Consider the following 230,686-nt stretch of genomic DNA (forward strand, 5'->3'; position numbering starts at 1 on the left):
AGAGTATCCTTTCCCCGCGCCATTTGATGATGTACTTGAAGCCTATAGGCGGTTAATTGAGCTGAAAGGCACGGAGAATTTGATCCTCATGGGTGACTCGGCGGGCGGCAATTTAGCACTGAGTTTGTTGCTGGAATTAAAACGTTTAGCCCTGCCTTTACCGACCGCCTGTATCTTGCTATCGCCCGCGTTAGACTTAGCGCTTACGGGGGATACTGAGTTGATACTCGCAGCCGACGATCCCTTCTTTACCATAGAGGCATTGCTGCGCTTACGTGGCGCTTATCTTGCGGGGGCCGATCCTATGTCTGCAAAAGTTTCCCCCTTACAGGGAAACTTGGCAGACCTGCCGCCTATCTTAGTGATTGCGGGTACGCGGGAGTTATTATTACAGGATTCTGAACGTTTAGTCGCCCAAATAAAAGCCTGTGGTGGTGAGATAACGGGCTGCTTTTACCCTAACATGCCCCATGTGTTTCCTTTGTTCAATTTATTGCCCGAAGCCCTTGAAGTGAGGTCGAAAATTGGCCATTTTGTGCTTTCACATTTGATTCGTTAAAATGGTGTAGTTATTCACATTCAGTGAATAGCTAGCAAAATGAGGGGTAAATAACTTTTTTTCTGACTAATTATGCTGCAAGCCACGGGCTTAACCGCTTGTATAGTTCTTAAACTGCAATCTTTATGCACTTTGGGTGGAAGTGCGTGGATTGATGTTTGTGAAAAACTGGTATTTTGATCACATTTTCGCTAATAATGGTTATTAATAGACACAAGCAATCCCAGTATCACTAACTCTAGATAAAGATACCTATGGGACTCTGACGGTGCAAGGCGCCGTTACACAAACACAAAGGACGAAGAAGAATGAGCGTTGATATGAAGTTGGACCGTGCCCAGTTTGACGCAGTGATGGTGCCTAATTATGCGCCTGCTGCCGTGATCCCTGTTCGTGGCGAAGGAAGCCGAGTTTGGGACCAAGAGGGCAACGAGTTTATCGATTTTGCTGGCGGTATTGCGGTAAATTGCTTAGGTCACTGTCATCCAGCCCTTGTGAATGCCCTTAAGACACAAGGTGAAAAATTATGGCATCTGTCAAACGTAATGACGAATGAGCCAGCCTTAGCATTAGCGACTAAATTAGTTAATAGCACGTTTGCCGACAAAGTGTATTTTGCCAACTCTGGCGCCGAAGCCAACGAAGCCGCATTAAAACTTGCCCGTCGTTATGCCTTAGAAAAACATGGCGTTGAGAAAGATGAAATCATAGCGTTCGATAAAGCTTTCCACGGCCGTACATTCTTCACCGTCAGTGTCGGTGGACAAGCTGCCTATTCCGATGGCTTTGGTCCTAAGCCGCAGAGCATTACTCACCTGCCATTTAACGATGTTGCCGCCTTAGAAGCCGCAGTAACCGATAAGACTTGCGCCATCATGCTTGAGCCGCTGCAAGGCGAGGGCGGTATTATTGATGCCGATCCTGCATTCCTAAAAGCCGTGCGTGAATTGGCTAATAAGCACAATGCACTAGTGATTTTTGATGAAGTCCAAACAGGTGTGGGCCGTACTGGTGAACTGTACGCTTACATGGGTACTGAAATCGTGCCTGACATCTTAACCACAGCTAAAGCGCTCGGTGGTGGTTTCCCTATCGCAGCTATGCTGACAACGGCTGAGATTGCCGAGCATTTAAAAGTGGGCACTCACGGTTCTACCTACGGTGGTAACCCATTAGCCTGCGCTATCGGTAATGCTGTGTTAGATGTAGTGAACACACCTGAAGTGTTAGATGGCGTAAAACATCGCGAGCAGTTATTGCGTGATGGTTTGAACAAAATCAATGAAAAATATCATGTTTTTTCAGAAGTACGCGGTAAAGGTTTACTCTTAGGGGCCGTTCTTAATGAACAATACCAAGGTCGTTCACGCGACTTTTTGGTGGCCTCTGTCGCTGAAGGCTTAATGAGCCTGATGGCGGGTGCTAACGTGGTGCGTTTTGCTCCTTCTCTGGTGATCCCTGAGGCTGATATTGCTGAAGGTCTAGCTCGTTTTGAACGTGCTGTGGCGAGCATAGCTGCCGCCTAAATGACCAAAGGAGTGCTGAATTTATTCGCACTCCTTTTTTGTCAGGGAATACTTACCTGCATCACTACCTGTCTTTTTGAAGAGAGGTGCCTTGATGCACGGTAAGCCAAAGTGAGGAGACACTAAGATGTTAATCATACGTCCTATTCAGGCTGGCGATTTTGAGGCCTTATATCAAATTGCCGAAGAGTCTGGTCATGGTTTTACGTCATTACCTGTGAATGCGGATCTGCTCAGACATAAAATTGCTCGAGCAGAAGCCTCATTCGTCAAAGCCGTAGAGACTCCCTTCGATGAAGGTTATCTAATGGTGTTGGAAGATACCGATACCCGTGAAGTGGTGGGAACGTGCGCCATCGAAGCGGCGGTGGGAATGGAAGATGCGTTCTACCATTATCGACTCGGTACCGAAGTCTATCATTCTGAGCAAATTGACGTGCGTAACGAGGTCGAAACACTCACCCTTTGCCATGACTACACTGGTGCTGCTGAGATGTGCACGCTGTTTTTGCGTGAAGCATATCGCAAGGGCAACAATGGCCGTATGTTATCCCGCAGTCGATTTCTGTTTTTAGCTCAACATGCGAAGCGTTTTGGCGAAACTGTGATTGCCGAAATGCGCGGTGTAAGCGACGCCGAGGGGCATTCACCTTTTTATGGTTGGTTGCAAAAACACTTTTTGGGCATAGATTTTATTCAGGCGGATTATCTTTCTGGCTTAGGTAAAAAGGCATTTATGGCCGAAATGATGCCACGAAATCCTGTCTACGTTTGTCTGTTGCCGGAAGAAGCGCAGAAAGTGATTGGCGAAGTGCATACCAATACCCGTCCGGCATTAAGTCTGCTGCAGGCCGAAGGTTTTAGATGCCGCGGTTATGTGGATATTTTTGATGGTGGTCCAACGGTTGAGTGTCGTTTATCGGACATTCGCGGCGTGCGTGAAAGCCGTTTATTAACCGTCGATATTGGTGACATGGTCGAAGCCGACACTCAATTTATTATCTCAAATACCCAATTAGCCAATTACCGAGCGACGTCTGCTGCATTGGCCGTGGACGACAAATCCGAACATATCATCATTAGCCCTGAGCTGGCCGCGGGTTTGTTACTCGCAAAAGGCGATCAAATCCGTATTTTGGCAATGTAGGAATAACCAATGACACATTATATTCAAGGCCAGTGGCATGCTGGCAAAGGTCATGACGTGACCTCAATTAACCCTGCCAATGCACAATCTATTTGGACTGGTAAAACGGCCACTGCAGAACAAGTTAATGCCGCCGTTGATGCTGCGCGCGCCGCACAGTTTGATTGGTTTATGTTAGGTTTTGATGCGCGTTTAGCCATAGTTGAAGCGTATCGCAGCCAACTCGAAGCCAATAAAGCGGAACTAGCAGAAACGATTGCCCAAGAAACGGGTAAACCTCAGTGGGAAACCGCGACTGAAGTCGGTGCCATGATAGGCAAAATTGCTTTATCGGCTGCGGCTTACAATAAACGTACGGGCACAGAAGCCAACGATACGCCAGCAGGACGTGCGGTTATCCGCCATAAGCCCCACGGTGTTGTGGCGGTGTTCGGTCCTTACAACTTCCCTGGTCATTTGCCGAACGGCCACATAGTCCCTGCGCTGCTGGCGGGGAATACCGTGATTTTCAAACCTTCAGAGCTCACGCCTAAAGTCGCTGAGCTGATGGTTAGCCTATGGGATAAAGCGGGTCTGCCTGCTGGCGTGCTTAACTTAGTTCAAGGTGAGGTGGATACGGGTAAGGCACTGGCTTCTCACCCGCAGCTCGATGGTCTGTTCTTTACTGGCAGCTCACGCACAGGTCATTTTTTACATCAACAATATGCCGGTCATCCGGGCAAGATTTTAGCACTTGAGATGGGGGGTAATAACCCACTGATCATCAAAGGTGTGCAGGATATTAAGGCCGCAGTGCACGATATTTTGCAGTCGGCTTATATTTCATCTGGCCAACGTTGCACTTGTGCGCGCCGTTTATATGTCGAGCAAGGCGAGCAGGGCGATGCGCTGATTGCCATGTTAGTCGATGCGGTTAAACAGATTAAAGTCGGTCCTTGGAATGCGCAGCCACAACCTTTTATGGGCTCAATGATTTCTGAAACTGCCGCTAAGGGTATGGTTGCGGCGCAGGCGAATCTGTTGAACTTAGGCGGCGTGTCTTTGGTCGAGTTGACCCATCTAGAAGCGGGTACAGGCTTAGTGTCTCCTGGCCTTATCGATGTGACAGCGATCGATGCATTGCCGGATGAAGAATACTTCGGACCTCTACTGCAGCTGGTGCGTTACAGTGATTTTGATCAAGCGATCAAATTGGCTAACCAAACGCGTTACGGCTTGTCTGCGGGATTACTTGCCGATAGCCGTGAAGATTATGATTATTTCCTCGCGCGTATTCGTGCTGGCATTGTTAACTGGAACAAACAAATCACTGGCGCATCGGGCGCGGCACCTTTTGGTGGTGTTGGGGCTTCGGGTAACCACAGAGCGAGTGCTTTCTATGCCGCCGATTACTGTGCTTATCCGGTCGCTTCGGTCGAGGCTGATGCCGTGAGTTTACCCGCGACATTAAGCCCAGGTTTGAGCTTGTAAGCGGGTAGGGATTTGACTTTTATGCGGTAAAGAATATGTGGGAAAGAGGAGGAAGGACTAATGTTCTTCCTTTTTAATAACAAGCAGTGACGTTACTTAAGTTTCTACTGTGGGTATGTGTGACGCTGCAACAGTGGCATTTAGGTCGTTACATTTAGTGTTTGCGGCAAAATAACAGCAATAACCGCAGCACAATAAAAGGAGTTTTTATGCATACCGACATCAACGCGTTATTTGCCGCTCTGTGGCAAGACTATATTCAAATGACCCCTTCAGCGGCAAAAGTGCACGCTTTGTTGGGTCATGGTAAGCCGATCATCAACGACCATATTGCCCTGCGTACTTTCAATATCGCTAAGGTGAATTTGGACGTACTGGCTAAGCATTTCACTTCATTAGGTTATGTACCTTGCGGTGATTATAAGTTTGAACAGAAAAAACTGATCGCTAAGCATTTTGAACATCCAGACTCGACTCAGCCTAAAGTGTTTATCTCTGAGCTGTTAGTTGAAGAATTTAGCCCTGCGCTGCAAGACACCATTCGAGGCTTAATCGCCCAAGTGGATGCTGCAGCGACGACCGCTGACAACTTTATTTACTCAGGCCGTCATTGGTCTTTAGATGCTAAAACCTATCAGGACTTATTAACTGAGAGTGAATATGCAGCTTGGGTAGCGGCTTTTGGTTATCGCGCTAACCATTTCACTGTGTCTATCAATCACCTCGACGGTTTTGAGACTTTAGAGTCAGTGAATGATGCTCTGAAGCAAGCGGGCTTTGTGCTCAATAGTTCAGGTGGCGAGATCAAAGGTTCGCCAGAAGTCTTGTTAGAACAATCGTCGACTATGGCCGATAAGATTGGTGTTGAATTTACTGACGCGACAGTGGAAATCCCAAGCTGTTTCTATGAGTTTGCACTACGTTATCCTATGGCTAATGGCGAGCTCTACACCGGCTTTGTGGCGGCGTCTGCCGACAAGATTTTTGAAAGCACCAATGTGAATAAAGTCTAACGTCCTCAAATTGCTTTCTGCATAAAAAAAACGCCATCAATTCGATGGCGTTTTTTATGGATATTTCAAACAAGGCATTAAATACGATTGGCATAACCCGGGGCTAGCTAAAGGTCAGCTCGATCCTCAATCCACCTAAGCGAGTGCTGTGATTAAACTGCAGTTCAATCTCGTATTGCTCGGCAATTTCTTTTACTATTGATAATCCTAAACCGTGACCCATCACAGACTCATCAAGCCTTGTTCCTCTTTGTGTGAGCTTATCTAGCTCATCATCAGCAACCCCTGGACCATCATCATCGATACAAAGGCAGAGACGCTCTTGCTGACGCGATAGCTGAATGCTGACTCGGCTCTGGGCCCATTTAAAGGCGTTGTCTAGCAGGTTGCCTAAGAGCTCCATGCCATCTTCCCTGTGAATAGGCAGTCTGAGAATATTGGGATCGAGTTCGAAATCGCATTCAATGGATTTATTGCGGTGAACCTTATTTAGCGTGTTGGCTAGGCTATGTAAATCCCTAGGGATCACCAATTGCGCAGCGGGGAGCATGTCGCCAGTGATCCTCGCCGCAGCCAGCTTACGCTCGACCATCTTGTGAATCGAATCAAGTTGCTGCTGCAGGGCAATGGCAGTTTCAGGATCTTTGAGGCCAAGAGCTTCAACCTGTTGCTGCATCACGGCAAGTGGCGTTTTGAGCCCATGGCTCAAATTACCTAAGTTATTGCGGCTACGTTCAATTTGCTTGGCAGTGTACTCAAGTAGTTCATTATAGGTTTTTGCTAATGGTTGTACTTCGGGAGGAATATTATTGAGCTCCAGTGCGTTAATTTCCCCTTGTCTTAGCCGAGAAAGCGCGTGCTGTATGTGCTTAACTGGCTTAAAGGATTGACGTAGGATCAAGAATATCCCCGCGATCATAGCAACTAACATCGCCAGATTGACACCAAGCTTAGTGCCATAAACCTCACTAAACACGCGTCTACCGATACTCAAATCTTGCGCAACGGTTAAGGTGGCGCTGACATTGGCACTGCTGGAATTTAATCCCAGTGATAATAACTGCATATCGTTATTTTTTGGCCCTTTAGCTTGCCAGACGCGGGTTTGATTCGGTGCCAGTGGCTCGATATCTAACTGCATATCCCACAGGGAGCGTGAGCGAATCACTTCATTTGGCAGGTTAAGCTGAAAATAACGGCCTGAATAGGCGGGCTTGTAGAAACTGGAAAGCTGGCTTTGATCTATGCTGATCTCCCCATCGTGGATATGGGTTGCCAGCATGATATGTTCGAGATCTTCTTCTAAGCGATTGATAATAGAGTCGTGGAAGGCCTGACGTAGCATGGACTCAAACAGTATCAGTCCAATCACAGTACCTAACACGAGTAAGCCAGTTAACCATAAACTGAGCTTAGTGCGGATCGAGATCATTCAATAATGCCGTGGAAGATGTAACCTTGGCCGCGACGGGTTTCGATCGTGGTTTTACCCAGTTTCTTGCGTAGATGGGTGACATAAACCTCGACCACATTACTCTCTTTTTCATCGTCAAACTGATAGAGCTTATCGGTTAGCTGCGTCTTAGATAACAGCTTCTTAGGTGACATGAGGAAGATTTTTAACAGCCTGAATTCCATTGCTGTGAGTTCATACAGCTGCTCGGCCACTTTTACCGTTTGCTCTGCTTCATCTAAAACCACGCCACCATAACTCAATTGTTTACTTGAGGTGTTTAGACGACCATGTGCACGGTGGATTAAAGCTTGGATTCGGGCCAATAATTCCTGGGCGTGGAAAGGTTTACCTAAGTAATCGTCGGCGCCAGCATTAAAACCTTCTACTTTTTCATGCCATTGGCTGCGGGCAGTCAGCATGATAACTGGAGTGCTGATCCCTTGATTTCGCCAGCCTTCGAGCAGTTCGAGGCCGTTGCCATCGGGCAAACCTATGTCTAAGATTACGCAATCGTATTGGGTTTCTTTGATCAGATAATCGGCTTCAAGCGCTTTGTCTGTAATATCGGTTACATAGCCAGCGAGTTTGAGTTGTTTCTCCAGCTCGGTGACTAGCATTGGGTTATCTTCAACGAGTAACAGTTTCATGTTTTCGACATTCGCTCGGTAGTGCTATTGATTGATCGGCTTGACCATTAGTTGCATCAATACTGAGATTAACGATTTGGCCACGCTGAACTTTGATTTGCAAATCATAGCGCCATTTATGATCTTCTTGATAGAGATGAGCATCAATTAGTTCACCTTGGCAAAATTGGTTCACTACGGCGAGTGTACCGTTTAAGGACAATATTTGCCCAGAGTTAACTAACGCCTTGGCTTGATAATGTTCTAATTCAATAGGTTCGGCATGCAAGATTATTGGATGCACCAGCGTGAATAGGCTGAAAAAACAGATTAAAAACAGCCGTTTCATTTGAGCTCCCCAATAAAAAATGGCCTAGAATTTATTCTAGGCCACTTTAATAAGGCAGGCTTAAATCAAGCTGAAGACTAACTTAACGGGTACCGTATACCACGATTGTCTTACCATGAGCTTGGATCAAATTCTGTTCTTCTAACATCTTCAAGATACGACCCACAGTTTCCCGTGAACAGCCAACGATTTGGCCTATCTCTTGACGAGTGATCTTAATCTGCATGCCATCAGGGTGTGTCATAGCATCAGGTTGTTTAGCCAGATGTAATAGAGTTTGAGCAATACGGCCTGCAACGTCTAAGAATGCAAGGTTACCCACTTTCTGGCTGGTACTTTGTAGGCGATAGGCCATTTGTGCAGACAGCTTCATCAGAATTTCAGGGTTAACTTGAATTAACTGTCTGAATTTCTTATATGAAATCTCAGCGATTTCACAAGCTTGCTTAGCACGAACCCAAGCGGTACGTTCGGCTTGTTCTTCAAACAAACCTAGTTCACCGATAAAGTCACCTTGATTCAGATAAGAAAGGATCATCTCCTTACCTTCTTCATCTTTAATCAATACCGCTACAGAACCTTTTACTATGTAATAAAGGGTATCTGAGTCTTCACCAGCATGGATAAGAGTGCTCTTTGCAGGGTACTTATGAATGTGACAGTGTGATAAAAACCATTCCAAAGTTGGATCAGGTTTTGGCTTACCAATCAGAGCCATGTTGGTGTTCCTCGATTGATTAAAACGAAAGTAAGAGTATTCTAAATAAGCATTTTACGTCAATTAAACTCACAAAAACTTGATGGAAGTCTTAGTTTAGAATAAGTGAATAAATGCAATTAACCATCTAAAATTAGAGCTTATTTTGCTACTTTAGTGATTTAAGTCAACTAAATCGATATGAAACTCGCTGGATTCACTTAACTCTGTCGAGTTAATCACATCTTACCAGTCTATTTCAGCAGTTTTATTATAGATTATGAATAAAATATGCCACTAAATTACACAATAACATGTTTCACTTTTTAAATTTGACATTCCATTTGGCTTAGCTTCCCCCATTATCCTGAGGTTTGTGTGTATTTAGGCTCGACTTATGGGGTTAATTCTGGCTAACTTTGAGGGCAGTTGTTTTTAAGAGAGGTAAGCAAGTGAAATACAGATTATGGGTTTTAGGTGCAGGTTTAAGCTTAACAATAGGGCTGAGCTCTGCGGCGCACGCATTTTCTATCCCGCAGCCAGCAGCTGAACTTGCGGCCAGTAAGTTTGTGCATATTCAGGTGACGGCAGAGCAAGGTGATGCCGATGCCCAATTTTTGCTAGGATTAATGTATCTCTCTGGACGTTTTGTGTCGCAAGAAGTGCCCACTGGATTGCACTGGATCTCACTTGCCGCCGAACAACAGCATGAAAAAGCGCAGCAAACCTTAGCGGATCTGTCATTTGAAGGCCAATTGATCAAGCGTGACTTGTCAGTCGCTGAGCATTGGTATAAAGCGTTGAGTGAGCAGGGCAGTCGTTGGGCTCAATTCCGTTTAGGCTTTATTTATGCGTCTGGCGGTGACGGTGTGCAGCGCAACTGCGGTAAAGCGGTCGAGCAATTTTCCCAAGTGGGTGATGATGTTGCTTTGGGCAATGTGGCGTGGATTTTAGCAACTTGTCCCGAAGCAGAATATCGTGATGGCAATAAAGCGGTCGAGTTGTCCTTAAAATTACTCAAAGTGAATGAAAACGATCCTACAAATCTTGATAATTTAGCTGCGGCTTATGCTGAGTTAGGCGATTTTGGTGCTGCTATTTCGACGCAGCAGAAAGCGATAGAAGCGTTGAAAATGAATGCTGAAATGACTAAGACTGATGAGTTTATGCTGCGGTTACAAACCTACGAGCAAAAGCGTGCCTATCGCGAAACCTTACGTTTACTCGAATAGGGCTTTCTTCATCATCGCTCTCTAGTTAACTGCTATTTTTATTCTAGTATTGATTAATACATTGATTCATAAGTGTAAAAATAAAGCCTGAGTGGATACTCGGGCTTTTTGTTTTTGATTAAGGTTAACCGAGTGTCCAAGAATTTAGGATGTGATATTCGACACCCGTGCTTGTGCTTTTTGAATGGTATAAATGCAAATTATCGGGCGTTAACGTCAGCGTATTCATACCTTTGAGTTGCAATAAAGCCGACTCATCTAGTGTCCATTGTTTTGCTTTTCTAAATAAACTGATGTGCGGGCAAAAGTTGTGCTCATTCCGATGCAATTGCAGTCGGTCAGCAATTTCTTGCGTCTGTTTAGCGAATTGCGCTAACGGAGGCTCAATATCATCGCCTTTCAAGCAACATACTTGCGCATTGGGCCATACATCGAGCTGGTTAAGCCGAACGCTAAATCTTGGCTTCACTAAGCGGTCAACCGCATCAAGGAGGGCGATTTTTTGCTCGTTGTTAGCTTGACCCATAAAGCGGAGCGTTAAATGCAGATTGCTGACACTCACCGCTTTCGCCTCAGGATTAAGGTGGCATATCAATAGCTGCTGCAATTCACTTAGGTATCCCCTTTGACTATCTGTGGGAGCGAAGCCGAGGAATAGCCTTTGTTGCATCGGTTTATCATCCTTTTGGAGGGCTTAATATGGATTATCTCAGCGAACACTTTGACGTTAAGCGCATTTGAGCGTTAATCTAGCTGTTGAATTTATCAGCTAATTTGTGACTCAAGCAGACGTTTAATTCACTGTGAGCCTATACTTAATGCACGTCGATAATACCTTAAATGGATTTTTAGGTAAGGAAGAGACTTTTCATGTCAGTAGGTTTAGCTAATCCACTCCAACAGGCTTTGGTCAGTATTTTTAGTGAATCCCCGCTAGAAACCTTAGAGCAGAATGTTGACAGAGCGCTTGAGACTATTACTTTGCAACTGCATTGTGACGGGGTATTTGTATTAACCGGAAGCCAGTCACTGGATCGTTTACGCACGCGTAATCTGTATTTAAAACCTCAATTTGCCCAAGGCCAACAAACCCGAGTCTGGCCCTTGGCACGAATGCCATTTTTTCGCTCTCTTGTCCGTACTCCGCGTCTATTAAATCTGGCTGATGTGAATACCTTACCTGCCGATGCTCAGGCTGAGCGAGCTTTATTAAGGGATTGGGACGTCAAGAGTCTATTAGTATTGCCGCCAGTCGTGTTTGGCGAAACCCGTATTGCCTTGGGGGCCGTAAATTGCTCCGAATGCTGTGAATGGAGCGAAGAGTTTATAAGTGAGTTTAATCACGCCGCTGTGATGATTGGCTCTGCGATGGAATTGACGCGTATTGCTTTAAGCATGCTTGCCAGTGAACATAAATACTGTGAAGTATTCAACCAGTTGCCCTTAGCCTGCGCCTTGTTAGATAAGCATGATCAATTGACTATGCTGAATAAAGTCGCTCTGCAAACCCTGCCAATTCAACATGGCTATGATTTATTCGACATGGTGCGTGAGGAAGAACACGCCATGCTAACCGATACCTTACATGTGGTACGAGAAGGTGTGCTCGGCCAAGCTTGGTGTGAATTACCTTTAAAATCAATTCATCAATTAACTTGGTTAAAACTGAGTTTTAGCCAGATTAGCGGCGATAAAGATACTTTAGTCATGATTGCCGAAGATGTCAGTGAAAAGTACCGCTTAGCCGATGAGCTGTCGTTCCATGCCAATTATGATGCACTTACGGGTTTACCTAATCGGCTACATTTTGAAGCACTATTAGAAAACCTACTACATGCCCACGATGATATGCCTATTTGCGTGGCGTTTCTCGATTTAGACCAATTCCAAGTCATTAACAATATCAGTGGCCACCAGGCGGGCGATAAACTGCTTTGCCAAGTCGCATTACGTTTGAAACAGCTCGTACGTAAAGGCGATATTGTTGCCCGTTTAGGGGGCGATGAGTTTGGTATCCTGATGCATTACTGCAATGTGGACTCTGCGAAACAGATTGCTAAGCGGATTTGTACCCAATTAGCAAATCATGAGTTTATTTGGGAAAGTCGTAGTCACAATGTCAGTGTCAGTATGGGGATTGCTAGACTAGATAAAAAATCTGCCGATATTTATACCGTCATGAGTCAAGCTGACGCTGCTTGTCGATTGGCGAAGGATCAAGGCCGAAATGGCTGGCATTTATACAGTGCGAGCGATCCTAAAATGAACCGTCTCTACACCGAGATGATGGCCTCTGTTGATATCGTCGGCGCACTCGCGTTAAACCAATTCGAGCTTTATTTTCAAAGCATAGTGCCGTTAAACCGCGAGGAAACTGGCTTACATTTAGAGATCCTACTGCGTATGGTGCAGACTAACGGCACTATAGTGTCTCCTGCTATCTTCTTACCCGCCGCCGAGCGATACAACTTGGCTTCTAAGGTTGATCTTTGGGTGATCGATAATTTGCTCAAGTGGGGTGGTAGTCATTTAGATATTTGGCAGCAATTGGATCTTGTGTCTGTGAATCTGTCGGCAACCTCTTTGGGCGACCATGAGTTTATGAATTGGCTAGAAATGCGTTTGATGGCCGAACCTGAGCTGGTGGATAAGCTTTGCATCGAGATCACAGAAACCGCGGCTGTGAGTCAGCTTGATCAAGCCACAAAGTTACTCGAGATACTTCGTCCGCTCAATTGTAAATTAGCCCTCGATGATTTTGGTGCAGGCTTTTCTAGCTTTGCTTACCTTAAGCGCCTCAATGTGGATTTTGTAAAGGTTGATGGCCAATTTGTCGTCAATATTTGCCAAGACTCTGCGGATCAGGCGATCGTAAAATCCATCTGCCAACTTGGTCAAGATATGGGGTTTGATGTGGTTGCTGAATTTGTCGAATCCCAAGAAATAGGTTGGAAATTGCAAGCCTTAGGCGTCGACTATGCTCAAGGTTACGCCATCAATAAACCGATACGCTTAGCTGAACTACAGTCAGGGCTCAGTCAACCTTGGCTCGAAAAGCGTGAGATTTTTGCGCCCTATCCACAGCTGTAATCTTGGGCATGGCAGCTTTGAGCTGTTACTTATGTCAGCACTGACTTGATAATGTTTGCTGCGAAATGGTACTCAAAGCCGATTGTTAGTACACTGACGCCCTGTGTTGGCCGCTGATGTCTTTTTCTTGAACTCTCTACCTATTCATAGCTTATTAGCACCGCTGCGCGCGGCTTTTTCTCGTCACGCCCAAGTGATCCTCGAGGCACCGACAGGTGCGGGTAAATCAACGGCGTTACCTTTGGCTATGTTGGATTGGCCTGAAATCAGCGGACGCATTTTAATGCTCGAACCGCGGCGTGTCGCGGCGCGTAGTGTGGCGCACTATATTGCCAGCTGTCGCCAGCAAAAGGTGGGGCAAGAAGTCGGCTATCGCGTCCGCGGTGAAGCTAAAATCAGCGCTAATACCCGTTTAGAAATTGTCACCGAAGGCATACTGACGCGAATGATCCAACAAGATCCCGAGTTAACTGGGATTGGAATGATCATCTTCGATGAAATTCATGAACGTCACCTCACCACTGATTTAGGTCTTGCCCTAGCGCTCGAAGTGCAAGCTTCACTGCGGGACGATTTAAAGATATTAGCTATGTCAGCGACTCTATCAGGTCTTGCCTTAGCTGAACTCATGCCAGAAGCGGTGACCTTGCACAGCGAAGGCCGGAGTTTTCCTGTCGACATCGAATATCGCCCCGTGCCAACTCAGCAGCATTGGATCGATCACCTCGGCCGCTGCGTGTTAGAACTGGTCTCGGCCAGCAGCAGTGCCAGTGTTGATAAAACGGCTACCAATAATGCCGTGCTCGTGTTTTTACCCGGTAAAGGGGAGATTTCACGATTACAGCAGTTTTTGCGCGAGCGCTTAGCGGACGATGCCTTTTTGATTTGCCCTCTTTATGGTGAACTTTCAGGTGCCGAGCAAGATAGCGCGATCGCGGTAACCACGGACGGCAGGCGTAAAATCGTGCTAGGGACTAACGTGGCGGAATCGAGCTTAACCATTGAAGGCATAGGTTTTGTCATCGACAGTGGCTATAAACGACAAGCGAGTTTTAACCCTAAAACCGGCGTCACCCGCTTAGGCTTAAAACGCATAAGCCAAGCCTCCGCAACTCAGCGTAGTGGTCGCGCCGGGCGTTTATCAGCGGGTGTTTGTGTTCGCCTGTGGAGCCAAGAAGAACATGGTCGCATGCTCAGGGTCGATGAACCCGAGATCAGCCAAGCGGATCTGGTGGCTATGGCCCACGATTGTGCTTACTGGGGCGCAAAATCCTTTAGCGACTTGATGTTATTAACGCCGCCACCAAGTGTGCATGAGGCGCTGGCGTGGAAACTGTTACAAGATTTAGGCATGGTCGATGCTCAAAATAAACTCACTCCCCACGGTAAAGTGGCCTACGAGCTAGGGTGTCACCCAAGACTTGCTCATATGTTATTGGGCGCAAAAAGTTTGGGCGCAAACAATGGGGGGGTCAATAATGCTAACGAACAAGCAACGCAATTGGGCAGTTTGGCCTGCTTGTTGTCGGGGGTTTTAGAGGCGCGCGGTTTGCCTAAAAAGGGCGCCGATATCATGAATTACCTGCACTTTGCCTGTAATGGACAAGCTGGGCAACAGGCAAAACAGTGGCAGAAAAAGCTAGGATTAGCGGCGGATTTGTCTAAGATAGCGACCCATGCACACCACAGCGATGTGGGGTTATTATTAGCACTTGCTTATCCGGATCGTATCGCTAAGGCCCGCGGTGTTGAGGGCTACCAATTAGCCAATGGTACTGGCGTCGTGCTCGCAGCCGATGATGCATTGGCGCAAACTCCGTGGATGGTGGTGGCGGATTTTCAAGAAACTGAAGGCAGAAACGCTGGGCGGATTTACTTAGCGAGTCAGCTTCAGCCAAGCTTGTTCGACGGCGAGCTAAAAGGTTTGCTGGACATTCATGAGATCTGTGGCTGGGATGAAGCTAAAGGTCGAGTGATTGCACAGCGCCAATACAAGGTCGGACAAATTTTAGTAAAAACCGAGATGATTGCTAAGCCTGAACGTAAGCAAATTGTCTCTGCCTTACTGGGCTATATTCGCCAGCAAGGATTACAAATCCTCAATTGGAACGCTAACTTAGAACAGTTTCAACACAGGCTCAAACTGGCAACTGAGTTCGACGCGGGCAGTGACTGGCCCAAGGTTGATGATGAAGCATTATTAGCGAGCCTAGAAACTTGGCTGGCGCCTTACCTCGAAAATGTGAATAATCTGCCGCAATTAGTTAAGCTTGATTGCTTTGGTTTTGTGGCAAACTGTTTGAGCTGGCAGCAGAAACAGCGACTTGACGAGTTATTGCCAACTTCCTGGCCGTTAGTCACCGGTACCTCTGCGCCAATAGTATACGACGAGTCTGGACGTGTGCTGCTGCGTGTACGTCTGCAAGAAACCTTTGGCATGGCGCAGAGTCCTATGTTGGCGCAGGGCAAGCTAAAGGTGACGATGGAATTACTCTCTCCGGCGCAGCGTCCATTAGCCTTGACGGCAGATTTAGCCAGCTTTTGGCAGGGACCTTATGTGGAAGTTAAGAAGGAAATGCGCGGTCGATATCCAAAACATCTGTGGCCAGACGATCCTGTGAATACACTGCCGACAAAATTTACCAAGAAGAAAACCTTGGGTTTAGCTCAGCCCTAGCACCACGCCGATGGTTTTATAACATTTTGTTATGAAACACTTTGATTCGCACCACGTTAGCTTTGTGCCTATGGCTGATGTCTTTAAATGCATGAATGATGAAGTAGATATGACAACTAAGACGACAAAAAAATCACCCGCTTCCCGTCGGGCTAATCATGGCCGCGGTTTATTTCGACGAATTTGGTCTATCAGTTGGAAATTAGGCTTGGCTGGATTAGCTGTAGTGACTTTTTACAGTATTTATCTTGATCAAATTATTGCGCAAAAATTTGAAGGCCAAAAATGGCATTTGCCCGCGCAGGTGTTTAGCCGCTCTATGGCGCTGTACCCCGGTGCGGCAGTCAGCCATCCACAAATGATGGCTGAGCTTAAGTTGCTCGGCTATCGCAAAGTCGCTAACCCACGCCAAGTGGGAGAGTTTTCGGCATCGAGCACTCGTATTGAATTGTGGCGTCGACCGTTTTTGCATCCTGAAGGCGATCAAGTCGAACAAAGAGTCATGATCAGCTTCGACAGCAATGGCATCAGTTCGGTCACTCGAGTCTCAGACAAGCGTCAACTCGCCGTATTCCACCTTGAGCCTGTATTGCTCGACCGTATTATTACTGGCGATGGTGAAGACAGGCTGTTTGTGCCGACCGAAGAAATGCCAAAGTCGATCGTGCAGGCGTTACTGCTGGTGGAAGATCGTAGTTTTTATGAACACCATGGTGTGAATCCATTCGCGATTGCGCGCGCGGCTTTTGTGAACATCAGCGCCGGTCGCACTGTGCAAGGTGGCTCGACGTTAACTCAGCAGTTAGCGAAAAACTTTTTCCTTTCGAGTGAGCGTTCCTTGCTGCGTAAGGTGCGCGAAGCCTTAATGGCGGTCATTATTGATTTTCGTTACAGCAAAGACGAAATCCTCGAAGCGTATCTTAACGAAGTGTATATGGGGCAGGATAAATCCCGCGCCGTCCATGGTATGGGTTTGGCCTCACGTTTCTATTTCGGCCGTCCTATCAGTGAGTTGACTATTTCCCAGCAGGCATTCTTAGTGGCTGCGATTAAGGGACCGTCTTACTACAATCCATGGAAATATCCGGATCGTATTCAAGAACGCCGTGATCTAGTATTGCGTTTACTCATGGATGCGGGGGATTTAACCACGGCTGAGTACAAGGTGGCGGTAGAGTCCCCCTTAGGGATCCGTAATCTCAATAAACCAGCACATCAAAAATTACCTTCTTTCTTCGCCTTGGTAAAACAGGAAGTGAACGAGCGTTATGGCGATGCGCTATTAAAGCAATCTGGGGTGAAAATCTATACCACGCTCGATCCTATGGCCCAAGAAGCCGCCGAAATTGCGGTGACTCAAACCCTCAAGAGCTTAGATAAGAGCAATAAATCATTGCAGATTGGTATGGTCGTGACCGACAAATACACGGGCGGTATCGCGGCTATGGTCGGCGATAAAACCCCAGGATTTGATGGCTTTAACCGCGCAGTTGAAATTCGTCGTCCTATTGGCTCGTTAATTAAGCCTTTTGTGTATGCTACGGCTTTGGCACCTAATAGCCAATTTACCTTAGCGACTCCTCTTAAAGATCAACCTATTACCTTAAAAAGCGAGCAAGGTAAGACATGGTCACCACAAAACTTTGATAAGAAGTTCAGTGGTCAGGTGCCTTTGTTAACGGCATTGAAAAAGTCGATGAACGTACCGACGGTAAATCTTGGAATTGCTGTGGGTGTGGATGCGGTCGCCACAACATTGGCTAAATCGGGTTGGCAGGAGCCGTTAAACGAGTATCCCTCCATGTTACTCGGCGCCGTCAATGGCTCGCCATTAATGGTAGCGCAAGTGTACCAAACCTTAGCTGATAGCGGTGTTTACCGTAAGTTAACCACAGTGACCGCTGTGCTAGATTCTGATAAGAACCCATTGCCAGTGACGCGATTGCCTAAAGAGCAAGCTATAGCACCTGAGACAGATTTCTTAATTCAATTTGCTATGCAGCAAGTGGTTAATACGGGAACGGCGACGCGTTTAGGTAATGCTTTCCCTGGCGTTGGACTTGCGGGTAAGACTGGCACCAGTAACGACAGCCGCGACTCTTGGTTTGCGGGCTTTGATGAGCGTAATGTCGCCGCCATTTGGGTTGGTCGTGACGATAACGGCAAAACCAGTTTGTATGGTAGCAGTGGCGCCATGGCCGTGTATCTTGCCTTCTTAAAGGAACGTCCACCTATTAGTCTGCGCTCAATCCCTGTGAACGGCGTAGTGAAGGGCTTTTTTGACCGAGATACAGGTGTTGCTAAGGAATCCACTTGCAGCAATGTCGATGCGCTTCCTGCATTAGCTGCGACCTATCGTCCAGTGAATAACTGCGGCGACCCTTTGCAGTGGTGGCAGAAAATTTTCTAGGTTAATAGGGTCGATAATGGGCCAATAACGCACTTATGCGTTGGATATAAAACCTTTTAGTCAGTATAACCTGCGCCGATGGAAGTGGTGTGATCGAGGGCAAACTCGGGGCGCCAATCTTCCCTTTGCACGGGACGTTAATCCAAAGTGAGAAATGACATGTTTAAAACCGCTGCCGCTGTGCATATTTTAGTGAAACACAAAGAACAGGCTGAGGATATTGTTAAGCAGCTGAATAATGGTGCTAATTTTGCTGTGCTCGCTAAGCGTTTTTCCTCTTGCCCTTCTGCCAAAAAAGGCGGCGATTTAGGTGAATTTAAAAAAGGCCAAATGGTGCCACAGTTCGATAAGGTTGCATTTTCAGGTGAATTACTGGTGCCACATATAGTGAAAACTAAGTTTGGCTGGCATGTGGTTAAAGTGCTGTATCGCACTTAATACCCCAGTAATAAGCGCATCTTCACCGAACGTTATTTTCGACTAATCAAATAGATTGGAAGATTAGGGAGCGATCAGCATGAAATTTAGTTTTAACACCGAAGATGCGAGTCAAGTTTGCGTAGGAGCTTTTGCCCTTGCGGTCCCCGTTGCATTTTCTGAGGAAGCGTGGCATCTCGGTGAGACTTTACCTTTATTGAATATCGGTATGCTTTTTAGTTTATCGCTGCTCTTTCTTGGGGTATTCACCTATCACAGCGTGTTCCAACAGAATATTGCTTCCCGCGTTCCTGTGTTTATTTTTCGTATCGTGGTGGCGTATTTGCTCACTGCCCTCGTGGTTTTCCTCGTGCTACTTTGCCTCGATAAAGTGCCATTTTTTGAGGACCCACTAACCTCTATAAAACGGATCATAGTGATCACTATGCCAGCCTCTATGGGCGCTATTGTTGTGGATAGTTTTGATAAAGAATGACACTGTTTCGCTAAATCTCATGACTTTTGTCACTGGTTGATTGCGGTTGTCTTGCGCATACTTATTTCCATGTTCTGACTTTGACATTGATTAAGCGTCATAAGCAGATCTAAATTTTGAGCTTGATAACGATAACGCCAATAGATAAAGGAAATGACTATGAACACTGGTGCCCTCGCTTTACTTATCCCAATATTTGCAATTGTTGGCGGATATGTGGTCGCTATAATGAAAATTCGCAACAAACAAGGTGTGTCGACGCGTGAGCAAGTGGCAGAAAACCAAGCTTTTCAGACCGAGTTAGCCATCCTTCGTCAGCGTATCGAAGTGCTAGAGCAGTTAGCCACTGACGATGGTTTTCAGTTAAAGCGTGAATTTAAAAAGGTCTAACGATTTATTCCTTGGCTTATCGGTGGCTAGGCAATACTTACGTTTTAGATGTTATTTGTTCTGACAAGGTATTGCTCGCCAAACGATAAATGATGTTGAGTTATTTTAAATGAGTCACGAGTGATGAAAACGGCCTTATTTTGCTAACATTTCTGCGGCATTATCGGCTGTTATATGTCGCGTCATCATGCTATACAGGCTCTATCTTGCATAAAATTCCGCCTAATATCTGCAGAATAAACCTGAAACGTCAACAGATCCTGATACCCCTGTCATTTGTTTGGCTTTACAAATGTGGGCAGGGTGTTACTTTGTACGCCTTACGTGGGTCAAGTCATCGGGTGAGTTAAATACCTATTTTAAGGTAGACTCGTGATAATTTTGTTATCCATCCCTGTATTGAGTTATTACAAATAGAGTTTATATGTTTCTAGCGCCTTATTTTTCTAAGCAAAATCAAGCTATTTCCGTTTCAGCACAACAAGCCAGTGACTTCGCGAAGAAAATTGCGCAGGACTTTAATCCTATCCACGATGTGGGGGCAAAACGCTTTTGCGTACCGGGAGATTTACTGTTTGCCCTAGTATTGACTCAATATGGTTTGAGCCAGAGCATGAAGTTTAGCTTTGCGGGTATGGTGGGTGATAGCGTCGAACTGCAATTCCCTGAACAAGTGAGCGAGAGTTTTTCGATTCGCGATAGTCGTGAAAAAACCTATCTTAATGTCAGCCGTCATGGCGATGTGAGTTGTTGCGATGCGCAGACCGAATCCTTTATTCGTCAATATGTTGCTTTCTCTGGGCATAATTTTATCGATATTCTGATCCCTTTGATGAAACAACATCAAGTGATGATCAACCCAGAACGGCCTTTAGTGATTTACGAAAGTATGTCGTTTGACTTAACCACCCTCGATTTTGTGCAAGTGACCTTATCCCTCGTTGGCCAAGATTTAAAAATCGATGGTAAACGTGGCGATGTGACATTGCACTTTGAATTACACAGTGGCGACACTTTAGTTGGCACAGGTATCAAAACCTTAGTGATGAGTGGATTACGTGCTTACGATGAGGTTCTTGTACAGCAAATGCGCGCCACCTATGAAGGTCGTAAAACTGATTATTGATTGACGTAAAAGCAATAGGTTGGCGTTTTGTCTTTTAGATAAAGCGCCATGCAATCCTTGATAGCGCGATTAAATGCTAGCAATTAATTGTTATTGACTGATAGCTGCGACACGATTGCTGAGACGTTTTCCGCGCCGCTACGTATTTCTCCCATCACTAATGTTACCTCTGCTAACTGTTGTTTTCCTTCCAGTGCAATACCTTCAACTTCGTTCATCATGCTAGTTGCACTTGTGGTGAGTTGTGTATTTTTAGTGACGACGGCGGCAATCTCACTGGTTGATTTACTGGTTCTGGAAGCAAGCTGCCTTACTTCATCGGCGACAACGGCAAAACCTCGGCCTTGTTCCCCCGCTCGTGCGGCCTCAATTGCGGCATTTAATGCTAGTAAATTAGTTTGATCGGCAATCGAACTAATGGTCGCGACTATGGCTTGAATACTTTGAGATTGTTCATTGAGTTGAGTTATCGCCAAGGTCGCTTTATGGGTTTGCTCGGCAATAGCATTAGAGGTATTTACCGTCGCATTGAGTAAATGTACGCCTTGTTCTGCTTGCTCGACGGTACGTTGTGACGTGGTCAGTGCAATATTGGCGGCTTCACGTACAGCGTGGCTTTGCTCGATCCGCTTGCTGATATCGCTCGCAAATTTAATTACTTTAACCACTTTACCTTGCTCATCCATAATAGGATTGTATGCCGCTTCTAACCAAATCGAATCGCCATAAGCATTTTTACGTTCAAAGAGACCGCTGCTATATCGACCTTGCTTTAGATCGTCCCAAAAGTGTGGATTTTGTCGATAAAACTCATCAAAACAGAAAATACGATGGTGTTTACCAATAATCTGCTCTTTGCTAAAGCCCATTGTCTTTAAGAAGTTAGTATTGGCTTTCAAAATCGTGCCATCGGTAGTGAATTCAATAATGGCTTGCGAGCGATTCAAGGCATTAAAAATGGCCGCTTGGTCGTCAAGTTGGTGCTTATCTTGGGTGATATCAGAGGCTGTTTTCATTATTTTAACGACTTTACCTGCCTGTTTTATGGGGAAGTAAGTGGCTCTAAGCCAGATCTCTTGGCCATTTTTATTCACTCGTGCAAAATTGCCTTCCTGTGGATGACCTGCTTTTAGACTGCTCCAAAATTGCTGGTAGGTAGCAGAATTACCATAAGCCGCCGAGCAAAACAGCTTGTGATGTTGGCCTACGACTTCATTAAGTGAATAACCTACCGTTTTTAAAAACAACGCATTAGCATCGAGAATTATTCCATCAGGCGTAAATTCTACTGTGGCAATACTGTGTTTAATCGAGTCGATGATCGACTCCGCCTCTTGGCGTTTACTTTCGCTCACTTCTAGGCTTTTACGTAATGAAGAGTTGAACACTGAGATACTCCTGATGAGTCTAACTGACTCAAAAACTGCAGTTCTTTATTGAAAGCTCGATATTTCGAGCTAGATATACTGATAAATATAGCTGTGATTTTAATATGTGGTTTATTTCTATGAAACGCGTGATCGGGATCTATATACCTAAATTGAGTAAAAAAGATCACTATTCCTCGGTTTATTCACGAATAGGCATAGCTAGAAAACATTAATGAGGCAATTCGGCTTAATCAGATTGAATTAACGCCAAAGAAAAAGCTGCCAAAGGGCAGCTTCTTAAGTGTCATCTTTGCTCGGCGATTAGCTTAGTTTTTCAATCTTAGCTGGCAGGCCTTGTCTGGCCGAAGCGCCACTTGCCCAATCCACCAGCGGGTAGCGGCCGTGGCGACTCGGATCAAACAGATTCAAGTCGTTCATATTGATGCCGACTCGGATCAGCGGATTGGCGGCGATTTTAAGGTTGTCGATCACTACGTCCCGCGCGCCGAGTTCCTTATGACCATAACCGTGTTCGATAGCGATGCAGTCAGGGTGCACTCCGGCAACACATTCCACTAAGGCAATCACGCTGCCGTTGGGCGTGCTGATCTTGACCGTGTCACCAGTGCTGATCCCAAGGCGACTGGCGGTCTTCTCGTTCAGCCGCACCGGATTATTAGGGTGCACTTGGCGCAAACGATCCGAGCCAATACTCATAGAGCTCATGGTGTGGGATTTGTAACTACTGATCAGCAAAGGCCATTGTGATTTATTAAATGCCTTATCGAGCGGTGTGCCATTGGCTAAGGCGGGTTGATATAAGCGTGGACAGCCACTCATAAATTCCCCTGTGAGACTGTTACGGCGACTGCCCACTTCTGGATTCCACAGCATCATAGGTTTTGGCCAAACCTTGGTTGGATTACCCACTTCATCCCGTGCACCGCTCATATTTTCAAAGCGGCCGCCGCGGGCAAATAAGTAGTTGACTTTTTTGACTTCATCTGGCTTGAGTCTGGCGTTGAGCTCACTTTGAATACGACTCACACCGCTAAGATACATGTCCTCAGCGTTAATATCGGCAACGGCTTTACCCAAATAGGCCACGTTGGCGGCGCCGTAAAGTGAGTAATCCGCTGCGCGCGTTAACGGATGTAAGCTGCCATCGGCGGCCTTAACGGCATTTTCGCCAAAGCCAGGTAGTTGCAGTTTCATCGCCACTTGGCTCAAGAAAGACTCCATGCACACCACATCACCACTGGCCATCTTTGTGACCCTTGGTTCGACAATCGGCCAGCGACCTGTCGTTTCCTTTGTCAGAGTACCATGCCAAGAAGGGCTCCAACCCCATGACTCGTAAGTTAATGTGTCGGGCACGATATAATCCGATAGCGCCGAGGTTTCGTTAATAAAGCTGTCGATACTGATAAACAGTGGCAGCACTTTGGGATCTTTCAGTTGTTCACCAATGGCTTCACCTAGGCCCGCTTGACCATAAATCGGATTGCCCATGTGGTTAATCCATGCTTTGAGTCGATAGGGATAACCGTGCACGGCCGCCGTTAAATGTTCGCCAAGCAAGGGCGATGAAATCGGAAACCAAGGCTCCTTTGCAGGATAAGGCGATTCGCCCGCTTCGACTTTACGGCGATACTCTGAGGTTTTCTCGTAGGGGAATTTAGATCGTGATAGGAATACGCCCTTAGGCTCGACCATGCCGTCAAACTCCTGCAGATTATACCTTGGGCCTTTACCAAAGGCAGGGAATGAACCGCCGGAAGCTAATGCGCCACCTTTTAAATTGATGTTACCTATCATGGCGTTGAGCATCATGATTGCCCACGCGCTATAAAAACCATTGGCGCTCATTGTGCCGCCGTGGGAGATGACTGCGGCCTTAGTGCCATGGCTGGTAAATTTATCCGCGAGGGCGATAATTTGCGCCTCGCTGATATCGCACTCCTTGGCATAGTGTGCCATCTCGAAGCTCTGCGCCGCTTCACTTAACAGTTGGAAGCTAGATTTAACCGCAATCGCCCCCTTAGGTGTGTCGACGCTTTGGTCAACGTCGAGCTTAGCTTTCTGACTTTGGCTCGCCAAAACTATCTTGCCACTCGCGGCATCGACAACCAACTGCGAGTCTTGCTCGCCGTAGGCTTTGCCGTCGAAAGGTAAGCCAAGATCGCTGGCAAAGAGATATTGGCCATATCTTGGATGGGTAGGTTCGCTGACGATCAAGAATCCTGCGTTACTGAAGCCACGGTAACCTGATGCTTTTGCGGCATCGACATTGGGCGCACTCAAAAAATCGGCGGCGTAGCGCTGATTATCAATAATCCAGCGCAACATGCCCATGGCGAGGGCCGAGTCGGTGGCGGGGCGGATCGGCAGCCAAGTATTGTTACCCGCGCAAGGTTGATTCGAGGTATTGGGTAGCATGGGCGACACCACCACATAACTGAAATTGGTGTTATTCACGCGCGCGTTAGCCAATTGTCTTGCTTGGCGTTTAAAGGGATTGCCCGATTGCTGCGGCGACGTGCCGATAAAGAGTAAAAATTCGCTATGGTCCCAATCGGGTTTCAAGTGGGCGTATTTTTTCAAATCATCCAATAAAGCGCCTGCTCCGGCGCGGTAGGTAAATCCACAGTAAGCGCCGTGGTTGGCAAAGTTTCGGGTGCCAAAGCTGTTGAAGGTAAAGCGTTTGATAATGGCATCGCGGCCTTCATCGGAGGCGTTTGAGACCAGTAACTGGTTGGCCTTAGGGCCGTATTCTGGATTATTGGTATCGAGCGGCGTGGCGATATCACGAATCGCTCTTAAGCCTTCGACTTGGCCCTCACCAAATAAATCACCACCTTCGACGACTTCATTCAGCAATTGCTCAAAGCTAATGCTCTGCCATTGGCCACTGCCGCGCTTACCCACGCGTTTAAGGCATTGGGTAACGCGGTGTGGGCTATCTAATTGTTCTAGCATGGCATTACCGCGGGCGCAGGCGGTGGAACGTCCTTGTAGACCCTGTTCTTGAAAGGCGCTAAGCCCAACAAAGGCGGTTTTGATTGGCGTATCGAAATCGATATGTTCCCGCGATGACAGCGGGTGATAAGGATTACCGCTGATACGGATGATTTTATCGGTTTTTTGATCGATACGAGCGCGCACGCCGCATTTGGTCCAGCAACCTAGACACATAGTATTGGCGATGCGCTGATCGTCATTGCTGATTAACTGACCTGACTTTAAATCGACTTTGTATTCAGGTGCTAAGGAATTGCCATGCAGCGGATCTTGGGTTGGTTTTCCTGAGGTACCATTGACGACACCTTTACCTATTTGCGCTAATGTATGGCTATAACCCGCGGCAAATAATCCCACACCACCCGTTACAGCGGCCCCTTTGATAAAACGACGTTTACTCTTATCCATGATGGACTCCTTAATTCTGTAAACTAATTGGGTGCTCAGCGAGCAAGTTTTGCCGCAGGCGTGTGGCGAATAAGTTCGGAGACCAGCGCCATTAATGCTAACCAAAGGCCGAAGGTACCGGCTATGCCTAATAGTCCTTCGGGTCCCCAAGGCAGTTGATAGAGATAAGTCCCCGCGCCGTATTTAGGATCGGTTTGCGCTTGGATGAGCACTATCCAGCGAAATCCCCACGCAAGGTGAATGGCCGTGAGGCTGACGATTAGCATTGCAACATTGGGTAAGTGACGAATGGCGAGTATCAGTGCCAGCACGGCGAGTGTGACCAGTACCCAAATCGCAGCAAGTTGCCAGCTGGGGCTGGTTTCAAGCAATAATGCGGCTTCGGGGGCCGAGCCCTTATCGAATAACGCCCAGCCGATAAGGCATAGGGCGAATAGACCAAAACTCGCTCTTACCCAGAGTAATAGGCTGTCTTGGGTGCGCTGTTGGTAGCCCTTTAATAGTCGATTCAGTACCACCAAAGTGCCGCAGGCGGCGAGCAGGGCACTCATTGCCATCAAAGGTGGCAGCCAATAGGTATGCCACAATGGCCGCGCCTTAATGGCCATGGTTTCCATGCCAGTGTAGAGGGCGATACTGCAGGCACTCAGGGCCGTGATCAGTGCGATCGGCTTGATGAATTTGTCACTGTTCCAATCACCGAATCTCAGTAATTGGCCTATTTTATTCACCCAATCTGAGTCTTGATTCGTGGTGTGCTTAGGCAGGTATTGACGCAATAGCAGCCAAGCAAACACTGCGCTGGTGCCCGAGAATACGGGCAGTAAAAAGGCGCCATACCACATCCAAGAATCAGGGCGAACTTGCGCATAAAAATGCCAAGCCCGCAGCGGTTGGTGTAAATCGGCGAGTAAGGCGATAGGGGCGACTATGCCTGCGGTTAACATTAAACAGGCGCAGAGCTTCAGCAATCTGTCATCGGGTTTGGGTTGGCTAAACAAGTGTATTGTCGCTACCCATACGCTGGCGTAGGCGAGCCCCATCATAAAAAAGTATTGCACTGCCCAAGGTAGCCAAGTAATGGCGATATCTGGGGTAAAGATTTCTTTAATGACCATGGTGGATCTCCTCGCCAGTATCGGTAAGTAAGGTTCTAACGGGGGCTTGGCCGCTAATCTTGTCCTCAAAAGCGCTGCTCATGCCGATGTAGAACACCCGTGGCGCAGTGTTGGCCGTCGGTTTGAGCACCTTGATATCGGTTTTGTTGGCGGCAAGCAGTTGGCTTATCTGGCTGTTGGGATTATTCAGATCGCCAATCACACGGGCTTCTCCTACGCAGGTTTCGACACAGGCAGGCAGTAATCCTGCATCTAACCTATGGGCGCAGAAGGTACATTTGTCGGCGGTATTGGTGTCGTGGTTGATAAAGCGCGCATCATAGGGGCAGGCTTGTACGCAATAGCCACAGCCAACACACCATTCATTATTGACGACCACTATGCCGTCCTTGCGCTGGAAGGTCGCGCCCGTAGGACAAACGGGGATGCAGGGCGGGTTTTCGCAGTGATTACAAAGTCTTGGTAGCATTAAAAACGCAGGCGGAGTGGTATCTTCCTGCTGCGAGACTTCATACTGCTGCACTGTGGTGCGAAATTGCCCGAGGGGCGGTTGATTCTCGATAGTGCAAGCGACGGTACAGGCTTGGCAGCCCACACAGCGGCGCAAGTCAATTACCATACCGTAACGTTTACCCACTTGGCCTTCGCTGGCACTGTGCATTTGAGGGCTGCGCTTATCATCCTGTGCATACACTTGCACGACAGGGATGAGTGCGGCGCCAACACTGACGCTGGCCATTTTGCCGAGAAACTGACGTTTACTCTTGTCCATACAGATTTCCTTCACTACTTGCAGATGGCGAATAAACTGGCTCATAGACCTAGAGTTAAGGTTTATGGCGAGGTTTACAGGCATTCTGTAAAAGGGGAGGCGGCATAACTATAGTGGTTTTCCACATATCGGGTGTGGACTTGATCTAGCGCAACAAATATCCGTTAGAATAGCCTTCAAAATGCTAGGGTTTTATTTTTTGTTACTTGAGTTTGGCCTTTTCTTAGCTTGAGTTGAACTTGATTTTAGTGTGAGTGACTGGGGATAAAGGATTACACTTCATGTTATTGAGGATGATGAAAACGGTGTTTCGCTTAGCTGTATCGGTCAAGTGGCCGTTATCGATTCTGAGCACTCCACATTCCGTGGCAATACCGAGAAAAAAGCCAAGGAACGCAGTGTTATTCCTATGCTTGCTGGCTTCGGTTAAGGTGTTTGCTGCGGAGCCACTGAATCAAAGCGTACATTCGGGATTAACTGACCCTGAGGTTGTTGCTCAAGCTGCTATCGAAGAGCCCAGTTATCAAGTGGTCGATGTTGGCGTGTTAGCCATCCGCGGTTATAAGGCGACCATCAACCGCTGGCAACCTTTGATGGGGTGGCTCGAAACTCAAATTCCCAACAGTTACTTTAGGTTACATCCTCTCACCCTCGATGAGCTAGCTAAGGGCGTTGAAACCCAAGGGCTCGATTTTGTGATCACAAACCCAGGGCAATCCGTGTTGCTGGCGCGGCAATATTCCCTCACTTGGTTGGCGACCCTGCGCAGTCCGTTAAATAATGGCGCGGCAATGCAAGTGGGCTCGGCGCTGGTGGTGCGCGCCGATTCACCCTATCACACCTTAAGTGATCTCAAGGGACGTCGACTCGGGATCGTATCGAAAAATGCCTTTGGTGGTTACTTGACCTTAGTGTACGAAGCGCAGCTAAAGGGCATAGATTTGCCTCGCTTTGTGGGTGAGATTATTCCGCTGGGGTTCCCGCTAGATAATTTGTTGTATCAGTTAGATGATCAAAAAAGTGGTGATGATGCTGCGAAAGATAATCGACTGGATGCGGCTGTGGTGCCCGTGTGTCAGCTTGAGCAGATGCAAACGGAAGGTCTTATTAACATCGCCCATTATCGAGTGCTCGATAATCAAGCGCCGGTGGGATTTAATTGCCAAGTCTCGACTCACCTTTATCCCAACTGGTCTATGGCAAAGACCAATCGCGCCTCCCAGTCTCTGGCTAAAAGTGTGACTCAAGCTTTGCTGGCGCTGCCCGAAGATCATCTCGCCGCTAAGTCTGCTGATTCTGCGGGCTGGACCACGGCCGTGAGTCAGCTTGCGATCGATCAACTGCTTAAAGATCTCGATATGCATCCTTTGCAGGCACCATGGTGGCAAAGGGCGTGGCAGTGGATCAAGTTACATCAACAATGGGCTTGGCTTGTTTTGGGGATTTTGGTTTTACTCAATGTGTATCATTTTTGGCTTGAATACCGCTTTAGTCGTCGTGGCCGTGAGTTGATTAACACTCAGCGCCAGCTCAATGAAAACCGTGCGTTACTGGAACATGCACAGCGTATTGCGATCGCCGGCGAGCTTGGCGCGAGTCTCTCCCATGAACTCAATCAACCTTTGGCGGCGATTGGCCATTATTGTCATGGCGCTGAAGTGCGATTACAGCGGGGGACGAGCCCTGAGGAGTTGCAATCTGTATTGGCGCTGATCCAGCAGGAAGTCACGCGCGCCGACAATATTATCAGTCGCTTACGTAATTTATTGAAGAAGCGACCTGTGTCGAAACAACCTTTGTATCTGCATGAGTTGGTCAATGATACTGTGCCGCTGCTCGCCTATGAGTTTGAGCAACATCAAATCAATCTTGCCGTGAATGTGAGCGGCGAGCCCTATTTACAGTCCCTCGATGAAGTTGGCATGCAGCAGTTGTTGCTTAACTTGCTGAAAAACGCCTTTGACGCCTGCGTTCAGCGGTTAGAGCTTGAATCCAGTGGCACCGAACAGAGCATCACGCAAAAGCCATACACACCCACGATCGATATCGATCTTCGCTATCAAGAATGTACGCTCTTGCTGACGGTCACAGATAATGGCACAGGGTTAACCGAAGAGACCAGTCTGCTGATGCAAGCATTTTATTCCACTAAATCAGAGGGGTTAGGTTTAGGCTTAGTGATTTGCCGTGATATTGCCGAGAGCCATGGTGGTACGTTTAGCCTAGAAAGCGCTATGGGTGGCGGTTGTCAAGCGCAGGTGGCTATACCGCGTAAACCTGAACCCAATGGAGCACAATAATGAGTCTTGCCTTACCTGTGTATTTAATCGATGACGATGACTCAGTGCGTCGTTCTTTGCGTTTTATGCTTGAAAGTTATGGCCTTAAGATCACCGACTTTGATAGCGCCGAAGCCTTTTTTACCGCCGTAGACTTAACACTACCGGGTTGTGCGCTGGTCGATGTGCGTATGCCGGGTTTGAGTGGTCAGCAGTTGCATCTTGAATTAGTGGCAAAAAATAGTCCGCTAGCGGTGATTTATCTCACGGGTCACGGCGATGTGCCAATGGCGGTAGATGCGCTTAAATTAGGGGCGGTGGATTTTTTCCAAAAGCCCGCCGATGGCGCTAAGTTAGCCGAAGCGGTCGTCAAAGCGTTGGAACATACCAAGGCGCATCATCAAGACAATCAGTATCTTGAGACTTATCAAGCGCTCACGCCAAGGGAGCGGGAAATACTCAACCTGATTGCCCAAGGCCTGAAGAACCAAGAGATCGCCGATAGTCTCTGTATTGCCATGCGCACGGTTGAGATCCACCGCGCCAATTTGATGAAAGGCATGCAAGTGGGATCGCTGGCGGAAATGATGCTGATCTACAGTCGGATTGCCGAACGCCTGCGTCTCGAATAAATCCGCTGGAATTTACCTTTTATCGCGCTAATTGCCGCTTTGTTAGCCGCCTATTTTGGCTAAGTTGTCGTATCATTGGCCGTTTGATTTGAGCCTAGCTATAGGGTTATGTTTTTGCTGAGCAATGGGCTGAGATGTGAGCCAAGGCATTAGTGCATCGCCGCTTAATTGCCAATACACTGTGATTGCCTTATTTTAGGGGCACTATTTTTAGGTCACGATTTTTAACATCACTTTTTAGTCACTTTTTTAAAGTGTTTATTTACAGTGACGATTTTAACGTCAGTGGCCCTCTTGGATTGTTTTCTCTTATTTGTGTAGAAGCTTCTGCAGCTTAGATAAGACTCTCCTGTTTGCATAAGGAATGAAATGGCAAGCTTGATTCGTATTGTGCTGATTGATACGCACCTTCCGGGCGTGGTGGAACTCGCCCTCAATGGTCATACCAACATTTGTGGTACTAACGCCTCGGGTAAAACGACATTACAACGTCTAGTCCCTGTTTTTTATGGTGAATACCCAAGCCGCGTGGTGCCTTCGACCCGCGACAGTTTCGAGCGTTGGTATTTGCCACACGATTCAAGCTACATCATTTACGAATATCAAAAGGCCGATGGCTTACTGTACCAAGCCGTGCTGGCCTCGGCGGGTGATGGTAAGGGCGTTAACTATCGTTTTATCGCCAAAGGTTTTGAGCTAAGCGATTATATTAAATCGCAAAATGGCGACACTATTTTGTGCCTTTCGATGAAGGAGTTAGGTATTAAGATGAAGCGCGAGGGAATCGGTGCTTCGAATTTGCTTAATACCCGTGAATATCGCGCCATTATTCAAAACGATCGCACCCTATTAAGCACGGGCAGCAACCGCAGCGAACTACGCGGTTATGCACGCCAATTTGCTCTGTGTGAGGGTGAGCATTCCCTGCGCCACATCGAAAAACTCGCTAAAGCGGTGCACTCCAAAGAAGGCAAGATGGAGACGGTCAAATCCATGATCGCCGCCATTTTAGAGGAGGACGGGGTTAATCCGCCCAGCTCACGCTTAAACCCGCAGCGCGTTGAGGCGTGGATCCGTGAGAGCCAACTTATCCAAGGCTTTGAAGTCATTCGCCCTGAGTTTGAAAAACTCGAGCAAGAATTTAACCAACTGCTCAGCGCCGAACTGCGTTTATCGAGTTTATCCCGTGGTTATCGCAACGATGAAACCTTAGAAGCCGATCGCCAAGATATTCAGCAAACCTTATCTAAAGAGCTGAATTTAAAGCTCAGATTGCTTGATGATGAATGGAAAGAGCAGCGCGATGAGCTCAATCTCGATTTATCGGCAGCTAAGGGCGATGTGGCAAAGTGCGAGTATGAGCTCGATGCCATTGAAGATCAGCACGCTGCTTTTTTAGATGCCAACATAGAACAAGCCAAGGTCGATCTTGAGATGCTGCCGAACTGGCGCACCGATGTTGAAAACCTAAGTGAACGCCATAAGCTGCAAACCGAGAAGCACCAAGACATTGAGGCGGCGTACAATGCCCGTCGCAGTAAGATTGGCGAGCAGTTAAACCGCGAGCTTGAAGGCCTGCATGCCGACCAAGACAAGCAGCGTGAAGCCCGCGATAAGCAACGTGAAGTGGCGCGCACCGATATTGACGCCCTAGAGCTGCAATGGCGCAACCAAATGGATGCGGGCAAGGCTAGCTTTAGCGAGCAGGAATACCAATTCAAACTCACTGCCGCCGAGCTTAAATTGCGTGTTGATGGCGTGACTTACACCGAAGAAGAAAAGCTAAGCCTAGCGATTTTCGACGAACGTATTCACCGCGCCGACGAAGAACAAGAAAGCTGCAATGCCAAGGTCGAACGCTTAAGCAGCGATGAGCGCAAGCTCAGAGCTAAACGTGACCAAGCCAACGAAGCCTTGCGTATCGCCACCTTAAGGGTGAATGAGCGTCAAACTGCGCTGGATGAACTGCACCACATGCTGTTCCCGCAATCCCACACCCTATTGGAGTTTCTGCGTAAAGAATCCCAAGGCTGGGAGCAAAGTTTAGGGAAAGTGATCGCGCCTGAACTACTGCATCGCACTGATTTACATCCCAGCTTAGTGACTGAATCGAGCGAAGCTTTCTTTGGCGTGCATTTAGATCTTAAAGCGATCGATGTGCCTGAATATGCTGCCTCCGAACAAGAGCTGCGTATTCGGTTAAGCAAAGCCGAAGAAGCCCACACTAGTGCCCAAGAAATGCAGGCCGAGGCCGAATCTCAGCTGGTGGCCATTAATGGCGAGTTGGATAATCTTAGCCGTGAACTGACCTTTGCCCGCACGGCGTACAAAAATAGCCGTGACGATCTGCGTCGCCTATTTGATGAAAAGCGCAGCGAGCAAGAGAAAATTAACAAAGCATTGAGCGAGCGCAAAGCCCATGCGGGACAAAGACTGACTCAACTCGATGGTGAGCTAAAACAACTTAAACATCAGCACGAACTCTGGCTCGAAGATCAAAAAGAGCAAGCGCTTGAAGCGCGCATGGAAAAGAATGCCTATTGGCAGGAAGTCATCGGCGCGCTCGACAATCAACTCGGCCAAATTAAAGCGACCATTGAAGGGCGCCGTGAAAGTGCCAAAATCGAGCAGAAAGCCTGCGAGACTTGGTACAAAAACGAGCTTAAATCCCGTGGTGTGGATGAGGATAATATCCTCAAACTCAAGCAACAAATTCGTGATTTAGAAACCAAAATCAGCCGCGCCGAACAGCGTCGCAGCGACGTACTGCGCTTTGACGATTGGTATCAACACACTTGGCTTGCGCGCAAACCTAAACTGCAAACTCAGCTTAGCGATGTGAAGCGTGCGGTATCGGAAATCGATCAACAGCTTAAGGCGAAAACTCAGGATGTTAAGGCCCGTCGTCAACAACTTGAAACCGAGCGTAAAGCGTCCGATGCGGCGCAGGTTGAAGCTTCTGAAAACTTAACGAAGTTACGTGCCGTAATGCGTAAACTCGCCGAGCTTAAGTTACCGACCAATAACGAAGAAGCCCAAGGCAGCCTAGGCGAGCGTCTGCGCCAAGGTGAAGATTTGTTGCTAAAACGCGATTACCTGATGGGTTCAGTGAAGCAATATGTGGAGCATTTCGACTCAGTGATCGCCAGCAAGTCAGGTTCGGGCCTTGCTGAAACCTGGGAGCGTGCCCGCGAAGAATCGAGCTTTATCAACGACAAAGGTATTCGCCTGCTGGATTACCGTAAGTTAGTGCCACAGCTTGAGCAATTGTTGAACGTGATAGTGCCGCAATCGATTACCGCGCTGCGTGAGCAGGGGCGGATTTTTGGTGTCGACTTAACCGCCTTCTACGATGTGTTAGCCGATATCGACCGCCGCATTGCCTCCCAAAGTGCGCGTATTACCCGCGAAGTGGGCGAAGAGTTATTCCTCGATGGCGTGTCTGAATCGGCTGTACGTATTCGTTCGCGCATCAGTGAGTTAGAGTTCTGGCCTGAGCTTGAACAGTTCGTCAAAGCCTTTAAGCATTGGAAAGCCGATGGCTTTAATGGCTTGCCCGATGAGGATTACACCAACAGCATGCGCCGCGCCTTAGACATTATCGGCCGCGCCGCATTAACGGGGGGCATCTCTAAGTTGCTGGAAATCGAGCTGCGCCTCAAAGAAGGTAACAGCGACTTAATTATTCGCACCGACAGACAGCTTAACGAATCCTCAAGTCACGGTATGGCGTATCTGATTTTGTGTAAGTTCTTGTTGGCATTCACGCGTTTGCTGCGTGGACGCGCCGATGTGACCATTCACTGGCCAATTGATGAGTTGGGCACTTTGCACCATACCAACGTGAAGAAGATTTTCGACGCCTGCGAAAACAATAATATTTGTGTGCTGGGCGCCTTCCCGAACCCTGAGTCTGAGGTGCTGAACTTGTTCGCCAACCGTTACATTATCAACAAACAAACTAAGAAGTTGCAGGTGGTGAAGCCTAAGGTCAACCCAATTGCCGACATGTTGAATAAGCGTTTGTCGAAGGAGGCCATCTAATGAGTGATGCAACCCAAACCGTATTAGTTGGCACTGGCGCTTTGATTGAGCTGTTACTCAAGGGCGAGTTTATTTGTCGCACCACCAATGAAGAAGGCTGGCGCGCCCTTAAAAATAGCAGCACCCGCGAGCGGGTTGAAGCCTACTTAAACCAGATCAACCGTACCGTGGCGTCTGCCGCCGAAGGTGATGTGTTCTTCTGCGGTTATTTGCAGCTCGGCGATAGCGAACGTAAAGTGATTTCATCGCAGTTTAAAGATATCTGTCAGGCATTGATCCCGCTGGTGGAATGGTTGGTATTAGTGCAAGAAGCCAGTGGCCAAGATGCGCCGCTGAGCGAAGGTGCGCCCGTGCGTTTGACCGAGCTGCAAAGCCGTATCGAAGACACGCCAGCGTTCCGTGAGCAGTTAGCCAAACTCAGCCAATATCGTCTATTTGGCTCGACTAGTACCAACAGCGATGCGCAAATCAAATTAGTCTTCAAACGCTTAGTCGAACTCGGCTATTTAGTACGACCCAATGCGGAGAAGCAAATTTATATCGCCACGGGCAAGCTGGATTATCTGTATGAAGTTATTCGTTTTATCGATGAAACCGAAGGTTTAAGCCTAGAAGCGCAGGCGGAAACGGCGACCCAGCGGGACTTAATCTAATGTTGGCACGATTAAACCTAGGTAAAAGCTGCGACCAAGGAGGCCGTGATGAGCAGTAACTTACATCAGGCGGGGGTTAAGCTGCTCAAGCAGTTAGGTCGCCATGCTGACATCATTATGGACACCTATTTGGCGGGCTCTCTTAACGAGGATGCGCACGATCCAAGCGTGGTTGAAAAGCTTAAACAGGCAGGGATTTTATGGCGGCCAGAGCCAGATCAGGAACTGCGGCTTAAGCGTTCTGTGCGTGCCTTACTCGAAGAAGGTTTAAGTGATGAGCGCAATCGTCAAATCGACTCTAATGTCGGTTCGGCCTTAGCCACGATTAAAACCTTGGCCGATCATTATAAAGAGGCGCGTCATAGCTCAGATTACAGCGCCGCCGAGGCCTATTTATCAGATTTAAGCGAACATGTTTATAGTTTCGCCGACAGTCTGCGATATTCGATCCGTGTGCTCTGGGGCCGCATTAATAACGAGTTTGGTTACGTAGGTACGATCAACGCTAAGATCCGCGAAAACGAATTAGCCCAAAGCCAAGTGTCTGAATTGCTTAATGGCTTAGAGATGTTCCAGTTTAGTGAGCTAGGCGAAATTGCTGGCGATATCCGTGAACTGCGCAAGCTCTTAGTGACGACTTTGCAGGAAACCATGAGCGACTGCGCCCAGGAACTGAGCGTAGTGCAGGGACGTTTACTCGAACTCTTAGGCCGTTTTAGGCAAATCCGTGGGCGTACCCGTTTGCTCAAGGGCTGGTTGCTCTACACAGACTTGCATCCGGATTATCGGCCTGCGGACCATGTGTCCCACAAGGAAATCCCGAGTCTATTCAATCGCGCCGAAATCTTGCTCGCCCCTGCTTCGGTGGACGTGCACAACGCCAGCCAAGAGCTGGAGTTGATGGGGATAGTCGCGCACATTAAAGCCATCAGCCGTCATCCTGTGATTGCGGCGGTGCGTGAGCATAATGTGTCCGTTTCTATCACCCAAAGTGAAGACTTCGATGTGCCGGATAATCCGCTCAAACAAGCGGTGGATGAGTATTTCGTCGATGTGATTGAGTCTGGCCTGCGTCAATCGGCGCTGGAATATCTGGCGGATAAAGCGCTGCCTTGGGACGCCGAAAGCTGGATTTATCAAGTGATTGGTGGCTACGAAGGTCTGCCCGATGAACACAAAGCGTATTTTGAGCTTGAGCCATTGGGTGAACCGCATACCATCTATAGCGGCAACTTTATTATTCGCGATGTTGAGTTATGGCTCGCCTAGGCCAGCAACAATTACAACTGTTGGAGAACGCTTTTATTAAGCGTTCTCCCAAGGTTAAGCTCACGGCTAACTGGCGCGCTATTTACCGCGAGTTAGAAGTGGGTGAGTTAGACGAGTCTGAAAAGTATTTGTGTTTTGCGCCCAAAGATTTTGAACTGCTAAGGCAAAGCGTGTTGGCGTTAATGGGGCTTGATTTAAGGCAGCTTGATTTTAATGTCGATCGCATGACTATGTCTGCCAAAAGTCACGATGAAAAGCTCGCTAAGATCCGTCCTGAAGCCGAATACGTTTTGATGAAGTACCTAGGTTTAGAATCTTCACCAACTGGGATTTCAACTCGCACATCACTGCGTATTCCTTTGGATGAAGCACAAAAGCATTGCCATGAACTCAATGTCGCAGCCATCCTAGTGATTGAAAACTTAGATGTATTTGATGTTATCCATCAAGCGCGTTTGCCACAGAATTTAACTCATGTGATGGTTATCTACCGAGGTAGCGGTCATCATTCCCCGATTGGCGTGCGGCATTTTTTGCAAGCGATGGCAGATAAATTACCGATCATTGCCTTTACCGACTTAGATCCCGCAGGGCTACAAATCGCCCATACCTTAATGGGTGTGACCCATTGCCTTGTGCCACAACTTGCGCTGACAGCACCTGCTGAGTTATTGGCAATAGCACAAATTAATTCTACTGATGATTTCGACAAGCAAGCGAAACAGGCTAAATATTTGCAAAATGCCGAGTTAAAGCATTGGCAAAAATTAGCCGTTTGGCTAAATCAACACCGTATTAGTATCAAACAGCAACACCTGCTGGCTCGCGGACTTGAACTAGTGTTAGTGCCATATATTTAGCTGTCATCCCTTTCATCTCTCTGCTTTATAATAATTAACTGGTTTTAAATACTGTTATAAATTTAAATTCAGTTATTAAGTCTGGGTTTTATCTGGCTGTTGTTTATTATATGTTCAATTTGATGTTATTTGGTGTTTATTTTGTTTATTTATACTGGTTTAAATATATTTTGTTAGTGCTCAAATATTGTGCTTATAAATTTTTTATGGTTTAAAATCAGGTTATTACTATTTTTCTGTGATGGTGTTAACTTAATTCAAGATGAAAAAATGAAATTTATTCATTGAATTAACGGCTAGCATGTTTCACTATCCCCGCCTGAGCCAAAAATGGATTGGCAATTGTGCTCATCATGGAAGATGAATAACAAATAAATGACCTTTCTGGGGAAATCACAAGCATGATGAAATCACTTTCGACGCGGATCTTTATTGGTCTGTTTGCCGGCCTTATTTTCGGCACAATAGTGCAATACTTCTTAAACGATATCGGTTTTTTCTCGGGTAATTTAGTCGAGCTTGCCGGTGGCGTTGGTACTATGTTCGTCAATATGATTATGATGCTGGTGGTGCCACTCGTGTTTGTGAGCATCGTTTGTGGTGTCTGTGAGCTGCAAGATCTCAAAAGTTTTGGCCGCTTGGGCGGTAAGACCTTCGGTTTTTATATCATCAATACTGTCGTCGCAATCGCGACCGCATTATTAGTGGTGCTGCTACTCGAACCCGGTAAAGGTGTAGATATGAGCAGCACGGATGGCGTAGCGATTACAGCAACTGAGCTGCCAAGCCTGATGGCGCTGGTGATCGACATAGTCCCACGTAATCCTGTGACGGCTTTTATGTCGGGCAATATGCTACAGGTGATCTTTATGGCCTTGTTGCTTGGCGGTGTGATTAAGTCCCTTGGGGAGCATGTTGCGGGTGCTGTCCAAGGTTTTCAAACCGCCAATAAAATCATGATGAAACTGATTTCTGTGGTGATGAGTCTTGCGCCCTATGGTGTATTTGCCTTGATGTTTAAACTCGGCGCGACCTTAGATGCAGGTGTGTTTATGAGTGTGGTTGAGTATATGGTGCTGATCCTCGCGCTGCTGCTACTGTGGATTTTTGTGGTTTATCCTATGGCAGTGGGGGTATTTACTCCTATTTCAGCCAAAACCTTCCGCGAGAAGACCCAAGAGCAAGTGCTGTTTTCACTCTCGACTGCAAGTTCAAATGCGACTATTCCCGTGACCATGCGTACTTTAACGGACAAGTTAGGCGTGAACCGTGCTGTTGCTGGTTTTGGCGTACCGCTGGGGGCGACCATGAACATGGGCGGTGTGGCGATCTATATCACTATTGCGATTTTCTTTGTCGCCAACGCTTTTGGCATGCCCATTACCACTGAGCAATTGCCTTCGCTGTTATTTAGTGTCTTCCTATTATCTGTCGGTGCGGGCGGTGTTCCCGGTGGCGGCATGGTGATGATAGGTGTGTTAATCCATCAAATGGGATTACCGATTGAAGCCTTTGCCATAGTGGCAGCGCTGGATCGTATTATTGATATGGTGCTGACATCCTGTAACGTGGTTGGTGATACTGCGGTGTTGACTATAGTGGATCAAACCGAGAAAGTGCATCAGCTTGAGTCAGCGAAGAGTTAATGTGCCATTAAGTCGTATTCTATAAAAAAAAAGCCACTGAAAACAGTGGCTTTTTTTATATTCACTATGCTGGTATTGATGCGTTGATAGGTTAGCATCAACTATGTTTGCCCATTACTTAGTGCGAGTAATTTTATCCAGATAGCCCATGGCAAAGGCTGATAATACAAAGGTGATGTGTATTAACAGATACCACATGATTTTGTCGTTATCGATATTCTTCACATCCATAAAGATTTTCAGTAGGTGAATAGACGAAATCGCCACAATCGACGCCGCCACTTTGTTTTTCAGTGAGCCTGAATCTAATTTACCCAGCCAACTTAGCTTCTCACTGTCTTCGCCTACATCCAGCTGCGAGACAAAATTCTCGTAGCCAGAAAACATCACCATCACAATCAGGCCGCCCACGAGGGTGATATCAATCAAGGACAGGGTCACCAGCACTAAATCCACTTCAGTCATCTCAAAAATGATCGGCAGAATATGGAAGATCTCTTGGAAGAATTTAATGCCTAAGCCCAATAAAACAAAGCTGAGTCCCAAATAAATTGGCGCCATAATCCAGCGCGATGCATACATTAATTTTTCAAATATTTGTTCCATAATCCATTAAACCCTTTATCTAAAATGCGGTAAAAAATCGAGTCACTAATGACTAAAACAGTAACATAATGCACTTTATGCGCGCTATTACCCAATCACAATGGCGTGAGTTATATGCTGTTATTGTGTTTTTTTTGTAACCTCTGTGGTTATTTAAACCCTATGTTAGGTGTTAGTAGCGCCACATCGTTTAATTTGCACTGCCTTTGATATGTCTGATCGTCGCTTTTTTCAACCTAATACCAAGCAAATTCAGCCATGGATGATCATTTTTCTTGGCATTTTAGGGCTTTGATGAAGGAAGTGACATTTGTCATCCTAGATTGCTGACAACTCACACTGCCGTGATGGACATTTTACGCAGATACTTAAGTCATCTAAACAAGGAGGCTTAATCATGCAACATAAATCACTGGACCAACAATTAATCGAATACCGTCAACAACGTGCTTTAGCTATGCCCTTATCTGGCATGATTGTGTGGATCCTACTGTTTGTATTGAGCCTTGTATTACCTCCTTCGCAGTTGGTGATGGCGGTCTTTATCGGTACTGGTTCTATTATCTACCTTGCCATGGGTATTTCGCGGCTGACAGGCGAGAATATCTCGTTTAAGAAAAGCGCTGAGCGTAATTGGTTTGAGACTGTGTTTCTCGCTGCGATGGGGATGAGTTTTTTAACCTTTAGCATCAGTATTCCCTTTTTTATGGAAAATTATCTGGCTTTGCCTTTCGCCCTTGCGGTGCAAACAGGTTTAATGTGGTTAGTCCACGGTGTTTTAGCAGCGCAAAAGGTGGCCATAGTGCATGCGATAGTGCGCACCTTAGCCTGTGTGGCAGCTTTCATGCTCTGGCCCGAGCTGAGCTTTCAAATTCAGCCTCTAATCGTGGTGTTTTGTTATGTTTTTTCAATTCCCGTGATGCAGCGCCGTTGGAAGATTCAGCAAAATCTGTGTGCTAGCAATTAGTGGGTTATTTTTGGGTTATTGTGTAGATTTTGGCTTTGCGGCCTAATGGCCGAGGTGCATCAAAGTCGTGGGGCTTCAGCCCTGACGCTTAATCAAGAGTCTAACAAGGTGATCTCGCCCTAGATCGATTTGTATGTCTGCCAGCGCACAGAGCTCAAACTGGTGTTATTGCATTATGGTTATTACCCTGCACTTTTTGCAGTGTGAAGGAGCTTATAATGCAAACCATGAAACTTACGTTCGTTACCGCTGGTGTTGTACTCGTTGGTAGTTTGCTGCTTAACGGTTGTGATAGTGGCAATGTGAATACTCAAACAGGTACACCAGACTTAACTGTAACAACCGAGGATGGTACTGGTGATGATATTAAAATTGCCACAGCAGTTAATACTGCGTTGATCGCTGATCAGCAGCTACAAAATTTAGATATTCAGATAGAAACCCGCAAGGGCGATGTCACCATTTCCGGCAATGTAAATAGCCAAGCTCAGAAAGACCAAGCTGAACGGGTGACGGCAGCAACCTCTGGTGTGCACTCGGTAAATAATCGGTTGGAAGTAAAATAGCAATGTCAGTAAAGCCGCCTGTTTGATGTATTCAATCGACAGACGACAAACAGGAGTGGCAGCTCTTATCTGGCTTTAATTCACCGCTTATGCCACAAAATACCAATCCCCGCCAACCATGCTGCGGGGCGTTGGCCTTCTTGATTTATAAAATATGTGAATCTTGCCGCGCTCTCTCATGTGCATCCGTACACTTCACGATATTCAAGCTATCTTTTTAATAAGTTGTCTTCAATGCACTTCAGTAACTTGTAGGGGATTGGTGTATTTCTGGAGCTTAGGAGTTGGCGGTTCATTTTAAAGAAATTATGTGTGTATCATTTTCGGTATGAACACTAAGCACCTTTAATCGACATTACATGCTTACAACTTAGCCATTGGATGAATTGCCTCACTGTAAGCTTTACCCTTACACCATTTTCCACTTTGATGCCGCTTCTTAAAATCACACATGGCATCCCAACGACCGCTTATGCCACTGTATTGACGACGAAACTCTTTAGCTGAAGTCAACCAAGCATCGGATGCAATCCCTAATTCATTAAGCAGTTTTGGTCGCCGATTATCGAGATAACCTTTTTTATCATGGCGAATGGTTCGGCCTGTCCAATCGATAAGTTCAAGATAATCAGCAAATTGAAACGGAATACCCGTTTGCACATTAAGGTGTGTAGCACCCTCAAATTTGACAAGGGATTTGTGCATTGTTTGATTATTACCGGAGGGTTTAGCTTGTTGATTCGGGATCGTTAACGTACTAGTGGACAAATTAAGTGAGTTAATCCTTTCTTGAATCGATGTAAAATCAGAGGATTGCAAGGAGTTGGCAATTCCTGCTCGAATAGGGTTTAAGTCCACATACATCATACAAGCCAGTAATGCTTGCTCATCCAATAACGCTTGTGACTTAAAACGACCCTCCCAAAACGCACCTTTACACTCATCCTCACGATTCGCCTTACGGGCAATTTCTTCATTTAAACAGCGCATAAACCAGCTAATACTACTTAATCGTTCATGCCACTCTGCAAGTAAGCCATCAAGTAACATGACTTCACCATCGACTAAGGTTTCATCATTCATATACTTAGCCGCGACAGCATGACCTTTAGTGATTTGGCACCAGCGACTGATAATGTCTTTTTTCGCTAAAGATTTCGCCTTCTCTACATCAATTTTAAGCACTAAATGATAGTGGTTATTCATCACAGCATAAGCGCAAATATCAATACAAAAAATCGACGATAACGCTTTGATTTTATCTATAATCCAGCAACGTCTATGCTCATAACTACGACCAGTGAGCTTATCCTCTCCACACAAAAAAGCCCTTCTCACACAGCGATTTATCACATGGTAGAAAGGCGTCGTATTGGCATCAATTAACTGTCTTCTGGCCGAGGTCATCACAAACTCCACTAAGACAAAATCAGGATAATTTAAAGCTTAGTTTAGAGAGTAAGAAAATACAAAAAGATGTGGCTGTCCCCGCTTTTGTCCCCGCTTTTGCCCGTTAGATCTAGCTTCCGAAGAGAACGGTAATTGCTGCACCAATAGCTCCTCCTGAAATAGCTGCCAATAGCACTACAAACAACTCCATCGACTTGTAATTTCTATTTTGAAAGTGACTAACAATTTCTGATGTCTCTTTAATAGGATAAACGGTTAAATTCTCTAGTACTTCATCAACGAACGCTTTCAAGTAAATATTATGCTTCTCAGTTTTATAAATACTGAAGTAATCTTGTTCGTAAATGTTTTTATAGTATATTTTCTGACCTTTAAATAAACCTATATCCAAATAAAGTCTGCTTAATAATCGTGGTTTTTTGGAATACCTATCTTTAAGCGTTTTTTTATGACTTTCATCTTCGATTTCAAGGAGTTTATATGTAGTGGCACACTAATTTTGGCCACCTAAATAGAGGTGATATTATTACCTCGTAGATGACTTTAGGTGAAAACATGAGATCGACAACCAGAAAAACATTTAGTGCTGAATTCAAACTTGAAGCAGCCCAATTAGTCCTCGATAAAAACCATAGCATCATCGAAGCTGCAAAGGCGATGAACGTAGGTAAGTCCACTATGGATAAATGGGTGAGACAGTTAAAACTAGAACGCCAGGGTGGCACACCAAAAGCATCTCCGATTACCCCTGAACAAATTGAAATCCGTGAGCTGAAGAAGCAAATAGCTCGTCTTGAGGAGCACAATCTTATCCTAAAAAAGGCTACCGCTCTCTTGATGTCAGACTCGATGAACAATTTACGCTAATCAGCGCACTCAAGCAGAGCCACTCTATTCTCACAATTTGTAATGCATTCAAAGTGCATCGAAGTAGCTATAAGTATTGGCTAAAAAGAAAAGAACATATTGATACAGACTTTACTATTTTATGCAGTGAAGTGAAGGCCGCACATCGTATTAGTCATGGCTCTGCCGGTGCGCGAACGATAGCGCAATTAGTGACTAACAAAGGGATTGGTCTCAGTCGTTATCGAGCCCGTAATCTAATGAAAAAACTTGGGTTATTAAGCTGTCAGCAGCCTAAGCATTCTTATAGGAAAGCGACACAAGAGCATGTTGCAATCCCCAATACGCTTAATCGACAGTTTGCAGTAACTCAACCAGATCAAGTGTGGTGTGGCGACGTGACGTATGTTTGGGTCGGTAATCGCTGGGCCTATCTAGCCGTTGTTTTAGACTTATTTTCCCGCAAACCTGTTGGATGGGCTTTGTCATTATCACCAGATAGTGCGCTGACCTGTAAAGCTTTGAAAATGGCATTTGAGTTAAGGGGTAAGCCTGAGAATGTGATATATCACAGCGATCAAGGTTCGCATTACACAAGCTTGAAATTCAGACAATTAATATGGCGTCTTCAGATTGAGCAAAGTATGAGTCGCCGCGGGAATTGTTGGGATAACGCACCAATGGAGCGTTTCTTTAGAAGTTTGAAATCTGAGTGGATACCTGCCAGTGGTTATGGGAATTTTACAGAAGCAGATAAAGAGATCACAAATTACATCACTGGATATTACAGTGAGACCAGACCCCATCAATATAATGGTGGGTTAACGCCAAATGAGTCAGAACGTTTATATTGGAATGACTCTAAAACCGTGGCCAATTTTACTTGACCACTACATCCTCTTATATAGACAAAAAAAGAGCGGTTATAGCACGATCCAAGTCGCTTTCAATTCTGTGTATTTGTCGAAGGAGTGCAGAGATTTATCTCGGCCATTACCTGACTGTTTATAGCCACCGAATGGCGCTGTCATATCGCCGCCATCATAATGGTTGATCCACACCATGCCAGAGCGCAGGGCTTTAGCGGTTTTATGGGCCTTGCTGATATCCGATGTCCACACGCCAGCGGCTAAACCGTAAATAGTATCGTTGGCTATCGATATCGCCTCTTCCATGCCATTAAATTCAATAACAGATAACACAGGGCCAAAGATTTCTTCGCTGGCAATTTTCATTTGGTTGTTTACGTTAGAAAATACCGTTGGCTGCACATATACACCGCCCGTGTCGGCCATAACTTGGCAGCCACCGTGGACTAAGGTCGCACCTTCGTCTTTACCCGCTTTGATGTAACTGAGTACTGTGTCTAACTGTTGTTTATCGACAACGGCGCCGCTTACAGTGGCGGGATCGAGTGGATGCCCCGGATGCCATGATGCTAACTCCTCAGCAATAAGCGCGATAAGCTCATCTTTCACCCCAGATTCCACCAGCAAACGCGAACCTGCGGTACAAACTTCACCTTGATTGAAGGCAATGGCTTCGGCCGCAGCAACAGCGGCAGCTTTCAGATCTGGCGCGTCATTAAAGACGATATTGGGGCTCTTGCCTCCCGCCTCTAACCACACGCGTTTCATGTTCGACTCACCAGCGTAAATCATTAATTGTTTAGCAATTTTGGTGGAACCTGTGAACACCAACGTATCCACATCCATATGCAACGCTAAGGCTTTACCTACGGTATGACCAAATCCTGGCAACACGTTTAATACGCCTTGTGGGATCCCAGCTTCAATGGCGAGTTGCGCCATGCGGATAGCCGTTAAGGGTGATTTTTCAGAGGGTTTTAACACTACACTATTACCCGTGGCCAGCGCGGGCCCGAGCTTCCAACACGCCATCAGCATTGGGAAGTTCCACGGAACAATCGCGGCCACAACCCCCACAGGCTCACGGGTGATCATGCCAATTTCATTGTGAGCCGTTGGCGCGAGTTCATCGTAAATTTTATCAATCGCTTCGCCAGACCAGCGAATCGCACGGGCAGCCCCCGCCACATCCACAGCCTTGGAGAAACGAATTGGTTTACCCATGTCGAGGGTTTCTAACAGCGCGAGTTCATTGGCATTTTCTTCCAGTAACTCGGCGAAACGTATCATCACTTGTTTGCGCTTTACCGGAGATTGCTGCGACCAAACACCAGACTCGAATACACTGCGGCCATTAGCAACCGCAAGATTAGCATCTGCAAGATCGCAACTCGCCACTTTTACCAACAAGCGACCATCAATAGGACTAATACAATCAAAGGTGTTACCCGAAACGGCATCTTGGTATTCGCCATTGATAAACGCCTTACCATTAATAGACAGGCTGGCAGCCAGACTTTCCCATTCGCTACGTTTCTTCGGTGTGCTCATGATGACCTCTTAATAATTCGTATAGGTGTGGTTTATCGTTCATCGACAAGAAAATAGTGGTCTGTGACGACTTTAACGCAAATGCTAAACATCATCACAGTCATAATCCGAGCTTCAGGTTACGCTGTTTAAGCAATAAAATTCAATATTTTTTACAAAAATAGCTTTTTTGCCACAAATAACTGCACACGGCTCTTCCATGTTCATTATTTCTAACATAGCATAGCAAATATTAGCCACCCTAAAACAAGACCTGAAAATACAGGACAAGGTAGACACTATGGCCGATTTGCCGCTCAATTCCTCAAGCGCACCCTCACTTGAACATTTCTGGATGCCTTTTACCGCCAACCGCCAATTCAAAACCAACCCGCGATTACTCACCAAAGCGGAAGGCATGTATTACACGGATATTGATGGTAATAAGGTATTAGATGCCACCGCCGGTTTATGGTGTTGTAACGCAGGCCATGGTCGCAAAGAAATCAGCGAAGCGGTCAGCAAACAAATTAAAGAGATGGACTACGCGCCCTCCTTCCAAATGGGTCATCCTATCGCCTTTGAACTTGCCGAGCGGTTAGTCGAGCTCAGTCCTGAGGGATTGAACAAAGTCTTCTTTACTAACTCAGGTTCTGAGTCCGTCGATACTGCGCTTAAGATGGCACTTTGCTATCACAGAGCCAATGGTCAAGCCTCACGCACCCGCTTTATCGGGCGCGAAATGGGTTACCACGGTGTCGGCTTTGGCGGCATCTCTGTGGGTGGATTAAGCAATAACCGCAAAGCATTTAGCGGCCAATTATTGCAAGGCGTCGATCACTTACCGCACACCTTAGATATCCAAAATGCGGCATTTACCCGTGGACTCTCGCACTTTGGCGCTGAAAAAGCCGAAGTATTAGAACAACTAGTGACCCTGCATGGCGCCGAGAATATTGCCGCCGTGATCGTTGAACCAATGTCAGGCTCAGCAGGGGTGATATTGCCGCCACAAGGTTACTTAAAACGTCTGCGTGAAATCACTAAAAAGCACGGCATCCTACTGATTTTTGACGAAGTCATTACCGCTTTTGGCCGCGTTGGCGCCGCTTTTGCGAGTCAACGTTGGGGCGTTATTCCAGACATGATCACCACTGCTAAAGCCATCAATAACGGCGCCATCCCTATGGGCGCAGTGTTTGTGCAAGATTTTATCCACGACACTTGCATGCAAGGCCCCACAGAACTGATTGAGTTTTTCCACGGTTACACCTATTCAGGTCATCCCGTGGCCGCGGCTGCGGCACTTGCCACCCTATCGATTTATGAGAATGAGCAATTATTCGAACGTAGTTTTGAGCTTGAACGCTACTTTGAAGACGCAGTGCACAGCCTCAAAGGGTTGCCGAATGTGATTGATATCCGCAACACAGGCTTAGTGGCGGGGATTCAATTCACCCCTAACGCTCAAGGCGCGGGTAAACGGGGTTACGGCGTGTTTGAACACTGCTTCCGCCACGGTACTTTAGTGCGAGCCACGGGCGACATTATTGCCATGTCACCACCACTGATTGTCGATAAACGCGAAATTGACCAAATGGTTAATAGCCTAAGCGATGCCATTAACGCCATTGGATAATAGCACCAGCGGTTCGTTCTACTCTCACATTTAACACCCCACTGCGGCGGGGAACTTCAAAGGTTAACTATGCTCAAGATCACTCATTTTGTTAATGGTCAGCACACCCCTGCCAGTACCAGAACCCAAGATATTTTTGAACCTGCCACGGGTGAACTACGTGGCCAAGTCTCACTCGCAAGCGAAACTGAAGTGGGTGAAGCCATCGCAATCGCTAAAACCGCCTTTGAAACCTGGTCGCAAGTCACGCCGCTCAACCGTGCTCGAGTGCTGTTTAAATTCAAAGCCTTAGTCGAGCAGCACCTAGATGAAATGGCGCAGCTTATCACCCGTGAGCACGGCAAAGTGATCGACGATGCTAAGGGCGAGTTGATCCGTGGTCTCGAAGTGGTCGAATTTGCCTGTGGTATTCCGCACTTGCTTAAAGGTGAACACACCCAGCAAGTCGGTGGCGGCGTCGATTCTTGGTCAGTTAATCAAGCTTTAGGTGTTGTCGCAGGCATAGCGCCCTTTAACTTCCCCGTGATGGTTCCCATGTGGATGTTCCCAATCGCGATTGCCTGCGGTAACACCTTTATTATGAAACCCTCGGAAAAAGACCCAAGCTCGGTGATGCGGATTGCCGAGCTGCTTAAAGAAGCGGGTCTTCCCTATGGCGTGTTTAACGTGATAAACGGCGACAAAGAAGCCGTCGATACCTTACTCACCCATAAAGATGTGCAAGCGGTGAGCTTTGTGGGCTCAACGCCGATTGCTGAATACATCTACAGTACAGCCTCTAAACATGGCAAACGCGTGCAAGCCTTAGGCGGCGCGAAAAACCATATGTTACTCATGCCAGATGCAGATTTAGATCAAGCCGTTAGCGCCTTAATGGGTGCCGCTTACGGCAGTGCTGGTGAGCGTTGTATGGCAATTTCAGTCGTACTCGCGGTAGGCGATGTGGGCGACGCGTTAGTGGAAAAACTGCTACCGCAAATCCAAACCTTAAAAGTCGGCAACGGCCTAACGCCAGAGATGGAAATGGGTCCGCTGATCTCAAAACAACACCTTGCCAAGGTCACCCAATATGTTGAAGCCGGTGTTCAAGAAGGCGCAGCGCTGCTGGTCGATGGCCGTAAACTGAGTGTTGAAGAAAATCCACAGGGTTATTTCCTCGGCGCCTGTTTGTTCGACCACGTCACGCCTGAAATGAGCATCTACCGCGAAGAAATCTTTGGCCCAGTGCTGGCGATTGTGCGCGTGAAAGATTACCCAACGGCGCTTGAGCTGATTAACCGACACGAATTTGGTAATGGCACGGCTATTTTCACCCAAAGTGGTGAAGCGGCGCGGCATTTCTGCCACCACGTACAAGTCGGTATGGTTGGAGTGAACGTGCCGATCCCGGTGCCGATGGCGTTCCACAGTTTTGGCGGTTGGAAGCGTTCACTGTTTGGGCCGCTGCATATGCATGGCCCCGATGGCGTGCGTTTTTATACCAAGCGTAAGGCAATTACTGCCCGCTGGCCCGTAGGTAAACAGACTCAAGCCGAGTTTGTGATGCCAACGATGAAATAGCTGAATGTCAGCTCAACAAGGAAATCGCAAATGACTGTAAGTATCAACGCCATTATTCGCTTTGCTACGGCGCAAACACCCGTCGAAACCTATCAGTTACCGGCGGAAAAGTTGTTAGCAGGCAATCCAACTCAAGGATTAGAGAATCATTATTCTAGCCCTTGTGATCAATTTCACAGTGGAATTTGGCAAAGTGAATCAGGCGCTTGGAAAATAAACTACACTGAATACGAGTACTGCGAAATCCTCGAAGGGATGAGTGTTGTCACCGATCTTCAAGGTCAATCGCAGACGTTCACTGTGGGTGACAGGTTTATCATACCCGCGGGTTTTCAAGGCACTTGGGAAGTCGTGGAGCCCTGCCGCAAGGTTTACGTCATTTTCGAACAAAAGTGAGATCGACGAGGCTGATGTTAGCCTCAAAAAAGCTAAGTTATCTTAGCAATAACTCGCCATGAGGTCACAGCAACGGGTTTTCCTAGGCTGTTGTTTGGCAAACCAACGGATGCACTGGCGCGATTGAATAACCATGGTCGCCAGTAACACGTCCGAGTCAACAAAGAAAATGGGAGAAATACCGTGCATAATAATCTGAAAAAAAAACGGCTGGTACAGCTTGTCGGACTCGCGCTAACCACGACCCTATTCTCCGGCATTGCCACCGCCGAAGTGACTGGGGAAATTAGTCTTACTAACGACTATCGTTTTCGCGGCGTATCACAAACCGCTGGCGATCCTGCCCTGCAAGGTGGTATCGATTGGAGCTTCGATTCGGGTTTCTCTGTCGGCGCTTGGGCAAGTAACGTGGATTTTGATGAGCCAGGTTATAACGGCCCAGCAATCGAATACGATTTCTATGTCGCCTATGGTGGTGAGATCAACGAAGATCTGACCTACGACATCACCCTTAACCGTTATAACTACTCAGGCGAGAGTGATATAGGTTATTTCGAAGTGATTACGGGTATGGAATTTAAGGGCTTTCGCCTAGCCTATTGGTTTACCAATGATTACGGTGGTACTGACTTAGATTATCACTATGGAGAACTAAACTACTCCTACGAATTTGTTGAAAACTGGAGTATCGATCTGCACTACGGCTATAACGTGGGTGATGCCTTAGATGATGGTGAAGGTTTTGATAGCTACTCAGATTACTCTGTTGGCGTATCGACCGAATTGGCAGGCTTTGGGCTTTCTCTCGCTTGGTTAGGCACAGATCTCAGCGGTGACCAAAAAGTCTCTGACGGTGCATTCAAAAACTCAGATACCGTACTTGCGAGCGTAAGTTACGCGTTCTAACTTCGCTTTAGCTTGGTCCAACTAAGACACAAAAAAGCCCTCATCATCGAGGGCTTCTTTTTAGCTGTTCAAGCTGACTTGTCTACCAACTGCGCATCTTATGGCCTTTCACCGCGTAGAACAGAATGAACAAGTAGCATGGCAACATCACAATATAACCGCCCTGCATGCCCATATCTGTCGCCGAACTCATTAACCCCCAAGACACTGGACCAAAGGCGCCACCTGCAATCCCCATGATGAGAAGCGCAGAACCTGTACTGGTCAATTTCCCCATACCAGACAAGGCTAGCGGCCACACCGCAGGCCAAACAATCGCATTAGCTAAACCAAGAAAAGCAATCATCAACAAAGTATCGGGCAGCGCCACACCGCCAAAAGGCACTAACAAAACATTAGCAATAGCGTAGGAATTATTGTCGCCAAACAAAATACCGCACGTCAGTAACAAACCCAGAATAGCCGACACCATCAAAGCCTTAGGCTGTGAAATAAAACGAGGAATTAACAGGATACCTAAAGAATAACCCAACACCATACACACCATAGTATAGGAAGTCATAACACCGTATGACTCTATGCCTAAAGACAAAGCAAATGTACCAATGGTATCGCCAGCAATAACCTCTACAGCAACATAAACAAACAGCGCTAACACGCCAAAGGCTAAGTTAGGGTGAGATAATGCCGCTTTAAGTTGCCCTTTATCAGTATTTTCAGCAGCTTCATCTTCATTCAACAACTCTGGCAAAGGTGATTTTTTTACCGCGAGCGCTAAGATACCGATAAAAATGGCCATGCCTAAATAGGGGAATACTAAACCGTCAGCCATTTCTTCAATTTGTACTTGAGTTAGCTCAGTACCAATACGGTCTTTAAAGCTGTCTAAAATCAACGCCGAAAACACCAAAGGCGCAATCACACCCGCACCTTTATTCAAAATACCCATCACACTGACACGGGCGGCCGCAGATTCTTCAGGCCCCAAACGCACCACATAAGGGTTAACCGCAGTTTGTAATAGGGTTTGGCCTGCGCCCATCACTAATTGGGCGAAAAGGAATAGGGCAAATATTTGTGTTTCCGCAGCAGGGATAAACAGTAAGCCCGCCAACATCATCACGCCCATGCCTATAGCCATACCATTCTTATAGCCGACTTTGCGAATAAGCCAAGCGGATGGCAAGGCAGTAAAGGTCACTGCAATGTAGAAAGAAAACAGGATCAACGACGCTTGAAAGGGATTGAGTTGCAATATTTGTTTCAAATAAGGCATCAAAGAACCATTCAACCAAGTGGCGAATCCGAGGATGAAAAAGAGAGCGGCCACTATGGCCATGGGGAGAAAGCTGCTTTTCTGCTGGCTTTTATCGAGTGTCATTTCCATAAACCTGCTTCTTATAGTAATTAATTATTTAGGTGATAACGGGGTTTAAATTAATGCCTAAGTTCCCGAATATCCGTATCGCGACTCGTCCGCAATGGCTAATGTTATCATCCAAACGCACCATTGTTTCAGTGATGTTAAAACAAATAACACAAAAAGACAACGCTGTCATTTAATAAATTCTCGCGAATATTCCCTCGTAATCATTAATTAGCAGACAACTAGTAGTAATACCAATCACATAAATATCTAATCAGTTCAGAGCCTCACAGGCATCTCAATCCAAGGCGCATTGACGCAGAAATGGTTATTCCCTTTTAAGTCAATGCAACACCGGAGTGGGATGCCTGTGTGGCTCCCGAAGGGCGGCTGATGTTCACTACATGGCAACGCGCTTTATACTGCGTTTAAGGTTTTCGACAGAGCACCACTATGCTTTCAAGCCTTCGCCTTGTCTAAAGCGCGTTGAACTCCCGCTGAATGAACAGATATTTAATACGATTGGTATAAGTAAGTGATGACTCACATCCAGAAAATAATGTAAAAAAAGCCGCAGACACTGAGTGCGTGCGGCTTATCTCAAGCGATTAAGCTAACTGACTAAATTCTGACAAAAATATTGCGGCGATACATCCAATATAAAACCAGCCACTGCACCGCAAGTAAGCTGATAACCGCAGCTAACGCTTGAGCATTTTCAGGCAAGGCCATCACTAAGCCGCCAAACACGCTTTGGGCGATATATTTCCAATCCACTAAACTCGAGGCTAGGTAAATAATGATGGCGTTGGTGCCTATCACCACGAAGAAAAATGCGGCTTTTTGCCACTTAAGCACATCGACTAGTGCATAGAATACCGCCAGCAGGAGCATGCTCCAGCCCGACGTCACCAGCACAAATGAACTGGTCCACAGATCTTTATTGACCGAAATAATAAGATCCAACAGCCAACCTAAGGCTAAGCAAGCACCACCTGCTACGGCGAGTAATCCCACTTTGACCCACTCACCTTTAGGATGGGATTTAACAATAAAGTGGCCGACAAACACACCCGCTAACGCATTGACTATGGCGGGGATGGTCGACAGTAAACCTTCAGGATCGGGTGTACGTCCCTGATAGCTTATGCCGGGTAATAACATCGAATCGACATAGGCATTGATGGATTCCGTTGGCGAAAGCACGCCCGCCTGTCCACCGGGGAAAGGCAACCAAAGTTGCATTGCGCCATAACCGAGTAAAATGCCCAAGGCGACAATAACTTGCGTTCGTAAGCTCGTATGCCACACCAGTAATGCGGCAAAGAACCATGCAAAGGCGATTCGACCTAACACACTGGCATAGCGAATTTTTTCAGGATCGGCAGGCGCGCCCGTACCCCAACCGTGATTATATAAAATGCCCAGTAGCAGCAATAAAAAGAGTCGTTTAATCCCATGCCGATACACAGGTAATCGATCCTTCATCGGTAATTTATCTAAACGTTTGGGAGATAAACCTAAGGCCACACCAGAGAGGAAAATAAACAGCGGAAAAATCAAATCGTAGAAGTGAAAACCATGCCATTGGCTATGGTGCATTTGTTCATCGCCCCATTGCCAACCTGCCCAGCCCGTTAAAATAAGCAAGCCCCCAAACAGGGCCTCACCGCCCAAAATCCAAAACATATCGAAGCCGCGCAGTGCATCCAGAGACATCAACCTAGGTTTATTCACCTTTGCTGGCATAATTGCGTTTGTCTGTGTAGTCCCCATGCCATCATCCTTTATTATTGTTATTAAAAGCTTTTATAAAAGTTGAGCAAAACTAATACTGTACAAAACTAATACTGTTTAAAATGAGTGCTGTACAATAAAAAAACTTAGCCCCTGTCACCAAAATACGACAAGGGCCAATTGTTACACATCACCTAAACTGAGAAAGCGATTTAAGGGTGTGCCCCTATCCTCTGTCCTGAATAGACGGCCCGTCCCGCAATGTAGTTTGCCTGCACTTTGTTCTGCGCATCGAGCAAAACAAAATCAGCCCTATGTCCCAGTGCTAAACGGCCAGCTTTATGCTCAATCCCGAGGAACTGTGCGGGATATAACGCCGCCATTCTCAAGGCTTCCGCCAAAGGTAAACCTAACAAGTTCACCGTATTATTGACCGCAGTCACCATATCGAGCACACAACCCGCCAGCTCACCGGTCACGGCATTTAATCTGTCGCCGACTCTCAGCACTTGCGTACCGAAGAGCTCGAAGCTAGTCTCACCGTCCATACCCACAGGCGGCATAGCATCGGTGACTAACATCATTTTGCCCCTCGGTTTTGCCCGTAGTGCGACCTTTGCCGCCGCTGGATGCACATGGTGACCATCGACAATCAAACCACACCAAGCGGTTTCACTCTCAATCGCCGCGCCAACCATGCCAGGCTCACGGGAGCCCAGAGGAGACATAGCATTATAAAGATGAGTAAAGCCCGTAGCGCCTGCCGCTAATGCCGCAACCACAGTATCGTAGTCGGCATTAGAATGACCCAAACACACCTTAACGCCCGAAGCAACGAGCGTACGGATCACCTCTGGCGACACATTCTCAGGCGCAAGCGTGACCACTTTAATCCCCAGATCTTGACGACAAAATACGGCGAGTTCAGCATCGGTGATTTCGCGAATAAAGCCCTGTGGATGCACACCTTTTTTAGGTACAGATAAATGTGGCCCTTCAAAATGCACCCCTAAAACGCCAGCGCTACCTTTGACTAAAGCCTCAGCCACGGCATCGGCCGCATTGGCCATCACGCTGACATCATCGGTGATAAGTGTGGGTAAAAATCCTGTCGTGCCAAAACGCGCATGAGCACGGCCGATAGTCTCAATACAATCAACACTCGGATTGGCATTGAATAACGCCCCGCCGCCGCCGTTCACTTGTACATCGATAAAACCAGGCACCAGCGTTCCGGCTTGGCGGATTTCCTTCGCGCCAACAACCGTATCAAACGCCAGAATGTGCCCGTCTTCAACAGTCACAGGCACATCTTGATGGAAATATTCACCATCAAAAATACGCTCGGCGATCAAGGTGATTTTCATCGCAAACCTCTTTCAATAAATAACACGAGTAACTTAAGTCTTAAATTAAGTTCACTGCGAGGGCTTAGCTGCACGAGCTTAGCTGAACAGGTTTAATCGTGCAGCTGCTTAATCGTGCAGCTAAAAGTCCGCTAAATCTAATCCGCAGCACCTAAACCTCTTAAACTTTTGCCACTTAAAGCTAGGCAGCTTAAAGCGTTTGAGTCACTTTTTTAAGGCCCGCCGGTTGATCAGGATCGATACCGCGGGCAATCGCAACCGCAGCCACATCGATATAGAAACGTTGTAATAACGCTAACGGCGCCACACGTGGGTGAATGTCAGTCGAGGTTTGATTCAGATGCACTAAATCGGCGCCGCGTTGGCTCACGTTTTCAATTTGTTCAATATGGCTAGCGTAAGATTCATCGCCAATACACACATCGACGATAGTGAGTTTTTTCTCAACTAAAGTAACAGGGCCGTGGAGGAACTCGGCACTACTGAACGCTTCGGCATGGATTGAACACACTTCTTTTAGCTTAAGCGCGATTTCCTTGGATACCGCATAACCTAAACCACGGCCGAGTACGACTAAGTTCTTCACGTCGGCAACGGATTCTGGCGTGAGTTGTGGCTCAGCGTCCACCGCCGTTTGCAGCGCTTGGGGTAAAGAAGCGACGGCGCTAGCAAGCGATTCGCTTTGAGTCCAAGCGGCGGCAAGTTGTAAAATCGCCGACAACGTCGCGAGGTAACTCTTAGTCGCGGCAACGGCTTTTTCTTCGCCGGCACGTAAAGGCACAACGACATCGACGATATCTTTAATCGGTGCACTTTCATCATTCACTAAGGCAACACAGAAAGCACCGGCATTTTTTGCCATACGCGCCTGCGCCAAAATGTCAGGGCTCCGGCCAGATTGTGAAATCACAATGACTAACGCGCCTTCGAGTTTCAAGGTTTTACCATACACACTCGCCACTGAAGGTGCGGCGGCGAAGGTCGGTACACCCGCTTCAATCTCAAATAAGTATTTAGCGAACACTCCCGCATGATCCGATGAGCCGCGACCTACTATCATCACAAAACGAGGGGCGAAGGCGCGCAGTTTCTCACCTAACTGCTGCATGATGTCAGCGTTAGCTTCTAATTGACCCGCAATTTTTTGCGGTGCAGTGCGTGCTTCTTGTTCCATAATAGTGTTTGTCATGTCTTTTACCTTCACGTTCAAATACAGGATTTGGCTTCAGTGCCTATGTGCACTGACAACGACTTATTAAATTCTTGTTGGGCGAAATACATAGCACCAAGTTCGGGTGGTGCTAAGGTTTCTGAAATTTTGGCGACCACATCGGCACCGAGCCAGGCTTGTAAAGGCTCTGCAAGGCCACCGATCATCGAAAAACGCACCGGATTTAGGCTAAATAGCTTACGCGCCATGTCGCTAATATAATCTGCGCCTTCTTGCACTATGGCAGTCGCGACTGCGTCACCTTCATTGGCGCAATCGAGCACACTTCTGGCTAATGCGGCGTAGCAACTTGATGATTTACCGGCTAGATTTTCGACAATGCCGAGCGCATCGGTGACGTTAAAGTAGCTCAACAGCATGTCAGTTAATCGCGTCGGTACGGCAAAGCCATCGAGTGCTAACAACACGTGTTCGGCGGCTTTTAGTCCCAGCCAAGCACCGCTGCCCTTATCGCCCAAGGCAAAACCATAACCACCAATACTCAAGCTGGTATCACCAACATGGGCATAACCGCAAGAGCCAGTACCCGTGATGATCACAGCGCCATCGGCCCCGCGGTGGGCACCAATACAAGCCGTATGCAAATCGGTAGTGACATACATGGCTGCAAAAGGATGCTGCCAGTTGATAACATCTTGATATAACCTAGGGACATTTACGCCAGCAAGACCAAGACCCGCCACAAGCAAGTGACTATCGCTCTCGTTCATGCCCGCATCCAGCAACGCCAGGCGAGTCGATGCTTCAATGGATTCAAATGTTTGTGTGAGACCATGCAGTGGATTTGCGCGTCCAGCAACACCTGTCCCTAAAACGGTACCGTCTGCGCAGTAGATGGTGGCTCGGCATTTACTACCGCCTCCATCTACACCTATAAACAGTGGTTGATCTTTTGTCTGGACTAACCCCATGACACCCCTCTTCACCTATCAATGCAGCGCTACCGTTGCTTATTATTTGCCGTTAATACAGCGCTCAACTTTAGTTAACTCAATGTTACAGCAAAAATGACAGCGTTGTCATTTACTTTTTTAAGTGATTTATGATCTAAAATCAAATTTAGGGAATCACTGACACAGAAAAACAAAAAGGCTGTATTTTATCTTTAAAATACAGCCAGATATAAAAATTGATTTAGTTAACGATTAAACTTCGGCCTTTACGAATACCATCGGCCGCAATGGCGCGGATCTCAATCGGTGCAGTGACCGCCAATCCCGCTTGATAAGCTTGCCATTGGCCATTTAGACTTCGGTATTCAAGTTTGAGCCCGGGATAGGCAATATTAGCAAACAGTTTACCGTCACGGATCTCGGCGCCGACCGTCGGTACGCGATAATCAATCCCCGCTTTATCTAGCTTGATAAACTCTTTGTGGCCCAAGGTATTCGCAAGTTGTTGCCACTCCTTTGCCTGTGCATCACGCATGGCTAAGGTAAAAGCCCCAGAGCTTTGGTTATACACAGCGCCTTGATACTGATAAGGCACTTCCCACGCAGCTTGATGCCAAGCACGCTCAGCCAGCATCAACAAACGCGGAAACACCATGTATTCAATCGTATCGTCACTGCGAATCGACTCACTCCAAACCTGCCCTTGCAAGCCAGTAAAGGGTTTACCTTTCTCCCTTGGACCCGAGACTTTGTTACCCGCCTCATCAAGTTTTATTCTGTCATCCGCTTCGAATGGCTGATTTTCAATATCGGTCCATTGCTCGGCGTTAGCGGCTAAATTATCAGGCATAAAGCTAAAGACTTTATGGCTATTGGTCGCGCGGCTCGCCCAGTAATAGCCATGCTCTTTAGGATCGGCCTCATAGGGGAAGTCAAAGTACAATACCTCAGGATTAGAAAGTACGGTTTCCCAGCCTAGATTCGCCTGCTGATTGGCGCGCGAATGACCTTTGTGGGCTATCACATCCCAAATATTAGACTGCACCTTAGCAGGCATATTTTCAGGGCGAACATGGCTCATACCATCGCTCCATCCTGCTGCTTCAATGCCTTTTGCCGCTAACATAGTCGAAATTCGTTCAATAAAATAAGCGCCTAAGTCATCTATCGACTTAACGCCTTTATCGTTATTGGCGACAAATGCTAAACACTGCGGAGATTGTTTCCACGCTCCCGCCGTTTCATCGGCACCAATGTGGTAACGCGTCAATGGTTGACCCGCGGCTTGGTGTAACTTGGCAATTTCATCAATCACTTTATCGACAAAGTGATAAGTCGACTCCATACACACGTTAAGCGTATTGTCGTCGTAATATTGCACTGAAGAATAAACCGTTTTGTCGTTTTCATCGGATAACAAATATTGCTCAGCTGCAGTGGTTTTTCCTTCAGCTTGCAATTGACGAGCGCCCGCATCTAACGCTTTTACCGCTGTGCTAGCTTGATTTGCCGTTTCCTGCACAGGGACAACCTGCACTTTGCCCGTGTTTTTAAGCTCTACGTCTTCAGCCTGTAATCGACGAAAACGCGCATCCATCGCTTTAATCGCGGCGCGGCTATGACCCGGCATATCCATCGATGGGATCACTTGAATTTGACGCGCCTCAGCATATTTCACTATGTCGATATAGTCTTGTTTAGTATAGAAACCATTAACGCTCGACTCCGCAAAAGGACCACTGCCCAGTTGCGGTAACAGACAGGTATTTTCAGCAAGATCATGACAACGTTTACTACCGATGTCGGTCAGCTCAGGTAACCCGTCGATTTCGAGTCGCCAACCTTCATCGTCAGCCATGTGTAAATGCAGTTTATTGAGCTTATAAGCCGCCATTTGGTCGAGCAAATCCAGCAACAATTGTTTGCTGTGGAAATTACGTGCCACATCAATGTGCATACCACGGAACGGATAACGTGGGCTGTCTTCAATGGTCATGGCATTCACTTTCAGCGAATTCACATCCACAAGGCTTGCTAGTGATGACAAACCGTAAGAGAAGCCCGCCGCATCATTGGCAGCAATCACAATTTCAGTTGGCTGAATATCTAAGCGATAACTGCCCTCATCCCCTTTTTGGCTGGCAAATTTCACCGTAATGCCACTCGCAGATTCAGCCACACCCAGGCGAGCTAAACGTGCCACAGCCGCCGCAACTTGACTCTTTTGCTCTGGGTTATCTTGCTGATATTCGAGCTTAATACCACCAGCAAGGGATACAGGTGTATCAGTTGAATGGATCTTCACCTTTTGTGGCGTTGGGATAATGGTATCCACAGCCAAGGCGGCATCTTCACTCACGCTTTGATTGTCTTTAAATAATTGCGCGGCATCGGCTGGCGCGAGTTTATCCGTTTCAGTGCGTTGATATTGGGTTTTAAAATTCGTAACCCCTTCAACATACGGACGCGTCTCTAAACCCGTTTCGGCATCTTTACCCACTTGAGTGCTGGCGATAATGACGGGTTCTAATCCTTTTGCTGCGAGGTAATAGTTTGGCATAGCGTCGGTTTCAGCCAATTGCCACGGCTCACCACGGAATGTCAGTTGCTTTTTCTCGCCCTTAACAAATCCCTTAAAAGCGGCCGTTGGCGTAATACGATGTAAATCGCCTTTAACGTGCGTTATCGTCAATTCACCGCTTTCAACCGATTGCACTGGGCGCATTTGGCTTAAATAAATTTCCCAATCTTGGCTGGCTAAATCCACACCGGGCACGAAATCAATTTGAGCGACAAAACAGCGACCATCGGCTTTATCTTTTAGGCACTTATCGTCTGGCACATTGGTCACAACACGGTAAGTTACGACTAACGAATCCCCGAGTTGTTGCAACTGCGCTTGAGTTAATGCGTCCTGAACTTGCAGTGTTTGAGCCACAGCCTTATCGGCTGACGCTGCGGAAGGCGTCACAGGCGCCTCGGAACAGGCCGTTAATCCTAAAGCCAGTAAAATGGCGCTTGCTGAAAGTGTTTTATTCATGATTATCCTTATCTAGCTCCAGAAATGGCTACAATCTGAAGGAAGTTACTAACGTCCACAGTCTTTCCCCTTGGTGAAACAGTCGCTCACTTGAGTGCGCTAAGTGCTCGCTATCGAGTGAGGCTGAACCTGAGACATTGGCAAGATCATTTAACGTACGAGAAATCGCTTCGGTGACGCAGGTTTGCTCCTGCGCCGCATGGGAAACTTCGATGTTCATATTACTGATATTTGAGACTAAATCAGTCACTTTAGTGAGTACTAACTTAATTTCTTCTGAGCGGTTAACGCCCTGAGTTGAGAGGGCTTGGCTCGCTTGCATCACAGTGACCGTTTCGGCCACTCGGCTCTGGACCTGCTGGATCATCTTCTGGATCTCACCAGTTGCCTGTTGGGTTCGGCTCGCCAGCGTACGCACTTCGTCGGCAACCACAGCAAAACCGCGCCCTTGTTCACCCGCCTCAATCGCAGCATTAAGCGCCAGTAAGTTGGTCTGTTCGGCAATACTGTTGATGACTACAACGACTTCATCAATCTTTTGCGTTTCTTGCTGTAACTGTGAAATAGACAGTGCCGAGCGGGCTAATTCAGATGCCAGTTTACGGGTAATATCTAATCCCGAATCGAACTGCCGCTGACTGTCATCGACCGCTTTATCGGCCTGACTCGCTGCATCCGCGGTGCGCTTGGCATTAATGGCAACTTCGTTAGCACTGGCACTTAGCTGAGTTACAGCCGTCACTGCCGCCTCGGTTTCTTTTAGTTGGGTTTGCACGCGATCATTGTTGGTTTGCGACAGTGAACCAAGCGCTTTGGCATCGCCCAGTAATTGCCCTGAGGTTTCGTGCACTCTGGAAATCGTGCCGTGAATTTGCTCAACAAAACCATTAAATGCCTTGGCAAGCTGACCAATCTCATCCTGACTCTCAACGGGTAATCTGTGGCATAAATCGCCGTCACCGCTGGCAATTTCTTCCATAGCACGGACCACATTCCCAAGTGGATTAATCACTAAACGTTTAAGAATAATGAAGATAACAAATAAACTGCCACCGAGAATTAACAACGCCTGCAAGAAATAACCTAAGAGTAAATCTGACAACTGAGCGCGAATAGGCAACATAGAAAACTGAATAGCCAATTGGCCCGTTGGGTTACCTTGCTCAGCAAATTGAATTTCACGTTTCACTAGATACTCATCGGCCACTGTTTGAGCCTGTTGACTCTCGGCTAACACTTTACCGCGATGGTCACTCACGACAATATGATAAATCTGCGCAGATTTAAGCATCACAGATAGCACTGCACGGATCTGCTCATAGTCGTAGGTGAAGATGGGCTGCGCCATGGTCACTTGTAAATTGGCGACGGTATTTTCTTCAAACTCAGTTTCACTGGCGGCCAATTTATCGCTCGCCAACCAGTAAGATGCACCGAACAGAACGCTAACAATCATAAAAATTGCTGCCGCTAATCCAATCTGTACTTTTAAGGCTAATGTTTTCATTATTTTGCACCTTGCATACTAAAAAGATCTAACCATAATTCTGTGCGTTCTATTGGTGTTAATGGACTTAAATCAGGTGTATCAAGACGGATAATCACCCGTTGTTCAAACTTAGCCTCACGATACAGTTGCTCAATTTTAAGCTCGCGATTAAACATCTCATCAAAAGAGCCGTCGCTTACCATACTTTCAAGCCCGGCTAAAATGGCCGCAGCAAGTTCGGGGCGCTTAGGGGAAACAAAGAAATAAGCTGGCGAACGATATTGCAGCAGGATATGGCTATCGACCTTAAGTGCGGGATCGGGGTGATTTGCGAGTTCTTCGCCAATTTCCTGGGCGCCGAGGGCAAGATAATCGAAACGCCCGCCTTCTAACATGGGGTATAAATTGGTGTACTGATAGCTAGTGACGACGGGTAATCCATTGGCTTCTAAAATCGTTGCATCGGGCCAATAACGATTTTGCCCCGCCTTTAACTGCCTAAAATCCGCCATGGTTTTCACATTAGCAAATCGTGCCTCATCCGATTTACGGATAATCAGCAGCCGATTACCGAGTAACCCTTTAAACAATGGAATGCGCACGGGAAGCACAGTTTCTTCCAATTCCTTTGAGGTCATGCTCCAAAACACGTCGACTGTCCCAGCGAGTGCTTCTTCGACCTTGCGCTTTTGATTCATTTGAGTCGACATTTCTTGCGCTTGATAACCCGAATCCGAGCGCCGCAGTGCTTCATCAAGTAACTTTAGTAACCATTCCTGCTGTATCGCGGTGGTGATTTTTTTTGAAACCTGTGCAGACGATTTAGACACATCAGAATTTGAAGCTAAATGGTTTATAGCTGTGTCGGTAGCAAATACAGCAAAAGAGGAAAATGCCGAAAAAAACGCTAATGCCATTATAAACAGGGGTATGCCAACCGTTCTTCTTGTCATGATGAGTGCGGTGATATGGGCAATGACACTCGTCATGCCAATTGCAATGACACGCATCACAGCCGTTAAATGAATCGCCATAAATTGCAGCCTCTTTTATTATCTGGTTTATACCAGTGAGTTTTATTTATCTATGCCGCTAACGTTCAAGTGCTGAGGTAGGCAATTGAGTAATACCGTAAAACATCCTAAAAAAATGGCTGGGCACTGCTTACAGTACCCAGCCCACGCTAGTTTCTGGGGAGAGACTATCAAAATATCAAAGACAAACGTATCGCCGCCCGACAGCAATACTCCTGCCAAACACATGATAAGGAGACCTCATCCTCTCATGCAGACCTTACAAACAACGCGTCACACAAGCAGATGACAGCGTTGTCATTATTAAAGTACACAAGAAAGAACAGGATTTCTACATTTTTTTGACAATTATTGTTATTTTTTATGAAAATACATAATTAATGCTAATTTTTCATATACTTAAAATTTTTAAGTTATTTATTCAAGCTTATGTGACAACGCTGTCTTTCATTGATAACATAGCGATAACATGACAAAGATCACGGTAGCTATTGATGAATCCCATTAACACACTTGTGCCCAATAATACCCAGCCTGCTCCGCGCTTAAATCGATATTACCTAAACCTCAGTTTGATATTACTACTCTGTGGAGCTTGGTTATTTTAGGCGAGCCATTTTCATTCGCTATTTGATCTTATCCAAGAATATGGACGCTTCGTTTTTCTAGGAATCACAGGAGCGATATTTGCAAACTCGACAGGAGCTGGCGGTGGCGTCATCTTTATTCCGGTATTTTCGAGCCTCAACTTTAGTGAGTCTCAAAGTGTCTCGACTTCATTTATGATCCAATGCTTTGGCATGACAGCAGGCGCGATTTCATGGTCACTGCATTATAAAAAGCACCACCGAGAAGATGATGCATGGTCTGGTTTTGTAAAAGCATCATTACTTGCAGCCTTCTTTTCTGTCTTAGGTTTCTGGAGTAGCCAATTACTACAACTCAATTCGCCCTCTTCGCTACACACCAGCTTTAGCATTTTCTCGATAGTGCTTGGTATCGCCATCATTATCAGTAGCAAAAGTAGCACACAAATCACTCGCTCTATAATGCCGGTCGATTTTCTTTGGCTCGCTCTCATTGGCTATTTCGGCGGTATTATCACAGCTTGGTTATCGGTAGGCGTCGGTGAATTAGTCGTCATTTATCTCATGATAAGGGGACTATGCGCCAAAATGGCGGTCGCCACTGGCGTTGTTGTTTCTGCGATTACAGTTTGGTCAGCAAGCCCTATCCATATTTTTCCAACAAATAGCCATGCCCTCTTTGAGCTAGTTTTATTCGCAGGCCCTGGCGCCATTATCGGAGGATTACTCGCTCGTAAATTAGCACTCTTTCTCCCAGTAAAAGTATTAAAACTCTTTTTCTCCATTTGGATCATTTTGACGGGTAGCGTAATGTTGGCGAGTTAGAAATTTATAAGTGATTCATATTCATTACTTAAATTTAAAACTAGCATAAATAAATCGTATAATTTGATGCCACCAATACAGCATGACACCATTCTTTAAATGTTATTTATCCATAACTAAATCAATTAAACTAAGAGAACAAAGGTGTGCATAAATCACAGAGTAAAATCCACATTTTGCAAAATCCAGCATAACGCTTTCGTCTAGTTCATGAATTTTTTGTTCATCAACGGTATAAATACCATTAATATTGGTCTTAGTACCGTCCAGAGCATTTACTGTTAATGTTCTAGGCTGTAATAGCTCATGCTGTATTAAAGTCTTAATAAAATGTTTTGTCATTTCCTGATAGTCAGCCTGAAGACTGGCCAACTCTAGCTGCGTATTGAGATAAGCAGTATTATCGCCATCAGCTGTAAACAAAGAATTTTCACCGTTTTCACACACAGACGAGTTATTTAGATCAATTCCAATAATTATTTTATTATCAATATAACTCGCACCCAAAGGATACAATTGAACTTGAATAGGTAAATAACGAGCAATCCATCTACCATTTATCATCAATTTGTTCGAGTTCTCTTTTAAAGATGTAACTGCTACAGGTAAGAATTCACCTGTTTGAGAATTTTTGGTAAATATAATAGGAAAGCTCGTCGCTGCTGACATGAACTCTTGAACCTGAAGAGGCAACATGTGCATTTTTTCAAAAACTTTATAGTCAATAATATTTTTCACTTTTAAGTGTCTATGAATAGAATCATTCAAAGGGACATAATGTGTTGTCATCTTTATTTTCCTTGTTAATATTTTCTATATAACTCGTACAATTCTATATAGATTGCAATCCGTAGAGACGGATTTTATCAAGTAGTTCTCTATGATCTGGCAACTCACTTATCATTTTACTTTTTAACAACGTCATCTTAGCCAGATGTTGAACAACGCGTTGATCAACTTCTGCATTGCTATAAGTTGGTCGAGTAGAATACTTCATACCGCAAAGCACATATAAATAATTTTCTCTGTTGAACACTTCAAACTTTGAAGGGAAATCCTCTGCGATTGGAATAAAATCTTGCCACATTTTAAGACGTTGTTTTAAGCCTTCAGGAATAGTTTCACCGGTGCGATTATCACGCCAGAAAGCAGAGTCTGACCTGTCGGATAAACAATAATGTAACTTAGCAAATTCAACGACTCTCTCCCACGCTTGAGAAACTGTTTCATTAAAGCGCTTAGCAAGATAATCAATATCATCTTTATCGGAAGGAAATCGCTCCGCAAGAAAGCGTGCAGAAAAGTCCGTCAGTAGAATAGATGTCGCTTCAATCGGTTCTAAAAATCCCTGTGCTAAGCCTAATGCAACACAATTTTTTACCCAAAACTGCTGACGATAACCAACTTTCATAGCAATTTTTCTATGTGAAAGATCGGCAAGTTGACCACCTAAGTACTGATCAAATGTATCTTCAGCTTCAGCATTACTCATATAATCAGTCGAGTAGACAAAACCAGTTCCACGTCTTTGCGTGAGGGCAATATCCCAAATCCACCCTGCCTGATGAGCCGTTGCAATCGTAAATGGCGGAATTTGATCTAAAGCCTGTGTGGGCACTTGAGCAACTAATGCTGTATTAATGAAGAGTTGGTGTGATTGATCAATAAATGGTACATCAAATCTTTTTGCTAACAAAATAGATTCAAAACCACTGCAATCAATATAGAAATCAAAAAATAACTCTCCTTTATCTGTCAACAATGAACAAATAGAACCATCTTTCTCTAAAGAAATATCATTTACCGTTGCATAAATATGTTCAACATTAAATCGTTCAATGGCATTTTTAGCTAATAACTTAGCAAACTTTGCGGCATTAAGATGGTAAGCATAACCCATAACGCCACCATACTCCGGAGTTGTTATAAACTTAGGTCCTTTATTTTCCTCACAAACGGCATGCTGTGGCGAGACTAAATCGGCAAAGTGCTCTCTTGGATGAGTTAACCAATATGGTGTCAAATCCTCACCCAATGGACTCGGCATATCAAAAAGGTGATGATAAAAATTATTGTTTCCGTGCTTTGCTCGATCGAGCCAATTTACAAACTTTATTGACTGTTTAAAAGTGACGTCACAAGATTTAATAAAGTCTGACTCACTTATACCAAAGCTTGATAATGATTTACGTATTGAGGGAACAGTCCCCTCACCAACACCAATAATGGGGATATCTAGAGATTCGATGAGCGTAATGGAGAGTTCTGGATTGTTCTTTAAAACCAGTCCTAAATGATTAGCAGCTAACCAACCTGATGTCCCACCACCAACTATCGCTACTTTTCTTATAATCATAGCATGATCCTACAATTAAGCATGAACACATTGAGTCATATATTGGATAACCATTAGCCCTTTAATATTACTACTTTTAATTTAACGCAGTTTAGTGCTTAATAAAAAGCCTAGCAATTGCTAGGCTCTTATTAATCTAACTAATTAAATTAGAAGCGCAACGCAACACCGAGTTTATAACGGGCTTCACCATCAAAACTCCATACAGGGTAATTATCTTTAAATTCACTAATAACCCCCTCTGCATCCACTGGAGATACACCTTTTTGTACGCTATCTTCTTCAAGCAAGTTAACCACTTCAAAAGTTAACGACAGATAATCTGTTAGATTATAGCTAGCACTTAAATCTAAGGTGCCATACGCTTGATGTTCACGGTTACCATAGAACCCTGGTAATTCACGCATCATATATTCAGAACGCCAGTTATAAGCTACCCGAGCTGAGAAATCATCCATTTCGTAGTAACCAACTAAGTTTACAGTATGTTTGGATGAGTCAGAGAATACTCCAACACGGTCTGCATAGTTTTCAGCTGGTGATGAAGCGTCTGCAAAGGTGTAGTTAACTGAGTAACCTAAACCACTATCGAATGAATCTTGTAACTGAAGTTCGATACCATCAATTGAGCCACCATTAGCGTTATAATTTTCACTTACAGTCCAACAATCGTAAATACCCGCACCACATGTACTACCACCTGCAGTGATTAGGTTGGGATCTTCAATTCCGATTTGTTGATTCAGTTTTTCTCTTGTAGAGATAAATGAACTTACATCTTTGATAAAGTAAGTTGCTGCAAATAAACCTTCTCCACTGAAGTACCATTCTAAACTTACATCTGCTTGTGAAGCTTTGAAAGGTTGTAAATTTACGCTACCGGTGACTTTCTTCTCGTTACCAGGAGTACCATCGTTGAAGCCAGGTAACTTAGAGGTTGCGAATAAATCGGCATAATTTGGACGTGAAATAACTTGAGCTGCTGAGGCTCTTAAAATTAAATCACTTGCAAGGTCAAATGCAATATTTACACTTGGTAAAACATCGTTATAGCTGGCTTTATCAGTACTTAAACCATCAGCATATGTACCTGTTTTGCTGAACGCATAATAATCAGATTCAACATCAGTAGACACATATCTTAAACCGAAGTTACCACGAACGCCTTCACCAGCGAATGTAGCCATAGTATAGAGCGCTAAATTCTTTTCTTGCAGTGTGCCATATCCTGATTTATCGAGAGTAAAACCATCGATAGCAGCATAGGCATCATTAATCATGTTATCAAAAATGGGCTTAGGTAAGGTGAAGCCTGCGCCAGATGACATAGTACCAGAATAATAAGCTGATGCATCTTTTGCTACTATATTAGAGGATTGAGCAGCCTCGGTAGTTTGAGTAACATCATGATCGGCATAACTAATGCCTGATTTAAATGACGTAATAGCACCTAGCTCAACAGGAATAGTAATGTCAAATGTCGCAAAGGACTCTTCATCCGTATTAGGTTGTTTTTTTAGAGCCCAACCCGCTGTTTCTAATTTTCCATTAAAATCAGAAGCATCAAATGCGTTGTTTGCAATGTTAATATCAATGACATCGCCAGTAGCATCATAGATACCCGCGAAATCTTCAGGTTTACCAATAGACTGACCATAGTTTGAAGTTAAATCGGTACCACCTTCAGCTTTGGTCTTACCAATACGACCTTCTAACTTATAAGCATCTGCCTGATATGCAAAATCCAAATCAATTGTGTCAGAAGACATACTCGCTTTACGTGCCCAAGTTTGAGCCCAAGCAAATCCACCTTTACCTGTGTGCTCAACTAATGTACATACGCCTGCAGCATTTTTCTTAAGGCAAGTATTTTCACCCTGCTGAGTAGGAAATAAGAAAATTGAAGTATTAGCATTGTTTGCATCAAGTTGAAGGCTCATCAAATTCAAACCAAACTCAAGATTATCAGTTGGTCTGTATTGGAATGCAGCATTAACAGCGGTACGCTCTCGGTCTTGCTGGAATGTGGTCGGAACTATCTCTCCCCAACCTAGTAAAGATTCGATACCATTACGTTGATATTGAGTTTTATCTAAAGAACCTGCGACTAAGAAACCGAACTTTTCATCTTCCGTTTTCCAGCTATAAAGTCCTGAGGTTTGTGGATCAATCTCTTCAGATACAGTGCCGTAATCCCCCTTTGTACTTAAAAATACAGAATTTGCATCTAAATCTAATGGTTTACGGGTTTTAACAATTACAGTACCACCAATACCACCTTCGGCAATATCTGCCTGAGATGATTTGAAAACTTGAATACCGCCCACCATTTCTGGTGGTAATAGACTGTAATTGAAGCTACGGTCAATAGCTTGTTGATCAAACCAACCCGTTGAAGCCACAGAATGACCATTTAATAGAGTACTGGTTAACTGGCTTGAAGCACCACGAATTGATACTTGTTGGCCTTGACCAAATTGACGATTAACCGCAACACCAGGAATGCGTCCTAAAGACTCACCCACATCTCCATCTGGAAATTTACCAATATCTTCTGCTGTGACCGCATCCACTACAGCATCAGAAAAACGTTTGTCGTTAACTGATGCCTTCATTGATGCTCTCATACCGCGAACTTCAATTTTTTCAATATTTTCAGGTGCTGCGGTGGTTGCCACGGCGTCTGCAGCAACAGCGCTAATGGATACAGCACTGCCGAGTAGGATAGCAATATTTGTAGCTAGTACAGTTTTCTTAAAGGTTGATGGTCGCATCTCGTTTCCCTTCCATAACTTTATTATCGTTTTAGTATTCATAACCATTCCCCGAGGAATGACAACGCTGTCATGTCTAGTGCAAACATTACACAATAATTAACAGCCTTGCCACAACAAAATAACGATGGAAGCAAAAAAATGTCATAAAGCAGAATTTTGAATCAGTAGTTTTATTAAAAACCATTATAAAACATGAGCTTTAATATTATGACGTAAATTTACAACTCTCAGCATAATTATAACAATGATAAATTAACGCCAATTTGTAACAATTCAGGATTGCTAAGCACATCAAAAGCTCGCACTATAAGATGTATAAGTCAGAAAAAACTGATAAAAAATGTAAGCTTGTAAATTGCAGGTAAAGAATTTACGTTCATAGAACAGTTAACCCCTCGCGACCTTAGACAAAGAGTTTTTACATCAATGAAAGTCACTATCAACGACGTAGCTAAATATGCTGGAGTGTCTATCAAGACAGTATCCCGTGTAACCAATAACGAACCTTCAGTGAAGCAGGCCACCGTTGACAAAGTGAACGAGGCGATAAAAGCACTTAACTACCAACCTAATTTAGCAGCAAGAAATCTAGCAGGAACTAAATCCTATGCTATTGGTTTTATTTACGATAATCCAAACGCTTACTATATTATTGATATGCAAAATGGGATTTTGTCAGCCTGTAAAGACAAGGGCTATGAACTTGTCATCCACCCTTGCAATGCCAAATCAGAGACCATATGTGATGAGCTTACAGCACTAGTCAAATATTCTAGGCTCGCAGGATTAGTACTAACACCTCCCTTGTCAGAAAATCCTAAAGTACTCAAAGCACTCACTGAAATTGATGCTAACTATGTGCGCATTATTGCGGGAGAAAAGGACAACGATCAGAATGGGTTGACTATTTTAGTCAACGATAAATTCGGTGCAGTTCAAATCACCCAGCATCTGATTGATTTAGGCCACAAGCATATCGCTTTTTTAAGCGGAGATTTACACCATGAATCCACCAAAGAGCGATTACTTGGTTTTAAACAGGCATTAACAATAAATAACCTAAAGCTGAATGAAAACTACATAATTGAAGGGAAGTACTCATTTGAGTCCGGTGTTGATGGTGCTAACAAGCTCATCAAACTAAAAAATCGCCCGACGGCGATTGTTGCTTGTAACGATGAAATTGCCGCTGGTGCACTTTTTGCGGCTCGTTTAGCGGGTTTAGACATACCCGTTGATTTATCAATTGTCGGTTTCGAAGATAGCCCATTCTCACGTCAAACCTGGCCTAAACTTACCACAGTACATCAGCCAAACGCAGAAATTGCTCAGGTTGCTACTGAATTATTAATAGCAAAACGTCGCGAGCAAGATGCCATATATTCTAGAACCTTTACACCAGAACCTATCATTCGTGACTCGTCGGCAATTCCTAAACAATAAAAAAGAGAGCATATTTGCTCTCTTTCTATCTCCTAAATCACATAGAAATCAATGTAATTTGAGCTTCGGACGCTGCCACTTCAATAACTTTTGTGCTACTCGATACACAATTGCCGAAAACCAACCATAAAGGCTGGCTAAATGCCTCTGATACAAAGAGATATACATCAATCTTGCTATATGGCCTTCAACAAAGAAAGTGCCAGAACGTAGGTTCCCCATTAAATTGCCTACCGCAGAGAAGCGGCTTAAAGACACTAATGAGCCGTAATCTTTATAAATAAAGGCCTTTTCAGGCTTACCTTGTAATCGATTAACGATATTATCAAACAAGGTATCAGCCATCTGAGCTGCTGCTTGCGCCCTTGGTGGAACAGGCTGGCCAGAACTTTGGATCAATAGAGCGCAATCACCAAGGGCGTAGATATCTTGATGACCTTTCACTCGCATACAATCATCAACTTCTACCTGATTTCGCGGAGTAATGGGCAGTTTTGCAAAATGCTGAAATGCTTTTGGCCCTTTGACACCGGCAGCCCATACTTTTAAGCCTGCTTTAATCACATCACCATCTTGGGTAATGAAACCATCACGAGTCACTTCTTTAACTTGAACACCGATATGTAAACGTATACCAATCTGATCAAGAACAGCTTGAGCCCTAGCGCTTACACGCTCTGGTAATTGAGGAAGGATTTTGGGTGACGCTTCAATCAAATGCACATCAAGATGATGCTTCGCGATATTCAGATAACCGTACTCTTTAACAGACTCAATGACATGATGAAGCTCTGCTGCCAATTCAACACCTGTCGCACCCGCACCGACAATACCAATGCTGACTCTTTCTTGCGTTTCATTTAATTGGAGTAAAGCGTCGAGTAATTTATGATGAAATAAATTGGCATTTTCAAGACTGTCTAAGAAAATACAATGCTCATCAGCACCTAATGTATTGAAACTATTAGAAACTCCACCCAATGCAAGCACTAAAAAATCGTAATTGATTTGTCGCTGCTCTAGGAGCAACTCACCTTCATCATTATAGACTGCGGCTAACTGAATCGATTTAGCATCCGGCTCACACTGCTCTATCTCACCACGAATATAGCGATAACCGTTTTTAAGTCCATGATCGCGATAGAGTAAACCTTCAATAGATTGATCTATCACACCAACAGCGACTTCGTGTAATTTAGGCTTCCATATATGAATAGGACTTTTATCAATTAAGCACACATCGACGACATCACTACCGCCCCATTTACGGCCCAACTTCGATGCAAGCGCTAAACCAGCAGCACCACCACCCACGATCACTATTCTTTTTGTAGCCAAAATGACAACCTCATAAAACTCATTTGCGAGGCTAAGTTATACCATGTTACAGATAAGAGATAACTACATTAGTTGAGTAAAACAGGCTATTTTCCATTAAAGATATTTCAGAAACCTAGCGGTACTATTTAGTTTTTCCACATGCTTAGGCAACAAAAAAGGGCCACTAGGCCCTTTAGAATCGTTCGTAAGCAGTTTATACCGCTTCTTCGTTTTCTTCACCCGTTCGAATACGGATAACACGTTCAACATCAGTGACAAAAATTTTACCATCACCAATTTTGCCTGTGCGGGCCGTTTCAACAATGACATCAATTGCTTGGTCGAGCAGATCGTCTTGGATCACTAACTCTATTTTTACTTTTGGCAGAAAATCCACCATATATTCGGCACCACGATACAACTCTGTATGCCCTTTCTGACGACCAAAACCCTTAACCTCCAGTACCGTCATCCCAGTGATACCAATTTCTGCAAGTGATTCGCGCACATCATCTAACTTAAATGGCTTAATAATGGCTTCAACTTTTTTCATTAAAAATTCCTCATCCCTTGCAATAACATAAACAAACAGAATAACACTAGCTTACACGGGGTTACGTCAATATTGAAGTGAATGTAGTGCTTTACTCATAAAACACAGTTTCTATAAAATCGCTTTTAGCACATAAAAGTCTAAAAAAAGTACTATGAATATTGCCTCAGATTTTATACTTACATTCTAACCAGCACTAACTCGCTCGCGGGATGCAAGCGTAAAATAACAAGGATCTGTTATGAACTTCCATCGAAAAGGCTTTAGCCTGATAGAACTTATCACTACGATATCGATTTCAACAATCTTGTTAACAGTTGGAGCTCCTTCCTTGACCGAGCTCAGCGATCAGATAAGAGCTGATACTAATATTAAAACTATCCAGCAGACACTTCAATTTGCGCGAAATACAGCTGTTAGTTATGGTTATAGGGTCACAGTATGCCCACTCGTAAATGGAAAATGCACTCAAGATTGGCAAAAGGGATTAACAATTTTCATTGATACAGGTGTAGTCGAAAGCTTCGATGCTAACGATAAAATTATTAAGGTCATTGATGAATTCGATTCGAAAGATTTTTTAACATACAATAAAAGTTCGATAAAATTTCAACCTGATGGGTTAGCTTCTGGAAGTAATGGTACTTTCAAGTATTGCCCACGAACAATTGATAGCAAAAACTCCCGTGCAATCGTTGTTAATCAGGCGGGTAGAGTTCGCCTTTCTACCGCAAAAAATATCAATTGCGATTAAATTTAAATATATACTCCCTATTTAAATTTAATTATATAAAAGCAAGAAAATCAATTTATTGGGTATATTGAAAATATAGAATAGATACTGACCATTAGAGTCTCCTCGCATATACTTAGCTAAGTTTTAACGAGGATAGCTACATGTTAATTATTTCAAGAGGATTTACCTTAGTCGAACTGATGGTCACAATTGCCGTAGCAGCAATCCTACTAGCCATAGGGGTTCCATCACTTACGTCGCTATACGAAGGGACACGCAGCGCTAATGAAATACGAAAAATTAGTGATGTGTTTGCTTTTGCAAGAAACCAAGCTGTCAACTATGGCGCAACAGTAACAGTCTGCCCATACGCGGCATCACCATGCGGCACAGACTGGAATAAGGGGTTCAGTGTATATATTGACAATGGGGGTGCCAAGAATGTATTGAAAGTGATCGATAGTTTCAATACACACGATGTAATTTCCCTATCAGGGCCCGCCGATAAAAAAATTGATTTTACACCCGATGGTTTAGTCTCAGTTGAAACATCAATTATCTATTGTTCAAATGGGCAAAGTGACAATTCTAAAAGCATCAACATTAGCACTTCAGGTTTAATAAAAGAGGGCGCAGATGGGAAAAGCTGCACATAAACTATGGTAGACTAAATCTACCGTTCACTACCCTAAAATAATATTATCCTTAAATCGTTCGTTGTTAATATTTAAAAATACATGTTAGATGTTTATCTAGGTGTTAACTTATCCAAAACTTGCGCCTTAGTATTAGTAAATTCAGCGTTTAATGCGACACACTCCTCAACACTATAGATGTAATATTTCGATCCATCATTTGATTGGCGAGTAGTACCAACAAGGCTAGCCATTCTCACATTCATTTCACTACTCTTCCAATGATAGAAGGCAATCTCAGCACTTTTCTTTGATGCAATGTAGCATTTGAAGTCTTGTTCGCTGACTGTTGCTCCAGAGTCAGCCCAAACTAAGCTTGGTAAGAAAGCCACCGTTATAAAGAGGTTTATTAATTTCATTTCCAACACTCCGCACTCGGACCTTTTGCCCCAGTATCTGATATTGTTAAAGAAGAGCACGAGGCATCACGGCTAGCCTGAACCCCTTGAGCAACTGCCTTAATCGTAAAGCTTGATTCACCACTTGATGATACAGAGTAATGTTTATGCTCAGTGATATAAGGGTTTGCCCCTACAAGTTTTGTTAAATCAGTAGCATATTTTTTATTATCGAGATAATACTGTTCCTGCAAGTTTGCTATACGCATCAAAGCAGCTAACCCTTCTGATCTTGCACTCTGAGCAATGTATTGCGTATAAGAAGGGTATGCAATCGATGCCAAAATACCAATGATCACGACGGCGATCATCACCTCTATCAGGGTAAAACCTTTAAGTTGAACCTTCATAAATTAATAACTCATTCATTTATATGATAATAAATTTTATTAACACCTAACCCAGAAGCAACGTTGATTGTACCTGTATAATCCCCATTTTCATTTTTCTCACCTTTACCAACTCCAATAATATAGATATAGGGATCTTTACCGGATTCAGGTGCAGGAATAACAATCTGCGGTGTATCCGGTACACGTTCACCCAGTTCATAATATAATTGAGAAAAGGATCTCGTTCCTTTGTGCAAATCGAACGGATATAACTTGCCAGAACCAGACACTAAACACACGTTATCGGCAACCGAGTCAGCAGGGGGAGAATAAGAAGTGAAATAAACTTTGCCTTGGACAATCAAGGCAGCTGTTAAACTCTTTTCACCTAGACCACTAAAATCATAGAACCAGCCGAGTTTTTTACCGAAACTTATGTTGTCGGCTTCAGACGCAGGTGCAGTAGAAGTCACATCATAGAGATCATTGATTGTGATCGCCTCGGGAACATCACCGCCAGTAAAACTCTTAGTCACCACATTACGATCTTGCAATGTAAAAAACATATCATTGATATCAGTAGATGATGGGTGGGGTCGCGTTCCACTTCCAATCACCACCGCATCATAGGGAACATTTTGATAAGTTTTAGTCGTAGTAGTACCACTCTCTGTTGCCACCTTAACTTCGGATAAATTAGTAAACATCGTTTGTGCTACAACAGGTTCTGCATAAAAACGACGATTATTACTATCAGTACCACCTAAAGAAGCAAATTTAAATGCACTCCAACTCGACTTACTTGCACTTGGAAGATCAATGCGCCAGACATTTGCACCGACATCGGAGGCATAAATCCTATCTGTATACCCATCATTATTACTATCAAGTACGGCGACTGAGTTTGGAATGCTATCCTGAATACCCGAAAGTACTGTTGCACCCGATGCAGAGCCACCAAATGAATGAATCAAAGTTCCCTTCTCTGCATCGACAATATAAACCGCACGACCTACCGGAGAAGATGAAGGAGTTGCATCAAAACTAACATCGTAGCCACCACCAAAAATGAGTACAGGCTTTTCATAACCAACGATTTTCGTCACTATAGGCTCAGACCATGTTTGTCCAAGATCAGAAAAACCATCCGTTGATGGATTAATAGTCCACATTAGAGAAGGGCTATCAGGGTTTGTCACATTGAGGGCATAATAAGACGAGCCACCTCGACGCATCCCCATATAGACCCATGCTTTAATCACTTTACCCTCAGCATCAGTTTCTGTGTAAGCAACTGGAGATGAATCCATTCCGTATACTGTGTGTACACCTGAAGGATTATTACTTCTCAGTTCTGTTAAATTAGGCAATAACTCATAGGGAATAAAGCCCCAAGTCTCTGATACAGATTCGCCCGCATCTTTAAACATATGCACAACACCTTGATTAGTGCCAAGCATGATACGAATATCAGTCGCGTTTTTTGTGCCGAAATTGAGTGCAAGTGGCTTAGAATGAAGAGGATCACCCATAACATCATTACGTATATCTGTCGTACTACCATCTTTATTATCGTCGTCGACATCTATCCCATTAAGCCAATTTAACGTATTAGCAAGCTCATCTACGCTAGTTCTCATATAGCTAGCTAGCGCAGCATCACCGCCTGCTGCAGTTTGTGCATTAGCAAGTGTTAAGGGCGTTAAACTGGAGGACCCATTTAAGTTACTTACAATATTCCTAACTTCTTGCTTTCTGATTTGTGCCGCGACTCCGCCGACTTCAACTTTATTCCCATCCTTTTGCGCAACACAATCCGACCATATAGTACAGGCACCATCTTTAATATTGCCGTTATCTGCTATAGCTGCATTCCCTTTACTATCAACCAATGTTCCATCTGCGGTTACTTTTAATTTTTTTAAATTACCGCTCCAACGAGGTCCTTTGCCTGGGAGAAACATAGCGTAATAAGCGGCATCAAATGTCTGAGTCCTATCAAAATTATTACTAGCAATACTTGGAGATGTAAAACTTGAATCAATATTCAAAATATTTGATAACGCATCATTAAGTGCATTCTGTAGTTCAAGACTGTTTTGAGCAGCAAAATATAAACCACCACCTCTTTTAGCCGTCTCAGCAAGTAAAGGTGCGGCATCTTCTGCACCTTTACTAAAACCAATAGTATAAGTACGAACATTCTGCATTTGTTCAGTATTTGAACTGTCCAACTTGTTAATTAAGTCGTTATTAAACATATAACTAGCTAATGCGGGCAAATAGCTTGCTGTATCTAGATTTTTAGAAAATGAAGAGTAATCCCCTTCTTTACTTCCTGTGGCAGTTAAACTAATAACGTCATTATTCGCATTTTTATCAACTGTTGGAGAGCCATCAGTGACATAGATAACATAAGCAATATCCGTACATACTTTAAATGGACTTGCGTAGTTACCACTCTTCTCCACTAAGCTGTCATACGGTGGTTTATTTCCAACATAAGAGCCATAATCTGTATCACTATGACCATATTTAACGCCCTTACCGGCAAAATAACGGTAAGCTTCATACATAGTCTCACATAGTGGTGTATTTGTTTTTGCCAGCAAATTATCAATAGTAGTTAATAAACTCGCACGCGTACTATCCGTCATCTGAGTAATGCCAGATACAATTCGACCACCGTCTCGATTACCTTCATTTGGATAATTATAATTAAATACAGCAAGTCCAAAATCCACTGTTGGAGTTGAACTAATAATATTAGAAATCGCTTTCTTCGCAATTTCTAGTCTTGAAACTTTTACCGTTGGTAATTTTCCCGCTTTAGATAATCCGTACCATCTTAGGTAATTATCAGTGTACAAGGTAATAGGTTGTCCAACACCAAAGTCAGTATTATTGGCTGCGGCTAAAGCATTGCTCCAGGTTGTTCCTGGTAGTGAGGAAGTAAAATATGGATACGCTTTCTTTTTACTACCTGACCCCGTTGTTACCCCGTTAGCAGGAAATCCATTAGGATATGATGATGAATTACTCGGATTTATTTGAGAAATATCTTCCCAACAATCAATTACTTTTATTGCTGTACCGTTTGTTTCAGGTAGTTCTTTCCAAACACCAGTAGTACCACTTGATGTGAACTCTCTTATATACCCAGTAAAACGACCAAACTCTGCTAATGCAGCTTTGCTTTGACTACATCCATTTAAACTAGCTTTAAAATTACGCTTATCAGAGCTAGTATCAGGGGTGGGTAATCCTCCACCGCCAACAGCATAATAAATAAGAGTATCACTATACCCAGAACCACTTACGGCTGGGTAGTCATAGTTAGGGTCATAATCTACAACCTGAGTAATTTCTTCAGTCGACATACTTCCTGAGTTATCAAATATAACGAGCACTTTAGGTCTTGCGCCCGTTCGAGTTGTTGATTCTTTTACATATAACTCAGTATCGTCACTAAAGGAGAAAGCCGACACAAAAGTCAGCGCAAGTAGTATAGAACAAGCCAGCTTTTTAATAATCATATCTAACTCCCAGTTAAAACTTCTTGCTCCACACCTGCGACAACAGTGAGTTGGCCCAGTTTATCTCTACCAAATTCTGCTGTACTACTAATCTCAACACGCCGACAGCTGATTAAATTACCACTATTTGGCCTTGTACTCCGCTGGCATCCAACATCTTTTGCACTAATGACAACATTACCTGCAGCATCAACTTCATAAGGAATTGGCGTTAACGTTTGGTTAGAACCAAATTCAACCACAGATGAAATCTCAGATAGTTTGGCTAAGCTAGCACCTTTATTGGCTTCGATTGCCGCCTCTAAGCCACCATCAGCAACAGACTTAGCCTCTATACGTTCTGATCCTGCTCCAGACATACGCATAGATTGGGTCGAATTAACAGCCAAAGCGACACCAATAATAGTCATAAGCAACAATATGATAAGTGCAAAAAATAATACAATTCCTTTTTGCTTTTTCATCTTACCAACCTTCTAATTTCTAATTAACACTGGATTTGCAAGCACCATAGTCGTCGAAACTATCTTGCGTCGATAATGATCATTCAAATTTTTAATTTCCTTATCACCCAGAGTGTAAGTAGTTTCATTGGTGTAACTTTTATCTTCATCAATAGCGCGAACCAACAAGAAAACCCTTAAGGCAACAAGTCTTTGAAATAATTCGTTGTCCCACATTAATGTGGTTACATTTTCTGCTGGCATAAAACTATCGGCGGTATCGTCTCCATTACTATCAAAACCATAAAGAATACGCATATTCTCAATGCCTTCAACTAACTGCTCTTCGTTATTCATGCCATTATTCTTGGTTAATGTTTTTCGGCGTAGAACAGGTACAGAACCATCATTTTTAATAAAATAAATATGATGCTGATATTCCCAAAAACGAGCATTTTCGAGTACTGGATTGGGAGGATTACCGCCTTTAAACATCACAGCTTCACTCGAAGTTGCAGCCATATAAAAACGCTCGCCATTGGGATTAGTCACTGGTGGGCCAACTAATCTTTTAATTTGAATGACATCCGTATTCTGATTCACACCTGATAAGCAACTTAATGTATCCCCACTCTCGCCCTCTTCATATCCCCATAGACGCCTAAAGTGTGCAGGTTCAGCATTAGGTAAAGTACCGTTATTTACACCTGCACCAATACAATCATTTGCAACACCATCCCTCAAGGTCATATTGGTTCCAAGTACAAAATCAGTTCCCGTTATGTCCCCCATAAAACCTAACTGACTAATGTCTCTTTCCATGAGCGACAAAGCTATTCGTCCATTTTCTTGCAATTGGTTAAACTGGCTCGTTGTGATCACATTGGAAGAAGACATACTAAACATGCCAAAAAGCCCAAGAGTGAGAAATAAGCCAATGACCATAGAGACCATTAGCTCAACCAGCGACATCCCTTTCTCACAGTTTTTTAAATTATCCATACATAGTTAACCTAAATAATCATTGTCGAAAGAATAAAAAGCCGCCTACGCGTACCAATATCTTCTCCACATTCACTCCCAGAATAACTTGTACCCGCGCCCTCTCGGATCCCTCTCCACGCAATTGCGACCGTTACAGTTGAACCATCTACATTAATGCAAGCTGTTGGAGAGTCTAACCCACCAACATTCTGGCTATCCATAACTTCGGCAGCCCCCATAAAACTCTGTTCCCACTGGTAAAGATCCCAAGCTTCAGTCTCTTCTGGAGTACATATACTCACTGCGCCAACAGCAACGTCACAAACATTGCCTGGTTTATTAAGAGAGCCAGTATACTCACCAGCGTAATTACCCAGCTGCGCTCTATTCAGCTTCATTCGATTAATTATATCGTTTGCATAATAGGAGGCTTGAGTTTGCTGAAAGGATTCAAAGCTGCCACGCTTTGCAACAATATGCAGATTAAAAATACCAATTAAGCCAATGACTAAGATCACTAACGCAACAAGCACTTCAATTAATGAGAAGCCCCGTTGAAATTCCCTTTGTGTCAACCTTTCGATTTTAGTCATATTTTTGACAAGCTTTTCAGCTATTTACCTTTAAAAATCTTAGTATTACGATAAAAACTACCAACAGTTAATAATAGATGAGTAAAATGTAAGTAGCCAGTAACATTAGCACATAAGCATTGACATCATTATGCTTTGAATGAATTTGAGACAATAAAAAAGAGGCTTATAGCCTCTTTTTTATTGACGATTAAACAGTACACAGATTTAACGTAATTCGGCTGGCACAGCAAAAACAGTGTCTTCTTTACGCCCTTCAACTTCAGTCACAACACTAGGAGCAAGTTTAGCGATTGCTTGAACCACTTGTTGGACTAAAACCTCGGGGGCTGAAGCTCCAGCGGTGACGGCTACACGTGTAACATTATCAAACCAACTAGACTCAACATCATCTGCAGTATCCACTAGATAAGACTGGGTTCCTGTTTTCAATGCTAGCTCGCGTAAACGATTAGAGTTAGAGCTGTTCTTTGAGCCAACAACAATCAACAAATCAACGTCTGCAGATAAATTGCGTACCGCATCTTGACGATTCTGCGTTGCATAACAAATATCGTCTTTTCGCGGACCTTCAATAGAGGGAAACCTTTTTTGTAACGCAACAATAATGTCCAAAGTATCATCTACAGACAAAGTAGTTTGTGTCACGAAGCAGAGATTATTGGGATCGCGCACTTCCAAAGCTTCAACATCAGCAGGCGATTCAATCAGATAAACGCCACCATTAGGATTATCGTATTGACCCATAGTACCCTCGACTTCAGGGTGCCCTTCATGGCCAATCAGGATGCACTCAATACCTTTGCGGCTGGCACGCGTCACCTGAAGATGTACTTTAGTCACTAAAGGACACGTCGCATCAAAGACTCTCAGCCCTCTCGCCTTAGCCTCTTGTCTCACCGCTTGAGATACACCATGGGCACTGAAGATAACAATATTGTTATCAGGCACTTGATCTAACTCTTCGACAAAAACCGCACCGCGATCCTTCAGATTCTGCACGACATAGCGGTTATGCACGACTTCATGGCGAACATAGATAGGAGGCGAAAATAATTCCAACGCCCGTTCAACAATACTGATAGCACGATCAACACCCGCACAAAAACCGCGCGGGTTAGCGAGCATAATATTTAAACTTGGGCTAGTAGGATCGAGTTTCATCTTAAAATACCTTTACTACGTCCAGTTCAAAAGTGATCTTGTGTCCTGCCAGAGGATGATTAAGATCGACTGTGATGGAATCACCCGCAACATCACGGACAATACCTGGGATCTCACTACCACCAGGGCCAGCAAAACTCACAATCACGCCAGCCTCTAAACTCATGTCAGCCGGAAAACGGCTTCGATCTAGATAATGGATAGCATCAGGATTGGATTCGCCAAAGGCATCAATCGCTTCAAGCGTGAAACTGTGCTTATCACCTTCAGCAAGCGTCACCAGCTGCGCCTCAAATGCAGGACTTAAAGTACCATCACCAACATTTAATCGAGCCGGTTTACCCGAGGCTTTAGTGCTATCGGCAGTTGAGCCATCAGCAAGCACAATGTTCATGTGGCATAATAATGAACGTGTCACAGTCACTTTTTAACCCCTTCAGCGCTATCAGCTTCAGACTTATCGCTTACAAATGCATCCCAAATAATCAGCACTGCACCGACAAAAATAGCAGCGTCGGCAATATTGAATGCTGGATAATGGCTCTTATTCCAGAAGAAATCGATAAAATCAACCACGAAACCATGCATCAATCGATCGACTAAATTACCTAAAGCACCACCAATCACTAAGGTGTAAGCTAGATTCAGTTTCCACAAAGAAGACGATTGCTTACGCAACCACACAGTTAATAACGTACTGAATCCAATCGCAACAATCGTAAACAGCCAGCGCTGCCAACCTCCAGCTTCACTTAAAAAACTAAAAGCTGCACCATAGTTACGTACATAAGTGAAATTAAAGAAAGGCAATAATTTCACTGATTCATACAAATCAAAATTGGCTAAGACCCATTGCTTAGATAGCTGATCGGCTAAAAACACCAATACAGCTACCCAATACCAACGTAAGCCACTGTCTTTCCAAGTTAATGGCATACAGATCCTTTACGCAAACTGACGAACTTCGCCGTCACCTTCAATATTGGTTACGCAGCGAGTACAAAGTGTTGGGTGAGCCTCAATAGTGCCAACCTCTTCTCTGTGGTGCCAACAACGCTCACACTTCTCGGCAGTGCTTGAAGCAACCACTAATTTCAGTGATGCCAACTCAGTCTCAACCGCTTCCAATGTAGCATCAGCTAAAGGCAATACTTTGGCTTCAGAGGTCAACAACACAAATCTCAGCTCGTCACCGATATGGGTTAATTGCTCAGTCAAAGTAGCATCCGCAAACAAGGTCACTTCAGCTTCTAATGAGCCACCGATACGTTTGTCACGACGCGCTTGTTCAATCACTTTGTTGACTTCATTACGCACGGTTAGTAACTGCTGCCAATAGTCATCGCTCAAATCAGTCGCTAAGGTGACTGATTTCAAACCTTGATACCATTCTTGGGTAAAGACATAAGCATCACGCTTGCCAGGCAGTAATTGCCATACTTCGTCAGCAGTGAAGCTTAAAATTGGCGCAATCCAACGCACCATGGCCTCAGAGATCAGATACAGCGCCGATTGACAACTACGGCGCGCATGGCCTTCTTGCTTAGCCGTATATTGGCGGTCTTTAATGATATCCAAATAGAAACTGCCTAACTCAACCGAGCAAAACTGCATCAGTTTTTGAGTCACTATATGGAAGTTATATTGATCATAGGCTTCGATGATTTCCTGTTGCAGCGCAGCGGCACGGCGAACAACCCAACGATCTAACGCCACCATATCTTCAACGGCTACTAAATCCTTAGCGGGCTCGAAACCGTTTAAGTTGGCTAATAAGAAACGCGCAGTGTTGCGAATACGACGATAGGCATCGGCACTGCGATTTAAGATTTCGTCTGAAACCGTCATCTCACCGCTGTAATCTGTTGCCGCAACCCATAAACGCAGAATGTCGGCGCCTAATTTGTTGGTTACCGTTTGTGGTGCAATCACGTTACCAATAGATTTTGACATCTTACGGCCTTTACCATCGACGGTAAAACCGTGGGTAAGTACTTGCTTATACGGTGCTTTGCCATTCATTGCGGTTGAAATCATCAAAGATGACATAAACCAACCGCGATGTTGATCGCTACCTTCAAGATACAAGTCAACCCCGTGTCCGTGGAATTCAGGACGTGCGGCTACCACTGATGAGAAGGTTGAACCAGAGTCATACCAAACGTCCAAAGTATCAGTGACTTTACGGTATTGTTCAGCTTCATCACCCAGCAATTCTGCGGCATCAAGATCCCACCAAGCTTGAATACCCTGCTGTTCGATACGATTCGCCACGCGTTCCATTAACGACACGCTATCAGGGTGCAACTCTTCGGTTTCTCGGTTCACAAACAGCGTGATAGGCACACCCCAAGTACGTTGGCGTGAGATACACCAGTCAGGGCGGTTTTCAACCATTTTTTCGATACGACTTTGGCCCCAATCAGGGATCCATTGGGTTTGTTCGATTTCTTTCAATGCTTGCGTACGTAGGCCGTGGTTATCCATAGAGATGAACCACTGCGGTGTCGCGCGGAATATAATTGGTGTTTTGTGGCGCCAGCAATGTGGGTAGCTGTGACGGTAAGCCACGTGATTCAGCAAGGCACCTTTTTCTCTCAGTAAAGCTACGACGTTATCGTTAGCTTTAAAAACATGTTGCCCAGCAAAATACTCAGTATCAGGCTTATACACGCCGTTGTCGCCAACAGGGTTTGCGACTTCTAAACCGTACTTTTGACCAACAATAAAGTCGTCTTGACCATGACCCGGTGCAGTATGAACGATACCGGTACCCGCATCAGTAGTGACGTGATCGCCTAAAATTGCAGGCACATCAAAATCTAAGAACGGGTGATTAAAGCGGACAAGTTCAAGCGCGGCGCCTTTGGTTGTACCAAGCACTGTATGGCTTTCGATGTTATAGCGAGTCAGGCAAGATTCAACCAAGACTTCAGCTAAAATAAGCGCTTGCGTAACACCGTCTTTTTCGAATTCAACTAAGCTGTAATCTAACTCAGGGCTTAAAGACAAGGCACGGTTCGCAGGCAGAGTCCATGGCGTGGTAGTCCAAATCACCATAGAGACAGGATGTGAGTAATCGCTTACCCCAAACTTAGCCGCAACAGCTTTGCTATCGGCAGCAACAAACGCCACATCGATAGCGGGTGATGTTTTGTCTTCGTATTCCACTTCAGCTTCAGCTAAGGCAGAACCGCAATCAGTACACCAATGCACAGGTTTGACGCCTTTATGTAAGTGACCACTCTCAATCACTTTCGATAAAGAACGAACGATATTAGCTTCCGTTGAAAAATCCATCGTTAAGTACGGATTTTGCCAATCACCCAGCACACCTAAGCGGATAAAGTCTTCACGTTGACCGTTAACTTGCTCTGCAGCGTATTTACGGCATTCTTCACGGAATTCTGCCGCAGAGATTTTTTGACCTGGCTTACCCACTTTTTGCTCAACTTTCAGCTCAATAGGCAAACCATGGCAATCCCAACCTGGTACATAAGGCGCGTCAAAACCAGACATGGTTTTTGACTTAACAATAATGTCCTTGAGGATTTTATTAACTGAGTGACCAATATGAATACTGCCATTCGCATACGGCGGGCCGTCATGCAAAATGAAGGGAGTACGGCCAATTCGGCTATCACGGATCTGTTGATACAAACCGTCTTTTGTCCAGCGCTCTAACATCTCTGGCTCGCGATTTGCCAAATTACCACGCATCGGAAACTCTGTTTCCGGCAAATTCAAAGTAAATTTATAGTCGCTCATTGATCCTATACCGTTAATTAAACTGATAAATTTCAGCCTGCATCATTACCAAATAAAGCTCTGGCTTCATTTGCATCATTTAAAATCTGTTTTTTTAGCGCATCCAATGAGTCAAAAGGTTGCTCATCTCGGAGTTTAGCCACCAACTCGACTTCAACATGTTTGCCGTAAATGTCACCTTCAAAATCAAAAAGATGCACCTCAAGCTGACACACTTGACCGTTCACTGTCGGGCGAAACCCAATATTGGCTACGCCCTCATAAATATCGCTGTTATCCCAATAACATTTAACCGCAAACACACCGCGAACCGGCACAACATTGCGCTTTAAGGCGATATTCGCGGTGGGAAAACCAATTGTGCGGCCAATTTTTTGTCCATGCGCTACACGACCACTCAAGGTAAAAGGATGTCCTAATAGGCGTCTCGCCTGTTCAAGATTGCCCTTCGCCAATTGTTCACGCACAGCAGTCGAGCTCACTCTTTGCGAGCCCAGCATAAAACTTTGAGTGCTGACCACGGTAAAGCCATATTGGATACCCGCCTGCACTAGCATTTCAAAATTGCCTTTACGGCCTTGACCAAAACAAAAATCATCACCGACGACGAGGTATTTGACACCCAGTTTGCGGACCAACAATTCTTCAATAAAATGCTCTGCAGGTTGATTAGCAAAAGTGCGATTAAAGTTAACACACACTAACCGCTCAACCCCGAGTTCATCGAGTAAAATGACTTTATCACGTAATAAACTTAAACGAGCCGGCGCGTTGTCGCCGCTAAACAATTCTTGCGGCTGAGGTTCAAACGTCATTAATGTCGATGGCAGCGATAACTGCTTCGCCTTCTGCACTAAGTTCGCAATCACTTGTGCATGACCACGATGGACGCCGTCAAAATTACCTATAGTCAATACACACCCGTGGTGGGATGACAAAATGTTATGTATACCGCGGATTAATTCCATAACGTTAGACAACTGCCAAGCGCAAATCGGCTGATTATATAACAGCTAGCGATGAGAATCAGCAATCAAGCTCCCCGTTTAATTGACCAAGGACGAATTCCGAGCAAAAGCAGACACAATAAGTAACTGACTGCCCCAACTAAAATTAAGCCTATCAAGGCTTTCGCACGATCGAACAAATGCCAATCTAACCAAATTTGTTGTGAAGGCAAAAAGTAATACAAGACTACCACCATCAAGGCTGTAGAGACCACGGCTTTAGCAAAAAACACCATAGTCGGCCTAGAAACACGATAAACGCCAGCTAAATGCAAGCCTCGGTATAGTAATGTGGCGTTAAGCAATGCTGACATCGAAGTCGCAATCGCCAGTCCAACATACCCAAAAGGAATAGCAAACAGCAAGTTAAAGCCCATGTTTGTGATCATGGCAATAATGCCATAACGCACAGGTGTTTTGGTATCTTGACGAGAGTAATAGCCAGGAGCAAGCACCTTAATCAGCATAAAGCTAAGCAAACCACTGCCATAAGCCATCAAACTATAGGAAGCCATTTCAACATCATGCAATGAAAAAGCACCGCGCATAAATAATACCATCAGCATGGGCTTTGCGAGCACGATCAACCCCATCATAGCCGGTAGACCTAGCAGTAGAATCGCCTTAATCCCCCAATCCATCGTCTTGCCAAAGCCCGCACCTTCGTCATTCACATGGTTTCGTGACAACGCAGGTAAAATCACAGTAGCAATCGCGATCCCAAACAATCCTAAGGGAAATTCGAGTAAACGGTCGGCATAATAGAGCCAACTTATTGAACCCGTCATCAAAAAACTGGCGATAAATGTATCAAATAGCAGGTTAATCTGTGAGACAGACACGCCAAACAATGCAGGGATCATCAAAGTTCTGATTTTCACCACACCCGGGTGATGCCAGCCCCAAGAAGGCTTGACGAGCGCATTTTCACGCAACAAAAAGGGAATTTGAAATAGGAACTGAATCAAACCACCACAAAAAACGCCCCAAGCCAAGGTAACCTCAGGCTGGGTCGATGTAGGCGCATAGAAAATAGCCGCCGCAATAATTGCCACATTGAGAAATACGGGTGTAAAAGCCGATACCGCAAAACGGCCTCGGGTATTTAAAATTGAGCCCGCTAATGCCGTAAATGTAATAAACCACAGATAAGGAAAAGTAATTTTAAGCACAACGGTAGCGAGTTCAAATTTAGCACCATCTGGCTCGTTGTTAAGCCAAGCGATAAACCAACCACCACCGAATAAAGCTGACAACACAGGTGATGCAACCACCCCCAAAAGGGTCACTATTGTCACTAGTAAACCTAATGTGCCCGCAACTTTACTCAATAAATCACGAGTCTCTTCTGCGGTATGTTTCTCTTGGTACTCAGTTAAAACAGGTACAAACGCCTGTGCAAAAGCCCCTTCAGCAAACAAACGGCGTAAAAAATTAGGAATTTTATTTGCAAAGAAAAACACATCAGCACTTGTCCCTGCGCCCATCAAATTAGCAACCACCACATCCCTAACTAGACCTAAAACTCGGGATATCAATGTCATAGCACTAACAATCAGGCCAGATTTTAATAATTTTCTACTCAAACGTCCCCCAGACCCATATCGAATTGATTAGGTGATACATCTCAAAAAATCGATTCAGGCTCTGTCACACTGCGGTAATAGCTGCTAGAATTGCGCCACATATTACACGAGTTGGGTCGAAGATAGCCAAGGCAGGTTGGATTAATTTATCTTTATGATGAATATTCAATCATAGTCATTGACAAAGTGACTAAATGCAGGCATATTCCTCGGCCTTTAAAAGTATCAAATCCAGTTTTTAGGAGTTGCACCTTGGCTAATAGCAAGTCTGCAAAGAAGCGCGCGCTTCAATCTGAAAAGCGTCGTCAGCATAACGCCAGCCGTCGCTCAATGTTACGTACATACGTTAAAAAAGTAATCGCTGCAATTAAAGCAGGCGATCACAAAACAGCAACAGAAGCTTTTGCTGTTGCACAACCAATCGTTGACCGTATGGCGACTAAAGGTCTTATTCACAAGAATAAAGCCGCTCGTCAAAAGGCACGTTTGAACGCTAAGATCAAAGCAATCGCTGCTTAATCTATAAAATAGCAAATGAAAAAAACCGGCAATTGCCGGTTTTTTTATATCTGAAAAACACTATTAATGACAATAAATGTTGTTCAATAAGTGAATCATCTCCCGTACTTCATCACTCTTGAGTGAATAAAATACCGTTTGCGCTTCTTTGCGTGTGGTTACTAAATTATCTTTGCGTAACCAAGCAAGATGTTGTGATAGTGCCGATTGACTTAAGCCTAATTTTTTATTCATTTCGCCAACGCACATTTCTCCTTCATTCAATAAATAACAAAGAATAAATAAACGGCGTTCGTTCGCGAGTGCCTTTAATAGCACTACGGCATGATCGGCTCGCTCCTGCATTAATTCAATATTCATTACGCACTTTCTCTCCTAAAACTAACCCCTGCGCTAATATAGCGTCGCCTTACGGATATAGTCGGGACATAAAGCACACTTTTTGCTAGATTGTTTTTAAAAATGGGACATGCTTAATAAAAATAAAGGAAATCTAATGAAGCCCTATCAAACTACACTTCTCTCGAGTCTTTTAATCGGGAGTTTAAGTGCGTGCCAAACTCAAGTAGAAACTGCCCCTAGTGAAGTCATTCAATTACAACAGGCAGCATTATCTTCGCAATTAAGCTATGACTTAGTCGAATCACTCACGGTTGAAGTGGGTCCAAGACTTGCAGGTAGTCCAAAGGATATCCTCGCCGTTAACTGGGCGATAAATAAACTGACCAGCCTTGGTTTTGACCGTGTTTATAAAGAAACCGTACAAGTGCCAATTTGGGAGCGCGGTGAAGCCAAAGCCAAAATCACCGTCCCTGTAGAACAGCCGTTGGTCATTACTGCGCTTGGTGGCAGTATTGCGACTCCTGCTGGAGGTATACAAGCTAAAATCGCGCGCTTTGATAGCCTAGAGGCATTACAACAAGCCAAGCCTGAAGAGGTGCAAGGTAAGATTGTTTTTATTGACCAAAAAACAGAGCGCCATATCACTGGTGAAGGTTATGGTAAAAGCGTTGGTGGCCGCTCGAAAGGGGCAGTCGCTGCAGCACAAAAAGGCGCAGTTGCTATCGTGATCCGCTCTATTGGCACAGATCATGACCGCATGGCCCATACTGGCATCATGCGCTACCAAGATGGCGTGCCTAAGATCCCCGCGGCTGCCATGTCAAATCCCGATGCTGATTTGGTTGGTGCATTGCTAAAACGCGATCCTAATGCCCTGCTCGAATTGCATATGTCGCCAAAAAACTTAGGTTTTAATACTTCTTACAATGTCATTGCCGAAGTAACGGGCAATAGTAAGCCCAATGAAATAGTGCTCATTGGTGCTCATTTAGATTCCTGGGATGAAGGTACTGGCGCGATTGATGATGGCGCTGGTGTCGCCATTGTGACGGCTGCAGCCAAGCACATTCAAGATCTCCCCATAAAACCCGCTCGCACTGTTAGAGTCGTTCTATATGCCGCTGAAGAAGTTGGGCTCGTTGGTGGTAAAGCGTATGCAGAGGCTCATAAAGCGGAATTACCGCTGCACTACATAGCTGCAGAGTCTGATTTTGGGGCCGGCAGAATTTATCAAATCGATACTAAAGTGAATGAGAACATATTCACCGAAGTACAGCAAGCGCTCAGCCCTATGTCATTCAATGGCGTTGCACTGGGCAATAACCAAGCTTCTGGCGGGCCAGACGTGTCTATGCTCCCTGCCTTAGGTGTTCCAGTTGCATCCTTGAGGCAAGATGGCCACGATTATTTCGATTACCATCACACACCGAATGATACCTTAGATAAAATCGACCCTGCCGCATTGGCTCAAAACGTCGCCGCCTACGCACAATTTGCTTATATCATGGCAAATTCAACGGTGACATTAACGCCTTTAGCCACCCAATCTGAAAAATAGGCCATCAATGATATAGAGAACAGCATTAGCTGTTCTCTATCAATTAACATCTTATCGATATTGCGCTATTGCTCTTCACGTAAAAATGTTGGATTTGTTGGGGAACTCTGCTCTTCACTATAATAATAACCAGCAACATTAAATGCTTTTAATTCATCTAAAGTGTTAATTTGATGCGTAATGAGATATCTCGCCATCATGCCTCTAGCACGCTTAGCAAAAAAACTGATCACTTTATATTGACCATTTTTACAATCTTTAAATATGGGTGAAATTAATTGCCCTTGAAGTTTTTTAGGCTTTATTGCTTTGAAATATTCATTAGATGCAAGATTGACAATAATATCACTACTCGTTTCAGCAAGCGTTTCATTTACCGCTTGAGTTAACGTCTCTCCCCAAAACTCATATAGGTTTTTACCTTTAGGATTAGAAAGTGCCGTGCCCATTTCTAAACGATAAGGCATAATTAAATCCAGCGGTCTGAGCAAACCGTAAAGTCCAGATAAAATACGTAGTTGTGACTGAGTTCGAGCAATTTCATCTTCAGACAATGTATCAGCATCAAAGCCAGTATACACATCGCCTCTAAAAGCAAAAATGGCCTGTTTTGCATTATCTAAACTAAAATCTGGCCGCCACTCCCCAAAACGTGCCGCATTTAAACCCGCAATTTTATCGCTCACTTTCATTAAAGTGGCGATGTCTGTAGGGGTCAATTGCCGACACACTTGGATCAACTCCTGACTATAAGTTAAAAAATCAGGTTGTGAATACACCTGCGTCAGTGGCGGCAGTTCAAAATCTAAGGTCTTCGCCGGCGAAACCAATATCAACATCAAAAACTCCCAACAGAAACAAAAATACATACCTATGATACTGAACGAGCATAAAAAAACCACGCTTTAACAGCGTGGTCTTTTCGATTACAACAATCAGTAATGCCTATTGTCGATACGCTAGGCTAATTAAAGCTTTTTAGCCGGCACAAGACTGGTATCTTGCCAAATATCATCATCAAGCTGATCCATCAACTCAGGAAATTTACTACGATCGAATTCTGGAGTCTTACCCGCGTTGATCTGTTCGCGATAATCATTGATAACCCGAATTGCCAGACCCGATAATAGTAATAGAGCAACAATGTTTACCGTCGCCATCAACCCCATCGAAACGTCAGCCAAGTTCCACACTAAACTTATCTTAGCGACGGCACCAAACATGACCATGCCAAGCACGCACAAACGGAATAAAGGCAGTGCTTTGGTACTATTTCCCATTAAGTACATCACATTTGTTTCAGCGTATGAGTAATTGGCTATGATGGATGTAAAGCAGAATAAGAAAATAGCCACCGCAATAAATGCGCCACCCCAGTCGCCAACATGTGCAGACATGGCATTAATGGTTAATCGAATCCCATCATCACTCGAGCCAATATCCCCTGATAGCAGGATTATCGCAGCCGTTGCAGTACAGATAACGATAGTATCCGCAAACACACCCATCATCTGCACAAAACCTTGGGATGCTGGATGATTAGGGTTAGGCGATGCACTTGCCGCGACATTCGCCGCACTGCCCATGCCCGCTTCGTTCGAGAAAAGTCCGCGAGCAATACCCGCTTGCATTGCCTGCGCGACAGTATAAGCCACGCCGCCAGCGGCAGCCTCTTGCCAACCAAAAGCACTTTTCACAATTAAGCTAATAATCGCAGGTAATTGTTCGAGGTTGAAAATAACGATAATGAAGGCTACAAGAATGTAGGCTAAGGCCATAATGGGGACAAGAAATTCAGATACTCGCGCGACTTTACGTAGACCACCGACAATCACAAATCCACTGGCAATCACTAGCCCAATCCCTACATAGGTTGGATTAAAACCAAATACTCGCTCCATGGCACCGGTAATAGTGTTAGCTTGTACTGCATTGAATACTAAACCAAAAGCAATAATCAAAAAGACAGCAAATAAAATGCCCATCCATTTCTGACCCAATCCTTTTTCCATATAGTAGGAAGGACCACCGCGGAACTGGCCATTATGATCTCGGACTTTATAAACCTGCGCTAAGGTTGATTCAACCATAGCAGTCGCCATACCTAAAATAGCGATAAGCCACATCCAAAATACTGCACCTGGACCCGCTGCACCAATAGCAACAGCAACACCGGCCATATTACCAGCACCGACACGGGCTGCCATACTCGTACAAAAGACTTGAAATGAAGAAAGACCGCTATCGCAACCTTGCCGACTCATGGTCATAACTTTGATGGAATGTTTAAAGTGGGTTAACTGAATAAAGGCAAGTCTAATGGTGAAATAGAGACCAGCTCCTACTAGTCCATATACTAACAACTTACCCCAAAGTAGCGCATTCAAAAAATTAACTATGGTTTCTAACATATTATTTTACTTCTTCCCGTAGCAAATGCTCCTCTAATTGCAATTAAAGGTACAACATCTGTGGTGAATGAATCCTTCCAAGTTAAAGGTAAGAATTTCGGTAGATTTATTTTTTCAAATTATCCTTCCGTGAATTTACAACATCACGGCTACCGAATTCAACGCAGCAAAATAGCACAGTATTCGAAATTGCTCATGTGATCAAGCTCGCGTTTGCACAGTTAAACGTCATTGATATCACGTCTTACAACACTAGCTAAGCTACTGTTAAAGCTAGATTAACAAAAGGTCTAAGTTGCGCTATTATTTTTAACAGCAAAAACAACTTTTAAAATTTGGATGTAGGGCACATTTTTGTAATAAAACTACAAATATAGTAACCCCATAGAAACTTCAATCATCTCTTGTTTGTTTTAGTGAGGCTTAACATGACACAAATACATGAAATCAATGCTCTGAAAAAGTACGTCAGAGCGACAAACTTTCTTGCGACCTCGCAAATTTACCTCAAACAAAACGTCTTACATAAACGTCCACTTGCCCATACTGATATCAAGCCACGTTTACTTGGCCATTGGGGTACCTGCCCAGGTATTAACTTTGTCTATGCCAACATTAACCGCTTGATAGTGAAGCATAACCGCTCTTTTATCTATTTAGTCGGTCCAGGCCATGGTTTTCCCGCTGTACAAGCAAACTTATTCATTGAAGGCTCTTTAAGTCATTTCTACCCAGAAACTATTCCCTACAATGAAACTGGCATCGAAGATATTTGTAAGAAGTTTTCTGCCGCTTATGGTTATCCTTCACATGCAAACCCTGAAGCACCAGGACAAATTCTTGAAGGTGGCGAATTAGGCTACTCACTCTCAGTAGGCTGGGGGGCAGTATTAGATAATCCAGATCTGATCGCAACCGTCTTAATTGGTGACGGCGAAGCAGAAACGGGACCATTAGCCGCATCTTGGTATGCAAACCGCTTAGTTTCACCAGCGACCAGCGGTGCAGTATTGCCAATTGTGCATATTAACGGCTATAAGATTTCCGGTCCTACCCGCATGGGACGTATGAGCCATGAAGAACTGGATCTTGAATTCCGTGGTCTTGGCTATTTCCCCATCATAGTTGATAACGAATTAGAAGAAGATATCTATGTGCAGATGACAAATGCCATGGATACCGCTTATACCATGATCAATGACATTCAACGTCGAGCACGTAGTGGCGAAGATGTAGTTAAACCAAAATGGCCAGTCATTTTAATGCGTACAGCCAAAGGTTGGACTGGTGTCAGTGAATATAAAGGTAAGAAATTAGAAGGTAACTGCGAATCGCATCAAGTAATCGTCAATAAATGTGCCACTGATAAGGGTCATTTAGATGCGCTGGATAATTGGCTTGCCAGTTACGACTTCCAAGAACTCTACCAAATGAATGAAAAAGGCGAACTGATTTTTGATGCCGACATTTGTTCATTAATCCCACCTAAACAACTTGCCTGTGGCCGTCAACATTTAACCTATGGCGGAGAAGTTGTTAGAGCATTAACCAATCCAGATCTTGAAAAACTCAGCTATGGCCCAGAAGTACCACGTGGTCAACGTGGCTATTCAATGCTAAAAATGGGCGAATGGATGCGCGATGCATTCAAGTTAAACCGCGACCAACGTAATCTACGTATTTTTAGCCCTGACGAAACCTATTCAAATCAACTACAAGCTGTATTTGAAGAAACCGATCGTGCATGGCAGTGGCCAATTGAGAGTTGGGATGAAGATATGTCCCGTGAAGGTCGAGTCATTGAACTGCTTTCTGAAAACTTACTTTTTGGCATGCTACATGGTTACACAGTAACAGGCCGCCACGGCATGCTACCCACCTACGAAGCATTCTCACAAGTTATCTCATCGATGGCCGATCAGTACTGTAAATATGTCTACGCCAGCCAAGGTGTGCATTTCCGTAAGCCACTGCCAGCCTGTAATGTCGTATTATCTTCATTACTTGAGCGCCAAGATCATAATGGCTATTCACATCAAAACCCATCTTTCCTTGGGGCTATGCTGGAGAAACATCCAAAAATAATCTCGGCTTACTTACCCGCAGATGCCAACAGCACATTGGTTTATACAGAGCGAGCCTTCGCTGACCGTGACAAACTCAATATTCTGGTTGCAGGTAAAAAAGAGTTACCACAATGGCTAAGCTTGGAAGAAGCGCGTAAACAAACAAAAGACGGCGTAATGGTGTGGGATTTTGCCTCAGATGAGAATCCCGATATTGTGCTGGCAGGTTGTGGTGATTATGTCACTCAAGAATGTATGGCTTCTCTAGTATTAATCAGAGAACTCCTTCCAAGAGTGAAAATCCGCTTCGTTAGTGTCACTGAATTAAGCAGTGATGGCTTAGGTAGCCGTAAATTTAAAGAAAAACCTTGGTTAATGGACGAAATATTTACTCAAGATAAAGGCGTGGTATTCAACTACCATGGTTACCCAAATACAATCAAAAAGTTAATTTTTGATTACAAAGGCAGCCGTCGCTTCAGAATTAAAGGCTACGAAGAAGAAGGCTCAACAACAACGCCATTTGATATGGGTGTTCGTAACGGTACATCTCGCTATCACCTTGTAATTGATATGGCTTACAAGCTGTTCCAACAGGGCGTTATTGATGAAACTATGCACGTCTCCATTACCACTGATATGCTGCAAAGATTAGTTGACCACCGCAACTATATTAAAGCGAATGGTGTAGACCCAGTAGAAATCGAAAATTGGGTATGGACACGCTAATAGAAACATCTAATTAACATTGGATTGTAATTTAAAGGCATTCTTCGGAGTGCCTTTTTTGCATTAAAAATACCAGTTACAGAATGATAACCCTTAAAAGGTTGATCTTAATACTGGAAAAAGTTAACAAACCAAGTGATAATTAACCGCTGGCTAAAATATCAAAGGATCCCCACACTAAGTGCTAGCAATGTTTTGCACAAAACCAGCAAAGCATATTGGTGGAGAATCATAATCAATGGACGTAAATAAAATGATGAAGAACACATTAAAAGTAGTATTACTGACATCTCTGCTTCCACTCGCAGCCAGCGCATCTCAGGAACTTACACCTTGGTATGTTGGTGCCGGTTTAGGCGTTAATAACTACGAGCACGTTGCCACTCAGAACGGTGAAGACAGTCCATACGCTTGGGATGTTTTCGCAGGCTACATGTTCAACGATTACTTCGGTGCTGAAATCGGCTTCCGTGATTTAGGTAATACAGATTGGACTGAAGCAGGTATCAGTAATGATGTCAGCGTTAAAGGTTCAACATTAGGCTTAGTGGGTATTTGGCCTTTGGCTAACCGTTGGAGCTTATCAGCTGAAGCCGGTGTGATGTACTATAGCCTTGAAAACAGCCAAAACTTCAATAACCAATCCACTTCTTACAGTGATTCCGACTTTGCTCCATACTTGGGTGCAGGTGTTGGCTATAACTTCACTGACAACTTGAAGTTACAAGCTAAATATCGCCGTTATGAAGGCTTAGATGACAATGCTGGTGCCAGTGCCGTAGTTCCAGTCAATGCAGATAGCAACTATTGGGGCTTAGAATTAAGCTACCGCTTCGGTTCTGCTGCTGTTGTAGCTCCAGTTGCCGCAGCAGTAGTTGCTGCAGCACCTGTTGATTCTGACAACGATGGCGTTTACGACGACAAAGATCAATGTCCAGCAACACCAGCAACTCACAAAGTTGACTCTGTTGGCTGTACTATCTATGAAAACGTGAAGAACAAAGAAGACGTAGGTTCAATCCAGTTTGCTAACGATTCTGCTGTAGTTAAAAATGTTTACTACAAAGACATCGAAAGATTAGCTAACTATTTGAACAAAAACCCAGCTTTCACTGTTGAAATCGCAGGTCACGCCTCAAATGTAGGTAAACCAGAATACAACATGGAATTGTCTGACAAACGTGCTGACGCCGTTGCCAAGATTCTTATAGAGAAATATGGTATCAGCGGAAGCCGCGTAACTTCTAACGGTTACGGTGTTACTCAGCCATTGGTTGCTGGTGATTCAAAAGAAGCTCACGCTGCGAACCGTCGCATCGAAGCTATCGTGACTACCACAACAAAACAACCTGTTCTGAAGTAATAGTACTTACTGAAGTAAAAAAGTCGCTGCTTGCAGCGACTTTTTGTTTTTGTGGGGTATACACTAGGACAAGCGACGCCCTCTACTGCAGCCAAGATGATAGCCCGTAGCTCGAGCCATACCTTAATAGACATAAAATTGTCATTTTTGTAATTTTTTTACATTCAAGGTTGGAAAAGTTGGCAAAATCGCTTCTAATAGTCATCAGTGAATTCCGAGTTAAAACTGCTACCTGAGAAGGATGTTTTTCATGGCCAATACATTAGAGCAACTCAAGTTATATACCACTATCGTCGCTGACACAGGCGACATCGAAGCGATTAAACGCTACCAACCTGAAGATGCGACCACTAATCCATCACTCATCTTGAAAGCGGCTCAAATTCCTGAATATGAATCCCTTATAGATAACGCTATCGACTGGGCAAAATCACAAAGTACCGATCTCGTGCAGCAACTTGATGATGCCAGCGACAAACTAGCGGTCAATATCGGCGTAGAAATACTGAAACTCGTTCCAGGCCGTATTTCAACTGAAGTTGATGCCCGTTTATCATTCGATAAAGAAAAATCAATCGCTAAAGCCCATAAATTGGTTCGCCTATATAAAGAAGCGGGTGTAGATAAATCACGCATTCTGATCAAACTCGCTTCAACTTGGGAAGGCATTTGTGCCGCTAAAGAACTAGAGCAAGAAGGCATCAACTGCAACTTAACCCTACTATTTAGCTTTGCTCAAGCGCGTGCGTGTGCCGAAGCGGGTGCTTATCTCATTTCTCCTTTTGTAGGCCGCATACTTGATTGGTACAAAAAAGATACGGGTAAAGATTACAATGCCGTAAATGACCCTGGTGTCATTTCAGTGACTGAAATTTATAACTACTACAAACAACACGGTTTTGACACTGTTGTTATGGGTGCAAGTTTCCGTAATATCGGTGAAATTATTGAGCTAGCAGGTTGCGATCGTCTGACCATTGGCCCTTCTCTATTAGAAGAACTGGCTAATTCGCAAGTTGACATCACACCTAAACTGGTTGCAGCAACGACCACTGTCGCTGCAGAACCCCCATTGACTGAAGCACAATTCCGTTGGGACTTTAACCAAGATCCAATGGCGGTTGATAAGCTTGCCGAAGGCATTCGAAACTTTGCGATAGACCAAGGTAAGCTCGAAGTCATGCTCACGGCTAAGCTCGCGAACTAAGCACTCTGGAGACGGTGAAATGACACTCTTGACCCAAAGCTCAACATGGCAAGCTTTATCAGCACACAGTAAAAATGTTCCGCATATGCGGGAATTGTTTGCAACTGACGCGGCACGTTTCAATAAAATGTCGCTATCAGCCTGTGGTTTATTACTGGATTACTCTAAAAACAGAGCAACAGCGGAAACGCTGGATCTGTTATTTGCGTTGGCAAGCAATAGCCAACTTGAAGCAAAAATCAAAGCGATGTTTGCAGGTGAAATCATTAACACCACAGAGAAGCGCGCCGTACTGCACACAGCGCTTCGCAGTACTGCAGAACAATCGATTATTGCCGAGGGTCAAGACATAGTTCCTGAAGTTCAACAAACTCTAGATAAGATGCAAGGGTTTGTGAGCTCAGTGACGTCAGGTCAATGGAAAGGTTACACAGGTAAAGCGATAACCGATATTGTAAGTATTGGTATTGGCGGCTCTTTCCTAGGCCCCAAAATCGTCTCTCAAGCGTTGCGGCCTTATTGGAACCCCGAATTAAATTGTCACTTTGTGGCAAACGTCGACGGGACTTCTATTAGTGAGAAGCTGAAGTTACTGGATCCTGAAACGACCTTGTTCATCATGTCATCCAAATCTTTCGGGACACAGGAAACCTTAACCAATACCCTCACCGCAAGAGACTGGTTCCTAGCGAAAGGCGGTTTGCAGTCTGATGTGGCAAAACACTTTGTCGCAGTCACTTCAAACGTAGCAAAAGCGACAGATTTTGGTATCGATGCAAACAATATTTTCCCTATGTGGGATTGGGTTGGTGGCCGTTACTCTCTCTGGTCAGCGATTGGCTTGCCCATTGCACTTTTGATCGGTATGGATAACTTCAGGGCTCTACTCACGGGTGCGCATCAGATGGATGAGCACTTCGCCACAGCGCCACTGACTGAGAATATGCCGGTTATCATGGGATTACTCTCCCTATGGTACGGAAACTTCTTTAATGCTCAGTCCCATGTCGTATTAACCTACGATCATTATCTGCGAGGCCTACCCGCTTACTTCCAGCAGCTCGATATGGAAAGTAACGGTAAGTCAGTCACCTTAAATGGTACTGATGTTGACTACAGCACAGGTCCCGTCATTTGGGGGGGCGAAGGCACTAATGGCCAACATGCCTACCACCAGTTATTACATCAAGGTACCGCACTGATCCCTGCCGATTTCATTATGCCGCTGCAAAGCCATAATCCTATCGGTGAGCACCATGACCAATTAGCGTCAAACTGCTTCGGTCAAACCCAGGCCTTAATGCAAGGTCGTACTTTTGATGAAGCTTTAGCCGAACTTGCTAATAGCGCATTATCCACCACAGAGAAGCAGCTGATCGCTCAACATAAAGTCATGCCTGGTAACAAGCCGAGCAACACCTTGCTTATGGATAAGCTCACTCCATGTACCCTAGGCGCTTTAATTGCCTTATATGAACATAGAACCTTCGTTCAAGGTGCTATTTGGGATATCAATTCCTTCGATCAATGGGGTGTAGAACTCGGTAAGAATCTCGGTAACGATGTGTTAGCACGCATTGGCGCAGAGCAAGATTCCGATGCTTTAGATGCCTCAAGCAACGCATTGATTAACCTTTATCGACAAGGCAAAATCTAATCGAACAAAAAGCCAGCAATTGCTGGCTTTTTAATTCTACCCCGTTCTTTTTATTAAATTTTCCTGCTTAACTCCGCTCTACTTCTGCATATAACATCAATGACATATCACTCAAAGTTCATTTCAACTTAACACAAATGAAACATAATTCTTGCACCCTGTTTTAAAAATATGTTATTTAATCGCTGACAAAACATACAACAACAGGAGGTTGCCATGGATCGTTTAGATTATGGTTGTGCGCTAGATGAAGTCGTTGAAAGACCCGATCGTTCGCGAGGCTCCAATAAAAAACGTAAATGGCGTGAGATCGAAGCGTTAAAAGATAAGCATCGTTTGCTCAAAGAACTCCAAGAAATCGATAATAACTTTAACTACGACATTGATGCTATCCAGTTGTAATTACATGTTTATATGAGCTAGTTATCATTTCAAACATGAATAGAAAAGCGCCCTTCGGCGCTTTTTTTATTTACAACTATTGGAACAAACAGAATATAAGCGGGGTATGACCTTACGAGCCGAAGCTTTAAAAAACACATCAAAAAAAACCAGTACGTTACGATAAAAACCAACGTCATCGACACCGATAATACTTTACAAATCCCAACCAACTTTGGCTCACGAGACATCGCCGTCAGAATCAAAAATGTGCTCCTCAGCCGTATAAAAACACCAGCTTAAGCCCACAACATGGGCCCAATAAACTAAAGAGTATTAGTCAGACGCTGTGAGATAAACCCGTAAATCTTCAAATTCTTTCTGCTCTCGATCCAGAAACAAAGGATCATCGATCAGCGATTTCTGACACTCTAACTCAATAACTTGCCAATCTTGCTCAGTTAAACTTTTGGCTAACAAAGGAAATATTTCCCGTTCCTCCATCTGCATATGTCGCTCTTGCAATGCCACATACTCTGCAAAATCAACAATCAGTTTCTCGCGGGCAACCACAATATCACTGAGGATCAAGTTTAAAGTCGCCATCAAGGTGGCCGAGGATTGGATCACCGACTCATGTTCGGCACTCAATTTATCGATAGTATCGTTCGTTTTATGGGCTAGGTAGTAGGCATAAATAATGTCTTCAATGGGATGATGGCAACGTTCAGCATATCCTTGCATATATTCAACAATATCGCGCACGACGCTGAAGTTGATTGACTCACCTTCGGATAGTTTCATTTGCTTGTTTTTTAAAACATTTAGCAATACAGCTATATGTTTATGATCATGCATGAGTCTTTTAAGCATAATGCCTCCTGAATATGGGTCTGACTATTGATACTAGCCAAGTCGTGAACTAACACCAATATAACAGGCTAAAACCTGTTCACTTTATGACGTTGATCAAGTAAATCACATACCAAACAGTAAACAGACCACAAACATTAGCACGTCTCGGCATATTTCAGGGAAATTTAGCTGTTTATCTCACCACTTTGCGATTTCTAATCACTTTTTTATTCGTAAATACCACAACCACATAGTCATTTGGCAAGCTGATGTAATTGCTGTTGTAGCTTTTTAAACTCAAGTCTTAATACTTGCTGCGATTCGATTTGCTGCGCTTCATCGACATCCTTAACTGCAAGATACGGGTAATCCTTGAGAAGTTTTTGTTCAAGCACGAATGCTTGCTCAGTCTCCTTCGCTTCGATGAGGACTTGTAACCGATGTAAATACTCAGTCAATGACACTTGGTTGATTTCAGCAGGCTCAGATAATTTTGGTGCATTCATAGACCTTGCAGCGATAGCGGGGCTAATTGCATCCTGCTGCTCAGTTGCTCCCAATGCGGCTTTAGCTTGCTGCATTTCCGTCTGTCTTTTATGTTCAGCCACGGCTTCTGTTTGCATGTTTAAAGATTGCATCACTTCAGTTTCAGCCATTCTTGCCATCGTTTGTGGCGCAGGGGCACTCATCACCATAGGACTTGGAGCAAGTGCATCTTCAACTTGAGGTCGATTCAGCACCAGCAGACCAACAATAAGCACTAACGATGCCGTGCTCGATAACGCCCAAGGATGGCGTCGCCAGACGGAACTTGGCGCTTCAACGGCGGTTATTTTGCTTTGATGCATTTCAGCTAAGTGAGTTTGCGCCAGCTGTAAGATATCTTGATCGAGTTGCCGCGGTGGAACCTCTAAGGCCTGCTGGCGATACCAAGCCAGCACTTCCTGTTGTAATGCGCGCTCATCAGCACTTGAAGAAGAATTACTCATGACCCGCCTCCTGCCATTTCGCGCTGACACAATCTTTTAGGCTTTGGTAAGCATAACGAATACGGCTTTTAGTCGCTTCTAAGGTCACGCCCGCAATGTCGCTAATGATGGCAGCCGTAAAACCCATTTCAATATTCAGGATAAATGCCTCTTTCTGAACTTGGGGTAACAGTGCGATACAGGTCTTTAGCAATAAGCTCTTTTGCGCTTCTTGCCACTGCACATCGGGTTTATCTTGCTCACCCGCCACAAAAGTATCGAGTCCTACATCATCTTCATCAGTAGCGACTAAATCCACGGGCTTAACCGCCCGCACATGATCAATCAATAAGTTATGAGCGATACGATACAACCAGGTAGTAAACTTAGCACTGGCTTCGTAGTTAGCCGCAGCGCGGATCACCCGCCCCCAGGTTTCTTGATACAAATCTTCAGCTAACTGCTTCTCACCTAACTGGCGTACAAAATAGCGATAGAGTGCACCTTTGTGCTTCAGGTATAACTGTTCAAATGCTTTTGAATCGCCCTTGGCATAGCACAACATCAATTGCTCATCTGAGTGCTCATGGTTTGATAATTGCGCTATTGCTAATGCCACGGGAAATTCCTCATCATTGGGGTTAGCCCCACGAATTTACTTTTACTATTGTAATCTCTCATTGCGCGTATTGCTCTTGTCTCTCACTGGCTCGCCATGAAGCTTATCTTGGGGAGGAAAAGGTTTATCCGTACCATCGAATACCTTCTTAATCGGCACATGATTAGATTGCTCTATGGCCGCGGCGGTTTCCATTAATTGCACAAACTCATGGCGATATCCAAAGGGATCGTCCCCTAATGCCGAACGTGCTAACTGGCTTAACTTAGTATAATCAAATTGATGTAGATAATGGCTGCCATTCAGTAATTGCCCTAATCCTGCAACCGCTGCTGCAAATCTAAAATCATCACTCGCTTGTTCTAAAAGCTTAACATTTTGGTCTAACCTGATGGGATAACTCAGTAACTGGCTCTGTGTTTGCTCTGGCAGCTTATATCTCAGTTTAAGGAAAGCGATTTCTTCACGGCTGTATTTTTCTTGCCCCGTTTGAGCATCAACGCCATATCTGAGTTTATCATTCGCCATCTGCCCTGCTTCAACATATCTTAATTCATATAAGGCAGTCACTGTATGACCCGCGCCAATTTCACCCGCATCCACCTTATCGTTGTTGAAATCCTCCCGTGCTAAAGCACGATTCTCATAACCGATTAGACGATACTCAGACACTAAGGCCGGATTAAACTCCACTTGCACTTTGACGTCTTTAGCAATAGTGAACAAGCTTGAACTTAACTCGTCCACCAGCACTTTTCGAGCTTCATTCAGGGTATCGATATAGGCATAGTTGCCATTGCCCTTATCCGCTAATTGCTCCATGAGTTGATCGTTGTAATTCCCCAAACCAAACCCTAAGGTTGTCAGGCCAATACCATGATCTTTTTCCTTCTCAATCAAGGCAATCAAATCATCAAAATCTGTCATACCAACGTTGAAATCACCATCCGTCGCGAGGATGACTCGATTAATACCATGGGGGATGAAATGCTTTTTCGCCAATTGATAAGCTTGTGTGATTCCTTGCCCACCATTGGTTGAACCACCTGCGCTCAATTGCTCTAACGCATAGGTTAAAGTTTGAGTGTCATTACCCGACGCGCCATCGAGCACTACACCAGCAGCCCCTGCATAAACCACAATAGAGACTTTATCCTGCGCGCTTAATTGCGCCGTCAGCAACTTGAGTGCTGTTTGCAGTAAAGGCAATTTATCTGCAGATGCCATAGAACCTGACACATCGAGCAAAAAGACTAAGTTACTAGCACCTAACTGAGATTTAGGTAAGTCATACCCTTTAAGACCAATCCGTAACAGCATCATGTCATCGCTATAAGGGGATGGCGCAAGCTCTGTCGTAACACTAAACGGCGCGGCATTTTTAGCAGGTAAGGGATAATCGTAGGCAAAATAATTAAGCATTTCCTCGACTCTGACTGTACCTTTCTCGGGCAAGCGCCCTTCCCTCAGCATTCGTCTTAAGGTGGCATAACTGCCAGTATCGACATCGATGGAAAAAGTCGATACTGGGATTTCTCCAGCCACCATGATGCCATTTTGTACCAGCGGCTCGAATTTATTTTGTGCTAACGGAATCGCGGCATAGTCTGACGGCATTGGGGCTATGTTCATTCCCATCACTGCACCATGGGTAGACATTTGCATCGGCGCCGCGACTCTGGCCATCTCAATCTGAGTAGCATCACGCATTTCAGCACGGCGCAGTGACACTTCTTTATGACTCTGTTCGGCTTGCAGCTCCGCTTGTCGTTGTTGAGCCTCAGAGCCTTTACCGCCACAGGCCGTTAAACTCAGCATGACTAAGAATAAAGCTGCGCTATTGCTCGCCGATATGCTGACGCTTCCCCAAGATAATAAGGAATGTGCAATGGTTTTCTGGGAGTATATTGTTTTCATGTTGAATGCCTTTGATGTTGACCTAAGGCTGTAAACGGCGCAGATGACTAAAAGGGTTAAAGTATCAAAATATTTTACAAACCATTCTTAAATGAGAATCAAACAGCCTCCAAGCACACTATTTATACAAAACAAAGTATTTTCAATCGTTTTTGCAATCAAGCTCACACTGCGTCTTGTATCAGGTCACTAAAATAGAAGCTTGTTACTCGCCTCGCTATGGGACCCACTCGTGTCACACTCAGCTCATTTGTTTTCCCTAAGAATCGCCCACGCACTCACAGAAGCTTGCGTGAAGGATAAGTATTCGTTTAAACGTTTTGGGCAAGATCTTCTTGCAGGTCTCACTGTCGGCATTATTGCCATACCGTTAGCAATGGCATTAGCCATTGCCAGTGGAGTTGCACCTCAATACGGTTTATACACTGCGATTGTCGGCGGTTTTATTATCGCCATATCTGGCGGCTCACGTTATAGCGTGTCAGGCCCGACAGCGGCATTCGTAGTATTGCTCTATCCGATAGCCCAACAGTTTGGTTTAGCAGGATTATTAATCGCGACTGTGATGTCCGGAATGATACTCGTCGGCATGGCAATGCTGCGACTTGGCCGATTAATTTTGTATATCCCTGAATCCGTCACCTTAGGCTTTACCGCGGGGATAGGTGTCGTCATCGCTACCTTGCAGCTCAAAGATTTTTTCGGACTCGAGATAGCCCAGATGCCAGAGCAATATCTGGCTAAGTTGATGACATTAGCTCAAGCGCTACCCTCGGTGCATTTACCTAGCCTACTGGTAGCATCCGCGACCTTAGCGACTATGCTACTTTGGCCAAAACTCAAAACACCCGTGCCAGCACACCTTCCGGCAATCATACTCGGCACTATGTTCGCCTTGGTTCTCAATGCCATGGGTGCAGATATAGAAACCATAGGAACCCGTTTTCACTATCAACTGAGTGATGGCACCACAGGCATGGGAATTCCTGCCGTATTACCCAGTTTCGAATGGCCTTGGCTGCAAGCTGGCGCGAATGGCCAAGCGTTTCAGTTTAATCTCGCGACCTTTCAAGCCTTATTACCTGCCGCCTTTGCCATTGCCATGTTAGGCGCAATTGAATCGCTACTTTGTGCAGTGGTGCTCGATGGCATGACAGGTAAACGCCACAGTGCCAACAGTGAATTACTAGGGCAAGGTATAGGTAATATCATCACGCCGTTTTTTGGTGGTATTCCGGCCACTGCAGCAATTGCCCGTAGCGCGGCAAACGTCAAAGCGGGCGCTCAGAGCCCGATAGCGGCCATGATCCACGCCATAGTAGTCTTAATTGGTTTAGTCGCCTTAGCGGGCGTATTAGCTTATTTGCCCATGTCAGCCATGGCAGCCCTGCTACTTGTTGTGGCTTGGAACATGAGTGAAGCCCACAAAGCGCTGCATTTAATTAAAACTGCGCCCACCAGCGATATCATGGTTTTTGTCAGTTGTTTTTCATTAACGGTTATTTTCGACATGGTGATCGCCATCAGTGTAGGAATTATCCTTGCTGCCTTGCTGTTTATGAAAGAAATTGCTGAGATGACAAAGCTTTACGATATCAGCACCAACAAGCGTTATGTGGATCAAGAGCTACCTGCCGATTGGGCTGTCCTTAAAATTAACGGGCCGCTATTCTTCGCTGCTGCTGACCGCATTTTCTCCGAAATCGCGAGTCTCACTGAAGATAAACAAGTGATAGTGCTTTATCTCGATGGAGTATCTATTCTGGATGCGGGAGGATTAGCCGCACTGACGAAGCTGATTGAAAAATGCAAAGCGAATAAAACTAAGCTCATTATCGCCGATCTGCAGTTCCAGCCCATCCGAACGCTGGCGAGAGCGAAGATCCAGCCAATTGAAGGTGTGTTGAAGTTTTACTCAACCCTACGTGAGGCAATGACAGAAGCGCCAGTCATCACTCAGCAAACAGAAATCACTGCGGATAAGCAGACACAGTAAACCAGTAGCACGATCTCAGGGCTTAATGCTGCTGACTTATCTCAAAGGCCAATCTCAGGATTGGTCTTTTTTATAGCTCAATTCCCCAAGCCATTCATCACAGCAAAAGACGTTTTTTCGCTCGCAAAAACGGGCAGAAATGACGAGGATCATGGTATTATTCAGCGCCATGATGCTTGCCACCGGTGACGGCTAGACAAGCATCAACTGTACCTAGACCTGAAACAAGGTCAAAATATAATTAAAATTAGTGAGTTAAGGAGTTATCATGCAAGCCCTTGTTGCTGTTGTTATGGGTTCTAAAAGTGATTGGCCCACGATGGAAGCCGCCGCTGAGATAATGGATAAACTGCAAGTGCCTTATCATGTTGAAGTGGTTTCCGCCCATAGAACGCCAGATAAACTCATGGAGTTTGCAGCCTCTGCCGCCGAACGTGGTTTTAAAATCATCATTGGTGGCGCCGGTGGTGCAGCGCACTTACCCGGTATGATTGCCTCTAAAACTCGCTTACCCGTATTAGGTGTACCAGTCCAAAGTAAAGCCCTGTCAGGTATGGATAGCTTATTGTCTATCGTTCAAATGCCAAAAGGTATCGCCGTCGGCACCTTAGCCATAGGCACAGCGGGCGCATTCAATGCGGGATTATTGGCCTGCCAAATCCTTGCAAATAACGATGCTGAATTAGCGGCTCGTGTTGACGCTTTCAGAGAAGAACAGACCCGTGCGGTACTGGACAATCCAGACCCGAGGGAAGTCTAATGACCCAGACAAACACTAAACCTAAGGTTTGGGTATTAGGTAATGGTCAGCTGGGCGCCATGTTGACCCACGCTGGTGAGCCATTAGCGATTGAAGTTAACGCCGTCGATATCATGACACCTACGGATGACATTCTGCCACTCGCGCCCCACGACATTATTACCGCCGAGCGCGAACAGTGGCCAGAGTCCGCGCTGAGTTTACAACTCAGCTCACACCCCCATTTTGTTAATGGTCCGGTATTTAGCCGTTTAGCCGACCGTTTTAGCCAAAAAAGTCTACTCGACCAGCTCAGTGTTCCCACAGCGCCTTGGACCTTAGTCGACGATAACACCCAAGTCGATACCCTGTATCAGCACTATGGTCCTAGAGTCTTGATGAAACGCCGTACTGGGGGTTATGACGGTAAAGGTCAACATTGGCTAAAAGAAGCCGAAGCGGGTGATATTCCAAACGATTGGCGTAACCTTGCGATTGCTGAGCAAGCGATTAATTTTGATGAAGAAGTATCATTGGTTGGCGTGCGTACTCGCGAAGGCGAATGCGTGTTTTATCCGCTGACGCTGAACTTACATCAGGACGGCATTTTAATGGCGTCGATTTCGCCACTGGCACGCTTAAGCCCTTTGCAAGCCCAAGCCGAAACTATGCTCAGCGCTATTATGCACGAACTTGAATACGTTGGCGTAATGGCGATGGAATGCTTCCGTGTTGGCAATGAGTTACTGGTGAATGAGCTGGCACCGCGAGTGCACAACTCTGGCCATTGGACTCAAGCCGGAACCCATATGGATCAATTCCAGCTGCATTTACGTGCACTTTGCGGAATTGCGATCCCACAGCCACAAGTGAATTTTCAGTGTGTTATGGTCAACCTTATCGGTATCGATAATGACCCTCGCTGGTTAAGTTTGCCCAATGCTGAGTTGTACTGGTACAACAAAGAAGTTCGCCCAGGCCGTAAAGTCGGACATTTAAACCTATCAGTGCCCAACCAAACTGTGCTCAACCAGAGCATAGCCGCACTGCAAACTTGGATGCCAATCCAATACCAAGCACCATTAGCTTGGATATTGGCCGAATACGCAGAACATTCGCGTTAATTCAGTATTTAGTACCAAAATCACTGATATGAAATTGTCCACAGTTTCATATCAGTTTATATTTCAATTTTCGTTATATACTTAACTGAACTCAGTGTGAATACGTTAGTGATGTATAGCATTCAATGATTACTAGCAATGACACAGATAAAGGAATAGTCGAGTGAAATTAAGGGATAATTTCAAACGTAAGACCATAGATCGCTTAGATTATCGCTATCATCTGCTACTGCTTATAGTGCCGATATGTCTATTCATCCTGCTGTTTATCTTTAATGCACCCACAGAAAATTGGACTATCCTGCCCTTACTGTTTGTTTGCATCATTTATATTTTTGCCTACAGCCTAATTTACTATTTGCATCAGGGTCGTTTAACTCGACTATGGCAGCATTTAGAGCAAGTCGTCACCATCAACGATGCCATCTATGAACTCGCCCATCTCTCGAGCCATTATAAAAATGAGCATGCCTTTCTGGACGCCTTACTCAATAAAGCCGTGTACGTGATTAATGGTGCCGAAATGGGCAGCATCATTAAAATCAACGAAGTGAATAATAAACTGTATTTTGAATCTGTCGTGGGGCTCGATTTAGCAAAGCTCAGACAACTGGATTTTACCTTAGAGCAAACTTTTGAATATCGACTCACTGAAGGGAGATGCGATCAAGTGGTGGTCATCAATGATATGAAGAATATCAATGCGGCTAGCACCTTAACGGAAGATGATCAAAAAGTGTTACTCTCAGTGTCGAAGCAGCCGATACGCTCAACCCTGTCTAGCCCTATTCGTATTGATGGCAAACTGTATGCCATGCTCAATCTCGATAGCAGTAGCCTTGGCGCCTTTAGCGATTACGACCGCAATCTTGTCTCTATCCTAACTCACGAAGCTAGCAATGCCATTGCGCTCTATCAGAAGTCACTGCAGATCACTAAACTTGCCAATTTTGATCCATTAACAGGACTTTATAATCGAAAGAATTTTGAAGATGAACTGCACCACTGGCAGCACAAGCCTCACTTAGGCAGTTTTTTAATTATTATCGATATGGACAATCTCAAGTCCATTAATGATGCCTATGGGCACCAGATGGGTGATGTTGCCATCAAGCGAACAGCCACCGCCATACTCACCTATTGGCAAAATAAAGGCATTATTTCCCGTTTTGGTGGCGATGAGTTTGTCGCTTTATGCCATGGGCCGTTAGCTCAAATTGAACAGGACTTAGATGATATGCGCAAAACCTTGAATCAAGGTTCAGAGCTTAGCCTAGGTTTTAGTTTTGGTATTGCCCCCTTCGAAGCCGATTGGTATCAATCCTTTAAGACTGCAGATCATGCTATGTATGAGCAAAAGCGTGCGAAGAAAAAAGCCATTCAGGCATTAGAAACCTTCGCAGTGAAAGCGCAATAAATCAATTGAAGTATGGTGCTACAGCCGATGTCAAAAGGCTAATATCAACAATCAGTAAGCGTCGGAGTTGAATATCTGAGTTTAAGATTTGAGTTTACTATCTCGATTAGCTATCTCAATTAGCTATCTCGATTAAATATCTAAATTGAACACCGACAGTCAACCATTATCACTTAAGTGGCTGACAATGATATAAAAACGTAACCCTAACCAAAAAATAAACGCCACAGCCAAGATGAATCTAAATCTTCTTGGCAGGTTTTATATTGAGCCGCGTAGCGTTTCGACCTTTCATCCACCTTATTCGCCACTTTCACTAACCACGCCTTAGATTTATAACTGCCACGGCGATAACCGCCCCAGCCTTCGTGATAATTAAGATACTGCGCCCGCGCATCCCATTTAGATACGCCATTTATTTTATGGGTTTTGCTGATAAACCAGCCCATAAAATCCAAGGCATCATCGAAATCACTGCGGCTCGACCAACTATTTCCCGTCTCACGCACATAATCATCCCACGTCATGGTCTTAGCCTGCGCATACCCATAGGCATCGCTGGCACGGCCAATAGGAATAAAACCTAAAAAGTATTCCATCGGTGGCGCGGCATTGTGCTTGAATGAGCTTTCTTGATACATCATAGCTAACGGCACATGCACTGGCACACCCCATTTATCACGGACATCTTTAGCGGCATCGTACCAATCTCGGTGTTCTTGAAATATCTCACACAAATTTTCGGGAGACTTAGGCGGAGATGTCGCGCAACCAGACAAGATGCCGAGACTTGCGCAGAGTAAGATAGCGGAGGATTTATTCATTAATATCATGTTCTTTGGAGAGTTAGCTCGCGCCATGATGTCATAGACTCAGGCTGAGGCAAGCATAAAAAGCCTTTTTTGCGCTTAGAAGATCTCAACGCTAGGGGCTAAATCAATATGACTTAAATCGTATGTTGCTGGCTTACCACTTGAACTTAACACTTTGGCTATTTCGTTTCGGGACTCAGCTCAAACTGACACTCATGATCTTCTTGCTGCCACACGCCGGGTTCCCAATACGCAGTGTCTTTACCCATATAGCGCTTATCGGTGTGAAATAACGCACCGATATGATAACGCTGATGACTTTCAACATTGAGCTTGAATACTTTGGGTGTCCGCGCGGCAAGCGTGACTGACAAACTTGGATCATCAATCAGCTCCGCAACAGTAAATTCATATTCGCCAGGCGCTAACTGATAATTAGGCTTAGAAACGACTGCCTGCCCGTTTAAATGGGTCACCACCACTCTATACCAGTGAGTACTGGCGTCGGGCTGCAAATAACCCGACACAGTACCACAGCCCAGTGGATCTTCTGGTGCCGCGGCGCAGCCAGATAACAAGGCACTGAACCCAATCAAAGCTACGCGGGCACGTAGGCCAGTGAAAGAGAATAACCCCTCTTTCACAGCTTCACTCCAAAGTAATCTTCCAGATAATCATCGAATGAAACTGCACTCTGCGCCGCCTCTAGTTCAGCTTGCTTGTTAAGCGAACTGGATGCTTCAGCTTGATACTGCGCTATGGTCTCGCTCGACAAGGGATAATCGATAAAGTATTGGTAGTATTGCTGCGCTAACGTCATCACCCACTGACCATGATCTTGGCCCTTGTTGATCACGTTTTGCAGTACTTGTCCCGACAGGGTTAAATTCGGATCTTCAGCCGCTTTACGCCAATGGGCCAAAGCCACTTGATAATCCGTCCCCTCACCATCAAGCAATACTGCCAAAGGTTGCAAGGCATCAAACAACTCTTCTAACCAAGATTTAAGCGAACGTGAACCGTCTGCGGTTAATAACTCAAGCCCAGGTTTACGGCCTTCAAGCACCACAGCTTTAAGATTTGCGCTTAATCTCGCCTCTTCGCTCGCCTCAGACTTAGGCGACTGCGTTAATAAACAATAGAGTAGGAATAAATCAAGGAAACGCACTTGTGTCGCCTCAATGCCAACTGGGCTAAATGGATTAACATCCAGCGCTCTCACTTCAATGTATTCCACCCCAGCACGGGCCAGAGCTTCAGACGGTTTCTCGCCACTACGTGTGACCCGTTTCGCACGGATTGGCGAGTAGAACTCGTTTTCAATCTGCAATACATTGGCATTAAGTTGACGATACTCACCATCGACTTTAACACCGATATTAGCAAAGTTTGCTGAAGGCATTTTAGTGGCAGCATTCACGCCAGCCAGATACTCAGGCAAAGAGTTATAGCTGATATTTAGATCTTCTTGCTCTTTGTTGGTGTAGCCTAAATCACTCATACGCAACGAAGTGGCATAGGGCAGATACAGAGTTCCGTGGCCCGTTTTTTCAAACTTGAGGTCGGTTTTTTGATCTTTAATAAAGGAGCTACATAACGCTGGCGAGGCACCAAATAAATAAGGTAGTACCCACACTAAACGGCGATAGTTACGGATCAAGCCGAAATAGGATTCTGAAATAAAATCATCGTAAGTTAACTCTTTATCACTTAACTCATACAGGCTTCGCCATAATTCTTGCGATACCGAAAAGTTAAAGTGCACCCCAGAGATGATCTGCATCAGGGCACCATAACGATAGGTTAACCCCTTACGATACAAGGTTTTCATCATGCCAGTATTCGATGAGCCATAGCGGGCAACGGGGATCTGTTGCTCATCTTTCACATAGCAAGGCATGCTCACGGGCCACAAACGCTGACCATTTAAGTGGCGCACGCTGAAGGCATGAGTCTCAGTTAACCCAGTGAGAAGTTGCTCAACATTGTGATTTACTGGCGTAATAAACTCGAGCAAGGCTTCACTGTAATCCGTCGTAATACGTGAATGCATTAACGCCGAGCCTAAGGCTTCGGGATGCGAGTCTGTAGCGAGATAACCAAACTCATCAATCCGCAACGCCTCACGTTCTATGCCACGTAACATACCCAAGAGTGCGGTGCGCCCATTGGCGTCCGAGAGATGTTGTACTAATTCATTGAATGACTTCAATTTGCGCTTCTCTAATTGGTGATTCGCTATCGCGACAAGGTTAACAGTCAGACCTTTATTTTGAGGCTTATCTTGCAAAATATGCCTCAAAATAAATCTAAACCTGTCTGTGGGGCAAGCCAAATTCACACCTTGTATGATTAAAAGCAGACGGTGACAGCTAATGCTGTCACCGTCTTTCGATGTAAATCCGGTAAATATAGGGCAAATAGTCGTTAACTAATGCACCCGTCTATCTACCTATATAAGGGCGAAATACTAATTTACAATACTAAAGTTTCAATTGGATAGCCCAATACCGCTAAATCCGCTTCAATTGTCGCTTTATCTCCCACCACCAGAATCACCATTTTATTGATATCTAGCTCGGAAGCCGCGAGGGCATTGAGTTCATCTTTTGTTACAGTATTAATGATCTTGTCCTGTTGAGTCGTAAAATCTTGACTCAATTGGTAACGTTGGATCATCCGCATAAAGCCCGCTTTTTGATACGGTGTTTCATAATCAAGAGCTTGCCCTTGAGAGACTGAATTACGCATAAAGGCAAGTTCAGCATCTGTCATGCCCTGCTGCTGATAAGCACTGATTTCTTTTACAAACTCAATGAGTGCTTTCGCCGTCACGTCACTGCGAACGTTACTTGATGCGACAAAATCGCCCACTTCAGCACCGCCAGTAAAACGAGTGCGAGCACCATAGGTATAACCTTTATCCTCACGTAAATTCAGGTTGATACGGCTATTGAATGCGCCGCCTAACGGATAATTCATCAGATAGGATTTAAAATAATCGCCTGTGGCATCGTAGGGTAATGCGCGCTTGGCAATATTGATTACCGATTGCGCCGCACCAGGTTTATCAATCACATAAATTGTGCCGCCTTTTAATGCAGGGAGTGGCTTAAGTGGCGGTACCACAGCTGCTTCTCCTTTCCACTGGTTTAATCCCGCTAGTTTAGGCAGCAATGCAGATTCAGATAAATTAGCAACAGTGACAATTTTAGCGTTGCCGCCTTGATACTGCTGGGCATAAAACGCTTTTACATCGGCTAACGTAAGCGCCGCGACTGAATCGAGCGTACCGAGATCATTCACACCTAACGCATTGTCTTTACCGTATAACAAAGACGACAACGCCGTATCAGCCAGATAGCTAGGATCGGACTGCATATGCTGGATCTGTTGTAATTGCTGCTGTTTCACTCGCGCAAAGTCAGCTTCGCTGAACGCTGGTTGAAACAGCTTTTCTTCCATAATCGCCAGCGTCTCATCTAAATGTGCTGTCAGAGCCGATACTTTGATCGAACTTTGATATTCAGACGCACTAAAGTCGACACTACTACCTAGCATTTCTAAGGCTTGTGATAGTGCTTCACTGCTGCGCTTCTGGCTCGATTCATTAAGCATTTCCGCAGTCAGCGTTGCTAAGCCTGCTTTTTCGACGGGTATGAGTCTGTGGCCACCATTGAGATAAACAATTAACTCAACTGTTGGTGTTTCAGTACTTTGAGTGCCCATGACTTCGATGCCATTGGCTAAGGTTTTTGTCCAAATTTTAGGTACTTTGAGCATAGGTGCAACGCCAGATGCAGGCATCTTAGTCCGATCAAAACTTGAAACAAGTTCAGGCTTTGGCAAATCCCCCTCTACCGCAGAGTGTGCAATCGGCAACGTTGCTGGCGTGAAGTTATCCGCATGAGCAATAAGTGACGTCATTCCCTGCGGCACCACACTCATAACCACCATAGGTTTATCTTTAATGTATTGCTTAAACACGCGCATCACATCGTCTTTGGTCACATTGGCATAACGATTCAGATCTGAGGCAATCATGTTCGGATTGCCCGACAGCGTTTGGTTCATCGCTAAGGTCGACACTTTGCCAGAAACACTCTGCAGACTATAAATAGTATCAGCCTCAAACTGCACTTTGACTTTTTGCAGATCGTCATCGGTAACGCCACGTTGCTCAAACTCCTTAATCGAGTCGAGAATACGTTGCTCCAGATCTGCCAGTTTGCCGCCCTTTTCAGGATTGGCTAAAGCATAAATCGACATCTGACACGCAAGCTCTTGACAAGGATGACTCACATTAGCCTGCACGGCATAACCGTCCTTAACCAAGTTTTTATATAATAAGGATGTTTTACCACCACCTAAAATATTGGCTAACAGATCGAGCGCGGCCTCATCTGAATGTCTAGCGTATACGGTAGGAAAACCAATACGGATCAAAGGCAAGTGCACTTGATCTTCCATGGAGATGTAACGCGTCTTGTCTAAGTTAACCAGCGCCTTTTGCTCTAACGAGACTTCAGGGCCGCGGGGGATTTCACCAAAATATTTATTGACCCAGGCTAAGGTTTGCATTTCATCGAAATCGCCACCTATGGTCAAGGTCGCATTGTTAGGGCCATACCAACGTTGGAAAAAGTGTTTAACATCATCAACCGTGGCGCGATTAAGATCGTCCGGCCAGCCAATTACAGGCCAAGAATAAGGATGACCGACAGGATACATAGCTTGGCTAAAACGCTCACTCATGCGGCCATAGGGCTGATTATCGATACGTTGTGCGCGCTCGTTTTTGACAGTTTCGCGCTGCACTTCGAATTTTTCACTAGTGAGTGCGGGCAACAAAAAGCCCATACGGTCCGACTCAAGCCACAACATTTTTTCTAATTGATTGTTGGGTACTGTCTCAAAGTAATTGGTTCTGTCGGTATTGGTCGTGCCATTTAGGGTACCACCAGCTTCGGTAACCACTTCAAAATGCTGTTCATCGGCAACATGCTGCGAGCCTTGGAACATCATGTGTTCAAATAAATGCGCAAATCCCGAACGCCCAGCTAATTCACGGGCAGAGCCCACATGATAAGTGACGTCGACATGCACTAAGGGATCGGAATCATCTTGATGTAAAATAACTGTTAACCCATTGGCTAATTGGTACTTTTTGTAGGGGATCCCTACTTGCGAATCGGCCAATTGCACATTTTCGATAAGTTTAACGCCTGCGGGCAAGTTCGCCGTAGTCGTTTCAGATGCACAACCCGCAAGTGCGGCAGAAATTGCGACCGCTAATATCCATTTCTTCAAAACATTCCCCTCATACATCAATGGGCCAAAAATACAGCTTCATAATCATAGTGCTGCGTTTAGTCATAGTGCGCTTAAATGATTAAGCATTGGGATTTATGACTCGCAAAATTAACACTAAGTTCCTATCTATACAGTAAATTCAGTCTAAACGGAAAAACACTCCCCACCCTTGATCATTAAATACATCCTAGCGCCATCATGCCATCCATTGCAGCACGGCAGCGGCAATAATTAAGTAACGAATTGTTTTACCAATTAAAATCATCACCAAAGAGGGTATTAGCGGTAGCCTCAACCAACCCGCCAATAAACAGAGAATATCGCCGACAACTGGTGCCCATGAGAGTAACAACGCCCATACGCCGTACCGTTCAATCAAGGTGAGCCCCTTTGCGTGTTTACCTTTCGCTAACGCTTCTGGTGATTTTGCTAGACGGCCTAAGCGGCCTAAATAGAAACTGGTCATCGCGCCCAACGTGTTGCCAATGCTAGCCACCACGACCAGCGCAACCCAAGCCTCTGGAGTTTTGTTTAATAACGCCACGAGTAAGACTTCAGATCCCCCCGGTAACAAAGTCGCCGCTAAAAAAGCGCCGGAGAACATAATGCCTAACTCAGTCATAATGGCTTACTCAATGATAAATCTCTCTTTTTGTATTCAATGCGATAAGGTTTGCCATGGGTTAATTGAATGTTTCACTTAATCTTTTTACAACAAACTCACTTATCACAATAAGTTATAAGAAAAACGGTTTGTTATAACCCTAGCTCTGTCGATACAATGGTTAACTATGGCAGGCAATAACCATGCGCATGACTGAGAGCGCGTTAACATCACGCTCAACTCGTTAAATACGAATCCTATCATCGCAGGCCTATTGGCTCACTCTTAATTTATTTTTCTGGAATATGCATGATCCTTCAAACCATTAGCCGCATTCCGTTTTGGCAAAAAGTCTTAGCAGGCTTTATCTTAGGTGCGCTCGTTGGCGTTATTTTAGGTGAAAGCGCCACAGTGCTAAAACCATTAGGTGACCTGTTCATTGGGGCCATTAAGATGTTGGTCGCACCTTTGGTATTTTGTGCCATTGTCGTGAGTATCACATCACTCAACTCGCAAACCAGCCTGAAACGCCTGAGCTTGAAAACTTTGGGTATGTTCATGCTGACAGGCACAATCGCCTCTCTGATCGGCTTAGCTGTTGGCTCAATGATCGACATGGGTGGCACCATGCAACTCACAACGACTGAAGTGCGCGAGCGTAATATTCCCGGTTTCGCACAAGTGTTGCTCGACATGATCCCTGTCAATCCTTTTGCTTCACTCGCTGAAGGCAAGGTACTGCAAATTATCGTGTTTGCAGCTTTGGTGGGTATCGCTATCAATAAAGTCGGCGAGAAAGCAGAGCCATTAAAACGCACCATTGAAGCAGGTGCTGAAGTCATGTTCCAACTGACTCGCATGGTCTTAAAACTCACTCCTATCGGTGTGTTTGGTTTAATGGCATGGGTTGTCGGTGAATATGGTTTATCGACTCTACTGCCTTTAGGTAAGTTTATCGGGGCTATCTACATTGCCGCCTTTATCCACATCATCTTTGTTTACGGTGGCTTAGTGAAGTTTGTTGGTGGTTTAAGCCCACTGCAATTTTTCCGTAAAGCTATGCCTGCACAGTTAGTAGCCTTTAGTACTTCCTCAAGTTTTGGTACTTTACCTGCGAGCACTCGCGCAGTCGAAACCATGGGTGTATCAAAGCGTTATAGTGCCTTTGTGATGCCATTAGGTGCGACCATGAATATGGACGGCTGTGGGGGGATTTACCCTGCGATAGCCGCTATCTTCATCGCCCAGATTTACAATATTCCGCTCGACACACTGGACTATGTGATGATCGCCGTGACTGCGACAGTGGCTTCTGTTGGTACCGCTGGCGTACCAGGAAGTGCGATGGTGATGTTAACTGTCACCTTAGGTGTGATTGGTCTGCCACTTGAAGGCATTGCCTTTATCGCCGCGATTGACCGTATTATCGATATGATCCGCACAGCAACTAACGTAACGGGCGATATGATGACTGCTGTTGTGATTGGTAAATCCGAAAATGAACTCGATGAAGCACAGTTCTATTCGAACGACAATCAAGACGTTACACCTGTGAGTTCGTAGCAATAACAATACTGTATAAAAAGTATTAAGCTAAATAATCAGTACCATTGACCACAGTAAGTGACCGCTTCGGCGGTCTCTTTTATTATCCTGCAAACAGTCTTTAATCTATTGGCTTTAGAGACCACAATCGACTTCGACAGTCTCTATTAACTGCAAAATAGGTTACTCAAATAAGATCAAGCTGTTAGACTCTAAAACCACTCTAACTCACACTTTAGCAGAACAGACAATGACGAGACTCTTCCTTATCCCGCTGATCCTATGTTTGTTTTGGGCGTTATTTTTAAAAGCCAACAAACTCACACTAAAACAAGGCCGACGAGGTTTTATCTACATTATCGGTATAGGTGGCGGGCTGATTTTAATCCTTATGGGATTACTCTGGTTAACGGCTTAGGTTAATACCAAGGATTCATACTATAAATGAGTAACTTAACAAAAAAGCCAACTCAATACTGAGTTGGCCTTAGTGCTAAAACAGCGTTAACAACTAGAATAAATTCGAAGATAAACCCGCTTAATTTACCCACTCTGTCATCAACCCAGCACAGCAAGTAAAATCCCCGCAGCCACAGCAGAACCTAGCACTCCCGCCACATTGGGCCCCATGGCGTGCATCAACAAGAAGTTATGTTGGTTGGCCTCTAATCCAACTTTGTTAACGACTCGCGCTGCCATAGGTACAGCCGACACCCCTGCGGCACCAATCAACGGATTAATCTTACCACCCGACAACTTACACATCAGTTTTGCCATCAATACACCTGCAGCAGTACCAATGCCAAATGCTAACGCTCCCAATACCAAAATCCCTAAGGTTTCAAGCCGCAGGAATTGGTCGGCTGATAACTTAGAACCGACAGCTAACCCTAAGAAAATCGTAACGATATTGATAAGCTCGTTCTGCGCCGTTTTCGATAATCTATCCACTACGCCCGATTCGCGCATCAAGTTACCAAGACAAAACATACCCACTAACGGCGTGGCTGCAGGTAGGAAGAGAATCGTTAATCCCAGTACCATCAAAGGGAAAATGATCTTTTCCTTCTTACTGACTTCGCGCAGCTGCTCCATTTTAATTTCGCGCTCGGCTTGAGTTGTCAGTAAACGCATGATCGGCGGTTGAATAATAGGGACTAACGCCATGTAGGAATAGGCCGCGACCGCAATCGCACCTAATAACTCAGGCGCCAGTTTTGAGGCAAGGAAAATCGCCGTTGGTCCATCGGCACCGCCAATAATCGCAATGGCCGCCGCATCCTTCATGGTGAACTCAAATCCCGGCACTAAGTTCAGCGCGATTGCACCAATCAGTGTCGCAAAAATCCCAAACTGTGCAGCAGCCCCTAATAACAGAGTTTTAGGATTCGCAATCAAGGCGCTAAAGTCGGTCAGCGCACCAACACCCATAAAGATCAATAGCGGAAACACTCCAGTCTCAATCCCCACATGATAGGCGTAATACAGCATGCCACCTTCTTCGGTAAATCCCGCATGGGGAATGTTCGCCAGCACTGCACCAAAACCAATGGGCAACAATAGCAAAGGCTCAAATCCACGCACTATGGCGAGATACAAGAGCAAAGCGCCCACTGCCATCATCAACACTTGCCCGCCAGTAAAGTGAGCGATACCTGTCTCGGCCCAAAAAGCTATTAAACCTTCCATAATGACTCCTACGCCAAGGCCAGTAATTGAGAACCCACAGACACTGAGTCACCTTCTTTCACCCAGATCTTAGCGATAATGCCATCGCCCTGAGCACGAATTTCAGTTTCCATCTTCATCGCCTCAAGGATGATCACGACATCGCCTTCACACACTCTATCGCCAGGAGAAACATGCACTTTGAAGATATTGCCCGACAGAGGCGCACTCATTTCAAGCCGGATCTCTCCATGGCTCGCAGTTGGCGTTGTACTCTCAGTCACAGCTTGCACAGCATGAACACTTTGTCCCTGTAGCTGGATTTGCGAGATCTCACCGCCTGCGGCGACTTCAACTATGTACTCTTGCCCTTCGACTGTTACCGTGTAAGTTTCAGGGCCACGATCCGCAGCATTAGAAGCAGCAAGTACCGAAGTCAATTCAGGTTTAGGCTCAAAGGCGCTCGGATCAACACGATTCTTTAAGAACTGCAATCCTATTTGTGGGAAGAGTGCATATGTCAGCACATCATCGTCATGCTCTGAAGATAGGCGAATGCCTTGTTCCTGTGCTTTATCAGCTAACTCAAGCCGTAATTTAGCCAGCTCTGGCGTTAATAAATCAGCAGGGCGACATGTAATGGCTTCGGCTCCTTGTAAGACTCTCGCTTGCAATGCGGCATTGACTGGCGCAGGTGTCGTGCCATATTCGCCCTTAAGCACGCCTTCAGTCTCTTTAGTCAGTGACTTATAACGCTCCCCCATCAACACATTAATGACCGCCTGCGAGCCGACAATCTGCGATGTAGGTGTCACTAAGGGCAAAAAACCTAAGTCAGCACGCACGCGGGGAATTTCTTCCAAGACCAAGTCCATCTTATCGGCCGCGCCTTGTTCCTTTAGTTGGCTCTCCATATTGGTCAGCATGCCACCAGGCACTTGTGCACGTAAGATCCGCGAATCGATGCCTTTCAGCGCGCCTTCAAACTTAGCGTACTTCTTGCGCACCTCACGGAAATAAGCGGCAATCTCCTCAAGCAACACCATATCGTAACCCGTTGCACGCTCAGTATCTTCCACCATAGCGATAACGGTTTCAGTAGCAGTATGTCCATAGGTTTGGCTCATCGACGAAATTGCCGTATCGAGCACATCGATACCCGCTTCAATGGCTTTCTGATAAGTGGCGGTACTTAATCCTGTCGTCGCATGACAATGCATAGATAACACGAGTTGCGTTTGGGATTTTAGTCGACTGATAAGCTCAAACGCTTCCATAGGCTTAAGTAAGCCAGCCATATCTTTGATACACAAAGAATCACATCCCATATCTTCGAGACGTTTTGCCATATCAACCCAAGTCTCTATGGTATGCACTGGACTTGTGGTGTATGAGATCGTCCCCTGCGCATGGCCACCAACTTGGCGCACCGCTTTCACCGCAGTGTCGAGATTACGAACATCATTCATTGCGTCAAAAATACGAAATACATCGACGCCATTGGTATGGGCACGCTCAACAAAACGCATGACTAAATCATCGGCATAATGGCGATAACCTAATAAGTTTTGGCCACGCAGCAGCATTTGCTGCGGCGTATCAGGCATTGCCTTTTTCAACTCACGAATTCTGTCCCAGGGATCTTCACCAAGATAACGAATACAGGCATCAAAAGTCGCCCCGCCCCAAGATTCCAATGACCAGAAACCAATCTTATCGAGTAACGGCGCTATCGGTAACATGTCATCAATGCGTAAGCGCGTCGCTAAAATGGATTGATGTGCGTCCCGCAATACGACATCAGTTAAAAATAATGGCTTAGCCACTGCTGTCGTAGAATTAGATACAAAAGTCATACTGCTCCCCATTACTTAATCTGTGAACGATACTGCTTTACCGCTAGTGAAATCGCAGCGACCAAGCTTGGATCTAAAGGTTTAGCATCAGATTGCGCTACCCTCTGCTGACTTTTAGCATGATTTTTAGCAAAACGTGCAGATGCAGCATCCACCGCACACCAACGCGCAACCAAATGAATCCCAAGGATTAGTACACTTAAAAATAAATAAACTAAGCCCATCCCCAAAAACATAATGCCAACGGCATCCAATAAAGATTGCGTTACATCCTCCATAGCTCCCCTACCCCTTACTCTCTAGCTCCCTATCAACAGCGCGATTGCCCCAAAATCATCGCTATCGCATTACAAGTTCAAAATTCATCAAATGAACTGCTCACAAACTATGGTTCTTCCGTAAACAGACACATAGCAATCACCAATCAGAAAAAATCGAATAAAAAATCACATTTTAAAGCTAACTAATCACACAACAAGAAAATCAGCTGAACTCAACCTGCTAAAAACATAACCAATTGATAACAAAAAAACCATATCAGTGTAAATTGGTCTTACCAATATTAAGTAAATCCACAGGCAACAAGTTATTAATCCTCATAAATCGAGCGATTAATTCAATATTCCATAATGAAACAAACATAATGTTGGATTTAAGCTGAAGTGATGTCTTAGGCTAAAAAATGATTCCTAAATTGAAAACAACGAGCATAGGAATAAACCAAGTGAAAAATATGCAAATTTAACAACCCAAGCTACTACCATCTGACTAAGTGGCAAAATAAAAAGGAATATTGTTCTAAAGACATTGTTTGAAGAAGAGGAATGGGTTCAATTCAGCAAATTAAATCATCGGTTTTGACAACTTAAATGCCCCCTAGATACCAACACAGAGAAGTGCCTAACAATACGGTTGGTGTATGGAACAGCTATCTTAAAAGATAAGTAACAGTGCTACCTGAGGTAGACCTCAGGCGTCTAGTTATGCGCAGGATTAAGCAATAGGACGAGAACAAAATGAGAAATCCTAGGATCGACAAAGAATTCAGTAATTGAAATGGCTAGTGAGCTGGTGAGTTGGTGAGTTGGTGAGTTGGTGAGTTGGTGAGTTGGTGAGTTGGTGAGTTGGTGAGTTGGTGAGTAAAAATAGCGGAGAAACATGCAAGCTGAAAGAAAAACGGACTAGTTTCTACAAATTGCAGACGCAAAAAAGCCAGCTTATTCAGCTGGCTTGGTTACATCTCAATGAGATAATTAGGCGCTTGGCGATGACCTACTCTCACATGGGGGTGAAATCATCGCGCTATAAATACGGAGTATTTAGCCATGATTGAACGCGAAGAAGCTTGTCTTCGTAGCTGGGGAGTCCGCTTAGCGGCGGGCGACCGCCATGGATGGTGGAAGTGTCAATATTGGAGGAACATTTATTGACCGACATCGAGATAGGTTTTCGCAAAGCGTATAAACACAAAAGCCCTAACTGTTTAGGCTAGGGCTTTGGCGTTTATTTGGATGCTTGGCGATGACCTACTCTCACATGGGGAGACCCCACACTACCATCGGCGCGTTTGCGTTTCACTTCTGAGTTCGGGATGGGATCAGGTGGTTCCACAAGGCTATTGTCACCAAGCAAATTCTGTTTATTACCGTGTCCATCTCTGGCTCACGNGCTGCATCGGCACTAGATTGCGCCGCCGAAGCAGCATTATTCGCAGCAGTAGCTGATGCTTGTACTGTCGTAATATTTTGAGCTAGAGCGCTATCTGCATCAGTACGAGCAGTTTGTTCCTCTTTTATTAGTGCTGAATTCCCATTAACTGTCGCTGATATAGTGATGATCTGATTTGCTAATGACTCATCCGCAGTCGTTCGTGCTGTTCGTTCTGCAATAATCGCAGCAGTATTTTGACCAAGGGTTACGGCGACAGCATCAATGCTCTTAGCTAATGCTTCATCAGCTGATGCTCTGGCATATTGTTCAGACCATACGCCAGCAAATACCATTGTTGTTCCGGCATTCCAACTGATGTCACCTGCGAGTGGTGGGTTAACTTGCGCATAGATGCCATCGATTCGTGATGTTTCTGCCGTCAATTTCCCATCAATATTTTCTATTGATGATTCAACCGTATCAACACGCAACGTTAACGCCACCAGCGCTTCACCAATAGATGAGTATTCACCTATTTTCGTCCAATACGTTGCATTAGTTGGCAATGTACCTGCAGGCACATCTTGTTTTGCTGTATAGAGTTTGCCTTGATATTTTACTAGCTGGCCAGTGAGATAGGCTGTGCCGCTATCCCATTCTGCTGCGCCAGTGATATCGGCAATTTCAGCCTGCATTTGCTCAATTTGATTTTGAGTTTGATCTAGCGTTGTTTGAATGTCAGGGATTTTATCGGTTTCAGTTTTAAGCGCAGGGATCAGTTCTATTTCGCTGAGAAGTTCTTGCCCTAGTGCCGAAGATGTAATCCGCTCGCTGAAATACGCATCATATTGCGATTGATCTGTCGATGATTGTCCGCTGATAAATCCTGACCATGGCCCCACGTTGCCAGTGCGATCTACCAATCGAGCCCTAAACCAAAAATTAGCGCCTGCACTTAATCCCGTCATGGTGTGAGTTGCAATTGGGTAAGCAAAATCACCCAATTTAATCATGCGGCGTTCGCTGTTATTGGGCCCGTACTCAAGCTCGGTACGAAGAGTGTCTTCTGCACCTGCAGGGAACAACCAATTTAAGCCAATGCCAAACACTAGCGGCGTAGCAGTAAATGACGCGACTGCTGGCGGCAAGCCAGTTTTACCTGTTATATTGGTCAGCGCTGATGCTTTTGGTACCGACGAAACATCGACAGAGTTGATCGCCCTAACCCGCGCAATATATTGCCCAGTGTAAACGCCGCGTATATCAACTGATGTGCTACTGGTTTTTGGCAGTTTTATCCACTCGCCAGAGTCTTTGCGCCATTCCACTTCATAAGCAACCGCATTTTTTGCTGTCGCCCACTGAATAGTCATAGTGGTAACAGAGAGTGTTTGCTCGGTGAATACGGACTGTGAAATGGTGACAGTAGCCGGCGCTTCTTGGGCACCGATCGGCAACTTACTTATAGGGCGTTCTTCTAACCGTGCGCCTGTATCGATATACGGATATTTGCTTGGTTTATGCTCAACTGCGGTGATCTCGTACTCAATGCTGTCGCTATTTGCTTTGGCTACGCGCAGCACTCTAAATTGCTGCAGCTTTAGCTCGTCTGACTCAACCGACCATAACAGCTGTGGCAGTGGGGTTTCACTGTATTCCGTTGTTACCGTAACCACACGTCCATTAATGGCCTCAATAGTACGCGCCTGCGCTTTACCGCTAGGTAAGTTGATAATGAGTCGATCATTAACCGCAATTGTTGCCGCACGATCTAAAGTGAGCTGTTTGCCGTTAACTGCCGAGATTCGCCCACCAATCCGGCTACCTGCAATCAATTGATCTGCTATACCGATAACGAAGCCAGGTAATGGGATGCTGCCATCCATTCCCACCTTAAAATTGACGGCACGGTCATTGTTATTGGTATAAATAGCCCACTTGCCGCGGCGCTGAGCTTCTGATTCGCGGGTGCAACCTAAGGCAGATAATTCGATCACGTTGTCGCCATAGCGGCGCTGTAATGGTTGATCTGATACAGAGGTAACATCGGATTCATAAGCATTATCAGGGTTATCCCAGCTGATTAATGCTCGAGTGTATTTAACTTTTTCGCTGCTGGATGAATAGCTAAACTTGCCGTCGATCACATTGCTATTGTTGTAGATAAAATCCATGTCGCGTGGCATGTCGGCAACGGAGTACATTTGGCCGTTTGACCAATACGTCATACCCCGATAGATAGAGGCCAAATCGCGCAATACCTGCCACGCCTCTGTTGCTTGCTGAATGTAGATATTACAGATATAGCGAGGCTCCATGCCGCCTTTGCCATCAGGAACCAGCTGATCGCAATACTGTGCAATCTGATAAAGCTCCCATTTGTCCACCAGCGCAGCATTGATCCTGCGACCTGTACCGAAACGGTCATCGAGGATGATGTCGTAACTCACCCAAGCAGGGTTATCGGTCCATGCAATTTTAAAGCTGCCATCCCACACTCCAGCATAATCACGCGTTAGCGGATTGTAGTTAGTGGGCACCTTGACTTTACGCATAAAGGGCTCGCAGGAGATCACTGGAATATTTTGGAATTGGCTGGCGTCAAACTCGACATATAACAGTGCTGTATTGGGATACTTTAGCTTGCGGTCAATAACATCGGTGATCGCCGCGATTTGCATTAAATCAGCGACACGATTGTTGTTTTGATTTGGGGTAATTCGGCGAATACGGATTTGCCAGTTATTGCCAGCCGGTAAGTCAATGCGGTGGCTGCGCTCATAGGGTTGAGTGGTTTTGCCATCAACCGCTGTGTTTAACACGGTTTGATAGCTGCCGCCGTCAGTAGACAGATCGATGGCGTATGCAATGCGATAGCCGTTTACATCACCATTATCGAGCTGTTGTTGCAGTGCTGGCCAGCGAAAGCGCACACGTACAGCAGAGAGTAATGAGTTAGTAATGGCGCGGGTATAAGGCTGATCTGATTTTAACTCAATACCTAAGGCCACCTCGTTTTCAACAGATGGCAGTCCGGGTATATAAGTTTGATGTGCAGTGCCTGGGCGAAAGTCCCAAATAACACCGGGGAAGTTTTCGGCGCCATTGGGATCCAGTAGTGGCGTACCATCTAAAAAGACATTCTGGCCCGATAATTGGCCGTCAAACTCACCTTCACCGATTGCCAGTAAGATTTTAGCTTTAGCAATTGAGCGCAGATCATCAGGGGATTCGACAGGCGAACGCTGCTCACCTTCACCAGCTTTAGCGCCATGAATAGTCAGTTGTTGATTTAATGCAGGAATACCCATGCTGATTATTGCTCCTGTTGACTGCCGCCGCCATTGCCACCATTACTGCCACCCGATTGAATGGGGCGTTTACTGGTTGCAATATCTTCGGCATAAATGCCAGCACTAATAATGGCGCCACCAATACGGCGCTTTCCGTAACCGATGCCGACGGGGTTTCCAGCAGCTGTGGTATTCACCGCCCCACCAAAGGCATAACTTGGGGCGTTCTCTGCGGCTTCCCTACCCTTCAGTCCTTTTGCTTGTGGTGAAAGCATTTGCACTACCCCACCAGCAACCATTGCAATACCTGGTGCCATTAACATCTGTAAGCCTGGTATAAACGATGCAACTATTAACACTGCCCCAATTATCGTTTGAAGCACTCCACCGCGCTTACTGCCACCAATGACAGGCACAATGCGGATTTCCCGCGAACCAGCCAAATCAAACTCATCTTCGCCTGTGTTTTTACCATTGCGAAAAATGGCATAGCGCAACCCAAGCTTTGCCTGTTCTTTAATGAACTGCTCAAACCCTTGCAAGGTATTCCTAATGGCACTAAATGCTTCGGTTGTCGTTCCAGTATCTAAAAATCGTTTATGCTCACGCCCAAACTTTTTAGCCAGCGATCCGGAGAATTTGATGGTGGTCAGTTGATTTATGCTCATAGGTTTTTTCTACAAATTTGAGGCAATAAAAAAGCCACCTAGAGAGGTGGCTTGCGGTCGAGAGTGTTAGATGCGGCTATCCGCATTGTTATAGCAGGATAAGTAAATTACATCACTGGGGCAATAGACTCTGGCAAGCCATTTTGCTCAAACTTAAGCACCATATTACGGACATTATTAGCAACACAAAAACCATCACTAATATGACCCACCATATCAACGCCTGCTCTTGACCCAAGTGCCTCAAATACACCTGCCAACTTGTACTGATAAAAAGCATTTTTTAAGCAGACCATGTGATGGCAAAGCGAGTTAATATTATTAATATCATTACCTTGCAATTGGTTTACTGGCGGGGTAATAGGTTTTGCGGGTAAGTACTCCCCATCTAATGCCAACTTATGCGCATACTGAACGGCTTCATTTAATTGTCCAATCTCTAGCTGATCAAGATGGTCAATATTAAACCGCTGGTGAATCATAGCGTAGGCATCTGGATACATTAGACCTTTCTTTGACACTAGAAGATTTACCGCATTACGTAAACCTGTACGTTCATCAGTTGTCGTCTTTTTTGGTGCAGTGCCACTCAGTTGCTTTGCCATCCAGTTAAAGGCATTGATATAGGCTTCTTTGATCATCGCCGCCTTTTTGCCTGTAAAGCCCATCACCAAAAACATAAAGCCGTCTTTGGTCATTTTATACATAGGCAGATTACGGCCTGTTGAGTCTTTATATTCACTGGGCGTAAAATTGCGCTCAGTAAAATCTTTAGAAAAATCAATACATTCAAGCTTACGCAGCACATCCTTGTGCAACTTTCCAAAAGCTTCTGCAACATTAATCGACGTAGTTATTAATGCGCCATCTTGGGCGAGCACTAGATGATTTAATGATTGAATTGTGTTAACGTTATTCATGTTCGATTCCTTGGTAGGTACGGACGTTGTTAAAGAGGCCTCAACTGTTCTAGCAGTTGGGGCTTCGTCATTTATATAACTCATGTAGTCTCCTGATTTTTCACTTTTAACCCATATGCCTTCTCTAGCTGGTAACAAACTTCACTATTAAGTGTTCTATTGCTTAACTCTGATGCTTTTATTAACTGTGCTTTTAGCTCTGGACTAAGCCTACATTTAATCTGCGGGTAATCACGTACTTTCATATGCCCTCCAATTGGTGCCGCACGGTGCGACACCAAGAAGTATGCGCACGGTGCGGCATTGATGTCAACCCCACCGTGCGGCATAATGAAACAAGAGGTGAGTATGCGCGAACATCCACAATTAAGATTAAGAGTTGCTCCTGAACTTAAAGAGCAAATAGATCAATCAGCTAAGATTAACGGCAGATCAATGAATGCCGAGATAGTGCATCGCTTAGAGCTTAGCTTTGTTGCAGATCAAAATCCTGCAGCGGCAAACTTGCTGCATGATGAAGCTCTGGGTAACCTGCTAACGCCAGCATTACCAGCATCAATGGCTAGCAAGATAGCCAGAAAAAATGCTAATTCAGGAATTGCTTTAGCTTCATTTTTTGTCGATGAAATTAACGAACAGATCACTGGCGCAGTAGTTATCGGTAAACAGCAAGTACAGCTTAATATTGAAGAAATAACACACTCAATGCCGACAACTGATGCTGAAATCACGATAGCGCTTCAACTGATTGAAAAGGCATTTGGTGACGCAGGTTACTTAGTAGAAATTAAAGATGGCAACATTATAATTTCATTTTAGTTTTAAGCCAGCATAGGCCACCTTTCGGTGGCTTTATGAAAATTATAACTTACAATTTTTCAGATTCCTGAATGATACTTGTACCTTCTAAATGTTTTTTAGCAGCATCATTATCTAATCTTTCCTGTTCGGCGACAGTTAGACGATAAGAAATCATAATCGATTTATTCTCATGTTGTGGGACAAAAGTTATGCTCAAAGCATTAATGTCCCACTGAATCCAAAAAGGCTTGCTTTCAGTTACAACCTCAAGCGGATCTTCAGTTTTGGTGGCATTGCCATACTTAGAACGAAGTGCATCAATTAAAAAATCTTCTGTGGATTTTGCATCAGCATCATTCAATACAGATTTTGATTTTATAATCACTTGATACAAACCATTTTTATCAAAATAAAGTATTGATTCAAATGGCCTTTTTGCCAAATCAATAGGTACTACAACTAATGCTTTCAGTGATGATCCAAGCTTACTAAGCTCAGCTTCCGTAGATGGTTTTTCATGTTGCGGGAATAGCGCTAATATTTTTTCAACGCTATCACCATACATGGCACCTTTCCATAGTTCTTGTGCGTTTAAAAAAAACGAATTAAAACACAATAAAATCAGAAAAATAACTCTCATATTATATCCTTATCATACTAAAAATATTAACTATGCCAACGACCTAACAGGCTGTAAAGTTTTTAGCCTCGCTATGCTACATAACGCACGGTCACCCTTGTGTTACGTTGCCAGTAACCGCACTAAAAATCGTCGCGGCTAATGCGTCCATGTAACCACTGTATATTTAACCAGATAATTGAAAATATTGTACTTTACAATAAAATATTTTGTATTTGTTGTGGTTTTTAAGCATAACAGCGTGTAAGTTTGATTAAGCAAGCTTAACAAATTAAACACGCAATGCTTGTATTTCGAACGATACTATGGATAATAGCGCGGCCTCTGGTTATGAGGTAACTTTCTGAAGTAACACCATAACACTGAGTTAGCCGCTATACTTAATGGAGTAAACATCATGAAGGGGGGATCTGCTATGCTAATCGCCACCATCATTGCAGCTGCGTTTTCAACTAATAATGTTGAAGCGAGCCTGCTAAGCAGTCCAAAAATTGAAATTATGGACTGCAAACAGCTTAAGTGCCCAGAAATGGTTGCTTTAGCTGATTGCGTAAATCAAATTGAGGAAGTCTTATTTGGTTTTCGTACCTACTACTATGATATATGTCATGGTGGTGATTTATCACTAGACCAATATAGCAAACTCGTTAGCCTAGAATCGATTTGGAAAGGCAGAAGTGAGTTGTCTAAAACGTTTTGGCAAGAGCATAGTGAACAGATTAAATTAGGTGCAGGCAATGATGCCTATGACCTTCTTAGAAAATCTGTTGTCGCAAACGTGCAACTGCACCGCGTAATTGAAAATGTAACCGCTTTTTATGCTGAGCAACTTGGTCTTATTGAAATAGTGGATGAAACACATTTTTCACCTACTGCTGAGTTCTGGCAAGCCGCTACTGATGCTAGCAATCAGGTCTATGGAAGACACTGAAAACAACGGAGAGTTATTGGTTGCCTACCATAGTCACATTCAGAGATGGCATAGAAGAAAAGCTCAAAGCTGCTGGCTTTGAGCTTTCTCAGCTTAAACAGGATTTAGAACAGTATTTTGCTACTAAAGCTCTTAAAAAACGCATAAGAGCTAGCTACCTAGGCAAAGATGTACCATTCACTCGCCCTTCAACAATAATGGACGCTGAAGTTCATCATATTCATATTTTTGTAAAAGGTATTACTTGCCCGCAGGAATGGGCCCAAAAATACACACCAACTAGCGACTCTTATATTGTTTATACCTTTGGCTCTATTGAGTCAAATGCCTACCATGTGTTGGATTTTATAGATAATGATGCGCATGGTAAGTGTGAACTACCTGATAATTACTCTCGTCTAACAACATATAAATTCGAAGCAGACAAATTTAGAATGAAGTTTTAGTTGCCTTCGTAACGCACTATCACCCTTGTATTGCGCTGCCAGTACCCGCCGTAAATATCGTAGCGGCTAAGGCGACCATAGAGGTGGTGCAGGATTTTACCCTCGCCGACATAAACAGCGGCATGATTAACACGCTGACTTTGAATTTGCATTAAGATGCCGTCACCAATTTGCAGATCGGTAAGATTGATATTGGTTTGTGCCACAAATCCAGCTTTAGCAAAGTTATCTAGGTAAAGCTCTTGCTCACCTTCCCACCAGCCGTCTTGGCGCTCAAAGTCTGGCAATAAAATGCTTTGAACATCGTGGTACCAGTCGCGAACACAGCTATAACAGTCCCATACCCCATGCACAAACGGACGACATAACAATGGTTTTTGCTCACCCGTTGGCACCATAGAACGTAAATCGCCATCTGGCCAACTGAGAATATGCCAAGGTAGTCCACTGGCTTCACACATGGCAATATCACGCTGGCTCGGCTTGCTGCTCGCATCAGGGTGGCTGTGGCAAATACCTATGATCTGCCCTTGTTCTTCAATGGCAGCATATTGCAGTGGATCAATCACAAACTCATCGGCTTTGTTGGTTGCTTTGTTATCGCATGGCACATAACAAGGCTTACTGCCTTGCTGGATGATCAGTCCACAGCATTCATTGGGGTAGCAGTTTGCCGCATGCTGAGTAAAAGCATGCAAGAGTGTTTGATGCATAGTGACCTACTTTGGTTGTGTTAGACCATTTTGCCGACGGCGGGAAAATGCTTGGTGAATGTTGAAAGACAAAAAGTTTGAACTGTAAAGCAGAGAAATTAATTAATGTAATTAGGTGTCAGTAAAATAAATATACTATCATACTTGACCTCAAAAGCTTTTTAAAAGTTAATGAGGTCAAGTTGAAAGCTATATTGAATTAGCGGTCAGAGTGACAGTTTCCGCAAGGCGCATTTGATACTTTCCATGCCCCAGTAAAATCATTATAACTCCACACTTCTGCGGCAATAGTGTCGCCAGTATTGTTATCCACAAATTTCACCGTAAACGTTGAATTAGGATTACGAACTGTATTTGGAATAATACCTTGAGAAGATGCCTTATTATAAATATACATATTCAATGGCATAGTTGAACCAAATGGATTAAAAGGTGCTTGACGGGCGCCACTTTGACATACTTCATCACAAACGACCGGAATCCTTACCATTTCCCCCACAGCGCTAATTTCTACATCTGATGTTTTATTTAAATTAGAATTTACTTTTACGTCTTCAAACTCACCTGTGTAATGGAGGCTATGAACTACTTCAATAAATTTATCCAGTTTAGTGACATCTAACTGAAGAAAGCTTGCCAGATCAGATTTGATCTCATTATTTAACCTTACATAACTGGATGAAAATTCACTATCAGTTTCCTTGCCTAAAAGCGATTGGTAAAGTTCTCGATTTTGTATTTTAGTAAGACCTTCTATACTTTCTTCACTAAAAATTCTCATATATGCTATTGATGCATATAAGTAACTTTCTTCAGAAATACCAATTTTTTCAGCAATTAATGAAAATCTTTGCTGTGTGCTTTTCATAAAAATAGAGTCAACATTGCGTAGTTCGCTTTTCTCTGCACTAACTGCACCTGATATTGGCTCCTTAGACATTGCAGTAAAAGGCACGGTGGTTAGCAAAAGTAACATTAACACTTTATTCATTACATAAATCCTTTTAATTAATACGCTTAAAATCTACAAAACCACTAAAAAAACTACATCAAATAAAACACAATTGCAACATTGCATTACAATACCGCAAGGGGTAACCCCTGTTTATACTCGTAGTCATAACATTACTGCCTAAATCAGCTAAACAATACTTATCATGAAACGATTAACGTATAAGCCGAACGCTTGGGAATCCGCCGTGGGGTAATTCTTCGTTTTCGCCAAAGCGTAAAGTACAACCGGCTATCGTGCCAGAGCATTGATCAAGCGCAGGGTTATCAGTCGGCTCGTCATCTTCGGTAAACATAGCTTCACCCGTGTAACCACAATCTGCACCACGATATTCACCGCGTTGACACCATGAGCAATAGGCAGTCATTTGTCGGCCGATTTTGTAACCTGACAAGTCAGCAGGGTTTGATAGCTCAAACGTGACAGCGACATTATCTTCATTTACCTTTTTATCAACATACCAAATCTCTACCGCTTCTTGCGTTGGATCCGCTTCGCTATTGCCACTGGGGAAGTTAGCCGCATCAATGTATTTAGCCAGCGTTCTGCGGATCGTAACCTTGGCTTGTTCCATGTTCTGAAAATACAAGCACAGGGCACTGATACTGCCATCGATGTTGGCAACAGTTAGTGTTGGCGTGCTGGGTGAACCATCGGAGTTAACTTCCACCCCTTCTAACTGTGCTGGCCATGCGCTGTACTGTTCGCCTTGCCAATGGATGATTCGTGCTGGTAACTCTGGTTGATTAAGGTCCGCATCTGAGTACGGAATATTGTGGGCATGAAAGCGCAGGATATCGGCACCAAAGGCGGTACCGTCGATCTCGTAGAGAATAATCTCATTGCCCGGTTCAAGGGTTTGAATATCGGCACTAAGCATCGGCGCCACCTTTGGTCCATAGCTTGCCTTGCTCAATAATTGCTAAGCTATGCGCCTGGCGAATTTGATCCACAGTAACCGCCGCTTCGGTGTTATCTGCTAAGCGCCAAATGGTGGAGGTAATGCCAGCATCCTCAGAGGCATGGATGGCGGCTAACATGCGGCGTTGTGATTGTTCGTCACCATCAAACACCAGTCCATCGACTTCCACGGTAATGGAATTCACTGCCGCGGCCCGTTGAGTGCGAAATAGGTATTCTTCAATGCTAATGCCATCGATCAGTATTTCAGCACGATATTGCTCAAGGGTTTTATGCTGTGGCCGTTCTGGCATTGGCTCTGCAAATAATGGCTGCTCAATCGCTTGCTGATCTTGCGCATCAATCGGTAACGCTGGCGCATTCAGCTCAGCATCCGTTTTACGTGCAAGCCATGCTTGATACTGCTCAAACCAATCCCATTGCAGCGTGATTGCATATAGCTCGATAAACTTATCGATCACATGGTGCATTGCCGGATTGGCGGCATGAAGCTTAACCACTCGAAACACATCATCAAGTGACACGGCGTAAGGTCTTTGTTTAATAACCTTATCTGGTAATGTTTGCGCACCATTTTCGCCAGTGGTGAATTCTTCATAAAACATTTCCATGATTAGACCTTATTTTTAAACCAGCCAATAGGCTCACGAAGGCGAGCAGTGCCAACGGATACAGTCACATTGTGATCATTGGGTTTAGTTGATTGGTTATCGATAATTGTCTGCTTCCCATCATCGCCAAAGCTTGTGCCGTTATGTTTAAGCTCGGTGTAGGCAAAGTGAGGAACTGCTTGCTGGTTGATGTTGGCAAGATAGCTCACCACTTTAAATGCCGGTGAATTATTTGCTGGAGTTCCAAGCGTTAGCGGTGAATGAGTCAATCCATCAAAACTAGCTGCTGACGTTAACTTACCTGTGCCATCAATCGCACAGGATAATAGCGACTTATTATTAACTGATACGCCTGAATTATTTTTCAGCACTTTGCCAATTAATGATTCACCAAGCAACGCACCATTAGCTGGTTGATAGTCAGATGAAGCAAATACGTTATATGGTAATAACCCGTTAATTGCGGCGTTAGATGCACTTTGTGTTTGTTTAGCAAAAGCTTGATACTGAGCAATCAACACCAAGTTTATACTGATGGCAGGTACACTATTAACTATCTCATTTATTGAAAGAGACGCAGAAATCCAAGAACCACCGTTATTTGCAGTATAAGTTTGTGTACCATATGGGAAAAGAAATTTCTTTGAAAAATCATTCTCAGGACCATATGGATTTACCCAACTCCCATCCCAACCACCAGATATAGCGGATGTTGATGCTATGTTAAGTGGGGTTCCAATTACATCACTTTTAAGGAAAGACCCTCCAACAAGTTTACCTTGTATTGAACTAGAAAGTATTAGCCCTCCTGCAGAATTTATTGAACCACTTACATCACCATATTTTTCAATTAGATACGCATACTGACTAATCCCATCTTGAGCAGAAAAATCAATTATGTATCCGTTAAGTTTTTTTGTTTTGTTTAGGTCTTGAGGTCCACCAAAAAAATCGTGTACTCCATCCCCTCTTACCAGAGTTTTTCCACCAGAAAATACCGCACTATTAAGTGGGAATGGTTTACTGAAAATAGATTCCTCAAACCCCCTGTATTCACCTATATTCACCTTCTGATTAATTTCTTCATAATAAATTAAGTCAACTCCATTAGCTGAATAACGCATATCCCTACAAACCCCACCATATCCATCAGCATAAACTGCATCGTAATAGCGCCCACCGATTTCAGGACGTCCTGATTTTCCACTTGCAATTGAACCAGATCCTGCGAGTAATTTTGACGGATTAAAACAATCAGCTTCTGATGTGATACTTGTTGCAGTGTTATACCAGAAAGTGTCCCCTACAAACTTTGCAGCGCCAAGCGGGTTGAAAGAAGGATGATACCCTCCATCATTTAGCCGCAGAACATTACCAAAATAGAGTAAGTTTTTACCTGCTTTGAGCCAGAGATCGCCAAATGAATTAAGTGAATACCCCTGTTCCGTAGGGGATGGCACTCCGCCAGTTGTGCCAGCAAATGCAACCTTGTACAACTGCCACTGATAGATTTTCCCATCAGAGCCTATAAAAGTAGTGTTTGAGTTTTGAGCAAAGAAGTCTTTTTTCTGCTGATCTGTAGCACTAAATAGGTTAACTGCTGTACCTACTCCACGTAGCCCGCCTTGGTAAGCGTTTGGTGATGCAGAACTTATCTCCACCTTTTCTGACTCAACACCATACATATCCATGCGTTCAGGTAAAACAGAGTTTGGATGTGATGGCAGAGTTAGCACAAATTGATTAGTTAAATTAAATACAACTCCATCAATATGCACCGAAGCATAATCAGTTTTTGATCCGCCTACACCTCCAGATTTACCAATCAGCAAGGTGTTTGGCGTGGTAAGTGCAGTATAAAGTCCGGGCTTGCATTCGTTGACTTGTTTGCCGGATTCATGATTGCCAAAGCTAACCCAACCGCTGGCGGCATAGAGCTCTTTATTTGCATTGCGGTTGGCTTCAAACTGCGCTTGTGACATGGCTGCGGCGAGTACATCGGCGGCTATAAAGTTGCGGTTAACCTTTTCAAAAGCGGTACGTGCGGTATCGCCACCCGTGCCTGCAGGCTGGGTGCCAAGACTGATAGTTTCAAATGCCATGTGTTTACGTCCGATAGCGAAGTGTTAAGGATGAAATGCTTGTTCAAAAGTGGCGGTGATGCGGTACATGCCGCCGCCTAGCGGGGTGTTTGTTTGCTGAGTCACTTTCCACAGTGAGGCAGTACCGAGGGGTGGCGTCCACTCAAAAGCCTTAAAGCCTTGGTGATCATCAAAGAATGCGGTGATCGCTTCAGCAGTGGCTTTATTTTTTGTAAACGTCAGTGGCCAGCTTTGAACTTTACTGTTGATACCATCGCCAACTGCCTGACTATAACCATCGCCAAACTGTGCGGTGCGGGTGCGATATTGGGTATCGCCTGTGGCACCATTATCGGGTGCCCAAGTGAATGTCTGCGGCATTAGCGATAACCTCCAGCCATAGTGCGGCCAATTTGACCATTCGGGCGTAAATCCTTCGCCAATAGCTCGCGGTATTTTTGCTCGACAAACTTACCCAGCTCGCTGCCGAACTGATTTAATGCAGGGGTATCGGCTTTGGTTGTGGCATTGCCACTTTGATCTATGTTGACCTCAACATGCACCACGCCAGCGCCAGCCGTTGCCGAGGCTGGCACGCCGTTATAGGCTGCGCCGCCAACTATGCCGCCATTGGCGTAGCCTTTATTGCCTTTGCGCATGGCTTCCACTGTGGCCACGCCGCCAGCGGCTGCTACATCACGCTGCGACCAAACGACCTCACCCTTGTGAACAATGCCTGCAGGCTCGTATTTCCCGCCAAAGCCAGTAAAGCCGCCGGATGAGAACCCGCTATCGCCGACAGCACCACCTTCAGAGAATCCACCAAAAATACTGCTCGCCATGCCTGCAATGGCTTTTTGCATGGCGATCTTGGCAATGTCCGCAATGATAGATTTAGCGAGCCCGGCAAAGTCAGCCTTACCCGTCATTACAAAATCGGTAAGCGCGTCGGTCATGCCGCCAAAAGCCCCATCCATGAGGGTTTTGGTTTGGCCTGCCATGTCAGCTGCGGCATCAATGTAGTTTTGCATTGATGAACGGGCACCGTTAGTCCAATCGGCTTGTTTGGCATCGAGTGCTAAATAGTATTCATCCTGAACGGCCAAGCGTGCAGATAGGTTATCTTTCAGCATGGAAAGCTGTTGCTGATACTCTTCATCAGTCGTTCGGCCTGCGAGGTTATCTGATAACGCTTTACCCTGAGCGCGCTCGATATCGCGCTCAATGCCTTGGCGATCACCTAGGCGCTGCTGTGCTTTGTCACCAAGGCCAAAGCTGGCAAGTTTATCGGCGTTGCGCTGTTGTTCTGCAGCAAGGTTAGCAGTGAGATTGGCGCTGTAGCTTTGTGTTCGCAGGGCTTGATCGCGCAATTTTATTTGCTCTGCCAGTGCGACATTCATTTGGTTTTCGGCGCGGAGTTGGTCTTCTTTTGCTAGATAACTTTTTTGTTCAGCGGTAAGGATCTCTTTGTTTTTGATATCGGCGATTTGCTGCTCAAATTGCAATAGTTCTTTTTGTGCTTGCGTTAACTTAGTGCTGCTATCTAGCTGACCTTGCAAGCCTGCTTGGGTTTCGCGCAAACGCATGAGATACGTAGTGGCGGCATCGTCAGCAAAGGCTTTGGTCTTTTTAGCAGTGTCTTTAAACTTTTCCTCTATCGAGGCGAGATCACGTTTAATTTTTTCAGGTTCAAGCAAGGCACTATTAGCATCGGCCTTCCGCACCTTTTCGATATTGTTGTTATATTCCTTTATTGCCTTAGTGCGCTTTTGCTCATTGGTGAGGGTTTCCTCGGTCACCTTGGCAATGGCATGCTGAGCCTCGATTGATTGCTGATTGATCTTGGCGCGTTCAGCCTCTTGCTTTGCTAGTTGCTCCCCGAATTGGATCTGCTTTACTAGCTCATTTCCTCTTGCCTGAAGCCGTGCTAATTCATCTGATCTGCGGGTTGCCTCACCGCCGAACCCTTTACCTTTGGCAATTAATTCATTTATAGCCTTAGCATTTTCAGCAAGTTCCTGCTTTTTGTCAGGGCCATTTAAGTAATACATTGCACCACGGATTGTCGCATCCCATCCTTCAGCGGCTACTTCTTTGACTGACTTCCATGCACCTTCTATTCTGCCGAGGTTTGCGGTTATATCTTTTGTGCGCATGTCTATGGCAGCACTATAGGCATTGAAAGCCAGTTCTGCAGCTTCTGTAGTTTTACCTGACTCTTTTAGTGCCACTATCTGCTCATAAACAGATGCGGTGAGGAAGTTATACTTTTTATTGAGTTCTTCAGCCGCTTTAACGGGATCGTCAGCTAGTTTGGCAAATTCAGCTACCGTCTCAGCAATTGCTTTGCCAGTGACATTTTCCATTTGTATTGCAGCACGGCCCACAAGCTCTATTTGGCTGGCAGTAAACTTGCCAGTATTCGCAACCTCAGCTAATGCAGCGGCAGCTTGGCGTTGGGTGCCGATAATGGCATCAATACGCTTGGCTGACTCCATTAATTCGTCAGACGTGGTACCTGCAGAGTTCCCCGTCAGTATTAATGCATTGCGTAGCCTGTCTGCCTCTATGCTGCCTTGGTAATACGCCAGTGCCATTACGCCAGCTGCTGTGGCGCCCACAGTAAATGGATTAACCAGACCAGCAATATAGCCGCCCATGGCTTTAGCTGCTGGGCCCACGCCGCCAAACATATCTTTTAACTGACCGCCTTGCTGCAAGAACACGGTCATGGGGTTTTGACCACCTTGGAGCGATACCGCGATATCAGTAAACTGGGCAGGCAAACCACGAGTTGCAAAGGCCATTTGTTTGGCTGACATGCCAGTTTTGTCGTACTCTGCACCCGTTTTGCCTAATTCGCTTCGCATAGTCGCTAAGCGTTTGGCATAAAGATCATATTCGCTGCCCGCTAAAGTGCCTGTCTCTCGATGCTTTTGGAGTTGTCGCTCCATTTTATCTAGCTTGGCGTACTCAGACACTAGTGGGTCAATCTGTCCCATTAGGCGAACTAGATCATTTTTTTGTTTTTGGGCTGCTCTAGCAACTTTATCCAATGACCGTTCGGCCGAGTCCATACCAGCACTGAAGCTGCCTGTTTCTGCAATCAAATTTAGCGTTAAATTGCTTAATGAACGATTTGCCATTGGATGATCCTATTGAATATTTAGATTGGTTGGCCGTCCTTGGCCTTATTGCTACTAATTTGAATTACTTTTTGATGGCGCTGGCTTTTAGCATCATAAGCACGTCATCAACTGTGGCCTCTTGCTGCGGCTCAGCATCCAACTGGCTGAACAACATGAAGTGTTCAAGCTCGGCTTTTCCGCCATGAATGATATTGATGTGGTGCATTTGCGCGGCGGCAATGCGTTCTTGCCGCGCTTGAAGGCTTAAGGGGCCGAACTTTGCTCGGTATGCGATCCAGTTGATGACTTCTCGGTGCGTGAGGTTTTGCTGGGCTTCTTCGATGGTTCGTCCGCCAACGCCTGCGAGGACGAGTTCGTGCCAGAATTCGTCGTCGGCGGTAAGGCTTTTGGGTCAGGTTTCAGTCCAATGCCGTTGACTTCGTTAATAGCGCCAATTAAGGCGTAACCTAATGAGTCACAGATAGGGCCATGGGCCTCATTGCCAAGAATGTCATCAATTTCAAATAGGGGTTTACCCTCGTGATCGACCACACTTGACACAATGCGCGAGGTTAGCCAGTCAACGCCGAGATTGTAGTTACGGGCTTCGGCTTGTGCGGTGGCAAATGACTCTTTACGGATAAAGACCGTGGCTTTATGAATGTCACCATTAGGTTTTTTCCACGAAATTTCGCGACGTTCTGGCTTTGCGGGCGCATAAGATCCCGACTGAATAAGGCTAGCAACACTTAATTCCATGATTGTTCCTTTAGGATTAAGTTAAGACGGTTGAGCAAAAGCCCACGATTTAGTGGGCTTAATTTAAGTTAATCAGGCGTGCCTATGATTAAGGCGTTACGGCGGCAGGCACTAGAATCGGATCGCCTGATACCTGAATGCCGATAGTGGACTTAACCACATCGTTTTGTGCAAACGTAAATGGATAGGCCGTCATGAAACCTTCGAAGGTGATCCAAGTACGGGTTGTGGGTAAGGTGAAGTCTTTAGTGGTGACAGTTGGCGGAGTACCAACAGCATCACTAAAACCAATCGCCCACTTAATGGTTGTACCTGCGGTTTTAATTTGGTGCAGGCGTAGGTGGCTTGGAATTCTTGGGTCGATGTTGATACCAAACGTGGCCGCACCAGGTGATTTCAAACCTGCCACAAACTCACGGGCCATGGCTTCTAATGGGGTGGTTTCGATGGGATCAACTGGGCTGTCAATGCCATCAATACTGGTCACCGCGATGACGCCTAAAATGGAATCATCTGCCGGATCGATTGCATAGAGCTGGGTGCCCTGTGTTTTCATACTCATGTGTGTGCTCCTAACAATAGCCTTGCGGCAGATACAAAAAAGCCCCTGCGGTTGCAGAGGCTTTGGGTTTTATGAAATGGTTTTAGTGGGCTAGCGTGTGACTATCCAATCGATGTCAAAGCTGTGACGATAATTGCCTGTTTCTTTGTCGCGACTGTCACCGTTGTAATTGGTGGTATGCGCCTCTAATTCAGTGGCGAAGCGAATTGCATCACCCACATCATTAGCCGAATTGCCTGAATCGGCATACACATCCACTTGCAGTGCAAAGGTATCGGTATCTGGTCGTCCTGAGATATAGTTTTCAGGGCTACCGCCGATCACCTGCCAAACCGCATAAGGTTTGGCTACGTTTTGCGGCGCTTGGCCGAATGGATAAAGCCGCGTGGGATTGGTACCGAGTAAATCAGTTACCATCGTGCTTGCTCGGCACACGACAAAAATGGGCGCCATACTCATTCTGAAAGTGCCTTATCGAGTTCTTTATCAAATTCAACCGTAAAACGGCCGATCACTTGATTGATGTTATTGGCCAATGCTGGGCGCATAAATGGCTGTGCTTGGGCGTGTTCGGTACCGAACTCGACTAAATGCCAGTGTGGGGTATTACCGCGCGCACCTTCGTCGGCGTTAGGTGTAGGAATGCGTCCGCGATTAGTGGCGATACCAACTCGGTACATGATCACGCCTTCGCGTTGAAATAGCCGGCTAGCAAACTGCAGTGTGACGTTGTCGCGAATGCGCCTACCTGTTTTGGGGTCGTCCACATTGAGCGAATTTTCTTGAGCCGCTTTTTTGACTATGCCAGCGGCTTTACGCAGCGCGGTAAGTGTCCCCGTATCAAGCACGGTTTGGCTAACCTTGTTCATTTTGGCTTTAACTTCTTTTAAGCCAATGAGACTGAAATCGAATTTTGCGGTCATCTTAAAGCCCCTGATTAACGCCATCTTTGCAGCGTAATCGCCACTCTTGACGCCCTGTTAGATCGGTTTCTGCCGATTGGATATCGTAAGTTCTTCCATCCCATAAAATGCGGCATTGGTATAACAGGCTTAAATCAATGGGGAACCAACGAAAATTAATCCTTGCAGTAGTTTCAGCTTGTTTGGCATCCGCTGCATAAAACTCGCGACCAGCCCCTGTTAATACTTCTGCGGCGAGCTTATCGAGGGGTTTAACACCTAACATGAGGGTTTGCCATTCAATAAGATCACCACCTGATTGGGGATCCTGAGTTTTTATCGGTTGTTGGATATGTACCCGATGACGTAAACGATGAGCTAGCATTAGATGCCCCAACCTATTCGATATGGCGTTAATTTTATTTCTGCTGCTTTGCGCAGTTTTGCCGCATCTTCTGGTGTTGCTTGATAGTTTGCTTGCAGTAAAATCATTACGCCCATAGTGATACTTGCTGGCAGCTCTGCAGTCGTTTCATCAAGCAGAATAGTAAGGGATTCCCTTCCCATAAATTGACAGGCCTCATCCTCGGCGGCATTGAGCAATAATTGCAGTTTGGCATCATCCTCATCGTGGATAACGTCAAGAAATTGCTTGGCTTGCTCTAGGGAAATGGTGCTCACTGAGGACTCCTGAGTAACTGATTAAGCTTTAGCTTTTTTTGCAGCAGCGGCAGCGGCCTTAGCATCTGCTTCTTCTTTTGCCTTGGCTTCAGCTTCTGCAGCGGCCTTAGCATCTGCCTCTTCTTTTGCCTTGGCTTCTGCAGCGGCATTAGCATCTACTTCTTCTGTTTTTTCTTCCGGTGCGCGCTCAACTAAATTGTTGTGCTTTAGCTCATTAAAATGATGTTCATCCACTTCAAATGGTTCTGATGCGCGGGTTTTTACTTCATTTCCTAAATAAAAGGATTTAAGTGCAATGGCGAGAATTTTAGCCATGGTATTGCTCCTATAAATTGGTCTTGATAAAAACGACAAAGGCCGAAGATATTCGGCCTTTGTGCTTTTAGTTATCAGTTAAGTGATTTTGCGCTGTTAGGCGAAGGTGAAATCGCCAGTCACAAATGCTTCAGGGCGATAAACTGCTAGTGCTAAACGTTCTTCAGCACGGATAGTCACCATGTTGTTTTCAAAGTCTTTGTCGTTCTCGGTAGAGATTAGGACTTCAATATCCATACGGTCATAAATCTGTGCACCCATTTTGAATGCACCGACTAAGAACTCGTTTTGCACAATTGATTGGGTTTCAACTACAGGACGATTCCACAATGTTGGGGCAGTTTGGCCTTGTGGTTTACCGATTAAGTAATTTTTGTTGCTGTCTTTAAGCATCTCGATCACAGCCCAATCGATTGGGTTAAGTACGATACCGTCGGCAGCGTATTCAGCTAAAGCTGCTTGCAGTAAAGCTAATCGAATACGATCAATATGCTGCTCATCAACAACAGCGGCACCTGTTGGCTTAACGTAAGCACTAGCTTGCGGGATAATACCGTGCAGGTTAGCGCCAGTATTATTGCCATAAAGAAGCTGTAATTCTTCTTTAATCATTAATCCATATTCAGCGCGTGCATTGATGAAGCTTTGCAATTGTTTTGCGTCATCTAAAATCTGGCGACTAGCTTTAAACAGATGGGCAATGGTACGCACGCCTGCTTGCACTAGTCCAAAGGTAATCTCTGAATAGGGTTTGCCAGTGTTTTCCGCAACTGGTGCAGCGTTATTAGTAAAGCCAGTTTCCTTTACATATTCAACGCTGTTGCTTTCAGTTTCACCTGGGGCAATCAAATCACGAATAGTTAATCGGCGCTCTGGACCACCAATAATTCCCGCCATGCGATCAGGGCGAACTAATGCACCACCTGAACCTGTGGCGGAAGTAATGGCTGAACGTGGCATTTGTACACGACGGGTGCCACGAAATGAGCTGTTTACCCCTTCCATTTCTTTATCGGTCGCAACACGCTCACCGATCGACAGTTCACGTTCTTCTTGCTGACTTTGCGGTCCCTTAAGCAGCTTTTGCTCAGCTTCTTGCAAGCGAGCTTGCAAGGCACCCTGTTCTAACAGCAGCTTATCGACCTTATCGCGGGTTTCGGCATGCATTTCACCAGAAGCCTTGATCTGCTTATTGGTTTCTTCTGCCGCCGATTTAATTTGATCACCAATCTTGGTTAGATTGGCACCTAATTCTTCTACTTGTTTTTCAAAATTTGGGTTTGGCATAATCGCCTCCAGTTATTTAGATAAAATGGTGTTTGATGCGTTGATTAACGCAGTTAGATCGGGGGCGACAGCGTTTTGCGTATCGGACACATCAGCATTTAGCGTGATGCCGCCAGCAGCGCTCGGCGTACTGGACTTTAAATCTTGCAATAGTTGACGGCGCTCACTGCGCGGAACGCCTGCTTTTGCCATAGCGGCATCGACTTTTCGTAGTGAGTTCGCGCTGGTGTTGTCGGTTGATTCGCCAATTTCAGCAGCGGATAAGGTGCCAGCCGCAAAGCCAAGTTCTACGGCCTTTTTGCCGCGGATAAAGGTTTCTTCATCCATCATGGTTGCTATCGCTTTTTCACTCTGCCCACTGCCTTCAACATACAAATCGACCATGGCAGCATCGAATTCTTCCATGTCATCAGCAATGTTTCGCAATGCATGGCGGTTACCGATGGCAAATACCCAGCAGTTGTGGATCATCAGGAAGGCAGAGCTGGCGACAAAGCGCGCATCATCAGCACCAGCCATGTAAATGACGGATGCGGCAGAAGCTGCGAGGCCAAGCACTTTGGTGGTCACTTTGCCTTTGTGCTCAAGCAAGCGGTTATAAATGGCGATACCTTCGAACATATCGCCACCGGGAGAATTGATGTAGACGGTCACATCTTTATCTGCGCCGATACTGCGTAGCGCAGCATCTATACGCTTCAGTGTGACGCCTTCCCCATACCAGTCCTCGCCAATGATGCCGTAAACCGTAATGGTAGATTCAGTGTTTTCAACCGCGGCCTGAATCGCTGGGTTCCACAGCTCTTGCGCGCGCGGAGAAATATCGCAGCGCACTCCGCTCTGCGAGAAGCTTTTTGGAAATGGCATGGTTTACCCCTAGTTGTCTTGATTAAGCCAGCTATTTAATGCGGCTTGTACTTTTGCAGATTCAGATTGAGCACCCAGCTGATCAATGGGGGCTAAGTTGGTTTGAACAGTTAACACATCGGCGTTGCCGCCACGGCGCGGTAAGTTTTCTTTAACGCGGCAGTCGTCACGGGTATAAATGCCGTTTTGAGTCATTTTGCTGTAGAACTCTGCCCGTGATGCGCTATCGCCACGAAGTAGGGCTTCAAGGTTATATTGAGCGTACTGAGTTTGACGCTGTGCTGGAGTGAGCAAGTTGATGCTAATTGACTGCTCAATGCGGCGGATCCAAGATGATAACGTCAAGGTGACAAAGCCGATCATCTTTTGCTCTAACCCTGTGCCCCAATTGCTATCTTTACCACCAAAACCAATTAATGAAGGGTCCACTAAAAACCAGCGGCAGATTTCTTCTACGCTGTAGTTTCGCGACTCGAGTAACTGTGCATCAATCGGGTTGATGCCAATCAACTCAGGGGTAACACCTTGCTCAAGTACGGGGGATTTACCCGCGTTCATTGCGCCAGTGATGGTTTTTACATATTCGCGAAATTCCACACGTTGAGGTGCAGTCATTATCCGGTCAACTTTAAAGGCGACTGTCTTTGTCATACCATTTTTAAAGGTGTTAGCACTGACATCTTCGGCTGACATAGCGCCGCCAAACACATTGGCACCATAGGAAATAGTCGATAAGCCAATCAAGCCATCCAGCGAGAATGCGGGAATGTGCATCATGTTTTGCTTTTCGATTTGACGTTTTTTACCTTTTCTTGGCGTGTACCAATACACTAGGCTGCCGTTGTCGGCGAGATCGATATCCATGCGGTGTGGCATAAGGAAATCGAGCGCGATAATGTCAGCCCCTGAACGGTGGATCTCAATGAATGCATTGCCCTTTAGCAGTAAGGAGGCAATGACGGCCTCCCAAAACTGCATTGCTGTCATATCTGCATTTGGCTTAAGACTTAATACATTCGATAGGCTGCTTTGAACCTGTACTCTGCCGCCATCACTTTGGCGCTCGTATAACCCCAATGGCAGCATGGCAACGGTTTCAGCAATGCGGCGAACACAGGCCCAAACAGCTGCAAGCTGCAGGGCGGTATTCACATTAACCGTTTTGCCGCTTTTTGAGGTTGCCATTAATTGCGACCAAAAATCACCGTCTGTGAGCCTTAAGGTTTTACCCATAAAACTATCTAACGATGCAAATGGTTGGCTTGCCGCTTTCGCAATGACTGAACCTAATGAGTTGGTTGGTTTCACGCAGCCATTCCTTTACGTAAAAATGAGGCGCCAGCGAATGCAAACAATGAACCAGCTAGTAATGACCAGCCCAGCCCAAAAAGAATGTAAACGCCTGCGACAGCCAGTAATGAACCTGTGAGCGCTAGGGCAATGAATAGAGCAAGTGGTGTGTTCATTAGTAAATTGGGTCCCTTATCGCTGCTAACCAATCTTCGGTATCATCTATGCCATCTGACTCTAATGCCGTTCCCACTGCCATTGCGGCGGCGACTACGCCATCGATGCGGCCTGTGGATTTTTTCTTGGTAAAAATACGGTTGTCTTTGGCGTCGGCCTCAAGCACTGCGCTTGCTGCGTTCCACCTTAGGCATGGGTTGGTTTTGATTCTGATCTGCTTACTGGTGATCAGCTTTTCGAACTCTTCAATTGAGCGTGGCATCCAGAGGTTTGACTCTGATGCCTTGTAGTAACCTTGCCCATGCTTAACCAGCGGGATAAACACGTTTGCTTCTGTTAGCACTGGCGTTAAGTAGTTAATCCTGTATTGGTCGAAGCCGATGCATTTGATATCAAACTGGGCTGATAAGTCGGCGATGCGTTCGGCGACAAAGCTGTAGTCCACTGCATGCCCGGGTGGTGCATGGATAAAACCTTGCCTTAACCATGCTGAATACGGCACGTTATCTGTGCGTTCACGGTCAAGTAATGTGTCTTTTGGTGTCCAAAACTCGACTAATAAGGTCTTTAATTTAGGGAAATAGAGCCCTAATGCCGTTAAATCTCTGGTACCGGATAAGTCGAGTCCGCCGTAGCATTCTTCGCCGAAGAGTTCGCTGATATCAAAATCATCTTCACAATCTGTCCATGTGTCGGCTGATAGCCAAGGTGAGGCAGAATCTACCCACTGACAGAAGTTTAAGCGCCGAACGATGCTCTCTTTGGCTGGCATACCCTTGGCTTGGGTAACCTGTTCGCGCAGATATTTAAGCGTGAACGTGTGTCCTAGTGACGGGTTAGCTTTTTGCCAGCAGCTTTCATCATTGATTGGGTCGTCACCTTCATCGAGAGAACAGATAAAGGCGAAGAATGAATCATCTTCTTTGGTACCCGCACAAATGGCCTTGCCATATTCGTGGTATGAGTAACAAACGCTGGTGCGGTCGTGGCCTGAGTTGGTGATCATGAAGATCAGCGCTTGCTTGCGGCCTTTGGTGCCGGCGCGCATCATTTCAACGACGTTGTTATTCTTGTGTTCGTGAACTTCGTCAATCAGCGCCATGTGTGGACGTGGGCCTGATTGACCGTTGTCCGAACTTATTGGCCTAAAAAATGAGTTCTTTTTGAGATAGGCTAGGTTCCACACGTTTTGCGCGGTACCAGACGGTTTTAGCCTTGCACTAAGTTGCGGCGACTGCCTAAACATTGAAACTGCGTCGCGGAACAACACCATGGCCTGATCTTTTTTGGTCGCCGCGGCATAAATTTCGGCGCTTGCCTCGCCATCAGCGACTAAACCGTAAAGCCCGATTCCACCTGCTAGCGGTGATTTACCGGAACCCTTGCCGCTTTCGACATAACACATGCGGAATCGGCGGGTATGGTCGGCATCTTTCCAACCAAACAAGGAGCCCACGATAAAGGCTTGCCAATCTAGAAGATGGAACGGCTTACCTTCGTGATCTCCGCCACTTAAGCACAATACTTTTGGGAAAAAACTGATCGCACGGTTTGCTGCGGCTAAGTCAAAATAAAGGCCACGTTCGTGGCCTGTTTCTAAGTCTTTTAAATGCCGTTTACAGGCATTACGGATGTCTGGTCCCGCTAAGAACTCGCCTGATACAACTTGCTTGGCCCAACGAGTGACACGATCTTCTATATCATCCGAAGAATTCGTCGACTTCGTCTTTTTTCTTGGCGCCATCAGTTACCTGTACTTTGCTACGGGCTGATGGGGTTAGCCCAAATTCAACGAGATAGGCTCTAAAACGCCGATCGGCATCAGCCAGCATTTGCACGGCTGGGTTAGCCTTCATTAGCATTTGCTCGACTTGCGTAAATTCTTTGGTTTCTTCATCGATGTTTTCGCCGATGATTTTGATACTTTGGTAGGTTCGACCGTTTTGCTTAATTTCGTCTCTGAGCTCAAGGATTTCGGAGTAAACATCACATAAACGCTCAAGGGCCATTCCATCGGCAAGGGTAAGAACGCCCATGTCTTTAAGCAGTACGGTGAGTTTCTTCCATGCGGCTTTGGCTCTTGGGCTTAAGTGAGCTGGCATACGAGGTATACCGGCTTGCAATTTCGGCTCTTTTTTATTGAGTGGCCGCTTGCCTGGGTTGCCTGTAACTAGCTTGAGCGCAGTGGGGGTGGATTTTCTTCCTACTGCCACTTTTCACCTCAATACTTGTTCCAATGGTGGTTAGGGTCTGTAGGCTTGCCGCTTTCATCAGCGCCAGGCTTTACCCCTCTATTCTCCATTATTTTTTTAGTGCTATCGTGGCAAAGCTTACAAAGCGGTTGCCAGTTGTTGGTGTCCCAGAACAAGGCTTGATCACCTTGGTGTGGAATTTTGTGGTCCACGACTGTCGCGGCTGTGATCTTGCCTTTTTGTTCGCAGAAGCAACAAAGCGGGTGGCGACTTAAGAATGTTTCTCTGGCTTTTTGCCAGCGCCCACCATAACCACGTTCAGCGGTTTTACGCTTGTCATCACGCCAGCTAGGTTTTTGACTCATAGCTCATCGGAGCCATCTAAATAGCCTGATTTTTTTTCTTCTTCTGGCTCTGCGGCCATCATCTGATCAACGATTTCAAGATTACTATTTACCAGCTGACTGATCGCTGTGGTTTGGGCGTTAATTGCAGCGGTTAAGGCTTTCATTTGCTCAATTAAATCGTCGTGAGTACTTTGATTGATAACTGGCGGCTTGGTACTGCCCTGAAATGTTGGGTATGCCGCATTTAATGCAGTAACATCAACCCAATCAGCGGGTACCAATGGCACTAATGATTTTGCGCCATTGCCGCCATTACCAATATCAGATTCGACAGCTGGAACTGAAACGATAGCGCCATTGAAGATTACTACGACTTTATTCATTGCCGTCATCCATATTGATTACTTTTAAGTTGCCTTGCTTAATCGCGGCCATTCTCGCTTCGTGAAATTCTCGGTTTTGTTTTTTCTTTTCTCGCGAGAGACGAAATTGAACTACGAATAAAGCGATTGTTGATGCGATACCAAGCAACAACGCAATATTATTGAGTGACAAAAAGCCGCCTATTGCTGTTGAGATCGAAGCAATATAGCTTCCGGTTGTCGTAGCTTTATCCATAATTGGCGCCAATGGTTTGATATTCATTGTTAGCCTCCGATCACTCGGTAGACAGTTTTGATTTTTGCTCGTTAATCCAGTTTTCTAGTGCTAGCCAATCTCGGTCACACAATGAAATCACTTCAATCAACGAATTGGTGTATTCAGAAAGTTCTTGGTTTTTCTTGCTGGAATATCGTGGCGCTAGGCACTGGCTGATCAGTTCCTGTGGTGGAAAAACATACTTTATCTTGGTGACGGTAACGGTTCGCACATCTGGCTGAACGCTCGAGCACCCTATTAAGATCTGCAGGGATATCAGCAGAACCCCAAGACTTCGTTTTTTCATCACTGGCCCCGTTAAAAATTTGCTTCAATTCTTTATTACTTGCTGCAAATTCCTGCTTAATTTCATTTCGATCACGTTCTCGATCGCTTAATGCTTTCGCTAATAAGCTAAGGCTAGATAACAGGTTTTCTTTATCTTTTTCAGCAACTTCAAGCGAGTCTGAAACAGAGGTCAAATCCTTTTGCAAGTTTTCCCTTGATTGCTCTGATCTAGCCAAATCACTCTTTAACAGTGCTATTTGACCCTGATTTATCGTCAAAAACACACCTAAAGCCAGAATAGTAACGACCAGCAAACCGATAACTAACGCAATGATTTTATTCTTTAATGTACTGAACATTTTCAAGACCTTCCTGCGCCAGAAAAAAAGGTTTCATTTCGCGGTTTTGTATAAAGATGGGAGCGCACGGTCAGTTAGGCAAAAGCCCCAAGGTTTCGACCCGCCCCACCCCCACAGACAACGCCTCAACCGATTCATAGGCGTTGATTTCAGAGCCTTTACCGAATGATTTGACCGCTGGAATCATGAATTTAACTACTCCTGTAATCGCTTCTAATCGCGTTGTGTTGGATATTATTTAGAGTGAATCTACTTCAGTGAATCAATGCAGCGCTGATGCCGCTCTTGCACTCGAACCCAGACGCCATAACAGCGCTTGTTGCCAGGCGTTGAACAGTCATAGCCAGCGACTGTGCGATATTGAGGAAGCAGAAGCGCATCACATGCCTGTTGATATTCGCCTTTGATTACATGATCACGCATGGGTGAGTTAAACCATCGGCCAATGCCATACTGGTAAACCCAATCGATATAGAGATCGTAAGATGCTTGGTTAAGCTCGGTATTCGGTAAGCTATTGCGGAAGCGTTCCTCATCCTTTGAGATGTGAGCCTTAGCTGTTGTCAACGCATTAATAGGGGTGAATTTCTCACCAAGCTTTACTGGCCTGCCATCGGCGTGATACGTAGAACCAAAGCCGCCAGTCGGCCTATCTCCTTGCACCGGCACTGTAGCCAGTGGCGCAAACCCTTCTGAGGTGATCAAGGTAATGAATGCTGCAGCTGATAGGCTAAGGCCTGTGACTATCATCTTATTGCGCATTGAATTTGCCCCAAAAAAAAGCCCCAGCAGGTGCTGAGGCTTGAATAATCCAGAAGGTCTAGATAGCAAAAAGCCACCTGTTTGGTGGCTTTAGATGCTATAACCCGCATTGTTATAGCACAATAAAGGATTTGAATTACTAGGTCAATGTATACCTGCTAACTAGTTCAAAATTGCGTAAATGAAAAATTCCAACCATCTTCAATTGGTCTATCATACTTTAAATCCATTCCAACCTTTAAGGTATTCTCTACGGTATGTAGCTTTTCATCAAAAAGGACAAATCCATTTCTCTGAAAGCTATATCCGTATGTTTTTCCGGCGCCAACATTTCCAGTAAAAAAATATGGAACAGCAAGGCTACACTCTTTAGAACTGTTTTTCTCATAAACTATAGCCTGCCCTCCAATTATGCTGAGTAATCTATCTAAGTCTTTATTTCTAAATTTATCATCAATCCTACTTGGATTATAACTATACCTTTCATCTGTATAACTAAAATCCTGTTTTACATTTCCTAATTCACAAGCAATTTTTTGAAGTTCATTAAAGGCAATTCTATTAACTTCAAAATTTTTTTTCATTGTTTCAAATGTAGGTTCGCTTTCGCAGCCAACAAGAATCAGAAAAGATACTAACAACGGCCAACTTCCTAAAATAGTTTTCATTTTAGATACCTTATATTGAATTGAATACTATTTACTTGACAAGCATCGAGGCGGATAGCCTTTTTGAACTAACCACATTGCACATCCGCCGCCACCGCCACCGCCGCCCCAACCTGCACCACCGCCAGGGAATGTATTAACACCACCGCCACCGTTACCACCACCTTCCCCGCCTCCTACTCCTCCTGCGCCAGTATTATTTGTCCCATTAAGAGTTTGAGAATCTTGGCATGATGTCGAAGAAGTGTCTCCTTGGTTATTTTGATGTACTTCGTCGTAGTAACGAATTCCTCTCATAGTCTGTTCAGAGTCTCCAAAATTATCACCATCATTGGATATGAAATTGTAAACACCTTGTGGAAAGCCTGCCCAGCCTGAATCACTAATAGCTTGATAACCAGCAGAACCTCTAATTATAAAAGAGGACGGGAGACCCATAGCTCTTGCATTAGCACCATAAAGAAAATTCCCCATTTCTGCTGAACCTCCGTACTTGCTAGATAAATCATGAGCAACATCCAAAGCGCCTCCACCTCTATGCATTACATACATTCTAGCAAAAGCTGCTGATATTTGAGCACCAAGCGTATGAGTCTTATTAATTTCATTTTTCCATTGCCTAGATACTTTTAATACAGCATTTATATTTAACTCTTCATTTGTATTTCTATTTCTAGGCGCGGGTTCAGGTGGTCTATTAGCGTCTGTACATTGAGATGCTTCATTCATTGAGCCTGCAGAACTAGCCATATACAAGGGTAATGTGCCTACACTGTCAGAGTTATAGCACCCTTTACAAGGCTTAGTTGGTGGAATATTGGAGATTATTTTTCTAGATGCTAGCCCTATGTATATAGAAGTTTCACCACTAGTTGTATTTTCATCATGAATAACAAAATATCTATATTCTATATTTTGAGTCATAGGGGTCAATGTAACTAAAATCTCTGAACTATAATTTGTATTAAGTTTAGCATTAGTACTAACTCCAGCTGCAGACTGAGTTTTGTCTAAAATCACACTTCCGTTTGCACTTTGTATTTTTATCTTATAAGCAGCATCTTTATCAAGGCTTGGGTCTGCAACAAAATATGTTTTTTGTATATTAACATTTTTAAAGCTAATACATGCAGATTGATTTTGAGATTGCGTATACAACTCAATATTTGAGTTAGGGTTTAATACAATACAATTATTTGCAAATGCATTGAATGATAACATCACTGATGCAAAAACTAGAAAACTCCTTAATACTCTCATATTATTACAGAACTCCATTCTATTTAATACCCATAAAGTGAAGCACGAAAATATCACAAAAAACAGCAGTGTCAACAAATTTAATTAACATTTAAAATGGTATTGCCCATAATTTATAACAAATAGAATCCGGTATAATTCCGTATTGCATTTTTATTAATTCGATTAAGCACATCATTTTCGTATTAAACTTAATAACATTTAATCCTAGGCAAACAGCTCCAATTGGTTGTGTACTGTGGCGTCAGTAGCTCACGCCGCATTGCCCACTTTTGTTCGATACCCTGAGAGGCTAAGAACAAGGTATCACGGCCATAGCGTAAGTTAATGCCATCAAGTGTTTGCATCAAAGCTGGATCTGTTTTCGGCGCGTTAAATAAGTCGAATTGTTGATACTTGTCACAACTTAGATTAATGAGCCCAATGCCGATCTTGTAATACCTCACACCTTCTCTAAATAATTTAGGTGCAGCAGCTGTCATCGCTCTGGTCATTTCGACAGTGCAGTTAGTAGCACAGGGGAAGTGAACAATAGATTTAAAACTTGCAGTATGTTCGTCGTAAGGAGAATTGCTGGCGAACAGTAGCATTGATTTACAACTTGAGCCTTGCGCCCTTGCCTTGGATGCGGCAATTGCGACATGTTTACTCAAGGCCTGCAGGAGTGAATCAAAATCCATAATCCTTTCGCCAACTGAACGGGTGGAGAATATCTGTTGCTTATCTGCTCTGGCTTGGTCCCATTTTTTACATTCTTGTCCATTGAGTTCACGCACTGTGCGTTCAACCTCAATGCTGAATTGCTTTCTAGCAAGTCCTGCTGGCATTTTAGCAAGATCTAGCGCAGTGTTGATGTTCATTAACTCAAGCTTTTTACTAATCCGCCGACCAATTCCCCACACCTCACCAACGGGTGTTTGCTTTAAAATGGCTAGCCGTTCTGTCTCATTATCAATGACACAAACACCGCTATAACCCGGTAACTTTTTAGCTGCGTGGTTGGCAATTTTAGCCAGCGTAAGGCTAGCAGCAATGCCAACACATACAGGTAAGCAAGCCTCTTTCCATACTGCACGGCGGATTAACTGTCCTTGCGTCTTTAGGCACTGAATCGCTGGATAACAATGCTTGAAGGAAAGAAAGCTTTCATCGATAGAATACACATGTTGATCCGGTGCAAACCGACCAATAATCTCCATCATCTTTGACGATAGGTCGGCGTACAACTCGTAATTTGAAGAGCAAGCAATTACCCCGAGTTTCTGACACTGATCTTTTACTTGAAAGTAAGGCGCAAATTTAGGTATACCAGCTTCCTTGGCTTGCCTATTCGCGGCAACGATACATCCATCGTTGTTGCTTAGTACGATTATTGGCTTGCCACGCCAATCTGGTCGAAAGACTTGCTCTGCACTGCAGTAAAATGAGTTGGCATCAACTAAGGCATACATATTTGTGACGCCAATATAGAACAATGGGTGTGCAACCTAACAGACCGAGTTACAACCCCTTCAATACGGAAGTCATCGTAATCTTTAACCTCTACGGCTTGCTGTTGTTCATTAGATGATAAAAGCATTTTTCTGGCTTTATCATAGATTTTACACACGAACTCGCCGTTCAGCGTTGCAACGATAACGTTACCTTGTTGAGCTGTAACATGCCTGTCCACAATGAGTACGTCACCGTCAAAGATGCCAACGCCCTGCATCGAATCCCCCTGCGCTATACCAATGTAAGTAGCGCTAGGATGTTGCACTAAAAGCTCGTCCAGACTTAAACCTAGCTGTGTGTATTCTGCTGCAGGGCTTTCAAAGCCATGAACCCCAGCGTGTGCAGGTAAAGCTATAAAGGGCAAAACACGCATAAAAGCACCAAATCACTGTATATAATTACAGTGATTATAGCGCTTGAGTTGTGGTTAGCAAATTTTGAATGATTTAGTTATCAGTTAACTGATTATTGACGTCACTAAACATTGATAATGTCTACATGTCTAATCCTCAGTGACTATCGATATTTAGCTCTCAAAAATTTAAATTACATTAGATAGAGCTAAATCGAAGTTTATTTACAGCCTCTTCCTGCTTGCCCTAATGCCTGCAAAACTGTAGCCCTTAAGTTAGGGTGGAGTCGATAAATACTCATTATAGATTGCACTGCTTTATCACCACCTGCTTTACCTAAAGCTTTTAGTACTTCTTCTCTAAAATTCGGATGAAGAGTATAGATACGCATAATAGCTTCAACGGCATCATCACCACCCGCATACCCAAGAGAATCGATAACTTCAGCCCTATAATTAGGATTAGAAGTATAAATTTCGACAATTTCCTTTACTGCTAAATTCATGATTACCTTATGTTCAACTAAAAAATTGGTCACAATATTTAGCATATTGCTACTATTTAAACTAATTTTTTATATAAAAATCATACTGTAAATCAAATTTTATCTAAAAATGGAAGCGAACATTGTTAGCTTGGAAGCGGAATATGTAGCATACGCGAGTCAGATACAATAAGATCGTATCGAGCAATAAACAGCTTATATTTTGATGGATCATCATCGTATGATTGAATCCACCTGTTACAGGCCTGACCAAACTCATGAATTAAAGCCCGGTAGTCATAATATTTCGCATTACCTTCTTGCAACTTAACTTCATGCGGCATACTACCAACATAGGCGATTAACCGCTTGATGCTACCTTTTTGAACTTGGCGTGAATTTAAATTACTCATGTGTAAAAGCGAATTTCTATGCTCCCAAAGTTCTCTAGGAGTGAGATTGGTAGAAGTTAAGTCAGCATACTTATTTAACCACTTTACAAACGGGGTATCTTCTCCACTTTTACTTTCACCAAACTCGATGTAACCAATTGAATCAATAGCAACAAGCATCAACTTAATACTAGATACATAATAACCTGCTTGATACATTAATCTGAAAGGTTGAAAAAAATCATCGTTTATTAGTTCCGTGAAACGAAAAGCATTTCCTGTCATGTACTTATCCATCCAATCTACGCTCATATATGCTCCTGCAACTATCGCTTTATAAGGGTAAGAACGCCTCGCACTTTTAGCCCATCTCTAAGTATTTATCTCATGTGTGTTACATCAGACTTTTTCGAGACCGTGAAGCCCCTCCAGTAATTTCATGTTCATGTAGTTTGGGGAATCTAAAATTTTAAATTTTACTAAATCAGTAAGTAACTCTTGATACAAAACCTCTGAATTAAGTACAAATTGATGCAACTCACTCAGAGTAAATGTCACATCATCATTCCTTAACGAGCAAATTTTCTCTTCAAAAGAGTCTTCATAGAAGACTATCATCAAAGGGTTATGAGCGATTAAGTTTCTCTGCTTACCAAGTTCTTGAAGGCTTTTTAGATGTTTAGAAAATGACTGAAATTCTTCGCAATCGCCATATTTGTCTTTAGCTAAGTCAATAACTATATTTACCCTCTGATTAAGAGGTCCATTAACTAAATGATTTACAATCCTTTGTCCATCTAACCATTTGTTAATACAATCAATAGTTAACTTCTCCAAACAACCAAATGACAAAAATACCTTACCAATATTCAGAGCCCATTCATCATTTAGATCAACAATTTTCACAATAAAAACACCCGTAAATTAAACGCTTGATGGCGATAAAATTGGCAAGAACTATTTCCTTGACTATATAGCCAATTCATTTGTCTAAGGATATAGAACTTCAAGATTGCCATTAACTCTTTTTGTGTGAACTTTTCGACAACGGATGTTGTAAAATATTTCAACAAATTGTCGATTATAGTGAACTTTATTCTCCAAAGTAATAAAACTTGAACTATGCTGCTTTACTCATTAAATATCTTCCCTTTGTGAAGATGCATAAACTAACCCGCAAACCACTTACACCAACGGTTTAGGCCGTTTTACAATTAATTCCTGTCTTGGCACTGTCTTGATTTACACGGCCAATAAATGGGTTATAAATTGCCATTAAATGACTGTGCCACAACTCAATTGCAGCCCTCTTTTGGTCTGCTAAATAGGTATGGATATACGCTTGATCTAGCTTGGTCATCGAGTGGTTTAACATCTGCTCGGCCACCATGTAATCAATGCCTAAGTCAGCCCAACACGACCTTGCTAGCTTGCGTAAATCATGGGCAGTCCATTCACTGTTACTCAATTGCTTAACCAAACTATTCGCCGACCGTTCATCTAATCCACCATTGCGACAAGGATGCGGAAATAAATACCCGCCGCGATACCCTGCTGCTTCCTGCATGGCTTTATGCCAACGCAATACATCAGCCATCAATGGGGTGATCGGGATAGTCAGTTGGGCATGCGTCTTAGTAATGTCGGCAGGGATCACCAACTTAGCATTGGCCTCGTCGTAGTAGGTCCAGCGCAGTAAACGGGTTTCCCCGATACGGGTACCGTAAGCCAGCATGATAAAAATCAGCATGGCGGCACCATCGTTAGCATTACCTATATTCGTTAGCAGCTGCAGCAGATCAGTGGATTGTAGTTTTGGTGGCTTAGTCGCAATGGGGGTCGAGATAAAATCAGTAAAGCTTAATGATGCCAGCGGATCATCACTAATCAACTTAAGCACTGTCGCTTGCTTAAATGCCTTACGTAAAATCGCGTAATACTGGCGAACGCTGCCTAATGCGTAGCGAGCCTGCAGCGGCCAAATCAATAGCTCATCGACCTTATGATGATTCAGCTCACTCAGCATCACCTCACCCAGCACAGTGATTAAGTGCTTGGTGATGGCGCACTTGATATTGCGTTTGCGCTTCAACGATAAACTGGTATCGGTTTGTGACCGGATTAAATACCAATTTAATAACCCGCCGCAACTTAGCCAGGTATTAACCTTCACACTCTGATCTTGCCTATGCTGCATGCTGAGCGACGGTAAATCATCCAGCATGGCCTTAGCGCTCACTAGTGGCCAGTCGGCAACCTTAGCCCAATTGGCCTTGCCGTCTTTATAGGTGATTAAATGCCAGCTTCCACGGCTGCGTGAACTCGCCAAACGTAGTCTTAATGGGAATCTTGGGTCCCTAATTTCAGTAATCGACTGATCGGCAACCGCCCGTTTAATGGCGGCGTCACTTAACGCAATACAGGTCACGGCCATTAGTCACACCTCAGGTTAGTGCGGCAATCCGCGTAAAAATATTCGATGGCAATGGCTTCTTTATCTGCAGGTGATAACCCCACCTTAAACAAGTCAGCAATCAGTTTTTCAATCAACTCAAACTCAGTCAGGATCAAGGATTGCTGTAGCTTAATCAGCTCATTATTGGCCGTTATATTCACGCCAACACCGCCGCATTTATCACAGCAATGCAGCTCAAACATCGGCCTAACTTTGCCAACTCCGCGGCAAGTTCTGCACTTTGGCAGCGCATTGATCTGGCGTTTAATAGCCTCTTTGGAAAGCACTAGCGCCTTATACTCAGGCGTTGATAACACACTGTCTTTACAGAGCAAGTCAAAGCGTTCATTCAATACTGACTGCTTAGCGAGCACTGCCATCAAGCGTTTGTTCTGGCGTTCTAGTGGCTCGATGCGGTGGCTGTCAGCATTACCAATCGCGGCATTGGCGTCTAATTCATCACGGATCACCCGCACTGCAGCTTCAACGCCACAAGCCAAATCAACCGATCCCATAGACTCGAGTTGATCAGCTTCTTTAACTAGGCGCTTAACTAAGTCGTTTACTGTCTCAATCATTTAGATAGTGCCTCAGCTAGCGCTTTGTTGTGCTCATTAACCGCTTTCGCACACTCTTCAGCGCTATAAAATTGATACACAAACTCGCGTCCTTGGCCTTCATCATGGGCATAAAAGTGAGCAAAGGCGGTGCGGCGTTCTATCCTTGTGACTTTCTCAAGTTCTTGCTTACTCCAGCGGCGAGTGTGCCTTGTGGGAAGAACGCGACCTTGCTGCCAAGGGACGTCATTAAATTTAAGTCTGTTATCTGGTGTACTCATTAGTTCACCTGCTCATTTTCAGCAGCGACTAAGCGCAATACCCGCTTTGCATGGCGTTCGGCATCGGCTTGATGATGGTGCAGTGTGTCGACGCCAGTCATGTACTTGTCGTAAAAATGCTGGCTAAATTGTTCTGTGGTGATCTTGGTACCGCTTAAATCACAAAACGATTTAGTCAGCTGCTCAACCGTGTTCAACCTCTTTCCTGTACCACTGCAGTGTTTGCACTCACCATTGCGGTGATAATTGAGTTTTGTTCCTTCGCACATATTGCAAATGCGGGTTCCGCACACTTCATTCACTGCCAGCTTTGCCAACGCCGAAGCAGCTACTGGCCTAAAGTCGGTTTCATACTGTTTGGCTAAGGCGTTGATCAGCAAATTCTCGGCATCAATATCGCCGCAAATACTGGCCTCTAATACTTTAACGCCGACTAAATACTTACCCTGAACCTGCGCAACAACACCCATAGCATCCTCCTTACTAAAAACCCCTTTGCCACCGACTGCAGCGCCAATCGCAACACCGCGGGGCGACAGCAACTCAAATAAGCGCTCTATCGATATCATCTGTCAGTCCCTTGAGGTGATTGCGCAGTCGGTGCCGCACTTTTGTGAATAATGGCCAGCGCCATGCGAGAAACACGACTCTCTTTCGATTCCAGCGGATCAATGCGTGAACCAGATTTTTTCCCATTCGCATTGGCACTGCGGCGATCAGTTCGCATAAGTTGGCGTTCGATTAGTGCTGCACTTAATCTACGGGTACCTATGCCAGCTTGTTGTGATGCAGCAATAACTGGCAATCCTTCAACAACATAAAGCCTAACCGCCGTTTCAAGCTTTTCTGCCGTGGTACAGTCTCTAGTGGCTATAGTCATTATTCCCCCTGCCCAAACATGGCGATAAGTGCAGCATCGCGAGTGTCGGCATTGCTGCGCCCCGTCCAACCGGTGATCTTGTTAAAATAAACACTGCTATCCTTGGCTTTTTTAATCGGACCACGCAGCGGCTTTACCAAAGTGACTTTGATGCCCTTATCCTCAAGCACTTCTTTAATCAGTCTGGCCGTGGCTTTCACCTTGCCTAAATCCTCAGCGATACTCATGTTCACCTTGGCATTAGATCCGCTTTGGCTAGGTGCATGGCCAACGTAGGCAAGCAATGGGTTTTGCCCTTTAGCCGACTGCCTTAACCGCTTAGGAAACACCGGCTTCTTGTTATCCACATCTTCAAGCAATACAGCGTAAGGAAGATGGCTTTTGCTGATAACAAACTCAATCAACTCACTAAACCCCATACTTTTAAGCGTCACTATTTCGCCGTTTACGACAGTCGCTACACCGCTTTTAGTGAGGTCAGGATCAATACCAATTCGAATCACGCTATACCCCTCTAAAATGTTTCGACTGCTGCACTAAAAACCGATTCGCCTGAAAGCGACCATCACGCCCACCAATGGCAAATAAACGTTCGTACTCGACAGACACTGAATGCTTAAACTGCTGAGGAATAACAGCCATGTGCTTTTGAATCCATTTGCCGTCAGACTCCCCACCACGGCAGTGCCACATCTGGGGGTATTCACGCGCACACCGAAATCCTTGTGCGAGTAGATCAGCTGCAGAGTACTGAGTCGGCACAAACAACACCGCATCGTTAACGGCATCTTTAACCGTGATAGCAGCCGCAGTTGGCGATACAATCGCGCTATAAAAATCAGGCGCATCTGCAGGTAACGGTTTAATTGCCAGAGCCATTGGCAGTCCTTAGCCCAAACTTTTGGCGCAGATCAGCGATAATCGAACATGCCTTTTGATTTTCAACTGGCTTGTTTACAGGGGCAGCAAGCGCCTTAGGAATGCACGCATCAAAGCTTTCACCCTTCACCGCGCGGCGGCACATAACCTCATAGTTGCGTTTAAACAAGGGCCATGTTTGCTGCTCAGTACGGTTTTGCAGCTCATACCAACCCGTTTCACGGCCAGCGGCAAATACAGCGCCATGGCTCCAATTGTGCTCACTCGGCCATCGACCATGTGAACAACACTCCCGGTAAGCTTGTTCTGCACTAGGCAAGCCCAACTGTTCAGGCGTAGGCGTACACATAGCCACGAACTCCGCAGGGTTAACGCTCCATGGCGCGGTCGCTGCGCGTTGTTTAAATGCCTCAATACCGATCATCACCTCACTAACACTCAAACCTGCCTCGCCAATTTTACTAACAAACTCCGCCACTACACTGCCAAGCTCAGCACCAAACCGATTGCTAAAATCACGACTGTACAGGTTCATAGTCGGCATCAATTGTGTGGCCACCACCGTGGTGATCTGTTGACTGCTCGAGTTGCTCTGCCATTTCCCGCAGTTCGCGGAATACTCTGGCTGTGGGGTTCTCATAGCGTTGATTGTGTGCGGCAGAATCGTTTGCAGTGGTTTCATGTGATGTTCTCGCTAGCAGTTTGGCGTTAAGTTTGTCCCATTGTTTACGTAGGGTTTTGGGGCATAACACATTGCTTGCCCAAAATGAGTCGGTATTGGCAAACTTAAACAGCTTGCAGATTTCATGATGAGTGCGTTGGTCTTGCACGCGCATTAAGCGCACTTGGTTTGCCCAGTCAGGCCAGTTAGGCTGCTTTGCAGTGGGGTTAACAATCAGGACTTTGTTGAAGATGTACTCAGCACAGGTTAAATCGTCCTGAGTGCCCCAAAGTTTACCATTCGGAGTTTGAACAGCAGCATCGAGTTTTAATGGCTTGTCGGTCATTGCGACAGCAATGTTCGACGAAGAGATCTTTTGTATTTCTTTTGTATTAGTGTCTTTCTTTTGTATCTCTCGGTTCTGACAACCTACGCTGTCGGTTTCGACAATGGCATTGTCAGAATCGACAATAATATTGTCAGTTTTAACAGTGGATTTTTTACCGTTAATCGAATGCGATTTCTTGTCTTGCCACGCCGAAACAATCGGGTTAACGCCAACTTTACGACCGTCTTTTATGATAATATCGCGCGCAGTAAGCGACTTAATTGCATGACAAATATTGCTTGTTGTAATCCCCGTCATGTCGGCTAATTGCTCTAAGCAAACCCAATCAGTGGCCTTGCCATAGCCGTATGTTCTACGGATCACAGCAAACACGACACGGCTTTCACGATCACTCAATTTCGTTCGGCACAGGGCATCCACCAGCGTATTGGAGAGTCGTAAATAACCATCGTCCAAGTCTGCTTTCACCACCCCACCCCGCACTTGTTGTTTGTGGTCAGCAACGGGCCGTAACGGCACCACATTGCTGCCACCAGCATCATGATTGACGCTAAGTTCTTGTTCTTGTAACATCTGCCTTACCTCGGCTTCTTGTAACGTTGCTCGGTATTAAGCCCACAGCCTCCACAGCTCTAGTGGGCTTTCTTATTTAAACTGCACTGCACTACCTGAAAACTGATACCCCGCATCCAGCACTCGCGCCGCAATACCTTCAGCACTCGTAGTTGGCGATGTGCGGATCACGTTAGCCAGCAACGCAATATCTTGATTGCGCTGAATGCAAGCGAACTCGGAAATTTGTTGATTACGCTCAATGCGAGCAAACTCGGCATCTTCTTCAGGGGTGTAGGGAATATTTGCGCAGGAGTTATCAGTTAACTGATTTACTGGTGATTCACGAATTTGCAATACAGAACTCTTGATCATTGCTTCACGTGAAAGAGCTAGTGCCATTTCTAATCTCGTGGCTTTTGACTGAGAAACCCACATGCCATCTGGATGTTTAAAAAAAAGCAATCCATAAAAATCATTTGATTTATCAATGCAAACAGCTTTACCAATAGCAATTTCAACCATGGTTTCCGAAAATTTAGAAAAACAAAGATTGTTATCCATCAGACTCTCCCATTAGCCTTTAAGCGCTCATGGTCATGGCGACAGTCGGCATCACAAAAATGTTGTTGATGAGGAATTGGGCTCTTGCAGTAATGACAAAAACCAGTAAACGGCAATGACGGCTGGCGAACGCCCAGCGCGGCCTTGATGTGAATGTCGTTCTCAATGGCAGCTACATCTGCAATATCACTCATTGGATAAGCTCTTTTTGAGTTGAGGTGTCGGGAATGGATCGCTAATCGTTGTTGTGCGAATCACTCCATCGCGGTAGCTTTCATCGAGACAAGGACAGGGTAATTCCCGCACTTGGCTGCTCACCACAGCTTTAAGTGACAGCACTTCGCGCACTGTGTTGGTCAGCTCGCGGCCGATGCGTTCAAACTCGTCAGGGGTGATCACCCCATCAGCGCGAGAGTCGCGAATTTCTGCCAGTGCAATCCCCATCTGTTCGCTAATCATCAGCAGTTGATCGCTCAACTCTTCGTCACAGTTAACCGCCTCAGGCAATTTAACGAACACACCACCACGGCTATGGCACCACGCCGAAACAATACGGTCGTCATCGGCCAACTCAGTTAGATGAATCGCATCACGTAAATACAAGTGATTGCTGTCGTTATCAGGGTTGAGCTTGTTGTACATCACACCGGGCTGCTGGAATAAATCCTTCGCTAGCTTATCTACACCGTAATCGTGCCCAAGCGCATGGGCAGCATAGAGTGGATCGGTACATGAGAGACTTTGGCGCTTTAATGTGAGTTTACTCATAGGGTTAGTTATCCTGTTTGTAAGTTAACTAGGCAACTTGGTTTGATTCACTGATTGGCTCAGGGAACACATCGGAAAAAGAGCACTCAACACCAGACTGATTAAGTGCCTTAACAATTTCCCAGCAGGTACTTAGATCGATGTTTCTGATCCCTGACTCGTAGTTGCCAACCGCACCCTGAGTTTTGCCAATCACCTTGCCTAGCTCAGATTGAGATAGGTTCGCTTTTTTACGATAAGTGGAAATATTGTTCATGCTATCCAGTCTCGACATTGATTTAATCACATTAAACACGAAACGTGTTTAAAAGTAAACACAAAACGAAAAAATCAAATATCACATAGCGTGATATTCTTATGCAGAGTTCTTTAGTTGGTGGATGTTATGGAATCAGAAGATTTAAAAAAGAAAGTCGGCCAAAATATCAAACGGCTTAGAATCGCTGCAGGCATTAAAAGTCAGGCTGAACTTGCAACTTTGTGCGGTTGGAAATCACAGTCCCGTGTAGGCAACTATGAAGCTGGAACTAGAGCAGTGAGCGCGATTGATGCAGGCGTACTAGCTAAAGTGCTCAATGTCACACCCGCAGAAATTCTTTATGGTGAATCCAATAAAGCAGGTTATTTTGTAAGAGAATCAGGCCCATCAAAAAACACTGAATCAAATGCACAATGGCATGCAGGTTTTGAGCTATGGGATGGCGATACACCATTAAGGGATGACGAAGTGGCCTTACCGTTTTTTCGTGAAGTAGAGTTGGCCGCTGGCAATGGATCGACCTTTGTGCAAGAGAATGGCGGCTGTAAACTGCGCTTTGCTAAATCTACCCTTAAAAAGAGCAATGTAGATCCACAACATGCTGCCTGTGTGACCGTTTCTGGTAATAGCATGCTGCCAGTGCTAAGACACGGCACTACCGTCGGCGTCGACACCAGTAAAAAATCTATCATTGATGGCGAAATGTATGCCATTGATCACGACGGCATGCTGCGAGTAAAAATGCTCTATCGCACACCTGGCGGTGGCGTTCGCATCAAAAGCTACAATAACGATGAGTTCCCTGATGAATTTATTCAGCCGGACAAAGTCAGTGACATTAAAATCATCGGTTGGGTGTTTTGGTGGTCGGTGTTAAACGTTTGGAATAACTAGCAAATACTTAAAAGGATTTTCAATGAGACTTATCACTACCCCACTCCTTTTAGCCTTACTCACTGGCTGTACCACCTCTGCAGTGACTATCGACAAAGCCGTACCAGTGCCGGCTGAAAGAGTTTTACTTAAAGCCGCTGACAACACAAACGCCAAAATCACCATTATTCGTGATAGCGGTTTTATGGGTGGAGGTTGCTATGTTGATGTCTACTTAAACGATTCATTAGCGGCCAAGCTGGATACCGCTGAAAAAGTCACTTTTAACGTGATGTCTGGTGAATTGATCTTAGGCTCGCAGTCTTCAGGTAGCGCTCTCTGCAATGGCGCCAGTATCCGCCACTTTGAAACCAGCATAGGCCAAGGCCAGCACAAACTATATCGAGTGATGACAGACCAGAACGGCAATCCACAAATCATATCAGGCGGTATCGCCAGCAACTAAATCCTAGAAAAGTAAATAAAAGGAGTTATTTATGTTTGTTTTAAGAATGATCATCCTCATAGCTTTAACGGGCTACAGTTATGGCATGGGCCAAACACCCGCTAATCAGCTTAATGAATTTGGAACGTTTGTTTCCGCATCATTTTTCCTACTAGCGCCAGTGCTTTACTTCTACCCCATGTATGAAGCATATATCCATAAGCAACCTAACTTCTTCTCAATCTTCGCCCTCAACCTGTTTTTAGGCTGGACCCTTGTTGGCTGGGTTGTTGCGCTGGTATGGGCCATCAAAAGCCAAGAGCCCGTTAAAACATTCACTGTCAATGCACCAGCTACACCAGCGCCTCCACTTGAACAAAAACAGATGAAGCAATGCCCGTTCTGTGCAGAAGACATATTAATGGCCGCTAAAAAATGCAAACACTGTGGTAGTGAAATTCAAAGTGCATAAACACTAAACAGTTAGAATTAATCTACTAAACACCTAAATACCTCTGTTTTACTAGCCACCTTTATGGTGGCTTTTTCTTGCCTGCACATCACAAAATATCCCGAAATGAAGATATTCGAATCATTCTGAACACACTCACACCAAAATTAAACACAATTCGTGTTGACATTAAAAACACAATGCGTGATTATCTAGCCATCGGTTAGCGAAAACTAATCACGCTCTTTAACAGACTGGCCCATGAACAACTAAACCCGCCTAGAGCGGACTAGGTTACTCCGAGGATCACGCGGCGGAGGATAGTAATCCGCGTAAACAGACCTATACACCGCTATTGGCGACCGGACTGTTTGAGTGGGAAGAGCCCATAAGAACAGGTACTAAATGGTTTTACTGCGAGCATGACCCAAATATGTGTATAGCCCCGCCAACCATCGGCGGTGTGGTAGATGGACAATCGCCTTGGCAACAGGGCGCATTGGGAAGGTGGCTGAATAGTAAGACTCGACTACCGACTGAGCCAACCGTGGTGCTATAGGCTCCACCCTTTCGGTAACTGGAAATGAGCGCCAGTCAGTCACCTTCACCAATGCGAATAACGCCAGCCTGCGGCACTAGCAGGCAAACAACCAGAGGGCAAGCCGATGAAGTAACTCAATAGTTCAACCATGAGCGCAGGTTATGACTGTGCCCCGAGTCGCGCTGCTAATGCAGTTTGGCGAGCCTGTGTTATCTACTGGTGAGGGTTAATAAACAAACTGATACGGGTAAAGCAGCACGAACGCCTGAAAGTCGTGCACCAGTTATTAGCGGCAAGATTGCGGCAGGAGACGGGTTCAGGCCGCCGGATGACGTAACCGGCAATCATTAAAGCCCGAACCATCCGGAATTACCGGATAGTTCAAAGATGTTCACCTGCAGGACGCGAAACCATGAAAACTCAGCAACCCGACTTTCTCGACTTAGTGCTAATGCTACTGGCCAAGTTGATCCCGTTCGACCTGTTATAACGCTAAACCTTCCGTTTAATTTCTAGCCTTTAAAACCTAACCACGATTCAGCGAGGTGACCTATGCAACACCCAATCGCAGCGCAATCATGCGCCATTGCGCAAGATAAACGTGCCACAACCGAAGCTCAGTTGCTAATGCACCTTGGCATAGCCTGTCGCCTCGCCCAATTGAACAACCTAATGCACTGCCCGACCGTCATTCAACGCAAAAATGAGCTAGAGCGTTACCTGCAAAACAACATTTGCACCTATGCATTTCGCGAGCGCTTCCACGTCACCAAGTTGGATGAAAGCCCATTAAAAACAACGCCACTAAACGAAGTGGCCAACATTCAAATAACTCGCAGCGGCCGCGTAAAACTTACCCGAGTAGCCCTGCCAATCGCGACCGAAATCACCGTCAGTGACCGAACCTGCAGCTGGATAAATCGCTGCTTTCAACATCAAGTGATTAACAGCCTAAAGCAGGTGCCCCATGTTTGATGCACAGGCCCATGCCACCAGCGAAAAATTAGTGGGAATGCTCGCGAACGAACTTAAGCAAGAGGCACAAAGCCGATTGCGCGATAACGCCATGGCATTTTACTGCGACCGCTCGATAGCCGAGTTAAACCAGCTGATCATCGACTATCCCGAATCTAAACACACTTGGGTTCGACTGATAGAACGCTGGCAAGAGATAAAGCAAAAACACGGCCAGCGCAGCGCGCAAGACCTGCTCAACGCTGAATATGCACGACTCGCCAGCACACCAAGCTAAGCCCCCAATGTGAACGGGTAAGTCATCGTTACAAGTTCAACTCAAACCCACCCTATTCCATCTATCAGCCTAGTGAGCAATCACCAGTTTGGAGTCCACCATGTTCTTCGTATACGGCGTGTCCATGACCATAGCTAAAAAAGAAGCGGCTAAAAAGTGCAGCCTATACGAAGGCGTACAGCCGAAGCGTCGCGAACTCAGCCCCGCGGAATACCAAGCCAAGCTAGATGAAATGGCAAAGGCCAAGTTTGAAACCATGAAGCCACAAAAGCTGTCGCACTCGCTCTCAACGCCTTCGCTCTGCGCGCAATACATTGAGCTAGCAAAAAAACAGGACCAATGCCGCGACCTGCATGTTCGTTATCGCAAACCTACAGGCAAGGTTAATCCCAAAACCAAGAAAGAGATTGTCAGTTGGGTGGTCTACAACGGCGAAATCGCCGCGTAACGCAACCCTAAGTGCAGTGAAAACAGAGCAGAGAGCAGCCATGAAAATCATATTCAACAACAAATATTTAGCCATGTTAGCCGCATTTGTAGCCAAGCAAGATGTGCGCTATTACCTCAACGGCTTTCACGTAAAGCCGCACCCTGAAAATGGCGTAATCCTCACCGCCACCGACGGTCATACACTCGTCACCATTCACGATGTTGAGGGTGTTAGCGACGGCGAATACATCTTCCCAATCAGCAAAGCACTGTTATCAGCTGCAAATGGAAAGCAAGTTACGTCACTCAGAATGCCGACTAAAAACGTAGTAATCATCGATGGCATCGCCATGGTAACGGGGATTGATGATATTCAAGATTGGCTAAATGACTTTGACGATATCAATGAGCACGCCGTTAGGGATTTAGTTACATACCTAGAGTTTATCAACCCAATAGACGCCCAATATCCTAATGCTGGTCGCTTATTCGAGCGCCTTAATAAGCCTAAATCTGTTAGTCAAATCGCCATAAATCCTGAGCTTTTTAGCCGTCTAATAAAGCTAAAACACAACCAGTTAGCCGGTGCCAATCTTTGTTTTTTTGGTTCTGACTCTGCAGCTGTAGCAGTAATGGGTGCTCAACGTGAAATCGTCGTGATGATGATGCCAATGCGACTCGATGAATCAGACCGCATCAAACCACCTGCGTTTGTTCATCACTGCGGTCGTCAGCAACCCGCAAAATCGAAACCATCAAACAACACACCAACCACCGCCGCAGAACAATCAAGCGCCGCGTAAGCACGTTATTCACGAAAGAAGGAATAGAGCATGTCACAACGTATCGAATGCAGTCGCCGCACCTGCCGCTGGACTGGTAATTACTCAACAGCATCAAAGCGTGATGAAGGGTGCATGCAAACTTTCATTTGCCCTAGATGTCAGTGCGACACTTTTTATGAATTACCAGAGCCGATCATCACAGAGCGCGTAGAACACGCTAACGCCCTCATCAAAGTGATCGCCGAACATGGCCGTAAATTCTTCGACCATAAAGGCGCTTTAGCAACACTTGAGCTGGATAAAAACGGCAAGGTTTGGGTGGTTGATGAATATACCAAAGCTCGGGTTTACACCCATTACCGAGGTCATTGGTATGGGTTTAACCATGGAGGAACATTACGCGATTTAGTCTGTGGCATGCGTGACTACATCGTAAAAGGCAAACAACTTTCGATTGAATGGATAGCGCCTACTCGTTGGAACCCTGAGAACGGCGACATTTGGGGCTATGGCAAAGAAGCCGCTGCCGCTGTTCGTGCCGCAGCTGCACAACTGCCAATCATCAAGCAAGGAGAGCAAGCATGAACAAGCTAACCAACCCAGTTTTGCGCTATCACGGCGGTAAGTATCGCTTAGCGAAATGGATTATTTCCTTCTTTCCTGAACACCATTGTTATGTTGAGCCATTCAGCGGAGCCGCATCAGTATTGCTACAAAAAGAACGTTCACACGGCGAAGTTTATAACGACCTTGATCAAGACATTTTTAACTTGTTTCAAGTGTTGCGTAACCCTGACTTATGCATGCAACTTATTGAACTTTGCCACTTAACACCTTATTCGCGTGACGAGTTTTTGCAGTCATACGAATTAACTGAATGTGTTATCGAGCGAGCCCGCCGCACTATTGTGCGTTCGACAATGGGATTTGGATCAGGTGCAGCAACATTCCACCCAACGGGTTTCAGATCAGAAGCCAAACGAGCACATAACACTAGCGCACATATTTGGGCTAAATACCCTCCAATGCTGGCTTATGTTTGTGAACGCCTGCAAGCAGTAAACATTGAGAACCGCCCTGCTCCTGATTGCATTCGCTCACATGATGCCGATAGCACCCTGTTTTATGTTGATCCGCCATACGTCAAAGAGACTCGGCAGCTCAGAAATAATAAAGGGGTTTATCAGCACGAAATGACTATTGATGAGCATCAAGCGTTACTTGATCAACTGCTTAATGTTGATGGAATGGTCGTGTTGAGTGGTTACGAGACAGAGCTTTATAACGACATGCTAGTTGGTTGGTCATTACACAAAAAGCAAGCGCGTTGTTCTGCAGCCAATGGAACAGGACTGCGTACCGAGTGCATTTGGGTTAATCCACATGCAAATGAAAAACTGGCCAGCAAGGAGGCAGCATGAGCCAATTATTCTACCTGCGCGACTCGCGCTCTAACGTTGGCAGCACTTGCCTGTTTTGGGCTCAAGATGGTTGTGGATATACCAGCAATTTAAACAAGGCCCATGTTTACACGCTTGAAGAAGCACAGCGCAATTTCAACAGCCGTCACACTGACGTTCCACTTTGCAAAGAGCTTGTTGATGAGTTGGCAATGGCGCGCGTTGATTGTCAGTACCTAGGCGATTCTGGCGAAAAGTCAGACTGTCATGAATACGTTATTTGTATTAATGGCGAATGGGATGGCAACGATGTTTATTGGCTATCTCAATTTGGCTTTAGCGATATTAATTACAACACCGCGACGATATTTAGTTATCAAGATGCACTAGATATTCAGTCGCTTGGAGTTGGCATTAAAACCACTATCTACGCCAAGCCGGATATCGACGCCATCGCGCGCCGTACTTTCCAAGCCGCCAACATCAACGAACGCCGCATGATCACCGCTGCAGGCATTCGCAAACCTAAGCGCCCACGCACTCGCCAAACCACAGGTAAAACTCGCGGTAACTGCCCACATTGCGGCTGTATCACTTGGGGTTTTAATCCTTACGAAAACTACAGCTGCGCTGAGCAATACAGTGAACGCAATGGCCTTAGCTTTGTTGTGTCGGATACCTGCGAAGAATTGAAAGCGAGCAAGGCAAGGAGAAAAGCAGCATGAAACAGCGCCCTATTATCTTCAACACCGAAATGGTGCAAGCCATTCTTGATGGCCGCAAAACACAGACGCGCAGAATGTTTAAAGCTCAGCCGCATAATGATTGGGCGCCATTTTCTAAAAATGCCGAATGGTATACACCGACAGTCATTGATAAGCGCGGATTCTATCAACCTGCCAATGATGAGGTTTTTGGCGTTAGCGATGAAGATTGCGCGTTTGTTTCACCGTTTGGATCGGTTGGTGATCAGCTTTATGTGCGCGAGACATTTTGCATTGGAAAATATGAAGCCGAAGATCGCTCACCTGAAAATGGTGGTGAGATGCTTTATATATCTCAATGCACTAGCGATAACAATGTGATTTTCAAACAACATGCTTTAGAAATTGGTTGCTCCATTCTAGAGACTACTTGGAAGCCATCTATCCACATGCCTCGTTCTTGCGCTCGAATTATCCTCGAAGTAACTAATGTTCGTGTAGAGCGCTTAATTGATATATGTGAGTCAGACGCAAAGGCTGAAGGGATAAATTGCGTCACATTTCGCGATGAATGCCTAGGGCTCTGTGAAGGATTTACCCGCCAGAAGGATGACGGTAAGTGTCAGTTAGCTAGAACAGCAAAAAGTGCATTCCTTGATTTATGGGATTCTATCTATAGCAACTCTAATGATAATCCATTTGTTTGGGTTATCGAGTTCAAGGTGATCAGCACCACAGGCGGTGCAGCATGACTAAAGCTGCCCCACGCGAAATGCTCTACTTACTCGCTGGCAGTGAGTCAGAGCGCAAACTCGACTTACTGCTATCGCTAACGCGCATCACATCCGAGCCCACTATTGCCGCCCTAAAGCTGCATTACACCACAGGCTTGGATCCAGAACGCTGCGCCGCTCGCCACTTTATCGAGCTATCAAACCTGATGCGCGCCCAAACCACGCTCAACAACACCATGGGCGTTGTTGAAGCAATCAAAGAAATCGACTGGGAAAAGCATCTTGCCAAGTTAGCCGCGGCGAATGCGCGCATCGCACAGCTCGAAACACAGCTAGAAACACAATTAGCCAGTTATCAGTTAACTGATTCAAAGGAGCATGCTGCATGAGCACCAAAGACAGCTATCGCACCCCTCGTGCTGTATACGACTTTTACGACCATCAATATCATTTTGTGCTCGATGCAGCGGCAAGCGATATTAATGCCCGTTCACCGCGCTATATCACTGAGCAACAAAACACCCATGAAACTAACTGGTTTCACGCTGCGTTTGGCGCGCCTGGCGATGCATTAGGTGAGACTCATCCAGAGGCAAGAACAGGCCATTACGTATGGATGAACCCACCTTACTCAAATATTGGCCCTTTTGTTGAAACGGCAATTAAGTGGCAAGCCAAAGGGTTAGGCTGTGTGATGCTGGTGATGATGGACCAATCTGTAGGCTGGTTTAAACGCGCAGTTGAACACTGCCAAGAGGTGCATTTAGTCATTGGTGGCCGCTTATCATTTGTCGATCCTGTCACTGAAAAACCTGCCAATGGTAACAATAAAGGATCCATGTTTTTGGTGTTCCATCCCTTTGGCCGTCCCTGTGATCCACGCTACCGACATATTGACCGCGATGAAATGCTAGAGGGCCCAGTGTCGCTAATGCGTAAAAGCCATAGCCACATTCAAGGCACTATCGAACAGCGTCCAGATGATGCCGAAGAAGGTGAGCAAATAGGTGAGTTTGAAGCTGAACAGATTGATATCGAGGAACAGATAGCTCGGGATAGCACAGCAACAAACAGCGTATGGCCGATTGAAGTGCTGAACATTGCAAAAGAAGTATTCGCGCTTTGCGGCATTGCGATATCTGAAACAACTGAACCCCAATTTCAAGAGCTATGCGAAGAAGTAAACAGACAACGATTAGAGGGTAATTTCACCGACTCAATCATTGACGACTTAGTAATGAACATGCCAACGGAGAAAAAACCATGCGCGGCTTAATCGTAGAAAACTTCTGTGGCGGCGGTGGTGTCAGCACCGGCATAGGTTGGGCGCTAGGCCGTAGTGTGGATGTCGCTATAAATCATAGCAAAGCCGCTATTGCTATGCACATGGCTAATCACCCTAATACCCTGCACTACTGCGAATCCGTTTTTGATGTTGATCCAATCCAAGTGACGGCAGGCAAACCGGTTGATTTGTTGTGGTCATCTCCAGATTGCACTCATTTTTCAAAAGCCCGTGGAAACACTCCAGTTAAAAAAGAAATTCGGGGGCTTGCTTGGGTAAAGGTTCGCTGGGCGATAAAGGTTAAACCCCTAGTTATGATGCTCGAGAATGTTGAAGAATTTAAGACATGGGGGCCATTGCTGGATATTGGTAACGGCAATCAGCGCCCAGACCCTACCAGAGTAGGAGAAACCTTTGATGGTTTTGTTAAAGCGCTATCAACCGGGTTACGACCTAATCATCCTGCGTGGACGGAGGCCATTAGATCGGTAGGTATTGAATTTGATGTTCAGTCAAAGTTAAAGCTATTTAAAGGGCTCGGCTACAAAGTGGAATTTAAAACTGAGCGCTTTTGTGATTATGGTGCGCCGACAATCCGCAAGCGGTTAGCTATGGTAGCTCGTTGTGATGGAAGGCCCATAGTTTGGCCGCAAGCAACCCACGGCGCACCAAATGATCAGAGTGTTATTAGTGGAAATATGAAACCATGGGTAACGGCAGCTAAGCATATTGATTTTTCTCTGCCTTGTCATAGCATTTTTATGACGAAAGAAATGGCAAAACAGCAAGGATTAAGAATCAAGCGACCTCTGGCAGATGCTACGTTAGAGCGGATTGCCATAGGTACAGTAAAGCATGTTCTTGAGAACCCAAGCCCATTCATCATAGAGATTGCTAACTGGTCTAACAAATCTACCAGAAGCATTCACGAACCGATAAAAACCATCACTGCATCACCTAAGGGCGGCGCTTTCGCCTTGGTGTCAGCCTTTATGGTGCATCTACGCAAGAGTGTTAAGCCAACCTCGCTGTTAACCCCTATGCCTACTATTACCGCCGGTGGTACACACCATGCTCAGGTACAAATAGAAATGGTTGAACCAGGCGAAAGCGGTTTAACGGCAGAGCAAGAAGCTGGGGCTGTAAGAGTCAGCGGATTCTTAATGCGTTACTACTCAAATGGTGGTCAGTGGAGTTCACTCTCTACACCTTCGCCAACCATTACAACTAAGGATCGTATTGCTTTAGTTACTGTGACTTGGAATAACAAAACCATGGTCATTACTGATATCAGTTTAAGAATGCTAACGCCTAGAGAGCTGTTTAACCTTCAAGGTTTCCCTCCTGATTACATCATTGATAACTATGACTGTAAAACCACTGCAGTCGAGCAAGTCGCCCGAGTAGGTAACTCGGTACCGCCGCAATTTGCCGAAGCACTCACCCGCGCAAATCTCCCCGAGCTTTGCACACAAACCGCCGAAGCGGCATAGGAGTTTTTATGAACCCAATACAAGCAGCAAAAGTTGAACGTGATGAAGGCTATTGGACCCATCCAGATTTGCCTGAATGGGATGAAGGTACTCCAAGAGCAGAATGTGAGGCATGGGCTGCAGCAAATGGAGGTGAATTTGTTGTTATTTGGTTTGAGTCTGACGCCGATGAAGATCTGATTGAGCGTTATTTCGATGATGGCGACATCGATATCAGTGATTGGAACCCAGTTTGCGACAAAGCCGGATCATTCTTACTGAGTATTCACGATACAGAAGATGGCCCAGTTGCCCTGTTCTTCGCGCCGATGGAGAAGGAGGCAGCATGAAATTACCACAAGCTTTAGCCATGGCCGCAAGCCATAAACTAACCATTTTATTACCAATGAAAATGGGCTTTTTTATAACCATTCGTAATGCACAAGACTTTTATGCAAAGCCATCAATCAATGAAGAGTTGATGAATAAATATCAGATCAATGGATTAGATACCTTCGAATGCAACATTGTTGAAATCGATTTAAAAGGCAAGAAGGCGATAAGGGAAATTCAGAAAAACTGGCTTCAATGGGCAGTGACAGAGCAAGACATAAACAACCCGAATTTTCTCGTGATGTGAGGATTTATGAAGCAATCCAAAATCATCCGTGACGCCTTACGGCAGTGGTACAAGGCACCCAAAGAAACCTCAGGAAGCTGTCAACATTTCCTGAAAAAATTAGCAGAAGATTTAGCAAAGGAAGGTACGTGATGACAACTAAACGCAGAGTGTTTTTAGACGGCAACGGCTCAAGCCAAATCAATGTTGAAGGTCTTGGTGTGTACGTTCCTGCCACCGAGCTCGTCGATGTTAAGCAAAAACTGGGTACCGAGATTCAGCAATTAAAGGACCAAGTAAACTCGATGCAGTTGGAACGTTCAACGCATATCGATGATATCGGCATCGACAGATTCACCAATGCGATGCGCTTAAAAATGGCCTACGCCAGATCTAAAGGTCGCAGCGGTTGGAATGATAAAGAGCTGTGCTCAGGCGAGCAATTAGCCGCGGCATTGGTTGAGCATTTAAGCAAAGGTAACGATGGCACATTTGAAGATGTTGCCAACTTCGCCATGATGCTGCACCAGCGTAAGGAGTCACCAATGTTGTTGGTTGATGAGCTTGAATCAATCAAAGCAAGTGTAGTGAGTGAATTAGCATTAGTGCTTATTGAAGCATCCGATAATGCTGGCGCTAACGGATATCTAGAAGAAGCACAAGCCATGGCTGATGCGTCAGAACTTATCAGCGCTCACGCTCTGCAAGTAATGAAAATCAAAGACGCGGAGGCAGCATGAGCTTAGATATGGAAGATTTCACGTTAGATATGATCATCGCGCAGGCTAAAGCCGCACAGCTTAAGAAAGAGGCCAATACCGAAAAGCTGCCAGCTTTATTCGACAAAACGCTAGATGCACTGGTTTCGGCCTGTGAAAAGCTCGAAGCAATCACCGCAGAACGCGACCAGCTAGCGGCGTATGTTGAACGCTTTAATAAAACAATGGCTGATCTTAGTGTTGATGCAGATGATTCGGATGATGACCCAATCCCATGTTCTTTGTGGGAATTATTTGAAGTCACTCCAAAACAATGCCTTAACCATGTCCGTGCCAAGGCAGTAATGAACTTTGCAGAAGTACCTCGCGGGGCTTATCTAAGTGGCTGCGTCACTGCTGAACTAACAGTCTATGACGTTTATCAGTCGGCACGTAACCACGTAAAAGATAACTATGCCTATGACACACAGCCATGGGATGACAATGACGCAACAGCAGCGCGTAATGCATTAAATGAGCTGAGCGCCAAGGCTATCCGCAAATTCGTCAGCGACACTAACGAAACGGGGCAACTGAGTTTTCCTGATTGCCAATGGCTTGAGCAGTGGCGCGACGAGTGGCTAGAAGAAGCGGCTAAGGGTGGTGAGTGATGGCAGCACAAGTTAATTTCGTGGAAGAAAACAAAAACTTTCCTATAGAAATTGAATTGAAAGGTGAAGCGCTTTGGTTCACTACAAAGGCGGCAATTGAATTAAAAGAGCAACTTGATTCTGCAATTGCCTTAATGCTTGAACATGAGGCTATGAGCAATAAGGACGGTGCATGATGCTGACATCAGATGAACTTAAAAAGCTTAACGATATGATATTCATAGAAAATGAATTGGCATTACTGATGTGTTTCGTTCAAATGTCATTCAAAAACAAAAATAGCTCACCATTTAAAATGAATGGTAATTCAGAGCCTTACTTCGATAAATACTGTAATAACCTTCAGAAAACATTTGCCCAAGCAGTGCTGAACGATGCAATGCTTAAGCGAGTTGATCTACAGAAGAAAATTCTAAAATTAGTTTGTATGGAGTTTAGAGACGAGCAAGTTGAACTTCAGGTAGGTTAAGCATGAAGATGAATGACAGACTTAACTTAGCTATCGCTGAGAACGCACAGCTTAAAGCCAGAATTACCGAGCTTGAGCAACAAGTGGCAATCCTGAGTAAGCGCCCTGAGTTTGATCTATCAACTGTCCATGGCCGTGAGCAAGCGGTGATTGATCGACTAGATAAGATGGGATTAAAAGCAGATAACCCCAATAAATTGAGTGGAGGTGAATAATGTTCCAGCAAGAAATTGAAGCGATGAACAAGCCGCAAGTAACTCAGCAGTTTTATTCACCTGCCCAACTTGCTAAAGCCTTGGGCATCGGTACCACTAAACTTTATCAATTATTTAAAGCGCCAGACTTTCCAAAACCCACCACTAACCCTCACTTTAGAAATAAATACAGTTTTCAAGAAGTTACACGCTGGATTTATGAGCAGCAGTCTTAATGCCGCCTCTATTGCGCGGCCTTAAGCTCAATCACATTGGGATAGGCTGCAGGGTCCTTCAATCGCTGTAGCTTTTGCCACCAGATTTTATACGCCTTAGCTTGTTCTTCTAAATAATCATGATGATCATAAATTGACTTGATGCCACTGAGCTTATGCCCAAGCATGGTTTCAGCGACTTCGACTGTCGTGATCTTACTCATGTTTGTTCGTTGTGTTCTGCGTAAATCGTGTAATACCCAATCCTCAGGCAGCGGCGTACCGTTCATCTTTGCCCAAGTATTTAATGGGAAAGACATGCGTGTTGTTGCTGCCTTTGAATAAACATCACCCTTAGCAGTAGGAAAAGCTAAGTCACACTTACTCAAAGAGAATGCCAGCAATAGCATTGGCTTAATCTCATCGATGATCGGCCGCAAAAGTGGCCGCTGCATCATATAACCCGTCTTATGGTTTTCAACCGGCACAGTCCAAATCATCTTATCAAAATCAAAGTCAGCTTTTTTGGCTATCCTCAATTCCCCTACCCGACAACCAAAAAACAACGCTAAGAAAACCATTATCCGGTTTCCTAACCTTTGTCTTTTTGCATTATCTATTGCCTGCAGAAGTATGATCAGCTGTTCATCATTCAGCGTGCAAGAACGGCTTTTCTTAGAGATATTCAAATCTTCTTTAGACTCAATCCCAGCTAATTCATTCGTCTTAATTAAACGTCTACGAACAGCCCATTTTAACGCCCGACGACTAAGCGTTAGCGTTAAGTTGGTAATGGTTGGTTTTTTTGCTGCCATCGACTCGAACAAATCAAGCCACTGGTGAAGCGTGACATGATCTGCCTGCTTGCTGCCAAAGATGGGGAATACGTTAATTTCGAGTGAACGCAGGTAAAGGTCCGAGGTTGTCGCTTTAATACTTGAGCGCCCTTCGCCGAACTGGGAATGATGCCAAGACCTGAATACGCCCTCTATCGTCGTATCATCAGCCCGAGCCTTTGCCGCCTTTTCACGCTTGGCATCACGCGGGTCAATGTCATCGAGCAGCAGCTTACGCTGAACAATACAGGCTTCACGCGCTTCTTTAAGTGAGAGTAAGGGATATGGGCCAATATCGATTCTGGCGGCTTTACCGAGCCAGCGATAGCGCATCTGAAAAGTGATGACACCTTTAGAAGATACGCGCACACTAAGACCGTCTCTGTCGGCACGTTCGTATGGCTTCTCGACTTCTTTATTCAGTGCTGCTTTCAGCCAAGAATCAGAAAGTGCCATATCCGTTCTCCAGTGTGTACATGGCATTTTTGTGTACGCTGTTATGTACACAAATGTTGTGAATGGAAACGAAGGGATTTGAATTAAAAATTGCTGTTAAATCCATTTTTTACCAGTCTTTTCAACGAAACGAACAATAAAACGAATGCTAGCGAATGAATATGAAAACAGCTAGTTATAATCACTCATTAGTATTTTGCTCTTCTGACTGTTCTGGCGCTGATTTCAAACCTGAAAAAACCGCCTGCAATGACTCAGTATCCGACAGCGGCGGTAAATCCGCTAAGGTATCTAAGCCAAAATATGCTAAAAATTCTAAGGTAGTGGCATATAACGCGGGTCGCCCCGGTACTTCTTTATGGCCAACTACTTTAATCCAATGTCTATCTGACAAACTTTTTATGATGTGACTACTAATGGCCACACCGCGCACCTGTTCAATATCGCCGCGAGTCACAGGTTGACGATAAGCAATCACCGCCAAGGTTTCTAATGTCGCACGCGAATATTTAGGCGCTTTTTCTTGCCACAGAGGCTGCAAAAATGGACTCAAGACGTCTAAGGTCTGGAAGCGATAACCCCCAGCGACTTTCACAAGTTGCACACCTCTGTCTTGATAATCCTGCTGCAGCTCATCCAATGCAGCTTTTATTTTGTCTCTAGAAACCGTGAAATCCACCAATACAGTGTCTTTCAACATTTTCGCCGACAAGGGTTTCCCCAATACAAACAAACTCGCTTCAATAAGCTGTTTTAATTGAGTCGGATTTATCTGCATCAATTAATAGGCCTTAACGTAAATAGTTGAAAACGGCTCTGTTTGGTACAATTCGACCAATAATTCTTTGACTAATTCCATCAAAGCTAAGAAGGTGACTACCACGCCGGCACGGCCTTCTTCTAGGGTAAATAAACGTTCAAATGCCGTAAAATCTTCCGAGTTCAGCATGGCTAAAATCTGGCTCATGCGCTCACGGGTCGATAATTGTTCACGCTTAACATGATGATCTTCATAGGCATCGATACGTTTGAGTACATCACCAAAGGCGCGGGCAATTTCAAACAGCGAAACTTCTGGCGGGATCATTAACGGCTTAATGTCAGGTGCTGCCACCGCTTTGGCTTGGAACACATCCCGCTCGAGTCGCGGCAAATCATCGAGTTTTTGCGACGCTTCTTTAATCACTTCATAGGCTTTCAACTGACGGATCAATTGCGCCCGAGGATCTTCCTCAACCTCATCTTCGGCCACCATACGCGGCAGCAGCAAACGGGATTTAATCTCGGCAAGCGTTGCCGCCATCACTAAGTAATCGGCGGCAAGTTCAATTCGAGCCTGAGTCAGCAACGTAATATATTCTAAATACTGCGCGGTGATTTGCTGAATGGGTAAATCGACAACGTCTAATTTTTGCTTACGGATCAAATATAAAAGCAAATCCAATGGCCCTTCAAAGGACTCAAGGAATACTTCTAATGCCTCAGGCGGAATAAACAAATCCAGCGGCATTTCGGTCATTGCCTGACCACGAATAACGGCTAAGGGTAAACTTTGTTGCGTGCCCTGCATCCGCTATCTTGCTCCGTTAACACTGCGCTATCCAACCTAGGCTAACGCCAAACGCGCGATTATACCTGTAAATCTACGGCGATAAAACTGCCAAATGTTGACTACCACTATCCGAATCACTTACCCGCATCCATTAGCGATAAATCTAATGCGGCAAATTTAGAGGAACGGCGTGATATCACCCGCGCCTTCACGTAAAATCTCGGCGCCATCTTCAGACATATCAATCACAGTCGTTGGCTTTTCGCCTAAATAACCACCGTGGATAATCACATCCACTTGATGCTCGAGCAAATCACGAATTTGTTCAGGATCAGACTCGGCAAATTCTGCATTCGGCATCACTAAACTGGTCGACATCAGCGGCGCATCTAAGGCTTCAAGTAACGCCAGTGCGATCACATTGTCGGGCACACGAATACCTATGGTCTTTTTCTTGTCATTTTGTAAGCGACGCGGTACTTCTTTAGTCGCTTTGAAAATGAACGTATAAGGCCCAGGCGTGCAACTTTTTAGGATGCGATACGCCTGATTATCCACTTTAGCGTAAGTCGCAAGTTCGGATAAATCGCGGCACATCAAGGAAAAGTTATGATCGTTCTCAATTTGACGAATTCTCGCCATCCGCGTCATCGCGTCTTTCTCACCAATCAGGCAGCCTAAGGCATAGCCTGAATCGGTGGGATAAACAATCACACCGCCGCTTTTCAATACGGCGACCGCCTGACTAATAAGCCGCGTTTGCGGATTTACTTCATGTACATAAAAAAACTGACTCATGGTCGTTCCATCCAAGATTCCGATTGCCAGACCCAATCAATACCTTGGGGCTGATACAGATTTTTACCTAATTCTATCCAATTGCTCGGAAAGTGAAAATCACTCCCTATCGATGCAAGCAACTGGTTTTGGACACTCAGCGCCACAAGATTGGCCCTGTCGTCTAATGTTTGCTGGCCAAGTACCACTTCCATGGCATCTCCACCCGCTTCTTTATATTCGCGCACTAAGCGCTTAAGCCACTTTGCCGATAACTTATAACCACTGGGATGCGCCAACACGGCTAACCCACCTGCGTTATGAATGATATCGATGGCGCTGGCCATATCACCCCAATTATTGGGGACATAACCGGTTTTACCACGGGCAAGGTAGCGTTTAAAGACGCTCGGCATATCCACAGCATGACCATTTTCAGCCATCCAGCGAGCGTAATGTCCACGGCTCAATGCCGCATCACCCGCCAACGCCTTAGCACCTTCGTAGGCACCTTCAATGCCAGCTTTAGCTAATCTATGACCAATTTCTTGAGCACGTAATTCACGTAATTCACGCTGGTTTTCTAAAAATGCTAATAACGCTGGATTATCAGCATCGAAGTTAAGCGCCACTATGTGGATATCGTAACTGTTCCAGCGAGTAGAGATTTCCACGCCAGAAATCAATTTCAATGGAGTAGCTTGTGCCTGATTAAAGGCACGGGCTTCAGGTAAACCAGCCACTGTGTCGTGATCGGTAATGGCAAATAACTGCACACCCTTTTCAAGGGCTCTTGCCACCAATTCAGACGGCGTTAATTGACCGTCTGATGCGGTCGTGTGGCTATGTAGATCAGCCAATATGCTTTGAGTATTCATGGCGCTATTGTACGCGAACTTGTTAACAAATGCGCTGTTATCTCGTATTTTGTGGCTGAGTAACATCAATTTTATGCATCATTGCAGCGAATAAATCGCAGGAAGTGAAAAATATTCAATTGACATTCAGCTCCAGCTAAGGTTTTCTATACACCAATTGACTGAATTAGCGAGACCCTTTTGAATGACACACATTAACGCTTCATTAAACATCATTTGGTGGTGGCACTTCCCAACGTAGCGGGTGGTGTGAAGCTCTGTGCTCATTTGAAAGTGACCAGAATCAACAAGAAGCCCGCAGAAATGCGGGCTTTTTTGTTAGGTGCGAAAAATGTCGGCAGACTCGGGTAAAAAAATTAAGAAAGCGAGATAACTCATGATGTTAAAGACATTTTATAAGGTAGCTGGAATATGAACATGCCCAAACAGACATTCGCACGCTCAAGCACACTCAAGGCGGCATTAACCTACCACAGCGATCCACTACGCTTATATCAGCACATCACCCAAGATGCGCCCCATACTATGTTGCTCGAATCGGCCGAAATCGACAGTAAAGATCACTTAAAAAGCATGGTGATGACCCATGCCGCCATGATGATCCGCTGTGACGGTTATCAGCTGACCTTCACTGCACTGACCGACAATGGCGCGAGCTTACTTGCTCCCATCGCGCTATTTTTCAGTACTGCTGTCAATGTAGCCCGAGATAACTTGACCTTAGTGGTGACGCTGCAAAAAGACACTCAGCTGCAGGATGAAGATGCGCGCTTAAAATCGACCTCGCCACTCGATGGTCTGCGGATGTTTATCCAGCAGATTGATTGTGGCGCTCATACTGGCAGCCAGACTAAACCCGCCTTTGAGGATCTGTTTTTAGGTGGCGTACTGGCCTACGACTTGATTGATACCGTCGAACCACTGCCAGCCGTACCGAACCGCGATAACGATTGCCCTGATTACCTATTTTACCTCGCTGAAACCTTAATCCTTATCGATCATAAACTTAAACAAGCCGACATCATTACCCATAACTTCAGTCACGATTCAGCTCAATATGCCACCATCACCGCAACGCTAAGTGAGCGGGTACAAAGTTTAACTGCAGAGTGTAAAACCCTCGGTAATTCACCTGCCGATATACCGACACTGGTCGCCATCGACGCAACTGAGCAAGTCAATATTTCCGATGAGGTGTTCAAACAAACCATTATCGATTTGAAAGAACACATTATTGCGGGCGATATTTTCCAAGTAGTGCCATCCCGTAGCTTTAGTTTGCCTTGCCCGAATACTTTAGGGGCTTATCGTGCCCTGCGCCTGACGAACCCTAGCCCTTACATGTTTTATTTCAGAGGCCAAGATTTCACGCTTTTTGGTGCCTCACCAGAAAGTGCGCTCAAATTTGATGCCAGCAGTAATCAGGTGGAAGTCTATCCGATTGCTGGCACCCGTAAACGCGGTAAAACCGCCACGGGCGAGATTGATTTTGACTTAGACAGCCGTATTGAACTTGAACTGCGTTTAGATAAAAAAGAACTGTCGGAACACTTAATGCTGGTCGATTTAGCGCGCAACGATATCGCACGCATCAGCCAAAGCGGCAGCCGCAAAGTCGCCGAACTATTAAAAGTTGACCGTTATTCCCATGTGATGCACCTCGTCAGCCGTGTAACGGGTCAACTGCGCCAAGATTTAGATGCCCTGCATGCTTATCAGGCCTGTATGAATATGGGCACATTAGTGGGCGCACCAAAAGTACGTGCATCACAACTGGTACGCCAAGCAGAAAAAGCCCGTCGCGGCAGCTATGGCGGCGCTGTGGGTTACCTTAATGCCCTTGGAGACATGGACACTTGCATCGTGATCCGCTCCGCCTTTGTTAAAAATGGTACCGCCTTTATTCAAGCGGGCGCTGGCGTGGTATTTGATTCTGATCCCCAAAGCGAGGCTGATGAAACCCGTCAAAAAGCCCAAGCCGTGATTTCGGCCATCAAAATGGGCGCTGGACTGCTAGTAACTGAATCACCAGTGAATGAATCGTCAGCCCAATCCACTTCAGCACAATCCTCTTCAGCACAATATAAATAGGAGCCAAACATGAAACTCTATCTACTCGATAACTTTGACTCCTTTACCTATAACTTAGTGGATCAATTTCGCAGCCTTGGCTGTGAAGTGGTGATTTACCGCAACGATGTTGCCGCCGATTATATCGCTGAAAAACTGCTTAACGAACAAGAGCCTGCAGCCCTCGTGTTATCACCAGGACCAGGTGCACCCCATGAGGCAGGTTCTATGATGGCACTTATCGCCAAAGTTGCGGGTAAGGTGCCTATGCTGGGTATCTGCCTTGGGCATCAAGCCATGGTGGAATATTACGGCGGCACAGTGGCACGCGCACCTTTTGTGGTACACGGCAAGGCAAGCCCGACTTTCCATGACGGTACTGGCGTATTTGCCAGTTTGCCCTCTCCCCTGCCCGTTGCCCGCTATCACAGTCTCGTCGCCACTCAAGTGCCGGATTGCCTGCAAGTGATCGCAACCACTGAAGATATGCCTATGGCGATTTTGCACCCTGAGCATAAAGCCGTTGGGTTTCAGTTCCACCCAGAATCAATTCTGACGACGTTGGGCAGCACACTGCTCATTCAAACCTTGGCATTTCTGACCCAAGACATGACAGTAGGAGTAAATGCATGAGTACAAACAATATTCAGCCTTTACTCGACCTTTTATACCAAGGTAAGAGTTTAAGTCGCGAGCACACCTTTGAGATTTTTAGCGCGTTAATTCGCGGTGAAATGAGTGAAGCCACTATGGCTGGCATGTTAGTCGCGCTCAAGATGCGCGGCGAAACCATTGATGAAATCAGCGGCGCCGCCGATGCGATGCGCGCCGCCGCCAAGACGTTTCCCTACTCGAATGGCGATAACCTTAGCAATGGAATCGTTGACATAGTTGGCACGGGTGGCGATGGCTTTAATACCATTAATATTTCCACCACTGCGGCCTTTGTTGCCGCGGCGGCGGGCGCCAAGGTCGCCAAACACGGCAATCGTAGCGTGTCGAGTAAATCGGGTTCATCGGATCTTTTGGCGCAGTTTGGCATTGACTTAACCATGTCACCAGACACCGCCAGTCGTTGCCTCGACGCATTGAACCTGTGCTTTTTATTTGCGCCCCACTACCACGGCGGAGTAAAACATGCGGGGCCGGTCAGGCAAGCACTGAAAACGCGCACTTTATTCAATGTGTTAGGGCCACTTATCAATCCTGCCCGCCCCGAATTTATGTTACTTGGCGTGTATAGCCCTGAGTTAGTCTTACCGATAGCGAAAGTATTAAAGGCGCTTGGCACAAAACGCGCTATGGTAGTGCACGGCAGTGGTTTAGATGAAGTCGCGCTGCACGGCAACACCCAAGTGGCCGAATTAAAAGACGGCGACATCATAGAGTATCAACTCACGCCCGCCGATTTAGGTGTGCCTTTAGCACAAATCAGTGACTTAGAAGGCGGCGAACCCGCGCAGAATGCCTTGATCACCGAGGCAATTTTAAAAGGTTACGGCACAAATGCGCATGCCAATGCGGTCGCCATCAATGCCGGTTGTGCTTTATATGTGTGTGGGATTGCTGATTCAGTGAAAACAGGAACCTTACTTGCGCTCAGTACCATACAAAGCGGTAAAGCCTTTGAATTGTTAAGCCAATTAGCTAAAGTCAGCAGTGAAACAAAGGAATAAGTGGCAATGACTCAAGAACTGATAACAGATAGCCAAGATATGAGAACTCAGCCACAGGCAGCAACAAACCCTATGCCAAAAAGTAATGTGTTAACCCGTATTGTCGATACCAAAGCGGCCCATATTGCCGCACTGAAACTGCGTTTTCCTGAGGCCAGTCTGTCGCCAAAAATCTCTGACCGCAGTTTATTTGCCGCACTCAAGGCGCCCAAGGCGGGTTACATTTTAGAATGTAAAAAAGCCAGCCCGTCCAAAGGGCTTATCCGCGATGTGTTTGATGTAGAAGCCATTGCCGATATTTACGGAAAATATGCGGCGGGCATTTCGGTATTAACCGACGAGCAGTTTTTCCAAGGGGATATGGACTATATCCCTAAGGTGCGCGCTCGGGTGAACCAACCGATTCTGTGTAAAGATTTTTTTGTCGATGAATACCAAATTAAACTCGCTGCTCACCAAGGCGCCGATGCCATTCTGCTGATGCTATCCGTACTCGATGATGCGCAATATCAACGTCTGGCGAAAGAAGCCGCTAAGTATCAACTCGATGTGCTGACCGAAGTCAGTAATGAAGAGGAACTTAAACGCGCCATCGCATTAGATGCGCCGATTATTGGGATCAATAACCGTAACTTAAGGGATTTGAGTACCGATCTCGCTACCACAGAGGCCTTAGCGCCACACATTAGCAGCGACCGCGTGGTGATCAGCGAATCTGGTATCTACAACAATCAGCAAGTACGCCGCCTGAGTCCACTGGTTGATGGTTTCCTCGTCGGTAGTTCGATAATGGCCGAGGCTGATATCGACTTAGCCTGCCGTAAATTGATCTTCGGTCACAATAAAGTCTGCGGCCTCACCCGCATGGAAGATATTCGCGCCGCGGCAACGTCAGGTGCCGTCTATGCCGGGCTGATTTTTGCTGAAAAATCCCCGCGCGCATTAACCCTTAATGCAGCTGAACAATTGCTCAGGGAATATCGCGCATCCGCGGCTCCCGCCATTGAATTCGTCGGTGTGTTTGTTAATGCCGCGCCAAGCACCATTACGGATACCGCAGCCAGTTTGCAGTTATCTGCCGTACAGCTGCATGGCACTGAAACTGAACTTGAAATCGCACAACTCGCAGAGCGACTTGAGCAAGCGGGACTCACTACTCAAATTTGGAAAGCCGTCAGCGTCGATGCGCAAACGGGTGAGCTTGGTAACTTACCTCAGGGAGCATCGCGATATCTCTTTGATAGTAAAACGGCAGACCAATTTGGCGGCTCGGGCCAAGCCTTTAATTGGCAAAATATTGATGTAAAATCCCTCTGCCCACAAAAGGCCTATGCCATGTTGGCGGGCGGACTCAACGCCGACAATGCGGCCAGTGCCAATGCCCAAGGATTTTACGGTTTAGATTTTAATTCTGGCCTAGAAACCGCCGCAGGAATTAAATCGGCGCAACTGATCCAAACGGCTTTTGCCCATTTACGTCTCTAGCCTATCGCGCTAAGCAAGAAGCCCTAGATGCTGTTGGTGCTCGACAAGAGTGATGCTCAACAAACAATATGAACCTATTAATGCCAGTGGCCAAATAGATAACGGCTCAGTTAACACTATGATGCGGTTAACCCCAAGACGCTATTAGCACCATCAAGCCACTGACAAACTGATTGATAAGATAAGGAAAAAGGTATGTCAAAGTTAAAGCTTAACCCTTATTTCGGCGAATACGGCGGCATGTATGTGCCACAGATTTTAGTGCCAGCCCTTAAGCAATTAGAAACTGCCTTTGTGGAAGCGCAGGAAGATGACGACTTTAAAGCCGAATTTACCGATTTACTGAAAAACTACGCGGGTCGCCCAACAGCACTCACCTTAACCCGCAATTTAAGCCCAAATCCTATGGTGAAAATCTACCTTAAACGGGAAGATTTACTCCACGGCGGCGCCCATAAAACCAACCAAGTGTTAGGCCAAGCCCTGCTTGCTAAACGCATGGGTAAAAAAGAAATTATTGCTGAAACCGGCGCAGGACAACACGGCGTTGCCACCGCCCTTGCCTGCGCGCTGTTAGGCTTAAAATGTAAAGTCTATATGGGTGCCAAAGACGTTGCGCGCCAATCACCGAACGTATTTAGAATGCGTTTGATGGGCGCAGAAGTGATCCCTGTCACCTCAGGTTCTGCCACCCTAAAAGATGCCTGTAACGAGGCGATGCGCGACTGGTCTGGCAGCTACGAAAAAGCCCACTATCTTCTGGGCACAGCTGCGGGGCCACATCCGTTCCCAACCATAGTGCGTGAATTCCAACGCATTATTGGCGAAGAAACCAAGAAGCAAATGCTGGAACGTGAAGGTCGCCTGCCCGATGCCGTTATCGCCTGTGTGGGCGGCGGTTCCAACGCTATCGGCATGTTTGCTGATTTTATCGACGAACCAAGTGTCGAACTGATTGGCGTCGAACCTGCGGGTAAAGGCATAGACACGCCAATGCACGGCGCGCCGCTTAAACACGGTAAGACTGGTATTTTCTTCGGCATGAAAGCGCCTTTGATGCAAGACAGCGAAGGGCAAATCGAAGAATCTTACTCGATTTCAGCCGGATTGGACTTCCCCTCCGTTGGCCCGCAGCACGCGCATCTTAATGCCACTGGCCGCGCCCGTTATGAATCGGCTACCGACGATGAAGCCTTAGAAGCCTTCCAACAACTGGCGCGCTGTGAAGGGATTATCCCCGCATTAGAATCAGCGCATGCTATCGCCTATGCCGTCAAAATGGCGCGCGAGTGCACCAAAGAAACCATTTTAGTGGTCAATCTTTCCGGTCGTGGCGACAAAGATATTTTCACCGTTTCTGACATTTTGAATGGTAAAGAGGTATAACGAACATGAGTGATACATTGACTAACCCAGGCCTTTACCAAGCGGCCCGTTACCAAGCCACCTTTGCCAAACTCAACGCCGAAGGCCGTGGCGCTTTTGTCCCCTTCGTCACCCTTGGCGATCCTAGCCCTGAGTTATCGCTAAAAATTATCGATACCTTAGTGCAAAACGGCGCCGATGCCTTAGAACTGGGCTTTCCGTTTTCCGATCCCTTGGCCGATGGCCCAGTGATCCAAGGCGCTAACCTGCGTTCTTTAGCCGCAGGCACGACTCCAACGGCGTGTTTTGAATTACTGGCACAAGTGCGTGCTAAATATCCTGAACTTCCAATCGGTTTGCTGCTGTATGCGAACTTGGTGTTTGCTAACGGCATAGATGCGTTTTACGCCAAAGCGCAGCAAGCGGGTGTGGATTCAGTACTTATCGCCGATGTGCCAGTGGAAGAATCAGCGCCCTTTAGCGAAGCCGCTAAAGCACATGGTATTGCGCCGATTTTTATCGCGCCGCCCAATGCTGACAGTGAAACCCTGGAGCAAGTGAGTAAAAGTGGTGAAGGTTACACCTATCTCTTATCCCGCGCAGGAGTCACAGGCACAGACACGAAAGCTGGCGTGCCGGTAGAGGAAATTTTATCTAAATTAAAAGCCTTTAACGCCCCGCCACCGCTCCTCGGTTTTGGTATTGCCGAGCCTTCACAGGTAAGCGCCGCCATCAAAGCGGGCGCTGCGGGGGCGATTTCTGGCTCTGCCGTAGTAAAAATCATCGAAACCCACCAGCACGATGAAGTTAAGCTACTTGCAACGCTTGGGGAATTTACTCGCACAATGAAGGCTGCAACCTAAGCGAGTCTTGATTTAAATAATCCAATATAAATCAAGAATTCAATTACAAATAAAATAAGTGAGGTAGACTCGTCGCCTCGCTTATTTTGTTTATATTTACCAAGCTCTATGTTTACTCAGCCTTTATCTCCCTCAAACACTATCTATCAAGGCAATACTGACACTCACGCAGAACTACACTGACAGCGTATTTATTTAGTCACAGTTCCTCGATAGAATGCCCTATCGAAGAAAAACGGACTTTTTATGCAGTATCGGATCTATATTCTCGAATTAACGCCTTGGGGCTGTGGTTTTGAAGGTGAAGTTACAGGTAAATGCGATAATGGTGCACCAATTTGGTTTTACTACCAAGGTAGCGATCAGCAGGCCGAAATTCGCTTTCCGGTTAACCAATGGGTCACAGTTGAATTGCTTGGCCGATTAGCAAGTGCAAGTCTTCAAGCTGATATGATTAAACAAACGCCACACCAGCATCTGAAGTTTCCGCTGCATAACTGTCACTTTGAAGCTTCAGGACAAATCATCGACATCAGCCAAACACCCGAAGATACAATTTACCTGTTGCAATCAAACCTACCGCTCCCCTTTGATAATGAACTTGGGAAATCCCCTATTTCGCTAGGCCATTGGGTCAATGTAACAGGCGAGCTTTGGGTAACAAATTGGATGAATTGAGTCGATAAAAAAAGGTATAGTGCTAGCCTGTAACAAATCATTCGCCTGATACATATCCATTAGAGGATCCGATGACCATTTCTAAATCTTTACCCGATAACAAACCTCGTACTTTTTTGGGAACACCCAAATTACCGGCCAAGTATGCCACTGTGGTGATGCCATTTTTTCTCTCTATTCTCATGAGTTGTATCGTTTCTGGGATCAGCACTTTCAATGGCGTTGGCGCTTCACCGCAATTTCTCGAACTCTGGCTCGGCGCTTGGCTGATCTCATGGGTTGTCGCCTTTCCGACACTGCTGATGGTGTTACCTTTGGTGCGTAAAATCACAGCTCATTTTGTCGATTTACGCTAGTTTTACGACTTAATCTTCCGATTTAACTATTTTATTTCAAAGCCGTTTTAGGACGGCTTTATCTTGAACTCCTTCTCTTATGCGTACAGCGACTAAAAATTACATCGATAATTGCTCGATCTGTTACCCTGCCCATATTCACTTAAACTAAAACAGTACGACCTACATCATACCAATCGTATTAAATCAAAGCGCTCATTGAGCCCCCTGTCCACGCTTTACAATGGATTTACACTGACCGTTTAGCGGCACCTATGTTTATTGTATAAGGATGACATGACTCCCACCTAAATCAATTTTCCTCTGCTCTCGAACCAACTCAAGCATGAATGTAACGCACTGTATTTATATATTTTATAAAAATAGAGCTCGTAAAATCCTAAATGATACATCCCCAAAACGCTGCCTAATTATCACTCCTTTATCATTTACTTATTTGTACCATTAACCGTATCTGCCCCCCTTATTTATCAGTTAAAAGTATTAACCTACAGCCCTACACAAATGAGAATGGTTTGCATTTGAATATTTTCACATGCTAATTTACCTACCGTTGTCGGGACAGAGACAGCAGGAAATGGCCTAAGGACTGAGCTAAAAATAGTGAGTTGATCAACGCAAGATAAATAGCCAAACAGTCTATTTTGATAACCGCATTCACTTTGGTTTGCGTCCTTAGGTAACTGATTACTGGATCGGCAACACGCAGCAGCATGTTGCCAAGGAGGCGTAAGTGAGTACACAGCAAAGAGAAATGGATCGCGAAATCTTTGATCTACTTGGCATAGGCATTGGCCCATTCAATCTTGGCCTCGCCGCCTTATCAGAACCTATTGACGGCTTTAACTGCTTATTTTTAGATGCTAAAACCAGTTTTGACTGGCATCCAGGCATGCTACTCAAATCCTCAAGATTGCAAACACCCTTTATGTCGGATCTGGTGACTATGGCCGATCCCACCAGCCGCTACAGTTACCTTAATTTTGCCAAGCAAACGGGCAGACTTTATCCCTTTTATATTCGTGAGAATTTCTTTTTACCTCGCCACGAATACAACTTGTATTGCCAATGGGTGAGCCAACAACTCAGCAACCTTAAATTTGGTTTTAAGGTCACTCAAGTGGATTACAACGCAGGTGAAAGTATTTATCGAGTTACAGGTTTTGATAGGCGCAGTGGTAAAACCCATACCTATCAATGCCGAAAGCTAGTGCTAGGCACTGGCACTGAACCTTATCTACCAAAGGATTGCCCAATCCAAGATGCACGGGTCATGCATACCGCCAGTTATATGCAGCAAAAAACCTACCTGCAGAGTCAGAGTGCCATCACAGTAATTGGTAGTGGCCAGAGTGCGGCGGAAGTGTTTTACGATCTACTGCAAGATATTGATACCTATGGTTATCAACTCAATTGGATGACACGATCAGCGCGTTTTTATCCCTTGGAATATACCAAGCTTACTTTAGAGATGACCTCGCCAGATTATGTCGATTACTTCCACGAGTTGACCCCTAATCAAAGATGCTCACTGATCGCCAGCCAGAAACAACTCTACAAAGGAATAAATTCTGAGCTGATAAACGACATTTACGATTTGTTATATCAAAAGCGCCTATTGGCCGATTTTCAATGCCGACTGATGACGAATGCGGCGCTGACTCATATCGAGCCCCAAGCCAATATGCTCAAGTTGCATTTCCACCACAATGAAAAAAATCACACCTTTGAGCAAGAAACGGGCGCCGTCATTTTAGGCACAGGTTACCACTATCGTTTACCCGAGTTTATCAGTGGTATTAAACAACAAGTCGAATTCGATGACGCCGGACAACTTAGCGTGCAGCGTGATTACAGCATAGATATTCGAGGGGATATTTTTGTCCAGAATGTCGGTTTGCATACCCATGGGATAAGCTCTCCAGATCTGGGTATGGGCTGTTATCGCAACGGCACCATCTTAAAAGCTGTGCTCGGTTATGCGCCCTACCACATTGAGGAACATATCGCGTTTCAAACCTTCGATCCAGCCAAACTTGCCAGTCATCAGCCCTGCGGCGCCAATGCAATTAACACGTTGGATCTTAATCCAAGACATTTTCCTAAGGCGCCACACAGAAAAACTCAAGTTGATGCGCCACAAACTATCCCTCCAACCAAGATTCCAAGTTCTGGCGCAAGTTCAACCGTGAGTTCAGGCGCGGGAACCAATATGCCGGTTTTAATGGCGCCGAACCAGGAGGCATAATAATGGCAAGCCAATTTAGTAACCATTGTTTAACGCAACTATGTTTAACGCAACTATCCGCTATTTCGAGCATTAATGGTTTTCAGTTCAGAGCGTTAGACCTTACACAAGACATTCCAACACTACAGTCTTGGTTTAACCAAGATTACGCCAAGTTTTGGGGTATGCAGGGCTTGAACCTTGATGCCATAAAAAATCTGTTAGCAACAACAGAACACAAGTTTGTCTTGATAGGTGAATGGCAGGCCAAAGCGCTATTTATGGTGGAACTCTACGATCCCGTCCACGATGAAGTCGGTCAGCACTATCGTGTTGCGCCGGGTGATTGTGGTATGCATCTCATTATCGCGCCGCCAGATGGTAAACCCGTCAGCGGCTTATCCTTGAAGGTGATGGATGCGATAGCGCAGCTCGTGCTTGAAAAACTGGCCTTTAATCGCCTGGTGGTTGAACCCGATCAACTCAATAGCAAAATTCATCGCTTAAATAGCCTGATAGGCATTCGCTATGAAAAAGCAATTCAATTAAGCACTAAAACGGCTTTCCTCGGATTTTGCACTGCGGCCCAGCGCCTTCGACCATCGAGCACGCCCTCTTTGACGAGTCTAGCCCAAACAACCTCAGCCCTGCCAAGCTCAGATCAGTCAATGCCTGCTCTGCCAAACTTAGCAGAACAATACTTAGCAAGCCCAACCCTAGCAAAGCCAAGCTCGCACGCGGCATCTGCAATCTCTCCCATGACATTATCGACTCTTCAGGTGAATTAGATGAACTTACCCACAAAAGCCTTATTAATGAAACCATTGCCAACGCAAGATCATCATGCTCAAGCAGTACATGCTCAACAAAGCTCGGCGCTATCGACAACATCAACTTCTATGCCAGAACATTTGACTCCCGCCTATTGGCAAGCGGCTAATCGTCATTTAGTGAAGAAAATCCTCTGCGAATTCACCCACGAGAAGCTCATTACGCCGACCCTGTACGGGCAAAAAGCGGGGCTCAATCACTATGAACTGCGGCTCAAAGACAGCACTTATTATTTTAGTGCGCGGCACTATCAGCTCGATCATCTTGCTATCGATGCTGATTCCATCCGCGTTTCACTTGCAGGACAAGAGCAAATCCTTGATGCGATGTCGCTGATCATTTCCCTTAAAAATGACTTAGGGATCAGCGAAACCTTACTACCAACCTATTTAGAAGAAATCACCAGCACCCTTTACAGCAAGGCGTACAAGTTAGCGCATCAGGCGATCCCCGCCGCCACGCTGGCGCGAGCTGATTATCAGAGCATAGAAGCGGGTATGACAGAAGGCCATCCGGTGTTTATTGCCAATAATGGCCGGATTGGTTTTGATATGCAGGATTACCGTCAATTTGCCCCTGAAAGCGCGATGCCGATGCAGTTAGTCTGGCTTGGAGTCCGCAAAAACAAAACCACGTTTGCCGCCCTCGAAAACTTGAGTCACAACGCATTACTAAAGGAAGAGCTTGGCCAGCAGTTCACTGACTTCCAACAACGTCTTAAAACCCAGCAGCATGATCCACAGGACTTCTACTTTATGCCTGTGCACCCTTGGCAGTGGCGTGAAAAAATCGCCCGCGTCTTTGCCGGCGATATAGCCCGTGGCGATCTGGTTTATCTTGGCGAAGGGAGTGAACAGTACCAAGTACAGCAATCGATACGCACTTTCTTCAATCTTGCATCACCGCAAAAGTGCTACGTCAAAACCGCGCTGTCTATCCTAAATATGGGCTTTATGCGTGGTCTATCGCCTCTTTACATGAGCTGCACACCGCAAATTAATGCGTGGGTTGCAAACTTGGTTGAAAACGATCCTTACTTTGCCCAACAAGGCTTTGTGATCCTTAAGGAAATTGCCGCCATAGGTTACCACCACCATTATTACGAGCAGGCGCTCACCCAAGATAGCGCCTACAAAAAAATGCTCTCTGCCCTGTGGCGCGAAAGCCCACTGCCACACATTGAGCCTAAACAAAATCTGATGACCATGGCTGCGCTACTGCATACGGATCATGAAGATAAGGCCCTTATTGCAGCCTTGATAGCCGCCTCAGGCTTACCAGCAAAGGATTGGGTCAGTCGCTACTTAAACCTGTATTTATCGCCGCTGTTACATGCCTTTTTTGCCTACGATCTGGTCTTTATGCCGCACGGGGAAAACCTGATCTTAGTGCTCGATGAATACGTGCCAGTCAAGATTTTAATGAAAGACATAGGTGAAGAAGTCGCGGTACTCAATGGCGCGAAGCCGCTACCTGATGATGTAAAACGCCTTGCAGTAAGCATTGAAGAAGAGATGAAGCTTAACTACATCTTACTGGATATTTTTGACTGTATTTTCCGCTACTTAGCACCGCTGCTCGATGAGCAAACCAGTGTCAGTGAAAGCCAATTCTGGGAGTTAGTGGCGGACAATGTACGTGATTACCAAGCCCAGCATCCACATTTGGCCGACAAGTTTGCCCAATACGATCTGTTTAAGGACAGCTTTGTACGCACGTGCCTCAATCGTATCCAATTGAATAATAACCAGCAAATGATAGACCTCGCCGACAGGGAGAAAAACCTGCGTTTCGCCGGCGGCATCGACAATCCCTTGGCGGCCTTTAGACAAAGCCATGCCTTTAAGCGCCCTATGCTTAGCAGCGCTGAGCAAAGGAAACGTTAACACACCACAAAGTGGATAACCCCGAAACTTTAGCATGGGCCAATGTTGGCCCAGCTTGTTTAACCCCCAACCTAAACGGAATTAAAGATCAACATTATGAAGACTTTTCCTCTCTCCAGCATCGCACTCGTCTGTCGGCAAGCCCTCGTTAACCCGAAGCTATTGCTGTGCTCAGCCATGTTAGCTACGGTTCCCCATGCCACAGCTGACACTGTCGATGCGGATAGTAAGACTAAAAAGCACCAGAAAGAAATTGAAGTCATCAATGTCATTGGCGCTAAGGACTTACACGACAACCGTTATAAAACCCAAGCGATGAACACGGCAACTGGGCTCGATTTATCCTATCTAGAAACGCCGCAATCGGTCACGTCTATCACCCGCCAAATGATGAACGATCAACAGCTTAATAGTGTCATTGATGCCATGACCAGCGTTGCGGGGATCAATGCCCGCCCAATGGATAACGACAGATACAGTATTAGTGCCCGCGGCATTGCCGTGACCAGCATTTTGTACGATGGCGTGCCAACCACCTACGATACCCGCTTCAACTATGGAGATAATCTGATCGACACCGCCATCTACGAGCGAGTAGAAGTGGTACGCGGCGCAACAGGTTTAATGACAGGTGCAGGTAATCCCTCGGCGGCGATTAACCTTATCCGTAAACGCCCGACTCAAGAGTTTATGGGCAACACCTCGTTAAGTGTGGGCTCATGGAATAATGTGCGCGGTATGGTCGATGTTTCCAGCGGCTTAAATGACTCGGGTTCTGTGCGCGGTCGCGTGGTGGCCGCCTATCAGGATAAAGATTCATTCCAAGACAGGTACGAGCAGCAGCGCACAACGCTATACGGCATAGTCGAAACCGATATTGGCGATAGCACCTTATTCACCCTTGGTGTCGATTACCAAGATGCTACGCCGAGCGGCACTATGTCGGGCGGTTTACCGCTATTTTACAGCGATGGCAGTCGCACTAATTATGATCGTGCCACTTCAACGGCGCCCGATTGGGGCTCGGCGCATACCCAAGGACTCAACACCTTTGCGAGTCTCGAACACAGATTAGATAACGGTTGGAACCTAAAAGGGACTTACACCTACGGCGATAACTCATTGGAGTTCGATGTACTATGGGCCACGGGATATCCTGATCCTGTAACCAATATCGGCGCCACTGCAGGCTCTATCGCCTATGTCGACGGCAGTCGCACCCAACACAATGTGGATTTGCGCGCCGAAGGACAATACCAACTCTTTGGTCAGGAACATCAATTGATGTTTGGCTGGAATGGCCAACGCCAAGAGTTCGCCAATCCCTACTATTATCCCACTGCGGCAGTACCGCCTTTGGGGGATTTTCGCGATCCGAACTTCCAATATCCAAAACCTCAATGGAAGGAAACCTATACCACGGGTTCATTTGGCGAAACCAAACAGAGTGCAGCCTATGTGGCGACTCAGCTTAATCTCAGCGACGCGTTAGCTGTCCTCGTCGGATTACGCCTCAATGAGTGGGAAACCGACCAAGATAATTTTGGCAGCCGTTACGATTTCAACATCAGCAACGAACTCACCACTTACTTCGGCCTCACCTACGCCCTGACCGAGCAATATTCGCTCTATGCCAGTTATACGGATATTTTTGCACCGCAAACTAAGCAAAGAATCGATAAAAGCTACCTAGATCCAGTCAAAGGGAAAAACTACGAAGGCGGGATTAAGGCGAGCCTGTTCGATGAGGCTTTAGATATGTCGCTGTCGGTGTTTGAGATCAGGCAAGACAATGTCGGAGTCAGCACTGGCGATGTGATCCCAGGAACAACAACGCAAGTGTATGAAGGCGTAAACGGTACAAAAACACAGGGATTCGAATTTGAATCGACGGGTAAAATCACTGATGACTGGAATCTTTACTTAGGTTACACCCAGTTCACTAGCGAAGATCCTGAAGGCAAACGTGTCAGTACCACTTCACCACGCCAGCAATTAAAACTCTTCACCACTTATACCTTTGGCGGTGATTGGCATAAATTGCAAATAGGTGCGGGGGTTAACTGGCAGAGCCGCGTCTACCAAACAGTTAATTCGCCACTTGGCAAAGTCGAAGTCGAGCAAGGCTCTTACGCGCTAGCGAGTCTAATGGCGAGTTACGCCTTCACCGAGCAACTTAAGCTCAGCGCAAACCTGCACAACGCCTTAGATAAAAGCTACTACAGCCAAGTCGGTCAATACAGCCAATTCCAATACGGTACGCCGCGAAGTGCCAGCTTAACCTTAGACTATCGCTTCTAAGTCAGATTTATATTGAGATCGTTCGAAAAACCTTGTGAGCCCAAATCTTGGGCTCGCAAGGTAATCATTTACATGGACTTATCGATAACCGCGGCAATCAATCACAGCCATTAAGGAGTCACTATGGCAAGCCAACGGAGAGACACCAGACTGCAAACATTGTGCGATACAGCGCGAAGCCACAACGCGTTGAATCAAACTATTTTGTCACTCAATCAGCTGTTACATCAACGGGCACCCTTCTATGGCGAGCACCTTAGCGCAACGCAGTCACCTACAGGGCTCAGTTTTGATGAATGGAGTAACGTCGATACTTATCAAAAACTCATTGCACGTTTTGCCATCGCACATCCTAGCGCAGAAACTCAGGTTGAAACCGAGGTTAGTAAAACAGCTGCAACCAGCCGAGCGCCCGCTTTCGCCAGTAAAAGCGCCTTAGTCAGTAAAAGCACTACGGCCAGTAGAAAAGACACTCGCAAAGCGCTGCATTCACTTTGGGGTCAATGGTATTTTGGCCTTTTAGTTCCGCCTGTGATGGAGTGGATTTTTAACGCAAAAAAAGCCGATTTCGAGCCTATTCACTGGCAGCCACAGTCCGTTTTTATGCAGGTACACGCCAGTGGCCGAGTGGCAAAATTTGAATTTAACATCGCAAAACCCCAGCCAAATACCGCTTTGGCCTTTAAAAAACACCACGACATCGAGCCACTTTCCCAAATAAACACTAAGCCAAGTTTCAAGACAGACACTAAGGTACACTCGCCATTAACCCCATATAAGCCGCCAGTTGATAAAGAACTCGCCCTACAAGGCCTTATATTAAACTTACTGCAACCGAGTGTTGAGCGCCTACTCACTTTGAGCCCCGTGCCCGCTAAATTATATTGGAGTCACTTAGGCTATCTGATCCACTGGTATCTAGGAGAGTTGGGATTATCTCAGCAACAAAGTCAGCAACTTAAGCAAGCTCTGTTTCGCAGAGCGACCTTTTTTGATGGCACCCAAAATCCACTGTATAACAGCATCAATTTGATTGTTGAACCCAAAGAAGACAGCACAAACATCCAATGTATTCGCCGTACTTGCTGCCTAAGGTATCAACTCGCCAACACTGGCCAATGCCACGATTGCCCACTACTAAGTCGCCCTAACGCTAAGACAAACGCCGCCAAACAAGCACAAGTCTAACTTGCCCATTAAACCCATTTAATGGGCAAGATCGCAATCCTAGGCCCATGGTGCTTTTGCCCTTATGTTGCACATGCTACACTCAAGCCCATGTCTCTTTAACATGATTATTTATGAAACAACTGCTTGATTTCCTGCCCCTCGTCATCTTTTTTGCCGTTTATAAATTTTTCGATATTTATATCGCCAGCGGCGCATTGATCGCAGCCACCGCGCTTCAATTGATCGTGACCTATGCGTTATATAAGAAACTTGAAAAGATGCACTTAATCACCTTTGCGATGGTGACAGTGTTTGGCACACTCACTTTAGTGTTTCACGATGATTCTTTTATCAAGTGGAAAGTGACCATCATCTATAGTTTGTTTGCCATCGCCTTAGGTGTCAGTCAATTGCTCAATAAATCGATATTAAAGTCGATGTTAGGCAAAGAAATGCAAGTAGACGACAAAATTTGGGCTCGCGTAACTTGGTATTGGGTGATCTTTTTCGCCGCTTGTGGCCTAGTCAATATTTATGTCGCCTTTAGTTTGCCATTAGAAACTTGGGTCAATTTTAAAGTGTTTGGTTTAACCGCTTTAACCTTAATTAATACTGTCCTGACCGTATTTTATCTTTATAAACACCTTCCCGAAGATCAACGCAAGGAACTCAAATAATGTGGTATATGATTTCAGCTCAAGATTTTGAGAATAGTTTAGAAAAACGTTTAGCCGCACGCCCAGCCCATTTAGCTCGCCTACAAGCCCTCGCCGATGAAGGTCGTTTACTGATCGCTGGCCCACACCCAGCCATCGACAGTGAAAACCCTGGTGATGCAGGCTTTAGTGGTTCACTGGTTGTCGCAGATTTTGAATCCTTAGTGGCAGCAAAACACTGGGCCGATGCCGATCCCTATATCGAAGCGGGCGTTTACCAAAGTGTTGTGGTTAAACCCTTTAAACGAGTCCTGCCTTAATGAAAATAGTGTCCTTTAACATCAATGGTCTGCGGGCACGCTTGCATCAATTGCAAGCCTTAATCGATAGCCACCAGCCCGACATTATCGGCCTGCAAGAAACCAAAGTGCACGATGAGGCGTTTCCATTAGCCGAAGTCGAAGCCATGGGATATCAAGTGCATTACCACGGCGGTAAAGCTCACTATGGTGTTGCCATGCTGTCTAAAGTCGCACCAGAAAAACTGCAAAAGGGTTTTCCAAGCGATGATGAAGATGCCCAGCGCCGCATGATTATCGGCACATTTACCCAAGCGAATGGTCGTCCATTGACTGTGTTCAACGGCTATTTCCCCCAGGGCGAAAGCATAGACCACCCAACAAAATATCCTGCTAAACGTAAGTTTTATCAGGATTTAATGCACTACTTGCAGACAAATCACAGCAACGATGAAGATATCGCCATCATAGGTGACATCAATATTTCGCCGACCGATTTAGACATAGGTATAGGTGAAGTCAATCGTAAGCGTTGGCTAAAAACCGGCAAATGTAGCTTCCAACCGGAAGAACGTGAGTGGTTGAAAACCTTGCAAGACTGGGGTTTAGTCGACACTTTCCGTCAATTACACCCAGAGCGCATCGAACGTTATTCTTGGTTCGATTACCGCAGCAAAGGGTTCGATGACAACCGCGGCCTGCGAATTGATGTGATTTTAGCAACGCCTTCACTGGCAGCACGTTTAGTCGAATCCGATGTCGATTACGATCTGCGCGGCATAGATAAACCCTCAGATCACGCGCCCATTTGGAGCACGTTCAAAGAGGCTTAATCCGCTAACGTTCGACCATCTTAGTAGATATAAAACATCGGCTTAGGCCGATGTTTTTTTATGGGCGAAACATATTTTATCTTTGTCGTTCGATAAATGGTAAATGAGTCAAGTGTGATACTGAACGTAATTCACTTTTGGACAGATATGTCTTGAAGACGAGTGTTTTGGGATCAATAATTTTAGTTGTGAGGAGTTTAGCGTTTGCTGATATCCACTCACACATGCTTGCCATGGTATTTGCTCGTCGACTCGCAGCCAGTCCATCCGTGAATGCTCGACCGCCCCATCTGATGTGAAAGGATTCACAAATGCCGCGATGGCATGGACGCCAAAGAGCGGCCATGGGCCGGACGGTCGTCTCGCAAATCACCAAGGCTCACCTGTTTAGCATTGGTAAAACCTGTTTGTTTTAAAGAAATAGGTAGTATGCTTTGGGACAAAAGCGTGTTAGGTCATCAGCTATAACAGGTGAATTTCGCATAGAAATTTCTATGGTGTAACGCCTTGCGCAGCTGCATTTTTGGAGTAGAAGCTTTTGTGTTATCAAACAAAAAAGAAGGAACGGAAAAATTTCAGATACAGCAATTTGTTATGTTCGCATTCTGATAATACTATCAACATATTGACGGACCATTATTCAACTTTCACATAGAAGCAATTACATTTACAACTGAAAAGACCAATTTGAGGATCTTTAGGTGTAACTCCCTTACGTTTAGCTTGTGAGTTAGCAACTTCTACAGCGTGCTTAATCTCATTAATTTCTTTGCTAGATAGCCTTCTCGTATGCCCATGTACAGGACATCGTTCTCGTTCTCCATCACCCGATATTCGCTCTCCTGACATATCGATGCCCTCTTTCTAATTTCTACCGCTTTAAACATAACGCCACCAGCAACTGCCGGAGTGAGTTAGAAGCTTTTTTACGTCTTTTTGCAAAAAAGAAGACAGTTTACGGAGGTCAGATTGACTGGCCTTGTTAAACATTTTCGAACTTGAGCGAAAAACCACTGGAAACCCACTCTTTGAAATTTGCCGCCAACAATACCATAGACTCTTTCGTTAAATCGCCGAAAGGTACCCTATAAACTGGCCAGTCTTCTGAGCTTATATTATGTGTGGTATCGAAGACAATTGACTCTCCCCCACCATCTGAACCAATAGCAACCAACCCAGGCAAGTATTGCTCGTAGCAATAGGCTTCTGTTAATTCGGATATCTCTTTAGCGCTCCAGAGCACAACTGAGTCATCTGGTTCTTGCACGCCAATCGGAGTTTCTGCCCCATTAGTTTCAAGCAAGAACTTCTTATACTCACTCGGAAGATCTGTTCCTAACCATTTCTCAAGAACCTGAATTTCTTCAGCACTTGCTGGATTTTCCGGATATTCGAATTTATCTCGATATTTGCTCATAATGCTTAACGCCCATTTAAGGGGCTGATAATCGTTTGCTAAAATTGTGTAGCGAAGCCGAGCAAACTGTTAGCAGTCCCGCTTTAAATGCTTGTATGGGTTAACGTTTGGCTAAGGGGCAGGCTTTAACCCATCACTGAGAGCGGAACGAACGATTTGAACCACTATTTAGGCTATCACAGTTACTCAAGGTCTACACAAACCTGCTTGTGCCATGCAGAAAGATTCGGCCATTCTTCCTTAGTGCTGCCGTTGTGAGACCAATAAATTATCTCACCCGTCTTTGCTATGCAGAAATAGTCGCCATTATCCTCGATGAATGGCAAAAGGTCTCTTGGAAGACCCATGACATTCCAGGCTGTTTCAGCAATGTCAAAGATATCAAGATGTCCAGAGCCGGGTAAAATTACCGCAGGCTCAAAGGTAGCGTTTGCAACATCGCTGCCAGACTTCAAAAATGATCGGTAGTCGTCATGAAAACTGATGCCCAGTTTGCTTTCTGCGCTAGCTATTTCGGTATCTGTCGGGTTTCGAAATGGATCGTTATTCATAATTATTGTTGCCTAACGTTAAGCGGCGTCCCAAGCCAATTTTAATTGACCGAGGCGAACAAGTGATACTCTAGTGAACGTTTATCATCAACAAAAAAATTTAAAATTGCTTGATATTTTTCTTAAATATTTCCGATAAAGGTTAACACAATCAGCCATATAGACACCATCAATTTCCCCAAATTCTATTTTTACAAAACACAGATTTCCACCGCCAACCACAGTGAAATACCCTCCGCAAAAAGGACATTTTCAGACATAACTTTCTCCCCTGAAATCTATGACCGTCAATTTAGATAATGTCACGCTGATAGAACGGAATGGGGCAATATAACTAAATAGTTCTTTGGGTACTTCCAAATTAAAATGGCGGAAATCTAAGATTTCCGCCATTGTCGGATGATACGTTACTACTTAACATGAGACTCAGTATCGGGCGTTATTGCTCAACACCCCATGCCGACGACTCACATTAAAGGTGACATATTAACTTGTGCGGTACTGCTTTAAAATGCCATCTAACTCGACCGAGGCATGGTGCAGATCATTGGCTAAGGTCACACTGCGCTGGGCTGTTTGTTTGATAGTTTCTGACTGATGGCGGATTTCATTCAATTGTCCGGCAATGTCGCGAGCGGCGACACTCTGCTCTTCCGCCGAGGCGGCAATTTGGCTGCTCATATCAAATACCGCATTGACCGATTGCGCCATGCCTTGAACATCATCACCGACGGCGATAATCGCACTGCGACCTTCATCGGCCTGATCGACTATCTCCATGGTAATGCTAGATAAACGACTCGTGCCAGATTGTAAGCCTTCAATCATGGCCTGAATTTCTACCGTGGCCTGTTGAGTTCGACCCGCTAAGGTACGCACTTCATCGGCTACCACGGCAAAGCCACGACCTTGCTCACCGGCACGGGCCGCTTCAATGGCCGCATTTAAGGCTAATAAATTAGTTTGCTGGGAAATACTGTTAATGGTTGTGACTACAGCATCAATACTCGCCGCATCCTTAGACAATTGTTCCACCGATGAAAACGCCGCACCAATCTTAGTTGAAAGTAAGCCAATACTTTCCACTGTGTGGCTAATACGCCCACGACTGGCCAACATTTGGGTTGAATTTTCCTTGGTTTGCAACGAAGTATTACTTGCATTAACAGAGACTTCTTCAATCGCTGAGGTCATTTGCGCCATCGCCACGGCAACGGAATCGAGGAATTGATGTTGGAACCCAATCAGTTTATCACTGGTGGCCGCCTGTTGATTAAATTCATCGGATGCCAATGATAAGGTCTGTGCATTTTTGCCAATGGCTGACACCATTTCACTCATATTGTCGGCGCAGCGATCGATTTCGCGGGCAATCAAACTGAAATCGTCAGTACCAAAGAAGTTTAATCTAAAGCTCAAATCACCATCGGCTAAGCGTTTGATGGCTAAGTACATGTCCCATAATCCACCACCGAGTGAAGTCGAAATCCAGTAACTCAGTTGGAATAAAGGCAACAAGCCCACTAATGCTAACCAGAACATAAAGTTAGCATCGCTACGCGCATCGGCTTCCCACTCATGGACATTCTGTGTCAGTTGTAAGGCTTGACCTGACACACTGGCGCTGGCCGTCACTTTATCCCCTTGACGCTGCGCGTCACTTTGCCTTGAAGTTACAGTTAACCCGTATTGGCTGGCAAATTGAGATAAGGCGTCAGCTTCTAGCTTTTGCGCCGTTGCAACTTGCGCTAGGGTATCGACGCTCGCTTGAACCCGAGCGATAGAGGCCTGCTCAAGGTTACGGTGCGCATGTTGATAGTTGACAAGCGCCACGGCGACCGTGATCAGCGCCACCATAGAACACACTACCCAAAATTTTCCGTTGAGACTGAACTTGATCAATATGGCATCAATGGTACGAAACTGGATTTGTTTCATCTTGATAATTCCTAAGAACAAAATGCTATTTGGCACTAAATCAGCAGTATAGCTCAGATTGTCACGACAACTATGTCAGTCATAAGATCTGAGCAGGTATTATGCTAATCAGCGCTAGCAACTTGGTTACGTGTGGCGGCAGACCACTTTTGTGTCAGAGTAACCAACTGCCCCGTTAACAGGCTCATGCTAAAACCTAATAAGCCACCAATGATCAACGACGGCACGACATTGGCCACATCACCCGCCATAGCAAAGGTAGTGCAACAGCCAATAAATGCGCCGGGAATAAAGCTAAGCTTTTGATAACTTGCCTGTAAACACATGGCCGAAGTGGCTATGCCGGTAAAAATATACCCAAATACGGGCGAAATAAAAAAGCTGCTACCCGAGATAATGAGCCAAGCCCAAAAAACACCGGACAGGTTTGTGCACCACGCCATCATCACGCCCTGAAAGCCGGCCTTAGGTTGAGCAAAAAAAGTGCTACAACCTAAAAAGCCGATCCAAGTGACCAGATGAAAAGCATCTGCGACGCCACACCAAATAGCCGCCAATAGGCCGGCAGAAATAGCGACTTGCCAACGATTTTCCATGGATGACCCCTTTAGTAATTCTATTCACGGAAGTTTATACCCTTGGGCGCTCTAAAATGTGTATTTTGAGGTAGCTTGGGTAAACATATTGGTTAAATTACCTCTATTTTGGTAACAAAAACCTGATCTATTGCTAATTTTCGGCATTAATGCCCGTAAAATCGCTAACAAGCAAATTTTTTGTGGTAAAAAAACGAAAAAAGCGCTTATTAGGCGCTTTTTTGTTCAAACGGCTTTCAGTTAACCCTCTTGCCGACACTTACACTCGCAATAGTTTATTCACGGGAAGATCGCGGATCCTCTGCCCCGTCGCCGCAAAAATCGCATTGATTAAACTCGGGGCAACGGGCGGCACACCCGGCTCACCCACGCCTGCGGGCGGCGCATCAGACTCAATAATGATGATCTCCATATCGGGAGTTTGGGGAAGTCGCAGCAAAGGATAATCGTGGAAATTCGATTGCTGCACTTTGCCCTCTTTGTAAGTGATTTCCCCCATCAAGGCTAAGCTCAGACCAAATATAATCGCACCTTCTGTCTGGGCTTTTACCCTATCGGGGTTAACTATTGTGCCCGCATCGATAGCAGCGATGGCATTTAGCACTTTAAGCTGTTTATCCTCACTCACTTCTACCAACATAGCCACAGCGACGTAACTCACAAAACTGCGGTGTACAGCAAAACCCCAGCCCTGATTTTTACCCGCCTTGGGCGCCTTAGCTTGGGCTTTTTCGACCGCGTCGATGACCCCAAAATAGCGACTGACGTCCACGGGATGACGATCAAGATCTTCGCCATAGTTGCCATATTTAAACTGTTGGTCGGTAAAGGTCTCACGCCTTGCTTCACCTAACAGGCTACGCCACATTGCAGGGCAAGAAACCTGAGAACGATGAGCCATTTCATCGACAAAACTGCCAACACTAAAACCGTGCTGAATGTTACATACAGAGCGCATCCAACCAATACGGCTATGCGCCTGCGCTTTTACCGCTTCGTATCTTAAATTCGGCAAAGCAAAGGGTACATCCACAAAGCCTAAATCCAACTCACCGCCAGAGGGATATTCCACACCTTCAGCAAAGGTTGAACTGATCGATGGGAATCCCGTACGGGCTAAAAGCGCGGTCGGTTTGTTGCTGGCATCAAACAGTGCCTGATAAGACTGGGCGCTGATGGCATGGTAATAACCGTTTTGGATTTCATCTTCGCGGCTCCAACTCACCTTAATTGGACGCTTGAATTGCTTCGATAACAGCGCGGCTTCAACGCTAAAATCAGGTTTGGATTTACGCCCAAAACCACCACCCAATAAGGTGACATTCACTTTAATCGCATCTTCTTCCATACCCAGCGCTGCGGCCACATTTTGCTGAGTACTTTGCGGCGTTTGGGTCGATGCCCAGATTTCACAGCCCTTTTCAGTCACATGGGCAGTAGCAACGGGCGGCTCAATAGAGGAATGAATTAAATAAGGCACGGTATAAACCGCCTTTAACGTATTCGCTTCGGGCCAGTTTTTGACCTCATCGCCAACTTGGCGCACAACATTACCGCTTTGCTGTACTCGCTCGACCAACTCTTTCAAATAGAGGCTTGAATCATGCTGACTGTTGTCGGCCTGAGTCCAAGTGACCTTTAATACTTTGCGCCCTTCAAGGGCACTCCACGTGTTTGTGGCGATGACTGCAACGCCGCCCAAAGCCTGAAAAGCGGGTGCGCCCTTAGCGGCTGGCAAACGATACACATCCACTACCCCGGACACTTTACGCGCTGCGGTATCGTCCAAGCTTGCCACATCGCTCCCGAGCACCGGTGGGCGTATTATGCTGGCGTAAAGCATGCCGTCGCGTTTGATATCGTAACCATAAATCGCGCTGCCGCTTAACATGGCATCCATATCAACGATTTGGCGTGATGCGCCAATCTGCTTGAAATCTTTAACCTCTTTAAAGGTTAATGACTCAACGGCAGGTACGGGTTGCTCTGATGCGGCTAACGCTAACTCGCCGAACTTGGCCGAGCGGCCCGATTTTGCATGCAACACTTTATGGTCGGCGGTATGCACCTCGCTCACGGGGACTTTCCAGCGCGCAGCGGCGGCTTGCTCTAGCATGGTTCTTGCCATCGCCCCCATCTGGCGCATACGGTCGTAATTTTCGCGAATACTGCGGCTACCGTCAGTGTTTTGGCTGGCATAACGTTTATCGGCTAAGCCTTGAATAGGGACGATTTTATCCCAATCCGCGTCTAACTCTTCGGCTAAGACTTGCAGAATGCCGGTTCTGATCCCCTGTCCCATCTCGGAGCGATGGCAAGTGAGGTACACTTTGTCGTCTTCACCAATGGCAATAAACAGATTCAGCCGCGCTTCTTTATCCTGCGCCAGCGCCATAGGGCTCCAAGTTAGTCCACTCGCCCCTAATGCTAATCCGCCCCCCACTGCGCTAAACAGTTTTAACACGTCGCGGCGGCTGATATTTTCTACGGCAGTAAAAGTACTCATATTAGCCCTCCTGTTTGGCATAGTTTTGCAGTGCGGCTTTGATCCTAGGATAGGTGCCGCAGCGGCAGATATTACCCGACATGGCCGAGTTGATTTGTGCTTCAGAAGGTTTCGGATGCTGCGCCACTAACGCCGCAGCCGACATCAGTTGTCCCGCTTGGCAATAGCCGCACTGGGGCACGTTATGTTCGGCCCATGCATTTTTAAGCTTTTGATTATCCAGCCCTTCAATTGTTGTCAGACGTTTTCCTTGTGCCTGCCCCAAACTGGTTAAACAGGCGCGCACAGGTTGGCCGTCTAAATGCACAGTGCAAGCACCGCATAGCCCTGCACCACAACCATATTTAGTGCCCGTGAGCCCTAAAATATCCCGTAACGCCCACAGGATTGGCATTTTAGGATCGGCATCTAAGGTAAATGATTTACCGTTGATGAAAAGTGTTTGGGTGGAAGCGGCGGTACTGGCTTCCTTGATAACTGCAGTGGTTGATAATACTTCTGCCATAACTCACTCCTTAAGTGCCAACCACGACGCAAGATCGGCTTGGGTATCAATATCAATTGCGGCGCGGGGTAGTGTTATAGCGACTAACGCTCCCCGCTGTGCTTGTTGTTTTAGAATCGATTTCGCCCCGCGATCACCACTCAAGTGAGTGAACTGCGGTAATGTAGAGGCATTAAAAATAGCTGGTACGCCTAAATCATCCAAATAATGGGCGGCAACGTCTTTACCGGTTTCATGCCATGTCCAAATCAGTTGTCGATAATCGTCTGCACTCAAGGCCACTTGGTCTGCCAATGTCAGCAGCATGGCATCAAAGCCCTGCTCTTTGGCATAGCTTGCCGCCAAACTCACTGAGGATGCCAAGCCTGTTTGCCACTGTGGATTAACTAAAATATCAAAGGGTTGGCGGGAATGAAGCTCGACTAATAATGGCTGCAATATGTACTGATGAGCACCGAGTATGATTAACAAAGGCGTATGCTGGAGCGAATGAGTGTCTTTGCGATCCAAACCTAAATCTTGGCAACTAAGCTGCTGTAAACGCTCAACATGAGTGTTAATGATGGTTTGTTCGCGAATTTCCGTAGCGCTATGTGATGGTAGAAGTTGCGCTAACTTTACCCCATCAAAGCGCTTACTCTCACCCGCCGCAAGTACCACAATCAGCAGGCGCTTGGATGAAAGTGGCGTTTTCTCTGTCAACGTTAGCGCTGCCGACTTTGGCGCTGTAGACATTAGTACAGAAGGCTTTTGTACTGGCGGCAATGTCATCAACGCATTATCTCATCGAGATGTTTTAAGGTTGCGCCATGGAGCACGCCGTGGCACTGGGCCAAAATACTTAACGCCACGGCACTCGGTAACTCGCCGCCAAGGGCAAGCCCTGCGGGAGCAGAAAATACCCCAGAAAAAGATTCAGTACTGAGCCCTGCCATTCCAAGCACTTTATCCCGTCGATGGGCGGGACCAAGCAAGGCGATATAGGCTAGCGGATGCGCTTGAATAACCTTTAATGCCGCAGCATCTAAGCCCAAGTTATGGTTCATCACCACGGCGCAATCCAATTGAGCGATATGATTCGCGGTTAATTCCCCCGCGGTCAGTTTCACTATATGGGCATGGGGGAAATCCGCCGCTCTGGCATAGGCGGTACGACCATCGAAAACAGTCACTTGCCAACCTAAAGTGTGGGCCATGGCGGCAACGGGCTTAGCATCGATACCACCGCCAAAGATCCCAAGATGGAATCTTGGTCTCAAGGGAATAATCAGTGATTCTCCCGCGTCTTGGGTGAAAACGCCCGTGCGTACAAAATCGCTGGCGGGGAATGGCGTCAACTCCTCAGAATAAAACGCAGCGTGATACTGGCGTGCATCCGTCCCCGCTTTGACTAAAGGCAATTGGTAAAAACCCGACCGACCGTGGCGAAATGCCTGCACTAGCTCAACTAAGCCAAGATCATGATTCTCTTTTAGCAGAGGGATCAACATGATATCTACTATGCCACCACAACCGAGTCGATAGCTGGCATCGGACTCATCGCTTGCATCATAGGTGACGCACATGACTTGCTTAGTCTGCATGGCATTTTGAGCATGACGGCGTAAATCGGCTTCTAAACAGCCGCCACTTAACATACCTACGCCTTGACCAAACTCATGGAACAACATCATGGCACCGGGTTTACGATAGGCCGAACCTTGAATTTGGGTGATCACCGCAAGCACCCAAGCGTCATCTGCCAGCGGTAGCCAATGCTCTAGTAAATCTTCGATTTGGTGATCCATCCGCAAGGACTCCATTGGGTTAGGGAGATTTAAAAAATTTAATGCGCTTATCGCTATTGAAACTATCACTGTTAATAACGCAGCTATCGACGTCTATTTGTCATCAAAGCTTGACGCAAGTTTTATCAGCAAATAAAACCGCTTCGTCAAACGCTCGCATTAAACATATGGACAACCAAGTTAGCAAAGGCGTGTGCGTATTGAAAGGAGTAATAGATTTCAAAAAGTGTTGAAGCATAAAATATGTTCAGGGGAAGTTAAAGAGGAAGAATTGACGTCCATGTCTGAGTGGCGTTTGTTCGCGAATCAACCACATTTCATCTAAAACTGGTATTCGCCCGCCTTAGTGCGCAGTATCTGGGATTGGTTGTCTAGACTAATGGATGTCGATTCAATCTGTTCGATAATCTGTGATACTTCACGGGAATTATCGCGGATCACCATCATGCTCGAAGCGATTTCTTTAGAAACCAAGGATTGTTCTTCGGTTGAAGCGGCAACCTGAGTATTGATCCCATGAATCGCTTCCGTACTATGGCGAATATCCTCAAATACTGCCACGATACGTTGCAGTTCTACCCCTGCCTTTTGCATTAGCGTCGCCGCTTGAGTCACAGATGTACCCACTTGATTGGTACGGCTTTGAAGGCTTGCGACAATATCATCGATTTCCTTGGTGGAATCTTGAGTGCGCTGGGCTAATGATCGAACCTCATCAGCTACCACAGCGAAGCCTCGTCCTTGCTCACCGGCCCGTGCGGCTTCAATCGCGGCATTCAGTGCCAGCAAATTCGTTTGCTCAGCAATTGCCTTAATCACACTCAACACATTGCTGACTTGGGTACTTTCGTTCACTAGATGTGACATAGAGTCTTGAGTATTCCTAAACTCAGTTTCTAATACCGACATGGCTTTCAACGCTTCCGATACTGTCTGTTTACCTACAGTGACATGCGTTTCATTTTCGGCGGCGCGGCTTTCAGCATTCGAAGTGCTCTCACTCACATGCACTAAGGTCGTGGTCATTTCTTCCATCGCACTGGCGCTGGCATCCAGTTCTCTCGCCACCCGATTTGAGCTTTCACGCGAAATTTGAATTGATGCTTTAGTTTGCTTAGCTAAATCAGCCACCTCTTTTGCAATGCCATCCGTCGTCGATAATGAACTGGCAAGGGAGGATATAAACAAGTTGATTTGATTAACGATTTCGCCAATTTCCCCCTGAGTCGTAACAGAGATCCGCCGCGCAAGATTTTTAGAGCGCTGAATATCGAGCAATTCAACACAGGTCTGCACTAAGGGAGTCACAATCCTGCTTTTAACGATAATAAATCCGCCAACGGCGGCTAAAATCACGATAAATAACACCAGTTGGGACCAGTTTAATGCAGCATGCAGGGAGTCGAGTCGGTTATTCACATCACCATCGGTACGTTTATCCAATGCTGTAAAAAACTCATCAATCGGCTGCATGATCTTAGCTTTTTCTCTGTGGTATTGGTCGCTATGTAATAACTCCCTCGCCATAGTTAAGTTAGGCTCACCTTTGATCGTGTAAGTTTGGGTGTTGGGGTCCATAAAAATACCTTTGACGGCATTCATGGCTTTCACTTCGAGGGCGACTAACGCATCTGAGTTTTGCTGAGCTTGTTCAAGGTAACGGAATTCTTCATCAGAAAAACCGAGGGACTTCATTTGCGTGTTTATCGCAATGCTAGCACCGTCGGGCTTTGGCTTATCGCCATAACTCAACACCAAATCCCAGTAAATCTGGTGATATTTTTCAGGTCTAGACTTCTCACCATTACGGATAGCCAAAATATCCATATACATTTTTTCGTATTTTTCATCACCCGTAACAGCGTAAGTTCGAGCGAGACGCGTTAGGTCATCGGAACTTTGTCTTAACTCATCGGCAACTTGATAGGACTGATATCGGACGCTAGCCGCATCATTAAAGAGATCGATTTTAGACTTAACATTGAAGCTCAATACCGCAGAAATCACGGCACTCGCGACTATGGTCGAAAAGACCACGCTCATCATTGTTTTTGTTTTCATACTTACCCCAGTAGACGGAAGAACTGCTTTAAGTCTAGAAGGAAAAACAGAAAACATAAAAAAGGTTGGTTTATTAGCTGAAATAATCATTTGATTTGCGAGTGATTATCGCTCACAAATCAAGCAATGCTGAATGGCGTCTCAATTACAGTAAAAGTTGGTCCGCGACAAAGGGGTTATGCTCGCGCTCTTCACCAAAAGTCGACATAGGACCATGCCCAGGAATAAATTCAACCTCGGCGCCTAAGGGCCACAGTTTTTCGGTGATCGAGTGAATTAAATCCTGATGATTTGATTGGGGGAAATCGGTGCGGCCGATAGAACTTCGAAACAAAATATCCCCCACCCACGCCAACTTAGATTGGGCAGAGAAAAGTGCAATGTGTCCCGGCGTATGCCCAGGGCAATGCAGCACAGATAAACTTTGCTCGCCCACTTTAACAATATCGCCATCCTGCAGATATTGATCCGGTTCAAAGGCATCGCAATGGGGAAAACCAAAATTTTGGCTTTGCTTAGGTAAGTTATCAATCCAGAATTTATCGGCAATATGCGGGCCAATAATCGGCACATTGGCGGCTTTCGCTAAGGCTTGTGCACCACCGACATGATCGATATGCCCATGGGTAAGGAGGATTTTTTCGAGGACGAGTCCAAGTTTCGCCACTTCGTTTTGGATCCTGTCAATATTCCCGCCGGGATCCACGACCGCAGCACACTTGGTTTTTTCACACCAGATCAAGCTGCAATTTTGCTGAAAAGGTGTCACTGGAATAATCTGATACTTCATAGCTTCAATCTCGTGTTATCCATAAGCGATAGATTACGCTAAGAAACTCATCATGGCTCAAATTTGTATCCAAAAAATTGATCTTCACCAAAAGCTAATCAAATAATCCTAGCTTACGACATAAACTATTTTGTCTATACCCAAGTTAGCTGAAGATACGCGTTTCAGGTAGCCTAGGTTGCTGCATCTTCAGCTTATTTGGGTATACAATCTGCCAATCACAATAACATGATCCTCTGCCATTAAGGTTGTTTGATGAAACCCGATATTATTCTCGCCGGAGTGCTGGCGAAGAAACACACTTTTACCTTACCCCTCAACTATCAAAATCCAATTGCAGAGCAAATCCAAGTGTTTGCCAGAGAACTCTGTAGCCCAGAAAACAAAGATAAAAAACTACCTTATATCGTATTTTTTCAAGGCGGCCCTGGATTTGCGGCCATGCGTCCCGCCAGCAACAGCGGCTGGATCCGCCGCGCATTAAAAGAATATCGAGTGTTATTACTCGATCAACGTGGTACAGGCTTATCAACACCGATTAATTACCAAAGCCTGCAACATTTAGATCCCGCAGCTCAAGCGGATTACCTAAGCCATTTCAGGGCTGACAATATCATTCGTGATGCCGAAACGATTCGTGCCCAGCTTTGTCCCGCCGATAAGTGGGCGATTCTCGGCCAAAGTTTCGGGGGATTTTGCGTGTTACATTATTTAAGCGCCGCCCCTCAAGGCGTCAGCGAAGCCTATATTACGGGTGGCATACCATCATTAACCCGTAGCAGCGACGACGTCTATCTTGCGACTTATCAACGCGTACTGGCGAAGAATAAACAATTTTTCCAACGCTTCCACGATGCTCAACATCTCGTCACTCGCTTAGCAAAACATTTGCTTGAAAATGAAGTGTATTTGGCAACGGGTGAACGCCTCACGGTTGAAATGTTGCAACTGCTGGGTATTAATATTGGAATGGAGCAAGGGCCTGAATCGGTTTATTATTTGCTTGAACAAGCCTTGATCAACACGGCTTCAGGGACAGTCGTTAACCCGTTATTTTTAAATCATTTCGGTCAAATGCTCGATTACAACACTAACCCTATTTTTGCCCTGTTGCATGAAGCCATCTACTGTCAACACTCGGCTTCACAATGGTCGGCACACAGGGTTAGACAGCAATTCCCCGTCTTTAACTATCAACAAGGTAAACCGTTTTTATTCACAGGTGAGATGATATACCCATGGATGTTTGACCAATTTAGTCACTTAGTGCCGCTTAAAGCCGCGGCAGAAATCCTTGCCCATAAATCAGATTGGCCAACACTTTACAATCTAGAGCAACTGGCACAAAACCGAGTCCCTGTTGCAGCGGCCATTTACAGTGAAGATATGTTTGTAGAGATGCAATACAGTTTAGAAACCACAAAACAAGTTGGCAGGCTAAAGTATTGGTTAACATCAGAATATGAACATAACGGCATCCGCATGGATGGAGAACGCATACTGGATAAGCTCATCAGCTTAAACCGAGGCGACACCCTAAGATAAATATGAGCTTTAAGGGCTAATTAAGTTAATGCTGAGATTATATGCCTGCTCCTCATCAGTTGAGTGATTTTGGCAAGCTTTAACGACCCATTTCCGTATGAGTAAACCGTTTTGGTTTACTCTTTTTTTTGCAAAAAATGCACTCACCTTCGGCGAGTGCATTGCCCAATAAAATAGACGACAAAGCAAAGTGACAAAATCTTAAAACTATCGCTTCATTTTAGGATAAGTAAATTCATGACATTGATTACAATAAACTTTGCTTTCTTTATGTTCTTGATGACAGTAGGTACATGGTAAATCAGAACCGTAATGTAAACTGTCATGGGGATTGGGCTCGACCGAATGCCCCGCGTCTTCAGGTCGCTTAGTCAGTTTAGCCACATCCTGAGGAGAACCATGGCAGTTAGCGCACACTGCGGCATCAGGTATGGTCTTACGCTTTACATCACCATGACAGGCAGTACAGTCGACCTGACCATTCTCACTTGTCATCACATCCTTATGATAATCCTTAATATTCATCGCATTTGTTGTTATTGGCAGCATGAACATGCAACCAAGTAAAAGTGTATATAAGGGTTTTAACATCAGACTCTTCCTATAGCGGGGCATACTGCCCCGCATAACATATTAATAATTTGCGATAAATTCAGTTGAAGTTTGGATATCAGGCGTGAATGGGCGATCTTGAGCAACAAATGGCACTTTTTCTCGGTAAGCCTTGAACATGGCTTCGGTCGCTTTACCTAAATGAAGATCTGGAGTGGCCAACTTACGTAAATCAATCGCTTGACTTGAATGCAGCAACTCTAAACCGTAGATCACACGTGTGTTGTCAACAATCTGGATCAAATTGTCCGCAGCAAGCTTCAGGTTAGTGAAAGTATCTTCAATTCCCCCCGCAATTGAAATCCCATCAAATGACACTGGGGTCGCCAACTGTTTATTACGAACCTGCATATCTACAAAAGCTTTTTGAATCGCGCCAAAAGCATGGCCATTATTACCTGGAGCACTTAAAAAGCGTGGCAGTTTAGTAAAGTGATCATCGGATAAGTGGATAGTGCGCATGACACTGTTATGGGATACATGCGTCAACGCCACGCTCAAGTTTTGTACTGCCAGTGTAACAGGCAAAGGTTCAAAGTTCGTGGTTGGGAACACACCACCTTGCCCTTCGACAATATACTTAGCAACCTGTGGAAACTTCGCATACTCATTCGATGCGCCAACAATAACTGCAGGGTTATCATCCGAATGATTTATTTGAATATTTACCACATCATTCAATTCTGCTAACGCTTGTTCAGCACTGGCTAACGTGTATGCTGTCGTTCGGTAACTGAGAGGGTCCTGCAAAGGACGTTCATCATTAAGCTGCCATAAATAACTGCCATCTAACTGTTTTAGAATGTCACTTGTGCTGGCTTTAATATAAGGGAAAGGACGAATATCATTGGTTTGTGGTAAAAATGGCGCCACGTTACCATTTAATCCCTCAAGGCTTAAACCAAATAGCGTTGGCGAGATAGAGAGTAATTGCTTGGCCTCACGGTAACCTTGCATCGCATAAGCAACTGAAAACGAATTGTTAGACAGAATTGATAGTGCATCTTTCCCCATAGGCACAAGTGGTGTAATTCCGGCATCCGCCATAGCATCTTTACTGCTAACACGTTGTCCTTTGTAGAATACTTCCCACTCACCCACCATAGCTAACCCGACATGGGATGAGAGCAAAATATCCGCTTCACCTACAGTACCGTGGGCGGGGATGACTGGCGTTAACCCTTTGTTAAGGTATGCCTCATAGAGTTCAGCCACAACAGGTTGCACCCCTGTTTGTCCCGCGAGCATAGTATTTAAGCGTACCGCCAAGGCTAATCGAGTTAACCGAATCGGTGCAGCGTCACCGACTCCTGCACTATGAGCTCGAAAAGTGCTGTAGTTAAAGTTACGTGATGCCTCAAGCACTTCATCACTTAACTTGCCATTGGCATCAAATAACTTGTGATCTTTGTTCAAACCAACGCCCACAGTAAGACCATAAACAGGCTTACCTAAACGAGCAGCTTCCATCAACAAACTATACTAATCACCTTATATTTCAGTCCCCAATCTAAGGTTTGCGCCTTACTAGCCCCTTCTGCATTAGTGAAACCAATAGGATAAACAGGCTGACCATGTTCATCACGGCGAGTCATGATAGCGTCAGCTCTCGCTTTACGATCTGCAAGTTCATTGAAAAAACGTTCACCAGTGCGCACATCCACCACAATACCGTGGGGATAGGTCGCAATCGTGTTGAACTGGGATGCAGTACCAAAGCCTTTTTCATCGGGAGATGCCCATGGGCCGAGTTGAATTTGGTCTAAATGAATAGGGTTAGCACCTAAGAGCATCATTTGCTTTAGGGCTTCTGAAGTTGCACCAGCATGATTGGTGGAATCTAAGTCGTTATTTAACTCAGGTAGTTGCATCATGCGATATTCAATATCGCGACCAAAGCCCCCCGTTGCCATAACAACACCACGGCGCGCGCCTATGCGACGTATTTTACCGGTTCGCTCATTAGGGAAATAAAAACCTTCACGAACTTCGACCCCAATCACGCGACCATCGAGATCTTTCACAAAGCTTTCGAGCTTGGTCTGATTTCTCATCACCACGCCTTTATCTCTCGCGGCGTTAATCAGCGGTCTGATAATACCTGCCCCTGAACTTTCAACGGTTTGCAAGACTCGTTGTATTGAGTGTCCACCAAAATGCTGCACAAAAGGTTTCCACTTAACCCCATGTTCAATCAACCACTGACAGGATTCAGCCGTGCCATTACACACCAGTTTTAACATCTCAACATCGTTCATGCCCCGACCTGCTCGCATCATATCGGCGACCATTTCATCGACAGAATCATTAATTCCAGCCTGTTTTTGCAACTCAGAGCCCGCCACAGCCATGGCACCGCCATTGATAGTTGAATTACCACCAAAGACTGGCATCTTGTCCACAACCATAACGCTCACACCAGCCTCTCTAGCTTGTAATGCCGCAGACATCCCAGCAAAGCCACTGCCGACAACTAATACATCCACAATCTCATCAAATACTTCAGGAGCAACACCACAATTGGCTGTTGCAGGTAAGGCTATTGCAGCCCCAAAGCCAGCAGCCATCACGGCCCCACCTTTTAGCAACTGCCGACGGCCTGTATCAATATCTTGAGTTTTACTCATGCTTACTTCCTTCAATAATGGCTGGAACTTGTCAGCATGGAAGTGCATGCGCTGTGCCAAGCACCTAAAAAGAGGTAATTAAGTGGGGAACTTTGATTGGAGGCACGGAATCACGAAATATAAAGATCTACAATCACGATACTTAATGATTAACATGAAATATCAATGGAAAAACACTTTTATCACGAATCGACACTGAGATTATTCAGTAGCCTACAACTCGAAAAGTCCCTGCAAAGTTACTTCGAGTTTATTCGGGATGAACTGCCTATTGATGGGCTATTTATTAATATTTTTCGCAAACAATTTAATGACATACAATTTATAGCTCATGTCAATGCTAACCAATCATGTACCTTAGATAGGCAAATATCTATCCCTGAAGAACTGGCTAAGTGCTTAGATGACCCTCAACGCCCACGCGTGAGAATTGTTAATGATATTGAGCACGACCCAATCACAGCTTTAGTTGCACCTAAGGTGATCAGTGGTATTCGTTCGCTGATCATTTTGAGAATGTCTATCGAAAATACCCACCTTGGGATAGTCGGATTTTATGCCAAAACGACAGGCGTTTTTCGCCCTCGTCATGCTGATTTAATTGCTCCGCATATGCATGCATTAGCCTTGATCACTGCACTAAATCTACGCGGACGTAATTTACTTAAAGAAAATGAAGCACTCTCAAAGCAGAATGTGAGTCTTCGCAGAACACTGGATGTCCAGAATGGCGTAGTGGGAGCCAATTCAGGCTTGAAACACGTCATGCAGCAAGTGCAATCTATTGCCAAGATTAATACGACCGTCCTAATGCTGGGTGAAACGGGGTGTGGAAAAGAAGTAATAGCCAATGCTATTCACGAACTTTCTGAACGTTCAGATAAGCCCTTTATCAAGGTCAACTGCGGTGCCATTCCAGATACTTTGATTGACTCCGAACTCTTTGGTTATGAAAAAGGGGCATTTACTGGGGCTGAGTCCCGTAAAATTGGCTACTTCGAACAAGCCAATGGCGGCACTATCTTCCTCGATGAAATTGGTGAGCTACCACTATCCGCACAGGTTCGATTACTCCGTGTACTTCAAAATAGCAGTATTACCCGTGTAGGTGGGCATGATGCTGTACAGCTTGATATTCGTATAGTGGCTGCCACCCATAGAAATTTACAAGCTATGGTACACAGAGAAATGTTTCGGGAAGATCTTTGGTATCGCTTAGCTATTTTCCCTATTGAAATCCCTTCATTAAGACAAAGACGTACAGACATTCCTTTACTCGTACAGCATTTTATCGAGCAACTGAGTTCAAAGTTCAACCTGCCTCAATTGCCAAGAGTTGCACCGGAACAATTGAATATTCTGAATCAATACGCTTGGCCAGGAAATGTCCGAGAACTCATTAACGTGCTCGAACGGGCGATAATACAACAACCTTCGGGACCGTTAGATTTTGGCTTCCTTGCTCCACATCAGGGTGAGGAAATTACGACCCAAGCAAATCAAACCGTTATCATAGATCCAAACTATGCGAGCGATAAACTTGTGCCCCTTGATGTTATGACCAGAAAATACATTAGTCATGCACTGCGGATTACAGGTGGAAAACTCTATGGTCCAGGAGGTGCGGCTGAGTTATTGGACATCAATGCTAATACGCTGCGTAGCAAAATGAAGAAACTGGGGATTGTGTAATCTTTCAAGGCTAACGAGTGCGCTATAACAAAAATAGAAAGCATCGGTTAACAAAGTGCATAAATAACAAAGGTCACATAAGTGACCGTTGAAAAATTAATGATAACCATAGGATCTAGAAGAAATAACGGATTCCCACCGCATAGTTGTTATCTTGTAGATCTTCATAGGCTTTATCATCCATACTGCTGAAATCTATTTTGGCCTCAACGTACATAATTGTGTCGCGGCTATAGCGATAATGCAGACCTAACACTGCAAATTGGCGTGTCCATTTTCCTTGGATCGCAGTATCTACATCGGTATCAAGATCTTGATATGTCAGTAATACAGTTGGAACGAAACCATTATCATACTGATAAGCAACAATAAACTCTGCTCCAGTTGAATCATATAAATCTCCACCCACTAATTCGTTTTGCTCACTCTTATGGGCGTTAAAACCTACGTATAAACCGTCAGCATCACGACCTGGAGCATATTGATAGAAACTACCGTATTGGGCGCCAATACCAATAATTTGGTTAGTGTTATCAACCTCTTGGCCTGCAAGATTTCCGGTAAAATCACCACGATTAAATCCCGCTAGCACTTTAAATTTATCAGTAAAGTTGTAAGTTACACTTGCACCGTAGCTAGGTTCGAAACTCAATTCGGAACCATCTTTCAAGGGAGCACCACTGCCATCATACAAGGCAACATCGCTATTTTGTTTAGAGGCATACTGCACTGCGACATGTAGATTACCAAAAGTATTACGATATTGCAGCGCAGCATCGGCACGTCCTGCCCCTGTTAAACCACCGTCACCGAAGGTATAGGCCCCCACTGACCACCCCGTAAAAGCATTGAGCACATCGGTTGTGTAAGCAACATCATAGTAAGCCCCCCATTGCTTACCAAAACTGATCTTTCCCCATTTCTCATGGGACATCCCTACATAACCCAGTCGATTGAATAAAAAATCTGAATTTTTAGATGCAGATAACTGACCGCCACCTTGGCCTTGCGTGTATATAAGGCCGTCATCACTGGTCACCATATTGATACCCCATTCCGTATGGGCAAAGGAGCTCCAGCCATTTTTCTCTTGACGGTCGAAACGAAAACCAACACGAGAAAAATTATCTATAACGGAAGTTTCATGACCATCATTTAACGCGGCAAAACCTAACCAACCTATCATGTTAACGCTGTTAGTTTGGTCATTATACAACTCAACGGCTTGAGCAGTTCCCATTAACAATAAGCTTGGGATCATCAAAGCGAGCAATGTCTTTTTCATTTCATCTACCTTTAAATTCAGCGAAACCACATATAATTACATGATTTATTTGATATATTATTTTCCCCAATCAATAGTAAGCAGGTTATATGCCACCGGGAGGAAAAGCTGAAAATCAAGGTGTTTTTTAGATACGGATCAGGCAATCTCGAAATATCGTGATTATCGGTTGTTAAATACCGTTAGATAAATTAAATGTCGTTATTACATCAAAAGACAATAACGACATATATGCAACAAGTGTGTCATTACACTGCTGTTGTAGATTTGCGGCTATTAGAAGCTGAACGACTGGTTGATCGAGTTACCGAACTTTTGGAACTAGTCTTTTGGGAAGCATATTTGTTGGAACCATCGTTTTTTGTTGTACCTATACCTTTCGCTGAACTTGATTTTTTAGAGTACGACTTACGATAACCGGATTTATTACTTGCCGTTTTACGATAACCTTGGCCTTGTAAACCATTAAGCGCGGTTGGCAGTTGTGCGCCTGCATTCTGGATAAGCGTGGATAAGGTGCCGAGCAGTGGCTGCATAAAGGCTTGATAAGAGGTTTCTTTATGGCAAATGCCGTTCAAGCTCGCTTCCCAAAGCGCTGTCATATCCGGCGTAGTCGCACTCGCGGGCAAGCTGTTAATCAATCCTTTCCCCACGTCTGTCGAGACAATAGATTTACCTAAGCGTTGTAAAAAACCGCGTTTGAACAGCAATTCGATAATACCTGCACGGGTGGCCTCTGTACCTAATCCGTCGGTTTCTTTAAGAATTTTACGGATCTCAGGATCGGTCACATAACGGCTAATACCCGTCATAACACCGAGTAAAGTGGCATCGTTAAAGGCCTTTGGTGGTTGAGTATTTTTCTCCAACAATTCGCCTCGAGTACAATGCAAAGCCTGTCCCAATTTCAAAGGCGGTAATTGGCCGATAAACTCGTCATTCTCCTCATCGTCCTTACCTGCGCTTTCTTCCGTCGACTTGTTGCCACTCGCCTTACTGCCATTTGGCTCTTGGCGGGCAAAGAGTTGCTTCCAGCCGAGGGATTTATCCTGACGCGCCTTGGTATTAAATAAGCCACCCTCGATTGTCACTTGCACTGTGGTTTCACTGTAACAATAAGCCGGATAAAACTGGGCTAAGTACTGGCGAGCAACATGAAGATATAACTGCCTCTCACGCTGACTCAAGCTAGATAAGTTAGCCGTCTTCTCTGTGGGGACGATTGCGTGATGGGCGTCCACTTTTTTATCATCCCATGCTTTAGATTTAAGACGGGGATCGGGTGCATCAGCACCTTGCAATAACTCAGCAGCACCGTCACTTATCGCCTTAAGTACCGAAGGCGCAAGGTTATGTTGCTCAACGGGTAAATAACGACTGTCGGAGCGTGGGTAAGTAATGAGTTTATGACGTTCATACAAACTTTGGCAGGTATCGAGCACATCCTTAGCACTCATGCCAAACCGTTTCGCCGCATCAATTTGCAACGCGGATAAGCTGTAGGGCAATGGTGGATTCTGTTTCTTGTCCTTAGCCACTAATTGAGTGACTAAGGCGGGTTTATCACTGATGCGACTCACCACATTTTGCGCTAGCCCTCTCGCTAACACTCGTCCTTCTTCATCCATATAGGGCTGACAAGCTTCGCTAGGTTGCCACTTGGCGCTGAAGGTTTCTTGCTTCTCGGTCGCCAAATGCGCTAGTACTTCATAAAAAGGTTTAGATTGAAAGTGGGCAATCTCTTCATCACGGCGCACCACTAGCCCAAGCAATGGCGTTTGTACTCGGCCGACGGATAACACGCCTTGATAACCGACCTTTTTACCTTGGATGGTGTACGCGCGGGTCATATTCATGCCATAGAGCCAATCGGCACGACTGCGGGCTAATGCCGATGTGGATAAAGGAATAAACTCGCGATTGCTGCGTAGCTGCGTTAGCGCCCGTTTTACAGCTTGTGGGTTTAAGTCACTGATCAGTAAACGCTGAGTTTGATGTAGCTTGTCCCCCGTCACGCCAAGATAGGCAATCACTTCATCCACGAGTAACTGCCCTTCACGGTCGGGATCGCCCGCATTAACCAAGGTGTTGGCTTGTTTGACTAATCGTTTTAGCACTGTGAGTTGACTGCGGGTTGCGGCCTTAGGTTTGAGTTGCCACTTGTCTGGCACTATTGGTAGGTGCTCAAACTTCCATGCTTTAAATTCAGGATTATAGGCGTCAGGTTCTGCTTGTTCGAGCAAGTGACCGACACACCAAGACACACAATCGCCATTGGCGGCTTCGATAAATCCATCGCCTTTTTTATGGGGTTTAGGCAATACATCGGCAATGGCCCGCCCTAGGCTAGGTTTTTCTGCGATATAAAGGATCATACAAACACCAAACACTGGATATAATTACAGTATAATTTAGCCCAAACGCCTGTTGAGTGCAAATTTCTGTAGTAAACCGTGCTTAAATGTCAAAGCTTAAGTGTAAATTTAATTGCGAATGATTCTCAACAAGGCATAAGATACATTAAATGACTAAGGAGTAACTATGAGACAATTTGCAATAAATGCGCGACAAGCAATGACAATAACTCCAGCATTAATATTAAGATTCAATCAGTTATTGATATTCCATAGCTTAATGTTACTCGCATTAAGCATGCTCACCAGTACCTGGCTGGGACAAATGAAAATCATCGATATGCCGTTAGCATGGGGATTCATTCTCGTCATTCCTATTGCTGTGAGTTTATCTCTATTACTCAGCCATCAAATCACGCGCCATAGCTTAAGCAGCTTATTCGGCGTGTGGATGCTACTTTGGGTAATGGGATAACTGACATTCATAATAAATCACTACCGTATTTCGAGTTAACTCGCCCCTCTGCTCTATTTATCCATGCTAAAACTCAATTTCAAAACACATTGATTTCAAATATTTAACATTTTAACTATGAAGCTCCCTAAAAAATAGTTATGTTGAGTATCTTGGATATTTACAAAAAATGTCTTAATCAAAAGTGAATGTCCTAACTCAACATCTGTTGAATAACCGTAAACCTAAAAACTCTGCTAAAACAACACAATAAAGGAATCGGAGTCTATGAATGAGATTGTCAACGCGATCAATAGTGTAATTTGGAGCCCTGCACTTATTTTTCTTTGCCTAGGTGTCGGGCTCTATTTCTCCCTTCGCACTCGATTTTTACAGCTGCGCCATCTGCCAGAAATGATCCGCCTGATGTTTGATGGTAAGAGTACTGATGCGGGAGTGTCGTCTTTTCAAGCACTCGCGATGACATTAGCGGGTCGAGTCGGTACAGGTAACATTGCAGGGGTCGCCACAGCAATCACCTTTGGTGGTCCTGGCGCTTTATTTTGGATGTGGATGGTTGCCTTTCTCGGTGCCAGCTCCGCCTTCGTTGAATCTACCTTAGGTCAAGTCTATAAAGAAAAAATCAATGGCGAGTATCGTGGTGGGCCTGCTTTTTATATTGAAAAAGGCTTAGGCATGAAATGGTATGCATGGGTATTTGCAATTGCGACCATATTTGCTTGCGGGATCCTGCTGCCGGGCGTACAAGCTAACTCGATAGGTTCAAGTTTAAAAACCGCTTTCAACATAGATCCTAATGTGACTGCAGCCATACTGGCTATGCTTCTTGGCTTTATCATTTTTGGCGGTGTAAAACGTATCGCTCACTTTGCCAGTGCCGTCGTCCCCTTTATGGCACTGGGTTACATCATAGTGGCTTGTGTCATCATAGCGCTAAATATTGGCCAGCTACCGGGTATTTTATGGTTAATTATCAAAAGTGCCTTTGGCTTTGATGCGGGTTTTGGTGCCATTTTAGGCTTAGCCATCATGTGGGGGGTAAAGCGGGGTATTTACTCCAACGAAGCGGGTCAAGGTACAGCGCCACATGCCTCATCTGCAGCGGCGGTAAGCCATCCAGCCAAACAAGGGTTAGTTCAAGCTTTTTCTGTGTATATCGACACCTTATTCGTTTGCTCTGCAACTGGTTTCATGCTGCTTATTACAGGACTGTATAATGTTCAGGGCCCAGACGGTGCGGCGCTCTATACCGGCATTGCCGGAGTCGCTGCAGGACCAGGCTACGTACAAACGGCAATGGAAAGTATGATGCCAGGATTTGGCAATATCTTTGTGGCTATCGCACTCTTCTTCTTCGCCTTTACGACCATAGTGGCTTATTACTACATTGCCGAGACCAACATTGCCTATATCAACCGTAAAGTAAATCATCCTTGGTTCATGGTCGTTCTCAAAGTCGTGATCATTGGCTCAACCGTATACGGCACAGTTAAAACGGCTGATATGGCTTGGGGAATGGGTGACATTGGTGTTGGACTCATGGCATGGCTCAATATTATTGCCATTATTCTATTAAGGAAAACCGCATTCACTTGCCTAAAAGATTATGAATCACAGCAAGCACTCGGCATAGAGCCACTTTTTGACCCGGTAAAACTGGGTATTAAAAATGCGGATTACTGGGTTGAACGTAAACACGCTGAAGAAAATGTAATGACTGAAACAACACAACGCATAAATACGTAGACGTTATCACGATGATCCGTTAAGCAAATATAAGCCATTAAAAAGCCAGTGATTTCTCACTGGCTTTTTTGTATCGTTTAGAACAAAAATAACACAAAATTTACGATACTGAATGACCCACAATCTTTATGGGTGACAGACGTTATGCAGCTCTAAGTTAGTGCCGATATCTTTATTTCGATCGGCTTTAGCATCATCATTACGCAGTTGCGTCAAGTGATCTAAATACGCTTGGTCAACGTCGTTCGTGATGTAGTGACCATCAAATACGGACGTTTCGAAACGTTTAATTGCAGGATTCTCCATTCTTACCGCTTCAATTAAATCGGGTAAGTCTTGGAAAATAATGCCATCAGCACCAATTAACTTGGCGATTTCATCGGCATCACGACCGTGTGCAATAAGCTCATTCGACGTTGGCATGTCAATACCGTACACGTTCGGGAAACGAATTTCCGGTGCGGCAGAGGCAAAGTACACTTTCTTAGCACCTGCTTCACGGGCCATTTCGATGATTTGCTCTGAGGTCGTACCGCGAACGATAGAGTCGTCCACCAGCAAGACATTTTTGCCTTTGAACTCAGTGTTAATCGCATTCAACTTACGACGCACTGACTTCTTACGCTCCTGTTGACCAGGCATGATGAAGGTACGGCCAATATAACGGTTTTTCACAAAACCTTGGCGGTACGGTAAGTCCATGCAACGGGCAATCTCCAGCGCGATATCACAAGAGGTTTCAGGAATAGGAATAACCACGTCGATATCGTGATCGTACCATTCTTTCTTAATCTTCTCGCCAAGCTTAGCGCCCATGTTGACGCGACTTGCATATACAGACACTTTGTCGATCGTCGAATCTGGACGGGCAAAATAGACGAATTCGAAGATACAAGGTGCATAGCTAGGCTCGGCTGCACATTGACGGGTATACAGCTGACCGTCAATTGAAACATAAATCGCTTCACCCGGTGCCACATCACGCATCACTTCAAAGCCAACAGCATCGAGTGCCACGCTTTCAGAAGCCACCATGTATTCAGTGCCAGTGGCGGTTTCGTGCTTACCTAATACTAAAGGACGAATACCAAATGGGTCACGGAACGCAACTAAGCCTTGACCAATAATCATGGCAACAACCGCGTAGGCGCCACGAGCTTGTTGGTGTACGTTAGCGACCGCATCGAACACTTCTTCCGACGTCAGGGTTAAACTCGTGGTTTTTTGCAGTTCGTCGGCCAACAGGTTTAACAAGACTTCAGAATCCGAAGTGGTGTTAACATGACGACGCTTTTTGATCAGTCCTTCGGCTAATTCGACTGTGTTGGTTAAGTTACCGTTATGGGCTAATGAGATCCCAAATGGCGAGTTAACATAGAAAGGCTGCGCTTCAGATGCGCTTGAACTGCCCGCAGTTGGATAACGCACATGGCCAATACCAGCATTACCTTGTAGGCGTTGCATATGTTTGACTTCAAAAACGTCTTTAACCAAACCATTGGCTTTACGTAGTCTGAAAGCACCACGATCAATGGTCACAATACCTGCCGCATCCTGACCTCTGTGCTGCAACACTGTCAGTGCATCATAAATGGTCTGATTAACCGATGATTGGCCAACTATTCCGACGATACCACACATGGGTAAGCTTCCTCATTGTAAGATGTTCTATCACTTAGGATTATTTTATTTTCTTTCTTATAGTTTGGGTACAAAGCTGGAGGTATTTTCCAAATAGTCAAAAAACCATTGAATAACAACGCCAAATTCGGGTACTAGCACAGAATCTTTCCACCATTGGGAGTTGGGAGAGCCTGTAAAAGCATCCATGAAAAACAACAAGGCGCTCACAATAAGCGCGCCTCGAATAGCACCGAAGCACAAGCCCAAAAGCCTGTCAGTGCCAGATAATCCGGTTTTGACAACAAGTTGTCCGAGAATATAGTTAACTAAGGCACCGAGTACCAAAGTGGTAATAAAGAGGATGGCAATAGAAACGCCATTACGCAGCATCTCATCGTTCATTTGTGTTAAGTGAACGGCAAGATCTTGGTAAAATTGGCTGGCAACAAAGAAAGCCGCAAACCATACCACTAAGGACATGGCTTCTTTGGCAAATCCACGGATCAGACTGATAAGAGTCGATAATCCGATGACGAATATGATAGCGTAATCAATCCAAACCATTGAGATGGCTTTCCGACATGGGCTTTAAGACGGCGCGATTCTACCAGAGACTGAAACGATTCTCACCCCTAGTGAGGTAAATAAATCATTTTCAGTCTCGAGTGTTGTATCACCATTAAGATTCTAAGGGATTAAAAGGAACAATCCAGCCCTTGAGACGTGTAAGGTTTTCCACCTCAACTTGTACTTTCTTCAGCTTTGCCTCAGACACATCGGGTCCGACAAACACTTTAGTTAATACGCCATCTTTAGGGTTTTCAGGAATAGTGTACGCTTTAAAACCACTCTTACGCAGCTGTGCAACCAAGGCTTTAACATTCGTTGCGTTGTTAAAACTGCCAAGCTGCAAGGTAAAGCCACTTTTCAAGCTGTCACGGCTGACCACTTTAACGGCATCCTCTTTGGCTGCACTGGCTTTGGGCGTTTCTGCTTTAGGCTTTTCAGCCTTAGCCACAGTAGTCGCTTTAGCGTCCGCTTTTTTAGCCGGCTCAGTTTTTACAGTGGCTTTAGGCGGCTCTTTTTTAGCTTCAGGTTTCGTTTCAGGCTTAGGCTCTGCTTTTTTAACATCAGGCTTAACGTCTTTCTTAACATCTTGCTTTGCGACTTCGATTACTGGCGCAACGGCAGACTTTTCATTGTCAGCATTAACTGGCATTTCGGCTAAGGCGACCTCAGTCCCATTCAGCGCGGCAGCATCCTCGGCTGACAAGACTTCAAACATATCATCGTCGGCTTTTTGCTGCTCAATCACGGTCGGGCGCAAAGGAATTTCGGAAAACTGCTCTTCTTGGCGATCTTTTTTGCCATCCAAAATATCCGGCAAAAAAATTACCCCAAGCGCAACCAGCACCACAGTGCCGACTAAACGATTATGAAACTGGCTAGACAAAACTGACTTCCTGCATAAATTGAGACTTAAAACCTGCCACAGTGTAAAAGGAGCCAAACACAATTACCACATCATCTGGGTTAATTTGCGCTTTTAATGCAGACCAAGCCTCAGATATGTCCTCAAACTCAAATGCAGCAGCCTCAGTGGCTAATGTTTTGCGTAGCATGGCCGAACTCGCGCCACGCTCACCGTGCAGACTGACCAAATACCAAGTGTCGATCAGTGGATTGATCACAGGCAACACACCTGCAATATCTTTATCCTTCAGCATGCCGCAAAGGGCGAACACGCGCTTACCCACAACGATTGGCGCTAACTGTTGTACCAAAAACCGCGCCGCATGGGGATTATGGGCAACATCGAGTAACACTAACGGCTGCTCACTCACCCGCTCTAATCGACCCGTTAACCGAGCCGTGCTAATACCCTCAGCAATAATTGAAGGCGTGATATCCGGCCAGCCCTGCTCAATCACTGCCAATACAGTCGCCGCATTAGGTAATGGCAAAGTTGGTAACGCTAAATCGTGCAGTTTGAGCACTTGACCTTGAAAATCCCACAGATTGCCATGGGCTTGATAACTGAATTCGTTACCGACGCGATACAAGATGGCGCCAACCTCATTGGCGACATCATTGACAGTGTGTGGCAAGTTGGGTTCACCGACAATGGCAGGTTTACCACGGCGGAAAATGCCCGCCTTTTCACGGCCCACAAGCTCACGGGTATTACCGAGATAACTTTCATGGTCTAAATCGACCGACGTCAGTACGCTAATGTCGGCATCGATAATATTGGTGGCATCTAAGCGTCCACCTAAACCGACTTCTAAGATAACCACGTCAAGCTTAGCGGCTTTAAAGAGTATCAAGCCTGCAAGCGTAGCGTATTCAAAAAATGTCAGAGAAATATCGCCGCGCGCGGCTTCAATTTGCTCAAATGCCGTAACAAAATCGCTATCACTGACATCGCTACCATTGATACGCACTCGCTCGTTGTACTTCAGCATGTGTGGCGAACTGTATACGCCCACCGTCAAACCCGATAAGCGCAGAATATTTTCGAGCATGGCGCAGGTGGTACCTTTGCCGTTCGTCCCCGCCACTGTCACTATCTTGGTTGGACCTAAATCCAAAAGACCAAGGGTTTGCGCGACCTTAGAGACACGGGTTAACCCCATATCGATTTCGGTTGGATGTATAGATAGCAAATAATCCAACCACTGTTCCAATGCTGCATTTGACGCTGGTACTGTAAGCATGTCCGTATATCCTCGTATTCGATTATCTCTCAAATAAGATCTTTTCAATCCAACATGAATAATGGCCCAAGGGCGAGCTTAGGTAATTGATATTGTTCTGGATAAGTCACATCAACTAAATAGAGTCCATGGGGTTTAGCCGTTGCTGCGGCTTGGTTTCTGTCTTTTAACGCGAGCAAATCGCCCATCCAAGTCAGTGGCTGATTACCTAGACCGATTTCTAACAATGAACCGACAATATTGCGCACCATGTGATGCAAGAAAGCATTCGCGGCGATATCAACAATCACATACATACCTTGGCGCGTGACATTAACGCAATGCACATTACGAAACGGTGTTTTCGACTGACACTGAACAGCGCGAAAGCTAGTAAAATCCTGCTCACCTAAGAGTGCCTGTGCCGCTTGGTGCATTTTGTCAGCATCGATATTGCCGTGATAATGGCTTACACCATGGCGTAAAATCCCAGGGCGAAAAGTGTGATTATAAATCACATAGCGGTAGCGTCTGGCGGTGGCCGAAAAGCGCGCATGGAAACTGTCGTCGACTTCTTTGACCCAACGTACGGCAATATTGTCGGGCAAATTAGCATTAACCCCTAAGGTCCATGCGCCTTCATTACGAATGGCATTGGTTTCAAAATGGACCACTTGGCCTGTGGCATGCACGCCCGCATCGGTACGGCCAGCGCAGAAGACGCCGATAGGCTCATTAGCCACTATCGATAACGCCCGTTCTAATTGCCCTTGTACTGAATCGACTTCGGCCTGACGTTGCCAGCCAAAATAACCATTACCGTCATATTCAATACCTAATGCAATCCGCATCCACTTATCCTCACAATTGATTTAGCGGCGCATTTTATCACAGCAGCCCATAAAAAAAACGGCGCTGAAGGCGCCGTTAGATTGAAACACTCTCAACCGGGATTAACTAATCTCTTTGAGCAAACGTCCAGCTTCATCCTGCTGGCGCTCGTTACCGTCAATTTGCACTTCTTTGAGCAGGGCTTTCGCACTGTCGCTGTCGTCAATTTCGATATAAGCACGCGCTAAATCCAGCTTAGCGTTGACTGAGTTTTCTTCATCATCAACATCGATCATCGCGGCATCACCGATTAAGGCACCGACATCACTCATCTCAACGTCAACTTCCGAATACAAATCGGTATCTGCGCCCTCTTCATCGGCATCATTCAGCAACTTGTCGATGTCGATAAAACCGTTTTCATTTTGAAAACTGGTTAAATCATGGTCAGGAACAAACTTTTTCTGCGCTTTTCGTGACTCCTGGGCATCGAGTGCAGCCAAGGCTTCATCGACGGTAAGATTATGATCATCGACCAGAGAGAAACTGTCTTCCGACGTCAACACATCTTCATCGTCATAATCTGTATTGGCTGTAAAAGCGGCGAGCACATTATCGTCACTTAAGTCGAGCCCTTGCTCAAGGTCCAAATCATCCGCGTCTTCTTTGATATCAAGTTTAAAATCTTCATTAAAATCAATATCGTTACGCGTAGCCTTAATGGGCTTCTCTTGAGAAGCATAATCGAGCGCTGTGGCATCTTTGTTAGGCTCAACATCATTAGCCGTTACATCTGCTTGCGTTGCCGCAGGCTTAGCCTTAGGCGCAAAATCTAGCTCTGAGTCCCAATCGAGCACATGGGGATCTTTGCTCTTATTGGCTTTTAAATCATTAAAGAAAGAAGATTCTTTTTCTTTAACACTGGCCGCGGCTGCAGCAGCGGCCAAAGTGACTGCGGCCGTCGCTAATACATCAGCGTCGTTATCGTCACTCAATTCCTCGACTAATGTAAAAGTATCATCGGTGCCGTCGATAGAGTGAGCCGCACCTATGCCTTTAAGTAAATTATCTTCGTCAACTGAATTGTCTTCTGAATCGAGTTGCGCCGTTTCCATATCAAAGTCGAATTCATCTTCATCGGCATCCAATTGCTCCGGCACATCAAACTCAGCTAAGAGTGCATCTAAATCATCATCACCTGACGCTTCACCTTTTATGTCTTCCGGTAACGAAGCTTCTAATTCTGCGGCAATTTCTGCACTGATATCATCATCTTCTGTATCGACTTTGAGTTCAGGCTCAGCATCAAAACTCGCTAGTAGTAAATCAATATCATCGGATTCTTCTACGCCTAATTCATTAAGCTCATCGTCTAACTCAGCGGCAATTTCAGCACGAATATCGGGCTCGACTTCAGGTTCAGCCGCTGGTGTCGGTTTATCAAAATCCGCTAACAGAGCATCAATATCATCGGTATCTTCCACACCCAGTTCATCAAGCTCAGCGTCTAACTCTGCGGCAATTTCAGCGCCGAGGTCGGGTTCA

The 230,686-nt window shown here is 45.3% G+C and carries 216 protein-coding genes, 1 rRNA gene, 5 pseudogenes and 1 other annotated feature (2 of these 223 only partly in view); of the genes and pseudogenes, 91 read left to right on the forward strand and 131 right to left on the reverse strand.

The annotated features are described in order from the left end of the window. From HUB64_RS02320 to HUB64_RS02340, 5 genes are all read left to right on the forward strand, one after another. Window positions 1-559 carry the 3' portion of an alpha/beta hydrolase gene (locus HUB64_RS02320; protein ID WP_173496275.1) on the forward strand. Its footprint begins 353 nt before the window's first position, so 559 of the gene's 912 nt are visible here — the last part of the coding sequence; its start codon lies beyond the left edge, outside the window; its stop codon occupies window positions 557-559. A gap of 308 nt (window positions 560-867) precedes the next feature. Further along, a complete protein-coding gene (locus HUB64_RS02325; RefSeq protein WP_105250267.1) occupies window positions 868-2,085 on the forward strand; it encodes an aspartate aminotransferase family protein in 1,218 nt (405 codons plus the stop codon). 127 nt (window positions 2,086-2,212) lie between these two features. Continuing rightward, window positions 2,213-3,232, forward strand: a complete 1,020-nt coding sequence (gene astA / locus HUB64_RS02330; protein ID WP_105250266.1) for an arginine N-succinyltransferase — start codon at window positions 2,213-2,215, stop codon at window positions 3,230-3,232. 9 nt (window positions 3,233-3,241) lie between these two features. Beyond that, window positions 3,242-4,702: a succinylglutamate-semialdehyde dehydrogenase gene (astD, locus tag HUB64_RS02335; protein WP_173247537.1), complete on the forward strand. Its 1,461-nt coding sequence runs from the start codon at window positions 3,242-3,244 to the stop codon at window positions 4,700-4,702. A 209-nt stretch (window positions 4,703-4,911) separates the two neighbouring features. Beyond that, window positions 4,912-5,715, forward strand: coding sequence for a DUF1338 domain-containing protein (locus HUB64_RS02340; RefSeq protein ID WP_173496276.1), 804 nt, complete (start codon window positions 4,912-4,914; stop codon window positions 5,713-5,715). Window positions 5,716-5,818: 103 nt separating this feature from the next. Here the strand turns inward: HUB64_RS02340 and HUB64_RS02345 are convergent, their stop codons facing one another. The 4 genes from HUB64_RS02345 to crp all read right to left on the reverse strand — a co-directional run bounded on the left by HUB64_RS02345 (window position 5,819) and on the right by crp (window position 8,864). Further along, window positions 5,819-7,147, reverse strand: a complete 1,329-nt coding sequence (locus HUB64_RS02345) for an ATP-binding protein (protein ID WP_131523982.1) — start codon at window positions 7,145-7,147, stop codon at window positions 5,819-5,821. Next, on the reverse strand, window positions 7,144-7,818 hold the full coding sequence (locus HUB64_RS02350; RefSeq protein WP_131523983.1) for a response regulator transcription factor: 675 nt from the start codon (window positions 7,816-7,818) through the stop codon (window positions 7,144-7,146). Before HUB64_RS02350 ends, HUB64_RS02345 begins: the two co-directional genes overlap by 4 nt. Beyond that, entirely contained in the window at window positions 7,799-8,146 is a 348-nt protein-coding gene (locus HUB64_RS02355; protein ID WP_105250261.1) for a PepSY domain-containing protein, read from the reverse strand. Before HUB64_RS02355 ends, HUB64_RS02350 begins: the two co-directional genes overlap by 20 nt. An 82-nt stretch (window positions 8,147-8,228) precedes the next feature. Then, the gene (gene crp / locus HUB64_RS02360) at window positions 8,229-8,864 is read right to left on the reverse strand and encodes a cAMP-activated global transcriptional regulator CRP (protein ID WP_006080082.1); all 636 of its coding nucleotides are present in this window, start codon (window positions 8,862-8,864) and stop codon (window positions 8,229-8,231) included. Window positions 8,865-9,295: 431 nt separating this feature from the next. Here crp and HUB64_RS02365 point away from each other — a divergent pair, with 431 nt between their 5' ends. After that, entirely contained in the window at window positions 9,296-10,075 is a 780-nt protein-coding gene (locus HUB64_RS02365) for a tetratricopeptide repeat protein (RefSeq protein WP_105250260.1), read from the forward strand. Between the two features lie 124 nt (window positions 10,076-10,199). On the opposite strand, the gene thpR is transcribed toward HUB64_RS02365, so the two are convergent. Then, complete coding sequence (gene thpR, locus HUB64_RS02370) at window positions 10,200-10,745, reverse strand: RNA 2',3'-cyclic phosphodiesterase (RefSeq protein ID WP_173496277.1); 546 nt, start codon at window positions 10,743-10,745, stop codon at window positions 10,200-10,202. Window positions 10,746-10,945: 200 nt separating this feature from the next. On the opposite strand from thpR, the gene HUB64_RS02375 reads away from it, so the two are divergent. The 7 genes from HUB64_RS02375 to HUB64_RS02405 all read left to right on the forward strand — a co-directional run bounded on the left by HUB64_RS02375 (window position 10,946) and on the right by HUB64_RS02405 (window position 20,681). Continuing rightward, the gene (locus HUB64_RS02375; protein ID WP_173496278.1) at window positions 10,946-13,165 is read left to right on the forward strand and encodes a bifunctional diguanylate cyclase/phosphodiesterase; all 2,220 of its coding nucleotides are present in this window, start codon (window positions 10,946-10,948) and stop codon (window positions 13,163-13,165) included. A gap of 103 nt (window positions 13,166-13,268) precedes the next feature. Beyond that, complete coding sequence (gene hrpB / locus HUB64_RS02380) at window positions 13,269-15,842, forward strand: ATP-dependent helicase HrpB (protein ID WP_173496279.1); 2,574 nt, start codon at window positions 13,269-13,271, stop codon at window positions 15,840-15,842. 91 nt (window positions 15,843-15,933) lie between these two features. After that, window positions 15,934-18,252 carry a penicillin-binding protein 1B gene (mrcB, locus tag HUB64_RS02385; protein ID WP_168827694.1) on the forward strand — a complete coding sequence of 773 codons (2,319 nt, stop codon included), beginning with the start codon at window positions 15,934-15,936 and terminating at the stop codon, window positions 18,250-18,252. A gap of 159 nt (window positions 18,253-18,411) precedes the next feature. Continuing rightward, on the forward strand, window positions 18,412-18,690 hold the full coding sequence (locus tag HUB64_RS02390) for a peptidylprolyl isomerase (protein WP_006084190.1): 279 nt from the start codon (window positions 18,412-18,414) through the stop codon (window positions 18,688-18,690). 79 nt (window positions 18,691-18,769) lie between these two features. Further along, complete coding sequence (locus HUB64_RS02395) at window positions 18,770-19,165, forward strand: DUF2391 family protein (RefSeq protein ID WP_105250257.1); 396 nt, start codon at window positions 18,770-18,772, stop codon at window positions 19,163-19,165. Between the two features lie 159 nt (window positions 19,166-19,324). Beyond that, window positions 19,325-19,555: a hypothetical protein gene (locus tag HUB64_RS02400; RefSeq protein ID WP_105250256.1), complete on the forward strand. Its 231-nt coding sequence runs from the start codon at window positions 19,325-19,327 to the stop codon at window positions 19,553-19,555. A 424-nt stretch (window positions 19,556-19,979) separates the two neighbouring features. After that, complete coding sequence (locus HUB64_RS02405; protein ID WP_131525486.1) at window positions 19,980-20,681, forward strand: DUF3581 domain-containing protein; 702 nt, start codon at window positions 19,980-19,982, stop codon at window positions 20,679-20,681. An 83-nt stretch (window positions 20,682-20,764) separates the two neighbouring features. Here the strand turns inward: HUB64_RS02405 and HUB64_RS23295 are convergent, their stop codons facing one another. The 4 genes from HUB64_RS23295 to dsrO all read right to left on the reverse strand — a co-directional run bounded on the left by HUB64_RS23295 (window position 20,765) and on the right by dsrO (window position 27,370). Next, on the reverse strand, window positions 20,765-22,069 hold the full coding sequence (locus HUB64_RS23295) for a methyl-accepting chemotaxis protein (protein ID WP_168827655.1): 1,305 nt from the start codon (window positions 22,067-22,069) through the stop codon (window positions 20,765-20,767). Window positions 22,070-22,372: 303 nt separating this feature from the next. Continuing rightward, the gene (locus HUB64_RS02415) at window positions 22,373-25,480 is read right to left on the reverse strand and encodes a tetrathionate reductase subunit A (protein WP_173496280.1); all 3,108 of its coding nucleotides are present in this window, start codon (window positions 25,478-25,480) and stop codon (window positions 22,373-22,375) included. A 35-nt stretch (window positions 25,481-25,515) separates the two neighbouring features. Further along, a complete protein-coding gene (nrfD, locus tag HUB64_RS02420) occupies window positions 25,516-26,598 on the reverse strand; it encodes an NrfD/PsrC family molybdoenzyme membrane anchor subunit (RefSeq protein WP_173496281.1) in 1,083 nt (360 codons plus the stop codon). Next, window positions 26,588-27,370, reverse strand: coding sequence for a sulfate reduction electron transfer complex DsrMKJOP subunit DsrO (dsrO, locus tag HUB64_RS02425; protein ID WP_011790755.1), 783 nt, complete (start codon window positions 27,368-27,370; stop codon window positions 26,588-26,590). The genes nrfD and dsrO overlap by 11 nt, the downstream gene beginning before the upstream one ends. A gap of 281 nt (window positions 27,371-27,651) precedes the next feature. On the opposite strand from dsrO, the gene HUB64_RS02430 reads away from it, so the two are divergent. The 7 genes from HUB64_RS02430 (at window position 27,652) to HUB64_RS02460 (ending at window position 38,753) form a co-directional block, all read left to right on the forward strand. Then, window positions 27,652-29,670 carry a sensor histidine kinase gene (locus HUB64_RS02430; protein ID WP_173496282.1) on the forward strand — a complete coding sequence of 673 codons (2,019 nt, stop codon included), beginning with the start codon at window positions 27,652-27,654 and terminating at the stop codon, window positions 29,668-29,670. Further along, complete coding sequence (locus tag HUB64_RS02435) at window positions 29,670-30,281, forward strand: response regulator transcription factor (RefSeq protein WP_011790753.1); 612 nt, start codon at window positions 29,670-29,672, stop codon at window positions 30,279-30,281. The genes HUB64_RS02430 and HUB64_RS02435 overlap by 1 nt, the downstream gene beginning before the upstream one ends. Before the next feature lie 369 nt (window positions 30,282-30,650). Then, on the forward strand, window positions 30,651-34,325 hold the full coding sequence (locus HUB64_RS02440; RefSeq protein ID WP_173496283.1) for an ATP-binding protein: 3,675 nt from the start codon (window positions 30,651-30,653) through the stop codon (window positions 34,323-34,325). Next, window positions 34,325-34,978, forward strand: coding sequence for a hypothetical protein (locus tag HUB64_RS02445; RefSeq protein WP_006080105.1), 654 nt, complete (start codon window positions 34,325-34,327; stop codon window positions 34,976-34,978). The genes HUB64_RS02440 and HUB64_RS02445 overlap by 1 nt, the downstream gene beginning before the upstream one ends. A 48-nt stretch (window positions 34,979-35,026) precedes the next feature. After that, entirely contained in the window at window positions 35,027-36,247 is a 1,221-nt protein-coding gene (locus HUB64_RS02450; protein WP_173496284.1) for a phosphoenolpyruvate carboxylase, read from the forward strand. Next, window positions 36,235-37,107 carry a Wadjet anti-phage system protein JetD domain-containing protein gene (locus HUB64_RS02455; protein ID WP_173496285.1) on the forward strand — a complete coding sequence of 291 codons (873 nt, stop codon included), beginning with the start codon at window positions 36,235-36,237 and terminating at the stop codon, window positions 37,105-37,107. The genes HUB64_RS02450 and HUB64_RS02455 overlap by 13 nt, the downstream gene beginning before the upstream one ends. A gap of 401 nt (window positions 37,108-37,508) precedes the next feature. Continuing rightward, entirely contained in the window at window positions 37,509-38,753 is a 1,245-nt protein-coding gene (locus tag HUB64_RS02460; protein ID WP_173496286.1) for a dicarboxylate/amino acid:cation symporter, read from the forward strand. A 114-nt stretch (window positions 38,754-38,867) separates the two neighbouring features. On the opposite strand, the gene HUB64_RS02465 is transcribed toward HUB64_RS02460, so the two are convergent. Next, window positions 38,868-39,359 carry a TIGR00645 family protein gene (locus HUB64_RS02465; RefSeq protein ID WP_105250244.1) on the reverse strand — a complete coding sequence of 164 codons (492 nt, stop codon included), beginning with the start codon at window positions 39,357-39,359 and terminating at the stop codon, window positions 38,868-38,870. 397 nt (window positions 39,360-39,756) lie between these two features. On the opposite strand from HUB64_RS02465, the gene HUB64_RS02470 reads away from it, so the two are divergent. Both HUB64_RS02470 and HUB64_RS02475 read left to right on the forward strand, forming a co-directional pair. Then, entirely contained in the window at window positions 39,757-40,326 is a 570-nt protein-coding gene (locus HUB64_RS02470; RefSeq protein ID WP_173496287.1) for a hypothetical protein, read from the forward strand. A gap of 218 nt (window positions 40,327-40,544) precedes the next feature. After that, window positions 40,545-40,892, forward strand: coding sequence for a BON domain-containing protein (locus HUB64_RS02475; protein WP_105250242.1), 348 nt, complete (start codon window positions 40,545-40,547; stop codon window positions 40,890-40,892). A 363-nt stretch (window positions 40,893-41,255) separates the two neighbouring features. Here HUB64_RS02475 and HUB64_RS02480 read toward each other — a convergent pair whose 3' ends face one another. Further along, window positions 41,256-42,299 (reverse strand): transposase, encoded by a 1,044-nt coding sequence (locus HUB64_RS02480; protein ID WP_173496288.1) that lies wholly within the window; start codon window positions 42,297-42,299, stop codon window positions 41,256-41,258. Between the two features lie 112 nt (window positions 42,300-42,411). Further along, window positions 42,412-42,693 (reverse strand): hypothetical protein, encoded by a 282-nt coding sequence (locus HUB64_RS02485; protein ID WP_173496289.1) that lies wholly within the window; start codon window positions 42,691-42,693, stop codon window positions 42,412-42,414. 164 nt (window positions 42,694-42,857) lie between these two features. On the opposite strand from HUB64_RS02485, the gene HUB64_RS02490 reads away from it, so the two are divergent. Further along, window positions 42,858-44,035 (forward strand): IS3-like element ISSba5 family transposase gene (locus tag HUB64_RS02490; RefSeq protein WP_173244624.1). Its coding sequence is split into 2 segments (ribosomal slippage): window positions 42,858-43,116 and window positions 43,116-44,035, totalling 1,179 coding nucleotides; the frame shifts between segments, so codons are not numbered across the junction. A 36-nt stretch (window positions 44,036-44,071) separates the two neighbouring features. Here the strand turns inward: HUB64_RS02490 and HUB64_RS02495 are convergent. Next, window positions 44,072-45,568: an aldehyde dehydrogenase gene (locus HUB64_RS02495; protein ID WP_028760892.1), complete on the reverse strand. Its 1,497-nt coding sequence runs from the start codon at window positions 45,566-45,568 to the stop codon at window positions 44,072-44,074. A gap of 280 nt (window positions 45,569-45,848) precedes the next feature. On the opposite strand from HUB64_RS02495, the gene HUB64_RS02500 reads away from it, so the two are divergent. The 4 genes from HUB64_RS02500 to HUB64_RS02515 all read left to right on the forward strand — a co-directional run bounded on the left by HUB64_RS02500 (window position 45,849) and on the right by HUB64_RS02515 (window position 50,048). Continuing rightward, window positions 45,849-47,186, forward strand: a complete 1,338-nt coding sequence (locus HUB64_RS02500) for an aspartate aminotransferase family protein (RefSeq protein ID WP_173496290.1) — start codon at window positions 45,849-45,851, stop codon at window positions 47,184-47,186. Window positions 47,187-47,255: 69 nt separating this feature from the next. After that, window positions 47,256-48,746, forward strand: coding sequence for a CoA-acylating methylmalonate-semialdehyde dehydrogenase (locus HUB64_RS02505; protein ID WP_173496291.1), 1,491 nt, complete (start codon window positions 47,256-47,258; stop codon window positions 48,744-48,746). 30 nt (window positions 48,747-48,776) lie between these two features. Further along, on the forward strand, window positions 48,777-49,142 hold the full coding sequence (locus HUB64_RS02510) for a cupin domain-containing protein (RefSeq protein WP_168823507.1): 366 nt from the start codon (window positions 48,777-48,779) through the stop codon (window positions 49,140-49,142). A gap of 183 nt (window positions 49,143-49,325) precedes the next feature. Further along, a complete protein-coding gene (locus tag HUB64_RS02515; RefSeq protein WP_168823509.1) occupies window positions 49,326-50,048 on the forward strand; it encodes a TorF family putative porin in 723 nt (240 codons plus the stop codon). Between the two features lie 82 nt (window positions 50,049-50,130). On the opposite strand, the gene nagP is transcribed toward HUB64_RS02515, so the two are convergent. The 8 genes from nagP to HUB64_RS02555 all read right to left on the reverse strand — a co-directional run bounded on the left by nagP (window position 50,131) and on the right by HUB64_RS02555 (window position 62,205). Next, on the reverse strand, window positions 50,131-51,429 hold the full coding sequence (gene nagP, locus HUB64_RS02520) for an N-acetylglucosamine MFS transporter NagP (RefSeq protein ID WP_105252977.1): 1,299 nt from the start codon (window positions 51,427-51,429) through the stop codon (window positions 50,131-50,133). A gap of 606 nt (window positions 51,430-52,035) precedes the next feature. Continuing rightward, the gene (gene nagX, locus HUB64_RS02525; protein ID WP_173496292.1) at window positions 52,036-53,190 is read right to left on the reverse strand and encodes a transmembrane glucosamine N-acetyltransferase NagX; all 1,155 of its coding nucleotides are present in this window, start codon (window positions 53,188-53,190) and stop codon (window positions 52,036-52,038) included. A gap of 173 nt (window positions 53,191-53,363) precedes the next feature. Then, window positions 53,364-54,518: an N-acetylglucosamine-6-phosphate deacetylase gene (nagA, locus tag HUB64_RS02530; protein ID WP_173246230.1), complete on the reverse strand. Its 1,155-nt coding sequence runs from the start codon at window positions 54,516-54,518 to the stop codon at window positions 53,364-53,366. Window positions 54,519-54,708: 190 nt separating this feature from the next. Then, a complete protein-coding gene (gene nagB-II / locus HUB64_RS02535; RefSeq protein ID WP_028760900.1) occupies window positions 54,709-55,707 on the reverse strand; it encodes a glucosamine-6-phosphate deaminase NagB-II in 999 nt (332 codons plus the stop codon). A 17-nt stretch (window positions 55,708-55,724) separates the two neighbouring features. Further along, the gene (gene nagK / locus HUB64_RS02540; protein ID WP_173496293.1) at window positions 55,725-56,660 is read right to left on the reverse strand and encodes an N-acetylglucosamine kinase; all 936 of its coding nucleotides are present in this window, start codon (window positions 56,658-56,660) and stop codon (window positions 55,725-55,727) included. 223 nt (window positions 56,661-56,883) lie between these two features. Beyond that, window positions 56,884-59,682: a family 20 glycosylhydrolase gene (locus tag HUB64_RS02545; RefSeq protein ID WP_173496294.1), complete on the reverse strand. Its 2,799-nt coding sequence runs from the start codon at window positions 59,680-59,682 to the stop codon at window positions 56,884-56,886. Window positions 59,683-59,710: 28 nt separating this feature from the next. Continuing rightward, the gene (locus HUB64_RS02550; RefSeq protein WP_173496295.1) at window positions 59,711-61,189 is read right to left on the reverse strand and encodes a methyl-accepting chemotaxis protein; all 1,479 of its coding nucleotides are present in this window, start codon (window positions 61,187-61,189) and stop codon (window positions 59,711-59,713) included. Then, the gene (locus tag HUB64_RS02555; protein ID WP_173246241.1) at window positions 61,189-62,205 is read right to left on the reverse strand and encodes an ABC transporter substrate-binding protein; all 1,017 of its coding nucleotides are present in this window, start codon (window positions 62,203-62,205) and stop codon (window positions 61,189-61,191) included. Before HUB64_RS02555 ends, HUB64_RS02550 begins: the two co-directional genes overlap by 1 nt. 671 nt (window positions 62,206-62,876) lie before the next feature. Between HUB64_RS02555 and HUB64_RS02560 the strand changes: the two genes are divergently transcribed. Further along, on the forward strand, window positions 62,877-63,617 hold the full coding sequence (locus tag HUB64_RS02560; RefSeq protein ID WP_309247087.1) for a sulfite exporter TauE/SafE family protein: 741 nt from the start codon (window positions 62,877-62,879) through the stop codon (window positions 63,615-63,617). A gap of 102 nt (window positions 63,618-63,719) precedes the next feature. Here the strand turns inward: HUB64_RS02560 and HUB64_RS02565 are convergent, their stop codons facing one another. The 3 genes from HUB64_RS02565 to HUB64_RS02575 form a co-directional block, all read right to left on the reverse strand. Continuing rightward, window positions 63,720-64,406, reverse strand: coding sequence for a SapC family protein (locus HUB64_RS02565; RefSeq protein WP_173246244.1), 687 nt, complete (start codon window positions 64,404-64,406; stop codon window positions 63,720-63,722). Window positions 64,407-64,449: 43 nt separating this feature from the next. After that, window positions 64,450-65,973, reverse strand: coding sequence for a tryptophan halogenase family protein (locus HUB64_RS02570; RefSeq protein WP_173246247.1), 1,524 nt, complete (start codon window positions 65,971-65,973; stop codon window positions 64,450-64,452). Between the two features lie 149 nt (window positions 65,974-66,122). Next, window positions 66,123-68,747: a TonB-dependent receptor gene (locus HUB64_RS02575; protein WP_105249929.1), complete on the reverse strand. Its 2,625-nt coding sequence runs from the start codon at window positions 68,745-68,747 to the stop codon at window positions 66,123-66,125. Between the two features lie 429 nt (window positions 68,748-69,176). Here HUB64_RS02575 and HUB64_RS02580 point away from each other — a divergent pair, with 429 nt between their 5' ends. Then, window positions 69,177-70,193 (forward strand): LacI family DNA-binding transcriptional regulator, encoded by a 1,017-nt coding sequence (locus HUB64_RS02580; protein WP_105249930.1) that lies wholly within the window; start codon window positions 69,177-69,179, stop codon window positions 70,191-70,193. A 48-nt stretch (window positions 70,194-70,241) separates the two neighbouring features. On the opposite strand, the gene HUB64_RS02585 is transcribed toward HUB64_RS02580, so the two are convergent. Continuing rightward, window positions 70,242-71,531, reverse strand: coding sequence for an NAD(P)/FAD-dependent oxidoreductase (locus HUB64_RS02585; protein ID WP_105249931.1), 1,290 nt, complete (start codon window positions 71,529-71,531; stop codon window positions 70,242-70,244). A gap of 196 nt (window positions 71,532-71,727) precedes the next feature. Then, window positions 71,728-72,066, reverse strand: coding sequence for a nitrogen regulatory protein P-II (gene glnB / locus HUB64_RS02590; RefSeq protein WP_028760911.1), 339 nt, complete (start codon window positions 72,064-72,066; stop codon window positions 71,728-71,730). A gap of 241 nt (window positions 72,067-72,307) precedes the next feature. Here glnB and HUB64_RS02595 point away from each other — a divergent pair, with 241 nt between their 5' ends. Both HUB64_RS02595 and HUB64_RS02600 read left to right on the forward strand, forming a co-directional pair. Beyond that, a complete protein-coding gene (locus tag HUB64_RS02595; RefSeq protein WP_105249932.1) occupies window positions 72,308-72,820 on the forward strand; it encodes a GspH/FimT family pseudopilin in 513 nt (170 codons plus the stop codon). A gap of 143 nt (window positions 72,821-72,963) precedes the next feature. Beyond that, on the forward strand, window positions 72,964-73,458 hold the full coding sequence (locus HUB64_RS02600) for a GspH/FimT family pseudopilin (RefSeq protein ID WP_028760913.1): 495 nt from the start codon (window positions 72,964-72,966) through the stop codon (window positions 73,456-73,458). A gap of 92 nt (window positions 73,459-73,550) precedes the next feature. Here the strand turns inward: HUB64_RS02600 and HUB64_RS02605 are convergent, their stop codons facing one another. The 12 genes from HUB64_RS02605 to murJ all read right to left on the reverse strand — a co-directional run bounded on the left by HUB64_RS02605 (window position 73,551) and on the right by murJ (window position 87,308). Next, window positions 73,551-73,856 (reverse strand): TapY2 family type IVa secretion system protein, encoded by a 306-nt coding sequence (locus HUB64_RS02605; RefSeq protein WP_028760914.1) that lies wholly within the window; start codon window positions 73,854-73,856, stop codon window positions 73,551-73,553. Continuing rightward, a complete protein-coding gene (locus HUB64_RS02610; RefSeq protein WP_028760915.1) occupies window positions 73,853-74,245 on the reverse strand; it encodes a type IV pilin protein in 393 nt (130 codons plus the stop codon). The genes HUB64_RS02605 and HUB64_RS02610 overlap by 4 nt, the downstream gene beginning before the upstream one ends. An 11-nt stretch (window positions 74,246-74,256) precedes the next feature. Then, window positions 74,257-77,763, reverse strand: coding sequence for a pilus assembly protein (locus HUB64_RS02615; RefSeq protein ID WP_173496296.1), 3,507 nt, complete (start codon window positions 77,761-77,763; stop codon window positions 74,257-74,259). A gap of 2 nt (window positions 77,764-77,765) precedes the next feature. Further along, window positions 77,766-78,227 carry a PilX N-terminal domain-containing pilus assembly protein gene (locus tag HUB64_RS02620; RefSeq protein ID WP_105249936.1) on the reverse strand — a complete coding sequence of 154 codons (462 nt, stop codon included), beginning with the start codon at window positions 78,225-78,227 and terminating at the stop codon, window positions 77,766-77,768. 12 nt (window positions 78,228-78,239) lie between these two features. Beyond that, on the reverse strand, window positions 78,240-79,208 hold the full coding sequence (locus tag HUB64_RS02625; protein WP_028760918.1) for a PilW family protein: 969 nt from the start codon (window positions 79,206-79,208) through the stop codon (window positions 78,240-78,242). An 11-nt stretch (window positions 79,209-79,219) separates the two neighbouring features. Next, window positions 79,220-79,807, reverse strand: coding sequence for a type IV pilus modification protein PilV (gene pilV / locus HUB64_RS02630; RefSeq protein WP_049821749.1), 588 nt, complete (start codon window positions 79,805-79,807; stop codon window positions 79,220-79,222). 183 nt (window positions 79,808-79,990) lie between these two features. Next, complete coding sequence (gene ispH, locus HUB64_RS02635; protein WP_028760920.1) at window positions 79,991-80,947, reverse strand: 4-hydroxy-3-methylbut-2-enyl diphosphate reductase; 957 nt, start codon at window positions 80,945-80,947, stop codon at window positions 79,991-79,993. A gap of 1 nt (window position 80,948) precedes the next feature. Then, window positions 80,949-81,371 carry an FKBP-type peptidyl-prolyl cis-trans isomerase gene (gene fkpB / locus HUB64_RS02640; protein ID WP_028760921.1) on the reverse strand — a complete coding sequence of 141 codons (423 nt, stop codon included), beginning with the start codon at window positions 81,369-81,371 and terminating at the stop codon, window positions 80,949-80,951. Then, window positions 81,368-81,883, reverse strand: a complete 516-nt coding sequence (gene lspA / locus HUB64_RS02645) for a signal peptidase II (protein ID WP_173496297.1) — start codon at window positions 81,881-81,883, stop codon at window positions 81,368-81,370. The genes fkpB and lspA overlap by 4 nt, the downstream gene beginning before the upstream one ends. A 9-nt stretch (window positions 81,884-81,892) precedes the next feature. Continuing rightward, complete coding sequence (ileS, locus tag HUB64_RS02650; RefSeq protein ID WP_173496298.1) at window positions 81,893-84,715, reverse strand: isoleucine--tRNA ligase; 2,823 nt, start codon at window positions 84,713-84,715, stop codon at window positions 81,893-81,895. Window positions 84,716-84,747: 32 nt separating this feature from the next. Then, a complete protein-coding gene (gene ribF, locus HUB64_RS02655) occupies window positions 84,748-85,683 on the reverse strand; it encodes a bifunctional riboflavin kinase/FAD synthetase (protein ID WP_105249940.1) in 936 nt (311 codons plus the stop codon). A gap of 65 nt (window positions 85,684-85,748) precedes the next feature. Beyond that, window positions 85,749-87,308 carry a murein biosynthesis integral membrane protein MurJ gene (murJ, locus tag HUB64_RS02660; protein WP_113941315.1) on the reverse strand — a complete coding sequence of 520 codons (1,560 nt, stop codon included), beginning with the start codon at window positions 87,306-87,308 and terminating at the stop codon, window positions 85,749-85,751. A 252-nt stretch (window positions 87,309-87,560) separates the two neighbouring features. Here murJ and rpsT point away from each other — a divergent pair, with 252 nt between their 5' ends. Then, on the forward strand, window positions 87,561-87,827 hold the full coding sequence (gene rpsT, locus HUB64_RS02665) for a 30S ribosomal protein S20 (protein WP_011790375.1): 267 nt from the start codon (window positions 87,561-87,563) through the stop codon (window positions 87,825-87,827). Window positions 87,828-87,890: 63 nt separating this feature from the next. Here rpsT and HUB64_RS02670 read toward each other — a convergent pair whose 3' ends face one another. After that, a complete protein-coding gene (locus HUB64_RS02670) occupies window positions 87,891-88,187 on the reverse strand; it encodes a metalloregulator ArsR/SmtB family transcription factor (protein ID WP_006084975.1) in 297 nt (98 codons plus the stop codon). A gap of 136 nt (window positions 88,188-88,323) precedes the next feature. Here HUB64_RS02670 and HUB64_RS02675 point away from each other — a divergent pair, with 136 nt between their 5' ends. Next, a complete protein-coding gene (locus HUB64_RS02675; protein WP_173496299.1) occupies window positions 88,324-89,727 on the forward strand; it encodes a M28 family metallopeptidase in 1,404 nt (467 codons plus the stop codon). Window positions 89,728-89,792: 65 nt separating this feature from the next. Here the strand turns inward: HUB64_RS02675 and yaaA are convergent, their stop codons facing one another. Next, on the reverse strand, window positions 89,793-90,566 hold the full coding sequence (yaaA, locus tag HUB64_RS02680) for a peroxide stress protein YaaA (protein ID WP_105249943.1): 774 nt from the start codon (window positions 90,564-90,566) through the stop codon (window positions 89,793-89,795). Window positions 90,567-90,695: 129 nt separating this feature from the next. Next, a complete protein-coding gene (locus HUB64_RS02685) occupies window positions 90,696-92,138 on the reverse strand; it encodes a sodium:alanine symporter family protein (RefSeq protein WP_113941318.1) in 1,443 nt (480 codons plus the stop codon). Between the two features lie 428 nt (window positions 92,139-92,566). Between HUB64_RS02685 and HUB64_RS02690 the strand changes: the two genes are divergently transcribed. The 6 genes and pseudogenes from HUB64_RS02690 to HUB64_RS23355 all read left to right on the forward strand — a co-directional run bounded on the left by HUB64_RS02690 (window position 92,567) and on the right by HUB64_RS23355 (window position 99,578). Beyond that, complete coding sequence (locus tag HUB64_RS02690) at window positions 92,567-94,933, forward strand: phosphoketolase family protein (RefSeq protein ID WP_105249944.1); 2,367 nt, start codon at window positions 92,567-92,569, stop codon at window positions 94,931-94,933. Between the two features lie 238 nt (window positions 94,934-95,171). Then, the gene (locus tag HUB64_RS02695; protein ID WP_173246269.1) at window positions 95,172-96,296 is read left to right on the forward strand and encodes an OmpA family protein; all 1,125 of its coding nucleotides are present in this window, start codon (window positions 95,172-95,174) and stop codon (window positions 96,294-96,296) included. 250 nt (window positions 96,297-96,546) lie between these two features. Continuing rightward, window positions 96,547-97,503, forward strand: coding sequence for a transaldolase (gene tal, locus HUB64_RS02700; protein ID WP_028760931.1), 957 nt, complete (start codon window positions 96,547-96,549; stop codon window positions 97,501-97,503). 19 nt (window positions 97,504-97,522) lie between these two features. Next, window positions 97,523-99,160 (forward strand): glucose-6-phosphate isomerase, encoded by a 1,638-nt coding sequence (gene pgi / locus HUB64_RS02705; protein ID WP_173246272.1) that lies wholly within the window; start codon window positions 97,523-97,525, stop codon window positions 99,158-99,160. Between the two features lie 216 nt (window positions 99,161-99,376). Beyond that, window positions 99,377-99,541 (forward strand): annotated as a pseudogene (locus HUB64_RS02710) (DUF3545 family protein); the annotation flags it as partial. Continuing rightward, window positions 99,525-99,578 carry a hypothetical protein gene (locus HUB64_RS23355; protein ID WP_367870067.1) on the forward strand — a complete coding sequence of 18 codons (54 nt, stop codon included), beginning with the start codon at window positions 99,525-99,527 and terminating at the stop codon, window positions 99,576-99,578. The pseudogene HUB64_RS02710 and the gene HUB64_RS23355, both read left to right, overlap by 17 nt. 299 nt (window positions 99,579-99,877) lie before the next feature. Here the strand turns inward: HUB64_RS23355 and HUB64_RS02715 are convergent, their stop codons facing one another. The 4 genes from HUB64_RS02715 to HUB64_RS02730 form a co-directional block, all read right to left on the reverse strand. Beyond that, complete coding sequence (locus HUB64_RS02715) at window positions 99,878-100,414, reverse strand: hemerythrin domain-containing protein (protein ID WP_105249947.1); 537 nt, start codon at window positions 100,412-100,414, stop codon at window positions 99,878-99,880. A gap of 236 nt (window positions 100,415-100,650) precedes the next feature. After that, window positions 100,651-101,385: a hypothetical protein gene (locus HUB64_RS02720; protein ID WP_173496300.1), complete on the reverse strand. Its 735-nt coding sequence runs from the start codon at window positions 101,383-101,385 to the stop codon at window positions 100,651-100,653. Beyond that, on the reverse strand, window positions 101,378-101,983 hold the full coding sequence (locus HUB64_RS02725) for a sigma-70 family RNA polymerase sigma factor (RefSeq protein ID WP_173496301.1): 606 nt from the start codon (window positions 101,981-101,983) through the stop codon (window positions 101,378-101,380). Before HUB64_RS02725 ends, HUB64_RS02720 begins: the two co-directional genes overlap by 8 nt. 45 nt (window positions 101,984-102,028) lie before the next feature. Next, window positions 102,029-103,900: a VWA domain-containing protein gene (locus HUB64_RS02730; RefSeq protein ID WP_173496302.1), complete on the reverse strand. Its 1,872-nt coding sequence runs from the start codon at window positions 103,898-103,900 to the stop codon at window positions 102,029-102,031. A gap of 232 nt (window positions 103,901-104,132) precedes the next feature. Between HUB64_RS02730 and dauA the strand changes: the two genes are divergently transcribed. The 4 genes from dauA (at window position 104,133) to HUB64_RS02750 (ending at window position 109,176) form a co-directional block, all read left to right on the forward strand. After that, window positions 104,133-105,896, forward strand: coding sequence for a C4-dicarboxylic acid transporter DauA (gene dauA, locus HUB64_RS02735; RefSeq protein WP_173496303.1), 1,764 nt, complete (start codon window positions 104,133-104,135; stop codon window positions 105,894-105,896). A gap of 268 nt (window positions 105,897-106,164) precedes the next feature. Then, window positions 106,165-106,656, forward strand: coding sequence for a 5-(carboxyamino)imidazole ribonucleotide mutase (gene purE, locus HUB64_RS02740; protein WP_028760937.1), 492 nt, complete (start codon window positions 106,165-106,167; stop codon window positions 106,654-106,656). After that, a complete protein-coding gene (gene purK, locus HUB64_RS02745) occupies window positions 106,656-107,759 on the forward strand; it encodes a 5-(carboxyamino)imidazole ribonucleotide synthase (protein ID WP_173496304.1) in 1,104 nt (367 codons plus the stop codon). Before purE ends, purK begins: the two co-directional genes overlap by 1 nt. Window positions 107,760-107,922: 163 nt before the next feature. Then, a complete protein-coding gene (locus HUB64_RS02750) occupies window positions 107,923-109,176 on the forward strand; it encodes a sensor domain-containing diguanylate cyclase (RefSeq protein WP_173496305.1) in 1,254 nt (417 codons plus the stop codon). Between the two features lie 206 nt (window positions 109,177-109,382). Here HUB64_RS02750 and HUB64_RS02755 read toward each other — a convergent pair whose 3' ends face one another. The 5 genes from HUB64_RS02755 to HUB64_RS02775 form a co-directional block, all read right to left on the reverse strand. Next, window positions 109,383-110,000 carry a hypothetical protein gene (locus tag HUB64_RS02755; protein WP_302479695.1) on the reverse strand — a complete coding sequence of 206 codons (618 nt, stop codon included), beginning with the start codon at window positions 109,998-110,000 and terminating at the stop codon, window positions 109,383-109,385. A gap of 167 nt (window positions 110,001-110,167) precedes the next feature. Continuing rightward, window positions 110,168-110,632: a hypothetical protein gene (locus HUB64_RS02760; RefSeq protein WP_173496307.1), complete on the reverse strand. Its 465-nt coding sequence runs from the start codon at window positions 110,630-110,632 to the stop codon at window positions 110,168-110,170. Next, complete coding sequence (gshA, locus tag HUB64_RS02765) at window positions 110,629-112,278, reverse strand: glutamate--cysteine ligase (protein WP_173496308.1); 1,650 nt, start codon at window positions 112,276-112,278, stop codon at window positions 110,629-110,631. Before gshA ends, HUB64_RS02760 begins: the two co-directional genes overlap by 4 nt. A 185-nt stretch (window positions 112,279-112,463) precedes the next feature. After that, the gene (locus tag HUB64_RS02770; protein ID WP_173496309.1) at window positions 112,464-115,316 is read right to left on the reverse strand and encodes a pitrilysin family protein; all 2,853 of its coding nucleotides are present in this window, start codon (window positions 115,314-115,316) and stop codon (window positions 112,464-112,466) included. Between the two features lie 181 nt (window positions 115,317-115,497). Next, a complete protein-coding gene (locus HUB64_RS02775; RefSeq protein ID WP_173496310.1) occupies window positions 115,498-115,923 on the reverse strand; it encodes a YqaA family protein in 426 nt (141 codons plus the stop codon). Window positions 115,924-116,214: 291 nt separating this feature from the next. On the opposite strand from HUB64_RS02775, the gene HUB64_RS02780 reads away from it, so the two are divergent. Next, on the forward strand, window positions 116,215-117,468 hold the full coding sequence (locus HUB64_RS02780) for a dicarboxylate/amino acid:cation symporter (protein ID WP_173246311.1): 1,254 nt from the start codon (window positions 116,215-116,217) through the stop codon (window positions 117,466-117,468). A 232-nt stretch (window positions 117,469-117,700) separates the two neighbouring features. After that, a complete protein-coding gene (locus tag HUB64_RS02785) occupies window positions 117,701-117,868 on the forward strand; it encodes a hypothetical protein (RefSeq protein ID WP_173246315.1) in 168 nt (55 codons plus the stop codon). Window positions 117,869-118,008: 140 nt separating this feature from the next. On the opposite strand, the gene HUB64_RS02790 is transcribed toward HUB64_RS02785, so the two are convergent. From HUB64_RS02790 to HUB64_RS23360, 5 genes and pseudogenes are all read right to left on the reverse strand, one after another. Further along, a complete protein-coding gene (locus tag HUB64_RS02790; protein WP_168823572.1) occupies window positions 118,009-119,139 on the reverse strand; it encodes a sodium ion-translocating decarboxylase subunit beta in 1,131 nt (376 codons plus the stop codon). An 8-nt stretch (window positions 119,140-119,147) separates the two neighbouring features. Further along, complete coding sequence (oadA, locus tag HUB64_RS02795) at window positions 119,148-120,974, reverse strand: sodium-extruding oxaloacetate decarboxylase subunit alpha (RefSeq protein ID WP_173496311.1); 1,827 nt, start codon at window positions 120,972-120,974, stop codon at window positions 119,148-119,150. A gap of 11 nt (window positions 120,975-120,985) precedes the next feature. Further along, window positions 120,986-121,252 carry an OadG family protein gene (locus HUB64_RS02800; RefSeq protein ID WP_131525257.1) on the reverse strand — a complete coding sequence of 89 codons (267 nt, stop codon included), beginning with the start codon at window positions 121,250-121,252 and terminating at the stop codon, window positions 120,986-120,988. 1,235 nt (window positions 121,253-122,487) lie between these two features. After that, window positions 122,488-122,603, reverse strand: a 5S ribosomal RNA gene (gene rrf, locus HUB64_RS02805). A 599-nt stretch (window positions 122,604-123,202) separates the two neighbouring features. Beyond that, window positions 123,203-123,637, reverse strand: a pseudogene (locus HUB64_RS23360) (carbohydrate-binding protein); the annotation flags it as partial. A gap of 46 nt (window positions 123,638-123,683) precedes the next feature. Between HUB64_RS23360 and HUB64_RS23120 the strand changes: the two are divergent. Then, window positions 123,684-123,875 (forward strand): hypothetical protein, encoded by a 192-nt coding sequence (locus HUB64_RS23120; protein WP_254451391.1) that lies wholly within the window; start codon window positions 123,684-123,686, stop codon window positions 123,873-123,875. A gap of 554 nt (window positions 123,876-124,429) precedes the next feature. Here the strand turns inward: HUB64_RS23120 and HUB64_RS23365 are convergent. The 3 genes and pseudogenes from HUB64_RS23365 to HUB64_RS02820 all read right to left on the reverse strand — a co-directional run. Next, window positions 124,430-125,935 (reverse strand): annotated as a pseudogene (locus HUB64_RS23365) (host specificity protein J); the annotation flags it as partial. A 5-nt stretch (window positions 125,936-125,940) separates the two neighbouring features. Next, entirely contained in the window at window positions 125,941-126,585 is a 645-nt protein-coding gene (locus HUB64_RS02815; RefSeq protein WP_173496312.1) for a tail assembly protein, read from the reverse strand. A 107-nt stretch (window positions 126,586-126,692) separates the two neighbouring features. Next, window positions 126,693-127,643, reverse strand: coding sequence for a Rha family transcriptional regulator (locus HUB64_RS02820; RefSeq protein ID WP_217363077.1), 951 nt, complete (start codon window positions 127,641-127,643; stop codon window positions 126,693-126,695). 210 nt (window positions 127,644-127,853) lie between these two features. Here HUB64_RS02820 and HUB64_RS02825 point away from each other — a divergent pair, with 210 nt between their 5' ends. Beyond that, window positions 127,854-128,324 (forward strand): Arc family DNA-binding protein, encoded by a 471-nt coding sequence (locus tag HUB64_RS02825; protein ID WP_173496313.1) that lies wholly within the window; start codon window positions 127,854-127,856, stop codon window positions 128,322-128,324. A 49-nt stretch (window positions 128,325-128,373) separates the two neighbouring features. On the opposite strand, the gene HUB64_RS02830 is transcribed toward HUB64_RS02825, so the two are convergent. After that, on the reverse strand, window positions 128,374-128,946 hold the full coding sequence (locus HUB64_RS02830; protein WP_173496314.1) for a hypothetical protein: 573 nt from the start codon (window positions 128,944-128,946) through the stop codon (window positions 128,374-128,376). A gap of 415 nt (window positions 128,947-129,361) precedes the next feature. Here HUB64_RS02830 and HUB64_RS02835 point away from each other — a divergent pair, with 415 nt between their 5' ends. Together HUB64_RS02835 and HUB64_RS02840 are read left to right on the forward strand one after the other, a co-directional pair. Further along, window positions 129,362-129,877 carry a hypothetical protein gene (locus HUB64_RS02835; RefSeq protein WP_173496315.1) on the forward strand — a complete coding sequence of 172 codons (516 nt, stop codon included), beginning with the start codon at window positions 129,362-129,364 and terminating at the stop codon, window positions 129,875-129,877. A 20-nt stretch (window positions 129,878-129,897) separates the two neighbouring features. Next, window positions 129,898-130,323, forward strand: coding sequence for a type II toxin-antitoxin system YafO family toxin (locus HUB64_RS02840; RefSeq protein ID WP_173496316.1), 426 nt, complete (start codon window positions 129,898-129,900; stop codon window positions 130,321-130,323). On the opposite strand, the gene HUB64_RS02845 is transcribed toward HUB64_RS02840, so the two are convergent. The 46 genes from HUB64_RS02845 to HUB64_RS03070 form a co-directional block, all read right to left on the reverse strand. Then, window positions 130,320-131,036 carry a C40 family peptidase gene (locus HUB64_RS02845; protein WP_173496317.1) on the reverse strand — a complete coding sequence of 239 codons (717 nt, stop codon included), beginning with the start codon at window positions 131,034-131,036 and terminating at the stop codon, window positions 130,320-130,322. The genes HUB64_RS02840 and HUB64_RS02845 overlap by 4 nt on opposite strands. Window positions 131,037-131,235: 199 nt before the next feature. Next, complete coding sequence (locus HUB64_RS02850; RefSeq protein WP_173496318.1) at window positions 131,236-132,027, reverse strand: hypothetical protein; 792 nt, start codon at window positions 132,025-132,027, stop codon at window positions 131,236-131,238. Between the two features lie 175 nt (window positions 132,028-132,202). Continuing rightward, window positions 132,203-132,928, reverse strand: coding sequence for a phage minor tail protein L (locus tag HUB64_RS02855; RefSeq protein ID WP_173497874.1), 726 nt, complete (start codon window positions 132,926-132,928; stop codon window positions 132,203-132,205). Beyond that, window positions 132,921-133,580 (reverse strand): hypothetical protein, encoded by a 660-nt coding sequence (locus HUB64_RS02860; RefSeq protein ID WP_173496319.1) that lies wholly within the window; start codon window positions 133,578-133,580, stop codon window positions 132,921-132,923. The genes HUB64_RS02855 and HUB64_RS02860 overlap by 8 nt, the downstream gene beginning before the upstream one ends. Before the next feature lie 2 nt (window positions 133,581-133,582). Continuing rightward, a complete protein-coding gene (locus tag HUB64_RS02865; protein ID WP_173496320.1) occupies window positions 133,583-135,682 on the reverse strand; it encodes a hypothetical protein in 2,100 nt (699 codons plus the stop codon). Between the two features lie 24 nt (window positions 135,683-135,706). Continuing rightward, entirely contained in the window at window positions 135,707-136,042 is a 336-nt protein-coding gene (locus HUB64_RS02870) for a phage tail protein (protein WP_173496321.1), read from the reverse strand. Continuing rightward, the gene (locus tag HUB64_RS02875) at window positions 136,042-138,807 is read right to left on the reverse strand and encodes a phage tail tape measure protein (protein WP_173496322.1); all 2,766 of its coding nucleotides are present in this window, start codon (window positions 138,805-138,807) and stop codon (window positions 136,042-136,044) included. Before HUB64_RS02875 ends, HUB64_RS02870 begins: the two co-directional genes overlap by 1 nt. A 64-nt stretch (window positions 138,808-138,871) precedes the next feature. Then, on the reverse strand, window positions 138,872-139,015 hold the full coding sequence (locus tag HUB64_RS02880) for a hypothetical protein (protein WP_173496323.1): 144 nt from the start codon (window positions 139,013-139,015) through the stop codon (window positions 138,872-138,874). Between the two features lie 38 nt (window positions 139,016-139,053). Then, on the reverse strand, window positions 139,054-139,548 hold the full coding sequence (locus HUB64_RS02885; protein WP_173496324.1) for a phage tail assembly chaperone family protein, TAC: 495 nt from the start codon (window positions 139,546-139,548) through the stop codon (window positions 139,054-139,056). 88 nt (window positions 139,549-139,636) lie between these two features. Further along, window positions 139,637-140,110, reverse strand: a complete 474-nt coding sequence (locus HUB64_RS02890) for a phage tail tube protein (RefSeq protein WP_173496325.1) — start codon at window positions 140,108-140,110, stop codon at window positions 139,637-139,639. 90 nt (window positions 140,111-140,200) lie between these two features. Further along, entirely contained in the window at window positions 140,201-140,569 is a 369-nt protein-coding gene (locus HUB64_RS02895; RefSeq protein WP_173496326.1) for a DUF3168 domain-containing protein, read from the reverse strand. Continuing rightward, the gene (locus tag HUB64_RS02900; RefSeq protein ID WP_173496327.1) at window positions 140,566-141,033 is read right to left on the reverse strand and encodes an HK97-gp10 family putative phage morphogenesis protein; all 468 of its coding nucleotides are present in this window, start codon (window positions 141,031-141,033) and stop codon (window positions 140,566-140,568) included. Before HUB64_RS02900 ends, HUB64_RS02895 begins: the two co-directional genes overlap by 4 nt. A gap of 1 nt (window position 141,034) precedes the next feature. Further along, the gene (locus HUB64_RS02905; RefSeq protein ID WP_173496328.1) at window positions 141,035-141,397 is read right to left on the reverse strand and encodes a phage head closure protein; all 363 of its coding nucleotides are present in this window, start codon (window positions 141,395-141,397) and stop codon (window positions 141,035-141,037) included. Further along, entirely contained in the window at window positions 141,397-141,693 is a 297-nt protein-coding gene (locus tag HUB64_RS02910) for a head-tail connector protein (protein ID WP_071938897.1), read from the reverse strand. The genes HUB64_RS02905 and HUB64_RS02910 overlap by 1 nt, the downstream gene beginning before the upstream one ends. 21 nt (window positions 141,694-141,714) lie before the next feature. After that, window positions 141,715-142,008 carry a hypothetical protein gene (locus HUB64_RS02915; protein ID WP_173496329.1) on the reverse strand — a complete coding sequence of 98 codons (294 nt, stop codon included), beginning with the start codon at window positions 142,006-142,008 and terminating at the stop codon, window positions 141,715-141,717. Between the two features lie 96 nt (window positions 142,009-142,104). Beyond that, complete coding sequence (locus HUB64_RS02920) at window positions 142,105-143,295, reverse strand: phage major capsid protein (RefSeq protein ID WP_011789763.1); 1,191 nt, start codon at window positions 143,293-143,295, stop codon at window positions 142,105-142,107. A gap of 12 nt (window positions 143,296-143,307) precedes the next feature. After that, window positions 143,308-144,162 (reverse strand): head maturation protease, ClpP-related, encoded by an 855-nt coding sequence (locus HUB64_RS02925; RefSeq protein WP_012587923.1) that lies wholly within the window; start codon window positions 144,160-144,162, stop codon window positions 143,308-143,310. Window positions 144,163-144,171: 9 nt separating this feature from the next. Then, window positions 144,172-145,470, reverse strand: a complete 1,299-nt coding sequence (locus tag HUB64_RS02930) for a phage portal protein (RefSeq protein WP_173496330.1) — start codon at window positions 145,468-145,470, stop codon at window positions 144,172-144,174. After that, a complete protein-coding gene (locus HUB64_RS02935) occupies window positions 145,467-145,628 on the reverse strand; it encodes a hypothetical protein (RefSeq protein WP_173496331.1) in 162 nt (53 codons plus the stop codon). The genes HUB64_RS02930 and HUB64_RS02935 overlap by 4 nt, the downstream gene beginning before the upstream one ends. Further along, window positions 145,628-147,373 (reverse strand): terminase large subunit, encoded by a 1,746-nt coding sequence (locus HUB64_RS02940; RefSeq protein ID WP_217363078.1) that lies wholly within the window; start codon window positions 147,371-147,373, stop codon window positions 145,628-145,630. Before HUB64_RS02940 ends, HUB64_RS02935 begins: the two co-directional genes overlap by 1 nt. Continuing rightward, a complete protein-coding gene (locus tag HUB64_RS02945; RefSeq protein WP_173496332.1) occupies window positions 147,330-147,842 on the reverse strand; it encodes a phage terminase small subunit P27 family in 513 nt (170 codons plus the stop codon). Before HUB64_RS02945 ends, HUB64_RS02940 begins: the two co-directional genes overlap by 44 nt. An 8-nt stretch (window positions 147,843-147,850) precedes the next feature. Further along, window positions 147,851-148,186 (reverse strand): HNH endonuclease, encoded by a 336-nt coding sequence (locus HUB64_RS02950; protein WP_173496333.1) that lies wholly within the window; start codon window positions 148,184-148,186, stop codon window positions 147,851-147,853. Then, a complete protein-coding gene (locus HUB64_RS02955; RefSeq protein ID WP_173496334.1) occupies window positions 148,183-148,551 on the reverse strand; it encodes a hypothetical protein in 369 nt (122 codons plus the stop codon). The genes HUB64_RS02950 and HUB64_RS02955 overlap by 4 nt, the downstream gene beginning before the upstream one ends. After that, window positions 148,544-148,813, reverse strand: a complete 270-nt coding sequence (locus tag HUB64_RS02960; RefSeq protein WP_012587930.1) for an HP1 family phage holin — start codon at window positions 148,811-148,813, stop codon at window positions 148,544-148,546. The genes HUB64_RS02955 and HUB64_RS02960 overlap by 8 nt, the downstream gene beginning before the upstream one ends. 116 nt (window positions 148,814-148,929) lie before the next feature. Next, a complete protein-coding gene (locus tag HUB64_RS02965) occupies window positions 148,930-149,454 on the reverse strand; it encodes a hypothetical protein (RefSeq protein ID WP_173496335.1) in 525 nt (174 codons plus the stop codon). A gap of 249 nt (window positions 149,455-149,703) precedes the next feature. After that, window positions 149,704-150,216 carry a lysozyme gene (locus tag HUB64_RS02970; protein ID WP_173496336.1) on the reverse strand — a complete coding sequence of 171 codons (513 nt, stop codon included), beginning with the start codon at window positions 150,214-150,216 and terminating at the stop codon, window positions 149,704-149,706. Window positions 150,217-150,383: 167 nt separating this feature from the next. After that, window positions 150,384-150,884, reverse strand: coding sequence for a hypothetical protein (locus HUB64_RS02975; RefSeq protein WP_173496337.1), 501 nt, complete (start codon window positions 150,882-150,884; stop codon window positions 150,384-150,386). 27 nt (window positions 150,885-150,911) lie between these two features. Next, window positions 150,912-152,162 (reverse strand): polymorphic toxin type 44 domain-containing protein, encoded by a 1,251-nt coding sequence (locus HUB64_RS02980; protein ID WP_173496338.1) that lies wholly within the window; start codon window positions 152,160-152,162, stop codon window positions 150,912-150,914. A 173-nt stretch (window positions 152,163-152,335) separates the two neighbouring features. Beyond that, window positions 152,336-153,595 carry a Y-family DNA polymerase gene (locus HUB64_RS02985; RefSeq protein WP_173496339.1) on the reverse strand — a complete coding sequence of 420 codons (1,260 nt, stop codon included), beginning with the start codon at window positions 153,593-153,595 and terminating at the stop codon, window positions 152,336-152,338. Continuing rightward, window positions 153,583-154,011, reverse strand: a complete 429-nt coding sequence (locus tag HUB64_RS02990) for a LexA family transcriptional regulator (protein ID WP_173496340.1) — start codon at window positions 154,009-154,011, stop codon at window positions 153,583-153,585. The genes HUB64_RS02985 and HUB64_RS02990 overlap by 13 nt, the downstream gene beginning before the upstream one ends. Window positions 154,012-154,211: 200 nt before the next feature. Further along, window positions 154,212-154,496, reverse strand: coding sequence for a HEAT repeat domain-containing protein (locus HUB64_RS02995; protein ID WP_173496341.1), 285 nt, complete (start codon window positions 154,494-154,496; stop codon window positions 154,212-154,214). Window positions 154,497-154,621: 125 nt separating this feature from the next. Continuing rightward, entirely contained in the window at window positions 154,622-155,179 is a 558-nt protein-coding gene (locus HUB64_RS03000) for a hypothetical protein (protein WP_173496342.1), read from the reverse strand. A gap of 87 nt (window positions 155,180-155,266) precedes the next feature. Further along, entirely contained in the window at window positions 155,267-155,773 is a 507-nt protein-coding gene (locus HUB64_RS03005) for a hypothetical protein (RefSeq protein ID WP_173496343.1), read from the reverse strand. A gap of 292 nt (window positions 155,774-156,065) precedes the next feature. Next, window positions 156,066-157,301, reverse strand: coding sequence for a tyrosine-type recombinase/integrase (locus HUB64_RS03010; protein WP_173496344.1), 1,236 nt, complete (start codon window positions 157,299-157,301; stop codon window positions 156,066-156,068). After that, window positions 157,301-157,900: a hypothetical protein gene (locus tag HUB64_RS03015; protein WP_173496345.1), complete on the reverse strand. Its 600-nt coding sequence runs from the start codon at window positions 157,898-157,900 to the stop codon at window positions 157,301-157,303. Before HUB64_RS03015 ends, HUB64_RS03010 begins: the two co-directional genes overlap by 1 nt. Further along, window positions 157,897-158,160 carry a hypothetical protein gene (locus HUB64_RS03020; protein WP_173496346.1) on the reverse strand — a complete coding sequence of 88 codons (264 nt, stop codon included), beginning with the start codon at window positions 158,158-158,160 and terminating at the stop codon, window positions 157,897-157,899. The genes HUB64_RS03015 and HUB64_RS03020 overlap by 4 nt, the downstream gene beginning before the upstream one ends. Next, complete coding sequence (locus tag HUB64_RS03025; RefSeq protein WP_173496347.1) at window positions 158,160-158,729, reverse strand: TIGR02642 family protein; 570 nt, start codon at window positions 158,727-158,729, stop codon at window positions 158,160-158,162. The genes HUB64_RS03020 and HUB64_RS03025 overlap by 1 nt, the downstream gene beginning before the upstream one ends. Further along, a complete protein-coding gene (locus tag HUB64_RS03030) occupies window positions 158,726-159,040 on the reverse strand; it encodes a hypothetical protein (RefSeq protein WP_173496348.1) in 315 nt (104 codons plus the stop codon). The genes HUB64_RS03025 and HUB64_RS03030 overlap by 4 nt, the downstream gene beginning before the upstream one ends. Continuing rightward, the gene (locus HUB64_RS03035) at window positions 159,040-159,543 is read right to left on the reverse strand and encodes a hypothetical protein (protein ID WP_173496349.1); all 504 of its coding nucleotides are present in this window, start codon (window positions 159,541-159,543) and stop codon (window positions 159,040-159,042) included. The genes HUB64_RS03030 and HUB64_RS03035 overlap by 1 nt, the downstream gene beginning before the upstream one ends. 1 nt (window position 159,544) lies before the next feature. After that, window positions 159,545-159,919, reverse strand: a complete 375-nt coding sequence (locus HUB64_RS03040) for a hypothetical protein (RefSeq protein WP_173496350.1) — start codon at window positions 159,917-159,919, stop codon at window positions 159,545-159,547. Continuing rightward, entirely contained in the window at window positions 159,903-160,454 is a 552-nt protein-coding gene (locus tag HUB64_RS03045; protein WP_247651483.1) for a replication protein P, read from the reverse strand. The genes HUB64_RS03040 and HUB64_RS03045 overlap by 17 nt, the downstream gene beginning before the upstream one ends. Next, window positions 160,435-161,502, reverse strand: a complete 1,068-nt coding sequence (locus tag HUB64_RS03050) for a replication protein (RefSeq protein WP_173496351.1) — start codon at window positions 161,500-161,502, stop codon at window positions 160,435-160,437. Before HUB64_RS03050 ends, HUB64_RS03045 begins: the two co-directional genes overlap by 20 nt. A gap of 72 nt (window positions 161,503-161,574) precedes the next feature. After that, window positions 161,575-162,045 (reverse strand): hypothetical protein, encoded by a 471-nt coding sequence (locus HUB64_RS23130; protein ID WP_254451392.1) that lies wholly within the window; start codon window positions 162,043-162,045, stop codon window positions 161,575-161,577. Further along, window positions 162,045-162,239, reverse strand: coding sequence for a hypothetical protein (locus HUB64_RS03060; RefSeq protein ID WP_173496352.1), 195 nt, complete (start codon window positions 162,237-162,239; stop codon window positions 162,045-162,047). Before HUB64_RS03060 ends, HUB64_RS23130 begins: the two co-directional genes overlap by 1 nt. After that, window positions 162,232-162,813 carry a phage regulatory CII family protein gene (locus HUB64_RS03065; protein WP_173496353.1) on the reverse strand — a complete coding sequence of 194 codons (582 nt, stop codon included), beginning with the start codon at window positions 162,811-162,813 and terminating at the stop codon, window positions 162,232-162,234. The genes HUB64_RS03060 and HUB64_RS03065 overlap by 8 nt, the downstream gene beginning before the upstream one ends. A gap of 28 nt (window positions 162,814-162,841) precedes the next feature. Further along, entirely contained in the window at window positions 162,842-163,069 is a 228-nt protein-coding gene (locus HUB64_RS03070; protein ID WP_173496354.1) for a helix-turn-helix transcriptional regulator, read from the reverse strand. Window positions 163,070-163,198: 129 nt separating this feature from the next. Here HUB64_RS03070 and HUB64_RS03075 point away from each other — a divergent pair, with 129 nt between their 5' ends. The 22 genes from HUB64_RS03075 (at window position 163,199) to HUB64_RS03180 (ending at window position 176,330) form a co-directional block, all read left to right on the forward strand. Further along, window positions 163,199-163,966 carry a helix-turn-helix transcriptional regulator gene (locus HUB64_RS03075; protein WP_173496355.1) on the forward strand — a complete coding sequence of 256 codons (768 nt, stop codon included), beginning with the start codon at window positions 163,199-163,201 and terminating at the stop codon, window positions 163,964-163,966. A gap of 22 nt (window positions 163,967-163,988) precedes the next feature. Continuing rightward, the gene (locus HUB64_RS03080; RefSeq protein WP_173496356.1) at window positions 163,989-164,411 is read left to right on the forward strand and encodes a hypothetical protein; all 423 of its coding nucleotides are present in this window, start codon (window positions 163,989-163,991) and stop codon (window positions 164,409-164,411) included. 31 nt (window positions 164,412-164,442) lie between these two features. Then, window positions 164,443-164,862 carry a superinfection immunity protein gene (locus HUB64_RS03085; protein WP_217363079.1) on the forward strand — a complete coding sequence of 140 codons (420 nt, stop codon included), beginning with the start codon at window positions 164,443-164,445 and terminating at the stop codon, window positions 164,860-164,862. A gap of 1,072 nt (window positions 164,863-165,934) precedes the next feature. Beyond that, window positions 165,935-166,357, forward strand: coding sequence for a hypothetical protein (locus HUB64_RS03090; RefSeq protein ID WP_173496357.1), 423 nt, complete (start codon window positions 165,935-165,937; stop codon window positions 166,355-166,357). Next, window positions 166,350-166,634 (forward strand): hypothetical protein, encoded by a 285-nt coding sequence (locus HUB64_RS03095; RefSeq protein ID WP_173496358.1) that lies wholly within the window; start codon window positions 166,350-166,352, stop codon window positions 166,632-166,634. The genes HUB64_RS03090 and HUB64_RS03095 overlap by 8 nt, the downstream gene beginning before the upstream one ends. A gap of 100 nt (window positions 166,635-166,734) precedes the next feature. After that, window positions 166,735-167,082: a hypothetical protein gene (locus tag HUB64_RS03100; protein ID WP_168823784.1), complete on the forward strand. Its 348-nt coding sequence runs from the start codon at window positions 166,735-166,737 to the stop codon at window positions 167,080-167,082. 40 nt (window positions 167,083-167,122) lie between these two features. Further along, a complete protein-coding gene (locus HUB64_RS03105; protein WP_173496359.1) occupies window positions 167,123-167,866 on the forward strand; it encodes a hypothetical protein in 744 nt (247 codons plus the stop codon). A 30-nt stretch (window positions 167,867-167,896) separates the two neighbouring features. Further along, window positions 167,897-168,433 (forward strand): hypothetical protein, encoded by a 537-nt coding sequence (locus HUB64_RS03110; protein ID WP_217363080.1) that lies wholly within the window; start codon window positions 167,897-167,899, stop codon window positions 168,431-168,433. Continuing rightward, the gene (locus HUB64_RS03115) at window positions 168,430-169,269 is read left to right on the forward strand and encodes a DNA adenine methylase (protein ID WP_173496360.1); all 840 of its coding nucleotides are present in this window, start codon (window positions 168,430-168,432) and stop codon (window positions 169,267-169,269) included. The genes HUB64_RS03110 and HUB64_RS03115 overlap by 4 nt, the downstream gene beginning before the upstream one ends. Next, entirely contained in the window at window positions 169,266-169,973 is a 708-nt protein-coding gene (locus HUB64_RS03120; protein WP_173496361.1) for a hypothetical protein, read from the forward strand. The genes HUB64_RS03115 and HUB64_RS03120 overlap by 4 nt, the downstream gene beginning before the upstream one ends. Continuing rightward, window positions 169,970-170,704, forward strand: a complete 735-nt coding sequence (locus HUB64_RS03125) for a hypothetical protein (protein WP_173496362.1) — start codon at window positions 169,970-169,972, stop codon at window positions 170,702-170,704. The genes HUB64_RS03120 and HUB64_RS03125 overlap by 4 nt, the downstream gene beginning before the upstream one ends. Window positions 170,705-170,724: 20 nt before the next feature. Then, window positions 170,725-171,075: a hypothetical protein gene (locus tag HUB64_RS03130; RefSeq protein WP_173497879.1), complete on the forward strand. Its 351-nt coding sequence runs from the start codon at window positions 170,725-170,727 to the stop codon at window positions 171,073-171,075. Next, on the forward strand, window positions 171,072-171,962 hold the full coding sequence (locus HUB64_RS03135) for a phage N-6-adenine-methyltransferase (protein ID WP_173496363.1): 891 nt from the start codon (window positions 171,072-171,074) through the stop codon (window positions 171,960-171,962). Before HUB64_RS03130 ends, HUB64_RS03135 begins: the two co-directional genes overlap by 4 nt. Continuing rightward, window positions 171,950-173,464: a DNA cytosine methyltransferase gene (locus tag HUB64_RS03140; protein ID WP_173496364.1), complete on the forward strand. Its 1,515-nt coding sequence runs from the start codon at window positions 171,950-171,952 to the stop codon at window positions 173,462-173,464. The genes HUB64_RS03135 and HUB64_RS03140 overlap by 13 nt, the downstream gene beginning before the upstream one ends. 8 nt (window positions 173,465-173,472) lie before the next feature. Next, entirely contained in the window at window positions 173,473-173,793 is a 321-nt protein-coding gene (locus HUB64_RS03145) for a hypothetical protein (RefSeq protein WP_173496365.1), read from the forward strand. Further along, window positions 173,790-174,083 carry a hypothetical protein gene (locus HUB64_RS03150; RefSeq protein WP_173496366.1) on the forward strand — a complete coding sequence of 98 codons (294 nt, stop codon included), beginning with the start codon at window positions 173,790-173,792 and terminating at the stop codon, window positions 174,081-174,083. Before HUB64_RS03145 ends, HUB64_RS03150 begins: the two co-directional genes overlap by 4 nt. A 131-nt stretch (window positions 174,084-174,214) precedes the next feature. Continuing rightward, complete coding sequence (locus tag HUB64_RS03155) at window positions 174,215-174,802, forward strand: hypothetical protein (protein ID WP_173496367.1); 588 nt, start codon at window positions 174,215-174,217, stop codon at window positions 174,800-174,802. Next, the gene (locus tag HUB64_RS03160) at window positions 174,799-175,431 is read left to right on the forward strand and encodes a hypothetical protein (RefSeq protein ID WP_173496368.1); all 633 of its coding nucleotides are present in this window, start codon (window positions 174,799-174,801) and stop codon (window positions 175,429-175,431) included. The genes HUB64_RS03155 and HUB64_RS03160 overlap by 4 nt, the downstream gene beginning before the upstream one ends. Beyond that, window positions 175,431-175,607, forward strand: coding sequence for a hypothetical protein (locus tag HUB64_RS03165; RefSeq protein WP_173496369.1), 177 nt, complete (start codon window positions 175,431-175,433; stop codon window positions 175,605-175,607). The genes HUB64_RS03160 and HUB64_RS03165 overlap by 1 nt, the downstream gene beginning before the upstream one ends. After that, window positions 175,604-175,900, forward strand: a complete 297-nt coding sequence (locus HUB64_RS03170) for a hypothetical protein (protein WP_173496370.1) — start codon at window positions 175,604-175,606, stop codon at window positions 175,898-175,900. The genes HUB64_RS03165 and HUB64_RS03170 overlap by 4 nt, the downstream gene beginning before the upstream one ends. A gap of 2 nt (window positions 175,901-175,902) precedes the next feature. Further along, complete coding sequence (locus tag HUB64_RS03175) at window positions 175,903-176,115, forward strand: hypothetical protein (protein ID WP_173496371.1); 213 nt, start codon at window positions 175,903-175,905, stop codon at window positions 176,113-176,115. Further along, the gene (locus tag HUB64_RS03180) at window positions 176,115-176,330 is read left to right on the forward strand and encodes an AlpA family transcriptional regulator (RefSeq protein WP_173496372.1); all 216 of its coding nucleotides are present in this window, start codon (window positions 176,115-176,117) and stop codon (window positions 176,328-176,330) included. Before HUB64_RS03175 ends, HUB64_RS03180 begins: the two co-directional genes overlap by 1 nt. 8 nt (window positions 176,331-176,338) lie before the next feature. On the opposite strand, the gene HUB64_RS03185 is transcribed toward HUB64_RS03180, so the two are convergent. The 5 genes from HUB64_RS03185 to HUB64_RS03205 all read right to left on the reverse strand — a co-directional run bounded on the left by HUB64_RS03185 (window position 176,339) and on the right by HUB64_RS03205 (window position 180,808). Further along, window positions 176,339-177,601, reverse strand: a complete 1,263-nt coding sequence (locus HUB64_RS03185) for an integrase arm-type DNA-binding domain-containing protein (protein ID WP_173496373.1) — start codon at window positions 177,599-177,601, stop codon at window positions 176,339-176,341. Between the two features lie 181 nt (window positions 177,602-177,782). Further along, a complete protein-coding gene (scpB, locus tag HUB64_RS03190; RefSeq protein WP_173496374.1) occupies window positions 177,783-178,379 on the reverse strand; it encodes an SMC-Scp complex subunit ScpB in 597 nt (198 codons plus the stop codon). 3 nt (window positions 178,380-178,382) lie between these two features. After that, a complete protein-coding gene (locus tag HUB64_RS03195; RefSeq protein ID WP_105252121.1) occupies window positions 178,383-179,171 on the reverse strand; it encodes a ScpA family protein in 789 nt (262 codons plus the stop codon). A 159-nt stretch (window positions 179,172-179,330) separates the two neighbouring features. Beyond that, the gene (locus HUB64_RS03200; RefSeq protein ID WP_028760994.1) at window positions 179,331-179,951 is read right to left on the reverse strand and encodes an L-threonylcarbamoyladenylate synthase; all 621 of its coding nucleotides are present in this window, start codon (window positions 179,949-179,951) and stop codon (window positions 179,331-179,333) included. Continuing rightward, on the reverse strand, window positions 179,948-180,808 hold the full coding sequence (locus HUB64_RS03205) for a PHP domain-containing protein (RefSeq protein ID WP_131523534.1): 861 nt from the start codon (window positions 180,806-180,808) through the stop codon (window positions 179,948-179,950). Before HUB64_RS03205 ends, HUB64_RS03200 begins: the two co-directional genes overlap by 4 nt. 211 nt (window positions 180,809-181,019) lie before the next feature. Beyond that, window positions 181,020-181,127: a sequence feature (Trp leader region), on the forward strand. A gap of 98 nt (window positions 181,128-181,225) precedes the next feature. Between HUB64_RS03205 and HUB64_RS03210 the strand changes: the two genes are divergently transcribed. The 16 genes from HUB64_RS03210 (at window position 181,226) to xthA (ending at window position 199,504) form a co-directional block, all read left to right on the forward strand. Then, window positions 181,226-182,899 carry an anthranilate synthase component 1 gene (locus HUB64_RS03210; protein ID WP_173496375.1) on the forward strand — a complete coding sequence of 558 codons (1,674 nt, stop codon included), beginning with the start codon at window positions 181,226-181,228 and terminating at the stop codon, window positions 182,897-182,899. A gap of 9 nt (window positions 182,900-182,908) precedes the next feature. After that, complete coding sequence (locus HUB64_RS03215; protein WP_173496376.1) at window positions 182,909-183,511, forward strand: aminodeoxychorismate/anthranilate synthase component II; 603 nt, start codon at window positions 182,909-182,911, stop codon at window positions 183,509-183,511. Beyond that, window positions 183,508-184,554, forward strand: coding sequence for an anthranilate phosphoribosyltransferase (gene trpD / locus HUB64_RS03220; protein ID WP_173496377.1), 1,047 nt, complete (start codon window positions 183,508-183,510; stop codon window positions 184,552-184,554). The genes HUB64_RS03215 and trpD overlap by 4 nt, the downstream gene beginning before the upstream one ends. Window positions 184,555-184,560: 6 nt before the next feature. Beyond that, the gene (gene trpCF / locus HUB64_RS03225) at window positions 184,561-186,039 is read left to right on the forward strand and encodes a bifunctional indole-3-glycerol-phosphate synthase TrpC/phosphoribosylanthranilate isomerase TrpF (protein ID WP_173496378.1); all 1,479 of its coding nucleotides are present in this window, start codon (window positions 184,561-184,563) and stop codon (window positions 186,037-186,039) included. Between the two features lie 195 nt (window positions 186,040-186,234). Next, complete coding sequence (gene trpB / locus HUB64_RS03230; RefSeq protein ID WP_012089560.1) at window positions 186,235-187,425, forward strand: tryptophan synthase subunit beta; 1,191 nt, start codon at window positions 186,235-186,237, stop codon at window positions 187,423-187,425. A gap of 5 nt (window positions 187,426-187,430) precedes the next feature. Continuing rightward, window positions 187,431-188,267 carry a tryptophan synthase subunit alpha gene (trpA, locus tag HUB64_RS03235; protein ID WP_173496379.1) on the forward strand — a complete coding sequence of 279 codons (837 nt, stop codon included), beginning with the start codon at window positions 187,431-187,433 and terminating at the stop codon, window positions 188,265-188,267. 246 nt (window positions 188,268-188,513) lie between these two features. Then, entirely contained in the window at window positions 188,514-188,945 is a 432-nt protein-coding gene (locus HUB64_RS03240) for a glycerate kinase (protein WP_173496380.1), read from the forward strand. Between the two features lie 71 nt (window positions 188,946-189,016). Next, a complete protein-coding gene (locus HUB64_RS03245) occupies window positions 189,017-189,301 on the forward strand; it encodes a DUF2798 domain-containing protein (protein WP_028761002.1) in 285 nt (94 codons plus the stop codon). Between the two features lie 733 nt (window positions 189,302-190,034). Continuing rightward, window positions 190,035-191,549 carry a lysine N(6)-hydroxylase/L-ornithine N(5)-oxygenase family protein gene (locus tag HUB64_RS03250; RefSeq protein ID WP_173496381.1) on the forward strand — a complete coding sequence of 505 codons (1,515 nt, stop codon included), beginning with the start codon at window positions 190,035-190,037 and terminating at the stop codon, window positions 191,547-191,549. A 2-nt stretch (window positions 191,550-191,551) separates the two neighbouring features. Next, window positions 191,552-192,316, forward strand: a complete 765-nt coding sequence (locus tag HUB64_RS03255; protein ID WP_173496382.1) for a GNAT family N-acetyltransferase — start codon at window positions 191,552-191,554, stop codon at window positions 192,314-192,316. After that, a complete protein-coding gene (locus HUB64_RS03260) occupies window positions 192,317-194,245 on the forward strand; it encodes an IucA/IucC family siderophore biosynthesis protein (RefSeq protein ID WP_173496383.1) in 1,929 nt (642 codons plus the stop codon). A gap of 96 nt (window positions 194,246-194,341) precedes the next feature. Continuing rightward, entirely contained in the window at window positions 194,342-196,546 is a 2,205-nt protein-coding gene (locus HUB64_RS03265; RefSeq protein ID WP_173496384.1) for a TonB-dependent siderophore receptor, read from the forward strand. Between the two features lie 123 nt (window positions 196,547-196,669). Beyond that, entirely contained in the window at window positions 196,670-197,734 is a 1,065-nt protein-coding gene (gene fhuF, locus HUB64_RS03270; RefSeq protein ID WP_173496385.1) for a siderophore-iron reductase FhuF, read from the forward strand. Window positions 197,735-197,847: 113 nt separating this feature from the next. Beyond that, window positions 197,848-198,393 carry a septation protein A gene (locus HUB64_RS03275; protein WP_028761007.1) on the forward strand — a complete coding sequence of 182 codons (546 nt, stop codon included), beginning with the start codon at window positions 197,848-197,850 and terminating at the stop codon, window positions 198,391-198,393. Next, complete coding sequence (locus tag HUB64_RS03280) at window positions 198,393-198,692, forward strand: YciI family protein (RefSeq protein ID WP_028761008.1); 300 nt, start codon at window positions 198,393-198,395, stop codon at window positions 198,690-198,692. Before HUB64_RS03275 ends, HUB64_RS03280 begins: the two co-directional genes overlap by 1 nt. Further along, window positions 198,692-199,504, forward strand: a complete 813-nt coding sequence (xthA, locus tag HUB64_RS03285; RefSeq protein WP_105252109.1) for an exodeoxyribonuclease III — start codon at window positions 198,692-198,694, stop codon at window positions 199,502-199,504. Before HUB64_RS03280 ends, xthA begins: the two co-directional genes overlap by 1 nt. Before the next feature lie 982 nt (window positions 199,505-200,486). Here the strand turns inward: xthA and HUB64_RS03290 are convergent. From HUB64_RS03290 to HUB64_RS03335, 10 genes are all read right to left on the reverse strand, one after another. Continuing rightward, a complete protein-coding gene (locus HUB64_RS03290) occupies window positions 200,487-200,921 on the reverse strand; it encodes an SMI1/KNR4 family protein (protein ID WP_173496386.1) in 435 nt (144 codons plus the stop codon). 182 nt (window positions 200,922-201,103) lie between these two features. Continuing rightward, window positions 201,104-201,472, reverse strand: a complete 369-nt coding sequence (locus HUB64_RS03295; RefSeq protein WP_028761011.1) for an SMI1/KNR4 family protein — start codon at window positions 201,470-201,472, stop codon at window positions 201,104-201,106. A gap of 486 nt (window positions 201,473-201,958) precedes the next feature. Beyond that, a complete protein-coding gene (locus HUB64_RS03300) occupies window positions 201,959-203,410 on the reverse strand; it encodes a methyl-accepting chemotaxis protein (RefSeq protein ID WP_173496387.1) in 1,452 nt (483 codons plus the stop codon). A 104-nt stretch (window positions 203,411-203,514) separates the two neighbouring features. After that, window positions 203,515-204,006: a DUF1097 domain-containing protein gene (locus HUB64_RS03305; RefSeq protein WP_028761013.1), complete on the reverse strand. Its 492-nt coding sequence runs from the start codon at window positions 204,004-204,006 to the stop codon at window positions 203,515-203,517. A gap of 259 nt (window positions 204,007-204,265) precedes the next feature. Continuing rightward, the gene (locus tag HUB64_RS03310) at window positions 204,266-206,512 is read right to left on the reverse strand and encodes a molybdopterin cofactor-binding domain-containing protein (protein ID WP_173496388.1); all 2,247 of its coding nucleotides are present in this window, start codon (window positions 206,510-206,512) and stop codon (window positions 204,266-204,268) included. A gap of 1 nt (window position 206,513) precedes the next feature. Further along, window positions 206,514-207,017: a (2Fe-2S)-binding protein gene (locus tag HUB64_RS03315; protein ID WP_028761015.1), complete on the reverse strand. Its 504-nt coding sequence runs from the start codon at window positions 207,015-207,017 to the stop codon at window positions 206,514-206,516. A gap of 3 nt (window positions 207,018-207,020) precedes the next feature. After that, a complete protein-coding gene (locus HUB64_RS03320; RefSeq protein WP_173248602.1) occupies window positions 207,021-207,752 on the reverse strand; it encodes a nucleotidyltransferase family protein in 732 nt (243 codons plus the stop codon). 35 nt (window positions 207,753-207,787) lie between these two features. Continuing rightward, entirely contained in the window at window positions 207,788-208,804 is a 1,017-nt protein-coding gene (locus tag HUB64_RS03325; RefSeq protein ID WP_028761017.1) for an XdhC family protein, read from the reverse strand. Between the two features lie 321 nt (window positions 208,805-209,125). Then, window positions 209,126-210,865, reverse strand: coding sequence for a methyl-accepting chemotaxis protein (locus HUB64_RS03330; protein ID WP_028761018.1), 1,740 nt, complete (start codon window positions 210,863-210,865; stop codon window positions 209,126-209,128). A 145-nt stretch (window positions 210,866-211,010) separates the two neighbouring features. After that, window positions 211,011-211,655: an MBL fold metallo-hydrolase gene (locus HUB64_RS03335; RefSeq protein WP_173244087.1), complete on the reverse strand. Its 645-nt coding sequence runs from the start codon at window positions 211,653-211,655 to the stop codon at window positions 211,011-211,013. A gap of 255 nt (window positions 211,656-211,910) precedes the next feature. On the opposite strand from HUB64_RS03335, the gene HUB64_RS03340 reads away from it, so the two are divergent. Beyond that, window positions 211,911-213,200, forward strand: a complete 1,290-nt coding sequence (locus HUB64_RS03340; RefSeq protein ID WP_173244083.1) for an alpha/beta fold hydrolase — start codon at window positions 211,911-211,913, stop codon at window positions 213,198-213,200. 207 nt (window positions 213,201-213,407) lie between these two features. Here the strand turns inward: HUB64_RS03340 and HUB64_RS03345 are convergent, their stop codons facing one another. The 3 genes and pseudogenes from HUB64_RS03345 to HUB64_RS03355 all read right to left on the reverse strand — a co-directional run. Beyond that, on the reverse strand, window positions 213,408-213,791 hold the full coding sequence (locus HUB64_RS03345; protein WP_173244080.1) for a cytochrome c3 family protein: 384 nt from the start codon (window positions 213,789-213,791) through the stop codon (window positions 213,408-213,410). A gap of 42 nt (window positions 213,792-213,833) precedes the next feature. Beyond that, window positions 213,834-215,291: pseudogene (gene hutH, locus HUB64_RS03350) on the reverse strand (histidine ammonia-lyase); the annotation flags it as partial. A gap of 2 nt (window positions 215,292-215,293) precedes the next feature. After that, window positions 215,294-216,439 (reverse strand): annotated as a pseudogene (locus HUB64_RS03355) (flavocytochrome c); the annotation flags it as partial. Window positions 216,440-216,604: 165 nt separating this feature from the next. On the opposite strand from HUB64_RS03355, the gene HUB64_RS03360 reads away from it, so the two are divergent. After that, the gene (locus HUB64_RS03360) at window positions 216,605-218,131 is read left to right on the forward strand and encodes a sigma-54-dependent Fis family transcriptional regulator (protein ID WP_173244071.1); all 1,527 of its coding nucleotides are present in this window, start codon (window positions 216,605-216,607) and stop codon (window positions 218,129-218,131) included. Between the two features lie 115 nt (window positions 218,132-218,246). Here HUB64_RS03360 and HUB64_RS03365 read toward each other — a convergent pair whose 3' ends face one another. Both HUB64_RS03365 and HUB64_RS03370 read right to left on the reverse strand, forming a co-directional pair. Then, window positions 218,247-219,416, reverse strand: coding sequence for a porin (locus tag HUB64_RS03365; protein WP_173244068.1), 1,170 nt, complete (start codon window positions 219,414-219,416; stop codon window positions 218,247-218,249). Window positions 219,417-219,664: 248 nt separating this feature from the next. Next, window positions 219,665-221,791 carry a DNA topoisomerase III gene (locus HUB64_RS03370; protein ID WP_173496389.1) on the reverse strand — a complete coding sequence of 709 codons (2,127 nt, stop codon included), beginning with the start codon at window positions 221,789-221,791 and terminating at the stop codon, window positions 219,665-219,667. A 166-nt stretch (window positions 221,792-221,957) separates the two neighbouring features. On the opposite strand from HUB64_RS03370, the gene HUB64_RS03375 reads away from it, so the two are divergent. Continuing rightward, window positions 221,958-222,245: a hypothetical protein gene (locus tag HUB64_RS03375; RefSeq protein WP_173244062.1), complete on the forward strand. Its 288-nt coding sequence runs from the start codon at window positions 221,958-221,960 to the stop codon at window positions 222,243-222,245. Window positions 222,246-222,512: 267 nt separating this feature from the next. Next, complete coding sequence (locus HUB64_RS03380; RefSeq protein ID WP_173244059.1) at window positions 222,513-223,991, forward strand: sodium:alanine symporter family protein; 1,479 nt, start codon at window positions 222,513-222,515, stop codon at window positions 223,989-223,991. A gap of 126 nt (window positions 223,992-224,117) precedes the next feature. On the opposite strand, the gene purF is transcribed toward HUB64_RS03380, so the two are convergent. From purF to HUB64_RS03410, 6 genes are all read right to left on the reverse strand, one after another. Then, entirely contained in the window at window positions 224,118-225,632 is a 1,515-nt protein-coding gene (purF, locus tag HUB64_RS03385; RefSeq protein WP_028761029.1) for an amidophosphoribosyltransferase, read from the reverse strand. Window positions 225,633-225,689: 57 nt separating this feature from the next. After that, entirely contained in the window at window positions 225,690-226,178 is a 489-nt protein-coding gene (locus HUB64_RS03390) for a CvpA family protein (RefSeq protein ID WP_028761030.1), read from the reverse strand. Window positions 226,179-226,293: 115 nt separating this feature from the next. After that, window positions 226,294-227,067 carry an SPOR domain-containing protein gene (locus tag HUB64_RS03395; RefSeq protein WP_028761031.1) on the reverse strand — a complete coding sequence of 258 codons (774 nt, stop codon included), beginning with the start codon at window positions 227,065-227,067 and terminating at the stop codon, window positions 226,294-226,296. Continuing rightward, complete coding sequence (folC, locus tag HUB64_RS03400) at window positions 227,060-228,331, reverse strand: bifunctional tetrahydrofolate synthase/dihydrofolate synthase (RefSeq protein ID WP_173244056.1); 1,272 nt, start codon at window positions 228,329-228,331, stop codon at window positions 227,060-227,062. Before folC ends, HUB64_RS03395 begins: the two co-directional genes overlap by 8 nt. Window positions 228,332-228,375: 44 nt before the next feature. Then, the gene (gene truA, locus HUB64_RS03405) at window positions 228,376-229,161 is read right to left on the reverse strand and encodes a tRNA pseudouridine(38-40) synthase TruA (protein ID WP_028761033.1); all 786 of its coding nucleotides are present in this window, start codon (window positions 229,159-229,161) and stop codon (window positions 228,376-228,378) included. A 102-nt stretch (window positions 229,162-229,263) separates the two neighbouring features. Further along, window positions 229,264-230,686: the 3' end of a FimV/HubP family polar landmark protein gene (locus HUB64_RS03410; protein WP_173496390.1), read on the reverse strand. 2,009 nt of this gene lie beyond the right edge of the window; 1,423 of the gene's 3,432 nt are visible here — the last part of the coding sequence; its start codon lies beyond the right edge, outside the window — the gene reads right to left on this strand; its stop codon occupies window positions 229,264-229,266.

It is taken from the genome of Shewanella sp. ISTPL2 (assembly GCF_013283205.1).
GTDB lineage: Bacteria > Pseudomonadota > Gammaproteobacteria > Enterobacterales > Shewanellaceae > Shewanella > Shewanella oncorhynchi.

Coding starts and splice junctions, on each gene's coding strand:
- HUB64_RS02325 (WP_105250267.1), top strand. CDS start 868: ATGAGCGTTGATATGAAGTTGGACCGTGCCCAGTTTGACGCAGTGATG.
- astA (WP_105250266.1), top strand. CDS start 2,213: ATGTTAATCATACGTCCTATTCAGGCTGGCGATTTTGAGGCCTTATAT.
- astD (WP_173247537.1), top strand. CDS start 3,242: ATGACACATTATATTCAAGGCCAGTGGCATGCTGGCAAAGGTCATGAC.
- HUB64_RS02340 (WP_173496276.1), top strand. CDS start 4,912: ATGCATACCGACATCAACGCGTTATTTGCCGCTCTGTGGCAAGACTAT.
- HUB64_RS02345 (WP_131523982.1), bottom strand. CDS start 7,147: ATGATCTCGATCCGCACTAAGCTCAGTTTATGGTTAACTGGCTTACTC.
- HUB64_RS02350 (WP_131523983.1), bottom strand. CDS start 7,818: ATGAAACTGTTACTCGTTGAAGATAACCCAATGCTAGTCACCGAGCTG.
- HUB64_RS02355 (WP_105250261.1), bottom strand. CDS start 8,146: ATGAAACGGCTGTTTTTAATCTGTTTTTTCAGCCTATTCACGCTGGTG.
- crp (WP_006080082.1), bottom strand. CDS start 8,864: ATGGCTCTGATTGGTAAGCCAAAACCTGATCCAACTTTGGAATGGTTT.
- thpR (WP_173496277.1), bottom strand. CDS start 10,745: ATGCAACAAAGGCTATTCCTCGGCTTCGCTCCCACAGATAGTCAAAGG.
- HUB64_RS02375 (WP_173496278.1), top strand. CDS start 10,946: ATGTCAGTAGGTTTAGCTAATCCACTCCAACAGGCTTTGGTCAGTATT.
- mrcB (WP_168827694.1), top strand. CDS start 15,934: ATGAATGATGAAGTAGATATGACAACTAAGACGACAAAAAAATCACCC.
- HUB64_RS02390 (WP_006084190.1), top strand. CDS start 18,412: ATGTTTAAAACCGCTGCCGCTGTGCATATTTTAGTGAAACACAAAGAA.
- HUB64_RS02395 (WP_105250257.1), top strand. CDS start 18,770: ATGAAATTTAGTTTTAACACCGAAGATGCGAGTCAAGTTTGCGTAGGA.
- HUB64_RS02400 (WP_105250256.1), top strand. CDS start 19,325: ATGAACACTGGTGCCCTCGCTTTACTTATCCCAATATTTGCAATTGTT.
- HUB64_RS02405 (WP_131525486.1), top strand. CDS start 19,980: ATGTTTCTAGCGCCTTATTTTTCTAAGCAAAATCAAGCTATTTCCGTT.
- HUB64_RS02415 (WP_173496280.1), bottom strand. CDS start 25,480: ATGGATAAGAGTAAACGTCGTTTTATCAAAGGGGCCGCTGTAACGGGT.
- nrfD (WP_173496281.1), bottom strand. CDS start 26,598: ATGGTCATTAAAGAAATCTTTACCCCAGATATCGCCATTACTTGGCTA.
- dsrO (WP_011790755.1), bottom strand. CDS start 27,370: ATGGACAAGAGTAAACGTCAGTTTCTCGGCAAAATGGCCAGCGTCAGT.
- HUB64_RS02430 (WP_173496282.1), top strand. CDS start 27,652: ATGTTATTGAGGATGATGAAAACGGTGTTTCGCTTAGCTGTATCGGTC.
- HUB64_RS02435 (WP_011790753.1), top strand. CDS start 29,670: ATGAGTCTTGCCTTACCTGTGTATTTAATCGATGACGATGACTCAGTG.
- HUB64_RS02440 (WP_173496283.1), top strand. CDS start 30,651: ATGGCAAGCTTGATTCGTATTGTGCTGATTGATACGCACCTTCCGGGC.
- HUB64_RS02445 (WP_006080105.1), top strand. CDS start 34,325: ATGAGTGATGCAACCCAAACCGTATTAGTTGGCACTGGCGCTTTGATT.
- HUB64_RS02450 (WP_173496284.1), top strand. CDS start 35,027: ATGAGCAGTAACTTACATCAGGCGGGGGTTAAGCTGCTCAAGCAGTTA.
- HUB64_RS02455 (WP_173496285.1), top strand. CDS start 36,235: ATGGCTCGCCTAGGCCAGCAACAATTACAACTGTTGGAGAACGCTTTT.
- HUB64_RS02460 (WP_173496286.1), top strand. CDS start 37,509: ATGATGAAATCACTTTCGACGCGGATCTTTATTGGTCTGTTTGCCGGC.
- HUB64_RS02465 (WP_105250244.1), bottom strand. CDS start 39,359: ATGGAACAAATATTTGAAAAATTAATGTATGCATCGCGCTGGATTATG.
- HUB64_RS02470 (WP_173496287.1), top strand. CDS start 39,757: ATGCAACATAAATCACTGGACCAACAATTAATCGAATACCGTCAACAA.
- HUB64_RS02475 (WP_105250242.1), top strand. CDS start 40,545: ATGCAAACCATGAAACTTACGTTCGTTACCGCTGGTGTTGTACTCGTT.
- HUB64_RS02480 (WP_173496288.1), bottom strand. CDS start 42,299: ATGACCTCGGCCAGAAGACAGTTAATTGATGCCAATACGACGCCTTTC.
- HUB64_RS02495 (WP_028760892.1), bottom strand. CDS start 45,568: ATGAGCACACCGAAGAAACGTAGCGAATGGGAAAGTCTGGCTGCCAGC.
- HUB64_RS02500 (WP_173496290.1), top strand. CDS start 45,849: ATGGCCGATTTGCCGCTCAATTCCTCAAGCGCACCCTCACTTGAACAT.
- HUB64_RS02505 (WP_173496291.1), top strand. CDS start 47,256: ATGCTCAAGATCACTCATTTTGTTAATGGTCAGCACACCCCTGCCAGT.
- HUB64_RS02510 (WP_168823507.1), top strand. CDS start 48,777: ATGACTGTAAGTATCAACGCCATTATTCGCTTTGCTACGGCGCAAACA.
- nagP (WP_105252977.1), bottom strand. CDS start 51,429: ATGACACTCGATAAAAGCCAGCAGAAAAGCAGCTTTCTCCCCATGGCC.
- nagX (WP_173496292.1), bottom strand. CDS start 53,190: ATGGGGACTACACAGACAAACGCAATTATGCCAGCAAAGGTGAATAAA.
- nagA (WP_173246230.1), bottom strand. CDS start 54,518: ATGAAAATCACCTTGATCGCCGAGCGTATTTTTGATGGTGAATATTTC.
- nagB-II (WP_028760900.1), bottom strand. CDS start 55,707: ATGACAAACACTATTATGGAACAAGAAGCACGCACTGCACCGCAAAAA.
- nagK (WP_173496293.1), bottom strand. CDS start 56,660: ATGGGGTTAGTCCAGACAAAAGATCAACCACTGTTTATAGGTGTAGAT.
- HUB64_RS02545 (WP_173496294.1), bottom strand. CDS start 59,682: ATGAATAAAACACTTTCAGCAAGCGCCATTTTACTGGCTTTAGGATTA.
- HUB64_RS02550 (WP_173496295.1), bottom strand. CDS start 61,189: ATGAAAACATTAGCCTTAAAAGTACAGATTGGATTAGCGGCAGCAATT.
- HUB64_RS02555 (WP_173246241.1), bottom strand. CDS start 62,205: ATGGCGATTCATTTAACGGCTGTGATGCGTGTCATTGCAATTGGCATG.
- HUB64_RS02565 (WP_173246244.1), bottom strand. CDS start 64,406: ATGACAACACATTATGTCCCTTTGAATGATTCTATTCATAGACACTTA.
- HUB64_RS02570 (WP_173246247.1), bottom strand. CDS start 65,973: ATGATTATAAGAAAAGTAGCGATAGTTGGTGGTGGGACATCAGGTTGG.
- HUB64_RS02575 (WP_105249929.1), bottom strand. CDS start 68,747: ATGCGACCATCAACCTTTAAGAAAACTGTACTAGCTACAAATATTGCT.
- HUB64_RS02580 (WP_105249930.1), top strand. CDS start 69,177: ATGAAAGTCACTATCAACGACGTAGCTAAATATGCTGGAGTGTCTATC.
- glnB (WP_028760911.1), bottom strand. CDS start 72,066: ATGAAAAAAGTTGAAGCCATTATTAAGCCATTTAAGTTAGATGATGTG.
- HUB64_RS02595 (WP_105249932.1), top strand. CDS start 72,308: ATGAACTTCCATCGAAAAGGCTTTAGCCTGATAGAACTTATCACTACG.
- HUB64_RS02600 (WP_028760913.1), top strand. CDS start 72,964: ATGTTAATTATTTCAAGAGGATTTACCTTAGTCGAACTGATGGTCACA.
- HUB64_RS02605 (WP_028760914.1), bottom strand. CDS start 73,856: ATGAAATTAATAAACCTCTTTATAACGGTGGCTTTCTTACCAAGCTTA.
- HUB64_RS02610 (WP_028760915.1), bottom strand. CDS start 74,245: ATGAAGGTTCAACTTAAAGGTTTTACCCTGATAGAGGTGATGATCGCC.
- HUB64_RS02615 (WP_173496296.1), bottom strand. CDS start 77,763: ATGATTATTAAAAAGCTGGCTTGTTCTATACTACTTGCGCTGACTTTT.
- HUB64_RS02620 (WP_105249936.1), bottom strand. CDS start 78,227: ATGAAAAAGCAAAAAGGAATTGTATTATTTTTTGCACTTATCATATTG.
- HUB64_RS02625 (WP_028760918.1), bottom strand. CDS start 79,208: ATGGATAATTTAAAAAACTGTGAGAAAGGGATGTCGCTGGTTGAGCTA.
- ispH (WP_028760920.1), bottom strand. CDS start 80,947: ATGAAACTCGATCCTACTAGCCCAAGTTTAAATATTATGCTCGCTAAC.
- lspA (WP_173496297.1), bottom strand. CDS start 81,883: ATGCCATTAACTTGGAAAGACAGTGGCTTACGTTGGTATTGGGTAGCT.
- ileS (WP_173496298.1), bottom strand. CDS start 84,715: ATGAGCGACTATAAATTTACTTTGAATTTGCCGGAAACAGAGTTTCCG.
- ribF (WP_105249940.1), bottom strand. CDS start 85,683: ATGGAATTAATCCGCGGTATACATAACATTTTGTCATCCCACCACGGG.
- HUB64_RS02670 (WP_006084975.1), bottom strand. CDS start 88,187: ATGAATATTGAATTAATGCAGGAGCGAGCCGATCATGCCGTAGTGCTA.
- HUB64_RS02675 (WP_173496299.1), top strand. CDS start 88,324: ATGAAGCCCTATCAAACTACACTTCTCTCGAGTCTTTTAATCGGGAGT.
- yaaA (WP_105249943.1), bottom strand. CDS start 90,566: ATGTTGATATTGGTTTCGCCGGCGAAGACCTTAGATTTTGAACTGCCG.
- HUB64_RS02685 (WP_113941318.1), bottom strand. CDS start 92,138: ATGTTAGAAACCATAGTTAATTTTTTGAATGCGCTACTTTGGGGTAAG.
- HUB64_RS02690 (WP_105249944.1), top strand. CDS start 92,567: ATGACACAAATACATGAAATCAATGCTCTGAAAAAGTACGTCAGAGCG.
- HUB64_RS02695 (WP_173246269.1), top strand. CDS start 95,172: ATGGACGTAAATAAAATGATGAAGAACACATTAAAAGTAGTATTACTG.
- tal (WP_028760931.1), top strand. CDS start 96,547: ATGGCCAATACATTAGAGCAACTCAAGTTATATACCACTATCGTCGCT.
- pgi (WP_173246272.1), top strand. CDS start 97,523: ATGACACTCTTGACCCAAAGCTCAACATGGCAAGCTTTATCAGCACAC.
- HUB64_RS02715 (WP_105249947.1), bottom strand. CDS start 100,414: ATGCTTAAAAGACTCATGCATGATCATAAACATATAGCTGTATTGCTA.
- HUB64_RS02720 (WP_173496300.1), bottom strand. CDS start 101,385: ATGAGTAATTCTTCTTCAAGTGCTGATGAGCGCGCATTACAACAGGAA.
- HUB64_RS02730 (WP_173496302.1), bottom strand. CDS start 103,900: ATGAAAACAATATACTCCCAGAAAACCATTGCACATTCCTTATTATCT.
- purE (WP_028760937.1), top strand. CDS start 106,165: ATGCAAGCCCTTGTTGCTGTTGTTATGGGTTCTAAAAGTGATTGGCCC.
- purK (WP_173496304.1), top strand. CDS start 106,656: ATGACCCAGACAAACACTAAACCTAAGGTTTGGGTATTAGGTAATGGT.
- HUB64_RS02755 (WP_302479695.1), bottom strand. CDS start 110,000: ATGAATAAATCCTCCGCTATCTTACTCTGCGCAAGTCTCGGCATCTTG.
- HUB64_RS02770 (WP_173496309.1), bottom strand. CDS start 115,316: ATGTATGAGGGGAATGTTTTGAAGAAATGGATATTAGCGGTCGCAATT.
- HUB64_RS02775 (WP_173496310.1), bottom strand. CDS start 115,923: ATGACTGAGTTAGGCATTATGTTCTCCGGCGCTTTTTTAGCGGCGACT.
- HUB64_RS02780 (WP_173246311.1), top strand. CDS start 116,215: ATGATCCTTCAAACCATTAGCCGCATTCCGTTTTGGCAAAAAGTCTTA.
- HUB64_RS02785 (WP_173246315.1), top strand. CDS start 117,701: ATGACGAGACTCTTCCTTATCCCGCTGATCCTATGTTTGTTTTGGGCG.
- HUB64_RS02790 (WP_168823572.1), bottom strand. CDS start 119,139: ATGGAAGGTTTAATAGCTTTTTGGGCCGAGACAGGTATCGCTCACTTT.
- oadA (WP_173496311.1), bottom strand. CDS start 120,974: ATGACTTTTGTATCTAATTCTACGACAGCAGTGGCTAAGCCATTATTT.
- HUB64_RS02800 (WP_131525257.1), bottom strand. CDS start 121,252: ATGGAGGATGTAACGCAATCTTTATTGGATGCCGTTGGCATTATGTTT.
- HUB64_RS02815 (WP_173496312.1), bottom strand. CDS start 126,585: ATGAGCATAAATCAACTGACCACCATCAAATTCTCCGGATCGCTGGCT.
- HUB64_RS02825 (WP_173496313.1), top strand. CDS start 127,854: ATGCGCGAACATCCACAATTAAGATTAAGAGTTGCTCCTGAACTTAAA.
- HUB64_RS02830 (WP_173496314.1), bottom strand. CDS start 128,946: ATGAGAGTTATTTTTCTGATTTTATTGTGTTTTAATTCGTTTTTTTTA.
- HUB64_RS02835 (WP_173496315.1), top strand. CDS start 129,362: ATGCTAATCGCCACCATCATTGCAGCTGCGTTTTCAACTAATAATGTT.
- HUB64_RS02845 (WP_173496317.1), bottom strand. CDS start 131,036: ATGCATCAAACACTCTTGCATGCTTTTACTCAGCATGCGGCAAACTGC.
- HUB64_RS02850 (WP_173496318.1), bottom strand. CDS start 132,027: ATGAATAAAGTGTTAATGTTACTTTTGCTAACCACCGTGCCTTTTACT.
- HUB64_RS02855 (WP_173497874.1), bottom strand. CDS start 132,928: ATGCTTAGTGCCGATATTCAAACCCTTGAACCGGGCAATGAGATTATT.
- HUB64_RS02860 (WP_173496319.1), bottom strand. CDS start 133,580: ATGGAAATGTTTTATGAAGAATTCACCACTGGCGAAAATGGTGCGCAA.
- HUB64_RS02865 (WP_173496320.1), bottom strand. CDS start 135,682: ATGGCATTTGAAACTATCAGTCTTGGCACCCAGCCTGCAGGCACGGGT.
- HUB64_RS02870 (WP_173496321.1), bottom strand. CDS start 136,042: ATGCCGCAGACATTCACTTGGGCACCCGATAATGGTGCCACAGGCGAT.
- HUB64_RS02875 (WP_173496322.1), bottom strand. CDS start 138,807: ATGGCAAATCGTTCATTAAGCAATTTAACGCTAAATTTGATTGCAGAA.
- HUB64_RS02880 (WP_173496323.1), bottom strand. CDS start 139,015: ATGCACCACATCAATATCATTCATGGCGGAAAAGCCGAGCTTGAACAC.
- HUB64_RS02885 (WP_173496324.1), bottom strand. CDS start 139,548: ATGGAATTAAGTGTTGCTAGCCTTATTCAGTCGGGATCTTATGCGCCC.
- HUB64_RS02890 (WP_173496325.1), bottom strand. CDS start 140,110: ATGAGTATGAAAACACAGGGCACCCAGCTCTATGCAATCGATCCGGCA.
- HUB64_RS02895 (WP_173496326.1), bottom strand. CDS start 140,569: ATGAGTATGGCGCCCATTTTTGTCGTGTGCCGAGCAAGCACGATGGTA.
- HUB64_RS02900 (WP_173496327.1), bottom strand. CDS start 141,033: ATGACCGCAAAATTCGATTTCAGTCTCATTGGCTTAAAAGAAGTTAAA.
- HUB64_RS02905 (WP_173496328.1), bottom strand. CDS start 141,397: ATGCTAGCTCATCGTTTACGTCATCGGGTACATATCCAACAACCGATA.
- HUB64_RS02915 (WP_173496329.1), bottom strand. CDS start 142,008: ATGGCTAAAATTCTCGCCATTGCACTTAAATCCTTTTATTTAGGAAAT.
- HUB64_RS02920 (WP_011789763.1), bottom strand. CDS start 143,295: ATGCCAAACCCAAATTTTGAAAAACAAGTAGAAGAATTAGGTGCCAAT.
- HUB64_RS02925 (WP_012587923.1), bottom strand. CDS start 144,162: ATGCCATTTCCAAAAAGCTTCTCGCAGAGCGGAGTGCGCTGCGATATT.
- HUB64_RS02935 (WP_173496331.1), bottom strand. CDS start 145,628: ATGAACACACCACTTGCTCTATTCATTGCCCTAGCGCTCACAGGTTCA.
- HUB64_RS02940 (WP_217363078.1), bottom strand. CDS start 147,373: ATGGCGCCAAGAAAAAAGACGAAGTCGACGAATTCTTCGGATGATATA.
- HUB64_RS02950 (WP_173496333.1), bottom strand. CDS start 148,186: ATGAGTCAAAAACCTAGCTGGCGTGATGACAAGCGTAAAACCGCTGAA.
- HUB64_RS02955 (WP_173496334.1), bottom strand. CDS start 148,551: ATGAATAAAGTCGTAGTAATCTTCAATGGCGCTATCGTTTCAGTTCCA.
- HUB64_RS02960 (WP_012587930.1), bottom strand. CDS start 148,813: ATGAATATCAAACCATTGGCGCCAATTATGGATAAAGCTACGACAACC.
- HUB64_RS02965 (WP_173496335.1), bottom strand. CDS start 149,454: ATGTTCAGTACATTAAAGAATAAAATCATTGCGTTAGTTATCGGTTTG.
- HUB64_RS02970 (WP_173496336.1), bottom strand. CDS start 150,216: ATGCGCAATAAGATGATAGTCACAGGCCTTAGCCTATCAGCTGCAGCA.
- HUB64_RS02975 (WP_173496337.1), bottom strand. CDS start 150,884: ATGAAAACTATTTTAGGAAGTTGGCCGTTGTTAGTATCTTTTCTGATT.
- HUB64_RS02980 (WP_173496338.1), bottom strand. CDS start 152,162: ATGGAGTTCTGTAATAATATGAGAGTATTAAGGAGTTTTCTAGTTTTT.
- HUB64_RS02985 (WP_173496339.1), bottom strand. CDS start 153,595: ATGTATGCCTTAGTTGATGCCAACTCATTTTACTGCAGTGCAGAGCAA.
- HUB64_RS02990 (WP_173496340.1), bottom strand. CDS start 154,011: ATGCGTGTTTTGCCCTTTATAGCTTTACCTGCACACGCTGGGGTTCAT.
- HUB64_RS02995 (WP_173496341.1), bottom strand. CDS start 154,496: ATGAATTTAGCAGTAAAGGAAATTGTCGAAATTTATACTTCTAATCCT.
- HUB64_RS03000 (WP_173496342.1), bottom strand. CDS start 155,179: ATGAGCGTAGATTGGATGGATAAGTACATGACAGGAAATGCTTTTCGT.
- HUB64_RS03010 (WP_173496344.1), bottom strand. CDS start 157,301: ATGGCCGTGACCTGTATTGCGTTAAGTGACGCCGCCATTAAACGGGCG.
- HUB64_RS03015 (WP_173496345.1), bottom strand. CDS start 157,900: ATGATTGAGACAGTAAACGACTTAGTTAAGCGCCTAGTTAAAGAAGCT.
- HUB64_RS03020 (WP_173496346.1), bottom strand. CDS start 158,160: ATGAGTACACCAGATAACAGACTTAAATTTAATGACGTCCCTTGGCAG.
- HUB64_RS03025 (WP_173496347.1), bottom strand. CDS start 158,729: ATGATATCGATAGAGCGCTTATTTGAGTTGCTGTCGCCCCGCGGTGTT.
- HUB64_RS03030 (WP_173496348.1), bottom strand. CDS start 159,040: ATGACTATAGCCACTAGAGACTGTACCACGGCAGAAAAGCTTGAAACG.
- HUB64_RS03040 (WP_173496350.1), bottom strand. CDS start 159,919: ATGGCTCTGGCAATTAAACCGTTACCTGCAGATGCGCCTGATTTTTAT.
- HUB64_RS03045 (WP_247651483.1), bottom strand. CDS start 160,454: ATGAACCTGTACAGTCGTGATTTTAGCAATCGGTTTGGTGCTGAGCTT.
- HUB64_RS03050 (WP_173496351.1), bottom strand. CDS start 161,502: ATGTTACAAGAACAAGAACTTAGCGTCAATCATGATGCTGGTGGCAGC.
- HUB64_RS23130 (WP_254451392.1), bottom strand. CDS start 162,045: ATGGATAACAATCTTTGTTTTTCTAAATTTTCGGAAACCATGGTTGAA.
- HUB64_RS03060 (WP_173496352.1), bottom strand. CDS start 162,239: ATGAGTGATATTGCAGATGTAGCTGCCATTGAGAACGACATTCACATC.
- HUB64_RS03065 (WP_173496353.1), bottom strand. CDS start 162,813: ATGAGTAAACTCACATTAAAGCGCCAAAGTCTCTCATGTACCGATCCA.
- HUB64_RS03070 (WP_173496354.1), bottom strand. CDS start 163,069: ATGAACAATATTTCCACTTATCGTAAAAAAGCGAACCTATCTCAATCT.
- HUB64_RS03075 (WP_173496355.1), top strand. CDS start 163,199: ATGGAATCAGAAGATTTAAAAAAGAAAGTCGGCCAAAATATCAAACGG.
- HUB64_RS03080 (WP_173496356.1), top strand. CDS start 163,989: ATGAGACTTATCACTACCCCACTCCTTTTAGCCTTACTCACTGGCTGT.
- HUB64_RS03085 (WP_217363079.1), top strand. CDS start 164,443: ATGTTTGTTTTAAGAATGATCATCCTCATAGCTTTAACGGGCTACAGT.
- HUB64_RS03090 (WP_173496357.1), top strand. CDS start 165,935: ATGCAACACCCAATCGCAGCGCAATCATGCGCCATTGCGCAAGATAAA.
- HUB64_RS03095 (WP_173496358.1), top strand. CDS start 166,350: ATGTTTGATGCACAGGCCCATGCCACCAGCGAAAAATTAGTGGGAATG.
- HUB64_RS03100 (WP_168823784.1), top strand. CDS start 166,735: ATGTTCTTCGTATACGGCGTGTCCATGACCATAGCTAAAAAAGAAGCG.
- HUB64_RS03105 (WP_173496359.1), top strand. CDS start 167,123: ATGAAAATCATATTCAACAACAAATATTTAGCCATGTTAGCCGCATTT.
- HUB64_RS03110 (WP_217363080.1), top strand. CDS start 167,897: ATGTCACAACGTATCGAATGCAGTCGCCGCACCTGCCGCTGGACTGGT.
- HUB64_RS03115 (WP_173496360.1), top strand. CDS start 168,430: ATGAACAAGCTAACCAACCCAGTTTTGCGCTATCACGGCGGTAAGTAT.
- HUB64_RS03120 (WP_173496361.1), top strand. CDS start 169,266: ATGAGCCAATTATTCTACCTGCGCGACTCGCGCTCTAACGTTGGCAGC.
- HUB64_RS03125 (WP_173496362.1), top strand. CDS start 169,970: ATGAAACAGCGCCCTATTATCTTCAACACCGAAATGGTGCAAGCCATT.
- HUB64_RS03130 (WP_173497879.1), top strand. CDS start 170,725: ATGCTCTACTTACTCGCTGGCAGTGAGTCAGAGCGCAAACTCGACTTA.
- HUB64_RS03135 (WP_173496363.1), top strand. CDS start 171,072: ATGAGCACCAAAGACAGCTATCGCACCCCTCGTGCTGTATACGACTTT.
- HUB64_RS03140 (WP_173496364.1), top strand. CDS start 171,950: ATGCGCGGCTTAATCGTAGAAAACTTCTGTGGCGGCGGTGGTGTCAGC.
- HUB64_RS03145 (WP_173496365.1), top strand. CDS start 173,473: ATGAACCCAATACAAGCAGCAAAAGTTGAACGTGATGAAGGCTATTGG.
- HUB64_RS03150 (WP_173496366.1), top strand. CDS start 173,790: ATGAAATTACCACAAGCTTTAGCCATGGCCGCAAGCCATAAACTAACC.
- HUB64_RS03155 (WP_173496367.1), top strand. CDS start 174,215: ATGACAACTAAACGCAGAGTGTTTTTAGACGGCAACGGCTCAAGCCAA.
- HUB64_RS03160 (WP_173496368.1), top strand. CDS start 174,799: ATGAGCTTAGATATGGAAGATTTCACGTTAGATATGATCATCGCGCAG.
- HUB64_RS03165 (WP_173496369.1), top strand. CDS start 175,431: ATGGCAGCACAAGTTAATTTCGTGGAAGAAAACAAAAACTTTCCTATA.
- HUB64_RS03170 (WP_173496370.1), top strand. CDS start 175,604: ATGATGCTGACATCAGATGAACTTAAAAAGCTTAACGATATGATATTC.
- HUB64_RS03175 (WP_173496371.1), top strand. CDS start 175,903: ATGAAGATGAATGACAGACTTAACTTAGCTATCGCTGAGAACGCACAG.
- HUB64_RS03180 (WP_173496372.1), top strand. CDS start 176,115: ATGTTCCAGCAAGAAATTGAAGCGATGAACAAGCCGCAAGTAACTCAG.
- HUB64_RS03185 (WP_173496373.1), bottom strand. CDS start 177,601: ATGGCACTTTCTGATTCTTGGCTGAAAGCAGCACTGAATAAAGAAGTC.
- scpB (WP_173496374.1), bottom strand. CDS start 178,379: ATGCAGATAAATCCGACTCAATTAAAACAGCTTATTGAAGCGAGTTTG.
- HUB64_RS03195 (WP_105252121.1), bottom strand. CDS start 179,171: ATGCAGGGCACGCAACAAAGTTTACCCTTAGCCGTTATTCGTGGTCAG.
- HUB64_RS03200 (WP_028760994.1), bottom strand. CDS start 179,951: ATGAGTCAGTTTTTTTATGTACATGAAGTAAATCCGCAAACGCGGCTT.
- HUB64_RS03205 (WP_131523534.1), bottom strand. CDS start 180,808: ATGAATACTCAAAGCATATTGGCTGATCTACATAGCCACACGACCGCA.
- HUB64_RS03210 (WP_173496375.1), top strand. CDS start 181,226: ATGCCCAAACAGACATTCGCACGCTCAAGCACACTCAAGGCGGCATTA.
- HUB64_RS03215 (WP_173496376.1), top strand. CDS start 182,909: ATGAAACTCTATCTACTCGATAACTTTGACTCCTTTACCTATAACTTA.
- trpD (WP_173496377.1), top strand. CDS start 183,508: ATGAGTACAAACAATATTCAGCCTTTACTCGACCTTTTATACCAAGGT.
- trpCF (WP_173496378.1), top strand. CDS start 184,561: ATGACTCAAGAACTGATAACAGATAGCCAAGATATGAGAACTCAGCCA.
- trpB (WP_012089560.1), top strand. CDS start 186,235: ATGTCAAAGTTAAAGCTTAACCCTTATTTCGGCGAATACGGCGGCATG.
- trpA (WP_173496379.1), top strand. CDS start 187,431: ATGAGTGATACATTGACTAACCCAGGCCTTTACCAAGCGGCCCGTTAC.
- HUB64_RS03240 (WP_173496380.1), top strand. CDS start 188,514: ATGCAGTATCGGATCTATATTCTCGAATTAACGCCTTGGGGCTGTGGT.
- HUB64_RS03245 (WP_028761002.1), top strand. CDS start 189,017: ATGACCATTTCTAAATCTTTACCCGATAACAAACCTCGTACTTTTTTG.
- HUB64_RS03255 (WP_173496382.1), top strand. CDS start 191,552: ATGGCAAGCCAATTTAGTAACCATTGTTTAACGCAACTATGTTTAACG.
- HUB64_RS03260 (WP_173496383.1), top strand. CDS start 192,317: ATGAACTTACCCACAAAAGCCTTATTAATGAAACCATTGCCAACGCAA.
- HUB64_RS03265 (WP_173496384.1), top strand. CDS start 194,342: ATGAAGACTTTTCCTCTCTCCAGCATCGCACTCGTCTGTCGGCAAGCC.
- fhuF (WP_173496385.1), top strand. CDS start 196,670: ATGGCAAGCCAACGGAGAGACACCAGACTGCAAACATTGTGCGATACA.
- HUB64_RS03275 (WP_028761007.1), top strand. CDS start 197,848: ATGAAACAACTGCTTGATTTCCTGCCCCTCGTCATCTTTTTTGCCGTT.
- HUB64_RS03280 (WP_028761008.1), top strand. CDS start 198,393: ATGTGGTATATGATTTCAGCTCAAGATTTTGAGAATAGTTTAGAAAAA.
- xthA (WP_105252109.1), top strand. CDS start 198,692: ATGAAAATAGTGTCCTTTAACATCAATGGTCTGCGGGCACGCTTGCAT.
- HUB64_RS03290 (WP_173496386.1), bottom strand. CDS start 200,921: ATGAGCAAATATCGAGATAAATTCGAATATCCGGAAAATCCAGCAAGT.
- HUB64_RS03295 (WP_028761011.1), bottom strand. CDS start 201,472: ATGAATAACGATCCATTTCGAAACCCGACAGATACCGAAATAGCTAGC.
- HUB64_RS03300 (WP_173496387.1), bottom strand. CDS start 203,410: ATGAAACAAATCCAGTTTCGTACCATTGATGCCATATTGATCAAGTTC.
- HUB64_RS03305 (WP_028761013.1), bottom strand. CDS start 204,006: ATGGAAAATCGTTGGCAAGTCGCTATTTCTGCCGGCCTATTGGCGGCT.
- HUB64_RS03310 (WP_173496388.1), bottom strand. CDS start 206,512: ATGAGTACTTTTACTGCCGTAGAAAATATCAGCCGCCGCGACGTGTTA.
- HUB64_RS03315 (WP_028761015.1), bottom strand. CDS start 207,017: ATGGCAGAAGTATTATCAACCACTGCAGTTATCAAGGAAGCCAGTACC.
- HUB64_RS03320 (WP_173248602.1), bottom strand. CDS start 207,752: ATGTCTACAGCGCCAAAGTCGGCAGCGCTAACGTTGACAGAGAAAACG.
- HUB64_RS03325 (WP_028761017.1), bottom strand. CDS start 208,804: ATGGATCACCAAATCGAAGATTTACTAGAGCATTGGCTACCGCTGGCA.
- HUB64_RS03330 (WP_028761018.1), bottom strand. CDS start 210,865: ATGAAAACAAAAACAATGATGAGCGTGGTCTTTTCGACCATAGTCGCG.
- HUB64_RS03335 (WP_173244087.1), bottom strand. CDS start 211,655: ATGAAGTATCAGATTATTCCAGTGACACCTTTTCAGCAAAATTGCAGC.
- HUB64_RS03340 (WP_173244083.1), top strand. CDS start 211,911: ATGAAACCCGATATTATTCTCGCCGGAGTGCTGGCGAAGAAACACACT.
- HUB64_RS03345 (WP_173244080.1), bottom strand. CDS start 213,791: ATGTTAAAACCCTTATATACACTTTTACTTGGTTGCATGTTCATGCTG.
- HUB64_RS03360 (WP_173244071.1), top strand. CDS start 216,605: ATGGAAAAACACTTTTATCACGAATCGACACTGAGATTATTCAGTAGC.
- HUB64_RS03365 (WP_173244068.1), bottom strand. CDS start 219,416: ATGAAAAAGACATTGCTCGCTTTGATGATCCCAAGCTTATTGTTAATG.
- HUB64_RS03370 (WP_173496389.1), bottom strand. CDS start 221,791: ATGATCCTTTATATCGCAGAAAAACCTAGCCTAGGGCGGGCCATTGCC.
- HUB64_RS03375 (WP_173244062.1), top strand. CDS start 221,958: ATGAGACAATTTGCAATAAATGCGCGACAAGCAATGACAATAACTCCA.
- HUB64_RS03380 (WP_173244059.1), top strand. CDS start 222,513: ATGAATGAGATTGTCAACGCGATCAATAGTGTAATTTGGAGCCCTGCA.
- purF (WP_028761029.1), bottom strand. CDS start 225,632: ATGTGTGGTATCGTCGGAATAGTTGGCCAATCATCGGTTAATCAGACC.
- HUB64_RS03390 (WP_028761030.1), bottom strand. CDS start 226,178: ATGGTTTGGATTGATTACGCTATCATATTCGTCATCGGATTATCGACT.
- folC (WP_173244056.1), bottom strand. CDS start 228,331: ATGCTTACAGTACCAGCGTCAAATGCAGCATTGGAACAGTGGTTGGAT.
- truA (WP_028761033.1), bottom strand. CDS start 229,161: ATGCGGATTGCATTAGGTATTGAATATGACGGTAATGGTTATTTTGGC.